Source organism: Nonomuraea helvata, from assembly GCF_039535785.1.
In the GTDB taxonomy this organism is placed as follows: domain Bacteria; phylum Actinomycetota; class Actinomycetes; order Streptosporangiales; family Streptosporangiaceae; genus Nonomuraea; species Nonomuraea helvata.
The window spans coordinates 1189591-1417393 of the sequence record NZ_BAAAXV010000001.1; the positions used below are offsets into that span (position 1 = coordinate 1189591).

Genomic DNA, 227803 nt, shown 5'->3' on the forward strand with positions numbered 1-227803 from the left:
CAGGTGGATCGACTCGGGCGAGGTGCCGACCACGGGCACGCCCGCGTCCTTGAGCGCCTGCGCGAGCCCCAGCGGCGTCTGGCCGCCGAGCTGCACGATCACGCCCGCCACCGGGCCCGTCTGCTGCTCGGCGTGCACGACCTCGAGGACGTCCTCCAGCGTCAGCGGCTCGAAGTAGAGCCGGCCGGAGGTGTCGTAGTCGGTCGAGACGGTCTCGGGGTTGCAGTTGACCATGACGGTCTCGAACCCGGCCCTGGCCAGCTCGAACGAGGCGTGCACGCACGCGTAGTCGAACTCGATGCCCTGGCCGATGCGGTTGGGCCCGGAGCCCAGGATGATGACCTTCTCGCGCTCGCCGTAGGGGACCTCGGTCTCCTCGTCGTAGGTCGAGTAGAGGTACGGCGTCTTCGCGGCGAACTCGGCCGCGCACGTGTCGACGGTGTTGTAGACCGGCCGCAGCCCCAGGGCGTGGCGCAGGTCGCGCACCCTGGCCTCGTCGATGCCGCGGATCTCGCCGAGCTGCGCGTCGCTGAAGCCGTGGCGCTTGGCCCGCTCGAGCACCTCGGCGGTCAGCTCGGGCGCGGCGGCGACCGCCTCGGCCTCCTCGTGGAGCAGGAAGAGCTGGTCGACGAACCAGGGATCGACGTTGGTCGCCTCGAAGAGCTCCTCGGGCGTGGCGCCCGCCCTGATGGCCTGCTGCATGGTGCGCAGCCGCCCGTCGTGCGGGGTGCGGCACGCCTCCAGCAATGCGGATTTATCCGCAACGTCGCCGGCCCAGCTGAAGGACGAGTCCTTCTTCTCCAGCGATCGCAGCGCCTTCTGCAGGGCCTCGGGGAAGGAGCGGCCGATGGCCATGGCCTCGCCCACGGACTTCATGTGCGTGGTGAGCGTCTGGTCGGCGCCCCTGAACTTCTCGAACGCGAACCTCGGCACCTTCACCACGATGTAGTCGAGCGTCGGCTCGAAGGAGGCCGGGGTCTCCTTGGTGATGTCGTTGGGGATCTCGTCGAGCGTGTAGCCGATGGCCAGCTTGGCCGCGATCTTCGCGATCGGGAAGCCGGTGGCCTTCGAGGCCAGCGCCGAGGAGCGCGACACGCGCGGGTTCATCTCGATGACGATCATGCGCCCGGTGCGCGGGTCCACCGCGAACTGGATGTTGCAGCCGCCGGTGTCGACGCCGACCTCGCGGATGACCGCGATGGCGACGTCGCGCATGTTCTGGTATTCGCGGTCGGTCAGGGTCAGCGCGGGCGCGACGGTGACGCTGTCGCCGGTGTGCACGCCCATCGGGTCGATGTTCTCGATGGAGCAGACGATGACGACGTTGTCGTTCTTGTCGCGCATGACCTCGAGCTCGTACTCCTTCCAGCCGAGGATCGACTCCTCCAGGAGCACCTCGGTGGTCGGAGAGGCGTCGAGCCCCGCGCCGCCGATGCGGCGCAGGTCGGCCTCGTCGTAGGCGAACCCGGAACCGGCGCCGCCCATCGTGAACGATGGCCGGATCACGACCGGGTAGCCCAGCTCCTCGGCGGCGGCCAGGCACTCGTCCATCGTGTGGCAGATGGCCGACCTGGCCGACTCGGCGTTGAGCCCGTGCTCGCGGGCGACCTTGGCGACGATCTCCTTGAACCGCTCGCGGTTCTCCCCTGCCTGGATCGCGTCGAAGTCCGCGCCGATCAGCTCGACCTCGTATTTCTCCAGCACGCCGGACTCGTGCAGTGCGACCGCGGTGTTGAGCGCGGTCTGCCCGCCGAGCGTCGGCAGCAGCGCGTCCGGCCGCTCCTTGGCGATGATCTTCTCGACGAACTCGGGGGTGATGGGCTCCACGTACGTGGCGTCGGCGAACTCCGGGTCCGTCATGATCGTCGCCGGGTTGCTGTTGACCAGGATGACCCGGAAGCCCTCGGCCCGCAGCACGCGGCACGCCTGGGTGCCCGAGTAGTCGAACTCGCACGCCTGGCCGATCACGATCGGCCCGGAGCCGATCACCAGGACGGACCTGATGTCCTCACGCTTGGGCACGGCTCATGACCTCACAGAACTCGTCGAAGAGATAGGCCGCGTCGTGGGGGCCCGCGGCGGCCTCCGGGTGGTACTGCACACTGAAGGCGCGGCCGTCGAGCAGGCGCAGCCCTTCCACGCAGCGGTCGTTGAGATTGACGTGGCTGACCTCGGCCTGGCCGTACGGGGTGTCGAACGGCCCGTCGAGCGGCGCCTCCACGGCGAACCCGTGGTTGTGCGCCGAGATCTCCACCTTCCCCGTGCGCACGTCCTGGACGGGCTGGTTGACGCCCCGGTGCCCGTAGCGCAGCTTGTAGGTGGAAAGGCCCAGGGCCCGCCCGAAGAGCTGGTTGCCGAAGCAGATCCCGAAGAACGGGACCTTCGCCTCAAGGACGCCCCGCAGCGCCGAGACGTCCGCCGTGGCGGGGTCGCCGGGCCCGTTGGAGAAGAACACGCCGTCCGGATCGACCGCCATGATCTGCTCGTACGTGGCCGTCGCGGACAGCACGTGCACCTCGCAGCCGCGTTCGGCCATCCGGTGCGGCGTCATGCCCTTGATGCCGAGGTCCACGGCCGCGACCGTGAACCTCTTCTCGCCGATGGCGGGCACGACGTAGGGCTCGGCGGTGGCCACCTCGGCGGCCAGGTCGGCGCCCTCCATGCGGGGCGACTGACGCACCCGCTCGACCAGCTCCTCGACCGGCTCGGTGGGCGCGCTGAAGATGCCGGCGCGCATGGCGCCGCGCTCGCGCAGGTGGCGGGTGAGCGCGCGGGTGCCGGAGATGGCGATCCCGACGACGCCCTGCTCCTTGAGGTAGTCGTCCAGCGAGCGGTTGGCCCGCCAGTTGGAGACGACGCGGGACGGCTCGCGCACGACGTAGCCCGCGACCCAGACGCGCTTCGACTCCGGGTCCTCGTCGTTGACGCCTGTGTTGCCGATGTGGGGCGCCGTCATGGCGACGATCTGCCGATGGTAGGACGGATCCGTGAGGGTCTCCTGGTAGCCGGTCATGCCGGTGTTGAAGACCATCTCGCCGAACGTCTCGCCCTCGGCGCCGTACGGGGTCCCGTGGAAGACGCGGCCGTCTTCCAGGACGAGCACCGATGTGTTCAAACCAGCTTCCCTTCGAGAACAGTCGGCCTGCCGCGCAGGAATGTGGCCACTATCCTGCCGGGCAACGTCATCCCCTCATAGGGGGTGTTCCGGCTCTTCGACGCGTATGCCGACGGATCCACCTCGGTGCGTACGGACGGGTCGTACAGCGTGATGTTGGCCGGGGCGCCCGCCTCGAGCGGCTGCCCCTGCCCGGACAGGCGTCCGATGCGCGCGGGGACGACGGACATGCGCTGGGCGACACCCGCCCAGTCGAGCAGCCCCGTCTCGACCATGGCCTCCTGGACCACGCTGAGCGCCGTCTCCAGGCCGATCATCCCCATGGCCGCGGCCGACCACTCGGTCTCCTTGTCCTCGACCGGGTGGGGCGCGTGGTCGGTGGCGACGACGTCGATCGTGCCGTCGGCCAGCGCGGCGCGCAGCGCCTCGACGTCGGCGCGGGTGCGCAGCGGCGGGTTGACCTTGTAGATCGGGTTGTAGGCGCCCACCGGGGACTCCTCGACGAGGTCGTCGGTGAGGAGCAGGTGGTGCGGGGTGACCTCGGCGGTGATGTTCCAGCCCTTGGACTTGGCCCAGCGGATGATCTCGACGGAGCCGGCCGTGGAGACGTGGCACACGTGCAGCCTGGAGCCGACGTGGGCGGCCAGGAGGCAGTCGCGGGCGATGATCGCCTCCTCCGCCACCGCGGGCCAGCCGGTCAGGCCGAGCCTGCCGGAGATGACGCCCTCGTTCATCTGGGCGCCCGCGGTCAGCCTGGGCTCCTGGGCGTGCTGGGCGACGACGCCGTCGAACGCCTTGACGTACTCCAGGGCGCGGCGCATCAGCACGGCGTCGTCCACGCACCTGCCGTCGTCGGAGAAGACCCGCACGCGGGCGGCCGAGTCGGCCATCGCGCCCAGCTCGGCGAGCTGCCTGCCCTCGAGGCCGACGGTCACGGCGCCGACGGGGTGCACGTCGCAGTGCGCGAACTCGCGCCCGAGCCGCCACACCTGCTCGACCACGCCCGCGGTGTCGGCGACCGGGGAGGTGTTGGCCATGGCGTGCACGGCGGTGTATCCGCCGCGGGCCGCCGACTGCGTCCCGGTCTGCACGGTCTCGGCGTCCTCGCGGCCGGGCTCACGCAGGTGCGTGTGCAGGTCCACGAGGCCGGGCAGCGCGATCGCGCCGCCGCCGTCCACGGTCTCGGGCCCTTCCAGGCCCGGCCCGATCTCGGCCATCACCCCGTCGGCGACACGGATGTCGACCGGCTCTCCGCCGAGAATCCGAACGTTACGGATGATCATTATGCCTCCTTCGTCGGCACAATGATCAAGATGCTGTGCCCATTGGTTCGTTCGCTCCGCTCACTCACGTGCTCTCTCCCCCAAGCAGCAGGTACAGGACGGCCATGCGGATGGTCACGCCGTTGGCGACCTGCTCGACGATCGTGGACCGGGCCGAGTCGGCCACCTCGGCGGCGATCTCCATGCCCCGGTTCATCGGCCCGGGGTGCATGACGATCGCGTCGTCCGGCATCTTGGCGAACCGGTCGCGGTCGAGCCCGTACCGGCGGGAGTACTCGCGCTCGCTGGGGAAGTACGCGGCGTTCATCCGCTCCTTCTGCACGCGCAGCATCATCACCACGTCCGACTTGGGCAGCACGGTGTCCAGGTCGTACGACACCTCGCACGGCCAGGAGCCGACGGCGACGGGCAGCAGCGTGGGCGGCGCCACCAGCGTGACGTCGGCGCCGAGCGTGTGGAGCAGCAGCACGTTGGAGCGGGCGACCCGGCTGTGCAGCACGTCGCCGACGATCGTGACCTTGCGCCCGTCGAGACTGCCCAGGCGGCGGCGCATCGAGAAGGCGTCGAGCAGCGCCTGCGTGGGGTGCTCGTGGGTGCCGTCGCCGGCGTTGACGACGCTGCCGTGCACCCAGTTGGCCAGGCGGTGCGGCGCGCCGGAGGCGCTGTGGCGGATGACCACAGCGTCGGCGCCCATGGCCTCGAGGGTGAGCGCGGTGTCCTTGAGCGACTCGCCCTTGGACACGCTCGACCCCTTGGCCGAGAAGTTGATCACATCCGCGGACAGCCGCTTGGCCGCCGCCTCGAACGAGATCCGCGTACGGGTGGAGTCCTCGAAGAACAGGTTGACCACGGTGCGGCCGCGCAGCGTCGGCAGCTTCTTGATGGACCGTTCCGAGACTCTCGCCAGCTCCTCGGCGGTGTCGAGGATGAGCAGCGCGTCGTCCTTGGACAGGTCGCCGGCGGAGATCAGGTGGCGGTTCACTTGTCGTCCCCCTTCACGAGCAGCACGGCGTCGCGGCCGTCGATCTCCTGCAGGTAGACCCGGACCTTCTCGCTCTTGGCCGTGGGAAGGTTCTTGCCGACGTAGTCGGCGCGGATGGGCAGCTCGCGGTGGCCACGGTCGACCAGCGTGGCCAGCTGCACGGCGGTGGGGCGGCCGAGGTCGTTGAGCGCGTCGAGCGCGGCGCGCACGGTGCGGCCGGAGTAGAGGACGTCGTCCACGAGCACGACCACGCGGCCGTCGATGCCGTCCGGCGGCAGCTCGGTGCGCCCGAGCGGCCGGGCGGGCTTGAGCCTCAGGTCGTCCCGGTACATCGTGATGTCGATCGAGCCGACAGGGATCTTGACGCCTTCGAACTGCTGGATGCGGTCCCCGAGCCGGTGGGCCAGCGTGGCGCCGCGGGTGGGGATGCCGAGGAGTACGACGTCGTCGGCGCCCTTGGTGCGCTCGAGGATCTCGTGCGCGATCCGGGTCAGCGCCCGATGGATGTCCGGGGCTTCGAGAACGGCCCTGGAATCGGACATGGCGAATCTCACCACCTTTCCCGCCTCACGGGACGGGTCTTAAAGGGTGTTGGTCGGCACACACAGTACCAGGGGCTACCAGGAACAACGCGAGGGGGCTTCCGTTGCGTCACCACGCGCCCACGGGGTACGGATGGCGTACCGGTCTTCTCGGGGAAAGAGGCTGATACTGCCCGAGGACGCCGTCTGGAGGGAAACAGCGAAGATGGCCTTTCATGTCGATTCCGAGGTCGGACGCCTGCGCCAGGTGCTCCTGCACAGACCGGACCTGGCGCTCAAGCGGCTGACCCCGTCCAACAAGGACGCGTTCCTCTTCGACGACGTGCTGTGGGCCAGGCGCGCGATCGAGGAGCACGAGGAGTTCCAGCGGGTGCTGACCGACCGCGGTGTCAAGGTCCACCTGCTGGCCGACCTGCTCACGGAGACCGTCGAGATCCCGGAGGCGCGCAAGCACATCCTCGACGCGGTCATCGACGAGCGCTGGCTCGGCCCCGGCGCCATCGACGAGGTGCGCAACGTCCTCGACGGCATGGACTCGGCGACGCTGCAGGTCTACCTGACCGGCGGCGTCACCAAGCGCGAGCTGGTCGAGCTGGGCTGCGACTTCGACTCCGTGACCTTCCACACCACCGGCGACGACGACTTCATCCTGCCGCCGCTGCCCAACCACCTCTTCACCCGCGACACGTCCTGCTGGATCTACGACGGCGTGTCGATCAACGCGATGAAGAAGAAGGCCCGCATGCGTGAGACGGTCAACATGGAGGCCGTCTACATGTACCACCCGACGTTCGCCGACGGGTTCGGCCGGCCGGAGACGGGCGGCTTCCACTGCTGGATGCCGGGACAGTCGGTGGCGCCGGCCACCATCGAGGGCGGCGACGTGCTGGTCATCGGCCGGGGCGCGGTGCTGGTGGGCATGAGCGAGCGCACCCAGCCTCAGGCGGTCGAGATGCTGGCGCAGCGGCTGTTCGCCGCCGGGTCCGCGCGGACGATCGTGGCGCTGGACATGCCGAAGGCGCGGGCGTTCATGCATCTCGACACCGTGATGACGATGCTCGACGTCGGCGTGTTCACCGAGTACGCGGGCCTCGGGATGCTGCGCGCGTACACCATCGAGCCGGGCGAGACGCGCAAGGAGCTCAAGGTCACCGACCACCCGCCGGAGCACATGCACAGGGCTATTGCCCACGCCCTCGACCTGCCCGACATCACGGTGCTGACCCCCAAGCAGGACGTCCGCGCGGCCGAGCGGGAGCAGTGGGACGACGGTTGCAACGGGCTCGCGCTGGAGCCCGGCGTGGTCGTCGCCTACGAGCGCAACACCACCACGAACAACTACCTGCGTGACAACGGCATCGAGGTCATCACGATCAGGGGCAGCGAGCTCGGCAGGGGGCGCGGCGGCCCGCGCTGCATGAGCTGCCCGCTCGAACGCGACGCAGCATGAGACGCAGCACGGGACGCAGCACGGGACGCAGCATGAGACGGGCATGAGGGGGCACGGATGCGGGTCATCGTCGCGCTGGGCGGCAACGCGGTGCTCAAACGCGGCCAGGCGCCGGACGCGGACGTCCAGCAGGCCAACATCCGGACGGCCGTCAAGACGCTCGCCCGCCTGGCTCTGGAGCACGAGCTGGTCATCACCCACGGGAACGGCCCGCAGGTGGGTCTGCTGGCCGTGGAGAGCGCCGCCGATCCGAACCTGACCAGGCCGTACCCGTTCGACACGCTCGGCGCGCAGACGCAGGGCATGATCGGCTACTGGATGCAGCAGGCCCTGCAGAACGCGCTGCCCGGCCGGCAGGTGCTGGCCATGGTCACGCAGACGCTGGTGACGGCCGTCGATCCCGCTTTCGAGAACCCGACCAAGTTCGTCGGGCAGGTCTACGATCAGGAGGCCGCGGAGAAGCTGGCCGCCGAGTACGGCTGGACGGTCAGGCAGGACGGCCCCCACTGGCGGCGTGTCGTCCCCTCGCCCGTTCCGCGCCGCATCGTCGAGACCCGGCTGATCCGGATGATGATCCGCGAGGGCGTGGTGGTGATCTGCGCGGGCGGCGGCGGCATCCCGGTCGTCCGCGACGAGCGCGGCCGGCTGACGGGCGTGGAGGCGGTCGTCGACAAGGACCTCACCACCGCGCTGCTGGCCGAGGCGCTGGATTGCGACGCGTTCCTGAGCCTCACCGACGTGCCGCGCGTCTTGCGCGCCTTCGGCACGCCGGACCAGAGCGAGATCGCCCACACCACGCCGCACGAGCTGCGCGCCCTGGAGTTCCCTGCCGGGTCGATGGGGCCGAAGGTGGAGGCGGCCTGCCGGTTCGTGGAGACGACCGGCGACATGGCCGCGATCGGCAGGCTGGACGAGGCCGAGCGCATACTCGAGGGCTCAGCGGGCACGATCGTGACACCGAACGGCAGGTGGCCGCTGACGAGCACGCTGTAGGGGTGTCCGATGACACTGGCCCGACGGCTCTTGCGCACCAAACCCACCGAGCGCATCGTCGCCGAGGGCGGCCACGGGGAGGGCGGCGAGCTGCGGCGCACCATGTCGCTGTGGCAGCTCACGCTCTTCAGCGTCGGCGCCACGCTCGGCACCGGAATCTTCGTCATCCTGGGTCAGGCCGTGCCCAAGGCGGGGCCGGCGGTGGTGCTGTCGTTCGTGCTGGCGGCGATCACGGCGCTGTTCTCGGCCCTGTCCTACGCCGAGCTGGCCGGGACGATCCCGGTGTCCGGCTCGTCCTACTCCTACGCGTACGCGACGCTGGGCGAGCTGGTGGCCTGGGTGTGCGGCTGGTGCCTCATGCTGGAGTACGCCGTGTCCGTGGCGGCCGTGGCCGTGGGCTGGGGCGAGTACCTGAACGCGTTCCTGCGGGCCCTGTTCGGCTTCACGCTGCCGGATGCCGTCACCCGCTCCCCCGGCCAGGGCGGCGTGGTCAACGTCGCCGCGATCGTCATCGTCCTGCTCGCCACGTGGCTGCTGCTGTACGGGGCCTCCGAGAGCGCCACGGCGAACGCGATCTTCGTGGTGATCAAGGTCGTGGTGCTGCTCTTCTTCTGCGTGGTGGCGTTCACGGCCTTCCAGACCCGCAATTTCACGCCGTTCGCCCCCATGGGGGTGGCCGGGATCACGGCGGCGGCCTCGCAGGTGTTCTTCTCCTACATCGGCTTCGACGCCGCCTCGACCGCGGGTGAGGAGGCCAAAAACCCCAAGCGCGACCTGCCCCTCGCGATCATCCTGTCACTGGCCATCGTGACGGCCGTCTACGTCCTGGTGGCCGTGGCGGCCATCGGCGCGACGCCGTGGACGGGCTTCGACCCGAACAGGAGCGAGGCGAGCCTCTCCCACATCGCCGACCTGGCCACCGGCGCGTCCTGGCCGGGCCTGATCGTCTCCTTCGGCGCGGTGATCGCCATCGCCAGCGTCGTGCTGACGGTCATCTACGGCCAGACCCGCATCCTGTTCGCGATGTCCCGCGACGGGCTCATCCCGCGGATCTTCCAGCGGGTGAACATGCGCCGCCAGGTCCCCGTCGCCAACACCCTCCTCGTCGCCGCGTTCATCTCCGTGCTGGCGGGCCTGGTGCCGCTCGGCCAGCTCGCGGAGGCGACCAGCATCGGCACGCTGTTCGCCTTCGCGATCGTGAACGTCGGCGTGCTGGTCCTGCGCTACCGCAGCCCCGAGCTGCCGCGCGGCTTCCGTGTGCCGCTGTTCCCCGCCACGCCGGTGCTCGGCGCGATCTTCTGCGTCATCGTGATGGCGGGCCTGGCCGGGGCCACGTGGGCGGCGTTCGGGCTGTGGATGCTCGTGGGCCTGATCTGCTACTTCGTGTACGGCTACGGCCATTCGCGGCTGAACGCCGAGGTGACCTGAATGAAGCTCCACGACGTGCTGGCCGGCTATGTCCCGGATGCTCAGGGACGGGACGGGCTGGCGCTCGCCGTACTGCTCAAGGAGCAGGCGCGGGGCCGCCTGACGGTGGCGTTCGTGCAGCCGCCCACGTGGTCCGCGCCCGGGCCCGCCAGGGCCGAGGAGAGCGCGTGGCGGGCGTACCTGATGGAGCTGGCCGACGCGACGCTCTGGCGGGCTCGCGAGCTGGCGGGCGACGACGCCGACTACGTGGTCCACGCGCACAAGAGCAGCGGACGCGGGCTGGTGGAGCTGGCGCGCAAGCGCGCCGCCGACGTGGTGGTGATCGGCTCGGCCCCTGGCGGCGACACGGGGCGCATCGCCCTGGGCAGCACCGCCGACCAGCTCCTGCACTCCTCCTCCGTTCCCGTGCTGCTCGCCCCGCGCGGCTACGCCGACGAACGCCCCGCCGTACTCGAACGCCTCACCGTCGCCTACCGCCGCGGCCCCGGCTGCGACGCGGCGGTCAAGGACGCGACGGCGGTGGCCGCGGCTCTGGGCGTCCCCCTGCGGCTGGTCACGCTGGTGCTCAGCAGCGACAGGCTCGCCGAGATCGAGGAGGACCTGCTCGAACGCCTGCGCGACCAGGCGGCCTCGGACCTGCGGACGGCGACCCGCGGGCGGCCGGAGGCGGAGGTCGAGGTGCTGGAGGGCCGCAACGTCGCTCAGGCGCTCCGGACGGCCTCGTGGCTCCCCGGTGAGATGATCATATGCGCTTCGAGCACCGCCGGGCCACTCAGACGGGTCTTCCTGGGCGACACATCGCTCAAGATCGTACGGGCTGCGACCTGCCCTGTCATGATTCTCACCCGGCAGAACTGACGGGGCGAAATTCCTCGGCAAACTATGACGAAGTACTGTTATAAATGAGACACCAGGGGCGTTTGTGGCGTTCTCTACCGGACCGGATTCGGCATCTTTTTTCCAATCAGCTTGACCTTAGGCGTCCGCCCCTTTACCGTCACTGTCCGTAACCACACCTCGCGGCGTTCTGGGTTAAACCTGGGGCCACGGCTACCGTTGGTGCCTAGCACGGCACCAGACCCCCCGGTGGCTAGGGCATACGCCGCAAGGGAGCACAATCTACTGAGAGCGATACATACTAGAGCCGGGGGGCCACAGAATGCCGTCTGAGTACGCAAAGTCGCTGGGTGCACGACTGCGCGCCATCCGCACCCAGCAGGGGCTTTCCCTGCACGGGGTCGAAGAGAAGTCGCGCGGCAGGTGGAAGGCCGTAGTCGTGGGCTCTTATGAGCGTGGCGACCGAGCGGTGACCGTGCAGAAGCTTGCCGAGCTTGCCGACTTCTACGGGGTGCCCGTATCCGAGCTGCTGCCGGGTGGCGCCGCTCCCAGCCCGCTGGGGCCGACGCCCAAGCTTGTGATCGACCTGGAGCGCCTGGCCGCGCTGCCCAAGGAGAAGGCGGGGGCACTGGCCCGCTACGCCGCCACGATCCAGAGCCAGCGCGGTGACTACAACGGCAAGGTGCTGTCGATCCGCCAGGAGGACCTGCGCTCTCTGGCCGTGATCTACGACAAGTCGCCGAGCGAGCTGACCGAGGAGCTCATCAGCTGGGGCGTCCTCGACGCCGAGGCACGCCGCGCCGTCGAGTCGTTCTGAGGCAGATCTCGGCCTGAGTCTGCCGTCCGCTCACGGGCTCGCCGCCGCCTGGCACCGGCGAGCCCACCGGCTTCCTGGCACCGCGGACGGCACACCTCGGCCTCTTCGCTGCCTTTTCCGGCCCGATCCGGACACCTCGCACCACGGGTTTCCGTCGTGTGACGAAGATCACTTTCACCGCTTCCACGCCCGAGGGGCCGCCCGCACGCGGCCTCATCGGGCGTTCGGGTTCTGCCCTGAGCATGATGCGCCTGCCTGCAAGCGAGCGCCCGTCCATGGCGCGTTCGTCGCGGGGCACATCCATGGGGCGAATGCGCGCTTCACAAGGCGCGTGTGCGTCCCTGAGGCATGCCTCCAGGGCGAGCGTCCGGCATCCCGAGCCCGCGCTGAGAGCATGCGCGACGCAGACCAGGAACCCGCCGCGTGGGGCGGCGTTCCGGTGAAGAGCCGTGTCCCCCGGCGGGACAGGCAGGGGCTCAGCCCGCCAGCGGGACGTTCACGGGGAGCTGGGGCTGGGAGGGGACGCCCAGGAGGTCTTCCACCGTGGAGACGAATGTCTCCGCCTCGGCCAGGATCTCGTCGGCGTCGGCCGCGCTGACCCGGCTGACCATGCCCGCCTCCGCGGCGGCACGCTTGGCGGCGCTCACCGCGAAGTAGGCCGCCCACTCGGCCAGGTGCGGCTCGGCCTCGGGCAGCAGGTCCCAGGCGCTGCGCAGGCGGCGCCTGCGGCCCTCCGTGGGACGGGGACGGGCGGCCAGCATCGCCGCCGCCGCTCGAAGGGCTGCCAGGTGGGCCGCCACATATCGGGATGCCGGGGTGCGGGCGCCGGCCGCGTCCGCCAGGCAGGAACGTGAATCGGTCAAATGTGCCCGAACCGCAGGCGACAGCCGGGGCCCGGGCGTTTCTCTAGGCCGTGGTGCCATCTTGCGCGCCTCCTTGGAGTCGTGGGCGGCAGCCGGCGTCTGAAGCCGGTGGAGTCAACACTTGCAGACGCCACCGACATTTCCGCCGGGCTGGCCGGACGAGGAGCTTCCCCTCTCCCCGTCCGGCCAGGACACGCCCACTCGTCTCCGCCGACGACGAGGACGCGCCCTTCGCCCGTGGAGCCTGGCCGCGGGTATCGCTTGGGGAAGCGAACGGCCCGCGACCAGGTCCTTGTGACGCTGAGCCGCGAGCCCCACCGTCACACGTCGAACATAATTTCGATCACGCTCGGTGTCAACCGATTCCACGAACACAGGTTCGACGTGTCGCGTTCCTGTGGACGAAAAAGGCCGTCGCCGCAGGAGAACGAGATGCGGCGACGGCCCTCGGGCCGTTCAAGGGGTCAGGCGTCGCTCAGGCGATGGAGATGGCCCCTGACGGGCACAGGGTCACGGCGCGGCGGACGCCGTCCTCCAGCTCCTGCGGCGGCACCTTCTGCAGGAGCTCCACCGTGCCCTCGTCCTCGCTCTGGTCGAACACCTCCGGCACTGTCAGCGCGCACATGCCCGCGCCGATGCACACCGTCGTATCTGCCTTGATCTCCATGATGACCTACCAAGTGACTGGGAGGCGGTGCACGCCATAGATGCCCATATCCGAGCGCATCGGCACCTCCTCGGGTGTTACGGCCAAGCGTAGACCCGGGAAGCGGCGCAGCAGTGCGGGGTACGCGATGCGCATCTCGGCCCGCGCGAGCTGCTGTCCCAGGCACTGATGGATGCCGTGGCCGAAGGTCAGGTGCCCGCCCGCCTGCCTGGTGACGTCGAGCCGGTCGCCGTCGGGGAAGCGGGACGGGTCGCGGTTGGCGGCGGGCAGCTGGAGGGTGACGGTCTCGCCCGCCTTGATGAGGGTGCCCTCGATCTCGACGTCCTCCAGCGCGGTACGGATCGGCCCGACGTGGATGATCGTGAGGTAGCGCAGCAGCTCCTCGACGCCGTTGTCCACCACCGACGGGTCGTCGCGCATGGCGGCGAGCTGGTCGGGGTTGGTGAGCAGCGCGTACGTCCCGAGCCCGAGCATGTTGGCGGTCGTCTCGTGCCCGGCCACCAGCAGCAGGAACGAGACCCCGGTGAGCTCCTCGTCGTTCAGCTCCCCGCCCTCGATGAGCCCGCTGAGCAGGTCGTCGGACGGCTCCTTGCGCTTGCGCTGGATGAGCCCGTACAGGTACGCCATGACCCGCCCGAGCGCGGCGATCGCCTCCTCGGCCTTGGTCTCCAGGCTGAGCAGGAGCTTGGAGTCCTCCTGGAACTGCGCGCGGTCCTCGTACGGCACCCCGAGCAGCTCACAGATCACCAGCGACGGGATGGGCAGCGCGAACATCTGCACGAGGTCCACCGGACCGCCGGCGGCGGCCATGCCGTCCAGGTGGGCGTTGACGATCTCCTCGATCCGCGACTCGAGCGCCTTCATCCGGCGCACGGTGAACTGCCCGGTGAGCAGTTTGCGGTAGCGCGTGTGGTCGGGCGGGTCCATCCGCAGGAAGACCCCCGCCGGCATCTTCCGCTCCCGCTGCATCCTCACCCGTTCCAGCTGGCTCGGCAGCGGCGGATGCGAAAGCTCCTGCCTGTTGCTGAAGTGCGGGTGCGCCAGGATGGCGCGGGCCGCCGAGTAGCGGGTCACCAGCCAGCCCCGGTGGCCGTCTGGGTAAGTCATGCGGTGCATGGCCCCCTGTTGTCGCAGCTCAGTGGCTTCGTCAGGCGGGTCCAACGGACGCCGGCGGACCATGGGAAACGTGACGTCGGACATGCTGCGGCTCCTTTCCGAGTGACACCCCCATAAAACCTCTCCCATTGCAAAATTTCAATCCATGCAAATGGGCACTGCTTGCACTATAGTTTCGGCATGGTGGAAAGCGGTGGCGTGGGGCTGCGGGAGCGCAAGAAGCAGCGCACGCGCCGGGCACTGGTCGAGGCCGCGCTCCGGCTGTTCGACGAGAAGGGCTACGAGGAGACCACACTCGCGGAGATCGCCGCGGAGGCCGACGTGTCGACGCGCACGTTCTTCAGCTACTTCGCGAGCAAGGAGGACGTGGTCTTCTACGACTCCGAGGGCCGGATGGAGCGGGCGGTCGCCGCGCTGGCCGACAGGGAGCCGGGCGAGTCGCCGGCCGACGTGCTGCGCAGGATCGTGGACGAGAGCCTGGAGTGGCTCACCACGTACGAGGAGTTCACGTTCGAGGACGCGGGGCTGCGGATACGGCTCGTCCTCAAGGAGCCGGCGCTGCAGGCGCGGGCGCTGATGATGCTGTTCGAGAACCAGGCCAGGATGGCGCGGGCGCTGCACGAGGCGTACCCGGACAAACTGGACCGGGTGGAGGCGGCCGCCGCGGTGGGGGCGGTGTTCGGCGCGGTGAAACTGGCGATCATCACGAACATCGACCACGACCGGTCCGTGGAGCAGATGTGGCACACGGCGCGGCGCGCGGCCGAGATCACGCTCTCCGGCCTGTGCTCGCTCGGTTAGCCCTCGACGGCCCTGTCTGGGAAACTGGCCCGAGGGGAGGGGGAGCCGGATGGCGAGGAGCAGGTGGCCGGTCGCTCTCGGCCTGCTGACGCTGGGGCCGGTCCTGGCGGCGGCGTACGCGGGCGCGAACCTCGTGGCCATCAGGACAGCCGTGAAGACGCAGATCGCGGGCCCCGAGTGGGCGGGCGGCCGGCTCGGTCCCGACGGGATGACCGCGCTGGGCACCGACGCGGGGCGGCTGGTCTCGTGGACGGCGCTGCTCGCGGGCGTCCTGGGCGTGGTCTACGCCGTCATCGGCGTGCTCTTACGGCGGCGCGGCCGGGGCCGCACGTTCCTGTTCGTGCTGTCGGGCGTCCTGATCATCCCGTACGCCCTGGCGGTCTTCGTGGCGCTGCTCAACCCCGTCAGGATGCTGGCGGGACTCTACGACTCCCCGACTTCGCCGACGGCCTCCCCGCGTGGCAGGCGGCCACGGTCGTGATCCTGGTGCTGGCCGGGCCGGCACAGGCGGTAGGGCTGTGCATGGCCGCCGCCGAGGGCAGGCGGGCGGCCACGGCTCCCCCGGAACCTCAGCGCTGAAGGCCGGACTTCACGGCCGCGGCGGGCCGGTCGAGCGGACCCGCCCGCCGGCTCTCAGCCGCAGCGCCCGTTCGACCAGGTCGTCCAGCCCATCTGGGCACCGCCCCGGCCGGTCGCGGCCCAGCCCGTCGGCGGGACCGCGCCGTACGGGACGACGGCGGTGCAGGCGCCCTCCGGAGGCCGGCCGCCGTAGAATTCGAGCTTCGTCCACGACACCCGGTACGCCAGCGGCACCCACACGTTCCACTTCACCCTCCTGTCCACCGCCACCCGCCCCGGGGGCGGCTTCGGCAGCCAGTCGGCACCGGACGGGGGCGCGGGCGCCTGCCCGGCCGTGAACGCGATGTCGATCAGCGCCAGCACGCCCACCACCAGCAGCCGGGTACGGCGGGTGGTGAGGAAGGCGGCCGCGATCAGGCAGGCCAGCATGATCAGTGCGGTCATCGAGGCGGCGACCAGGTCGAGCGAGTCACGGTCGCCGGTGAGGAAGATCACCTCGGGGAAGTCGAACGCGATGAAGCCGTAGCGCTCCAGCCGGTCCCCCGCGTACCAGGCGGCCGCCCCGCCGGTCAGCGCCATCAGCCCGGCGGCGGCCGCCGCGTGCCGCATGACGGCCAGGCGCCCGCCCTTCAGCAGCACGACCAGCCCGGCGAGGGTCCAGGCCACCGCGACGCAGGCCAGGTAGCGGCCGTAGACGTAGTTGCCGACGCGGTGCTCGTCCGGCAGGGCGGCCGAGGAGGCGTACGCGATGCCGAGGGTCGCGAGCAGCAGCGCGCCCGCCAGGACACGGTGCTGGAACGGCGCGGACCGCCGGACCAGCAGGGCCGCCGCGCCGGCCAGGCCGACGCCCGCGAGCCCCCAGGTGCCGACGATGAGGTACCAGAGCTGCCCGGCCGCTCCCGAGAGCGCCCACGCCTGCCCCTCGAAGGTCGTGAGCCTGGACATGAGCAGCCCCGACAGGTCGCGGGACCCGCCCGGGTACAGCGCGGCCGCCAGCGCCCCGTTGAGCGCCTTACCCGCCGCCACGACCACGGCGGCGCTTCCCAGCGCCGCGACCGCCGGCATCACCATCCCCCGGCGGACCGCCGGCATCACCCTCTTCCGGCGGACCGCCGCTGTCCCCGTCTTCCGGCGGACCGCCGGCACCACCGTCTTCCAGCGGACCGCCGCCACCATCACGACCAGCACGCAGACCGCCAGGACGACCGTCCCCCGCAGGTGCGCCGCCATCGCGAACGCCGACAGCCCGCCCGCCGCCGCCCCGGCCCGCACCGACCGGTACGCGACCAGGTCGTGCACCGCGACCAGCCAGGCGAGCACGAGCACGGGCAGGATCGCATCGGTCAGCGCCAGCCCCGAGAACAGCAGCAGCGCCGGCGACAGCCCCGCCACGAACGCCGCGATCAGCGCGGCCCGCACGCCCAGCCCCAGCCGGCGCAGCAGCAGGTACGCCAGCGGGTACGCGCTCGCGGCCACCATCGACCCCACCACGGCCACCAGCCGGTAGGCCAGGACGGGGTCGGAGGTGAGCCAGAAGATCGGCACCAGCAGGACCGGATACCCGCCGTGGTAGAAGGTCGAGCCGGTCAGATCGGCGCCGGGCCCGCCCGCCAGCCAGCGGGCGGCGAGCAGATACCCGGTCTCGTCCGGGTTGGCCACCGGTCCGGTGTGGTAGCGGTACAGCCAGAGGCGCAGCCCCACGTGCGCGACCCACCCCGCCACCAGCAGCCACCACAGCCGGGACCGGCTCTCGCGCCGCGCCGCCACGTATGCGGGCACGGGCGCCATGAACACCGTTGTCATGGACTCCCCCCAAGAAGGTCAGGGAGGGAGTCCAGCAAAGGCCCCATAACGGGCCCGTCACCGTATGTGGTTATGCGCGCGTTATGCTGCCGAAGCCCCTGGTCACGCGCTCACCGGCACGCCTGGCTCAGGCGCGCCGGAACTTGCCCCGGACATGCACGGGCACGCCCTTGCCGAGCATCGCCGGCAGCACCTCGGCCACGTTCATCGGCATGCGGACGCACCCGTGCGAAGCCGGGTAGAGCGGCACCGACAGAGCCCCGTGGAAGGCGATGCCGCCGTTGAAGAAGATCGGGTTGTAGAGCTGCCCCAGGTACGACCGGTGCCACCCGCGAGCGCGCCACGTCGTCCTGTAGTCGCCCGTCGGCGTGCTGGCCGAGCCGCAGAACCGCTGCTGCCTGCCCTGCCAGGTGGCGGTCTCGCAGTAGGGGACGCCGCTGCCCGAAGAGATGTGGGTGATCAGCTTCACCTGGCCGCCCACGTAAAGGACCATGATCTGCTTGGTGAGGTTGACCTCGGCGCGGGTCGGCTTGCCGTTCCTGACCAGGACCTGAGGAGACTTCGGCGCCTCCAGGGCGTCCCACGTGCGCTTGGCGATCGTGCCGGACGGCCTGATGCCGTTCACCTTCTGGAACGCCCACACGGCCGCCAGCGTCGCACCGCCGTAGCGGCCGTCGGCCTTGCCGGGGCGGTAGCCGAGCTCGGCCAGGCGCTGCTGCAGCCACTGGACGGCCTTGCCCTTGGAGCCCAGCTTGAGCGTCTTGCGCGGCGCGGTGACCGCGGCGGCAGGCCCGAACTGCGCGCCCGCCGAGATGCGCGTGGCGACGGGGGACACAGCCGTCAAGACCGGTGATGCCGACGCCGGGCGTTGCGGCGCCTGCGCACCGCAGCCCGAGAGTGCGACAGCGCCAGCCGTCAGAAGAGCAGCCACTCCGGGCAGCCGTCGAGCCCCCACGCGTACCACCTCTCATACCATTATTGAATAGATCAGAGGACCCTACACCACTCGCCATGAACCAGTAATGAAGCGGTCAACTGTTTAGAGTGTGCCCATGCCTGAGAAGTTGCCGTCCAATGCCGTCGTCGTTCAAACCGCGCTGCGCGAGCTCGGGGCGGGCGGCGAGATCGTCGTCCTGCCCGAGAAGGCCCCTACGGCCGCGACCGCCGCGGCTCAGCTCGGGTGCGAGGTCGGCGCCATCGCCAACAGCCTGATCTTCGACGCGGACGGCGCTCCGCTGCTGGTCCTGACGAGCGGGGCGCACCGCGTGGACGTGGAGCTGATCGCCCGCACGGTAGGGGCCGCGAAGGTACGGCGTGCGACGCCGGAGTTCGTCAGGGCGGCGACCGGCCAGCCCATCGGCGGCGTGGCCCCGGTCGGGCACCCGGCGCCCGTACAAACCCTGGTGGACAACTGGCTCGGCAAGCACGAGGTGGTATGGGCGGCCGGCGGGCATCCGCTGACCGTTTTCCCGACGACGTTCGAAGAGCTCGTGCGGATCACCGGGGGTACGGCGGCGGACGTCGAGTAATGTGCGACGGGTGATCGAGTTTCGCGGGGCGGGTCCGGCCGAGTTCACGGAGCGGCTGGAGACGGTGATCGACATTTACGCGGCTGCCATGAACCCGCCCGAGGAGCAGATCAACGGCCGTAAGACCATCATGCGAAATCACGCGACATATCCCCATTTTCAGTGTCATTTCGCGGAATTGCGTGATTCGTCCGTTTCCTCGCCCCTTACCGTGGGCTTCGCGTACGGCTTCCACGGCGCTCCCGGGCAATGGTGGCACGACGTGGTCTACCGGGCCGTGACCGACCGCCTCGGCCGGGAGGCCGCCAACGCCTGGCTGGGCAACGCGTTCGAGCTGGCCGAGATCCACGTCCACCCCGACTACCACGGCAAGGGCATCGGCCGCGCGATGATCCGCACCATCTGCGCCGGACGCCCCGAGCGCTCGGCCGTCCTGTCCACCCATGACCAGCCCACGGCCGCCCGCCATCTCTACGCCAGCATGGGGTTCACCGACCTTCTCACGAGGTTCGTGTTCCCGGGCGGCCACGAGGACTACGCGATCATGGGCCGTCCTCTGCCCTTGACCTGACGGCGACCTGTTGAGGAGGCCGTGACTGTTGGGTTTGTTTGGGCATGGCCTGGGGCACCATCCATTACGTAAGGTATCCGCCCCTTTACTCACCGTCTACTGTCCCCTGCCCGTCACCCGCCCGGTCCCCCTGCGGACGGGTGGCGGGCCACCCCACCGCAGTACGGCGGTGTCCCGGGCGGCGGTACACCTCATCCAGCGCGCCTCACCCCAGCGCGCGACCCACCACCCGCCGCCCTCGTGCCCCGCCACCGCGGGGCCCCTCCGGCGCAGGCGCGGCGGGATGGTGGCTGGACCCGCCCGGCGCCACCTGGCGTCGGCCTTCACACCCCGGCCCGACGGTTTCAGGCGGAAAGAGCCACCCGCTCGAGGCGCTGGAAGACTTCGCGCGACGCGCTGGAGCGGTTGAACGTGATGAAGTGGATGCCCGGCGCGCCCTCGTCGAGCAGCCGCTGGCACAGCTCGGCCCCGTGCTCGATGCCGAGCCGCCGCACCGCCGCCGGGTCGTCCGCGACCGCCTCGAAGCGGGCCGCCACCTCCGGCGGGAACGGCGCCCCCGACAGCTGCTCCGACCGCGCGATGGTGCTCATCTGCGTCACCGGCATGATGCACGGGATGATCGGCGTGTCGCACCCCTGGGCCGCCACCCGGTCGCGCAGCCGCAGATAGTCATCCGCGCGGAAGAACATCTGCGTGATCGCGTAGTCGGCCCCCGCCTGGCACTTGCGGACGAAGTACTCGGTGTCGGACTCGATGGACGGCGAACGCGGATGCTTGTACGGGAAGGCGGCCACGCCGACGCAGAAGTCGCCCGCCTGCCTGATCAGCCGTACCAGGTCCTCGGCGTAGAGCACGCCCTCGGGGTGGCGCACCCACTCGGCCGACGGGTCGCCAGGGGGGTCGCCGCGCACGGCCAGGATGTTGCGCACCCCGGCGTCGGCGAAACGCCCCACCAGGTGGCGCAGCTCGCGGATCGAATGGTTGACCGCGGTGAAGTGCGCCACGGGCGTGAGCGTCGTGTCGTGCGCGATCCGCTCGACGATGTCGACCGTGCGGTCACGCGTGGAGCCGCCCGCGCCGTACGTCACGGACACGAACGTCGGCCGCAGCGACTCCAGCTCCCTGATCGCCTTCCAGAGCTGCCGCGCTCCCTCGTCGGTCTTCGGCGGGAAGAACTCGAAGGAGAACGACCGGCCACCGGCGGCGAGCAGGTCGCGGACGGTGGGAACACGATCGGGCAGGATGGAGGGTCGACCAAGCGCCATGCCCCAAGGTTACAGGTCAGCTCCCCACCACAAGGTCATGGACGCACCACCCTAGGGGGCCTGCGCGTCACCCTAGGGGTCACAGCCCTGTCCCCTCCGAGGCACGGCGACGCCTCCGGCACACCTGCGGATTCGATCCGGGCGCCCGGCCACTAGTCTCAAGGCATGACCACTGACGCCGCCGGCATGGACACCCTGCGCAAGCAGGTGGAGCGTGCTCTCGGAGCATTCGTCGAACGGCAGCTGCCCGACACCGGCGATCCCGAGCTCGCGCCGCTGCGCACGGCCGCCGACGAGTTGCTGTCGGGCGGCAAGCGGCTGCGCCCGGCGTTCTGCTATTGGGGCTGGCGCGGCGCGGGCGGCACGGACGTCCCCGAGATCTTCACCGCCGCGGCCTCCTTGGAGCTGCTGCAGGCCAGCGCGCTCGTCCACGACGACGTGATGGACAAGAGCGACCTGCGCAGGGGGATGCCGGCCGCGCACCGCCGGTTCCAGTCGCTGCACGAGAAGTCGGGCTGGCACGGCTCCGCGGAGCAGTTCGGCGAGGGCGCGGCGATCCTGCTGGGCAACCTGCTGCTGATCTGGTCGGGCGAGATGTGGCGCACCAGCGGCCTGCCGCCCGAGTCGATGGCGGCGGCCCAGCCGGTGCACGACCACATGCGCACCGAGCTGATGTGCGGACAGTACCTCGACCTGCTGGAGCAGGCTCACGGGGAGAACACGTTCGAGTCGGCGCTGCGGGTGGCGCTGTTCAAGAGCGGCAAGTACTCGGTGGAGCAGCCGCTCAGGCTCGGGCTGGTGCTCGCCGTCGGCAAGCTCATGCCGTGGATGGACGAGCTGTGCACGGGGTACGGCACGCAGGTCGGGATCGCGTTCCAGCTCCGGGACGACATCCTGGGCGTGTTCGGCGACCCGGCGCAGACGGGCAAGCCCGCCGGGGACGACCTGCGCGAAGGCAAGCGGACGATGCTCGTCGCCCGCACCCTGGCGGCCGCCTCCCCCGCCGACGCGGCCACCGTGCGGCGGCTCCTGGGCGACCCTGAGCTGGACGAGCACGGGGTGGAGACGTTGCGGCGGATCATCGACGACACCGGTGCGCTGCGGGAGTGCGAGGATCTGATCGGCGACTACCTGGGCAGGGCGCTGGCGGCGCTCGACGAGGCGCCGGTCACGGCCGAGGCCCGCACGGCGCTGACGGAGCTCGCCATCGCCGCCACCTCCCGCAACACCTGACGCACCCGCGTCTTCTCTCGGGGGCTCGGTCCTCTCCTGGATGCGGACGCGCACGCCTCCAGGGGCCGATGCGCGCCGATCCAGGGCCTGACATGGCCGTCGCACCGGGGCGGCCCGAGGCGCCCGCGGGGTGGCGGACGCCTCGGTACGAGGCCGACGGGGCAGCCGGGGACACGGGTGGCCGCGTAAGGTGCGGCCTGCGCGGGTCAGCGGGAGGACAGGCGCTTGGCGAACTCCGCCGTGGCCGCCCCCGGGTCCTCCGCGTCCGTGATCGCGCGTACGACCACCACCCGGCTCACCCCGTACGACATCACCTCGTCCAGGTTGGCGAGGTCGATGCCGCCGATCCCGAACCACGGCCGTGCGGTCTCCAGCGCGGCCGCGTGCCTGAGCAGCGGCGGGCCGGGCGCCGGGCGGCCGGGCTTGGTGGGGGTGGGCCAGACGGGGCCGCAGCAGAAGTAGTCGACGCCCGGCTCCACGGCCGCGGCGGAAGCCTCGGCGGCGGAGTGGGTGGACCGTCCGATGACGATGTCGTCGCCGAGTATCTCTCGCGCGACCGTCACAGGAAGGTCGTCCTGCCCCAGATGGAGCACGTCGGGCCGGGCGGCATAGGCGATGTCCGCCCGGTCGTTGACGGCCAGCAGTTTGCCGTGCCGGTCGCAGGCGTCGCGGAAGACTTCGAGGAGTGCGAGTTCTTCGCGTGCCTCCAGGCCCTTCTCCCGCAGCTGGATGATGTCCACGCCGGCGGCCAGCACCGAATCGAGGAACTCTGCCAGGTCGCCGCGGTCGCGGCGGCCGTCGGTGCAGAGATAGAGGCGCGCCTCAGAAACCGAGGGCTTGGGCACGCCGCTTGACCTCCGTATGACGGCCGGCCTTGATCGCCTGGATGGGCGACCCCGGCAGCGACTCGTCTGGGGTGAAGAGCCAGCGCAGCGACTCGACATCGTCGTAGCCGGCGTCCTGCAGCACGGTCAGCGTGCCGGGCAGGCCCTTCATCACGTCCTTTCCGTCGAGGAACACCGCAGGCACCTGCGGCCCGCCGCTGCCGCGGCGCACGCCGAGCAGCTTGTGGTCCTTGAGGAGTTGCTTGGCCCGCCCGATCGAAAGGTCAAGGCGCGAGGCCACTTCGGGGAGAGTGAGCCACTCTTCTACGAGCTGGTCGGTCTCCCGGTCGATCTGTGCAACAGAAAGCGTCACGAAACCACAACTACCACATGGCGTGCTTGCTCAAACAACACAATCCCGTAGGGGGACATCTGGATCTACCAGGCGTTCCGCGTCGAGGCGGTGCCCCGCGTCGATGATCCGGCGCCCCTGTACGAGGTCCCGCGGCCGGTCCACGGCGAGCACCGCGGCGAGCGCGTCGTCGGCGGTGAGCCAGACGGCCGACCACTTGCCCGCCGGGTCGCCGCGGTAGACGAGCCGCTCCCCCGCCGGATGGTGGCCGGCGTACTGCACCATGTGGCCGAACTGCTCCGACCAGAAGTACGGGACGGGATCGTAGGCCACGTCCTCGCCCAGCAGGCTCGCGGCGGCGACCTCGGGGGCGTTGAGCGCGGTGTCCCAGTGCTCGACCCTGAGCCTGGTCTGCCAGCGGCGCGACCACCAGGCGGCGCAGTCGCCGACGGCGACCGTGTCGGGCAGCGAGGCACGCAGGTGCTCGTCCACGACCACGCCGTTGTGCAGGTCGATGTCGGCGCCGGTGAGCCATTCGACGGCCGGGCGGACGCCGATGCCGGTGACGACCACGTGGGCCTCCACGAACTCACCGCCGACCAGGCGCACGCCGCCCTCGTCCACGGAGTCGACCATGGTGCCGAGCCGCAGGTCGATCTCGTCGTACCAGCGCTGGGTGCGGGCCCCGATCTCGGCGCCGACGGCGGCCGCGAGCGGCGCGGGACCGGCCTCGATCACCGTCACCGCGCAGCCGGCGCGGCGGGCGGCGGTGGCCACCTCGGCGCCGATCCAGCCCGCGCCGATGACGGCGACGCGGGCGCCGGCGACGAGCATGGCCCTGAGCTCGTGGGCGTCGTCGATCGTGCGCAGCACGTGCTGCGGGCCGTCGCCGGGCAGCCTGATCGGCTCGGCCCCGGTGGCGATGACCAGCCCGTCGTAGCCCACCTCGCCCTCGGTGGTCTCGACGACGCCCTCGCGCAGCGACTTGGCGCTGACGCCCGGGCGGAAGTCCACGTCGATCGCGGCCAGGTCGGTGCCGACGTAGCTGGTGTCGGCGTCGCCGAACAGCACGGCCTTCGACAGCGGCGGGCGGTCGTAGGGGCGATGGCGCTCCTCACCGATCAGAGTGATCCTTCCGCCGAATCCCCGCGAGCGCAGCGCTTCCACGGTGCGCACCCCGGCCAGGCCGGCTCCTACCACCACGACATGATTCACGTTCATGACCATAACGGGGGCGGTGCCGGGCCGTCGCGCCGAGGCCGTAGGCTTGAGGCGGAAAGACGCGCGGGAGTCCGGCCGTAACCGGGCTGAGAGGAAGGCTTCACCGGGCCTTCGACCGCAAGACACCTGATCCGGATCATGCCGGCGAAGGGAGCGCGGATGGATGTGATCGTGGGCGCCGGCGTCGTCGGGCTCTCCGTGGCCTGGCGGCTGGCCCGCGACGGGCGGCCGGTCACTCTCGTCGACCCCGCCCCTGCCTCGGGCGCCTCGCACGCGGCCGCGGGCATGCTGGCACCGGTCAGCGAGGTCTCCTACACCGAGGCGCCGCTGCTGCGGCTGGGCGCGGCGTCGCTGCGCCGCTGGCCCGGCTTCGCCGCCGAGCTGGCCGCCGACGCGGGCCTGCCGGGTGCCGAGGCCCTGGACCTGCGTTCCGACGGGACGCTCGACGTGGCGTTCGGGGCCGACGACCTGGCGGCGCTGGACGAGCTGGCCGCGTACATGGAGAAGCTGGAGCTGCCCGTCGAGCGGCTGAGCGGGCGCGAGTGCCGCCGCCTGGAGCCCATGCTGGCGCCCTCCGTGCGGGGCGGGCTGCTGGCCCCCGGCGACGCCTGGGTGGACCCGCGGCGGGTGACCGCGGCGCTGCTCGCCGCCCTCGACCGGCTGGGAGTCCCGCTGGTACGGGCTCGCGTCGGCGAGCTGCTGCGCGACGGCGGCGGCCGGGTCACGGGGGTACGCCTCGAGCCGCCCGGCGGTGAGACGCCCAGTCAGACGCCCAGTCAGACGCCCAGTCCCGCCGCCAGCGCGGAACCGGGCGGACGGGCGTCCGAGATACGGGCGGAGCGGGTCGTCCTGGCGGCCGGGGCGTGGAGCGCCGGGCTGGCCGAGGTGCCGGTGCGGCCGGTCAAGGGGCAGATCATGCGGTTGCGTTCCCCGCAGCCGCTGCTCACCCGCTGCGTACGCGGCACCGTGCACGGCACGCCGGTCTACCTCGTCCCCCGGGGTGACGGCGAGCTGGTGGTCGGGGCGACCCAGGAGGAGATGGGGTTCGACACCCGGGTGACCGCGGGCGGGCTGTACGAGCTGCTGCGGGACGCCAGGGAGCTGGTGCCGGGCGTCACCGAGCTGGAGGTCGCCGACGTCGTGGCCGGGCTGCGGCCGGGCACGCCGGACAACCTGCCCGTCATCGGCCCGAGCGGCACCCCGGGGCTCGCGTTGGCCACCGGGCACCACCGGGGCGGCGTGCTGCTGGCGCCGTTGACGGCCGACATCCTGCGGGGCGAAGAGGGCGAGCTGGCGGCGTTGTGCGCGCCTGGAAGGTTTCGGGAAATTTCATGATTGTGACGATCAACGGGGCCGCGCACGAGGTGGCCGACGGCATGACCGTGGCGCAGGCCGTACGCAGACTGACCTCGGCCACCACCGGGGTGGCCGTGGCCGTGAACGACGAGGTGGTCACGCGGAGCTCGTGGGAGACGACCTCACTCAGCGACCGTGACCGGGTGGAGGTTCTGACGGCGGTGCAAGGTGGATGATCTGATCATCGCCGGGGAGAAGTTCGGTTCCCGGCTCATCATGGGGACCGGCGGCGCACCCTCGCTCGACGTGCTCGACCAGGCGCTGGCCGCGTCCGGCACCGAGATCACCACGGTGGCCATGCGGCGGCTCGACCCCGATGCCCGCGGCTCGGTCCTCGACGTGCTGCGCAAGCGGGACATCAAGGTGCTGCCCAACACGGCCGGCTGCTTCACCGCGGGCGAGGCCGTGCTGACGGCGCGGCTGGCCAGGGAGGCGCTCGGCACGAACTGGGTCAAGCTCGAGGTCATCGCCGACGAGCGGACGCTGCTGCCCGACCCGATCGAGACGTTCGACGCGGCCGAGCGGCTGGTGGCCGACGGGTTCGTGGTGCTGCCGTACATCGGGGACGATCCCGCGCTGGCCCGCAGGCTGGAGCAGGCGGGCTGCGCGGCCGTGATGCCGCTGGGCGCGCCGATCGGCTCGGGCCTCGGCATCCGCAACCCGCACAACATCGAGCTGATCGTCGAGGCCGCGTCGGTGCCGGTGGTGCTCGACGCGGGCATCGGCACGGCGAGCGACGCCGCGCTGGCGATGGAGCTGGGCTGCGACGCCGTGCTGCTGGCCACGGCGGTGACCAGGGCGCAGCGGCCCGATCTCATGGCGGCGGCCATGAAGGGTGCCGTGGTCTCGGGACGGCTGGCGCGGCTGGCGGGACGCATCCCGCGCAGGCGCTACGCCGAGGCGTCCTCCCCGATGACCCCCTGAGCCCGATGACCCCCTGAGCCCGATGACCACTGAGCCCGATGACCCCCTGAGCCCGATGACCACTGAGCCCGATGACCCCCTGAGGGAGGTGCTCACTCAAGGCGCCGGGCACCTCTGAGGCGCCTGGTGCGGACGTGCGCGCGGGGGCGTTCGACAGGAACGTCTCCGCATCGGTTTAGGGCGGCAAGGCCCTGCCGATGGCAAAACGCCCGTAAACTCAGCGGGGTGGACACGACGACTGCGGACCCCCTGGTCGGGCGGCTTCTCGACGGACGCTACCGCATCGAGAGCCGGATCGCCCGGGGCGGTATGGCGACGGTCTACCTCGCGCTGGACGTCCGGCTGGACCGGACGGTGGCGCTGAAGGTGATGCACCGCTCGCTCGCCGAGGACCCGGCGTTCGTCAGGAGGTTCATCGGCGAGGCCAAGTCGGTCGCCAGCCTCTCGCACCCCAACGTGGTGCACGTCTTCGACCAGGGCACCGACAACGACGTGGTCTACCTGTCGATGGAGTACGTGCCCGGCAAAACGCTCCGCGACATCCTGCGCGAGCGCGGCAGGCTGCCCGCCCGCGAGGCCCTCGAGATCATGATCCCGGTGCTCGCCGCCCTCGGCGCGGCTCACCAGGCCGGGATGGTCCACCGCGACGTCAAGCCGGAGAACGTCCTGATGACCGACGACGGCCGGGTCAAGGTCGTCGACTTCGGTCTGGCCAGGGCCATCGAGGCCACCAACCAGACCCGCACCGGCGTGATGATCGGCACGATCGGCTACATGGCTCCCGAGCAGGTCACGCTCGGCGCCACAGACGTGCGCAGCGACGTCTACGCCGCGGGCATCATGCTGTTCGAGCTGGTCACGGGGCAGCAGCCGTACGACGGCCAGACGCCGATGTCGGTCGCCTACCGGCACGTCCACGACACCGTGCCCGCGCCGTCGTCGCTGGTCCCCGAGGTGCCGCCGCTGATCGACACGCTGGTGACGCACGCGACGGCCCGCGAGCCGGCCGACCGCCCCGCCGACGCCACCGCGATGCTCGTGGCGGCCGTCGACGCGCACCGGATGCTGCCGCGGCTGACCAACCCGCCGATGTCCCACTCCCAGCCGCACACCCGTACGTTCTCCGCCGCCCACTCGGCGCCGCAGGCCGCGCCGGCCCACACCCTGATCCAGCCGCGGGAGGAGGCGCCGAAGCGGCGGGGGTTCCGGCCCAACTGGTTCCTGGTGGTGCTCGCCGCCGTGATGGTGGTCGCGGTGGGCCTGACCGGCTGGTTCTTCGCGCAGCCCGAGCTGGTCCGCGTGCCCGACCTGGTCGGCAAGAACCTGGAGCTGGCCAGGAAGAGCGCCGTCGCGGCCGGGTTCAAGGTGCAAGAGGGCAAGGGCCTCAACGACGAGAAGGTGGAGGCCGGCCTGGTCCTGAGCAGCGACCCGCCCGCCAACACCGAGGTGAAGAAGGGCGCCACGATCACGCTGGTGCCTTCGCTCGGCCCCAAGCGGATCATCGTGCCCAACACCGGCGGCATGAGCGGCGACGAGGCCCGCTCCGCGATCGCCGCCGCCGGGCTGACCGTGGGCGTGGTCAAGCGGCTGGCCAACCAGGTGGTCGAACGCGGCAAGGTGATCCGCACCTCGCCGCAGGTGGGCGAGAAGGTGCGGGAGGGCTCCAAGGTCGACATCTTCGTCAGCGCCGGAATGGTCATGCCCGACGTCAACGGCATGCCCAAGGACGAGGCCGCCGGATATCTGGGCCAGCAGGGCTTCCAGGTGCAGGTCAACGAGGTGGACGACGACGCCGAGCCGTGCACGGTCATCGCCCAGACGCCCAAGGCGAAGGCCGAGGTGGACAAGGGGGCGCAGGTCGCGATCACGGTGGCGCGGTGCCAGACGGACTTCTTCGACTGGTTCCGCGGCGACAACGAGGCCCGCGACGACCAGCAGAACAGCCTGGTGCCGTCGGTGATCGGCAAGAACGTCAGGGACGCCAAGGCGGATCTGGAGGCACAAGGGTTCAAGGTCCGGGTGCAGAAGCTCGGCAACGCCGGGGTCGTGCAGTTCCAGCGGCCCCTGCCGGGCAGCGAGCGCCCGACGGGCAGCACGGTCATCCTCTGGCAGTGAGGGGCCGCGCCGCGCCCGGGTGACGCGCGCCCGGGCGTGGCGGCCGGGGCTTGGAGCATGACACGAAAAGTCCTGGCCATGAGGGCGGTCAGTTCGGAGTTCTTGCGGATGGACCGGGCACGAAGCGCATGTGTGTACTTCTGACATGCCCGACACACTGACCGACTTCAACGCCAGGCCCCCGGATGCCGCCGAGGAGGAGCTGCTCACCTGCTGCGCCTCCCGGACCTTCGCCGCGAAGGTGGCGGCGCGCAGGCCGTACCGGGATCTCGGCGAGCTCACGGCGGCCGCCGACGCGGCCGTCAGGGAGCTCGCGTGGGACGACGTGCTGGAGGCGCTCGCGGCGCACCCGAGGATCGGGGAGCGGGCCGCCGGGGACGGCAGGGGGGCGTCCTGGTCCCGGCAGGAGCAGTCGGGGGTGGACGACGGGGTACGCCAGGCGCTCGCCGAGGGCAACAGGGCGTACGAGGAGCGCTTCGGGCACGTCTACCTGGTCTGCGCCACCGGGCTCAGCGGGGCCCAGCTGCTGGCCAGGCTCGGCGGGCGGCTGGGCAACGATGAGGAGAGCGAGCGCGCGGTCGTCCGCGACGAGTTGGCCGCGATCACGCGGCTGCGGCTGGGCAAGCTCATGGAGGAGGGGACATGAGCTTCTCGACGCACGTGCTCGACGCGGTCACCGGGCTCCCGGCGCGGGGCGTCCGCGTACGTCTGGAGCACGACGGCCGGGTCGTGGCCGAGGGCCGCACCGACGACGACGGCCGCATCAAGGGATGGAACCCGGGCGCCGGCGTGCACCGGGTCGTCTTCGACACCGGGGCCTACCTGGAGGACACGTTCTACCCGGAGGTCGTGGTCACCTTCACGGTCGCCGACCCGGAACGGCACTACCACGTGCCCCTGCTGCTCAGCCCGTACGCCTACTCCACCTACCGAGGGAGCTAGATGTCCGTCAAACTCGGCCCCAACCGCTACGGCAAGGCGGAGATCAGGCTCGTCCGCGTGGTCAGGGACGGCCCAGTGGACGACGCGGTGCACCATGTCAAGGACCTCAACGTCAGCACCTCGCTCTCCGGCGACATGGACGCCGTCCACCTGACCGGCGACAACGCCGCCGTCCTGCCGACCGACACGCAGAAGAACACCGCGTACGCGCTGGCGCGCGAGCACGGCGTCGGCCAGATCGAGGAGTTCGCCCTCCTGCTGGCCAGGCACTTCGTCGAGTCGCAGCCGACCGTCCACCACGCCAGGGTCGAGATCGACGAGTACGCGTGGCGCCGCGAGGGGCCGCACTCGTTCGTGCGCGAGGGCGGCGAGGTGCGCACGTGCGCCGTGCACCACGACAGGGACGGCCGGTCCACCGTGGTGTCCGGGCTGAAGGACCTGGTGCTGATGAACACGACGGGGTCGGAGTTCCACGGTTACATCGTGGACGAGTACACCACGCTCCAGCCCACGACCGACCGCATCCTCGCCACCGCCGTCGCCGCGCGGTGGCGGCACACCGGCGACACCACCGCCTATGGCAAGTCGTACGAGCAGGTGCGCGGGTCGCTGCTGGACGCGTTCGCGGGCACCCACAGCCTCTCGCTCCAGCAGACCCTGTACGCCATGGGCGAGCGCGCTCTGACCGCCTGCCCCGAGATCTGCGAGATCAGGCTCTCGATGCCGAACAAGCACCACTTCCCGGTGGACCTGTCGCCGTTCGGCCTGGACAACCAGAACGAGGTCTTCTTCGCCGCCGACCGTCCGTACGGCCTGATCGAGGGCAGTGTGCTGCGTGAGGACGCATCCGACGCCGGATTCGCCTGGGAGTAGGGGACATGGACTTCTTGCGGCCCACGACGTGGGCGGAGGCGCTGGCCGCCAAGGCGGACCGGCCCGACGCGGTGCCCATCCAGGGCGGCACCGACGTCATGGTCGAGATCAACATGGACGTCCGCAGGCCGGCGGCGCTGCTCGACCTCAACCGGGTGGCGGAGCTGCGGGAACGGTCCCTGGTGGACGGCGTGTGGCGGGTCGGGGCGGCGGTGCCGTACACGACGGTCATCGAGGAGCTGGGCGGGCCGCTGCCGGGGCTGGCGCAGGCGGCGCGCACGGTCGGCTCGCCGCAGATCCGCAACCGCGGATCCGTCGGCGGGAACCTCGGCGCGGCCTCCCCCGCGGGCGACAGCCACCCGCCGCTGCTGGCCGCGGACGCCGTGGTCGAGGTGGAGTCGCACGGGCGCGGCGTCAGGATGATCCCGGCCGCCGAGTTCTACCTGGGGGTCAAGCGCAACGCGCTGGAGCCGGACGAGCTGATCAGGGCCGTGCACGTCAGACCCGCGACCGGGCCCCAGTACTTCTCCAAGGTAGGCACGCGCAACGCCATGGTGATCGCGGTGTGCTCGTTCGCGGTCGCGCTGCACCCGCTCGAACGGCGGGTCGGCACGGGGATCGGGTCCGCCGCTCCCACGCCGCGCCGGGCGCTCGAGGCCGAGGAGCTGCTGGCCCGCGAGCTCGACTGGGCCGCGCCGCTCGATCCGGCGCTGGCCAGGCGGTTCGGGGAGCTGTGCGCGGCCGCCGCCGCGCCCATCGACGACGTGCGCGGCACCGCCGCCTACCGCGTGCACGCCGTCGGCGTGATGGCCCGCCGCACGCTCACATGGGCCTGGAACGACCACATGGGAAGGAGGGCGGCGTGATGCGCGTCACCTTCACCGTCAACGGCCGCCAGGAGAGCACGGACGACGTCTGGGAGGGCGAGAGCCTCCTGTACGTGCTGCGCGAGCGCATGGGGCTGCCCGGCTCCAAGAACGCCTGCGAACAGGGCGAGTGCGGCTCCTGCACGGTCTATCTCGACGGCGTGCCGGTCTGCTCCTGCCTGGTCGCCGCCGGGCAGGCCGAAGGGCGGCAGGTGCGTACCGTCGAAGGGCTCGCCGAGGGCGACCGGCTCGATCCGGTGCAGGAGGCGTTCGTGGAGTGCGGGGCCGTGCAGTGCGGGTTCTGCACGCCGGGGCTGGTCGTGCAGGCGCACGACCTGATCGAGCGGGTGGGGCTGCCGTCCGACGCGGAGATCAGGGAGGCGCTCGCCGGCAACCTGTGCCGGTGCACGGGCTACGAGAAGATCATCGACGCGGTACGGCTGGCCGCGTCGCGGAAGGCGGCCGCCGAGTGAGCCTGCTCATCGAGAACGTGTCCATCGCGCCGGTCATCGGCCCCGAGATCAAATCCGGATATATCAGGATCGAGGGGGACCTGATCGCCGAGCTGGGCGCCGGGCCCGCCCCCGACACGCCGGGCGCGACCAGGATCGACGGCACCGGCTGCCTGGCCACCCCCGGCCTGGTCAACACCCACCACCACCTGTACCAGTGGGCCTCGCAGGGCCTGGCGCAGGACGCCACCCTGTTCGAGTGGCTGGTGGCGCTCTACCAGGTGTGGGCCGCCATGGACGCCGAGGTGGTCAAGGGCGCGGCCTCGGCCGGGCTGGGCTGGCTGGCGCTGTCGGGCTGCACCACCTCCAGCGACCACCACTACGTCTTCCCCAAGGGCAGGGGCGACCTGCTCGCGGCCGAGATCGAGGCCGCGCGCGAGGTCGGCATCCGCTTCCACCCCGCCCGCGGCTCCATGGACAGGGGCGAGTCGCAGGGCGGGCTGCCGCCGGACGTCGTGGTCGAGGAGCTGGACGAGATCCTGGCCGCCACGTCGGAGGCCGTGGACGCCTACCACGACCCGTCGTTCTCCTCGATGCTACGGATCGCGGTCGCGCCGTGCTCGCCGTTCTCGGCCAGCGCCGAGCTGATGACCGAGTCCGCCGCCCTGGCCAGGGCCAAGGGCGTGCGCCTGCACACGCACATCGCCGAGACCCTGGACGAGGACGAGCACTGCGTGGCGGAGTTCGGGCTGCGCCCCGTGGACTACATGGAGAAGCTGGGCTGGCTGGGGCCCGACGTGTGGTTCGCGCACTCCGTGCACCTGAGCGACGCCGACATCGGCAAGCTCGCCGCCACCGGCACGGGCTCCGCGCACTGCCCCTCGTCGAACGGCCGGCTCGGCAGCGGGATCGCCCGCGTGTCCGAGATGCTGCGCAGCGGCGCGAACGTGGGCCTCGGCGTGGACGGCAGCGCCTCCTCCGAGCTGACGTCGCTGGCCGGGGAGATGCGTCAGACCCTGCTCTTCCAGCGCGCCAGGTACGGCCCCGACGCGCTCACGGCCAGGCAGGCCCTCGAGATCGCCACGCTGGGCGGTGCGCGCAACCTCGGCCGCGACGGCGAACTCGGCTCGCTCGAACCCGGCAAGCTGGCCGACCTCGCCCTGTGGCGCGTGGACGGCCCCTTCACCTCGGCGGTGGCCGACCCGGTCTGCGCGCTGGTCTTCGGGCCGCCGCCGCCCCTGGCCCGGGTGCTGGTGGGCGGGCGCACCGTGGTCGAGGACGGCGAGCTGCGGACCGTCTCCCAGGACGCCGCCGGGCGCGCGGGCGCGGCGGCGCACCGGCGGCTGATGCGGCTGGCCGAGGAGCGCGGCTTCACCGCCTCGAAAGAGGTCCACGGGGGCGACTAGGGTTGGAATGTCCAAGAACAAGCAGGAAAGGGCGGTCCCGTGTCGGAGGAACTCCCAGACGAGCGGAATGGCGTCTGGTACGTTCATCGCGTCAGGTACCGCCGGACGGGCGGGAACAGAGCCGGAAGGCTTGAAAGCCTGTGGAGACCCGATAAGACCATTTCGGTGGCTCAGGTCGATGAAGCAGGAAGCCGCAGAAGTGCTGCATGCGCGGTACAGGCTGAATCTTCGCCATGCCGAAGAGCGCGTCAATCGCTGGAGGAGTTCATCCGCCCGGTCGCCTGAGCCGCGACCGGGCCGGGACCGCCCGGAACCTCGTCCTCGACCACCATGTGATGATGAGTCACGCCTTCCTGCCCGCTCGCACCGGGCAGGAAGGCGTGTCAGGACATTGTTCACCATCGTGTAGGGGTTCGTAGTGGTTCAGCAGGTTCTGGTCGCCCCCGACAAGTTCAAGGGGTCGCTGACGGCGGCCGAGGTGGCATCGCGCGTGTCGGCCGGGCTGGGCGTGCCCACGGTGGAGCTGCCGGTGGCCGATGGAGGCGACGGCACCGTGGACGCGGCCGTGGCCGGCGGGTTCGGCCGGGTCACGATCGAGGTGACCGGGCCCACCGGAGAGCGGATTCCCGCCTCGTACGCCTGGCAGGACGCCGACGCGACGGCGGTGGTGGAGCTGGCGGAGGCGTCGGGGCTGCGCCGCCTGCCCGGCGGGCACGAGCCGCTGACCGCCACCAGCCACGGCACCGGCGAGCTGATCGCGGACGCCGTGCGCCGGGGCGCCAAGCGGGTGGTCCTGGGCCTGGGCGGCAGCGCGTGCACCGACGGGGGCGCGGGCCTGGCGCAGGCCCTGGGCGCGCGCCTGCTGGACGCCGACGGGAACGACCTGCCCCGGGGCGGGGCCGCGCTGAAGGACCTGGCCCGCATTGACCTGTCGGATTTTGCGGATGTTTCCGGCATCGAGTTCGTGGTGGCGAGCGATGTGGACAACCCGCTTCTCGGTCCCCACGGCGCCGCCGCCGTCTACGGACCCCAGAAGGGCGCCACTCCCGAGGACGTCAGGACGCTGGAGGCCGCTCTGACCCGGCTGGCGGCCGTGGCTACCGCCACGCACGGGCTGATGGGGGCGCCGGAGCGCAGGAGCTCGCGACGAGAGAGCGAGGGACGAGCCAACGAGGAGCGAAGCGGGCGCGACCATAAGCACGAGCACGACGACACGCCCCGGGCGATGGGCGTGGCCGGGGCGCCGGGAGCGGGGGCGGCCGGCGGGGTGGGGTTCGCCGCGCTGGCGTTCCTGCACGCCGAGATCCGGCCCGGCATCGGCTACCTGCTCGACCTGCTCGGGTTCGGCGAGCTGGTCAAGGACGCGCGGCTGGTGATCACGGGTGAGGGGTCACTGGACGAGCAGTCCCTGCGCGGCAAGGCGCCCGTCGGCGTGGCGCAGGCCGCGGCCAGGGCGGGCGTCCCCGTGGTGGCCGTCTGCGGCCGCCGTACGCTCACCGACGACCAGTTGCGGGCCGCGGGCATCGAGGCCGCCTACGCCCTCACGGACCTGGAGCCCGACCCCGACCGCTGCATGGCCGAGGCCGGGCCGCTGCTGGAGCGCCTCGCCGCCCGGCTGGCCGCCGTTCACCTCCAAGAGGAATAGATGATCGATCTGGTGATCCGATCCCGCAGGACCGTCACCCCGGAGGGCGAGCGGGCGGCGGCGGTGGCCGTACGGGGCGAGAAGATCGCGGGCCTGTACGACTACGCCGCGCCGCTCGAGGCCGCCGCGGACGTCGACCTGCGCGACCTCGCGCTCCTGCCCGGCCTGGTCGACACGCACGTGCACGTCAACGAGCCGGGTCGGACGCACTGGGAGGGGTTCGACTCGGCGACCAGGGCGGCGGGCGCCGGAGGCGTCACCACGATCCTCGACATGCCGCTCAACTCGCTCCCGCCCACCGTGAACGCGGCCGCCCTCGAGGCCAAGCTGCGCGCCGCGCAGGGGCAGTGCCACGTGGACGTCGGCTTCTGGGGCGGGGCGGTGCCGGGGAACGTCAAGGACCTCGCGCCGCTCCGCGAGCGCGGCGTCTACGGCTTCAAGTGCTTCATGTCGCCGTCCGGTGTGGACGAGTTCCCGCCGCTGAGCGCGGACGAGCTGCGGGAGGCGCTGTCCGAGGTGGCCGGGATCGGCGGGGTCATGGTGGTGCACGCCGAGGACCCGGAGCTGCTCGGGGAGCCGGGCGGGCCGACGTACCGGGAGTTCCTGGAGTCGCGGCCCGGCGAGTCGGAGCGCAGCGCCGTCGCGCGGGTCGTGCGGCTGGCCGGGGAGACCGGCGCCCGCGTGCACATCCTGCATGTCTCCAGCGCCTCCTGCCTGGAGGTGCTGGAACGGGCCCAGGAGCAGGGCGTGGCGGTCACGGCGGAGACGTGCCCCCACTACCTGACGCTTGCGGCCGAGCAGGTCCCCGAGGGGGAGACCGCGTACAAGTGCTGCCCGCCGATCCGTTCCGAGGCCAACCGGGACCTGCTGTGGGACGGGCTGGCCAGGGGCGTGCTGAGCTGCGTCGTGTCCGACCACTCGCCGTCGCCCGCCGATCTCAAGGTGCCCGACTTCGCCGCCGCGTGGGGCGGCATCGCCTCGCTCCAGCTCGGCCTGCCCGCGATCTGGACGGAGGCCTCGAGGAGGGGGTACGGGCTGGGGGACGTGGCCCGCTGGATGTCCGCCAATCCGGCCTCGATGGCCGAAATTTCTGGGAAGGGCGGGATCAAGGTCGGCAATGATGCCGATCTGGTGGCGTTCGATCCCGTGGCCGACAGCCCCGTGGACGCCGCGCTCCTCCACCACAAGAACCCGGTCACCCCGTACCACGGCCGCGTGCTCAAGGGCGCCGTGCTGACCACCTGGCTGCGCGGCCGCCCGGTGGACGGCGTCCCGCACGGCCGATTCCTGTTGGGAGAGCGCTAGATGCCACCCTTCGTCACCCTGCCGGACCTCGCCCTGCGCACCCTCGGCGGGTCGGTCGTGGCGGCCAGCGACGAGTCGTTCGCCGAGAAGGAGAGCCTGATCAGGCCGGGACGTCCGGGCTTCCAGGCGGAGACGTTCGGGAGCAAGGGGCAGGTGTACGACGGGTGGGAGACCCGCCGCCGCCGCTCGCCCGGCCACGACTGGGCGCTGGTGCGGCTGGGGATCCCCGGCGTGATCCGTGGCGTGGTGATCGACACGGCGTGGTTCAAGGGCAACTATCCGCCGTACGCCTCCGTCGAGGCGGCCGCGGTCGAGGGCCATCCGTCACCCGCCGAGCTGGCGGTCGCCTCCTGGGTGGAGATCGTCCCCCGGGCCGAGCTCAAGGGGGATGTCGAGCACGCTTTCGCCGTCACCGACTCGCGCCGCTTCACCCATGTACGGCTGAACATCTTCCCCGACGGCGGCGTCGCCCGCCTCCGGGTGCACGGGGAGGCGCGTCCGGATCTGTCGGTGTACGAGGGGCTCGGCCTCGATCTGGCCGCGCTGGCCAACGGCGGCCTGGTCACCGCCTGCTCGAACGAGTTCTACTCCTCGCCCAACAACGTCCTCGCGCCTGGCCTGGCCCGCCACCAGGCGGAGGGCTGGGAGACCGCCCGCCGCCGCGACGGGGGCAACGACTGGCTGGTCATCCGGCTCGCGGGCCCCGGCATGATCAGGCTGGCGGAGATCGACACCACGAACCTGCTGTTCAACGCGCCGGGCGCGGTCTCACTCACCGGCCTCGTCGACGGCGAACGCGAGGTCGGGCTCCTCCCGAGCACCCCTCTCCAGCCTGACACCCCGCACCGCTTCCGCCTCCATCACGCGGATCCGGTCACGCACGTGCGGGTGGACATCCATCCGGACGGCGGACTGGCCCGCGTCCGCCTCCACGGCCACCTGGTCACTCCCTGACCGGCACGGCGGTAGTCTGACAGTCACCGACTGTGACGGCGGGAGCGTGCGGCCTGAGCCGCCGCTCAGTCCGCAGCGGCGGCCCGCCTAGACTGAGAGCCATCATGACCCCAACATCCCTGATCGGCGGGCACGTGCTCGTCGCGGGCGGCCTGGCGACGGGCGGCCTCACGTACATGGCCGAGATCGGCGCCGAGATGATCCAGGTGTTCGTCACCAACCCCCGCAGCTGGGCGCTCAACGACGGCAAGCCCGACGAGGACGCCAAGCTGGCGGAGTCAGGCGTCGACACGTTCGTCCACGTGCCCTACCTCGCCAACTTCGGCTCGCCCAGCCCCGAGACGCTGGCCAACTCCATCGCGATCGTCCGCCACACGCTGCGGCGCGGGGCCGAGATCGGCGCCAAGGGGGTCGTGCTGCACACGGGCTCCGCGGTCACGCAGTCCCGTGACGACGCGCTGCGCCAGGTGCGGGAGACGCTGCTGCCGCTGCTGGACGAGATCCCCGAGGGCGGGCCCGACCTGCTGCTCGAGCCGATGGCGGGCCAAGGCGCCATGCTGTGCGCGACGGTCCAGGACCTCGAGCCCTACCTGGCGACGCTCGACTGGCACCCGCGCGCCGGCGTCTGCCTCGACACGTGCCACGCGTTCGCCGCCGGTCACGACCTCGCGGCGGAGGGCGGGGTGAAGGAGACGTTCGACGCCCTGCACAGCATCGCCCCCGGCCGGCTCAAGCTGATCCACGCCAACGACTCGAAGGACGTGTGCGGGGCCAAGAAGGACCGGCACGAGAACATCGGGGCCGGGCACATCGGCGCCCAGCCGTTCGCCGAGCTCATGCGGCACCCGGCCATGGCGGGGGTGCCGGTCTGCATCGAGACGCCGGGCAAGGCGCCCAAGCACGCCGAGGACATCGCGCTGCTGAAGAAGCTCCGCGACAGCTGACCGGGACCCCGGCGGGGCGCCGTCGCGACAGCGCCGTCGCGACAGCGCCATCGCGACAGGGGCGCCTGCTCGCGCGATCCGGCCGCCCCCGAAGGGCCGTATCGCGGGGCCGGCTGAGGGCCTCAGCAGGCGCCCCTTCACGGGACCGGCTTGGCGGGCCCTACCCCCGATGAGGGCCCGGCAGCCGTGGTGACCAGCGCGGTCACCGGTGAAGCCGGCGCATCAGGCCTGTCATGAGCCCCCCGGCTCGTCCCCCCCGATGCGCCGGGGATGGCTATCTGATGCCGAAACACTACGGTCGCGATCTTGCGGACGATACCCTGTTCACCGGCAGCTCGTTGAACGGTGCGTAGTCAGCGACATACGGAGCGTGTGCTTACGGTGAGCGGCTGCTGGGGTGCGACGAGCGGTAGGCCGGTGGGCCCGCGAGATGCTCGGGCAGATGCATCTTGGCCATCATCCGCCCCACCCCGCGCGGCACCCGGCCGGGGGTGACCAGGGAAATCAGCACCATCGCGGCAAACGCGACCGGCACGGCGACCGGCGCGGGGTTGGCGGACAGCACGCCTGTTTTCACGCCCGCCCGTTCGCCGAGCACGAGCACCGCCGTCAGTCCCCCGCCGAGCGCGAACCCGGCCGCCACTCCGGCGTCCGTCAGCCGGCGCCACCAGATCCCCAGCACCAGCAGCGGGCAGAACGTGGCCGCCGAGAGGCTGAAGCCGACCAGGACGAGCGCCACCGACGACTGCGGGGTGCTGACGGCCGTCAGGACGAGCGAGGCCAGCAGCACCAGGCCCACGGCGGTGCGGAAGGAGCTCACGCCGGCCCGGGTCAGGCACGTCGACACCGCGCCGCCGACCGCCACGAGAACGCCGCCCGTGGTGGCCAGGAAGGCCGCGAACGCCCCGGCGGCCAGCACGCCCGTGAGCGCGTCCCCCAGCGTCCCTGGAGCCAGCCTGGAGGGCAGCAGCAGCACGATCTCGTCCGGTGCCGCACCGCTCACATGTACGTGCCCCAGGAGCCCGTACAGCGGCGGCACGACGCAGAACACCGCCAGCATGGCCTGCGTCGCCACGATCGACCGCCTGGCCCCGTGGCCGTCGCTGTTGGTGTAGACGCGGACGATCACGTGCGGCAGCCCCATGGTGCCGAGCGCGCAGGCCAGCAGCACGGTCAGCACCCCGGGCAGCGACGTGTCGCCCGCTCCCGCCGGCCCGGCCGCACCGGCCCCGTAGGCCGCCTCGAACCCGGTGAGGGGCCGCCCGTCCCCCATCCACCAGCACACCACCCCCACGCCCACGAACGCGACCAGCTTCAGCCAGAACTGCGAGGCCTGCACGCTCGTCAAACTCCCCTGCCCGCCCGCGAACGCCACGACCAGCGCCGCCGCCGCGACGGCTGCCCAGCCCAGCCACGGCGGCAGCCCGGTCAGCAGGCGCACCACGACGCCGGCCGCGTGGAGCTGCGCGACCATGAACGCCAGCCCGATGACCAGCACGAAGCAGGTGGTGAAGCGGCGCAGCCCGGCCGACCCGAGCCGCCACTCGGCGAAGTCGGGCAGCGTGTACGTCCCGGAGCGCCGCAGGGGGGCGACGACCAGGGCGAGGATGACGACGAACCCGGCGGTGGCCCCCACCGGGTACCACACCATCGGCCCGCCACGGGTGGCGATGAGCCCGGCCGCACCCAGGCAGGCCGCGGCCGAGGTGAACTCGGACGAGATCGCGGCGCCGTTCCACCAGGGCGGGACCGCCCTGGCCGCCACATAGAAGTCGGAGACGCCGCTCGAGCGGCGAGGTCGCGCGGCGCCCACCATGACGCCCAGAACCAGCACGAAGGCGATCCCGGTCAGCACCGCGACGGTCATCTCGCCGCCGGATTCAGCAACCGCCCCAGCGGCAGCACGCTCATCTCTCCAGCCGCTCCGCCCGTCTCAGCTGCAGAACGGCCAGCCCGACCCAGATGCCCTGCAGGGCCAGCGAGAGCGCCACCCAGGCCCCGGGTCCCGGCACCCACACGGCGATCACCGGGACGCCCGCCAGCAGTCCCGCGACGGCGCCCACGGTCAGCAGCGCCTGTCGCAACTGCCGCCCCACGATCGCCGTCACATCGGGCACGTCTCCGTCGCCGTCGGACCGCTCGCGGGGCCGCCCGGCCCCGCCCGGCCCGCGCGACACGATCATCCGCCGCTCCACCGTCACCGGACCACACTCCCGCGAGCCGTCACGAGATCACGCCCCGGTGCTGGCGTACGAGCTGGTCGCGTACCTGCCGGCTGTGCCGCCTGCTGACCTGCAGCGTCTCGGTGCCGACGGTGAGCGTCACCCGGCCGCCCTCGAACCTGAGCTCGCTGACGTGCCGCCCGGAGACCAGCGTGCTGCGGTGGATGCGGATGAACCCGGCATCCGACCAGCGCCGCTCCAGCGCGGCCAGCGACATGCGCACGAGGTAGCTCCCGTCCACGGTGTGCAGCCGCACGTAGTCGCCCTTGGCCTCGGCGTACCAGACCGCCTGCTGCGGCACGAAACGGGTGCGCCCGCCCAGCTCCACCGGGATCACCTCGTCCTGGACCGGCTCGGGGCCGGACAGCGCGGCCGCCTCCAGCCTGCGCACGGCCTCCGCCAGGCGCTCGGCCCTGACCGGCTTGAGCAGGTAGTCGACCGCCTCCAGCTCGAACGCCTGGACCGCGCACTCCTCGTGCGCGGTCACGAACACCAGCCTCGGCGGGCTGGGGAACCCACCGACCAGCCTGGCCAGATCGAGCCCGTCGAGCCCGGGCATCCGGATGTCCAGGAAGATCCCGTCGAGCCGCTCGCCACTGCCGATCATCTGCACCATGTCCTGCAGCGCCGTGACGCCGTCGGAGGCGGTCGCGACGTGCTCGATCCTGTCGTCCTGGCGCAACAGGTAGGCCAGCTCCTCCAGAGCGGGCACCTCGTCGTCGACGGCCAGAACTCTCAGCATGTCATCCACGCTGCCGTATGAAAGCAAAGGTCACAAGCGACACGCCAGCAGAGAGTAATGATTTGGCTACAATGAGCTAAGCCGAGTTTTAGGCACCCGCAGCCTGACTTTCGTGCCCGCGCCCAGCGCCGTCTCCACGACGAGCCCGTAGCCGTCGCCGTAGATCTGGCGCATCCTCATATCCACGTTCGCCAGCCCGATGCCGCTGCCCTCGCGGGCCGGGTCCTCGTCCAGCATCCGCCGCGCGCACTCCGGGTCCATCCCGGCGCCGTCGTCCTCGACCGTGATGTGCGCCTCGGGGCCCGCGTCGCGCACCACGACCCGCACCTCGCCGCTGCCGCCGCGGCCGCGCATGCCGTGCTTGATGGCGTTCTCGACGAGCGGCTGCAGGCACAGGAACGGCACGGGCACGGGCAGCACCTCGGGTGCCACCTGCATGCTGAAGCGGAGCTTGTCACCGAATCTGGCACGTTCCAGCAGCAGGTAGCGGTCGACGCACGTCAGCTCGTCGGCCAGGGTCGTGAAGTCGTGCGCCCTGCGCAGCGCGTACCGGGAGAAGTCGGCGAAGTCGAGCAGGAGCTCGCGGGCACGCTTGGGGTTCGTGCGGACGAACGAGGCGATCGTGGTGAGCGCGTTGTAGACGAAGTGCGGCGAGATCTGCGCCCGCAGCGCGCGCATCTCCGCCTCCAGGGCGCGCCGCCGCGAGGCGTCCAGCTCGGCCAGTTCGAGCTGGCCCGACACCCAGCGGGCGACCTCCGTGACGGTGCGCACGAGCCCGGCGCTCACCTCCTCGTCGAAGGCCGCCAGCGTCCCCACGACCGTGCCGTCCACCGTCAGCGGCACCACGACGCCCCCGGACGGCTCCCCCGGGAACACCTGCGCCCGGCCCGCCGCCAGCGCGGCGCGGGCGTAGGTGAGCACGTCGTCGGTGCACGCCCCCTCCCAGGCCAGCGCGGCCTCGGTCGAGGTGATCGCGACCGCCTTGGTGCCGAGCAGCGTGTGCAGGTGCCGTACGGCCTTGCGGGCGGAGTCACGGTTGAGCCCGCCGCGCAGGGCGGGGGCGGCCATCGCGGCGATGTGCAGCGTGGTGAACGTCGCCTCGTCCGACCTGCGGCCCTCCGGCAGCGCATGGCGGCGCCGCCGCGCGCGGGCGAGCCCGTAGCCGGCGACGAAGAACAGGGAGGACAGCGCCACGCACGCGGTGGTCAGCATGCGGGAAACCGTAGCCAAAACGGAGCGTGTCCGGGGGAAAACCGGGAGTGAAGTCTAAGGGGGCCCCTCGCCGGGTTCTTCCTGGTAGGAGTAGCGCTGTTCGCGCCACGGGTCGGCGACGTTGTGGTAGCCGCGCTCCTCCCAGAAACCCCGGCGATCTTCGAGGAGGTATTCGATGCCGCGCACCCATTTGACGCTCTTCCACGCGTACAGGTGGGGCACGACGATCCGCACCGGGAAGCCCCGGTCGGGGCTAAGCGGCTTCTCGTCGAGCTCCAGGGCGAACAGCGTGTCGGAGGCAGTGAAGTCGGACATGCGAAGGTTGGCGCTGTAGCCGTACTCGGCCCAGATCATCACGTGGCTCACCCCCGGGTCGGGTGGGGCGGCCTCCATGATCGTGGCGGGCGTGACGCCGCCCCACTCGTTGCCCATGAGGGAGAACTTGGTCACGCAGTGGAAGTCGGCGATGCGGGTCGTGCGGGGCAGCGCCTCGAAGTCGCCCCAGGTGAAGCTGTGCTCCGCACCGGACGCGGTGGCGCCGAAGACCTTGAAGTCCCAGGTCTCCGGCTTGAACCGGGGCACCCTTCCGTAGTGGATCACGGGTCGGCCGCGCGGCACGTACTGGCCTGGTGGCAGGCGCGACTCCTCCACGATCACTCCCCTCACCCGGCTCGCCCTCTTGGGCCATCCTGCCATCGGATCATCCGCGCCTCGCGGGCGGGTGCGGCCGGAGGGGGCCGCCGTCGGCACGTACTCATGAGTAACGTGAGTACGTGCCCCCATGCGGCGGCCGGTCGGCCGGTCGCACGATGTCCGTATGACGAAGCCCATTCAGCCCACGCAGACCACCGCGTTCTACGTCCAGGCGGTCCTGTCGTTCGCCGTCTCGCTGTCCTCCGTGGTGATCGCCCTGATCTACCTGCCCGTTCAGGGGTGGGTCAGGGCGTTCCTGGGGCTCGGCCTGCTGTACGTCGTCACCTCGACGGTCACGCTGTGCAAGGTCGTACGCGACCGTCAGGAGCTTTCCGAGGTCACCAACCGCGTGGACCAGGCGCGGCTGGACAAGCTGCTGGCCGAGCACGACCCGTTCAAGGTCAACACCTGAGACCGGCCGGGGTCAGTCCAGCGTGTACTCCTGGATCGAGTCGGCGAGCTGCACGCACAGCTCCTCGGCGTCGAGCCGCTTCTCGATCTGCTTCAGGTCCTCGATCTTGGCCCGCGTCTCCGCCCGCTTGGGCGCCAGCAGGGTGCAGCAGTCCTCGTCGGGCAGTTCGGAGATCTCCAGCGTGCCGATGCGCCGCGCCTCGGCCATGATCTCGGTCTTGTCCCAGCCCACCAGCGGGCGCAGGATCGGCATGTCCACCGCGTTGTCCTGGGCGGTGATGTTGGCCAGGGTCTGGGAGGAGACCTGGCCGAGCGCGTCACCGGTGATCAGCGCGGAGGCGTGGATGCGGTGGGCGACCTCCTCGGCCGTCTTGAGCATGAGCCGCCGCTGCGCGATCACCGCCAGGCGGTCCTGGCCCGAGGTGCGGATCGACTGCTGTGCCTTGCCGAACGGCACCACCCACAGCCGCGACCTGCCCTGGAACCTGTCGAGCTTCTTGACCAGCGCGTACGCCTTGTAGATCGACTCCGAGGTGGTGAACGGGATGCCGGAGAAGTGCAGGAAGTCGACGTGCAGGCCGCGCCGCATCATCCGGTACGCCGCCACGGGCGAGTCGATGCCGCCCGACATGAGCACCAGGGCCCGGCCGCTGCTGCCGACGGGCAGGCCGCCCTGACCGGGGATGCCGCCGGTGAAGACGAACACCTCGTCCCTGTCGACCTCGATGAACACCGTCAGCTCGGGGTTCTTCAGATCGACCGGGAGGCCGTACTCGTCGTTGATCGCGCCGCCCACGAGCCGGTCGAGCTCGTTGGAGCGCAGCGGGAAGCGCTTGTCGCGGCGGCGGGAGCGGACCGCGAAGCGGGCGCCCCGCTTGGCCTCCTCGCTCTCACCCACCAGCTCCAGGCCGGCCTTCAGCACGGCGTCGGGGTCCTTGGCGACCCGCCAGGCCCGGTGGATCCACACCAGTCCCGGCACGTCGGCGACCCGCTGGGCCACCGCCTCCGCCTGCTCGGCCGTGGCGCCCTGGGGCAGGAAGATCGCGATCACGCCGTGTCGCTTGCGCACGTCGAGCTTGAGGTCGAGGGACTGGAGCGCGTCGCGGATGTTGCTGATCAGGCGGCGTTCGAACAGCTCGCGGTTCTTGCCCTTGAGGACGATCTCGCCCAGCTTGAGCAGAACGCACGGCTCGCCCAGGGCAGACATCGTCATGGTGGAACCTCCGGGAAGACGGGGAATTGCGCGCGTTGATGCCAACGTCGCGACCCATTGAGTTTAGTCCGCGTCGAGCCCCTGCTCGATCGCATATCGCACCAGCTCCACTCGGTTGTGCAACTGGAGCTTACCCAGGGTGTTCTGGACGTGGTTCTGGACCGTGCGGTGGGAGAGCACGAGCCGTTCGGCGATCTGCTTGTACGTCAGGCCCTTGGCGACCAGCCTGAGCACCTCGGTCTCGCGCTCGGTCAACCGCGGCCCTTCGGCGGGCGCCGACTGCGCGGCCAGCCGCCGGTATTCGCCCAGCACGAGCCCGGCCAGCCCCGGCGTGAAGACGGCGTGGCCGTCGGCGGTACGGCGTACGGCGTCGAGGAACTCCTCCCGGCTGGCCGACTTCACCAGATATCCGGACGCGCCCGCCTTGACGGCATCGAGCACGTCCCCCTGCTCGGCGCTGGCGGACAGCACCAGCACGCGGGGCGGCGACTCCGCCGAAGCCAGCCTGGCGGCCACCTCCGGGCCTGACATGTCCGGCAACTGCAGGTCCAGCACCACGACATCCGGCCGCACCGCCGCGGCCGCCCGCACGGCCTGCCGCCCCTCCCCCACGGCGGCCACGACCTCGTAACCGGCCTCGGCGAGATCCCTGGCCACGCCGTCACGCCACATGGGATGGTCGTCCACCACCATCACCCGCACCATGCCGCAACTCTAACCGCGCCCCTCCTCCTTGCCCTGCCCCCTCGGCGGAACAACACGTGAGCAGCGGGTGGGCGGCGGCACCGAGGCCAGTGGGGGAGGTCACGTCACGAGATCACGTGAGGAGCTCAGGCGGGGAGGGTGATCTCGATCTCGGTGCCCTGACCCGGGACGCTGGCAATCGAGACCACGCCCCCCAACTCGGCCACGCGCCCCCGGATGGACCGGGAGACGCCCATGCGGCCGTCGGCCGCCGCCTCGTCCAGGCGTCCGTCCGGGATGCCGGGCCCGTCGTCCCTGATGCTGAGGGTCACCGTGCCCTCGCCGGACTCCGCCAGCACCCAGGCGCGGGCCCCCGGGCCGCAGTGGGCGCGGACGTTGTCCAGGGCCGCGCCGACCGCCGCGGCGGCCTCCCTGGCCACCGCCGCCGGCAGCACCAGCGGGGTCGCCGGGGTGGACACCGTGACCGAGGGCGAGCCGTACCGCAGCAGGAAGGTGCGCAGGTCCGTCGCCCCCGAGGCCGGCGGGCCGGCCGTGATGAGATCGCGCAGGGCGGCCTCCTGCTCGCCCGCCAGGCGCCCGAGCTCCGCCGCCTCGCCGCCGATCTGACGCCCGCGCCGCTGGACCCAGGCCAGCACCTGTAAGACCGAATCGTGGATGTCGCGGGCCAGCCGGTCGCGTTCGCGCTGGGCGGCCTCCATCTCGATGGCCCGCTGCATGCGTTCCTCGGCCTGCCTCGCCAGCCGGGCCACGTGGGCGACCAGGACGCCCGCCAGGAAGAGCAGGACGGCGCCGTTGATCAGGATGGGCGACTCGTGGGCGCGTACGCGCAGCCACAGGTCACCCGCGGCGACGACGGCCGCCGCCACCGCGCCCAGCCGCCTGCCCCCGTGCACCGCCCAGGCCAGCACGGGAGCGGCGATCCAGGTGGCGGGGACGGGCATGGTGCCCCGGACGCCCTGGGCGGCGCCTTCGACGTACGGGGAGGCCAGCAGGCACGCCATCGTCACCAGGAGGTCCATCGCCAGCAGCGGCCACCGGCGCAGCGACTCGGCCGCGTAGGCGAACGTCGCCCCCGCCGTCCACAGCGCCATCACGCCGATGACCAGCCAGCCCAGCACCGGGTGCTCGTAGCCGCGGTTCTGGGCCATCAGCACGGCCGCGTACACGAGGGAAGCGACGCGGAACACCGCGATCGCTCGCCAGAACGGCCCCTCGATAGCCATGAGCCCCTCTCACGTTCCCGACAGGGCAACTTGACAGATAGTCGTGGTATCCATGCGAATAGGACATTCCGGATGACACAATCCGGGGACCCCTAATTGCAAGGAACGATAGATGCCCACCGCTGTGAATCATTTCACCTACGGCCTGCTGACACCGCTGCTCGCCTACGTGATGTCGTGCATCGGGTCGATGCTCGGACTGCGGCTCACCGCACAGGCACACGCCTCCCGCGGCGGTTCCCGGGTGCGCTGGCTGCTCGGCGCGGCCATCTCGATCGGCGGCACCGGCATCTGGGTCATGCACTTCATCGCCATGATGGGCTTCCAGGTGGAGGGCACCCAGATCAAGTACGACGTGTGGCTCACCGCGGCCTCGGCGCTGGTGGCCATCGTGGTCGTGGGCACCGGGCTGTTCCTGGTCTCGTACGGCGGCGGCCGCGTCCTGGCGCTGCTCGGCGGCGGCCTGCTGACGGGTCTCGGCGTGGCCTCCATGCACTACCTGGGCATGTACGCGATGAACATGTCCGCCCACGTCTCCTACGACCGCCTCACCGTGGCCGCCTCCGTGGCCATCGCGGTGGTGGCCGCGACGGTGGCGCTCTGGTTCACGCTCCGGGTGAAGAAGACCATCTGGATCGCCGGCGCCGCCCTGGTCATGGGCGTGGCCGTGTCGGGTATGCACTACACCGGCATCTACGCGATGCGCGTCACGGTCGACGCCGAGCCCGGCCCGGTCTCCGGCGCCGACGCGCTCGACTTCCTGGTGCCCCTCATGACCGTGATCAGCCTGATCACGCTGACCATGCTGCTCATGGTGATCCTCTCGCCGTCGGAGGAGGAGATGCACGAGGACGCGGAGCTGGTGGCCAAGCTCGAGCTGCGCCGTCGCACCGCCCAACAGCAGCAGCAGCTCACCTACCCCGCCGCGCCGCCCGCGCCGATGCCCCAGCCGCGCCGGGCCACGCAGGCCCGCAGGAGGTAGTTGCGCGGGCGACAACCCTCTGTTCATACTCCCTTATCGGTGCGTAAGGGATGGGTGGGGGTCATGTCGCCGATCGACCATTTTTCTTTCGGGCTCTTAACGCCCGTGCTCGCGTACGTCATGTCCAGCGTGGGCTCCATGCTCGGACTGCTGCTGACCTCGAGAGCCCGCCTCACCGGCGGGCGCGAGGGCAAGTACTGGCTGGCGGGGGCGGCCCTGGCGATCGGCGGCACGGGCATCTGGACCATGCACTTCATCGCCATGCTGGGCTTCTCGGTGAACGGCTCGGTGATCCGCTACGACGTCCCGCTCACCGCCCTGTCCGCCTTGATCGCCGTCGTCTTCGTGGGGCTGGGGCTGTTCCTCGCCTCGCACGGCGGGGAGCGACTGGGGTTCCTGCTCGGCGGCGGCGTCCTGACCGGCGTCGGCGTGGCGAGCATGCACTACCTCGGCATGGCCGCGATGAACATGTCCGCCCACGTCTCCTACGACCCGGCGGTGGTCTCGCTCTCGGTCCTGATCGCGATCGGGGCGGCGACCGTGGCGCTCTGGTTCACCCTGCGGGTCAGAGGCGCGCTCAGGATCGGCGGCGCGGCCCTGGTCATGGGCGTGGCGGTCTCGGGGATGCACTACACGGGGATGTACTCGATGTCGGTGACCACGCACCCGGAGATGGTGCCCGTCCCCGGCGCCCGGGCCATCGACCTCCTCCTGCCGCTGATCGTCGGCATCAGCGTGATCACCGTGGGCCTGCTGCTCACCGTCATCCTGTCCCCCTCGGAGAAGGAGTTGCACAGCGAGGCGGCGTACAGGGCGCGGATGCGTGACAGCGACGAGGGCGCGCCGGAAGTGGATCTCTTCGGCACGCCCCGCGGTTGAGCTGTCTCCAGGTACGGCTTGCGACGCGTGGTGGGCCGCCTACTCGCCGCGGCGCAAGCCGTACCCTCGCAGCGGTGATCCCGCCGGTTCTGAAGGTACGGCCGCGCGCTTGCAAGCCGCTTTCAGCTAGCCGAAGAACACCTCGGCCTCGGCGTAACGCGAGGTGGGCACGGTCTTGAGCTCGGCCGTGGCCTCGTCGAGCCCGACGCGGACGATCTCGGTGCCGCGCAGTGCGACCATCTTGCCGTAGTCGCCCTCGTGGGCCGCGTCGATGGCCTGCAGCCCGAACCTGGTGGCCAGCACCCGGTCGTACGCCGTGGGGGTGCCGCCGCGCTGGATGTGCCCGAGCACTGTGGTGCGGGCCTCCTTGCCGGTGCGCTTCTCGATCTCCTTGGCCAGCATCTCGCCGATGCCGCCCAGCCTGACATGGCCGAACGCGTCGAGCTCGCCCGTCTGCAGCTCCATCTGGCCCTCGATCGGGTGGGCGCCCTCGGCGACCACGATGATCGGGGAGTAACGGGTGCGGAAGCGGGACTCGACGTATTCGCAGACCCGGTCGATGTCGAACGGCCGCTCCGGGATCAGGATGACGTTCGCGCCCCCCGCCATGCCCGCGTGCAGCGCGATCCAGCCCGCGTGGCGGCCCATGACCTCGCAGATGAGCGCCCTGTGGTGGGACTCCGCGGTGGTGTGGAGGCGGTCGATGGCCTCCGTCGCGATGTTGACGGCGGTGTCGAAGCCGAAGGTGTAGTCGGTGCCCGACAGGTCGTTGTCGATGGTCTTGGGCACGCCCACCACATTGACGTTGCGGTCGTACAGCTGCTTGGCCACGCCCAGCGTGTCTTCGCCCCCGATGGCGATCAAGGCGTCGACACTGGTGGCGGCGAGGTTCTCCTTGATTCGGTCAACCCCGCCCTCGATCTTTATCGGGTTGGTGCGGGAGGAGCCGAGTATGGTGCCGCCGCGTGGCAGGATGCCCCGCACGGCCTGGATGTCGAGCGGCATCGTGTCGCCTTCAAGCGGGCCGCGCCATCCGTCACGGAAGCCGACGAACTCATGACCGTAGACGCTCACCCCCTTACGCACGACAGCCCTGATCACAGCGTTGAGACCGGGGCAGTCGCCGCCCCCGGTGAGCACTCCGATACGCATGGCGGGTTCCTCCCGATGGGGGTCACCTTGATGTCAGACTCGCATTGTGCCCGCCGCCGCGGGCAGTGGTCTAGACCAAACGCACAGCTCCACGACATAAACATGGATTGCGAGGAGATTTCGTGAGTGTGTTGGCCATCGATGCCGGGACAACGGGGGTGACCGCGCTCGTTGTCACCGATAACGGGCAAATCGAGTCAATGGGCTACGAGGAGTTCAGGCAACATTTTCCCTCGCCAGGCTGGGTCGAACACAATCCCGAGGACATCTGGCAGGCCACGCTCTCCGCGTGCAGCGCGGCGCTGAGCCGCGCCTCCGGCTCGCCGGCCTGTGTCGGTCTCACCAACCAGCGCGAGACCGCCGTCCTGTGGGACCGGCGCACGCTGGCCGCCCCGTGCCGGGCCATCGTCTGGCAGGACCGGCGCACCGCCGAGATGTGCGGGCGGCTGCGCGACGCGGGCCACGAGGCGCGCGTGTCGGAGCTGACCGGGCTCCGGCTCGACCCATACTTCACGGCCTCCAAGCTCGCCTGGCTGGCCGAGCACGAAGAGGGCGTGTGGGAGGGCGTCGAGACCGGCAACGTCGCCGTCGGCACGGTCGACTCCTACCTCATCGCCAGGCTCACGGGGGGCGCGCGGCACGTGACCGACCCGTCCAACGCCTCCCGCACGCTCCTGTACGGCCTCGCGTCCGGCACCTGGGAGCCCGAGCTGTGCGAGCTGTTCGGGGTGCCCGAGCACGCGCTGCCCGAGATCGTGCCCAACTACGGGCCGATCGGCTTCACCGAGCCGTCGGCCTTCCTCGGGCTGGAGCTGCCGATCAGCGGGGTGGCCGGCGACCAGCAGGCCGCCCTGTTCGGGCAGACCTGCTTCGACGTGGGCGACGTGAAGTGCACCTACGGCACGGGGTCGTTCGTGCTGGCCAACCTGGGCGGTGAGATCGTCAGGTCCGAGGAGGGACTGCTGACCACCGTGGCCTGGCAGACGCCGTCGGGCGAGCGCACGTTCGCGCTGGAGGGGTCGATCTTCGTGACCGGGGCCGCCGTCCAGTGGCTGCGCGACGGGCTGGGGCTGATCGGCACGGCGTCGGAGTCGGAGGCCCTGGCGCGCACGGTGCCCGACAGCGGGGGCGTGGTGTTCGTACCGGCTCTGACGGGGCTGGGGGCGCCGCACTGGGATCCCCACGCGCGCGGGCTGATCACCGGCATCACGCGCGGCACCACGCGGGCCCACCTGGTCAGGGCCACGCTGGAGGCGATCGCGTTCGAGGTGCGGGACGTGGTCGAGGCGATGACCGGGGGCGCCGTGCCGGTGCTCAAGGCCGACGGCGGGGCCAGCACGAACGACCTGCTCATGCAGCTCCAGGCCGACCAGCTCGGCGCGGCGGTGGAGCGCCCGGCACTCCAGGAGACCACGGCGCTCGGAGCGGCCTTCCTGGCCGGGCTGGGCGCCGGGGTGTGGGGGTCGAAGTCCGACCTGCGCAAGACCTGGCAGCTCGAGCGGCGCTTCGTGCCCGGCGCCCGTGACGACGCCGCCTACGCGCGGTGGCGCGCGGCCGTCGAGCTGGCCTCCTACCACCCGTCGGTCACGGGCTGACGCCCGCGGGGCCCTTGGCGAAGCGTGTCAGGAGGTTGACCGTGGCACGGCGGGTGAAGGCGGCGGCGCGGTCGGGCACACCGTGCCCGCACCGGCGTCCGCGCATCGCGCACACCCAGCGCATCGTCCCCGACGCGAACACCCCCGCCCCGCTGGGCGCCACGTAGTAGGTGCTGTGGGAGACGGTCGCCCGCCCGCCGCAGGAGAACGGCGACTCCGCCAGCACCTGGACGTTCCCGGGCGACCCCGGCGACACCTTGTCGGCCTCCACGCCGACCATCCCGGGGAAGCTCTCGCCCTTGGTGCCGGCGAAGATCCAGTGGCCCGGCCGGGTCACCCGGTAGACGCCCTCGGCGGGGAAGCAGTCGTACATCTGCCCCACCAGCGCGCTCTCCGGCCGCGAGTCCCGCCACAGCGTGCAGAGCCGTTCCTTGTCGCAGGCGAGCGTCCTGCCGTGCATCGCGATCCGCCAGTAGACGGCGTTGGCGCCGAGGAAGGCCAGGTTCGTGCCGCTGTCCCTGGCCTTGGTGACGACGGCGCGCATGCCGGGCGACCAGTACTCGTCGTGCCCCAGGGACACCACGGCGCGGGCCCCGTCGAGCACGCCCGGCTTGAGGTCGAGGTCCGTCAGGTACGCCAGGGCCACGTGGCTCTGCTCGGCCACGGCCAGCGCGCCCTTCTCGAAGTCCAGGAAGAGCCGGGCCCCGTCGCGGTCGTACGGGCGGTCGAAGGTGACGGCGCGGGAGCGGCCGCCGAACCCGCCGGCGCCCTCGTAGAGGCTCCGGCCGCCCCACAGGTTGTACGCCTGCCAGGTCGTGACCCCGTTCAGGATCACCACGCGGCCGGCGGTGGAGGCCGAGCGCACGGTGATCGGGACGTAGCGCTGGGCCCCGGTGGAGGCGTCGAGCCTGATCAGGTACGCGCCCTCCGGCCAGCCCGCGGTGTCCACGCTGAGCGAGGGGCGCCAGTGCGCGGCGGAGACCGTGCCGACGGCCGGGCCGCCCACGACCCTCATGGGCGCCTGCCGCTCCCCTTTGACCTCGGGCGACTCCCAGATCTTGGCCGGGTTCGCGCCCATGCGGAAGGCGCTGGCGGAGAAGCGCGGCGCGGTCGTGGAGACCCGCAGGTGGAAGCGCTCGCCCGGCAGGACGCTCACCTGGTCGGCGTAGCCCTCGATCTCGTGCTCAGCGCCGCGCTCGGTGATGCGCCACGACTCCTGCACGTCCGTGGTGGCGGACGGGCTCGGGGTGCCCGGTTCGGGGGCCGGGGCGGCGGTGGGGGCGGGGGCCGGGGGCATTCCGCCGCACCCGGCCACGAGAAGGAGCAGGACGAGGACCTTTCGCACCCGCTCATGGTCGTGGCCGGACCACCCCGGTGGGCCGCGACTTGGCGAACTCCTTACATGATCAGCACGCAGGACGGGCGTTCGACCTCGTACCCCCGGGCGGAGGGCTGGGGCACGCCGTCCTTCAGCTCGAGGACGGTGACGGCGTTCGACTGCTGGTTGGCCACGTACATGGTGGTCCCGTCGATGGCGAAGTGCCGCGGCCAGTCGCCGCCCGACGACACCTCGGCCACGGGCGACAGGTCCGCGGCGCGCAGCACCGTGATCGTGTTGGGGCCGCGGTTGGCGACGTACACGAGATCGCCCTCGACCTGGAGGTGGGACGGGCAGTTCTCGACGTCCTCGCGGGAGGCGGGGACGACGGTGCGGCGCTCGCCGTCGATGAGGGTGACGGTGCCGTCGAGCTCGCCCGCCACGTACAGGCGGGATCCGATGAACGCGAAGTGGCGCGGCCCCGTGCCCGGGTTCATCGGGATCGGCTCCAAGGGGGTGCCGTCGTAGCGGTAGCGGCGGATCTCGTCGGTGCCGAGGTCGGAGACGTGCAGGATCTCGTCGTGGAAGACGGCCTGGTGGGCGTGCGGCCCCTCCTGGCGGTCCTTGTTCGGGCCCGAGCCCTTGTGGCGCAGCACGATCGGATCGCCCTCGAACGCGCCTCGGGAGTCGAGGCGGTAGATGACGGCCGTGCCGTCGCCGTAGTCGGTCGCCGCGAGCACGCTGCCCGTCGGGTCCACGGCGACGTGGCAGGGGCTGTCGCCCTCGCTCGGCCGCTCGTCCAGCGGGCTCAGGGTCTGCCCGGTCTGGTACGCGGTCAGCCAGCCGCGCTGGAGCTCGCCCGCCACGTACAGCACCGGCAGGGTGGGATGAGCGGCCAGGAACGACGGCGACGCGACGCGCGCGAGCAGCCCGCCGCCGAGCGCGCAGATGCCGGGGCCGTATCCGCCTACATAGACCTGCTTCACAGCCGGATCCTTCCATGGTTGACTAGAGCAATGAATTCATTGACAGAGGCAAGGGTCTCTGAGATCAGGGCCTTCAACCGGTTCTATACGAAAGTGATCGGCGTGCTGCAGGCGGGCCTGCTCGACTCGCCGTATTCGCTGACCGAGGTGAGGGTGCTGTTCGAGCTGGCCCACACCGCGGCGATGGAGACCGGGGAGCTGCGCACCCTGCTCGGCCTGGACGCGGGCTACCTCAGCAGGATTCTGACCCGCCTGGACGCCGACGGGCTGGTCGCGCGCGAGCGCTCCGCGTCGGACGCGCGCAAGCAGCTCGTACGGCTCACGCCCGCGGGCGCGGAGACGTTCCGATCGCTCGACGAGCGCTCGGCCGGGGAGATCGAGCGGCTGCTGGCCGGGCTGCCGGACGAGAGCCAGGCGCGGCTGGTCGCCGGCATGGCCGAGATCAGGCGCCTGCTGGGATCGGAGGCCGGACAGCGCTCCTATGTGATCAGGCCCCCGCGCACCGGTGACCTCGGCTGGGTGGCCTTCCGGCACGGCGACCTCTACGCCCGCGAGTACGGCTGGGGCACCGGCTTCGAGCAGCTCGTCGCCAGGATCGTCGGCGAGCTGGACTTCTCGCGCGACGCGGGCTGGATCGCCGAGGTGGACGGGGAGCGAGCCGGGTGCGTGTTCTGCGTGCGCCAGGACGAGACGACGGCCAAGCTGCGGATGCTGCTGGTGGAGCCGTCCGCCCGGGGGCTCGGGATCGGGCGGCGGCTCGTGGAGGAGTGCCTGCGGCACGCGCGGGCCGAGGGGTACAAGCGGATGACGCTGTGGACCCGCGACTGCCTGGTGAGCGCGCGGCGCATCTACCAGGCGACCGGGTTCGAGCTGGAGTCGGAGGAGACGGGGACCGAGAACGGGGTCGAGGTCACCGAGCAGGTGTGGTCGCGCGACCTCTAGGCCACCAGTTGAGCGGGCCCGCCAGGCGCATCAGGCTCGGCACGAGGACCGCCCTGATCACGGTGGCGTCCACCAGCACGGCTACCGCCATGCCGACGCCGAGCATCTGCACGAACGTCACCTGCGCGGTGGCGTACGCGGCGAACGTGAGCGCCAGGATGCCGCCGGCGGACGTGATCAGCGGCGCGCCCCCCTGCAAGCCGGTGGCGACGGCCTGTTCGGTGTCGCCCGTCCTGTCGTACTCCTCCTTGATGCGGGAGAGCAGGAACACCTCGTAGTCCATCGACAGGCCGTACGCGACGCAGAGCATCAGGATCGGGATGCTGGGGTCGAGCGTGCCCGTCGGGGTGAAGCCGAGCAGGCCGGAGAGGTTGCCGTCCTGGAAGACCCAGACGAGGGCCCCGAACATGACGCCCAGGCTGAGGAGGTTCATGAGCGACGCCTTGACCGGGAGGATCAGGCTTCCGGTCATCCCGAACAGGACCAGGAACGTGACGCCGAGCATGAGGGCCAGCACCAGCGGGAGCCGGTCGACGACCGAGGCCCGGTAGTCGGCCAGCTCGGCCGGATAGCCGCCGACGAGGACCTCGAAGGGCGGCTCGACAGCGCGTACGGCCGCCACGAGCCGCACGGGGTCGCCGGCCAGCGCCTCGCCGGACGGGACCACGGACAGCCACGCGCCCTGCCCCTGGAACCTCCGGGTGTCGCCGTCGCCTGCCCGCCGGCCGTCCGCGAACGAGCCGGCGGCGGAGTCGACCTGGGCGACGCCGGGCAGGCAGGAGAGTGTCGCGGCATACTGCGAAATATCCCCTGCCGCCCGATCTTTGGAGACGATCTGGATGGCGTCGCTCTCCTCCGCGGGGAAGGACTCGCGGATGACCTCCTGCGTCTGCCGGGACGACGCCTCCAGGGGCAGGATGCGGTCGTCCGCCGCGCCGAAGCGCAGCCCCAGGAGCGGCGAGGCGAGCAGCAGCAGCACCGCCGTGGCCAGCCCGCCGAAGAGCAGGGGCCGGCGCATCACCCTGGTGGCCAGCGCGTGCCAGAACCCGGTGGCGCGCTCGGGCCCGGCCGGCTTGGGCAGCGGCCGCTTGGGCAGCATCGTGCCGCCGATCGAGGCGAGCGCCGCGGGCAGCACGATCACCGCCGCGAACAGGCCGCCGATGACGACGGCGATGCCCGCGTACGCGAAGGAGCGCAGGAAGTCGAACGGCAGCGCGAACAGCACGGCCAGAGAGGCGGCCACGGTGAGCCCGCTGAACAGCACGGTCCGCCCCGCATGCTCGACGGCGCCCGCGACCGCGCCCGCCCGGTCGGCGCCGCGCCGCGTCTCCTCGCGGAAGCGCTGGATCACGAAGAGGCAGTAGTCGATGCCGAGCCCGAGCCCCATGGCCAGCGTCAGGTTGAGGGCGAACGTCGAGACATCGGCGAACAGCAGGACGCCTCTCAGGAGCGCCAGGCCGATCACCATCGCGAGCACCCCGGCGAGGATCGGCACCAGGGCCGCCATGGCCCGCCGCTGATAGAGCCAGAGCAGCACGAACGCCAGCGGGAAGATGACCAGCTCGGCCCGGACGAAGTCCTGCCTGGCCAGCGGCACGGTCTCCCTGAAGACCTCCTCCCCTCCCCCGGCCCGCACCTGGAGCAGGCCGGTGCCCTTGGTGATCTCGGGCACGAGCCTGGGCAGGACCCGCGCGCGCACGTGGCCGGCGTCCCCGGGGACGCGCACCACGATCAGCGCGTGCTTGCCGTCCTCGCTGCGCAGGGTGGCGGGCCGGCCCCGGGTCCAGTACGAGGCGGACTCGGCGACGCCCTCCTGCGCGGCGACCCGCGCGGTCAGCTCCCTGCCCTCGGCCTCGACGGCGGGGTCATCCACAGTGCCGGACCTGGCGGTCACCAGGAAGACCAGGTCGGGGCTGCCGGTGCCGAAGCGCCGGTCCAGCTCGATCTGCGCCCGGTCGGACTCGCTCCCCGGCGCCTCGAACCTGGCCAGCGACAGCCGCGGCACCGCCCCCGCCGCCAGCGCCGCGGCCACGACGAGCACGACGGCGGACAGCGCCAGCACGATCCTGCGGCGCCGTACGAGGAGGAGTCCCAGCCTGCGCAGCGGCGGCCCGCCCGTCTCCTCGCGAGCCGGCCGGACCTGCGTGTTCGCTGCCATGTTCGCCTCCCCGCCGAGCAAAACCCGGTAAACTACTCGTGTTTTCGTTGCCGAACCAGAAATACAAGTGAATGCTCGTATTTGTCCCAAGGAGACCCATGCCTGAACGCACGGTCCGGCGCCAGGCGCGCGGCCTGAAGCGCATGGCGGAGATCCTCGACGCCGCCGAGTCGGTGATCGCCGAGGTGGGCTATCCGGAGATGACGACGAACCACGTCGCCGCGCGGGCGGGGATGTCGCCGGGGTCGCTGTACCAGTTCTTCCGTAACAAGGAGGAGATCCTGGACGGGCTGGTGGCCCGCTACACCGTCGACCGCCAGGAGTTCTGGGCCGCCCGGCTGGCCGCCGTCACCCCGGAGGTGCCGCTGGAGGCGCTGGTGGGGCAGCTCGTGGACGAGAGCGTCCGGTTCAAGGGCGCGTCACCGGCGTACTGGTCGCTGCTGTACGGGTCGGCGACGGGCGATCAGCTGGCCGCGGCGTCGCAGCGTCTGCACGCCGACATCGCCCGGCAGGTCGCCGCCATGCTGCGCCGCCGCTCCCCCGACCTGCCGGAGGAGCGCGCGGCGCTCATGGGGACCATGGCGGTGGCCATGGTGAAGGCGGTGATGCCGCTGGTGACCTCCGCGCCGCCCGAGCGCGGCGCGGAGCTGGTGGCGGAGCTGAAGGTCGTGCTGGTGCGCTATCTGACCGCATGATCAGGCGCGGAACGGCCCCGCCACCTCGAACGTGTGGCCCTCGGTGCGGCCGCGCCTGGCCGAGAAGTAGAGCCGCTCGCCGCCCGGCGAGAAGGCCAGCCCGGTCAGCTCCGCCCCGGTGCGTCCCTCCAGCCTGAGGAACGGCGTGACGGCGCGGTCGGGGGTGATGACATCGATCTCCGTCGTCTCCCTGGCCACGTACAGGTCGCCCGAGGGAGCGGCGGTGATGGCGCGCACGCCCTCGCAGAGCCGGTCGAGCGTGGAGGTCTGCGCGTCGTAGGCCCACAGGCCCGTGTCACCCTTGGTGGTGAAGTAGCACACGCCGCCCGCGTAGTGGCAACCGTCGCCGCCGTCGAAGTGGCGGGCGTCCTCGACCTGGTGGCGGGCCGCCGTGACCAGGGCCGCCGGTGACGGCACCGCCTGCCAGCGGCCCTCCGAGCACAGGACCTCGAGCGTGCCCTCCGTCAGGTCGCCCCAGTCGCCGGGCCTGAACCGGTAGAAGCAGCCGTCGGGCTCGTCCTCGGTCATGTAGATCACGCGCCGCTCCGGGTCGCAGGCGGCGGCCTCGTGCCTGAAGCGGCCCATCGCCAGGCGGGGACGCGCGGCCCGCGCGCCGTAGGGGTCGCACTCGAAGACGCGGCCGCGGTCGCCGAGCTCGCACGACAGCCAGGTGTGCCACGGCGTGGCGCCGCCCGCGCAGTTGAGGTCGGTGCCCGACAGGATGCGGTACGCGTCGCCGACGGTGCCGTCGGGGCGGAAGCGCAGCGCCGAGGCGCCGCCGAGCAGCGGGAGCTCGGAGTTGGACACGTAGATCCAGCCGGCGCCGTCGGGGAAGCAGGCGCCGCCGTCGGGAGCGGCGTGCCAGGTCAGCCCGGCGACCTTCTGGCCCGAACGGGCCACCACCCTGCCGGTGAATCCGGAGGGCAGCGCGAGGCCGTCGGCGCCCGGCAGGCCGAGCGGACCGTACGGGCTGGTGCCGCCCCGCCAGAGCGGGCCCGTGCGGAGGAGAGTCTTGTGGGACATCGTGGGGCCTCCCTCTAGGTGCCACGCTAGTCGACCGCACCGACATGAATGACAGGGACTCGCGACATCAAACTCTGCGCAAACCCCGGACTGGCGGGCAGCGGGCGTGGCCGCTCCAGGCGCGGCGGGAGGCATGCCGAAGCCCGGGCTCCCGATCGGGCTCCCGGGCTTCCGGCAGGTGTTCGTGGGTCAGGCCGGTGCAGGTCAGCCCATGGCCTGGAACATCCAGTGCTGCTTGTCGACGTCCTGCGCCACCGAGATGATCAGGTCCTGGCTGACGGGGTCGGCCTCCTCGGTCGTCCGGACACGCTCGTGCATCCGCTTGCTGACGCCGTCCAGGAGGTCGGTGATCGTCGCCACCACCTTGCCGTCCTCCAGCCAGCCGGACTCCGGCTGCTGGAGCTTCGTGGCCCTGGCGACCGTGGCGGAACGGCCGTCCGGGTTGGCGCCGATCGCGACGGCGCGTTCGGCGATGGTGTCCATGTGCGTTCTGGCCAGGTCGGTGAGCTCGTCGAGCTGGAGATGGATCGAACGGAAGTGCGGGCCGATGAGGTTCCAGTGTGCTTGCTTGGCGACCAGCGAGAGGTCGATGAGATCGACCAGGGCACCCTGCAGAGCCTCCGCGACGGTGTTCTTGGCCTCGCCCGAAAGGGGGCCGGTGATCGCGGCCATGTCGCAATCCTCCCTGTAAGTAGGACTTTTCCCCTATTTAGAACGACAACGACAGGGCGGCAGGCATTCCATGCCGTTATTGACAGTGTAATAATGACAGTGTCATGGTGGAGCTATGAGCGACACCTGGACCATCGGCGAACTGGCCGAGCACGCGGCGCGCGCCCTGCGCGGCGGCGCGGCGCCCGCCAACGGCCGGGTCCGCGACGTGCCCGGTGAACGGCTGATCAGGTGGTACACGACGATCGGCCTGGTGGACCCGCCTCTGACCAGGCGCGGCAGGATCGCCCAGTACGGCCGGAGACACCTGCTGCAGCTCGTGGCCGTCAAGCGCCTGCAGGCGGCCGGCCACTCGATCGCCCAGATCCAAGCAGCGCTGACCGGCGCCACGGATCGCATGCTGGAGACCACGGCCGATCTGGCGTCCACCTCCGGGTCACCGGACGGGCCCTCCCCCTCCAGCCCGGGCCTCGCCACCGCCCTCGAGCCGGGCACCATCCCGAGACCGGCCGCCGCTTGGAGCCCGGACACGACGTCACGGGTGGACGGGGCACCACTGATGGACGGGATGTCTCGGACGGACGGGGCACCTCGGACGGACGCGGCCCCACGAGCAGATGGGGCCCCACCAGCCGACGTGGCACCGGCCCCCACCGGCGCCGCGCACCCCCGGGACGGCGCCGTTCGGGCCGGTGGGGAGCACACCAGGGGGCGGTTCTGGGCTGATCGTCCCGGGCAGGCGGCCGCACGGGCCCCCATGACGGCCGGGCATGAGGCGGCTCACGAGGGAAGCGCTGCCCCGATGGTCACAGGGGTCAGGCTGGCGGACGGGGTACGGCTCGTGCTGGACGCGGGCCGGGTCCCCTCCGAGGAGGACGTCCAGGCGGTGCTTGCGGCGGCGGCGCCGCTGCTCGCGGTGCTCGAAGAGAGGGAGCTCACATGAACATCACTTCGCTGGAGCCCGCACGGTGCCTGCCGGTGCCCGACGCCGGGTTCGGCGCGCTGCGGACGGAACGCGGCAACCTGCCGCTGGAGAGCGTGGACGTGGCCGCCGACATCTCCGGGCTCATCGCCGGGGTCGAGGTCACGCAGGGGTTCAGGAACCCGTTCGACGTCACGCTCGAGGCCACGTACGTCTTCCCGCTGCCCGACCGGGCGGCCGTCACCGGGTTCAGGATGGAGGCCGACGACCGGGTCGTCGAGGGCGTGCTGAAGGAGCGCGCCCAGGCCAGGGCCGACTACGACCAGGCGCTGCGCGAGGGCAGGCGGGCGGCGATCGCCGAGGAGGACCGGCCCGACGTGTTCACGATCAGGGTGGGCAACATCCTGCCCGGCGAGCGCGTCTCGGTCAGGCTGACCATGAGCCAGCCGCTGCCGTACGAGGACGGAGCGGCCATGTTCCGCTTCCCGCTGGTCGTGGCCCCGCGCTACATCCCGGGCAGTCCCATCGACGGCCCGCCCGCGGGCGACGGCGCCGCGCCCGACACCGACGCGGTGCCCGACGCGTCCAGGATCAGCCCGCCCGTCCTGCTGCCCGGCTTCCCCGATCCCGTGCGCCTGTCGCTGCGCGCGACCGTGGACGCGGCCGGGCTGGAGCTGCGCGAGCTGGCCTCCAGCCTGCACGTGGTCGAGGAGGAGGGCCACACGGTACGGCTGCGCCCGGGCGAGCGCCTCGACCGCGACTTCATCCTGCGGCTGTCGTTCGACGCGTCCACGTCGCTGCAGCTGGACGGGCGCGGGACGTTCGCGCTCACCGTCGTGCCGCCCCCGCTTCAGTCCACGCGCACGCCGCGCGACCTGGTGCTGGTCCTCGACCGTTCGGGCAGCATGGGCGGCTGGAAGATGGTCACCGCGCGCAGGGCCGCCGCCCGCATCGTCGACACGCTGACCGAGCAGGACAGGTTCGCGGTGCTGACGTTCGACTCCGTGGTGGAGGAGGCGTTCGAGGGGCTGGTGGAGGCGTCGGACCGCAACCGGTACCGCGCCGTCGAGCACCTCGCCCGCGTGGACGCCCGGGGCGGCACCGAGCTGCTGGAGCCGCTGCGCCGGGCCATCGCGCTCCTGGGCGCCCGGGGCGAACGCGAGCGCGTCGTGGTGCTGGTCACCGACGGCCAGGTGGGCAACGAGGACCAGATCCTGGAGCAGGTCGGCGGCGCGCTGTCGGCCATGCGCGTGCACACGGTCGGCATCGACCGCGCCGTGAACGCCGGCTTCCTCGGCCGCCTCGCCGGGCTCGGCGCGGGCCGCTGCGAGCTGGTCGAGTCGGAGGACCGGCTCGACACCGCCATGGAGCAGATCCACCGCAGGATCGGCGCTCCCCTGGTGACCGACCTCTCGCTCAAGGGCCTCGACGTCGAACCCGACACGGTCACCCACCTCGGGTCGATCTTCCCCGGGGTGCCGCTGCGCGTGTACGGGCGCTGTCGCGAGGGCTCCTCGCTGACCGTACGCGGGATGGCCGCGGACGGTCCGTGGGAGGAGCAGGTCGCGGGCGTGACGGTGGACAATCCGGCCATCCGCGCCGTCTGGGCCCGCGCGCACCTGCGCGAGCTCGAGGACCGGTACGCCATGGGCGAGCACGACCTGGAGCCGAGGATCGTACGGACCTCGCTCGAGCACGGCGTGCTCTGCCGTTTCACCGCGTACGTGGCGATCGACACCAGGCAGGTCGCCGAGGGCGCTCCGGAACACCGCGTCATCCAGCCGGTCGAACCGCCGAGCGGGTGGGAACCGCCGCAGGCCCCGCCGATGATGGGCTTCACGGCGCACGCGGCGGTGATGGCCGCCCCGCGGATGGGCGCCCAGCGGATGCGGCTCCCACAGCCGGGCCTCGGCGACCTGGATCAGGGGCTCATGGCCGGCGGCCCGGCCGGCTCCGCCGAGGGCTTCGGCGTCTCCCCGATGCCGGGACAGCCGCCCGCGCCCTCCGCGCCGGGTGGTGCGGTGCGCGGCCCAGGGTGGGCCCGGTCGCCGAAGTCCGCGCCGCGGCCCGCGCAGCCGCTGGATGCGGTCAGGCCGCAACTGGTGGCCGAGCTCGACCGGCTGAAGGCGCTGCCCGTGGCCGACCTGCTGTACCTGGCGGACCTCGGGTCGCGGCTGGCGGCGCTGGCGGCCTACCTCGGGGGCAACGAGCAGCTGGCGGCGCTGGCCCGCGAGCTGGAGTCCGCCGAGCGGCCGGGCGCCGACGCCCAGACCCTGCACGACCGGGCCGTGGAGGTCCTCACGGCCCTCGTGGGCGGCGAACCCGGCTCAGGCCGTCGCGGCCCCTTCTGGAAGCGCACGTAGGAGGCGCGTGCCGCGGAAGGGCGGCTACATGATGGGAGCCCACTCCTTCATGAGCACGATCTCGTAGCCGCCCACCGCCGTGTACGGGTCCTCCCGGAGGATGTCGCGCAGCTCGGCCTCGTCCGCCACCTCGTACACGTGCATCGCCCCCGTGTCGTCCGCCCAGGGTCCGGCGGTCACCAGCCGTCCCTGGTCCTTGAGCCGCCGCAGATGATCCCGGTGCGCGGGGCGGGCCGCCAGGCGGCTGGGGGCGTCGTCGAAGGCCATGTGGAGTACGTATCTCGCCATACCCGCACGCTAGGGCCCGGCCGGCCGGGTGCTCAGCATCACGGGTCACCGGGGTGGTGTATCACGGGATACATGACGTACACGCTGGCCGACCTGCCGATGTTCGGCGGGCTCGACGACGGGCGGCTGCGGGGGCTGGAGGCGCTGGCGCGGCGGCGGCGCTACCCGGCCGGGCAGGTGCTGTGCACCGAGGGCGATCCGGCTGAGCACCTGATCGTGCTGCTCGACGGGCGGGTGAAGGCCGGGCGGGTGAGCGCGGAGGGCAGGGAGGTGGTGCTGGCCGTGGAGAGCGCGCCGGTCGCGTTCGACAAGACGGCGCTCCTCGTGGACGGGCCGCACCGGGCGACCCGGTCGGCGCTGACGGCGGTGGAGGTGGCGTACCTGCCGCGCTCCACAGTGCTCGAGCTGGTCGCCGCCGAGCCGTCCGTCGCGGCGCGGCTGCTGCGCACGCTGGCCGCGACCGTGCGGGACCTCGACGAGCGGCTCACCGACGCGGCGGTGCGCGACGTGCCCTCACGCGTGGCCACCTGGCTGGTACGCCGGTGCGCGGGCGGCCGGGTGCCGCTCCACGCGGGGCAGGCGGGTCTGGGCGCCGAAATCGGCGCGACCAGGGTGAGCGTCAACCGGGCCCTGCGCGGGTTCGAGCGCCGGGGGCTGATCGAGATCCGCGCAGGCGAGGTGATCGTGGTCGACCCCCAGGCCCTCGCCCGCCTCGCAACCATCCCGGCCCCGGCTCCCTGACCCGTCCACGCCGGCCACCCGGACACGAGCCGGTGGTGGCGTCCTTCGGAGGCGCGTGCCGTTCGGCGGTGGGAGGGCTCGGCCGTGCCCGGTGGCGGTGCCGCACGAAGCACTGATCGTGGCGCCGCGACGTGCGCCGCGCGAGTGCTCGTACCCTGTATGCGTGACTGCACTTGTCCTGGACGGCGGCCTGTCCACCCAGCTCGAACGGCTCGGCGCCGATCTCGGCGACGAGCTCTGGTCCGCGCGGCTGCTGCTGGAGCAGCCCGAGCTGATCAGGCGCGTGCACGCCGACTACTTCGCGGCGGGCGCCGACGTGGCCACGACCGCCAGCTATCAGGCCACGATCCCGGGCTTCCTGCGGCGCGGGCTGGACGTGGCGACGGCCGAGCGGCTGATCAGGCTGTCGGTGGAGCTCGCCGCCCAGGCGCGCGACGAGGCCGGTCGCGGGCTGGTGGCGGCCTCGGTCGGCCCGTACGGCGCCTACCTGGCCAACGGCGCCGAATACACCGGCGACTACGGCCTCGACGAGGAGGGCCTGTTCGAGTGGCATCTGCCGCGCTGGGAGATCCTCGCCTCGGCCGGGGCCGACCTGCTGGCCTGCGAGACGATCCCGTCGTACCCGGAGGCGCGGGCGCTGGTCAGGCTGCTGGCCCGCACGCCCGGCGTGAAGGCGTGGGTGAGTTTCTCCTGCCGCGATCGGGAGCGGCTCAACGACGGCACGCCGATCCGTGAGGCGGCCGCGCTGTTCGGCGGAAACCCGCAGGTGGTGGCCGTGGGCGCCAACTGCACCGCGCCGCGGCACATCCCCGGGCTGATCTCGTGCCTGGCCGGCGGGCCGCCCGTGGTGGTCTACCCCAACTCGGGCGAGACGTGGGACGCCGGGCACCGGCGCTGGCTGGGGCTGGCCGATCCGGTGGAGTTCGGGCAGGCCGCCAAGGAGTGGCAGAAGGCGGGGGCGTCGCTGATCGGCGGGTGCTGCCGTACGACTCCTGAGCACATCGCGCAGATCCGCGCCCACCTGTCCTGAGGCCTGAAAACGCGAACGGACCCCGCGTGCGCGGGGTCCGGGACGAGGCGTGTCAGGCGCACACCTGGGCGCACGCCTAGGCAGACACCGCCGCGGCGCCGCGGCGGCGGCCCAGGACGCTGTCGAGGGCCAGCGCGCCCCCGCCCGTGAAGCCGATGGCCAGGCTGGCGGCCGCCAGCGCCAGGACGTACTCGTAGCCGCCCTCGCCGACGGCGAAGCCGCCCGAGGCGTGCACGAACACGATGGCGCCCACCATGTCGAGGGCCAGCAGCGTGCCCGCGATCGGCAGCGCCGCACCGAGGATCAGCGCCAGGCCGCCCACCACCTCCAGCACCGCCACGGCCGGAGCGGCCACCGACGCCAGCGGGATGCCCGCTGCCTCGAAGAACTTCGTCGTGCCCGCGATCCCCATGGTCGCGAACTTCTGGTAGCCGTGCACGAGGAAGATCACTCCGATGGCGATCCTCGCGAGGAGCAGGACGACGGGGCGGGCCTGGTCGATCATTGGAGCTCCTTGGAAGAGTCGTTCAGATTTCAACCAGCACCCTAACACCGATCGTTCAAAATTGAACAGCACGTAGAATGGGCCGGTGACAGACCCCCGATGGCTGGACGCGACGGAGATGGCGGCGTGGCGCGCCTTCCTGTCCACTTCCCACCTGCTCGAGCGGCGTATCGAGGAGCAGCTCAAGGCCGCGGCCGGGCTGACGCATCCGCAGTACGAGATCCTGGTCCGGCTCGCCGAGGCGCCCCGACGTCAGATGCGCATGACCGAGCTGTCCAGGGGCGCCGTGGTGTCGAAGAGCGCGCTGACGTACCAGATCACCCAGCTCGAGAAGGCCGGCCTGGTGGAACGTGCCACATGCCCCGGCGACGAGCGCGGAGTGCTGGCGGTGCTGACCGACGCGGGCCTGCGCTGCCTGGAACGGGTGGCGCCGGGCCACGTGGAGGTCGTGCGCGAGTATCTGATCGACCGGCTCAGCCGGGAGGAGCTGCAGGCGATGACCACCGCCATGCAGAAGACCGAGGCGGTCCTGCGCTCCCGCCGGTGAGGTCAGCTCTTGGCGGCGGCGGCGCGCGCGGCGCGCTCCATCTCGACCCGCGCGCTGGCGGCGTACTTGTCGACGTATTCCTGGCCGGACAGCTCCATCAGCGCGTACATGATCTCGTCGGTCACGGCGCGCAGCACCAGCCGGTCGTCCTCCATCCCGTAGTAGCGGGAGAAGTCGAGCGGCTTGCCGAACTTGACGCCGGGCCGGATGCCGAGCTTGGGCAGCGGCCGCCCCGGCGGCATCATCTCGTACGTGTTGACCATCGCCCACGGGATGACCGGCGCCCGTGACTCCAGGGCGAGCCTGGCCACGCCGGTCTTGCCCTTGTAGAGCCGCCCGTCGGGCGAGCGGGTGCCCTCGGGGTAGATGCCCAGGATGTGGCCCTCGCGCAGGATGCGCAGGCCGGTGCGGAGCGCCGCCTCACTGGCCTTGCCACCCGAGCGGTCGATCGGCACGGTGCCGACCCCGCTGAAGAACAGGCGGGTGAAGAAGCCCTTGATGCCGCGCCCGGTGAAGTAGTCGGCCTTGCCGAGCGAGATGACCTTGCGACGGATCTGCAACGGCCCGAAGAAGTGGTCGGCGAACGACAGATGGTTGCCGGCCAGGATCGCGGGCCCCTGTTTGGGCACGTTGTCCGCGCCCTCCGTCCACGGCCGGAACATGGCGAGGAGGAACGGACTCAAGATGGCCTTGACCACCCAGTAGAACACCCCGGCACCTCTTCTCCAGCACGTTGCGGGCGACCCAGAGTCATCTTCCCATCCCGAAGGCCATGCTCCTACATCAGCTCTCGCACAAACACCCCGGAACGTGCGACGATCGGGCAGTTCCGGGATGAAATTCCGTCAAGGAGCTGTTATGCCGCTCATGCCAGGCGCGGAGCCCTACCACCACGACGGAGGCCAGGTCGGTGTGCTGCTCTGCCATGGGTTCACCGGCACCCCGCAGTCGCTGAGGCCATGGGGGGAGTTCCTGGCCGGGCACGGGGCGAGCGTCTCGCTGCCCCGCCAGCCCGGGCACGGCACCACGTGGCAGGAGATGAACAGGACGCGCTGGGACGACTGGTACGCCGAGGTGGAGAAGGCGTTCGCGGACCTCCAGGGACGCTGCCAGAATGTGTTCGTGGCGGGGCTGTCTCTCGGGGGCTGCCTGGCGCTGCGCCTCGCCGAGGTGCACGGCTCGGCGATCAGCGGCGTGGTGGTGGTCAACCCGTCGATCGCGAACGACGTGCCGCTGCTCAGGCTCGCTCCGCTGATCAAGTGGTTCGTGCCGTCGGTGGCCGGCGTCGCGAACGACGTCAAGAAGCCCGGCGTGACCGAGCTGGCCTACGCCCGCACCCCCGTGAAGGCGGCCGCGTCGCTGCCCACGCTATGGTCGCTGGTGCAGGCTGACCTGGCGAAGGTGACACAGCCGCTGCTGGTGTTCCACAGCGCGGAGGACCACGTGGTCAAGCCGACGAGCGTGGCGATCATCCGCGAGAAGGTCACGCAGGCCACGATCGAGGAGCTTACCGATAGCTACCATGTTGCGACGCTGGACAACGATGCCGACAGGATCTTTGCCGGGAGCCTCGACTTCATCCGGACACATGCCTCGGTACCCTTGCAGAGGGACTGATCGCACCCAGGGGGAAGTCGCGATCGTTGTGGAGAGGCCCATCTAGGTGACGCCCCAGAGTGAGGACGAGGTCTGGCGGCAGATCGTCGCGTCCTTCAACGACACCGCCGAGCGCGACTCGGCCGACCAGCCATGGCCGGACAGCGAGAACGTCCCCCCGGAGCCCACCCGCCGGGTCGTGAAACCCTCCGAGGAGCCCTTGCCCGACGAGGACACCGACGAGGACTCCGAAGAGGAGGAGGGCGGGGAGGAGGGGCACTTCGAGCCGCCCCCGCCGCCTCCGCTGCCCAAGCTCGACCTGCCGACCAAGCTGGCGTGGGTGGCGCTGTTCGGCGGCCCCGCCTACCTTCTCGTCGCCGCGATGGCGAGCTGGCACATGGAGGGATGGGCGCTGTTCACGGCGGTGGCGGCGTTCATCGGCGGGTTCGTGGCGCTGGTGGTGCGCATGGGCGACGGGCCGCCCAACGACTCGGGCTGGGACGACGGCGCCGTCCTCTGACGGCCGAAGGACCCCGGCACCGTCGCGACGGGACGGGACGGGACCGCTTGCCGTGGAGGTCCCTTCGAAGGCAGGCGGTCCGCCGGGCGTCAGGACTTCGAGGTGACGCTCTTGGGGGCGAACGACTCCACCACGTCGGTGTAGCGGTCACGCGTGTCGACCACGTGCCCCACACCCCACACCGCGCCCTTGCCGGCGAGGTAGGCCACCGCCTGGAGCCGCACGTTGCTCCTGTCCTTCTGGGCGCCGCCGCGGATGGTCTCGCAGTCGCCCTTCTCGCAGCGCAGCATGAACGGCTCCGTGGCCCGCGACGGGTCGTAGCCGGCCATCCAGTAGCGGCCCTTGCCGTCGCCGGTCACGCCGTAGAGCCGGGCGTCGGAGACGGGCAGCGGCTGCTCGCGCCAGCGCTTGCCGTTCCAGGTCAGCATGAGGGGCGAGATGTCGCCGGGGCCGCGGTAGACGCCGCCGACGGCCACTGCCCGCTTGGCGCTGTCGGCCTGCACGTCACGCAGGTAGCCGCCGGGGATCGAGGGCACCGGCATGGACTTCCACGAGCCGCCCGAGTAGTGCATGATCAGCGGCTCGACGCCCGTGTCGCCGACGGCGAACCCGTCGTCCACCGCGTAGAGCGCGCCCTTCTCCTTGGTCTGCTGCACGGTCCAGGAGCTGCCCTGGCCGGTGAGGATGAGGCCCTGCTTGTCGCGGCTGCCGACCGCCACGATCCGCCCCGACTCGGCGTCGACGCCGCCGAGCCAGTCGCCTGCCCGCAGCCCCTGTGGCCTGACCCGGTCGAACCCCGTCACGTCGCCGTGGGCGATGTACGGCAGCCCGTCGTGCCCGTCGCCGACCGCCCACACGTCGGACGCGGAGTCGGCGGCCAGCCCGCGCAGGTTGCCCGCGGACGCGGCGTCGCGGACGGGGACCTCGGACCAGCCGCTGCCGTCCCAGTGGCGGATGGTGCCGCGGTTCTTCCAGACGTCCCAGATCTCCTGCTGGCCGACGGCCCACACGTCGCTGGAGGAGACGGCGAGCACGTCGGAGAGCGAGCCGTCGGCCTGGAGGCGCACGCTGGTCGACTGCTGCCACGCCTCTATCGTGGCGGGGCGGCGAGGTTCGGCATGCGCGGCGGGCGTGGCCTGCGTCAAGGCCACGGACGTCGCCAAGATCAAGGAGAGCGCACGCCGCTGAGAGCGACGGGTCATGAGCAAATGCTACGGGCTGGGGGGCACGCCTTGCCCGTTAGTGCCCAACTCGCAACTCTGCGATAACCGGCAGATGGTCGCTGGCTCCGGCCAGATCGGTGATCGGGGCGTCCGCTCCCCCGCACGACACGACCCGCGCGTCGCGCGCGGCGAACACGCCGTCGATGCGGAGCGCGGGCCGGGCGGCCGTGAACGTCAGGCCGTCGCCCTCGGGCGCCACGGCGTAGCAGTCGGCCAGCCGCGCGGCGAGAAAACGCCAGGCGGGCTGGTAGGCCTGCTCGTTGAGGTCGCCGCCGAGCACGATCGTGGCCCCGAAGCGGCCGGCCGCCCGCTCCATGAGCGCGACGGCCTCGGCGGCGTGGTGCACCCTGGCCGGGCCGTTCAGATCCAGATGGAGTGAGCCGACCGCCAGGCGGGCGCCGTCCACCTCCAGCACGGCGAGCGCGAGCGCGCGCCGCTCCAGCCCGAGGAAGACCCGCAGCGCGTGGCTCTCGGCGTGCAGCACCCTGACGCGCGGGCCGGCGAACACGGCCACGCCGCCGACCCGGCCGGGCGTGGCGACGCGCAGGCCCGCCCCGGCGGCCAGAGCGGCACGCCGGGACTTCCTGAGCCTGGGTGCCTCCTGCACGCAGAGCACGTCGGCGCGCAGGGCGGTGATCACCCTGGTCAACGCGGGCACGCTGTCGCGCATCCCGCGTACGTTGTAGGTCGCGACCCGGACCGTCAGCGCAGCCTGGCCAGGTCGGCCGCGCCCACCACCCCCGCGGAGGCGCCCAGCTCGGCCAGCCTGATCTCGGCGAGCGGCCGGTGGCCGTGGCCGGTCACCCGCTCGGCGAAGGCCTGCCGCGCCCGGTCGATGAACAGGTCGGCGGCACGGGAGACACCGCCGCCCACGATGAAGCAGCCGGGGTCGAGGACGCCGGCCAGATCGGCCATGCCCTGGCCCAGCCAGTCGGCCAGGCTGGCGAACGCGGCCAGCGAGGCCTCGTCGCCCAGCCGCGCGGCCTCGGTCACCTCCTCGCCCTCGATCTTGCCGCCGGCCAGTCCGAGCAGGATCTTCGCCTGTTCGGGGTGCGCGTCGGCGATCTCCCTGGCGTCCTTGACGAGGGCCTGGCCGCTGGCGTACTGCTCCCAGCAGCCGACGTTGCCGCAGCCGCACTGCCGCCCTCCGGGCAGGACCTGCATGTGGCCCATCTCGGCGCCCATGCCCCAGCGGCCGCGGTAGAGGACGCCGTCGAAGACGAGGCCGCCGCCGATGCCGGTGCCGAGCGTGACGCAGACCACGTGGGACTGGCCCCGTCCGGCGCCGAACCTGGTCTCGCCCCAGGCCATCGCGTTGGCGTCGTTCTCGATCACGACCGGCAGGCCGACGAGGTCGCTGATCTTCTTCTGCAGCGGCTCGTCGCGCCAGGCGAGGTTGGGAGCGAAGCGGATCATCGAGCGGGTCTCGTCGACGAACCCGGCTGCGCCGACCCCGACGGCCTCGATGGTCCTGCCCGCGCTCAGCTCGCGAACGACGTCGGCGACCGTCTCGGCCACCACGTCGGGACGGTCGGCGGCGGTGGGCCTGAGCGTGTGTTCGACGATCTGGCCCTTGTCGTCGACCACACCGGCGGCCACCTTGGTCCCGCCGATGTCGACACCGATCGTGAGCATTGCCCCTTGTTCTCCCTATCCCAAATCTATGTGTTCGACGTTGTCGTGGCGGTCCTGGCGGTCCTGGCGGTCACGGTCGTCGCGCGGCCTGCGGGGGGCGGGCTTGCTGATCGCGTCGAACGCGCCGCGGAACGCGGCGAACAGCTCGCCGCCCGCGGCCATCAGGTGCCCGGTCACGTCGCCGCCCGACTCGCGCTGCGCCGCGATGGCCCGGCACCACGGGCAGGCGCGGCAGATGTACTCGTCGTGGGGCTCGGACACGGCCTCCTCCCACACGTCACGCTCGCGGCGGCCTCCGCCGCCGCCGGTGAACGAGTTGAACACGCTCTTGCCGACCTGGCGGGTGGCCCGCCCCTGGATCGACTCGAACAGCTTGCGCGCCTCGTCGGCGACGGTGCCGATCGGGTCTCTGTCGTTGTCGTTGCTGTTGTTGCTGCTCTCGGTCATGGGCCCTCCCTGCCTCTGGGGTCGCTCATCCTCCTCAACTCATCAGGACGCGGATTCGCTCCCCGGGCTGAAACCTACCCGCAGCACGCCGTCCCGGAGCGCGGCTCCACTGATCTTCCTGCGGGCCAGCGCGGTGGGCAGCGCCAGGATCCGCCGGTACGGCCCCGCCGTGACGATCAGCTCGTCGCCCTTGCGGGCCAGGTCGACGTCGCCGCGGTCGGCGCCGGGCAGGGCGAGCACGAGCTCGTCCGCGCTCAGCCGCAGCGGCGGCTCGACGGCGTGGGCGGCGAACGGGTCGGAGTCGCCGTACATCGCCTCGCCCACCGAGGCCAGCGCGTCCGTGCCGACGGGCTCGGCGGGCAGGTAGGGGACCACGTGGATGGGCAGCGGCGCGAACGACTGCTCCGCCTCGCCCAGCAGCCGGGTCTGCGCCGCCGCCCACTGGGCGCGCCACTCGTCGGCGCCGCCGGAGGGGAAGACGCGGTTGGCGATGACGGCGTCGACGCGGTAGCCGTACAGGCTGAGTGAGGTGAGGGTGCGCCTGGCCTCGGCGAGCACCACGGACTCGGGCGTGAACACCAGCCGGACGGAGGCGTGGTCGCCGGTGAGCAGCTCGCGTACCTCCATGAGGCCGCGGTGCAGGCGCTCGCCCGCGCTCATGACCTCCTCGCCGGGCGCGCTGACGTGGGCCACGCTGCGCACGAACGGCGAGACGAGCCGCATGAGCTTGCGGCCGACCGGCAGGAGCCTGCTGACGTGCCAGTCGAGCGCCTCGGGCAGGGCCAGCAGCCGCAGCGTCTCGGCGGTGGGCGCGCAGTCGACGACGATCACGTCCCAGCGGCCCTCGCGGGCGTGCTCGCGCAGCTCGAGCAGGGCGATGAGCTCCTCGGCGCCGGGCAGCACGGTGATCTCCTCGGAGGTGATCTCGTCGAGGCCCAGCTCGCCCAGCACCCCCTTGGCGTACTGCTGCAGCTCGCCCCAGTGGCGCTCCAGCGACTTCTGCGTGTCGACCTGGTGGAGGTGGAGGCCCGGTGCGATCTCTCCGGGCTCCACGGCGAGCGCGTCGGCCAGCGAGTGCGCGGTGTCGGTCGAGACGACCAGCGTCTTGAGCCCGCGCCTGGCGGCGAGCGTGGCCGTGGCGGCGGCGGCCGTGGTCTTGCCGACGCCGCCCTTTCCGGTGAAGAGCAGGACCCGGGGACTCAACTCAGCGACCTTCGACGCGCTTCTTGAGGCCCTTGAGCGCGGTGTCCACGATCACCTTCTCCGCCTTGCGCTTGACCAGGCCGATCATGGGGACGCTGAGATCGACCGTGAGCTCGTACGTCACCTCCGTGCCACTGCCCGTGTCGGCGAGCCGGTAACTCCCACGCAGATCGGAGACCATCTTGCCCGGCTCGACCACCTTCCAGCTCACGCCGTCGTCGCCCTGCCAGGCATAGCCGAGGGTGTAGGTGTCGCTGATCATGCCGGCGTCGAGGGCGAACCGCACCGTCTCCGGCCTGCCGTCGCCGTCCGTGGTGAGGACCTCGGCGCTCTTGACCTGCCCGGCCCACTCCGGGTACGTGGGGAAGTCCGCGATCACCGCCATGACCTCGGGCCGGCCTGCGCTGATGGTGGTGCTCGAAGTGGTGCGATCAGCCATGCGACCACCGTAGTGCACAATCCGCTACTTGCGGAGGACCGCTGAACGCGGCCCACCGTAGTGCACAATCCGCTACTTGCGGTGGACCGCTGAACGCGTCCCGGCGGTCACCACTCGAGGACGAACGGGACGCCCTTCCCACGGAAGTGGCCGACGTTCACGCATTCGGTGCGGCCGATGCGGGCGCGCGCGTGGAGCGGGTTGTGCACGTGCCCGAACAGGGCGTAGCGCGGCTGCGTACGCCTGATCGCCTCCAGCGTGGCCTGGCTGCCGCGCTCGAACCGCCTGGCCACGACGTCGTAGAGCAGCTCGGGCACGGCCGGCGGGATGTGGCAGCACAGCACGTCGACCTCGCCGACCGCCTCGACCTTGGCCGCGTACTCCTCGTCGCCGATCTCGTACGGCGTGCGGTAGGGCGTCTGCAGCCCGCCGCCCACGAACCCGAACCGCAGGCCGCCGATCTCCGCCACCTCCCCGTCGAGCACCTGGAGACCCGGCCGCAGATAGTCGGCCCACAGGCGCGGCAGGTCCACGTTGCCGTAGGTGAGGTAGGCCGGGGTGGGCATGGCGGCGAAGAGGGTCTCGTACTGGGAGCGCACGCGGCGTTCGATGTGCTCGCGCGGGTCGCCGTCGAGCGTGGCCCACAGGCTCGCCGACATGGCCCTGGCCTCGTCGAACCGCTTGGCCGTGCGCAGCGCGATGAACTCGGCGGCCCGCTCCGCGCCGAACAGTTCGGGGAAGATGCCCTGCGCGTGATCGTCGTAGTCGATGAAGAGGATCAGGTCGCCCAGGCAGACCAGCGCGTCCGCGCCGTCGCCCGCCCTGGCCAACGCGTCGGCTCTGCCGTGGACGTCGCTGACGACATGGACCTTCATGGAGCAAATACTAGATGTCCGACTGCTAGCGTGAACGTTGAGACTACCCGTCCGTAACTTGACGCGGTAACGTCCAGGCGGTCCCCGAAGAGGAGTTTGATCCGTGCGCGAGTACAGCGTTCCCGTCCTGGTCGATGTGCCTGCTTCCGCCAGCCTGTCCGACATCGTCTTCAGGCGGGCCGAGCAGGAGCCGGGCACCGTGGTGATGCGCCGCAAGACCGATGCCGGCTGGCCGGCGGTCACCGCGTCGGAGTTCCGCGACCAGGTGGCCGAGGTGGCCAAGGGCCTGATCGCGGCGGGGATCTCGCACGGCGACAGGGTCGCGCTGATGTCGCGCACCAGGTACGAGTGGACGCTGGTCGACTACGCCAACTGGGCGATCGGGGCGGTCACCGTACCGATCTACGAGACGTCGTCGGCCGAGCAGGTCCGGTGGATCCTGTCCGACAGCGAGGCCAAGGCGGTCTTCGTCGAGCTGGACGAGCACGAGGAGACCGTCAGGGAGGCCGCGCCCGAGCTGAAGCAGGTCTGGCGGATCGACGGCGCCCTGGACACGGGCGACGTCTCCGACGCCGACGTGGACCAGCGGCGCGAGCAGGTGGTCCTGGCTGACCTCGCCACGGTCGTCTACACCTCGGGCACCACCGGACGTCCCAAGGGCTGCCGCATCACCCACGACAACCTGCTCTTCACCGCGCTCAACGTGCTGCGCGGCCCGCTGGAGCCGCTGTTCGCCACCAAGGACCCGGCGGCCCTGCTGTTCCTGCCGCTGGCGCACATCCTCGCCCGGATCATCCAGGTGGTGCTGCTGGAGGCGGGCGCGGTCATCGCGCACACCCCCAACATGAAGAACGTCGCCCCCGACCTGCAGGACTTCCGGCCCACGTTCCTGCTGGGCGTGCCCCGCGTGTTCGAGAAGGTCTACAACGGCGCCGAGCAGAAGGCCATCGCGGGCGGCAAGGGCAAGATCTTCGCCCGCGCCGTGGACGTGGCGATGGACTCGAGCCGCGCCTCCGCCACCGGCGCGCCGCTCGGGCTCCGGCTGAAGCACGCGCTGTTCGACCGGCTGGTGTACACCAAGCTCCGCGCGGCCACGGGCGGCCGCCTCTCGGCCGCGGTCTCCGGCGGCGGCGCGCTCGGCGAGCGGCTCGGCCACTTCTTCAGGGGCGTCGGCATCGAGGTCTTCGAGGGGTACGGCCTGACGGAGACGACAGGACCGTGCACGGTCAACATGCCGTACGCCAACAAGATCGGCACGGTCGGCAAGCCGCTGCCCGGCGTGAGCCTGCGCATCGCCGACGACGGGGAGATCCTGGCCAAGGGCAGGAACGTCTTCCCCGGCTACTGGAAGAACGACGAGGCCACCGCCGACGTGATCGACGACGGCGGCTGGTTCCACACGGGCGACATCGGCGAGCTGGACGCCGACGGCTACCTGCGGATCACGGGGCGCAAGAAGGAGATCCTGGTGACCGCGGCGGGCAAGAACGTCGCCCCCGGGCCGATGGAGGACGCGCTGCGCGCCCACCCGCTGATCTCCCAGGCGATGATCGTCGGTGACGGCCGCCCCTTCGTCGCCGCCCTGATCACGCTCGACCCCGAGGCCCTGCCCGCCGGGTCCTCCGTGGCGGAGCTGCGCAAGGACCCCGCGGTGCTGGCGGACGTCCAGGCGGCGGTGGACCGGGCGAACCTGCAGGTGTCGAAGGCCGAGCAGATCAAGAAGTTCACGATCCTGGACGGCGACATCACCGAGGACAGCGGTCACCTGACGCCCACGCTGAAGGTCAAGCGCAACCTGGTCATGCGCGACTTCGCCAAGGAGATCGACGAGCTCTACGACGGCAATTAGGGCTCAGGCGCCTGGAGAAGGGTGCGGAAGCGGGCGGCCACCTGGTCCCACGCCCATTCGCGGACGATCCAGTCGCGCCCGCCCGCGCCCATCTTGCGGGCCTTCTCCGGGTCGCCCAGCAGCTCGACGATCGCCTGGGCGATCTCGCCCACGTCCTCGCCGTCCACGACCAGCCCGGTCTCGCCGGGCCGCACGGCGTCGGGCGCGCCGCCGGACGCGCCCGCCACCACCGGCAGCCCGGTGGCGGACGCCTCCAGGAACACGATCCCGAGCCCCTCCACGTCCACCCCCTTCCACCGGGTACGGCACGGCATCGCGAACACGTCGGCGGCCGCGTAGTAGCCGGGCAGCGCGGCGGCGGGCACCGTGCCGGTGAACCTGATCGACTCCCGCCCCGCCGCCAGCCGTTCCAGCCTCCCGCGGTGCGGCCCGCCGCCCACGAGCAGCAGCACCGCGTCGGGCACCGCCCGCAGCACCTGGGGCCAGGCCCTGATCAGCTGGTCCTGGCCCTTCCTCGGCACCAGCCGCGACACGCAGACGACCACCGGCCTGCCGTCCAGGCCCAGCTCGGCCTTGGGCGCGCCGGGGCGGAACTGCGTGACGTCCACGCCGGGCGCGAGCCGTACCAGCTTCTCCGGGGGGATGGCGGCGACCAGGCGCTGGCGGGTGTACTCGCCCAGGTAGGTCACCACGTCGGCGTGCTCGCCGATCCTGCGCAGCGCCGCGCGGAAGCCCGGCGCGCCCGCCCACGACGCCTCGTGGCCGTGCGTGAGCATCACCACCCGCCGCGCGCCCGCCGCGCGCAGGCGGGGCGCGAGCAGCCCGAGCGGCGCCGCCGCGCCGAACACCACGGTCCCCGCACCGTGCTCGGCCACCAACCGGGCCGCCCGGCGCGCGACGGCCGGCGCCGGCAGCATGAGCCGCGTCGGATGCCGCACGATCGGGTACGGCTGGCGCTCGTCGAACTCCTCGCAGCCCGGCCAGGCGGGCGCGTAGACGGCCACGCCCGGTGTCCGCAGGGCGAGGCCGTGCACGAACGACTGGATGCCGCCGGGTCTGGGCGGGAAGTCGTTCGTGACGATGAGGACCTTGGCTCCGGCACCCGGCTCCGCGATAGAACTCACTGCACTGGGACGCCGTTCAACGTGGCCCATGCGCGGGCCATGGCGATGCGCTCAGGGGTCGACGGGTGGGAGGCATAGAGCACATATTCCACCGCATCCGGCGACAAGTCGGAAACATTGGTGACGGCCAGGCGCTTCTGCATGGCGATGAACGTGGCCGGATCGCGCGTGAGATCGAGCGCGTGCAGGTCGGCCCTGGCCTCGATGTGCCGGCTGACCAGGTTCTGGGCGGGACCCATGATCAGCGAGCCGATGGTCATCAGCCCCATGATCGCGCCGACCGCGCGCGGGTCGCCGATCGACGTGACGCCCGTGCGGCGGCGTACCGGCTCGAACACCAGGAACAGCAGCATGGCGCCCAGAGCGGCGCCCAGGGCGCCGACGAACGTGCCGTACAGGACGTCGTTGTGCTTGGCGTGGCCCAGTTCGTGCGCCACGACCAGCTCGACCTCCCGCATCGGGGCCTTGAGCAGCGTGTCGTAGACGACGATCCGGCGCGTGGCGCCGAAGCCGGACACGTACGCGTTGAGCGCCGTCGTCCTGCGCGAGGCGTCGGCGATCAGCACGTCCTCGACGGGCACGCCGTCGCGCTGGGCCATGGAGAGCAGGCTCACGCGGAGTGCGCCCTGCCGCATGGGCGTGAAGTCGTTGAACAGCGGCTCGAACACCACCGGATAGATGAACGACATCGCCACCGTCAGCACGAAGGCGCCGGCGGCGGCCGGGATCCACCAGCGCCTGATCCTGCGGGCCAGCGCCATGAGCACGAGCAGCATGAGGCAGAGGAGGAACGTCTCGACGCCGATGTTCTTGAGCCGGTCGCCGGCCCATGACCCCCAGTCCTGGGTGGACAGGCCGTAGCCGCGCAACGTCGTCTCGAACCAGATGCCGAGCGGCAGCTTGAGCAGCTCGACGATGACGGTGATGACGACGACGCCGAGCACCACGCGTACCCACCACGGGCCCTTGAGCCACCGCACGGCCTTCGCGCCGAGCGGGGTGGCCACGAGCAGCCCGGCGATGACGAGCGTGAGCGCCAGCGACAGGTAGCTCGGCACGGTGGTGGCCGTGTCGAACGCCTCGGCCCTGGCGATCTGCGCGGCGGTGAAGTCACGCGCGGGGTCCGGCGGCCCGGAGGCGAGGAGGTGCCAGGGGGTGCTGAAGGCGGCCACGGCCACGATGATCAGGCCGAGCACCACGGCCGCCACCGCCGCCTGCCGCCTCAGCCGCGTCTCGTCCGCGGCCTCACGTGCCCCGTCCCCGTTCACAGATATCCCGTCCCCATGCCCCTGCCCCTCTTGAGCGTGAACGTCCACCGCCGCTCCTCCCCCTCATGCGAGCTGGTCCCGCACGTAGTCGCGCCACCGTGCGGTCAGCGTGGCCGCGGACAGCCCGAGAGCGGCGAGCGCCCGATCGACGCCGCCTGCCTGGGCATCACGGTAGAGCCTCACCAGCGTCCCCTCACCGAACCGGTCCGCGAGGAAGCGACACGCCAGCCAGGCCTCCTGGTACGCCCGCGCGAGCCGTACGGGGTCCCGGCCGTCGGCCGCGAAAGCGGCAGATCCGGGCAACTCCCCCGGCAACCGCCCGGAACGCACCTCGGCGGCCAGCTCGGCCGCGGCGGTCCGCACGGGGAGCCCTGAGTCGCGGTAACTGACGTAGTCGGCGAATCCCTCATAAAGCCACACGGGCAGGTGGTCGGTGCCCGCCGCGACGTGGGTGAGCTCGTGCGCGAGTACGACGTCCTTGCCGGTGGAGTTGAGCTCGGCGAAGAGCTCGGGGACGACGATCACCCGGCCGCCGTCGGCCAGCGCGGCCAGCCCGTCGATCCTGCCCACCCCGGCCAGCCGGGCGGCCTCCGCGGCGGAGCCGGGGACGACGATCAGCGGTCGTACCGGCCGGCCGAGCACGCCCGAGACCCGCTGCCCTGCCGCGTCGGCCCGGCGTGCGAGCTCGCGGAGCTCCCTATCCGGGGCGTGGTGGCCGACGACGACGGAGCGCGCTCCGTGGACCACGACCGCACCGTCACGCCACAGGTAGCGGGCCTCCTGCGGGAGGATCGGCGCATCAGGGGCGGGGGCGGCGGCGGGAGCGAGAGCGAGGAGCGCGATGGAGGCCACCGCGACCCGACGACTCATCCACCCGGACACGACGCCCGATCGTAGTCGGCCCACGGGAGACTTCAGCACAGAACGAACGAGCCCCGCCCGAAACGCGTTCGGGCGGGGGCTCGGTCAGATGCCGGGACGGACGGCGCCGACGAAGGACGTCTTGCGCCATCTGCTCAGCTTGTCGATGCGTACCCGTTCGCCTGTCCGCGGCGAGTGGACCATCTTGCCCTTGCCGACGTACATGCCCACGTGGCCGAGCCCGCTGAAGAACATCAGGTCGCCCGGCTGGAGGTGCCGCCAGGAGACCTTCTTCTTGATGCGGGCGAACTGGCTGTTCGTCACGCGCGGGATCTTCACGCCGGCCTTCTTCCAGGCGTACTGGACGAGGCCGGAGCAGTCAAACGAACCAGGACCTGTGCCTCCGTACCGGTACGGGTCACCGATCTGGTGCTTGGCCGCGGCGACGGCCTTGCGGGCCTTGGACTTCTGCCGGGCGACCTTGACCGCCCTGAGCGCCGCGGCCCTGGCCGACGTCGAGGTTCGGGCGGTGGTGGCCGCCTTGGCCGTCGAAGCGGTCGTGCTCGTTGCCGCCCGAGCCGTTGGGGCATGGAGGACCAGACCTGCGGCCGTCACGGTCATCGAGAGCGCTACGCCACTCACGGCAAGGCGGGACAGACGGGGGTTATTCGGGGACGTAGACAGGATTTCTCCTTGGGACTTCCACGAACGCCTACCGGGTTAGCTGACGGGTTCGGGCCTGGAAGTAGCCCTACGGCGCGATTCGCGCCGATTCACCCCTGATCCCTGGGAAACTGGGATCGCTGGGTCCCCGGCTCCGTGCCTCCTGGCTGCACGGATTCGGCAGGTCACCGCCCCGATCAAGGATTCGCATGGGGATGTGGGCGGTGGCCGGCGGATCTTCTGCTGTCTCGCTGGGAAGCGGGACGACGCCAGAAGGTACGCGGAACCGTCAAGAATCGGCAAAGCGAGACATGGCCTGTAAAGATCAGATAAAGGGGGCTGTAAGGCGAAAGGCCCCTGCTGAAAGGCCAGGTTCCGTTATCGGAATGTGACCCTGCTCACATTTGATTTCACGCTGCTGTGTCAGGCCTCAAATGTCGCATTTGTCACACTGAGACGGGAACGTTCCAAGGAGGACCTCCGGCAACGCCGGAGTCCCGCGAAGGGCGACTACGGGCGGACAGCGCCTACGAGACCGCTGCCGTAAGAGGAGAGCTTGACGACCTTGACCACGTCCCCGGTCTGGGGCGCGTGGACGATCTGCCCGTTGCCGGCGTAAATGCTGACGTGGCCCAGCCCGTTGCTGAAGATGAGGTCGCCGGGCTGGAGGTCGTTCAAGGAGACCTTGCGGCTGGCCCCCCACGCCCACTGCTGCCACGTCGTACGCGGCAGCGACACGCCACCGGCTCGCCACGCCGCCTGGGTCAGGCCCGAGCAGTCGTAGCCCCGTGGGCCGGTCCCGCCGTAGATGTACGGCTTGCCGACCTGGGCGTAGGCGAAGCGCAGGACGGCGGCGGCGTTGCCCGAGGCGGGGCCCGTGTACTTGATGCCGACGCTGTTGGGATTGCCGGGATTGTAGGCGTTCAGCTTGTTCAGCAGCTTCTTCTGCTCGCGGATCAGCTTCATGATCTCCGAGCGTTCCTTCTCGACGCCGTCCCGCTCCCTGTCGGCCGCCTCCAGCGCCTGCTCCGCCTTGTCGCGCTCCGTCTTCAGCCCGCGGTTCTCGCGGTCGAACGCGGCCAGCTTCGCCGCCTCCTCCTTCGAGATCTGCCCGGCCAGCGTCAGCCCCGTCAGCAGGGCCGAGGGGTCGTCCGTGCTGATCAGGCCGGGCAAGGAGGTCGGGTCGGTGCCGAGCTTGTAGCCGTTGACGGCCATGTTGATCACCTGGGCGCGCAGGTCCGCGACGGTGTCCAGCTTGCGCTTGTAGCTGTCGTTCAGCTTGGTGTAAGCGCCCTTGGCTTCCTTGTAGCGCTCCGTGGCGGTGTTGTACCGGTCGACGACCTTGTCGGCCTTGTCGTTGAGCTTCTCGAGCTTGGCCTTGGCCTGCCGGAGCGTCGGCTTGGGATCAGCGAGGGCCGGACCCATCGGGGACAGGAGCAGCCCGAACGCGAGACCCGCGGCAACCGGCACCCTGCCAAACCTCACTGTGTCGCCTCCCAGGGGATGATGTCTGGGGCGAAATAGTACAGAAGTGGCGGGTGAGGTCTCACCCAAAGAGGCAAATCGTGATGGAGGACCGAGCTGGATCGCCGGCCGGCCGGTCCGTAATCTAGGCCCGGCCCAGCCTGCGCAGCAGCAAGCCAGACGGAACGGGTCTGGCTCCCATCCGCCTGACGGACTCGGCCACCTCGCGGTCCGACGACACCACGGCGATGGCCCGGCCGGGCGGCTCGGCGCGGACGAGCTGGCGGATCAGGTCGTCGGCGATCTCCCCGGGCTCGCTGAACAGCACCCGCACCCCCCGGGGCGCCACCACCTGCACGGGGGCGTTGAGCTCGGCCCCGTCGAACACCACGGTCACCTCGACCCTGGTCTGCGCCACCAGCCCGCCGAGCCCGGTCATCAGCCGGTTGCGCTGGTCTGCGAGGGTGAGCGTGCCGTAGCCGGTCTTGGTCACGTTGTAGCCGTCGATGATCAGGTGGACCTGCGGCAGGGCCAGGAGCTGGTCGAGGAGCTGCGGGTCGTCGTCGGCGAGGGCGCGTGCCGGGACCCCGCGCACGCCGGGGCGCTCGCCGGTGACGGCGGCGACCGAGTCGGCGGGCCGGCTGATCATCGTGGGCAGGGCCAGCTCCCTGCGCAGTCCGGCGGAGGCGTCCTGGAGCGCGTCGAGCAGCACCCTGACGCGGGCGTCCTCGATGCTCCTGCCCTCGCGGGCGGCCCGGCGCGAGGCCTCGAGCTGCTTCTCCACGTCGGCCAGGCGCTCGCGCAGCCGCCGCAGCTCGGACTCGCCCGAGACGGAGGCGGCGGAGGCGGCCGACCTGGCCTCCTCGGCCGCGTGCTCCATCTCCTCGGCATGGCGGACCGCGGCCTTGGCCCGCTCGCGGGCCTCATGGAGCTTGCGCCGCAGGTCGGAGTTCTCCGCGCGGGCCGCCCTGATCTGCTCGCGCAGCCGGTCGGACTCCTCCTTGGCGGCGCTCTTCTGCGCGGCCAGCTGCTCGCGCAGCCGGGTGACCGCCTCCTCGCGCTCCGACCCCTCGGCCGCCGCCGCCGACTGCTCCAGGTCGGTGCGGGCGGCCTCGATCATCTCGGCCCAGCCGGGCGGCCGGGTGAGGTACGCGGCCGCGGCCACGAGCACGGGGTCGGCCGCGGGCGGCACGTTTCCCTCGGCCAGCGAGGCGACCAGCTCGGGCCAGCCGGCGGCCACCGACTCGGCCACCAGCTCCCGGAACTTCTTGTCGTTCTCCAGCTGCGCCGCGATGGGCGCGCTGCCGAGCTTGGCACGTTTGCGGGGGTCGAACTTGGCGATGCCGCGCAGCGGCGGAGGTATGGAGACAGCGGGCATCGTCCCGAGCACCTGAGAAGCCAGATCGACGACATTCAGCCGCACCTGCTCGGGAAGCGGGCGAGACAGGCCTTCACCCGCTGAACTCATCCCACTTGTCCCTTCGTGACATGCCCTTTCAGACAAGGGTACGGCTGCCGCGTACCTGACCGTAACGGTCATCCCTGTATGGACGAGCGCTTGGTTGGCGGTATACGACTGAGCCGGAGCCTGGGAGGCCGACCGTGACAGATGAGATCCGCACCTCCACCCGCGACCTGGAAGAGCTGCGCGAACGCCTGGCCGTCTGGCTGGGCGGCAGGGTCGGCGCACGTGCTTCGGTGTCCGAAGTGTCCAGGCCGTCCGAGAACGGCATGTCGAGCGAGACCCTGTTCTTCACGGCCGACTGGGGCGGAGGGGGAACGCGCTGCGTAGCCAGGCTCGCACCTGCGGTGGAGTCCGTTCCGGTGTTCCCCTCGTACGACCTGCGGACACAGTTCGGGATCATGCGCCTGGCCAGGGAAAAAGCTGGGATTCCAGCGCCCAGGGCCCTCTGGTACGAACCTGACCCCGCCCATCTCGGCACGCCGTTCCTCGTCATGGAGCGCGAGGACGGCGAGGTGCCTCCGGACGTGATGCCGTACACGTTCGGGAGCTGGCTGCTGGACGCGGCGCCGGCGGACCGGCGCAGGCTGCAGGACTCCGCCGTGGCGGTCCTGGCGGCGCTGCACCAGGCCCGGTTCACGGCCGAGGAGCTGACTCCGTTCGGGCCGGCCGGGCTGCGCGCGCACGTGGAGGCGCAGCGCGCCTACTACGAGTGGGCGCACGGCGAGCGGCGGATCCCCCTGCTGGAGCGGGCCTTCCGGTGGCTGGAGCCGCACTGGCCGGACGAGCCCGGTCCGGACGTCCTGTGCTGGGGCGACGCCCGGATCGGGAACATGGTGTTCAGGGACTTCACCCCCGTCGCGGTGCTCGACTGGGAGATGGCCGCCGTGGGCCCGCGCGAGCTGGACCTGTCCTGGATGATCTTCCTGCACCGCTTCTTCCAGGACCTCACCGTCGCCGCCGGCTTCCCCGGCATGCCCGACTTCATGCGCCGCGACGACGTCTGCCAGAAATATCAAGAATTGACGGGGTACGAGCCCCGCGACATGGACTTCTACGAGATGTACGCCGCCCTCCGGCACGGCATCGTCATGGCCAGGGTGTGGCAGCGCCGGATCCACTTCGGCGAGCAGCCCGCGCCGGACGACCCCGACGACCTGGTGCTGCACCGGGCCACGATCGAGGAGCTGCTGGCGGGGTGACTACGTGGCGGCGTCGTAGACCAGCAGCGCGACCTGGACCCGGTTGTTGAGGTCGAGCTTGGTGAGGATGCGCGAGACGTGCGCCTTGACCGTGGGCACGCTCATGTAGAGCTCGCGCGCGATCTCGGCGTTCGACCTGCCCTGCCCCACGGCCAGCGCCACCTCCCGCTCCCGCTCGCTGAGGCGGGCGAGCAGCTTCCTGGCCCGTTCGGTGCGCTCCCCCGCCCCGCCGTCGGACACGTGCGTGATGAGCTGGCGCGTCACCGCCGGAGAGAGGATCGGCTCCCCCGCGGCCACCTTCCTGATGGCCTGCACCAGGTCGCCGGGCGCGATGTCCTTCAACAGGAATCCCGCGGCCCCCGCCCGCAGCGCCCGCAGCACCTGCGCGTCGGCGTGGAACGTGGTCAGCACCACCACCTCGGGCGGCGCGGACGTGCGGCGCAGCGCCTCGGTGGCGGTGAGCCCGTCGACGCCGGGCATGCGGATGTCCATCAGCACCACGTCGGGCCGGTGCCCGGCCACCAGCGGCGGCACCTCGGACCCGTCGCCGGCCTCGGCCACGATCTCGATGTCGTCCACGCCGCCCAGGATCATCGACAGCCCCGCCCGCACCATCGCGTCGTCGTCGACGATCAGCAGCCTGATCATGCGTCCTCCCGATTCGTCTCCAACGGCCACGGCAGCCACGCGCGGACCGCGAACTCGCCGTCCGGGGTCGCGCCGTGCTCGAGCCGTCCTCCGGCCAGCTCGGCCCGTTCCCTCAGCCCGATGAGCCCGGCACCGGCGCCCGGAAGGCTCCGCCCGGTGAGCCCCGCCCCCGCGCCAGGCAGGCGCAACCCGTGGCGCGCCTCCACAGGATTGCGCACCTCAGCCGACAGCCCCTCGCCCGGAGCCCCGGAGACCGACACCGTCACAGGCGCCCCGCCGGCGTGCTTGCGCGCGTTGGTCAGCGCCTCCTGGACGATGCGGTAGACGTTGCGGCCCAGCCCTTCCGGCGCGTCGCCGTCGGCCCGCAGGTCGAGCCGCACGTCCATGCCCGCGTGGCGGCACTCCTCGACCAGCGCGGGTAGGTCGGCGAGCGTGGGCTGCGGCCGGTCGGGCACCGGGTCGTCGCCGTCCGGGTGCGCGTGGCGCAGCACGCCGATCACCTCGCGCAGGTCCTGTAATGCCAGGTGGGCGTTGGTCCTGATGGCGCCGGCGGCCCTGGCGATCTCCTCGGCGGGCGCGTCCGGCCGGAACTCCAGCGCGCCCGCGTGCAGGCTCAGCATGGAGATGCGGTGCGCGAGCACGTCGTGCATCTCCCTGGCGATGCGCTCGCGTTCGAGCCGCTTGGCCTCCTCCGCGGCGCCGTCGGCGCGCTGCGTGAGCGACCAGATGAGCTGCCGCCTGGCCCTGATCACGACACCCCACGCGAACACGGCCAGCACGATGGTCACGCTCAGCGCCGCCGCCCACGCCCTGTCCATATCCTCCTGGGGCCGCAGCATCACGTACGGGGCCACGGTGACGCAGGAGAGCAGCAGGATCGGGCCGGAAACCTTGAACGGCCGGTGCACCGCCACCGTGAACAGCCCCACGACCGAGGCCCCGCCCGGCAGCTCCAGGTAGGACGTGAGCAGGGTGGTCACCACCGCCAGCCCCACCGGCCACCTGCGCCGCAGCCACACCGCCGCGCACGACAGCGCCCCCACCACCTGCTCCAGGGCCTGCAGCGGCTCCGGCTCGTCCTGGAGCTCCGGCAGGCTGATGAGCGTGATGCCGCACGCGAGCAGGAACATGACGATGTCGACGATCCAGTCGCGGGTCGAGCGGCGCACCCTGCGGCTCTCGCGCCCGTCGCCGAGCAGCACCGACGGCAGCGCCCATCGGTACTCGTCGGCGTGAGCGCCGTCCCCCCGCAGTCCCGTCACGCTCACCGAGGTTAGGCCCTGCCAAGGGTACGGCGACAGCGACCAAAGTCGATGCCGGCCGAGACCTACGGCCGACGCGATCCTCGCGCCCCGGCGGCGACGCTTGGACCCATGAAAGCTGTGCTGACGGTGTTCGGCTGGCTGCTGCTCCTGCAAGGTCTGGGCGGCCTGCTGAACACCCTGTTCGGATGGTGGCGGTGGGCGCACGGGCTGCTCGTGGTCAACCGGCTGCCGTTCCTGGAGGGGTACGAGGTGTTCGCGGCCATCGTGATCGGGGTGCTCGGGCTGGCGCTGCTGGCCGTGGCCGACTCCATGAAGAAGGCGGAGGGCGGGCGATGACCGGGGTCGCGCGGGTGGGGCTGCGCCCGCCGCGTCACCAGGCCGACCCGCGGGCGGTCGCCTGGTGGACGGTGCAGTGGCTGATCCTCCTGGTGCCGGTGGCGGCCGCGGCGGTGGCGGCGTACTGGATCTTCACCTCGCGGCCGGTCTGGCTGGGCGTGTGCGTGGGGATCTTCGCCGCGGGATGCGTGCTGCTGGCCCTCGTGGCGCCGCGCGCCTACTACCGGGTGGAGCGGTGGGAGGTCACCGACCAGGCGGTCTACACGCGCAAGGGGTGGCTGACCCACACCTGGCGGGTGGCGCCGATGTCGCGGATCCAGCGGGTCGACACCGCGCGGGGGCCGGTGCAGCGACTGTTCGGGCTGGCGGACATCACGGTGACCACCGCCTCGTCGGCGGGGACCGTCAAGATCGCGGCGCTGGACCACGAGGTGGCGGCCGAACTGGCCGAACGCCTGACCGCCATCACGCAGGCGACGCCGGGGGACGCGACGTGACCGCCTCTCACACCGGCGACGGGCGCGGCGCGTACGGGGCCGACGGGCGCGGCGCGCGCAGGGCGTCCCTTGTCGGCGGGGCGGACGGCGGCGGGAGCTGGCGGCGGCTGGCCGGGCGGAGCCTGTGGGCGTCCGGGGTGAAGTCGCTGGCGATCGTGGCGGGTGTGGTGGCGGCGCTGGCGCGCTTCCTCGTGGGCAGCGACTGGCCGCCCGGCGGCGTCGTGGCGGTCTGTGCGGCGGCCGCGGTGCCGGTCGTGGCCGCCGTGGTGGCGTACGACGCGGCCAGGCTCCGCACCACCCGCTGGCGGCTCACCACCGAACGCCTCGAACTGCGCTCGGGCATCACGGTGCGCCAGCACCGCTCGATCCCCCTCGACCGGGTACGCAGCGTGGACCTGAGGGCCGATCCGGTGCTGCGGCTCTTCGGCCTGACCGTGGTCAAGGTCGGCACAGGTGAGCATGCGGCCGAGGGCACCGACCTGGTGCTCGACCCGCTGACCAGGCACGAGGCGGAGTCCCTGCGCCGTACCCTGCTGCGCCAGGGCGAGGCGCCCGCTCCCGGCGACGGGCCGCTGATGGAGCTGCGCTGGTCGTGGATCAGGTACGCGCCGCTGTCGGTGTGGACGTTCACCGGGACCGCGCTGGTGCTCGGGGGCCTCTACAAGGCGCTCGACTCGTTCGGGGTCGAGGGCATCGCCAAGTGGGCGGCGACCGGCCTGTGGGACTGGGTGACGGCACGGCCGCTGGTGGCGGTCCCGCTGCTCCTCGCCGTGAACGCGACCGCCGGCGTCCTCGGCGCGGTCCTGCTGTTCGCCGAGTCGTGGGGCCGTTACCGGCTGGAACGCGAGCCAGGCCGGCTCCGGCTCCGCCGCGGCCTGCTGACCACCCGTTCCCTGACGCTGGAGGAGCGCCGGCTGCGCGGCGTGGAGATCAGCGAACCGCTGCTGCTCCGGCTCGGCGGCGGGGCGCGCGTCAAGACCATCGCCACCGGGCTCGGCAAGGCGGCGGAGAACGAGACGGAGGACGTCGCCGCCCTCACCCCGCCGCTCCCCCGCGCCGTGGCCTGGCGGCTGGCCGCCGAGATCGCCGGCACTCCGGCGCCGGGCACCTCCGTCCCGGACGGGATCAGCAGCGGGGCGGGCGCGGGGGCGTTGGTGGCGCACCCGGCGGCGGCCAGGCGGAGGCGGGTGGTGCGGGCGCTGGTGACGGGCGCCGTGCTGGCCGCGGTCGCCGGGGCGGTGTCCTGGCTGGTCCCGTGGTCCTGGGTGCGGGTCTCGGTCTGGGCGGTGCCGGTGGTGGCGCTGGCGTTCGGGATGTGGGCGGCCGTGGAGGGCGCCAGGAGCCTCGGGCACGCGCTGGGCGGCCGTCATCTGCTCACCAGGCAGGGCGCGGTGGTACGGCACACCGTCGCGCTCGACCGCAAGGGCATCTCAGGCTGGACGATCAGCGAGTCGTTCTTCCAGCGCCGCTCGAGCCTGCTCACCGTCTCCGCCGTCACCGCCGCGGGCGAGGGACACTACGACGTGGTGGATGTGGGCCGCGCCGAGGGCCTGGAGCTGGCGGCTCGAGCCGTGCCGGGCCTGCTCGAGCCGTTCCTGGCCCGCGACAAGGCGCCGGAAAACCAGTGAGCCGCGTGATCCCCCCGGCTTGCCCATGCCCCTGTACTGGACAAACCCGATCCCGCGGCTCAGGTCTTGCAGGACATAACGGTATTTGGGCCACTTGCAACCGAGTTGCAGCTCCATTAACTGTTGACGCGGGTGAACGCACAGGGAGATGATCCCCGCGTGGTGCCTGGACCGGCGCTCGCCTGCCGAGCCCTCAGTTGCCGCGCGGGCGGGCGTACGATCATCGAAGACCTCACCCTCGAGCTGGCGCCGGCCGAGCGGGTGGCACTGATGGGGCCGTCGGGATCGGGCAAGACGACGCTGCTGACGACGCTCGCCGGGCTCCTCCCGCCCGCCGCAGGGCGGGTCCTGGTCAGGGGCGTGCCCCTGGACGAGCAGCCGGACCTGCGTGCCGGTTGTACGGGCTGCTGAGCGTCTCTGATCAGCTTGGCGATCCCATGTCAGTCATGATGCCTGGCGGGGGTTGCGCCCACCGTGGAGGGGTGGCGTGGGCGTGGAGATGGAATCCTGCGCCCAGCGCTGCCCCTCGCGGCCGGTGCCTTCTGGTGGGTGTGCTGATCGTTGTCATGCCCTGGTGCCGGTAGGCTGCGCGGGGCAGCCGGACCCGGCCCGTTGGTGCGCGTCCCTCCGGACGCTTGCCCGCCTGGCCGATGGGCCGGGTGGGGGAGGGTGCCCTGCGTCGCCTGGGCGCGGGGCGTGCGGTGCGGCGCCGGGTGAGTCCGGTCTTCGACCGATCCTTGCGGCGAGTCTTAGAAGCGGGCAAGCTGATCACCGCCTGGGCTTCAAGCTTGTCCACCACGGAACCAATCGCCATGGCACCGGTTGCCCGGTCCACTGCGGTCCTGGTCTGGTGGGTGAGGCCGCGGGCGGCGATGCGGCGCCACGCGCCCTGGTCGCGATCGCCCTGCCACCCACACTCCGGGCAGATGGCCCATTTCCACCCTGCGAGGGCGGGCGTGTCGGGGGATTTACGGTGCCGCAGTGGTGTCAGGCAATGCGGGCAGTGCTTGGAGGTGTTCCTGGCCGGGACAGTCACCACGGCAATGCCGATCTCGGCGGCCAAGTGCCGGATACGGTAGGCGATTTGCCTCGTACCTGCTGGGACAGGCGGGTGTTCTGGGTGCGGCCCATCCCTGCGGCCTCCAACGAGCGCAGGTCTTCCAGATAGATGACCGTAGCCTTGGCGGCGATGGCTTGATCGACGGCCCAGCGGGCGGCCGCACCGGCGAGGGCGTCGTTGAGGTTCGTGCGGCGTGCGGAGATGTGCTGGATCTCCGCATTCAGCAGAGCGTGCTTACCGTGCAGGGCCGGGTGGGGTGCGCATCCGTCGATCAGGCGCTGATAGTGGCCGGTCTTGGCATGTAGACGCTCGGACAGGCGGCGTAGACGATGTTGTTTGGCCAGCACTCCGGCAGCGCGGAACTGGGCACCGGCGCCCAGAGCGGTCAAGTTCCCGCCCGCATGCAGGCGAACGGCGCCCGCTGACAGCAGCGTGTTCAGGCCCCAGTCGACGCCGAGCGCGATGGAGTGGCCGGTGCGCCGGGCCCGGGGGACGGCGTGGGTGTAGGCCATCTCGGCTCGCACCGTGCCATCGGTCAGGCGCAGGGTGGGCAGGTACAGCACCGCGTCAGCCGGAATTGCAGGGGGCAGTGTGATAGGGCAGGCCACCCACACCCAGTCCGCATACGAGCGCGGGTCAGGGCGGGTGGGCAATTGCAACCGCAGCAGCGCCCGCCGCGGATTTGGCGTCACTGCGTTCGATGGTGGCCTGCTGCCGATCGCATGCGGCCAGCACCAGCATCAGCGCCGCCCGGGGCGCCTCCTCCAGCTCGAACACATCGGTCGGCAGCCGCCTATGAGTCTGTACGAACGCGGCAATCTGCCGGGTACGGGCCTTGATGATTCTGGCGGGCAGATCCCGGCCGCCGGGAATCGCGGCGCGAACGGCGTCCCACTCCTGGGCGGTACGCTTGTGCGCATCGGCGGGCCAGGTAACCAGCACACCCGCGATCACCCCTGCCCGCCAGTGGGCCGAGCGCAGCAGCCGCCCTGCCTGCTCTTGGGCCGTCGTGGGCGTCGCGCTGCTGATCAGCCTGCTGGCCGCCGTGCTGGTGTCGGAGGCGCTGCTGCGCGGCATCCGCGTGGAGCGCCTCCGCGACGCCCCTGCTTAGCCACCCGCCTAGCTGCCCACCGGTTGCTTGGCGAGCTGGGCCATGTACGCCCTGGCCAGGGTGAGCACCCCGTCCATCGCCTCCTTCTGGGGCATGAGCTGGACCTTGGGCGAGTTCTGTGGCTCGTCCTGCGGCCGCTGGTGACCGGAGAAGTCGATGACGACCACGACCGAGCCCTTGCGCATCACCACGGTGCCGGTGGAGGCGGAGACGTCGCTGTGCCGGTTGGTGACGAACTGCTGGTACGCGTCGTCGCCCAGCCCCTTGACGTCGATCAGCTTGCCCCAGGAGATGCCGCCCATCGACGACCGCGCCGTGACCTTGTTGCGGCCGTACTCGCTGGCGTAGTAGCCCTTGGCCGCGGTCTCGTCGGCCGCGCCCGCCCGATTGGTGAACCGGTGCACGGTGATCAGCACGCTGCGGATCTTCTTGACGTTCTTGCCGTCGCCGGGCAGGTCGAGGTTGAGCCAGCGGCACTCGGTCTGGGCGTCGTCGCCGACCTCGGTGCCGCGCGCCCGGGTGGTGGGCTTGGGCACCAGCCGCGTGGCCACCTCGGTCACGGCGCCGCAGTCGCCCGGGAACGCCGCCAGCACGGTCGGCGAGGGCGTCGGGCGCGCGCTCGGCGTGATCGGCGCCTTCGACGGCTCCGGCTTGGCGAGCACGTCGGGATGCTGCGCCTGCCAGGCCGCCACACCCTTCGCGAACTGCCCGACCAGGCCGCTCACCTCGCGGATGGCGTTCTCCTCGTTGATCGACTTGATGCCGTCGTTGGACAGGATCTGCGCGTCCTTGCGCTGCTGCCCGGCCTGGAACTTGACCCGGACCGTCATGTCGCCGACCCGGGCGTGAGCCTCGCCGAAGGAGTACCACAGCAGCTTGCTGTCGCGCCGCCAGGTGTACTGCGCGAACGCGCCCTCGCCGACGCCCGGGATGTCCTTGAGCGGCGAGATGTACTCCTTCTCGTCGGGGTCGAGCGAGGGCTTGGCCGTCTCGTTGTACTTGCCGCCCTGGTATTCGACCTCGTACGAGTTCTGCGCCATGGCCCGGCCGGTCTTGGCGCCGTCGGCCTTGTGCTGCTCGATCCGTACGTCGATCTCCCTGCTGCGCCAGAACTCGCCGAACGAGATGCGCTGGTTCATCCAGTCGCAGGTGAAGACGACCGTGTACTCGTTGTCCTCGGACCGCTTGGAGACGGTCGCGTCGGGCACGAGGCGGTCGGCCTCCTCCTTGGGCAGCATGGCGCACACGTCGGGGCCGGCTGACGCGGCGGAGGCGGCCTGCGTCGGCACGGCGCTCCGGGCCGTGGGCGGCTTGGAGGTGCCGGAGACCTTCTGGACCACGATGTAGGCGCCCACCCCTCCCGCCGCGACCAGTACGACGAGGGCGGCGGCGATCGTGGGCAGCAGCCAGGCGGGCCGCCGCGGAGCGGGTGGGGGCGGCGGCGGGGGTGGCATCGGGGGCTGGGTCGGCGGCTCGAACTGCCTTCCCGGCACCTGGTAAGGGGTGGTCGGCGGCTGCCACTCGCTACCGGGATTCACCTGGACTCCTGGGGTTGCCCTGACTTGCGGGGAAACAGCCTAGTCACACCCCTTGCAATGCGCTTGCAGTTCTGTCCCTTGACCGGCTCACTTGGCCAGTTTCGCGGAGATCAGCCGGGCGGCGTTGAGGGCCGGCTCCTTGTCCACGGGGTTCGTGACCGGAACGTCCGCACGCTGCCAGACCACCTCGCCGAGCAGGTTGCTCATGCGGAAGAGCACCGTGGTGTCGCCGAAACCCTCGGTGTTGCTGGTCATGGCTGCCTTGAAGTTGTTCTGGGTGATCGCCGCCTCCCCGACACCCGGGAGGTCGTTGACCTGACCGCGGGAGACGCGCATCACCGTGCCCTTGGCCGCGGCGCGGCTCGCCTTCTCGCTGGCGAATCGGCGCTGCGCCACCTGGGGGCCGCTGAGGTCGCCGTCAGGCTGCTCCGCCCAGGTGCGTACGACGAGGCGGTCGCCGCCCACCGAGCCCCGGCGGAGGAGCCACTGGCACTCTCCCGGCCTGTTGAGCGAGCGTTCGGGCTTGCCCTTCACGAGCTGGGCGGCCTGGGCGTCGCTGAGCAGCGTGCAGGGGTCGGGAGCCGTGGCGAACCTGCCCGTCTCGGGCCCGCTCCTGAGCGCGCCCGTGGCATACCAGCCGCCCGCGCCCAGCGCCACGACCGCGGCGAGCACCGCGGGCACGAGCCACCACCGGCGCCGGCGGACCGGGGCGGGCCCCGCCAGGGCGCCGAGCGCCTGGCGGACCTGGGCCGCCGTGGGGCGGGCGGCCGGGTTCTTCACCAGCATGGCCATGATCAGGCCGCCGAACTCGCGGCCCGCCCTCATCGGGAACGGCGGCTCGTGCAGCAGCACCGCCGCCGCGACCGCCGCGGACAGCTCCCGCTCGAACGGCGCGCGCCCCTCCACCGCCGTGTAGAGGCTGGCGCCGAGCGACCACAAGTCGGACGACGGCCCTGCGGGCTCCTCGTTGAGCCGCTCGGGGGCCATGTAGCCGGGCGAGCCCGCGAAGCCGAACCTGCCGCCCTGCCCGCCCATCTGCGTCGCGATGCCGAAGTCGGTGAGCATGGCCGAGCCGTCGGCGTCGAGCAGGATGTTCGCCGGTTTCACGTCCTGGTGGAGCATGCCGTGGGCGTGGGCCACCTCCAGTGCCGACAGCACGCGCAGCCCGATCGCGGCCACGTAGCCGGGCGGCAGCGGGCCCCGCTCCTTGATCACCTTGTCCAGCGAGCGGCCGGTGACCAGGTCCATGATGATCCACGGCTGGTCGCCCTCCAGGACGACGTCGTGCACGAGCACGATCGCCGGGTCGCGCAGCCGGCCCGCCGACCTGGCCTCGTGGATCGCGATGTCGGCGAACTCGGCCCGCTGGGGCGGCGTCAGCCCCTCCGGCACGCGTACCTGCTTGACCGCCACCTGGCGGTCGAGGATCTCGTCGATGGCCCGCCACACCGTGCCCGCGCCGCCCTGCCCGAGCCGCTCGATCAGGCGGTAGCGGCCGGCCAGCTGGTAGAGCTCATCGGGCATTGCGCAGCACCTGCTCGCTCGCCTGCGCCGCCTTCAGCGCCGTCTGCTTGATCTCCTCGTCCGTCGGCTTGTCGCTGAGCGTGGAGTAGCTGACGGCGACCACCAGGTTGGCCAGCCGGTAGAAGACGTACGCGGAGTGGACGCGTCCGGTGGAACCCTTCAGCTCGAACCCGAACGCCTCCTCGGCGACGCCGGTGACCTGGTGGACCGGGGTGCGCTTGGCCTGCTGCGCGTTCTTCGCGCCGATCTCGGGCCAGATCCAGTCGACGCTGCCGTACCTGGCCCACTTGCGTTTCTGGCTCTCGAAGAGCCGGTGGGCCGAGACCGGGGTCATCGACCAGGGGTCGACGGTGTCGGAGTCCTTCTGCACCTGCAGGTCCACCCCTGTGTTGGTGACCGGCCAGCCGCACTTGGGGCCCTCGTCGTCGCTGCTCGGCTGCCCCTTCGGCGGCTGCTGCATACGCAGCAGCCTGCCCACGTCCTGCCGGGTGAGCAGCGTGCACACGTCCATGGGCACGGTGAACGCGGCCGGCGCCGAGTCCGCCCGGTCCCGCAGGACGAGGAAGGCGGTCGTGCCGCCGGCGCCGAGGATCAGCGCGGACACGGCCGCGATCCACAGCGCGGCCCTGCCGCCGCGCCGGCCGACCTTGCCGGGCGCGGTGATGTCGTGGTTGACCGGCAGCGGCGGGGCCTGGCCGCCCGCGGCCACCTGCCTGAGCGCCTGCACGACCAGCCGCGGGTCGGGGCGGGCGGCCGGCTGGTGCGCCATCATGGCGGACAGCAGCGGCCCAAGGGGCCCTGGAGCGACCGGTACGGGCTCCGTCAGCGTCGCCCGCACCCGCTGGCCCGCCGACCCCTCGTAGGCCGGCGCGCCCGTCAGGGCGACGTACAGCGTGGCGCCGAGCGACCACAGGTCGCTGGCCGGGCCGCCGGGCTCGCCGGCCAGCCGCTCGGGCGCGATGAACCCCGGTGAGCCGATCATCAGGCCCTGCTCGGTGAGCGTGGCCTGGCCCTCCTGCCTGGCGATGCCGAAGTCGGTGAGCACCACCCGGCCGCTCTCGGTCACGAAGACGTTGCCCGGCTTGACGTCGCGGTGCTGCAGCCCCTGCGCGTGGGCCGTCATCAACGCCTCCAGCACGTCCGCGCCGACGCGCGCGGCATGGTCGGCCGGCATGGGTCCGAACTCGCGCACCGTCTCGCCGAGCGTGCGGCCCCGGAGCAGCTCCATGACCAGCCAAGGGCGGTCGTTCTCGACGACCACGTCGTGCAGCGCCACGATGCCGGGATGCCGCAGGCGCGCGGTGGCCTGCGCCTCGCGCACGGCCCGCTTCACCGAGTCGGAGCGTTCCTTGGGCGACATGCCCTCGGCCAGCGTGAGCTCCTTGACCGCGACATCGCGGTCAAGCATCTCATCCCTGGCCAGCCACACCTTTCCCATGCCACCCGCGCCTAGAGGGCGCATCAGGGCATAGCGGCCGGCAAGTCTTCCCGCGGACATACACGGAAGGGTAACTAAGGATCAAGAGGGATGGTTATTCGTTCCTGTCGGTCCTCCTCTCTATGGTCTTGGATCGTGGACGCGGTTCAAGGCACTCTCGACGAGCTCGGCACTCCGCTGAGCGACGTCACGTTCGTCGTGTTCGACCTCGAGACCACCGGCGGCGCCCCGTCCGACGACGCCATCACCGAGATCGGCGCGGTCAAGGTGCGGGCGGGCGAGGTGCTCGGCGAGTTCTCCACGCTGGTCGATCCCGGCGGGCCGATCCCGCCGTTCATCTCCGTGCTGACCGGCATCACCGACGCCATGGTCACCGCGGCGCCGCGGATCGAGGCGGTGCTGCCGAGCTTTCTCGAGTTCATCCGCGGGGCCACGCTGGTGGCCCACAACGCCGGCTTCGACACGCGCTTCGTCAAGGCCGCCTGCGCCGCCCACGGCTATCCCCCGCCCGCCAATCCGGTCGTCGACACCGTCGACCTGGCCCGCCGGGTGCTGACCCGCGACGAGGTGCCCAACGCCAAGCTGGGGACGCTGGCCAGGTTCTTCCGCAGCGCCACCGAGCCGTGCCACCGCGCCCTGGAGGACGCCAGGGCCACCGTCGACGTGCTCCACGGGCTGATCGAGCGGGCCGGGTCGTTCCAGGTGCACACGCTCGAAGAGCTCAAGTCCTTCGTCCGCGCCCCCACGCCCGAGCAGCAGCGCAAGCGCCACCTGGCCGAGTCCGTCCCGCACGCCCCCGGGGTCTACTTCTTCGAGGACGAGCGCGGCGAGGTGCTCTACATCGGCAAGAGCACCAACCTGCGCAACCGCGTACGCTCCTACTTCACGGCCAGCGAGACCCGCCCGCGCATCCGCGAGATGATCGGCATCGCCGAGCGGGTGCGCCACATCGTCTGCGCGACCGCCCTGGAGGCGGAGGTCAGGGAGCTGCGCCTGATCGGCGGCGCCAAGCCCCGCTACAACCGCCGCTCCCGCTTCCCCGAGAAGGTGCTCTGGCTCAAGCTCACCACCGAGGCGTTCCCGCGCCTGTCGATCGTCCGCGAGGTCAAGGACGACGGGGCCACCTACCTCGGCCCGTTCACGAGCGCCCGCCTCGCCGACGACGCCCGCATCGCGCTGCACGAGGCGGTCCCGCTGCGCCAGTGCACCCAGCCGGTGTCGCTGCGCACCCAGCGGGCGGCCTGCGTGCTGCACGAGATGGGCCGCTGCGGCGCGCCCTGCGCGGGCAAGGAGAGCCAGGAGGAGTACGCGCTCCACGTGGAGAGCGCGCGCCGGGCCATGACGCTCGACGCCTCGCTCGTCTTCACCGCCGTGTCGGCCCGCATGGAGCGGCTGTCGGTGGAGCAGCGCTACGAGGAGGCGTCGGTCGACCGCGACCGGCTGGCGTCCTTCGTCCGCACGGCGGCCCGCATGCAGCGCCTGAGCGCCATCACGCGCATCCCGCAGTTAGTGGCCGCCAGTCCGGCCTTCGGCGGCGGCTGGGACATCCACGTCATCCGGTACGGGCGGCTCGCGGCGGCCGGCGTCATGCCCAAGGGCACCCATCCGACCCCCTTCGTGGCCTCCCTGACGGCCACCGCCGAGGCCGTCATCCCGGGGCCCGGCCCGGTCCACGCCGCCAGCGCCGAGGAGACCGAGTGCATCCTGCGCTGGCTGGAGTCGCCCGGGGTCCGGCTGGTGGAGGTGGACGGCGAGTGGAGCGTGCCCGCCTGGGGCGCCGCCCGCCACAAGGCCCGCATCGACCTGGCGTACCGGCATCTCGATCAGGGGCGCAACCGGGAGGGGCGGCCCCTGAGGTGAAACGATAGAGTTGATCCATGGTCACGGCTATCGTCCACATCAATGCAGAGGTAGACCGGATCCCGGAGGTCGCCCAGACGATCGCCGAGATCGAAGGGGTCAGCGAGGTCTACTCCATCACCGGCGACTACGACCTGCTGGCGATGGTGCGGGTGGCCGCCTATGAGGAGATCGCCGAGGTGGTGCCCGGGCGGATCAACAAGGTCGCCGGGGTGCTGCACACGGAGACGCACATCGCGTTCCGCGCGTACTCCAAGCACGACCTGGACGCCGCCTTCTCGATCGGCTTCCCCGAGGCCGACTGACCCGCCTCCCGCCCTTCCGAGAAGGGCGCAGCCGTAAAAGGTCATCACACAGAGAACCGGGCCCGGACGGAATGATCCGTCCGGGCCCGGTTCTTGAAGACAGACCTCAGTGGGTCAGGCTGCGGTCGTCGTCGCCACCGGTGCCGATGGCGGCGTGCTCCTCCTCGTGCCCGTGCCCGTGACCGTCGTCCAGCGGGATCTTCTCCCCGCCGTACGCCTTCGACATGCGCGCGCGCAGCTTGCCGAGCGGACCGCGCATACCCTTCGGCGGGATGCCCGCGGCGTCCTCGGCCACCGGCAGCATCGCCACCGGCTCCTTGCCGCGCACGTGGGCCTCGATGTCGTCCGCCTGCGCCGTGTGGACCTCGATGAACTCACCGTGCGGAAGCCGCTTGATGACGCCGGACTCCACGCCGTGCGAGACGACCGCGGCGTCGGAGCGCTGCAGGCCGAGGCACATGCGGTAGGTGATCAGGTACGCCAGCGCCGGCGCCACGAAGATCAGCACCCGGCCGGCGTACGTCGTCCAGTTGAGGCTGACGTGGAAGTTCGCCGCGATCTCGTCGTTGGCGCCGAGCAGCCAGAGCACGCCGTAGAACGTGATGGCCGCCATGCCGATCGAGGTGCGGTGCGGGTTGTTGCGCGGCCGGTCGGCGATGTGGTGCTCGCGGTGGTCGCCCGTCACCCAGCGTTCGAGGAACGGATAGAGCGCGAGCCCGGTCATGATGATGCCCATCGGCACCAGAGCCGGGATGATCACGCTCAACGGCAGCGTGCCCGCGTTGGAGGTGCCGAAGAGGTTGATCTCCCACGGCACCATGATGCGCAGCGCGCCCTCGAGGAAGCCCATGTAGAAGTCGGGCTGCGAACCGGCCGAGATGTCGGCGGGCGTGTAGGGGCCGAACAGCCAGATCGGGTTGATCTGGGTGAACGTCGCCAGCCCCGCCACCGTGGCGAGCGTGAACAGGAAGTACGCCCCCGCCTTGGCCATGAAGGCCGGGTAGAACGGCGCGCCCACCACGTTCTGGTTGCTCCGCCCCTTGCCCGGCATCTGGGTGTGCTTCTGCACCCACATGAGCACCATGTGCGCCGAGATCAGCGCCAGCAGGATGCCCGGGATGAGCAGGATGTGCAGCGAGTAGAACCGGGAGATGACCGCCTCACCCGGATACTCCCCGCCGAACAGGAAGAACGTGATGTACGTACCGACCAGCGGCAGCGAGATCGCCACACCCTCGGTGATCCGCAGACCGGCGCCGGACAGCAGGTCGTCGGGGAGCGAGTAGCCGGTCAGGCCCTCGGCGAGCGCCAGCGTGAGCAGCAGGACACCGATGATCCAGTTGAGCTCGCGCGGCTTGCGGTAGGCGCCCGTGAAGAACACCCGCAGCATGTGGACCATCATGCCGGCCACGAACATCAGGGCCGCCCAGTGGTGCATCTGCCGGATCAGCAGACCACCACGGACGTCGAAGCTGAGCTCCAGCGACGACGCGTAGGCCTCCGACATCATCACGCCCTTGAGCGGCGCGTACGAGCCGTCGTAGGCGACCTCCATCATGCTCGGCTTGAACCAGAACGTCAGGAACGTACCGGTCAGCAGCAGGATGACGAACGAGTAGAGCGCGATCTCGCCCAGCAGGAACGACCAGTGGTCCGGGAAGATCTTGCGCAGGTTGCGCTTGAGGAAGTTGGCCCCGCCGAGGCGGTCGTCGAGGAAGGTCGACGGCCCCGCGATGCCCTTGGGAACGGCATTGAGCTCGCTCATGCCTGGCCCCCCTTCTCCCTGGCCGCCCGCTCGGCGTCACCGCGTTCCCAGAAGCTGGGGCCGACCGGCACCTCGAAGTCTCCCTTGGCGATCAGGTAGCCCTCGGAGTCGACGGTGATGGGCAGCTGCGGCAGCGGCCGGGCGGCCGGGCCGAAGATGACCTTCGCACCGTCTGCCGCGTCGAACGTCGACTGGTGGCAGGGGCAGAGAATGTGATGGGTGTTCTGCTCGTAGAGGGCGGCAGGGCAGCCCACGTGCGTGCAGATCTTGGAGTACGCCACGATGCCGTCGTGCGTCCAGTTCTGCCGGACGCCGCTCTTGATCTCCTCCGGGCGGAACTTGATCAGGATCAGCGTGGCCTTGGCGAGGGCGTTGAGGTCGTGCTGGTAGCCCTCGGGGACCACCGACAGGATGCCGCCGGGCGAGTTGAAGTCGGCTGCCCGGATCGGCTGGCCGGTGCCCTCGACGACAAGCCTGAGCGGCTTGCCGTCCTTGGTCTTCTCTCCCCAGACCGTGTGGCGCAGCATCTTGTTGAACTTGGCGCCGGGCATCTTGCTGTTGTCGAGGTCGCGCAGCAGCACCAGCGGCACCAGGCCGAGCGGCGCGGCGGCCAGCAGCAGCGTGCGGCGCAGCAGCTTGCGCTTGACGAACCCGCTCTCGTTGGCGCCCTGGACGAACGTGTCGGCCACGACCTCGCGGTCGTCCTCGTCGGAGGCCATCACGTGGCGCTCCTGGACCAGGGAGTACTTCGGCATGATCTGGCGGACCCAGATCACGATGCCGACCGCCAGCCCCAGGACCGCCAGCGTCAGCGTGCCGCCCAGCGCGAGGTTGGACACCCCGGTCTTCTCGGGGCTGCCGACCTGGAAGACCACGTAGGAGATGATGAACGCGACGGCCGCGAGGAACGTGATCGTGAAGCAGAGCGCCACGATCTTCTCGGCCTTGCGGGCCTTGCTCTCATCGGGCAGCGTGACGCCCGGGACTTCCCTCTCGACGTCCGCCGCTTCGACGGTGCCGAGCATCGAGGTGCCCGGCGCGGGGGTGCCGATGACGCGCTTGGGTACGCGCTCATCGGGCTGCTCGATCTCGTGCTCGTTCTCTGTCATGACTTCTGTCGCTTCTTCGCGGTGATCCAGATGGCGGCGAGTGCGAGGACGCTCAGGCCCGCGATCCACGCTACGAGACCTTCGGTGACCGGGCCGATGCGCCCCAGGCCGAAACCGCCCGGGTCCTTCTGCTCGCGGACCTGGGTGATGTAGGCGATCATGCTGCGCTTCTCTTCAGGCGTGATCGTCGAGTCGTTGAAGACGGGCATCGCCTGCGGGCCGGTGACCATCGCCTCGTAGATCTGCGTGGGGGTCGCCGAGTTGAGGTTGGGCGCGTACTTGCCCTGCGTGAGGGCGCCGCCGGCGCCGACCCAGTTGTGACACTGGATGCAGTTGGCACGGAACAGCTCGCCGCCCTTGCCCGCGTCGCCGAGCTTGGCGTCGACCTGCTCCGAGGCGGGTACCTGCGGGCCGCCGCCGAGGGACTGGACGTAGGCGCCGATCTGCTTGATCTTCGTCTCGTCGACCCAGGGCGCCAGCGGCTTGCGCGGAGCCTGCGGGCCGGGGTTGGCGGCGGGCATGCGGCCGGTGCTCATCTGGAAGTCGACGGCAGCGGCGCCGACGCCGACGAGCGTGGGTGCCGTCGAGGTGCCCTGCGCGTTCATGCCGTGGCAGCTGGAGCAGTGCTGAACGAACAGGCTCCTGCCCTCGGCCACGTCATCGACCTTGCCGGACGCCAGTGCCGCGTCGGCAGGCTTGCCCGCCTGGACAAAAGCGGCGTATACCATCCCGACCAGCGCCAACGCCAAAATCAGGACGGCATATCTCGCGAGGGGATGCCGCCGCCAAGCGGTGATCCTAGTCACAGAGATCCCGTTCCTTAACGAATGATGTAGATGGTCGAGAAGAGACCAATCCAGACGACGTCTACGAAGTGCCAGTAGTAAGACACGACGATCGCGCTGGTGGCCTGCTCATGCGTGAAGCGCTTCGCGGCGTACGTGCGTCCCAGCATGAACAGGAACGCGAAAAGGCCACCGGTCACGTGCAGGCCATGGAAGCCCGTCGTCAGGTAGAACACCGAGGTGTAGGCGTTAGCGGACAGGGTCGCGCCCTCTGACGCCAGCTCGCCGTACTCGTACAGCTGCCCGGCCACGAAGACCGCGCCCATGAGGAAGCTGACGATGTACCAGAAGCGGAGCTTTTGGACCTGCCCCTTCTCTGCGGCCCACACACCGAGCTGGCACGTCACACTCGACAGAACCAGGATGATCGTGTTGGCCGTCGCGAACGGGATGTTCAGGTGAGCGCCCTCAGCGACCTCGAGGCCCGCCTTGTGCAGCGCGGGACCCCAGACGAGGCCGTTGCCCTCGCTCACCGACCGGATGGTGAAGTACATCGCGAACAGCGCCGCGAAGAACATGAGCTCGGAGGACAGCCAGACGATCGTACCGACGCTGACCAGATTGGGTCGGCGGTACGACTGTGCTGTCGTCGTCGAAGTTATTGCGGATGCTGTCGCCACGGGCAGCATTATTGCGGCTTCAGTGGTCGGTCCCGCGCACGACCCCCCGGTTAGCAGGTACAAACCGGGAAGCAACCTGGGAAAATCGCCCCAAAACCCCCTGTCAGGCACGGTGGCCTGGGAATGCACACCGGCGCACCGGTAGCATCCGAGGTGACCATACCGCTACAAGGGATAGTGAGCGCGACAGTGACGTCCACCGGGAGCACCGCCGACACGATGAGGGTCCTCGTCTACAGCGACGACGCCGCCACCAGGGCCGAGGTGAGCCAGGCCATCGGCAGGCGCCCGGCGGCCGACGTGCCCTTCGTCGAGATCGTGGAGTGCGCCACCGAGCCCAAGGTCCACCAGTGGCTCGGCTCCGGCGAGATCGACGTGGCCGTCCTCGACGGCGAGACGCAGCCCGCGGGCGGCATGGGCATCTCCCGCCAGGCCAAGGACGAGGTCTACGACTGCCCGCCCATCTGCCTGCTCATCGCCAGGCGCGACGACCGCTGGCTGGCCGCGTGGTCCAAGGCGGACGCCGTGGTGCCGCAGCCGCTGGAGCCCATGGTCCTCGCCGACACGGTGGCCGACCTGATGCGCCGCCGCTCCTCCACCCGACTCAACGCCAAGTAGGTGCCCATGGACTCCCGGACGACCTGGCCCACCCTGCTCTCCGCCCTCCTGTCCGGCGAGCACCTCACCTCCGACGAGTCGGCCTGGGCGATGCGGGAGATCATGTCCGGCGCCGCGACGCCGTCGCAGATCGCGGGGTTCGTGATCGCGCTGCGGGCCAAGGGCGAGACGGTGGCCGAGGTGGTGGGCCTGGCCCGCACCATGCTGGAGCTGGCCACGCCGCTGAACGTGGAGGGGCCCGTGGTCGACATCGTCGGCACGGGAGGCGACCGCGCCCACACCGTCAACGTCTCCACGATGGCCGCCATCGTGACCGCCGCCGCGGGCGGCCGGGTGGTCAAGCACGGCAACCGCGCGGCCTCGTCCTCGTGCGGCGCCGCCGACGTCCTGGAGCACCTGGGGATCCGACTCGACCTCACGCCCGAGCAGACGGCGCGGGTGGCGCGGGAGGCGGGCATCGCGTTCTGCTTCGCCCCGGTCTACCACCCCGCGCTCCGCTTCGCCGGGCCGACGCGCAAGGAGATCGGCGTTCCCACGATCTTCAACTTCCTCGGCCCGCTCACCAACCCGGCCCGCCCCGCCGCCCAGGCCATCGGCGTCTTCGACCCGCGCATGCTGCCCGTGCTGGCCGGCGTCTTCGCCGAGCGCGGCGTCTCGGCCCTGGTGTTCCGCGGCGACGACGGGCTCGACGAGCTGACCATCGCGGGCACCTCGACGGTCTGGGTGGTCAAGGAGGGCACGGCCACGCAGGCCACCTTCGACCCGACGGTCCTCGGCATCCCGCGCGCCGACGTGGGCGCGCTGCGGGGCGGCGACGTGACGTTCAACGCGCAGGCCGTACGCGATCTGCTGCAGGGCAAGACGGGGCCGGTGCGCGACGCCGTGCTGCTGAACGCCGCCGCGGCCCTGGTGGCGCTCGACGGCCCCGGCGACGACCTCGACGCGGCCATGACCGGCGGCTATGCCCGCGCGGCCCAGGCCGTCGACTCGGGCGCGGCCGCCGCCACCCTCGACCGCTGGGTCGAGGCCAGCGCCGCTTTCGGCCGCGCCTGACGGCACACTCCCGAGCGCGCCCCTTGTCCGCGGCGCGCTCGGCCGCCCCCCTTGTACGGCGCTCACCCGCCCTTCATGGCCCTCAGGCACCGCATGCTGGACGCCAAGTGCAGCACGGCGTCCCGTTCCTGCTCGACGCCTGCCAGTCCGTCGGGCAGCTGCCCGTCGACGTGCAGCAGATCGGCTGCGACATGCCGTCGGCGACCGGACGCACGTTCCTGTGCGGGCCGCGCGGCACCGGCTTCCTCTACGTCTCCGAACGGCTCATCGAGACACTGGAGCCGCCCTTCCTCGACCTGCACGCCGCGACCTGGACCGGCTCGCAGACGTACGAGATCCGCCCCGACGCCCGCCGGTTCGAGAACTGGGAGACCACGGCCACGCTGAGGCCGATCTTGGCCGCGTAGCGCCCTCAACTGGGGCATCGAGGCGATCGAGGAGCGGGTCACCGCCCTCGCGGCTCGACTGCGGCACCGGCTCGCGCAGCTGCCCGGCGTGACCGTCCAGGACCGGGGCCGGCGCCTGTGCGGCATCGTCACCTTCACCGTCGACGGCGTGCCCGCCGACGACGTCCAGCGTCAGCTCGCCGCCGCGAGCGTCAACACCAGCGTCTCAGTGGTCACCTCCGCCCGCTACGACCTGGGCGCCCGCAACCTCTCCTCCGTGGTCCGGGCATCGGTGCACTACTACAACACCGAAGAGGAGACCGACCTGCTCTGCGCGACGCTGGGCTCGCTCTCGACCTGACCCGTCAGACGGGTGGCGGCAGTCGGCGGCGTTACGGAACCGGCATCAGAACGTGATGGTCGGGCCGTCCTTCAGCACGCTCCACTTGAGCCATTCCTTCCAGTTCTCCTGCCAGTGCCCCCACCCGTTCGTGGGCTCCAGCTTCCGCGGCGACCCGGTGATGATGATCGGATCGCCGATCAAGGTGTTCTTGAGGAACCAGATGGCGTTCTCCGGGCTGACGTTCACGCAGCCGTGGCTGACGTTCGAGTTCCCCTGCGACCCCACCGACCAGGGTGCGCTGTGCACGTACTCGCCGCTGTTGGAGATGCGGACGGTGTTGTAGACGGTCAGCTGGTAGTACCCGGCCTGCCCCGGCCCGGCGTCGGGCGAGGTCATGACCGTGACGGGCTCGCGCGACATCGCCAGGTGGATGCCCGAGGTCGTGTAGTGGTTCCACGCGTCGCCCTGCCCCGCGCTCATCGGTATCTCGCGGATCTTCTTGCCGTCCCGCCGGACGATCAGGAAGTGCTCGTCGGTGCTGCCCTTGGTGATCTGCTCGCGACCGATCTTGAAGTCGAGCCGTACGTCGCGCTTGCCGTACATGCCGGGCCCTCCGCGCACGCCGGCCAGTTTCGCCTCCAGCTGCACCTTCGTGTGCGCCGGCCAGTACTTCTCCGGCCGGAAGTCCACGTGGCTGTCGTCGAACCAGTGCCACGCCCCCTCCACCGGCCTGGAGCTGCGGACGGTGAGGTTGCGCTCGACGGACACCCGGTCGGCGACGGGCTGGTCGAAGGCGATCATGATCGGCATGCCGACCCCGACCGTCAGCCCGGTGTCGTCCTTGTTCGGGGTGATCGTCTTGATGTCGAACGTCTTGTTGCCCTTGACTGTGGTGAACGTGCTCGTGGTCTCGCTCTGCTTGCCCGCGCCGTCCACGGTGACGGCGGTGACCGTGTACTGCGTGCTGGGCCTGGCGGTGACGTTGCTGCGCCAGCGGGTGCCGTCGACGCTGAGCACGCCCTCCAACGGACCGGACTTGCCCCCGTCCACCCGTACGCTCCTGAGCGTGCCCGTACGGGCCGCGACCACCACAGGCTGGTCTGTGGGTACGTTCGCGGTCTTGTCCTGCGGAGAGAACGTCACAGAGGGCCCTGACGCCCCTCCGGCCATGGCCACCCCGACGGGTTTGGATGTGCTGCCTGCGGAGCAAGCAGACAGCAGTGCCAGCGCCAGCAGCCCGGCCGATCCCTTCGCTACGTGCCCCACGAGTGACTCCCTCGTCCGCGATCGAACCGCTTCCCCCTCCTTTATTACCCTCAGTGATCGATCAACCACATCCGCATACTGGCAAAGAACGCCAAAAAGCGGGCGTTCCCCCACAAGGGAAACGCCCGCTTCGGCAACAGGTCAGTGCGAGAAGTGACCCCGGTAGTACTGGAACACGAACCCGATCATGGCCATGATGACCAGGAAGAGCCCGATCAGGAACATCCAGAAGCCGACCACGAACCCGGCGAAGGCGAAGGCCGCCGCCAGGCAGAGGAACAGCGGCCACCAGCTGCTCGGGCTGAAGAACCCGATCTCGCCCGCGCCCTCGCTGATGTCGGCCTGCTTGTTGTCCTCCGGCTGGGCGCCGATGCGCCGCGCGGTGAACATCAGGTAGTAGCCAACCATGAACGCGAACCCGACCGAGATCGCCATGGCCGTGGTGCCGACCGGCTCACCGTGGCCCGTCGCCGCCTTGGTCCAGAACCAGTAGGCGACGTCGACGCCGGCGAAGAACAGGCCGCACGCGAGGAACAGCCAACCCTGGACTCTCATCAGGCCTCGACCTCCTGCGCCTGCTTGGCCGACACGTGCGGGTAGTGCAGGTCGAACGCCGGGCGCTCGGACCGGATGCGCGGCAGCGAGGTGAAGTTGTGCCGCGGCGGCGGGCAGGAGGTCGCCCATTCGAGCGAGCCGCCGTAGCCCCAGGGGTCGTCGACCGTGACCTTGGGCGCGCTGCGCCAGGTCTTCCAGACGTTGTAGAAGAACGGCAACGTCGAGGCGCCCAGGATGAACGCGCCCACCGACGAGATCAGGTTGAGGTCGGTGAAGCCGTCAGCCGGGCTGTAGTCGGCGTAGCGGCGCGGGAAGCCGAGCATGCCGAGCCAGTGCTGGATGAGGAACGTCGTGTGGAAGCCGATGAACAGCAGCCAGAAGTGCAGCTTGCCGAGCTTGTCGTTGAGCATCCTGCCGGTGAACTTGGGCCACCAGAAGTAGAAGCCCGCGAACATGGCGAACACGACGGTGCCGAAGACCACGTAGTGGAAGTGGGCGACGACGAAGTAGGTGTCGCTGATGTGGAAGTCGAGCGGCGGCGAGGCCAGGATGACGCCCGTCAGACCGCCCAGGAGGAACGTGATGAGGAAGCCGACCGCGAACAGCATCGGCGACTCGAACGACAGATGCCCTCGCCACATCGTGCCGATCCAGTTGAAGAACTTCACACCGGTCGGCACCGCGATGAGGAACGTCATGAACGAGAAGAACGGCAGCAACACCTGCCCGGTCGGGAACATGTGGTGCGCCCAGACCGTGATGGACAGACCCGCGATCGAGATCGTCGCGGCCACGAGGCTGATGTAACCGAAGATCGGCTTGCGGCTGAAGACCGGCAGGACCTCGGTCACGATGCCGAAGAACGGCAGCGCGATGATGTAGACCTCGGGATGGCCGAAGAACCAGAACAGGTGTTGCCACAGCATCGCGCCCCCGTTGTCGGAGGCGAACACGTGTGTGCCGAGCTTGCGGTCGGCCTCGAGCACGAGCAGCGCGGCGGCCAGCACGGGGAAGGCCATCAGCACGAGCATGCTGGTCAGCAGCACGTTCCAGGTGAAGATCGGCATGCGGAACATGGTCATGCCGGGCGCGCGCATGCAGATGATCGTGGTGATGAAGTTCACCGAGCCGAGGATCGTGCCGAGACCCGACAGGGCCAGACCCATGATCCACAGGTCGCTGCCCATGCCCGGCGAGTTGATCGCGTTGGACAGCGGCGTGTAGGCGAACCAGCCGAACGAGGCCGCGCCGCCCGGGGTGAAGAAGCCCGACACGGCGATGATGCTGCCGAAGAGGTAGAGCCAGTAGCTCACCATGTTGAGGCGCGGGAACGCCACGTCGGGGGCGCCGATCTGCAGCGGCATCAGCTCGTTGGCGAAGCCGGCGAACAGCGGCGTCGCGAACATCAGCAGCATGATCGTGCCGTGCATGGTGAACAGCTGGTTGAACTGCTCGTTGCTGGTGAACTGCATGCCCGGCTGCGCCAGCTCGGCCCGCATGACCAGCGCCATGACGCCGCCGATCAGGAAGAACACGAACGACGTGATCAGATAGAGGTGCCCGATGATCTTGTGATCAGTCGAGGACAGCCACTTGGCGATCACCTGGCCCTTGGTGACGGGCCTTGCCGGCGCGCGGAGAGGTTCTTGGATGGCGGTCACTGGGCACTCCCAGCCTGGTGTGTCGCGATGTACTGGTCGAACTCAGCCTGCGGGACGAGCTTGACCGAGAAGAGCATGCGGCTGTGGTCGACGCCGCAGAGCTCGGCGCACCGGCCCGCGAAGACGCCCGTCCGGTCAAGCGTCGTGATCTGGAACTTGCTGCCCGGGTTGTCGGGCTTGATGCCGGGGATGACGTCGCGCTTGAACAGGAACTCCGGCACCCAGAACGAGTGGATGACGTCGTCGGTCGACAGGTTGAACTCGACCTTCGTCTTCGCCGGCAGGACCAGCTGGGGCCCCTGGTGATAGTCGTTCACCGGCACGCCCGCGACCGGCTGCAGCGTCTTGCCGTTGACGGTCGTGGTGAAGCGCCAGCTCCACTGGAAGGCCTCGACCTTGACCTTGACGGGCGCGTCGCCGTCGACATGCGTCAGTGCCTGGCTGTCGCGGGCGGTGAAGAAGAAGAACACCGACACCATGACAAGCGGGATCAAGGTGTAGAGCATCTCGATCGGCAGGTTGTAACGCACCTGCGGCGGGAGATCGGCCTTGGCCCTGCGCTTGCGGTGGAAGATGGCCGCCCACACGATCAACACGATGACGACGGCGCCCGTGGCGAGTGCGGCGATCCAGGCCCCGTTCCACAGACTCTGGACCACGTCGCCCTGCTCGGTGACATGGTCGGGCAGAAGGCCGCGAGACCAGTCGGCCTTCGGTACGTCATTAGCACACGCCGTAGCAGTGGCCAGCAGCAACGCCAAAGCGGCGGCGCCTGGCACCCTGCGCCGGGCCAACGAACGCCGCGTCGTACGGCGAGTCGGACTCACGGATCGCCTACCCCACAGATGAAGCCCAAGAGTCTCTCCCTTGGGCGCTCGTATTTCCATATGCACAGCTGATTGCAGACACATTAGCGTGCAGGTGCCTCGCCCTCCCGCGCGACCCCTCGATGGCGCCGCAAGTGGGACGATAAGTCTCGTGGCGTACTTCGACGCGGCTTCGAGCGAGCCGCTCCACCCTCAGGCACGCGAGGCGCTGCTGGCGGCGATCGACGTCGGCTGGGCCGACCCCGCGAGACTGTACGGCCAGGCCCGCCGCGCACACCTGCTGCTCGAGCAGGCCCGCACGGAGGTGGCCGAGGCGCTCGGCGCGCGTCCTGACGAGGTGTCGTTCACCTCGTCGGGCACGCAGGCCGTGCATCTCGGCGTGCTCGGCACCCTACACGGCAGGCGGAGGGTCGGGCGCCATCTGGTCACCAGCGCGGTGGAGCACTCCAGCGTGCTGCACGCCGGCGGAGTGCACGAACGCGACGGCGGCACGGTGGAGACGGTGGGCGTGGATCTGACGGGGCGGGTCGATCTCGACGGGTTCGCCGAGGCGGTCTCCCGTCCCGGCACCGCGCTGGCCTGCCTGCAGACGGCCAACCACGAGGTCGGCACGGCGCAACCGGTGGCCGAGGCGGCCGTGGCCTGCCGTTCCCACGGGGTTCCGCTGCTGGTGGACGCGGCTCAGACGGCCGGCAGGATGCCGATGCCACCCGGCTGGTCGGTGCTCACCGCCAGCGCCCACAAGTGGGGCGGCCCCGCCGGGGTGGGCGTGCTGGTGGTGCGCAAGGGCACGCGGTTCCGCTCGTTCCTGCCGGAGGACGAGCGCGAGCGGCGCCGGGTGCCGGGGTTCGAGAACGTGCCCGGCATCGTCGCGGCGGCGGCCGCCCTGCGCGCGATGGCCGCGGAGGCGGCGCAGGAGCAGGCGCGGCTGTCCGAGCTCGTCGACAGGATCAGGGAGACGGTGCCGAAGATCGTCCCGGACGTGGAGGTCATCGGCGATCCCATCGAGCGGGCGCCGCACATCGTGACCTTTTCGTGCCTGTACGTCGACGGCGAAGCCCTGTTGACCGAGCTGGACAAGGCCGGTTTCGCCGTTTCGTCAGGAAGTTCGTGCACCGCTAGTACGCTTCGTCCATCGCACGTTCTTGAAGCGATGGGCGTGCTGACGCATGGCAATGTCCGGGTGTCGCTGCCCAGGGGCACGTCCGCGGCCGAGGTCGACAGGTTCCTCGGCGTGCTGCCCGAGCTGGTGCGCCGCATCCGCCAGGACGCAGGAGTCGCATGACCGAGGTTACCCAGCCGGCTCTGACGATCGACGCGCTCGGGAAGAAGTGCCCGATCCCGATCATCATGCTGGCCGAGCAGATCAACTACGTCCCGCTCAACGCCGTGGTGGCCGTGCTGGCCGACGATCCGGCGGCTTATACGGACGTGCCCGCGTGGTGCAGGCTGAAGTCGCACCGGCATGTGGGCTCGTACGAGCTGCCCGGGGGCGGCTGGGCGATCCACGTAAGGCGCAATTACTGACTTTTCCCGAAGTGGGTGGGTAGGGGCTCCCCGTACGAGAAGTCACCGACTTTCGGGGGAAAGCCATGACAAGCGGACATCCGCACGAGACCGCCCGGGACCTGATGAGTCCCGGAGCGGAATGCATCGGGGCGCACGAGACGCTCGACCGGGCGGCGGAGATCATGCGCAACAGCAGCGTGGGATCGCTGCCCGTGTGCGGGCCGGACGAGCGCGTCAAGGGCATCATCACCGACCGCGACATCGTGATCAAGTGCATCGCGGCGGGACACGACCCGTCGAAGGTGACGGCGGGCGAGCTGGCAGGCGGGCTCGTCTTCGTCACCCCGGACACGAGCGTCGACGAGGCGCTCACCAAGATGGAGGAGAACCAGATCAAGCGGCTCCCGGTGCTGGAGGGCGACCGCATCGTCGGCATGATCAGCGAGTCCGACCTGGCCAGGCACCTGCCCGACGCCCAGCTCGCCGAGTTCATGCACCACGTGTACGCGAGGGGCTGAGCCCGGCACGGGACGCGGGTCCGTACCGGAGGATCTGGGACAGGAACCACGGAGGCCGCCCCGCCGCGCACGTCGGGCGGGGCGGCTCATTCATGGCTACGGGTGGTAGCAGCGGACGTGCTCGGCGATCTCCGCCGCGGCGTCGGCGCCGTAGGCGGCGCTGAACCGCTCGAGGAAGACCTGCTGGCCGAGTTCGTACTCCTGGCCGCCGACGCGCTCCAGCACGTGGGTGGCGGTCAGGTTGCCGATCTGGCCGCAGCGCTCCAGCGGCAGCCCCCAGGCCAGGCCCGACAGGAATCCGGCGCGGAAGGCGTCACCGACGCCCGTGGGGTCGGCCTTGCCGCGCTCCGGGGCGGGGGCGACGGCGATGGACGGCTCGCCCCTGCGGTCGATGACGGCGCCCTTGGGGCCGAGCGTGGTGATCCGGACGCCGACCCGGTCGAGGATCTCCTCGTCGGACCAGCCGGTCTTCTGCTCGATGAGCCCCTTCTCGTAGTCGTTGGAGAACAGGTACGCGGCGCCGTCGACGAGCTGGCGGATCTGCTCGTCCTCCATGCGCGCGAGCTGCTGGGAGATGTCGGCCGCGAACGGGATGCCGCGCTGGCGGCACTCGTCGGTGTGGCGCAGCATCGCGTCGGGGTCGTTGGGGCTGATCAGCACCAGGTCGAGGCCGCCCAGCCGGTCAGCGACGGGTCGCAGCTCGATCAGCCGCGCCTCGGCCATGGCGCCGGTGTAGAACGAGGCGATCTGGTTGTGATGCTGGTCGGTGGTGCACAGGAAGCGCGCGGTGTGCTGGGTCTCCGAGATGTGCACGGAGTCGCAGTCGACGCCGTGGCGCTCCAGCCACGAGCGGTAGTCGGCGAAGTCGTTGCCGACGGCGCCCACGAGGATGGGCTTCAGGCCCAGGCAGGCCATGCCGAACGCGATGTTCGCGGCGCACCCGCCGCGACGGATCTGAAGGTCATCGACCAGGAACGAGAGTGACACCCGGTCAAGCTGCTCGGCGATCAGCTGATCGCCGAAACTTCCTGGGAAGGTCATCAGGTGGTCTGTCGCGATGGAGCCGGTAACGGCGATGCGCACGGGATTCTTCTTCCTCGTTGTCAGCAGGCCAATGAGCCCCACGAGAATACGCGAAGGTCCCGCTCGCCTGAAGCAAGCGGGACCGCGCAAGCCACCCCTAGTTGAACGAGTCGCCGCAGGCGCAGGAGCCCGTGGCGTTGGGGTTGTCGATGGTGAAGCCCTGCTTCTCGATGGTGTCGACGAAGTCGATGGAGGCACCCATCAGGTAGGGAGCGCTCATGCGGTCGGTGACCACGCTGACGCCCCCGAAGTCCGACACCACGTCCCCGTCCATCGAACGGTCGTCGAAGAAGAGCTGGTAGCGCAGGCCGGAGCAACCACCCGGCTGCACGGCGACCCGCAGCTGCAGACCTTCCTCGCCCTGCTGCTCCAGCAGGCTCTTGACCTTGGCCGCGGCCGCGTCGGTCAGGATCAGGCCCTGCGCCGTGGTCTCGCTGCTCTCAACCGTCATCTGCTGACTCCCTAACCCGGCTGTCTGTTTCCGACGTCCTACTAATGACGCTACCAACACCTGGCCCATGCCACACATTCCCGTGGTACCCGCCCCCCGTAATAAGCAGGTTCGTCCGTGTGCCATCATGAGTATCGTCAATTCGACGATAAGGGGGTATGGCCATGGCCACCCAGACTGGGCTGCCGCTCTTCGTCCTCGGCCAGGGCGCCGATCCGCACAGCGAGAAGGGGGTCGAGTGCCCGGGCGAGCTGCCGCCCGCCTCTGACCCGGACCTGGTGGAACGGGCCCGCAAGGCGAAGGAGGCGCTCGGGGAGCGCCTGTTCGTGCTCGGGCACCACTACCAGCGCGACGAGGTCATCCAGTTCGCCGACGTGACGGGCGACTCGTTCAAGCTCGCCCAGCAGGCGGCGGCCCGGCCTGCGGCGGAGTTCATCGTCTTCTGCGGGGTGCACTTCATGGCCGAGTCCGCCGACATCCTGACGGCCGACTCGCAGAAAGTGATATTGCCTGACATGGCGGCCGGGTGCTCGATGGCGGACATGGCCACGTTCGACCAGGTCGAGGAGTGCTGGGACGCCCTGGAGGACGCCGGCCTGGCCGACCGGGTGATTCCCGTCACGTACATGAACTCCAGCGCCGACATCAAGGCCTTCTGCGGCAGGAACGGCGGCGCGGTCTGCACCTCCTCCAACGCCCGCCGCGCCCTGGACTGGGCGTTCTCGCGCGGCGAGAAGGTGCTGTTCCTCCCCGACCAGCACCTGGGCCGCAACACGGCGGTGCTGGAGATGGGCATGTCCCTGGAGGACTGCGTCGTCTGGAACCCCCACCGCCCGAACGGCGGACTCACCCAGGAGCAGCTGGAGCGGGCGAGGATGATCCTCTGGCGCGGTCACTGCTCGGTGCACGGCCGCTTCACGGCCGACTCGGTCGACGACGTACGGGCCCGCATCCCCGGCGTGAACGTCCTGGTGCACCCGGAGTGCCGCCACGAGGTCGTGCTCAAGGCCGACCACGTGGGCTCGACCGAGCACATCATCAAGACGCTGGAGGCGGCTCCGGCGGGCTCGAGCTGGGCGATCGGCACGGAGCTCAACCTGGTCAAGCGCCTGGGCCAGATGTTCCCCGACAAGAGCATCTCGTTCCTGGACAGGACGGTGTGCTACTGCTCGACCATGAACCGGATCGACCTGCCGCACCTGGTGTGGGCCCTGGAGTCGCTGGTGCTCGGCGAGGTCGTCAACCAGATCACGGTGGACGAGGACACCGCCCACTGGGCCAAGGCCGCCCTGGACCGGATGCTGGCCCTCCCCTGACGGGACCGCCCCTCTGAACGGGCCTCCGGCCTTAAGGGTCGGAGGCCCGTTCGACGCGTTTGCGCCGACCGGTGCTCAGCGGAAGGCCGCGGCGTTGCGCCGGGCCCAGGCGGCGAACGGGTGGGCAGGCCGCCCCAGCACGCGCTCGACGTCCGGGCTGATCCGCTGCTCGGCCGTAGTCGGCTCCCCCAGGATGGCCAGAGTGGTGTCCGCGACCGGCTCCGGCATGAACGCCAGCATCCGCGCCCGTGCCTCCTCGCGGCTCTGCTCCACGAACGTGACCCGCTCCCCGATCGCCGCCCCGATGGCGGCCGCGCTCTGGCGCGGGGTCACCAGCTCGGGCCCGGTCAGCTCGTAGGTCCGGCCGTCGTGGCCGGGCCGAAGGAGCACCGCGGCCGCGACCTCGGCGATGTCGTCGGGGTCGATGAGCGGCAGCCCCACGTCGCCGAACGGCGCGGCGACCGTGCGCCGGGCGCGGACCGACTCCGCCCACGCGAAGGTGTTGGAGGCGAATCCGCCCGGTCGCAGGATCGTCCATCGCGCCCCCGAGTTCATGACCGCGCGCTCCACCTCCGCCCCGAACCGGCCGTGGGACGCGCTCTCCGGGCGGGTCACGACGCCCTGCGACGAGAGCAGGACGACCCTGTCCGGCCCGCTCACCGCGGCGACGATCTCCTTGGGGTCCGTGGCGAACAGGTCGCCGCCCGTGAGGAGGAACACCGCGTCGGCACCCTCCAGCACCGGGCGCAGGCTGCCGGGGTCGGACAGGTCCGCGCTGACAGCACGTACGCCCTCGGGCACATCCGCGCCGGTGATGCGGCGCGACACGGCCGTGACCTCCTCGCCCGCCTCGGCCAGCGACCGGACCAGGGTCCGGCCGACGTTCCCCGTGGCTCCCGTGACAACGATCATGATGGTTTCTCCCTTGAGTTAGTTAGTCGGCTGACTCACTTGGAAGAGACCGTAGCACGAATCCGGCGCCTATAGTTAGTCAGGTGACTGACTCAACGCGTTCCCGGGTGAAGACGGCGGCCGCCAAGCGTCAGCGGCTGATGGCCGCCGCCGCCCAGGTCGTGCACCGGCAGGGGGCGGAGCGCACCACCATCGCCGACATCGCGCACGCCGCGGACGTCCCCGTCGGCAACGTGTACTACTACTTCAAGACCAAGGACGAGCTGGTCGCGGCCGCGCTGGCCGAGCACGCCCGCCAGCTCGAGATCCTCACCGGCCGCCTGGAGGCCCTCGCCGACCCGAGGGAACGGCTCAAGAGCCTGGTGGAGTCGTGGGTCAGCCAACGGGACCTCGCCGCACGGTACGGCTGCCCGACCGGCACGCTCGCCGCCGAGCTGGACAAACGCGACGACGGCGGGCTGGACGTGGAGGCGGGCAGGGTCATCCGGCTGCTGATCGACTGGGCCGAACGCCAGTTCCGCGAGCTCGGGCAGCCCGACCCCGAAGGGCTCGCCCTGACGCTGGTCAGCGCCTACCAGGGGATGTCGTTGCTGGCCAACGCGCTCCGCGACCCCAGCATCATGACCCGGCAGGGCGCCCGCCTGCTCGACTGGCTCGACTCCCTGCCCGAGGCACCCGCCGTCTGAAGGCCCGACGGCGCGGGGGCCGTACTTCGTGATGTCGGCCGCGCTCTTCGTGAGGCAGGCGGCCGGAGGTAACGGACTCCGATCCTTTTTCGCGGCATCCGCGGGAGGTCGGGACACCATGAGGGAGTCCTGACGATCATCCTCGGAACCGCACGGTGGGACCCCACGTGGCACCCCCCGGGAAGGAACGATCATGAATGGTCCGTCGAGGCGGGGATTACTGGGCGGCGCCGCGCTGGCGGCGGGCGCCGTGACGCTCTCCGCGTCCTCCGCCCCAGCCGCCGCGTCAGCCGGTGGGCCGGTCACCGGCCCGGTCACCGTGTACCCGGGCGACCCCCGCTACCAGGAGCTGACCGTGGGCTACAACCAGCGCTGGGTCGGCGCGCCCGATTACGTGCGCGTGGTCAGCTCGACCGCCCAGGTCGTCGCCGCGGTGCAGGAGGCGGTCGACGCGCGCAAGCGGATCTCGGTGGTGTCCGGCGGCCACTGCCTGGCCCCGTTCGTGTTCAACTCCGACGTGGACGTCGTCATCGACCTGTCCGGGCTGGACGCGGTCTACTTCGACCAGCAGCGGGGCGCGTTCGCGGTCGAGGGCGGCGCACGGCTGTCGGGCGTCTACGACACGCTGTTCAAGAAGTGGGGCGTGACGATCCCCGGCGGGATGTGCCCCACGGTCGGCATCGGCGGCCACGCCACCGGCGGCGGGTACGGCTTCCTGTCCCGGCAGTTCGGGGCCGTGATCGACCACCTGGCGGCGGTCGAGGTCGTGGTCGTGGACCGCTCGGGCACCGCCCGCGCCGTGACGGCCTCGCGCGACCCGGCCGATCCCAACCGCGACCTGTGGTGGGCGTGCGCCGGCGGCGGGGGCGGCAACGTCGGCATCGTCACCCGCTTCTGGTTCCGGACGCCGGGCACGACCGGCGCCAACCCGAGCCGCCTGCTCGTCAACCCGCCCAAGGACGTGCTGCTCAGCGCCGTCGGCATCCCGTGGAGCATGCTGGACCGCACGAAGTTCGCCACCCTGGTCACGAACTGGGGCTCCTGGTACGAGGGGCACGCCGCGCCCGACTCCCCCGCCAGGATCCTGTCCGGCGTCGCGTCGCTGTCGCACCGCTCGAGCGGGAACGTCTTCCTGCTGACCCAGGTCGACGCCACCGCCCCGGACGCGGCGCGGATCCTCGGCGACTACCTCGGCGCCCTGACCGCCGGGCTCGGCGCCGACGCCGTGGTGGCGGCCCAGCCGGCGCAGCGGCTGCCCTGGCTGCGCGCGGTCAAGCTGATCGCCGCCAGCATCCCCTCGTTCATCAACCCGACGCTGCGCGGCTCCTCCAAGTCGGCCTACCTGCGGCGCTCGTACACGGCCGAGCAGGCGGGCAAGATGTACGACGCGCTCACCCGTACGGACTTCGCCAACCCGGCGGCCGCGGTGACGCTGGCCGGGTTCAGCGGCGGCGCGATCAACGCCGTCCCGGCCACGCGGACCGCGCTGGCGCACCGCGACGCCGCGTTCTGGACGCTGTTCGAGACCCAGTGGCAGGACCCGGCCGCCGACGCCGCCAACATCGGCTGGCTGCGCGACCTGTACGGCTCGGTATGGGCGGCCACCGGCGGCTACCCCGCCCCCGGCGACCAGGCCGACGGCTGCTACATCAACAACCCCGACCCCGACATCACCGACCCCGCGTTCAACCGCTCGGGCGTGCCCTGGCAGACGCTCTACTACAAGGGCAACTACGCCAAGCTTCAGCAGGTCAAGGCGGCCTACGACCCCCGCGACGTCTTCCGGCACGCGCAGTCGGTCTCGCTGCCGTAGCGGCACCTGGTCAAGTCCGCGCCGTACTTGACTTTGTCAGCGCGGCGCCACCGCGCCCGCTTCCCGGCGCGGATCCGCGCTCCTAGCGTCGAACACACCGAGTGACGGAGGAGAACACCGTGATCCATCAACTCATCTTCGCCGCGCCCAAGCCCGGGATGACGGAGGAGGAGTTCCAGCAGTACTGGCTGAACGTGCACGCCGTCCGGTACGCGAGCAAGATCCCGCAGATCAGGAAGTACCTGATCGACACCCGGATCCCGTTGTCGCCCGACGAGGGCGAGCCGCTGTGGAGCGGTGTCGCGGAGATCTGGCTGCGCGACGAGCGGGAGCAGCTCGAGTCGCTGCAGACGCCCGAGTTCCTGGAGGGCGCGCGGATGGACGAGCCGCGCTGGGCGGCGTTCTGGCGCACGGTCGTGCTCGACACCGACGCGCACGAGCTGGTGCCGGGACCCGAGCTCGCCCCGCCGGCGGGCGTGAAGCTGATCGTGCTGGTCAAGCGGCGGGAAGGGCTGCCGCTGGCCGACTTCAGGAGCGCGGGTCTCGGCCCGCACGCCGAGCTGGTCGCGCAGGTGCCGGGAGTGCGGCGCTACCTCCAGTGTCACGTCAGGGACGGCGCGTACGCCATCGGCGAGACGGTGCTGGACGCCGCCCACCTGCTGTGGTTCGACGACAGGGACGCCATGGAGGCGGCGCTCGGCTCCCCCGAGTACGCCAAGGTCGAGGCCGACCTGGAGACGCTGGCCGAGCCGAGGTACGTGCACCGGCTGGCCGTCACCGAGCACTGGGTCATCGGGCCGGAGAGCCGCTGATGTCCGCCGGAAGCCAGAGAGACCAGGGAGACCGGGGATACGACTACGTCGTCGTGGGCGCCGGCGCGGCCGGGGCGGTCGTCGCCGCCAGGCTCGTCGAGCGGACCGAGGCACGCGTGCTCCTGCTGGAGTCCGGCGGCGACGCCGGCCTGCCGGCCATCCGCCAGACGGGCATCCCGGGCATGGCCTCGCTGTGGGGGGACCCGGCCGTGACGTGGCCGTACGTCACGGTCCCGCAGGCCGGGCTCGGCTGGCGGACGATCCCGCTGCCCCAGGGCAGGGTGCTGGGCGGCGGCAGTTCGGTCAACGCCATGCTGTACGTCCGTGGCAACCGCCGCGACTTCGACGGCTGGGCCGCCCAGGGCAACGAGGGCTGGTCGTACGACGAGGTGCTGCCCTGCTTCAAGCGGGCCGAGGACTACGAGGACGGCGCCGGGCCGTACCACGGGGCGGACGGGCCCATGAAGGTGGCCCGCCTGTCCGCGATGTCGGAGGTGTCGCGCGCCTTCCTCCGGGCCGCCTCCGACCTGGGCTTCCCCGGCGGCGAGGACTGGGACTACAACGGCGCCGCGCAGGAGGGCGCCTTCGCCTACCAGTCCTTCAGGACGAAGGACAACCAGCGCTCGAGCACGGCGTTCGCCTACCTCGACCCACTGCGCGGGCATCCCCGCCTCACCGTCGAGACCGGCGCCACGGCGACCCGCGTGCTGCTGGACGGCACGACGGCCACGGGCGTGGAGTACCTGCGGGACGGCGCCGTCCACCGCGCCGGGGCGAGCACCGAGGTGATCGTCTCCTGCGGCGCGCTGGCCACGCCCAAGCTGCTGATGCTCTCCGGGATCGGCCCGGCCGAATCCCTGCGCGAGCACGGGCTCGCGGTCGCCGCCGACCTGCCCGGTGTCGGCGCCGACCTGCACGACCACCTCATCCTCGGCGTGGCCTACGCCGCGCGCTCCGCCCTGCCGCTGCCCGAGCTGCTGGCGGAGGCGGGGCTGTTCCCACCGGACGACCCCGACCTGCAGCTGCTGTTCGGCCCCGTGCAGTTCGTGGCCGACGAGTACCGCATCGACGGGCCCGCCTTCACCTTCGCCCCCGTGCTCGCGCGGCCGCGCAGCAGGGGCAGGCTCGCCCTGCGGTCGGCGGACCCCGCCGACGCGCCCCTGGTCGACCCCCGCTACCTGGAGGACCCCGCCGACCTGGTGGCGCTCGTGCGCGGGATCGAACTGTCCAGGGAGCTGGCGCACACCAGCGCCATGTGCTCCTTGCACGACCGCGAGAGCGCGCCCGGCCACGGCGCCGACCTGGCCGCCTACGTCCGCGCCACCGCGACCACCGTGTGGCATCCGGTGGGCACCTGCCGCATGGGGCGTGACCCGCTGGCCGTGGTCGACCCGGCGCTGCGCGTGCACGGGGTCGAGCGGCTGCGCGTCGCCGACGCCTCGATCATGCCGTCCATCACCACGGGCAACACCGCCGCCGCCACCGTCATGATCGGGGAGCGCGCGGCCGACCTGCTCACATGAAGGAGCCGACCGTGCCAGACAGCTACAGGTACATCGTCATCGGCGCCGGAGCGGCCGGATCGGTGGTGGCCGCCCGGCTCAGCGAGGACCCCGACGCCTCCGTGCTGCTCCTGGAGGCGGGCGACGCACAGGTCACCGACGCGGTCACCACGCCGTGGCGGTGGAACGAGGTGCTGCTGACCGACCTGGACTGGGCGTACATGAGCGAGCCCCAGCCCGGCCTGGCCGGCAACCGCGTCTACTCGGCCGCCGGCCGCGGCCTGGGCGGCACCTCGAACATCTACCACATGATGCACACCAGGGGCCGCCCCCAGGACTACGACGACTGGGCCTACCACGGGTGCCCCGGCTGGTCCTTCGACGACGTGCTGCCCTGGCTGCAGCGCCTGGAGGACCAGCGCGACGGGCACAACCCGCTGGCCGGCAAGGACGGTCCGATGACCGTGGCCGACGCGGCCGAGACGGGCAACCCGGTGTCGGAGACGTTCATCGAGGCCTGCGTCGAGCTCGGCCATCCGCGCCTGGACGACTTCAACGCGGGCCTGTTCGGCGCGGGCTGGCACCACGTGAACATCAAGGACGGCCGTCGCAGGGGCGCCCGCGAGTCCTACCTCGATCCGGCGCTCGACCGGCCCAACCTCACCGTGCTGACCGCGGCACCGGCGGCACGGCTGCTGTTCGAGGGGACCCGCTGTGTCGGCGTGGAGTACCTGCGCGAGGGCCGCACGCACACGGCGCGGGCCGAGGCCCAGGTGGTGGTCTGCGCGGGCGCCATCCAGTCGCCCAAGCTGCTGCTGCTGTCGGGCCTGGGCCCGGCCGACGACCTGGCCGGGCTCGGCATCCCGATCGTGGCCGACCTGCCCGGGGTGGGGGCCAACTTCCACGACCACCCGCTGGTCATCGGGCCGATCGGCTACCTGGCCGAGCCGGGCGACGACCCGCGCGGCAACGTGACCGAGGTGGCGCTCTTCTGCGGGTCGCAGGACGGGCTGCCCGTCCCCGACCTGGAGGTCGCGCTGGTGCACCGCGCGCCGTTCGGCGAGAAGTTCTTCGCCAACGTCATCCGCCGCGTGCAGACCGGCCAGCCGGTCGCGCCGGTGCGGGAGCTGGTGGACCCGCACGTGGTCCTCAGCCTGACCGGCCTGGTGGGGCCGGTCTCGCGGGGATGGGTACGGCTGGCGGGCACCGACCCGACCGCCTACCCGCGGATCAACGCCAACTACTTCGGCGACCCGGTCGACCTGGAGCGCACGGTCACCGCCGTGGAGGTCGCCAGGGACATCTACCGCACCAAGGCGTTCACCGGCAGGTGGGGGCTGTCCGAGGTCGCACCGGGGCCGGACGTGACCACCCGCGACGAGCTGCGCGCCTGGGTGAAGGCCAACACCGGCTCGTACTACCACTTCGCCGGCTCCTGCCGGATGGGCAGCGACGCCTCGGCCGTGGTGGACCCCCGGCTGCGGGTGCGCGGCGTGGAGGGGCTGCGCGTGGCCGACGCCTCCGTCATGCCCTCGCTGGTCAACGCGCACCCGCACACCACGGTGGTGATGATCGGCGAGCGCGCGGCCGATCTCGTCCGTTCTCAAAAGTAGAAGCGAGAGTGCCAGCACAACTTCGTCCTGTCAGCCGGCCCCGAACATTTCAATAATTCCAGGAAAGGGGGACGTTCGATTTATAGGGGTTGGTCGTATGGCCATCTACTCGGATTTGGATACGCGACAGATTTGGCTCTCTCCTTTGTGTGAGGACCTGTTCGCGTCGTTTCTCCGTTCTGATCAGCGGCGATGGGGCGAGGTCTACGTCCAGGGCCTGGTCTCCGTACCCGGCCGCAAGTCGATCCGCCGGATCTCCACCCAGGTCGTGGGGCGGCCGGTCGACCAGTGCCTCCAGCAGTTCATCAACCAGAGCCCCTGGGACTGGGCGCCCGTACGGCAGCGCCTGGCCCAGCTGCTCGCCGGGGCGATCCGCCCGAAGGCGTGGGTGCTGGAGGAGGTCGTCTTCCCGAAGAACGGGTCCAAGTCGGTGGGCGTGGCGCGGCAGTTCGTCAACTCCGCGGGCCGCCTGCTCAACTGCCAGCTCGGCCTGTCGGTCGTGATGGTGGGAGAGGACGGCGGTTGCCCGGTCAACTGGCGGCTGCTGCTCCCCCGCTGCTGGGACGATGACGACGGCCTGCGCAGCCGGGCCCGCGTGCCGGCTCACGAGCGGAGCCAGCCGCACTGGCGCCACCTGCTGCAGGCCATCGACGAGATGGTGATCGACTGGGGGCTGCCTCCCGCGCCCATCGTGGCGGACGGCAGGTCGATGCCCGGCGTGGAGCTCCTCCTCGCCGGACTCGCCGAGCGCGGGCTGCCCTACCTCGTCCGCGTCTCCCCCGGCACGCTGCCGGCCGGCGGGGCCGGCCTGCCCGCGCGCCCCGTGCTGGAGCCGCTCAGGCCCCGGCTGCAGGTGGTCCAGGGGCAGGCGGGCACGCGGCCCCTGCGCTACCAGCAGGGACCGGGCCATCGGTGGTACCCGCGCTCGGGGGCGCGGGCGATATGGCTGACCGACCTGGGCCGCAACCGGGTGCCCGACCTGGCGGGGCTGGTCGGGTTACGCAACAGGGCGGCGTCCGTGCTCGCGTCGGTCGCCGCCGACTCCGGCCTGCAGCACTTCGAGGGCCGCTCGTTCCAGGGCTGGCACCACCACGTCACGCTGGTGTCGGTGGCCCACGCGTACCGGCTGCTTCGCGGCCTGGACGGACGGGAGGCGGAGGAACTGTGCCTGCGCCCGCATGGCTGACCGACCGGCTCGCCGGGATCGAGCTGTTCGCCGGGCTGTCGAGCGAGCAGCTCGACTGGCTGGCGTGCGCCGGGACGGTCAAGGAGCTCGGCGACGGTGAGCCGCTGTTCGTCGAGGGCGCGCCCGCCGACGCCTTCTACGTCCTGCTGGACGGCGAGATCGTGGTCTCGAAGCTGGTCGGCGGGCGGGAGCAGGTGCTCGCCCGGCACCTCGGCGACGTGCTGGAGCACCAGTTCATCGGCGAGCTGCCGCTGCTCACCAGCGACGAGTACCTCGCGACCGCGCTGGCCGTGGGGCCGGCGCGGGTGGTGGCCTACGGCAAGGACGCGTTCTTCGACCTGCTGGAGCGCTGCCCGCAGGTCTGCCGGGTGCTGCTGCCGGTGCTGGCCGGGCGCATCAACGCCATGGAGCGCCAGGCCGGGCGCAGCCGCATGCTCGAAGGGCTGGGCATGCTGGCGGCGGGCCTGGCGCACGAGCTGAACAACCCGGCGGCGGCCGCGCTGCGGGCCGCGCGGGAGCTGCGCGGGCTCGCGCCCCGCCTGGCCGCCGCCGCGGTCGAGTGGGGGCGCGCGGGCGAGGAGGCCGAGGTACGGCACGTCGCGCGGTTCCAGGACAGCCTGGGCTCCCGGGCCCCGCTGGACCCGCTGGCCGAGGCGGAGGCGGCCGACGACGTCGCCGACTGGCTGCGCGGACACGGCCTCGATCCCACTGCCGGCTGGGCCGCCGAGCTGGCCGACGACCTCGCCGAGCACGGCGTGGACGCCGCCGCGCTCGACGAGCTGGCCGCCGGTCTGCGGCCGGACGCCCTCGCCGCGGCGCTGGCGTACCTGGTGCCGGTGCTGCGCACCCGGACCCTCGCGGGCGACGCGGCCGAGGCGTCCGAGCGGGTGGTGGAGCTCGTACGGCGCACCTCGGCGTACACGAACCTGGACCGCGCACCCCAGCGGGACGCCGACCTGCGCGAGGGGCTGGAGGCCACGCTCGCCCTCATGGCGCCCAAGCTGCGCAACATCCGCGTACGCCGGGAGTACGGCGGCGTCCCCGACCTCCAGGCCTTCCCCAGCGAGCTGAACCAGGTCTGGACCAACCTCATCGACAACGCCGTGGACGCCATGGGCGGCGAGGGCGAGCTGACCATCAGCACCAGGCGGGAGGGCGACCACGCCGTGGTGGAGTTCCGCGACACCGGCCACGGCATCCCCGCCGAGGCGCTGCCGATGGTGTTCCAGCCGTTCTTCACCACCAAGGACCTGGGCAAGGGGACGGGTCTCGGGCTGCACGTCAGCATGGACATCGTGGCGCAGCGGCACGGCGGCTCGATGGAGGTCGACTCGCGGCCGGGCGACACGCGGTTCGTGGTGCGGCTGCCGCTGGCCCGGCTCCCCGAGTAGGACGGATCAGCTCTCCGAGTGGTAGCGGTGGATCATCGACACCGCCATGGCGCCCTCGCCGACGCCCGAGGCCAGCCGCTTGACCGAGTTGGCGCGCACGTCGCCGGCCGCGAACACGCCGGGCACGCTCGTCTCCAGCAGCAGCGGCGACCGGGGCAGGTCCCAGCCGGTCAGCCCGGCCACCGGGCCGAGGTCGGGGCCGGTGAGCAGGAAGCCGTGGGGGTCCCTGCGCACGAGGTGGTCCAGCCACTCGGTGCGCGGGCGGGCGCCGATGAACACGAAGACGTGCTCGGCCTCCCGCGTGGTCAGCTCGCCGCTGCGGGTGTCGCGCAGCGTGATGTGCTCCAGCCGGTCCCCGCCGCCGGCGGCGACCACGCAGGTGTTCGTCATGACCGTGATGTTGCCTCTCGCGGCGATCTCGTCCACCAGGTACGCGGACATGCCGCTGGCCAGGCTGTCCGCGCGCACCACCAGGGTGACGTGGCGGGCGTGCCGGGAGAAGTGCAGCACCGCCTGCCCAGCGGAGTTGGCGCCGCCCACGATCCACACGTGCCGCCCCACGCATGACTCGGTCTCCGACAGGGCCGCGCCGTAGTAGATGCCGGCCCCCTCGAAGCGGGCCGCGTCCTCGGCGTCGAGACTGCGGTACGACAGGCCGGGCGACAGCAGCACGGTGGCGGCGGTGATCTCCTTGCCGTCGGACAGGTTCAGCACGCACGCCCGGCCGGCCCGGCTCAGCCGCTCGGCCTCGACCGGGGCGAGCACGTCCACGCCGAACCTGCGGGCCTGCGCCATGGCGCGGCTGGTCAGGTCGACGCCGGAGATGCCGGACGGGAAGCCGAGATAGTTCTCGATCCGGCTGGAGGTGCCGGCCTGGCCTCCGGGGACGTACGCCTCGATGAGCAGCGTGGTCATCCCCTCCGACGAGGCGTAGACCGACGCGGCCAGCCCGGTCGGGCCGCCTCCGACAATGGCCAGGTCGTAGTGGGGGTGGCTGAGCTCCGTCGCCAGGCCGAGGGCCGCCACCACTTCGCCGTGCCCGGGGCGGGCCAGCCGGCGCCCGTCGGGCAGCACCACTTCGGGCGCCCCCGGGTCGCCCGGCTCCGCCTCCTCGAACCTGAACGGCAGCCGGTAGCGGGTGAGCAGGTCGCGCAGCCGGTGCGTGGCGGGCGCGTACCGGTGGCCGACCAGGCGGATGCCCTGGTAGGGGGCCTCATGGGCGGACTCCCAGTCCGACAGCAGGTCGTCGAGCACGGGGTAGAGCCGCTCCTCCGGCGGCTCCCACGGCTTGACGAGATAGTGGTCCAGCCGCACCTTGTTGATCGCCGAGATGGCGACGCTCGTGTCGGCGTAGGCCGTCAGCAGGACGCGGCGCGCGGCGGGGAAGCGCCGGCCGGCCTCCGCCAGGAACTCGATCCCGGTCATCTCGGGCATGCGCTGGTCGGAGAGGATCAGCGCGGCCTCCTCACGGCGCCCGCGCAGCCGGTCGAGGATCTGCGTGGCCTCCACCGGCGACCTCGTCGCCACGACCCGGTAACGCTGCTGGTAGGCGCGGGACAGATCGCGCCGCACCGCGCGGAGTACGTGGTCGTCGTCGTCCACGGCCAGCAGGACCGGCCGGCGCTGCTCAGGCATCACGACCCTCCAACAATCGACTGCGGCCATTCTTTCGCCATTTTCCGCGCGACCGCCCCGGACACCTGACGTAGTGCCGGCGAATTTCATTGACTTGACGGAATAGGCGGGCCGGGCTTGTCCCGGAAAACCACTCGTTGTTTGAATCCACGCATGACGCGCACCATTCTTATTGTTCTCTCCGAGTACGGATATTGGGGAGAGGAACTCGTCGGCCCGCTGGCCGCCTTCGACCGGCAGGGCTACCGGAGCGTGTTCGCCACCCCCACCGGCAAGCGGGCGCGGGCACTGCCGCCCAGTCTCGACCCCGGGTACGTGGATCCGCCGCTGGGCCGCTCCGTGACCACGCCGGAGGTGGCCGTGGCCGCCCGGCAGCTGGACGAGTCGGACCGGCTGGACGCCCCGGTCAGCCTGGCCGACTGGATCCCCGAACGCCCCTACAACAGCGAGGACGGATACCTCCGCAAGGTCGAGGCCTACTACCGGGAGCTCGGCCGGCTGGACCGGGACGTCGAGGAGTACGACGCCCTGGTGCTCGTGGGCGGCAGCGGCCCGATCGTGGACCTGGCCAACAACGGCCGGGTGCACGACCTGATCCTCGCCTTCGTGCGGGCGGACAAGCCGGTGCTCGCCGAGTGCTACGGCGTCGCCTGCCTGGCCTTCGCCCGAGACTGGGAGGACCGGGCGAGCATCCTGCGCGGCAAGCACGTGACAGGCCACTGCAAGGAGTACGACTACAAGGACGGCACCGGCTTCCTGGGGGTCGACTTCAACATGGGGCCGCCGCCGTACCCGCTGGAGTACATCCTGCGCGACGCCACCGCGCCCGACGGCCGCTACCACGGCAACGTGGGCAAGGAGACGTCGGTGATCGTGGACTTCCCGTTCGTGACGGGCCGCTCGACCCCCGACTCGTACCTGTCCGGCGAGAAGCTGGTCGAGGTGCTCGAGTCCGGCCTGCGCCGTTACGGCTGGTGACCATGGCGACCCGTCCCGCCAAGAAGGCGATCTTCGAGCAGTTCGCGGCCGACGGCATCTCGGTGATGTTCGGCAATCCGGGGACCGTCGAGCAGGGGTTCCTCGACGTGCTGGAGGACACACCGGGCTTCCGGTACGTCCTGGCGCTGCAGGAGTCGGCGGCGCTCGGCATCGCCGACGGCTACGCCCGCGCCACCGGCGGGCCCGCGCTGGTCCAGTTGCACAGCGGCGTCGGCCTCGGCAACGGCATCGGCCTGCTCTACCAGGCCAAGCGCGGCCACTCGCCGCTGGTGGTGATCGCCGGCGAGGCGGGCGTGCGGTACGAGGCCATGGACGGCCAGATGGCGGTGGACCTGGTGGCGATGGCCCGGCCGGTGACCAAGTACGCGACCAGGGTGACCCACCCCGGCTCGGTGCTGAGGGTGCTGCGGCGGGCGGTCAAGATGGCGATGACGCCGCCGCGCGGGCCGGTCTTCGTGGCGCTGCCGATGGACGTGCTCGACGAGGACACCGACGAGCCGGCCGTGGCCAGCACGGTCCCCAGCCGGGCCACGGTGCCCGTGCCGGAGGAGCTGGAGCGGGCCGCGGCCGTGCTGCGCGCCGCCCGGCGGCCCGTGGTGCTGGCCGGCGACGGGGTCTCGGTGTCCGGCGCGCAGGAGGAGCTGGCCAGGGTGGCCGAGGCGCTCGGCGCCCCGGTGTGGACGGTGAACTCCTCGGAGCTGACCATCGACACCACCCACCCGCTCCACCGGGGGGACCTCGGGCACATGTTCGGCGAGCACAGCGCCGCCGCGCTGGCCGGGGCCGACGCCGTGCTCGTCGTCGGGACGTACCTCTTCCCCGAGGTGTTCCCGCTGCTGACCAGCCCCTTCGCCGAAGGGACGAAGATCGTCCACATCGACCTGGACGACTACGAGATCGCCAAGAACCTGCCGGCCGACGTCGCGCTCGTCGCCGATCCCAAGCCGACCCTCGCGGCGCTGGCCGCACTGCTCGGCCCCGCCCGCCCCGTGCCCGCCCGCGAGCCGGCCGAGGCGTACGGCGAGAGCATGACGGACCTGTTCGCCGGCGAACTGGCCGCCCGGGCGGGCGACGGGCTGGTGATCTTCGACGAGGCGCTGACCGCCTCCCCCGCGCTGCTCAGGCGGCTGCCGCCGCGCAGGCCCGGCACCTACTTCCAGACCAGGGGCGGCTCGCTCGGCGTCGGCATCCCCGGCGCGATCGGGATCAAGCTGGCCCGCCCCGAGTCCGAGGTGGTGGCCTTCACCGGCGACGGCGGCAGCATGTACACCATCCAGGCCCTGTGGACCGCCGTCAGGTACGGCGTCGCCGCCCGCTTCGTGATCTGCGACAACCGCCGTTACCAGCTGCTCGACGACAACCTCGAACAGTACTGGCGCGAGCGCGGCATCGCCGCGCACCCCAACCCCGAGGGCTTCGACCTGTCCCACCCCCAGATCGACTTCGTGCGGCTGGCCGCGAGCCTGGGTGTCCCCGCCGTCAAGGTGAGCAAGCCCGCCCAGGTGGAGGCGGCGGTCCAGCGGATGCTGGCGGCGCCGGGGCCGTTCCTCGTCGATCTGATTACCACCTGAGAGGTACACCGTGCGTGAGAAGCGATTGGCCGGGCGCACCGTCGCGATCCTCATGGAGAGCGACTTCGTCGAGCAGGAGCTCCACTACTACCAGCGGCGTTTCACCGAGGAGGGGGCGCGGGTCGAGTTCCTCACGCGGCTGTGGGGGCAGGACTCGCTGACCTTCCACGGCCACGAGTTCAAGGAGCCGTTCACGGTGAGCGGCGACCTGGAGAGCGCCGATCTGAGGCGGATCGACGTGCTGATCGTGCCGTCCGGCATGGTGTCGGACCGGCTGCGCTACACCGAGGACGTCAACGAGCTCGCCCCCGCCGTACGGCTGCTGAAGGAGGCCTTCGACGACCACCGGATCGTCAAGGGCATCATCTGCCACGGCCTCTGGCTGGCGGCGCCCATCGCCGACGTGGTCAAGGGCCGCCGTGTGACGTGCCACAACAACCTGATCGGCGACGTGCGCAACATGGGCGCGCTCTACACCGACCAGGACGTCGTGGTGGACCGCGACCTGGTGACCGGCCGGACGGCCGAGCACTGCGCCGCCTTCGCCCGCATGATCATCGACCTGGTGGCCGCCGACCGCGGCTCCGAGACGGTCTACCGGCCCGACTTCACCTTCTCCGACCTGGTCGCCGGCTATGTCACCGCCTTCGAGCACGGCGAGATCAGCCTGCGCACCAACGACGGGCGGGCGGTGCGGGTGCGCCTGACCGGCACCACCTCCGCCGAGTTCGTGCGCAACCTCTCGGAGCCGTACCTCGACGCCTCGGCGCACCTGGATCAGCTGCTCACGCCGGGCACCTACGTGTTCGTCAAGGGGATCTTCTACTACGAGAACGGCTCCTACACGATCGAGGCCAAGGCGCTGACGTTCCTGGGCAGGCAGCCGGGCCAGTACGCCTTCGAGCAGCCCGACTGGTGGGTCAAGCAGATCCGCGAGCTGGGCCGCTTCTACCGCAAGGCGCAGTTCGGGGCCGACGGCCCGATCGACTACTCGGCGTACCGGACCATGCTGCGGCTGGGCGGCGAGAAGGCCGGCCAGGACGTGCAGGAGACCGACACGATCTCCCGGATGGTCTACGGGATGTCCTCGGCCTACATGCTCACGGGCGAGGAGGACTTCCTGGAGGTGGCCGAGCAGGGCGCCGCCTACCTGCGCGAGCACATGCGCTTCGTGGACCGCGACGAGGACGTCGTGTACTGGTACCACGGCATCGACGTGCGCGACGGGGTCGAGCGCAAGCTGTTCACCTCCGAGTTCGGCGACGACTACGACGCCATCCCGATGTACGAGCAGATCTACGCCCTGGCCGGCCCCACCCAGCTCTACCGGCTCACCGGAGACCCGCGCATCGCCGCCGACATCGACGGCACGCTGCGGCTGTTCCGCAAGTTCTTCCACGACCCCGAGCGGGGCGGCTACTTCTCGCACATCGACCCGATCCTGCTCAGCCCGCACCACGAGTCACTGGGCCCGAACCGGTCGAGGAAGAACTGGAACTCCGTCGGCGACCACGCCCCCGCCTACCTCATCAACCTGCTCCTGGCCACCGGCGACGAGCGGCACGCCGACATGCTCGAGGAGACGTTCGACCTCATCGTCAAGCACATGCCGAGGAAGGACAGCCCGTACGTGCAGGAGCGCTTCCACGCGGACTGGACGCCGGACACCACCTGGCACTGGCAGCAGGACAGGGCGGTCGTCGGGCACAACCTCAAGATCGCCTGGAACCTCATGCGGATGATGTCGATCCGGCCCAAGGATCGCTACCGGGCGCTGGCGAACGAGATCGGCCAGAAGATGCCGGGCCTCGGCAGCGACCCGCAGCGCGGCGGCTGGTACGACGTGGTCGAGCGCAGGCTCGCCCCCGGCCAGCACGTCCACCGGTTCGTCTGGCACGACAGGAAGGCCTGGTGGCAGCAGGAGCAGGCGATCCTCGCCTACCAGATCCTGGCGGGGCTGGGCGGCGAGGAGGAGTTCGTGCGCAGGGCGCGGGAGTCGGCCGCCTTCTACAGCGCCTTCTTCCTCGACCACGACGAGGGTGGCATCTACTTCAACGTGCTCGCCGACGGCCACCCGTACCTGCTCGGCACCGAGCGGTTCAAGGGCAGCCACTCGATGAGCATGTGCCACGCGGCCGAGCTCTGCTTCCTGGCGACCGTCTACCAGCGGCTGCTGCTCGACAAGGAGCCGCTGACGCTGTGGTTCCGGCCGCGGCCCGACGGGTTCACCGACCGGGTCCTGCGGGTCGCGCCCGACGCGCTGCCGCCCGGCCGGGTCCGGCTGGAGTGGGTCGAGGTGGACGGCTCGCCGTACCAGCTCTTCGACGCCGCGGCGATGACGGTGAAGCTGCCCGACTCCGCCGGGCCGGTGACGGTGCGCGCCCACCTCGCGCCCGTGGAGGAGTGACATGACCATGCGACTGCAACGAGAGCTGCGCGGCGGGGTCACCGTCATCAGCATGGACGGCCAGCTGGACAGCGAGACCGCGCCCCGGGTCCAGCAGGACCTGCAGGCGCTCTTCCCCGAGGAGGGTCTGGTCGTGCTGGACCTGTCCCGGACGCTGTACATGTCGAGTGCGGGCCTGCGGGTGCTCCTGCTGATCTACCGGCAGGCCCAGCACAGCACGGTACGCCTGGCGCTGACGGGGCTGTCCCCCGACGTGCGCGCGATCATGGACGCGACCGGGTTCCTCGGATTCTTCACCGTGGTGGAGTCCGTCGAAGAAGGCGTGGAGGCGTTGACTGTATGACCATCCTGGAGCCGATCGACGCTTACCCCACGCAGCGGATCGCCGGATACCCCGTGCGCGCTGGGCGGTCGCTGCCGTTCGGCGCCACGCGGGTGCCCGGGGGTGTCAACTTCTCGGTCTTCTCCAACCACGCCACCTCGGTGACGCTGGTGCTCTACCGGGAGGGCGAGCCCGAGCCGATGGCCGAGCTGCCCTTCCCGGAGTCGTTCCGGGTGGGCAGCGTCTACGCGATGACCGTGTTCGGCCTCGACGTCGAGCGACTGGAGTACGGCTATCGCGTGGACGGCCCCCGCCGGCCGTGGCAGGGCCACCGCTTCGATCCGGACACCGTGCTCAGCGACCCGTACGCCAGGATGCTGACCGGCCACGGCCCCTATCGGCACAGGTCGCGGGTGACGCTGGACGACTTCGACTGGGAGGACGACCGCCCGCCGCGCCTGCCGCACGAGGACCTGGTGATCTACGAGCTGCACGTGCGCGGTTTCACCCGGCACCCCTCCTCCGGGGTCTCGGCGCCGGGCACGTACGCGGGGCTCGTGGAGAAGATCCCGTACCTGCGGGAGCTGGGGGTCAACTGCGTCGAGCTGATGCCGGTGTTCGAGTTCGACGAGACCGACAACGTGTTCACAGGCGTCAACTACTGGGGGTACAGCCCCATCGGGTTCTTCGCCCCCAAGGCGTCCTACGCGGCCACCGGCCGCGACCACATGCAGGTGGACGAGTTCAAGCACCTGGTCAAGGAGCTGCACCGGGCGGGCATCGAGGTGCTGCTCGACGTGGTGTTCAACCACACCGCGGAGGGCGACGAGCGCGGGCCGACGATCAGCTTCAAGGGGCTGGACAACGCCACCTACTACATGCTCACGGCCGACGGTCACTACTACAACTTCAGTGGCACGGGCAACACGCTCAACTGCAACCATCCGGTGGTGCGCGGGTTCGTGCTGGACTGCCTGCGTTACTGGGCCGCCGAGTGCCACGTCGACGGCTTCAGGTTCGACCTGGCGGCGATACTCGGGCGAGGGGCCGACGGCGAACTGCTGCACAACCCGCCGCTGCTGGAGTCGCTGGCGTACGACCCGATCCTGCGCGACCGCAAGCTGATCGCGGAGGCCTGGGACGCCGCCGGGCTCTACCAGGTGGGCAGCTTCCCCCACTACAGCCGCTGGTCGGAGTGGAACGGCCGCTACCGGGACACGGTGCGCAGATACGTCAAGGGCGACCTCGGCGTCACCGGGGAGCTGGCCACCCGCATGGTCGGCTCGCCCGACATGTACAGCCGCAGAGGGGCCGCGGCCACGGTCAACTTCGTCACCTCACACGACGGGTTCACGCTGCGGGACCTCGTGTCGTACGACCACAAGCACAACGAGGCCAACGGCGAGGGCAACGGGGACGGCGACGACGCCAACAACTCCTGGAACTGCGGGCACGAGGGCGAGACGGACGACCCGGCGGTGCTGGCGCTCCGCGCCCGGCAGCAGCGCAACGCGCTGCTGCTCCTGCTGGCCAGCCGGGGCGTGCCGATGCTGCTCGCCGGCGACGAGATCGGCCGCACGCAGCTCGGCAACAACAACGCCTACTGCCACGACGGGCCGCTCACGTGGCTCGACTGGGGGCTGCGGGAGCGCAACGCCGACCTGTTCCGCTTCACGCGGCGCGCCATCGCCTTCCGGCGGGCGCACCCGGTGCTGCGGGGCGGCTCTCCCGGCTCGGTCCACTGGCACGGCGTGCGTGCCTGGTCCCCGGACTGGGCGGCGCACTCGCGGGTGGTGGCCGCGCTGTTCGACGGGGGCGGGAACGACTGCGTGTACGTCGCCGCCAACTCCCACTGGGAGTCGCACACGCTCGAGCTGCCGGCCGCGCCGCGCGGGCAGACGTGGCACCTGTTCGCCGACACCGCCGCCGCCCCGCCGATGGACGCCTTCGAGCCGGGCTCCGAGCCGCCGCTGGCCAACCAGTCACAGCTGTCCATCGGACCCAGAAGCATCGCGATCTTGGTCACGCACTAGTGAAGGGAAGCGAGTCATGTCTTTCAAGATGAAGATGAGCGTGGAGGGCGATACCGCCACGATCCGGCTGGCCGGCGAGCTCGACGGCAGCTCCGCCCCCGACCTCAACGACCTGGTCTCGCAGGCCGTGGGGCGGCAGGTGGGCAAGCTGGTGCTGCTCCTCGACGAGCTGACGTACATGTCGTCGGCGGGGGTGCGCTGCCTGATCTTCGCTCACCAGAAACTGCCGCGCGGCTCGGAGATCACCTTGGTGGGGACCAAGCCGGAGGTGGCCGAGACGATCCGGCTCACCGGCTTCGACCGCAGCATCGTGATGCAGTGATGCTCGCCTGCCGGCTCAGGATCGACGTTCAGCACGCGTCCCTGCCGGGCGTGGTGGCCGATTTCATCGAGGTGCTGGCAGACGAGGCCGGGCTGACCTCCCGCCAGGCGTACTGGCTGCGCCTGGCCACGGACGAGATCACCACGAACATCGCCCAGCACGGCTACCGGGGCGGGGCGGGCGTCGTGGAGCTGTCCGGGGAGATCGGGAACGACCGGCTGCGGGTCAGCATCGAGGACGACGCGCCGCCGTTCGACCCCGCCGGGTACGATCCCGCGCCGCGGCTGGCACTGCCGCCCGCCCAGCGCGACATAGGCGGTTACGGGCTGCTCCTCGCCATGGGCAAGGTGGACGAGTTCCACTACGAATACGTCGGCGGACGCAACCGCAACACCCTGATCATGCGACTGCTTGGAGGCGAGAATGCCGACGGCCCTGGTGGTTGCCGAACCGGCTAACCCCATGTCCCAGGCGGTGCTCGAACTCGACGGGGCGCTGCGCGAAGAGGGCTTCGACGTCCAGCTCGCCGTACCGGACGACCTGGTCCTGCGCCACCCGCACCCCGACCTGCTGCTGATCTCGGCGGCGCTCGGGCTGCAGCGGATGGCGCTGGTCAGCCAGCGGTTCCTGGTCGACGGGCGGATGCCCACGATCGTGGCCTTTCCCGACGACGACATCGCCGCGCTGGAGGAGTGCGTACGCGGCGGGTTCGACTACGTGACCCGCCCCTTCCTGCCCGGCCTGCTGCGCAGCAGGGCGAACTCCTGCTGGGAACGCTGGCAGCTCAGCACCACGGTGGAGGAGATGGCGGCGCTGGCCAGCCTGCGGGAGTACGAGCGTGAGCTGCGCATCGCCCGCGACATCCAGGCCGGGTTCCTGCCGGAGTCGCTGCCGATGCTGGACGGCTGGGAGATCGCGGCCAGCTTCCGGCCGGCCCGGCAGGTGGCCGGCGACTTCTACGACGTGTTCACCCTCGTCAACGGGCGCCGGCTGGCGCTGGTGGTGGCCGACGTGTGCGACAAGGGCGTGGGGGCCGCGCTGTTCATGGCGCTGATCAGGACGCTGCTGCGGCACACGGCCGAGCACACCGGGTTCGTCCAGGACGTCAGCGACGACGCCGCCGTGGCGCTGGACGGCTCGCCGGGAGAGTCCGCGCTGCCCCTGCTGTCGCTGGGGGCGGGGCCGCTGATCCAGGCGGTGGTCGGGACCAACCGGTACATGGCCCGCAACCACATCAAGCAGGCATATTTCGCGACGATGTTCTTCGGGGTGCTGGATCCGTACTCCGGGGACCTGGTCTACATCAACGGCGGGCACAATCCGCCCATCGTGGTGCACGCCGACGGCCGCCAGACGATGCTGCCGCCGACGGGGCCCGCGGTCGGGATCCTGGCCGACAGCTCCTACACGCTGGGGCACGTGCAGCTCGGCCCCGGTGACGCGCTGTTCGCCTACACCGACGGGGTGGTCGAGGCCAGGAACGCCGCCCACGGCCTGTTCGGCACCCCCCGGCTCCAGGACGTGCTGGCCGGGGCCGGGGCGCACGCCCCCGGCCTGCTCTCGGCGGTCGACTCCTCGGTGCGCACGTTCGTGGGCGCCGCCGAGCAGTCCGACGACATCACCACCCTCGCGCTGAGCAGGAACCCGTCCTGAGACACCCGGCCCGGACCACGGCGGCCAGCCGTGGTCCGGGCTTGTCAGGTGGCGAGCATCGGCATGGCGACGGCGGTCCGGGCTTGTCAGGCGGCGACCATCGACATGGCGACGGCGACGTCCCAGCCGGAGGCGGGCTCCCCACCGTGGAAGCCGGCCGCCAGCAGCGTCGCCTCGCCCGCCCGGCCCGCCAGCAGCAGCGCGTCGATCAGGTACGCCGTCAGATGCGCCGCCAGCCAGGGCGGCCCCGACTCCGTCCCTCCGGCGGTGAGCGCGAGCGCGCGCCGCAGGTGGAAGACCGCCTCGTCGGGCCGGGTCCGGAGGCGGGCCATGGCCTGCGCCGCGTGCACGAACAGGGCGGTCTCCCTGTCGGTGCGCGTGATCGCGCCGACGTCGTCGGCGGAGCGGCCGCTCAACGCCATGATCCAGGCCCGGTAGGCGAGCAGCAGCGGCCGCTGCGCCGGCCCGGCGGCCACCGCGGCACGCAGCAGGAACTCGGCGGCGGCCTCCGGCCGGCCCTGCCCGCAGGCGAGGTTGACCGCGCGGGCGAGCGCCAGGTGCGGCGTGCTCTCCACCACTCCCTCGGGCAGCGAGTCCAGGAACGACATGCTGTCGCGCCCCCTGCCGCGCAGCAGCAGCAGGTGCGCCAGCGGCACCGAGACGGTGTGCCCCTCGCCGCACCACGCCGCCGCCTTGCACAGCTCGAAGGCCCGGTCGAAGGCCAGCGCCGCCCAGGCGTCCCAGGTCGCCTTCACCAGATGCGGGGTGGCCGCGGACGGGTCCATCGGCGGCTGCCACTCGGTGGCGCACTGGAACTCCCACCCGGCGGCGCCCCGGGTCAGGCGTTCGGTGAGCCGGCGTCCGACCAGGAAGTCGTGCAGCAGGCGGGGGTTGCCGCCGGTCGCCGCGTGCAGGGCGTCGGCGGTGGCCTGCCGTACGTGGCCGCCGGCCAGCGCGGCCAGCAGGACGGCCACCTCCTCGACGGTGAGCGGCGGCACGTCGATCGTGTACGCTCCCGGCTCGAACCGCAGGCAGTCCACCGGATCGGGGCGCCCCGCCGCGGGCCCGGACAGCGTCGTGACCAGCACCCTGGCCCGCGGGCTCCCACCTGCGGCCACGCGCAGCGCCATCAGGCTCTCGTCCCCGCTCACCTGCGCGTCGTCCATGACGAGCAGCAGCGGGCGATCCCCGGCGGCCACCCCGACGCGGGCGGCGACGTCACCCGGGCTGTCCGCGGCACTCAGCCGGACGACCTCGTAACGCGCCGCCTCGGGCGATTCGAGCACACGCTCCACCAGCCGGCTCCGGCCTGAGCCCGGCTCACCTGTGACGACAATAGGGCCTGCGCCGGCTGCCCCGAGGGCTGACCGAATCGCGGCGAGCTGCTCGCTCCGGCCGGTGAAATGCCACTTCATCTGGTTAATCCCCCCAATTGAATCGACAAATTCATGTTTTGGGAACAAAGCCGTAACGTCAATGCCGAAATGACGCAATCCGGTTAGAGGTGACAAATATTCCGTGAGGCTTCTAGACTCAGCCTTGCGATCCGGATCTGCTGACGCGGTGGGGGCATTCACGGGGGGTTCTGTGTCAGGCGACGGCTGGAGCCGGCAGGAGCTCGCGCGATTCCTGCGCAGCAGGCGCGCACGGGTCACGCCGGGGCAGGTGGGCTTCCCCGAAGGCGGGGGACGCAGGACGAAGGGGCTGCGGCGCGAGGAGGTGGCGGTGCTCGCCGGCCTCAGCCCGACCTGGTACACGTACCTCGAGCAGGGGCGTGACATCAAGCCCTCCATCCAGGTGCTCGACAGCCTGGCCCGGGTGCTCGTCCTCAGCGAGGACGAGCGCCGCTACATGCACACGCTGGTGCACGGCCAGGTCACCAACCCGCAGCCGCTCGAGGGACAGACCTGGTCGGGCGACGTGATGGGCCCACTGGTCAGCCTGATGGGCGCCAGCGACTATCCGGTCTACGCCACCGACATCAACTGCGACCTGACCGCCTGGAACGACGCGGCCGCCGAGTGGTACGACGACTGGGGCAGCTACGCGCCCGAGCACCGCAACATGCTGCGCTGGCTGCTGGTCTCGCCCAAGGCCAAGGAGCGGCTGCCCGACTGGGAGCGCGTCACCTGCGACGTCATCGCCCGGTGGCGCTCGGAGCTGGCCAGGTGGCCGCACGACGACCGGCTGACGGCGAAGATCGCCGAGTTCTCCCAGCTGAGCCCGCTCTTCGCCGCCCTGTGGCGCAGGCACGAGGTGCAGGAGCACCGCAGCCTCACCCGCCGGTTCCGGCATCCGCGGCTGGGCCTGCAGACCCTGCGCATGGCGCTCATGATCACCCCGGACGAGCCGCTGGTGGGGCTTGTGATCCATTTTCCGATGCACGCGAGCGAATAACGCCGTTTCCACCGCCCCTCGGTATTTCGTCATCTGTTAATTGACACCCTCTGCGGGCGAGCCGGACCTTAGGTGATGTCGTTCGTCCAACCAACAAGGGCGCCCGGGCATCACGAATTCACGATGACGCGGGTGCGGACGGGAACGGGGCCCATGCACAACAACAGGGGGCGAGATCCCATCGCCATCGTCGGCGCCGCCTGCCGGTTGCCGGGTGCGGAGAGCCCGGCCGACCTCTGGCAGATCGTCAGCGGCGGCCGGGACGTGATCGGGGTGATCCCGCAGGAGAGATTCGACATCGAAACCGCCTCCGGCCGCCGCAGGCCCGAGGTGCTGCGGGGCGCGGGCGGCTATCTGGACGACATCGCCGGGTTCGACGCGCGCTTCTTCGGCGTGACGCCGTTCGAGGCCCTGCGGATGGACCCGCAGCAGCGGTTGCTCCTCGAGGTCACCTGGGAGGCGCTCGACGACGCGGGCATCCCGGGCGAGAGCCTGGCCGGGAGCGACACCGGCGTCTACACGAGCCTGCTGCCCTCGGGCTACTGGGACCTGCTGCGCCGCTCGGGGATGTACGACATGCACGCCGCGCTCGGTGCGGCCGTCAGCGGCATCTTCCCCGGCCGCATCTCCACCCATCTCGACCTGCGCGGTCCCAGCATGGGCGTGGAGGCGGCCTGCGCGACGTCGCTGCTGGCGGTGCACGTGGCCTGCCGGGCGCTGTGGGCGGGCGAGATCGACCTGGCCATCGTCGGCGGCGCGAACCTGCAGATCGTGCCCGACCTGTATTTCGCGCTCGCCGACGCCGGCGTGCTGTCCGGCTCGGGCCTGTGCAAGTTCGGCGACGTCTCGGGGGACGGGTACGTGCGCAGCGAGGGCGTGGTGGCCCTGATACTCAAGCCGCTCTCGCGGGCCCTCGCCGACGGCGACCGCCCGTACGCGACGATCCTGGGCAGCGCCGCCACCCACGACGGCCGCACCGGCGGCTCGCTCGTCGCGCCCGGGCTGGAGGGGCACGAGACGATGCTGCGCAAGGCCTATCTCGACGCCGGGGTCTCCCCCGGCGACGTCGACTACGTCGAGGCGCACGGGCCCGGCACCCCTGCCGGCGACCCGACCGAGCTGGCCGCGCTGAACCTGGTCATGCGGGAGGGCCGGGACCCGGGGCGGCGCTGCCTGGTCGGATCGGTCAAGTCCAACATCGGCCACACCGAGTTCGCGTCGGGGATGGCGGGGCTGCTCAAGACGGCCCTGGCCCTGCGGCACCGGACCATACCTCCGACGCTGCACGTGGTGGAGCCGCACGCCGTCCTGCGGGACCCGGCCGCGGCCATCGAGCTCGCGCTGCTCGCCCAGGACTGGCCGGAGCGGGGGGTGCCGGCCCTGGCGGGCGTCAACTCCTTCGGCATGTCGGGGACCAACGTCCACGTCGTGCTCTCCGAGGCGCCGCGCCCGGCGCGTCCGCGTCGCACCGAGGCCCGGCCCAGCTACGTCCTGCCCCTGTCGGCGCGGGACCCTCGGGCGCTCGACGAGCTCGCGGGCGCGTACGCCGAACTGCTCGACACCGTGTACACCGTGGCCGACACCGTGGCCGAGGACGAGGGGTCCGGCCTCCACGACGTGTGCTTCAGCGCGGGCGCCCGGCGCTCGCACCACGAGTTCCGGCTGGCCGCGGTCGGCGACGACGCCCGCTCGCTGGCCGCGTCCCTGCGGGAGTTCCGCGCGAGCGGCCGGGGTGACGGGCGGTCGGTGCATGCCGGGGAGCGCCGCGCGGCCAAGCGGCCGAAGGTGGTGTTCGTCTTCCCCGGGCAGGGTGGCCAGTGGGCGGGCATGGGCAGGCAGTTGCTGGCCGCCGAGCCGGCCTTCGCCCGCCGCCTGCACGAGTGCTCGCGCGCGGTGGCCGCCGAGCTCGGGTGGTCCCCCGTGGACGTGCTGCTGCGCGGGGAGCGGTTGACGCGCGTGGACGAGGTCCAGCCGACGCTGTGGGCGATGCAGGTGGCGTTGGCCGCCGTGTGGCGCGAGTGGGGCGTCGAGCCCGACCTGCTCATCGGCCACAGCATGGGCGAGATCGCCGCGGCGGTCACCGCGGGCGCGCTGAGCGTGGCCGACGGCGCGGCCGTGGTCGCCCGGAGGAGCCGGCTGCTGCGCGAGCTGCGCACACCCGGCGCCATGTGGGCCGTGGGGCTCGGCGAGGAGGCGGCCCTGCAGGCCGTCGGCGAGCGCTCCGGCCAGGTCTGCGTGGGGGTGGTCAACAGCCGGCACTCCACGGTCCTGTCCGGCGACCCCGCGGAGCTGGAGCGGATCGTCGAGCCGCTGCGCCGCGACGGCGTCTTCTGCCGTCAGGTGGACGTGGACTACGCCTCGCACGCGCCGCAGGTGGAGCCGGTGCGCGAGGCGCTGCTGGAGGCGCTGTCCGGCGTCAGGCCCGGCCCCTGCTCCGTGTCCATCCACTCCAGCGCCTGGGACCGGGTCGTGGACGGCACGGAACTGAACGCCGGTTACTGGTTCGACAACCTGCGCCTGCCCGTGCGCTTCGCCGCCGCCTGCCAGGCCGCGCTCGCCGATGCCCGGCCCACCGTGTTCATCGAGATGAGCCCGCACCCGGTGCTGCAGACGGCGCTGGAGGAGGAGATCGAGGCGTCGGGCGCGAACGCGAGCGTCGTGCCCTGCCTGCGGAGGGACGTGCCGGACGCGGCCGCCCTCAGCGCCGCGCTCGGCCAGGCGTACGTGCTGGGCTGCCGTCCCCGCTGGGACCGCGTCCACGCGGAGGGCGAGTACGTCCGGCTGCCCGGCTACCCCTGGCAGCGGCGGCGGTTCTGGCCCGGCTCGGCCACGTCGCCCATTCCTCCCGAGCCCGCCCGCGAGCCCGTCCTCGCGCGGCGAGGACGCCCGGATCTGGCAGCTCTCTCCGAGACCGAGCTGACCGCTGTGGTGGCCGACCTGGCGTCCCAGATCCTCGCGGTGCCCGGCCACGAGATCGGGATGGATGTGCCGCTCACCCTGCTGGGGCTGGACTCCGTGCTGGCCACCAGGTTCCGCGAGCGGGTGCGGCGGGAGCTGGGCGTGGACGTGCCGGTCCGCAGCCTGCTCGGCCCGAGCACGCTGCTGGACCTGACCACCGAATTACGCTCGGCGGCGACCGTGTGAGACAAGGCCGCCGCAGTCGGGAGACGGGGCTCCGGGACGTCCGGAGCCTCGTCTCCGCTCTTTTGAAGCTGGCATTCCGACTACTAGCACTAACTGATTCTTGAGCATTCCAGTCAGGAGCCGGAGGATACGGGCATGGTGACAGCCGTGTTGGGAACGCTGGCCGGCGCCGCGCTCGTGGCGGCGGTCTGGCTGAGCGTCGTGCTCACCGTGTTCACCCCCCGGGGCAGGCCGACCCGGCTGGTCCGCGGCGTCCTGCGGGCGTTCGCCGGCCCCATCCTCGCGATGGCCGGCCGGGTCCCGCCCGTGATCCGGGAGCCGCTGCTCGACCTGTGCGGGCCGCTGGCCGTCGTCACGGTGGCCGCGATCTGGCTCGGCGTGTCCACGGCCGGGTTCGCGCTGCTGGAGGGCACGCCGCTGCGTGAGGCCGAGTGGGCGTCCCGGCTGCTGATGGTGGCGGCCATCACGGCGTACCTGGGGCATTTCCTGGCCGCCTACGCCCGGCGGGAGCGGCTGGTCGGCAGGCTGGGCGGCAACGTGTGCAACCCGCGCGACGCCGACACCATGCTCGCGGCCTACCTCAAGACCGGCTCACGCGACCATCTCGACACCATGTTCGCCGAGTGGACAGGGTGGATGGCCGAGGTGGAGCACTCCCACCTCGCCCATCCGGCGCTCACGTTCCGCCGCCCCGCGGGCGACCTCGACTGGCTCAAGGCCGCGGTCATCGTCCTGGACGCGGCCGCGCTCATCGAGGCGCTGGCGCCGAGCTGGGCCCCGGCGCACACGAAGGCCCTGCTCATGACGGGGACGCGCTGCATGCACCGGCTGGCCCGCGGGCTGTGCATCACGCTGCCGCCCATCCCGGTGAGCCTGCAGGGACGTGAGGAGCGCAACTTCTCCGACACGCTGCTGCTGGTGCACGAGGCGGGGCTGCCGGCCGAGCGCGACCCGCAGAAGGCGTGGACCGTCTTCCAGGACCTCCGCACCGGGTACGCCCCGCACGCCTACGCCATCGAGACCCGGCTCCGTTACGACCGGGTCGAGGAGCCGGACGACGTCTGCGACTGACGCCCGCCGGCGTGCCCGGCCCCTGTGCCGGATCCTGTCCCGGCCCCTGTCCCGGATCCTGTCCCGGATCCTGTCACGGTCTGTCCTGGATAGGCGATGACGCCGCTGAGGCCGGCGCCCTCGGCGACGCGTACCTCGTGGCCGAGCGCGGTGAAGCCGCCGATGACGGCGGGGCGCTCCAGCGACGAGTCCACCCTCGCCATCACGCCCACGTACGCGTCGCTGAGCCGCGCGCCGGGCCCGATGATCGCGCCGTCCAGGCAGGCCACCCGTTCCAGGCGGCACCACGGGTGCAGGTCCGCCTCGTCGCCGACGTACGAGTCGCGCAGCACGACACCGGGGCCGATCTCGACGTCCCGGCCGATCCACGCGCCCGGCCCCACGTGCACGAGCCCGGCGGCCAGCTTCTCGGCCAGCGTCAGCCCGCTGACCTCGTCGCGCCGCGCCAGCGAGGCGGGGTGGATCACGGGCCGGTCCGGGAGCCGCAGGCCCGGGTAGCCGCCGGCCAGGGCCTCGGCCATGGTGAGCAGGTACTCGCGGGGGTTGCCCAGGTCGCCCACCTTGGCAAGGGGCGAGCACATGACCCGGTGGCCGCGCGACACCAGCCACGGCAGCAGGTCGCCGCCCCAGTCGAGCCCCTGCCGGGCCAGCGCCGCCAGCTCGTCGGTGGCGGCCAGCGCGCGCAGCCTGGCGCAGTCCACCAGATAGAGGCCGGCGTTGATGGGCACTCTGTCCGAGTCGTCGGCCACCGCCGCGATGGTCTCCATGGGCGGTTTCTCGATGAACCGCTCGATCCGGCCGGCGCCGTCCGCGAGCACCAGTCCGTACGTCCCCGCCACCTCCGCCGCCGTCCGATGGACCAGGCCGACCGTCACCACCGCCTTGCTCGCCAGGTGGTCACGCGCCAGCGCCGCCAGGTCGAACTCGAAGAGCGAGTCCGTCGGGAACACCAGGGCGTGGCCGAGCAGGCCGTGCTCCTCGATCACGCTGAGCGTCGCCTGCCCCGAGCCGGTGTTGAACCGGTCCGTACGCGGCCGCGAATACCGCACCGAGACTCCGAGCCGCTCGCCGTACCCCAGAGCCTCCTTGACCTGGTAACGATTCTCCCGGCCGTTGGCCGCCACATGGAAACTCGTTATCCCCTGGTCGCGCAGCCCCGCGACGAGCCATTCGATGACCGGCCGCCCGAGAAAAGGGACGGCGGCCTTGCTCCTTATGTGACCGGAACCCTCGAGGGTGAGCGGGCGGGCGCGGAGTCCGCGTCCGCCCGCCAGCGCGATGGCGGCAATGGAAAGCATGGAAATCTCCAAGGACAGCGGGCGGTGACCCATTCGTACCATTCGCGCCCGGAATATGGCCTGTTTCGGCCGCCGAACGCCGTTATTTCGTCAGGTCCGGGTCTGACAAAAGCGCCGTGGCTCCGTTAAGTCAGGGTGCCGCCGGCGCGGGCCGGATATTTATCGTGGGCCTCCCTGACGTGTCTCGCCGAGGAGGAGACCGTGCGCGCAGCCGTCATCACGCAACTCAACTCCGCATGGGAGTTCCAGGACCTCGCCGATCCCGAGCCCGGGCCCGGCCAGGTCGTCGTACGCATTCACGCGTGCGGCATGTGCTTCAGCGACGTGCTGGTCCACCGTGGCCACTGGCCGGTGCGGCTGCCGATCGTGCCGGGGCACGAGCCCGTGGGCGAGGTGGTGGCGCTCGGTCCCGGCGCCACCACCCTGCGGGTGGGCGACCGGGTGGGCGTCTCGTGGATGCAGCGCGGCGAGGGGCGCTGCCTCCAGTGCCAGAGCTGGCACCCGGTGGCCTGTGAGCACACCACGACCTGGATGGACATGGGCGGCGGCTACGCCGACCTGATGGTGGCCTGGGAGTCGGGGTGCACGCTGCTGCCCGACGGCCTGGACTACACCGACGCGGCGGTGGCCTTCTGCGCCGGCTTCACCTCGATGAGCGGCCTGCGCAACGCCGACCCCCGGCCGGGCGAGCGCGTCTGTGTACTGGGCGTCGGCGGGCTCGGGCACATGGCGGTGCAACTGGCCGCCGCCATCGGCCTGGAGACGGTCGTACTCACCACCTCGCCCGACAAGGCGGAGTACGCCGAGGAACTGGGCGCCGCGCAGGGCGTCGTGGTCGGCGACGACCCCGGCAAGGCGCTGGCCGACGCCGGCGGCGCCGACATCATCCTGGCCACCACCACCTCGGCGGACCTCGTCGCCCGCGTGCTGTCCGGCCTGCGCTACGGCGGCCGGCTGGTCACGATGGGCGTCACCGGCCCGCTGCAGATCGACGACATGATGACGCTGCTGTTCAAGCAGTGCTCCATCAAGGGCAGCACCCACAACAACCGCTCCGACCTGGTCGAGGTGCTCACGCTGATGGCCGCGGGCAAGGTCAGGCCGCGCGTGGAGACCTACCCGTTCGCCGAGATCAACGAGGTGCTCAAGCGGGTGGAGGCAGGCCAGGTGCGCTACCGCGCCGTACTCACCCCCAACTGAGGAGGACCCCCGCATGTCCGAGCCCCCGATCGTCATAGCGAACCGGGAGCACCTGTGGTGGCTGCTCAACGAGGCCTCACAGCTGGAACACATGATCCTGAGCCAGTACCTCTTCGCCGAGGCCAGCCTCAAGAGCGGGACGGAGGACGGCCTGACGGCCGAGCAGGCGGACGCGGTCGCCGGCTGGCGCAGGATCCTGCACTCCATCGCGGTCGAGGAGATGCTGCACCTGGCGCTGGTGTCCAACCTGCTGGCCGCCATCGGCGCGGCGCCCACCTTCGGCCGCCCGAACTTCCCGCAGCGCTCGGGGTACTTCCCGTCCGGCATCCAGCTCGACCTGCTGCCATTCGGCGAGCAGGCGCTGCGGCACTTCCTGTACCTGGAACGCCCCGAGGGCATGCAGCTGCAGGACGCCGCGGAGTTCCGGCCGGTGCCGCCCACCCGCGCCCGGCTCGACCCCGCCGATCTCATGCCCAGGGGCCAGGAGTACGAGACGATCGGCCACCTGTACCGCGGGATCGAGGAGGGACTGCGGGCGCTCTGCGCCCAGCTCGGAGAGCCCGCCGTGTTCGTCGGGTCCCCGAGCGCCCAGGCCACGCCGCAGCTGTTCCGCTGGCCGCAGCTCGTCGCGGTCACGGATCTGAAGTCGGCGTTCACCGCGATCGATCTCATCATCGAGCAGGGCGAGGGCGCGCGCGGCGACTGGCAGCAGGCCCACTACGGGCGCTTCCTCAAGGTGTGGCGGGAGTACGAGGAGCTGCGGGCGCGCGACCCGGGCTTCGACCCGGCGCGGCCGGCGCTCGCCGCCTTCCTCAAACAGCCCTACGACATCGCGGACCCCCAGCCGCTCATCACCGATCCCGGCACCCGCAGGACGGCCGAGCTGGCCGCGGTGGCCTACGAGCTGGTGCTGCACCTGCTGACCAGGTTCTTCACGCACACCGACGAGAGCGAGGAGCAGCTGGGCCTGCTCGTCGGCACGTCGATCAGCATGATGGCCGACGTGCTGCGGCCGCTGGCCGCCGCCATGACCACACTGCCCGTCGGCCCCGAGCACCCCGGCCGCACGGCGGGCTTCGCCTTCGAGATGTACTACGCCATGAGCAACTTCGTGCCCTGGCGCGAGCCCTCGTGGGCGCTGCTGCACGAGCGCATGCGGGTGCTCGTGGAGCGCTGCAGGGCCGCCGAGAAGGCCGGAGGCCCGGCGTCCGCGGTCGCCGCGTCGGCCGGGATCCGGGCGGCCGAGCTGGCCGAGCGGGTACGCGCGCACGTGCCGCCGAGGCTGCTCCCGTCGTAGGACTTCACGAATTACCTCGCGCCGCCCGGCCGACTTGCCAATGTACGCGTCGGCTCTTTGACGTCGGCCGGGCCGCCGTAAAAAGAATTGACTCATGCGAGGTGTGATGGAAACCAGCGCCGAATTCATGGTCGAGGAACTCTCCGGCCGATGGCGCAGCCCGGTCGCCGCCGAAGTATTCCCAGGAATATTCGGGGTGGACGACTTCTGGCTGCACAGTCCTTTCTGGGCCATTCATTTCAACGCCTACAAGGACCCCGGCTGCGACAGCCGGCTCTTCGAGCTCATCATCACGGGCATGTTCCAGCTGCTCGGGCCGAGTGAGCGGACCCCCGGCGCGCGCGACGCCGATTTCTCCCGGACCAAGGTCTGCCTGCGCCTGTTCGACACCGGGCTCGTCGCCGGCGCCGACGAGGTGAAGGCGGGCGACGGTCACTGGCGGCTCGGCGAGTGGCAGGACGTCTCCCACGGCGGCTGCTCGATCCTGGACCTGCCGGGCGTGGACGAGTGCCCGCGGGAGTACGACCTGCTCGGCCTGGCCCGCTCGCACGGCCGGGACGGCGACAGGCTCTACTTCGGCCAGCGCCACCACGACGAGCTCGGCTCGATCTGGACCCGCCGCGCCCCCGGCCTGCTCGACTACTACGTCGTCCGCGTGGTCGGAGCTCCGCCCCAGGTCGGGGACGGCGCGGAGTGGGGGCCGGCGGAGTGGACCCACGTCACGAGCTCGTACACCCTCAGCCCCGACGATCGGAGACCCTCGTGACCACCACCCAAGCCGCAGTCGTCGAATCGCCGGGAGCGGCGTTCACGCTCCGGGACGTCGAGCTGGACGCCCCGCGCGAGGGCGAGATCCTCGTCCGGATGAAGGCCGCCGGCATCTGCCACACCGACCTCACGGTGGCGGCGGGGCACATCCCGTTCCCGCTGCCGGGCGTGCTCGGGCACGAGGGGGCCGGCGTCGTGGAGGAGACCGGCCCCGGCGTGACCAAGGTCAAGCCGGGCGACCACGTCGTCCTCACCTTCACCTCGTGCGGGAGCTGCGCCTCCTGCCGGGTCGGCCACCCCGCCTACTGCACGACCTGGATCCCGCAGAACCTCATCGGCGGCAAGCGCGCCGACGGCAGCTCGCCGATCAGCAGGGGCGGAGTCGCGCTCGGCGGGCGGTTCTTCGGCCAGTCGTCGTTCGCCCGCCACTCCATCGCCGACGAGCGCAGCGTCGTCAAGGTCGACCCGGACCTGCCGTTCGAGCTGCTGGCCCCGCTGGCCTGCAGCGTCCAGACCGGCACCGGCGCGGTGTGGAACACGCTGCGCCCGGAGCCCGGCACGTCCATCGCGGTGATCGGCACGGGCGCGGTGGGCCTGGCCGCCATCATGGGCGCGGCGCTCACCCCGGTCAGCCAGATCATCGCCGTGGGCCGGCAGGCGGCGCAGCTCGAGCTGGCCGCCAAGATCGGCGCCACCCACACCGTCGACTCGACCGGCCTGGACCTGGCCGGCGAGCTACGGAAGATCACCGGCGGCGCCGGCGTCGACTACGTGGTCGAGGCGGTGGGCAACCCCGAGGTGCTGCGCGCCGGCATCGAGGCGCTCGCCCCGCGCGGCGCGGTGGCCGTCGTGGGCGCTCCGCCGTACGGGGTGGAGGTCTCGGTCGACGTGCACCGGCTGCTGCCGGGGCGGCGGATCCTCGGCGTCTGCGAGGGCGACAGCGACCCCGACCGGCTCATCCCGCTGCTGGCGCGGCTGATCCGCGGCGGCCGGCTGCCCGTGCAGCCGCTCATCAGAGAGTACGACTTCGCCGACATCCAGGCCGCGGCGGACGACTTCAGGTCCGGCAAGAACATCAAGACGATTCTGCGGTTCGACGCGTGACCGACGTTTGGAGCCAGGAATGAACACCTTCGAGCTCGGCGACTTCCGGCTCACCTCAGGCGACACGCTTCCCGGTGCCCGGCTGGCGTACCAGACCTTCGGTGAGCTGAACCAGGCCAAGGACAACGTGGTCGTGTTCCCGACCTTCCTCGGCGCTCCCCCCGAGGTGCTCAACGGCTGGATCGGCGAGAACCGTGCGCTCGATCCCCGCACCCACTTCATCGTGCTGCCCGGCCACTTCGGCCTCCCGCCGTCCTCCGCGCCGAGCAACACCCCGGCGAGACCCTTCCCCGCCGTCACCGTCGCCGACGACGTCATCGCCCAGCAGCGGCTGCTGGAGGAGGTGTTCGGCGTGCGCGAGATCCGGCTGGCGCTCGGCTGGTCGATCGGCGCGATCCAGGTGTACGAGTGGGCGCTGCGCTTCGGCGACCTCGTACGGAGCATCGCCCCCATCGCCGGGGCGCCCACCCCGCCACCGTGGACGAAGCTCTGGCTGAAGACGGTGGTGGAGGAGCCCATCACCGCGGACCCGAACTACGCCGACGGCGGCTACGCGTACGCGGCGAGCGTCAGCGGCGGCCTGGCCCGGGTCGCGCACGGCTCGGCGCTGACCGCCCCGCCCCGCACGTTCTACTACGACAGCTCCGAGGTCTGGCGCACGCTGGGCTTCGACAGCGTGGACGCGTTCGTCGAGGGCTTCTGGGAGGGCTTCTGGCTCCCGCAGGACCCCAACGACGTGGTCACCCAGGCCCGCAAGGCCCGCTTCGCCTGGCCGGGGGCCAGGGGCGAGTCCCTGCGTGAGGTCCTGGGCCGGATCAAGGCGAAGACCACGATCGCCGCCTTCACTGGCGACGCGCTGTTCCCGCCGGACGAGCTCAGGCAGTACGCCGAGTGGATCCCCGGCGCGACGTTCCGTCAGATCGACAGCGTCTACGGCCATCTGGCCACGTTCGGGCTGGCCGAGCCCGACGTGAAGGCCATCGACGACGTCATCCGGCACGCGCTGGAGAGCTAGCCGTGTCCGAGTCGGAGTTCGTCAGGTTCCTGGATGCGGCGCGGTCGGATCCCGAGCTGCTGGCCCGCTACTCCCCCATGGACCTCACCCGGGTCCTGTTCCACGCCCGCAACGACGGGTTCGCCTTCACCGAGGCCGACGCCGAGCGGGTCATCGGCCGGCTGGAGGCGGATGTCGTCATCCACAAGGACAAGGAGCCGTTCGACGGGAGCAGCACCCTGTGGCGGCACATGTGGGGCACGCGCTACCTCGACTACCTGGTCGACCACGTGGTCGCCCGCTACTCCCCCGAGGAGCTGGCATGAGCGAAGGGAACGTCATCGGGTTCCTGCGCGGCCTGGCCGAGCGGCCCGATCTGGTCGACCGGCTCAAGGACAAATCCAAGGACGCGGTCATCGCGGCCGCCGCCGCCGCCGGGCAGCCGTTCACCGCGCAGGAGTTCAACGCCTTGGTCTGGGAGCTGGAGGCGCGGCTGGCGCGCGAGCGCGGCGAGGAGTTCAACGAGCGGTTCCCGCTCTGGGGCCTGCTGTGGGGCCGGTACTACCTGGAGTTCCTCGTCTTCGACCTCGTGCCCAGCCTCGACGAGACCGGCCTCCTGGTCGGATTGGAGCGCAAGCCATGATGCGAAACGCCCTGTACATCGGGCGCGAATGGAACGTCGACCACGACCTGCGGGCGCCGGTGACCGACGCCGAGCTCAGGTACACGGTGATCGGCGAGGGCGAGCCCGTGCTGTGCATCCACGGCACCAGCATCGCCGACAGCCTCATCACCCCCATGCGGTTCTACCCGCCGCTGCTGCAGGACTACCAGCTCATCAGCTACTACCGGGCCGGCTACAACGGCAGCACGCTGGACAAGCCCGAGCTGAGCATCGAGGGCGGCGCGCAGCACGTCGCCGAGCTGCTCGACCACCTGGGCATCGAGAAGGCGCACATCATGGCCTTCTCCTTCGGCGGCGTGATCGCCTTCCAGTTCCTGCTGTCCTACCCGGAGCGGGCGCACAGCGCGATCCTGCTGGAGCCGTACCTGCCGCGTGAGGCGCCGGACGCGATCAGCGCCAACGTCGACGCCTTCATGAACGCGATGAAGCTGTACGAGACGGGCGACAAGCTCGGCGCGGCGCAGCTCTACATGGAGGCGGTGTGCGGGCCGAGCTTCCTGCCCGCGGTGGAGATGACCGGGCCGCTCGACGTGTGGGACCGCGTCGAGGCGTGCGTCGACACGACCTTTACGGTGGACTTCCCGGCGATCTCGCAGTGGGGCTTCAAGCCGTCGGAGGCCGACCAGCTGGTCACGCGGAAGCCGGACATGCCGGTGCTGGCCGTGATGGGCCTCGACAGCGAGTCGGTGATGCCGGGGTTCCGCGACGCGCAGCGCTTCCTCATGAACTGGCTGCCGCAGGCGGAGCGGTGCGGCATCCCCAACGCCACGCACGGGCTGCAGAGCATGAACCCGGTGGCCGTCGGCGAGGCCGCGCACGCGTTCCTCAAGCGGAACCCGATGTGAGATCCGTGCGCCCTGTCATCCGACCCTGTCGGCTGACAGGGCGCATGTTCTCAACCGAAGTCGTAGCCGACCTGGACGTTGACCGTGAGTGTCTCCCGGCCGGGGCTGACCGAGGCGCCGGCCTCCGCCACCGCCGCAGCCAGCCGCATCGGCTGCGGGCCGCGCCCGATCTCCTCCTTCACCGAGACCACGCGGCCCAGCGGGCGGCCGGCCAGCTCGGCGTAGTGGGCGGCCTTGGCGGCGGCGTCCCGGAACGCCCTCGCCCTGGCCTCCTTCAGGAAGCCCGACGGGTCGGACACCTCGAACGCCACGCCGTTCAGCCTGGCCTCCTCCCCCACCCCGGCCACCGTGTCGATGACATGATCGGCCCGCGACAGGTCGCGGACGATCACCTCCACGCCCTGGACGGCCCGGTAGGCGGCCACCTTGGGGTACGCCTCGTACTCCGGCCCCAGCGACAGCTCCACCGTCCGCACGTCCTCGGCGGCGACGCCTGCCCGGGCCAGCGTCTCGGCCAGCCGCGCGGCGGCGGATCTGGCGGCGGCGAAGGACTCCGCGGCGGAGGCCCTGCGGACCTCGACGCCCGCGTGCAGCCGCAGGATGTCGGGCGCGGCCAGGACCGCGCCTTCGCCGATGACGGTGATATCCACACCAACCCCCTCGGATACGGGTCCCGCATCGATCCTAGGGCGCACAGACCGTGCGCCGAGGAAACCGTCATCCGTCCGGGACGGCGTCGGCGATCGCCTGAGGGTTCTCCAGCAGGATCCGGCGGCCACACTGCGGCAGGCGTACGAGCCGGGCGGACAGCAGGCCCGCCAGGCGGACGGCGTCGCGCGCGCCCGTGCTGATCACCGTGACCGGCACGTCGGGCAGCGGCCGGTCCGCCCTCATCCGGTGCAGGTCGGCGACCATGTCGCGGCGGGCCAGCCACTCCCCTGCGACCGCGGCGGACACCTTGCCCACGCGGTAGACGCCGTACGGGTCGCGCATCCCGGTGAGCAGCCGGTGCGCCGGAGGCCCCGCGAGGCGGGCCAGGGCCGTCGCGCCCCACGTGCCGCCCAGCGCCGGCAGCCACCGGCAGGCGCCCGCGGCCGGCGCGAACGGCGTGCGCTCCCGGACTCCTGCCGGGTCGACCAGGACGAGCCCGGCCACGCGGAGCGGGTGCAGCCTGGCGAACGCCTCCGCGTGCCAGCAGCCCACGCCCTGGGCCACGACGGTCACCCGTTCCGGGTGCGCGGGGGCCAGCGCGGCCAGGCGGGCGGCCTCGCCGTACAGGGTGGGCGGGTCGGGCGAGCACGGGCTGAGGCCGAGGCCCGGCCGGTCGAAGCGGATGACGCGATGGGTCGCGGCCAGCCGCGCGGCCACCGCGTCCCAGTGGTACCAGGCGCCCCCGAGCCCGGCGGCGACGATCACGGCGGGACCGGCGCCCTGCTCGACCACGTGCGGCCGAGGCTCCTCCGGCGGCGCCGACACGCGGGCGGTCACGTCGTCCGAGACGAGCAGGTGGAGCGCCGCGTACACCAGCCAGATCGCGAACGCGGTCAGCTGCGCCCGGTGCGCGATCCCCACGCCGTGCCCGTCGGCGTGCGCGGCCAGCACGAGCAGCGTGGCCGCCAGCCCCAGCCAGGTGAACAGCCACGACACCCACGAGCGCCACCGCGAGCTGAGCAGCGCCATCGCGACCAGCGCGGCGGCCGTGGCCAGCACGCCCGCCAGCAGGTGCGCGTAGTGCGCGGACGACATCGTCCGCCGCCCGCAGGACGGGTCGCTCAGCTCGGCGCAGTCCAGCGGGAACAGCCCGGTCGCGAGGTTGAGCAGCCCGAAGGCGGCCAGCGCCAGCCAGCCCCGCCCCTCGCGCGCCGACCTCGGCACCATCGCCACCCCGAACGCGCACGCCAGCCCCGACAGCACGTCGCTGACCCGGAACAGCCGCGTCCACGGCTGGTCGCGGGCGGCCAGCTCGCTGACGTACCCGTCGGTCCTGTCGACCTCCGGCGTGGTGAACTGGCCGGTGATCCACGCGCTGCCCAGCACCGCCGCCACGATGAGCGCGCAGGCCGCGAGCACGTACAACCTTCGCTCCACGTGAGCATTAGATCACCTTAAGTGACATTACGTGCTGTCAGAGGCCGGGCGCGCCCCAGACCGGGAACCAGCGGCTGAGATCCTTCTCCAGCGGCAGCTCGCCCTCCAGGACGCCTCTCACCTGAAGTTCGAGCGCGTTGTCCCGCCGCTGCCCGGGGAGCGGGGCGAACGGGTAGAAGGTGCCGCGCTTGTACAGGTACACGATCGACAGGCGACCGCCGTCGTCCTGGCCGGCGAAGGAGACCAGCGAGCAGAGCAAGGAGGGGCCGAACCCGGCCGACTCCAGCGACGAGTTGACCGCGTGCATCTCGGTGACCAGGTCGCCGAGCTGGTCGGGCGAGCGGCGCACCAGAAGCCAGGTGTAGCCGTACGAGTCGTGCGACTCCTCGACGCGCTCGCCGAGCAGCGCCTTGACGTCGCGTTCGAGTGTGGCGAACGCGCCGCCCTCCGCGGCCCTGAAGGCCACCGAGCCGAGGCCGGTGGGCACGAGCCCGGTCGCGGCCTGCAGCGTCACGGCGGCGGACGGCAGGGCGAACAGCGCGTCGAGGTTGGGTTTGACCGGTTTCGAGCGGCCGAGCAGCGCGTCGAGCCAGCCCATGCCGGGTCAGCCCCTTCCGAGCTGTTTGGAGATGTTCGTCAGCTGCTCCAGCCGCCGTTCGAGCGACGGGTGGGTGGAGAACAGGTTCGCCAGCGACTCACCCGGGCGGGCCGCCGGGGCGAAGTAGAAGGCGTTGAACGGCGCCGCCTCGCGCAGGTCCTGCGTCGGGATCCTGGCCATGTCGCCGCTGATCCGCACCAGCGCGCTGGCCAGGGCGGACGGGCGCTGGGTGAGCAGCGCGCCCGCGCGGTCGGCCGACAGCTCGCGGTAGCGCGACAGGGCCCGGGTGAGCAGGAAGCTGATGGCGTACACGACGACGGAGACGATCAGGATGATCAGGCCGACGGGCACGCCGCCCTGGTTGTCGCTGCGGCGTCCGCCGAGCCCCGTGTAGAGGGCGAACCTGGTCATGAGCCCCGCCAGGATGCCGAGGAACGAGGCGATCGTCATGACGGCGACGTCGCGGTGGGCGACGTGCGACAGTTCGTGGGCGAGCACGCCTTCGAGCTCCTGAGGCTCGAGGCGGCGCAGGATGCCGGTCGTCACGCAGACGACGGCTCTCTTCTGGTTGCGGCCGGTGGCGAACGCGTTGGGGACGTCGGAATCCGCGATCGCCACCCGCGGCTTGGGCATGTCGGCGAGCGCGCACAGCCGGTCGATCAGGCCGTGCAGCTCGGGAGCCTCCTGCGGCGAGACCTCCCGCCCATGCATCGCGAACAGCGCGATGCGGTCGGACAGGAAGTACTGCACGAACAGCAGACCCCCGGCTATCACCAGCACGGTCAGCGCCCGCACGCCGAGGGCGATCAGGACGCCGACGAAAACGACATAGAGCAACCCGAGCAGGAACATCGTCACGGCCATGCGGGCGGTCAGCCCGCGGTCGGACGCGTACCGCGTGCCCACGGTGATCAGCCCGGGATGAGGCCCTGGTCGCCCAGCATCTCCCGGACCTCCTCGATCGAGGCGTCCGCGGGGGGAAGGATCAGCTCTGACGGCTCAAGGCTGTCGTCGGGAAGCGCCTTGCCGACCTGGCGCACCTTGTCGAGCAGGGCGTGCAGCTTCGTGCGGAAGACCGGCTCGTCGCCGACCTCGATGGCCGCCTCGAGCTCGTTGTCGAGCTCGTTGAGCACCGCGATGTCCTCAGCGGAGATCTGCACCTGGCCCTCGCCCATGATCCTGACAATCATGCGCCCTCCCCAGGCTGGCGAAGCTGCTGGGTGTTGCTCTGGCCGTGCTGCTGCGGCTGCGGCTGGGCCTGCTGCTGGCCCTGCTCGATGGCGGAGCGCGGCGCGGGACCCTGGCCCAGCTCGGCCTTCATCCTGGCCAGCTCCAGCTCGACGTCCATGCCGCCGCCCATGCGGTCGAGCTCGGCCTGGATGTCGTCGCCGCGGGTGCCGGTGAAGTCGTCGAGCGCGCCGCTGGCCAGCAGCTCGTCGATCGCGCCCGCGCGGGCCTGCATCTGCGCCGTCTTGTCCTCGGCGCGCTGGATCGCCAGGCCGACGTCGCCCATCTCCTCGGAGATGCCGGAGAACGCCTCGTTGATGCGGGTCTGCGCCTCGGCGGCGGTGTAGGTGGCCTTGATCGTCTCCTTCTTCGTACGGAAGGCGTCGACCTTGGCCTGCAGCCGCTGGGAAGCCGTGGTCAGCTTCTCCTCCTCGGCCTGCAGGTTGTCGTGCTGCACCTTGAGGTCGGCCATCTGCGCCTGCAGATTGGACCGCCGCTGCAGCGCCTCGCGGGCGAGGTCCTCGCGCCCCACGGACAGCGCCTTGCGGCCCTGGTCCTCGTAGCGCTGGGCCGTCTTCTCGAGGCCGGTTATCTGGAGCTCGACCCGCTTACGCGACGTGGCGACGTCGGCCACACCCCTGCGCACCTTCTGCAGCAGCTCGAGCTGCCGCTGGTAGGAGTAGTCAAGGGTCTCGCGCGGGTCCTCCATCTTGTCCAAAGCCTTGTTGGCCTTGGACTTGAAGATCATCGAAAGTCTCTTCATCACGCTCATGCGCGTCGGCCGTCCCCTTCTAGGTCGTGCTGGTGTTCACCCAATGCAGCGCAGCCGCCTTGGGATTACCCTACGCATAACGCACGAGGGCGTCACTAAGTTGCAGTCCAGGTAGGGTTGACGTCGTGTTGCGACGCCGTTCCCAAACCTCCGTGGACGACACCCCCGTCCCCGATGACGATCCTAAGCCCCAGGGTAAAGGTCGGCCCACACCCAAGCGCCGTGATCAGGAGAGCCGGCGGCGCCAGCCGGTCCACGCGCCCAAAGACCGCAAAGAGGCCTATCGCCAGATGCGGACCAAGCAGGCCGCCGAGCGTGACAGGGCCCGAAAGGGCATGCTCGCAGGTGACGAGAGGTATTTTCCCGCTCGTGACAAGGGCCCTGCGCGCAAGTTCGCGCGTGAATGGGTCGACTCCCGGCGGCTGCCGAGCCAGTATTTCCTGCCTTTCTCGCTACTGATCCTGCTGGCGACCTGGGTTCCGTGGCCGATGGCGGTCCGCGCCCAGGTGCTGGGCTACGTGGTCACCATCGGCTGGCCGATCATGATGATCGGCGTCCTGTTCACCTCGGTCTACGTGGCCTGGAAGGTGAAGAAGGAGGTGGCGGCCAAACTGCCCGACGAGAGCGTCAGAGGCGTGGGCTTCTACGCGGCGATGCGGGCCCTGCAGATCCGCAAGCTCCGCTTCCCGCCGCCCACGGTGCTGCCGGGCGGCAAGCCGGTGCCGCCCAAGAAGTAGCCGCACCGGCCGCTTTCACGGGCTGTCGTCCCAGCGCAGCGCCCCTCGCTGGACGGCGGGCCGCCAGCCGTCTACCGCCCTGCCGTGCTCCAGGGCGTCGGCGACGGCCCGCAGCAGCGCGTACGTGGACGGCAGGCGAGGCGCCATGCCGGAGATCGTGTCGTCCCATCCGACGGCGCCCCCGGCGGAGTCGACCACGGCGTACTCCATGTCCTCCGAGTCGCGCTCGGCGAAATGGAGGAACGGGATCATCCGGCCGTTCCAGTATTCGGTGGCGGGATCGTCACCGAGGTCGGTGCGCTCCCAGGAGCAGAGCCAGCGCCAGGTGTCCCTGATCTCGCGGACGCCGAGCGCGTCCGCGCCGTCGAACCAGAAGCCGAAGACCGATCGTCCGCGCGAGCCGTTGTGGCGCAGGAGCGAGGCCTTCAGGTCGTCGGGGAAGTCCACGCCCATCTGCGACTCGGCGATCGCGATCGTGCGCGCCCTGCCGGGTCCGGCCAGTGTCCGGTACGTCCGGGGCGCGTTCGCCTTCAGCCACCGCTCGATCCGCCGCCACTGCCGGTCCACGGCCCGCTTGACCTCCGGGTCGACCGGCCGCACCGTGGCCGGGCGCCGGGCGGGCGAGCAGTTGGGGTCGGGGATCTCGACTGGCGGCCAGGTGGGGGCCGGCGACGGAGTTACTGTGACGGCCGGCGCGGCGGTGGCAGTGGGCAACCGCTCCAGCTCGGCCGTGACCGCCGCCTGCTCGGCCTGGTACGCGCGCCACCGCGACTCGGCCGCCTCCTGTGCCTCCGTGGGGATCATGGCGGCCGCCAGCGTCAGCGTCACGATCCCCGCGATGGCGGCCCACGCCAGGCCCATCCGCGTGCCCTTCGCCGGGCTCGGCGGGGGTGGTGGGGGCTGCCTGTCGGGCATCTGGGCGCGGCGGCGCAGCCGTACCGCTATCGCGGTCAGGATGACCGCCGTCAGCGCCAGCCGTACGAGCTTCAGCACGTCGCGCACCCTATCCCGAAACCGATCACCACATGGGTCGGCATTAAGGTCGGAGTCATGGAATTCCGACACCTCGGTCGCAGCGGTCTCAAAGTAAGCGAGATCAGTTACGGAAACTGGCTGACCCACGGCTCCCAGGTCGAGGAGGACGCCGCCCAGCAGTGCGTGCGCGCGGCGCTCGACGAGGGCATCACCACGTTCGACACCGCGGACGTCTACGCGGCGACGAAGGCCGAGGAGGTGCTCGGCCGCGCGCTGAAGGGCGTGCGCAGGGAGTCGCTGGAGATCTTCACGAAGGTCTACTGGCCGACCGGCCCCGGCCAGAACGACCGCGGCCTGTCACGCAAGCACATCACCGAGTCCATCAACGGCTCGCTGCGCCGCCTCCAGACCGACTACGTCGACCTGTACCAGGCGCACCGTTTCGACTACGAGACGCCGCTCGAGGAGACGCTCAAGACGTTCGACGACCTCGTGCGCCAGGGCAAGGTCCTCTACGTCGGCGTCAGCGAGTGGAACGCCGACCAGATCGCCCAGGCCCTGAAGATCGCCGACGAGATGGGCTTCGACCGGATCGTCTCGAACCAGCCCCAGTACTCGATGCTGTGGCGGATCATCGAGGGCGAGATCGTGCCCCTCAGCGAGAAGGAGGGCGTGGGCCAGATCGTCTGGTCGCCGATCGCCCAGGGTGTCCTCACGGGCAAGTACCTGCCCGGGCAGCAGCCGCCGGAGGGCTCGCGGGCCACCGACGACAGCGGCAGCGCCATGATCGCCCGCTTCATGAACGACGACGTGCTGACCCGCGTCCAGGAGCTCAAGCCGATCGCCGCCGACCTCGGGCTGAGCATGGCGCAGCTGGCCGTCGCCTGGGTGCTGCAGAACCCGAACGTCTCCAGCGCCATCGTCGGCGCCAGCCGCCCCGAGCAGGTGCGCGACAACGTCAAGGCCTCGGGCGTCAAGCTGGACGCCGACGTGCTGAAGCGGATCGACGACGTGCTCGGCTCGGTCGTGGAGCGCGACCCGTCCAAGACGCAGAGCCCGCGCACCCGCCCGTAACGCGTCCCAGACAAAACCCCTTGAGCCACAATGGCGCTCAAGGGGTTTTTCCATTACCGGAAATCACTCGGACCGCAATGACAATCCCGTGTACTCCACGCGGTCCTCATCGAGCAATGCCACCTGCTCGACTCCCGATTCGAGCAGGTCACGCCAGTTCTCGCCGAGCCAGGACTCCGCGTCCGCCTGGCTCGGGAAAACTTCTCGCGGCAAAGGGCGATCCGTCACCTCACCACCATTTGCATTTTCATAACGCCACCGCCATGTCATGCCATACGCTCCTTTTCCGCGGTTCGCCTGTGCACCCTCCGCAGGCACTGGAACCTTACTCCCGAGCTTGGAGGTCAATCGATGCTGCGCGCGTATCGTGTTGCGGCCGGAGCCGTCCTCGGAGCGGCCGCGTTGTTCTCCTTCCCCTGCTCCGCGCTCGCCGATCCAGGGGCCGCGCGGGCGTGGGGCGTGTGGCAGAGCGACGGCACGGCCTGGCTGGCCGCGACGGCCGCGTACTCCCCGCCGGACGGCTCCGTCATCGGGTGGCGCTTCTCCGCGGTTCCTGAAGGGGCTCCGGACGGGGCGGCGGGCGAGTCGCCCGGCGGGGACCTGCCGTCGTTCCAGGCGGTGTGCGGCAAGGACACGGCCGCGTCCGGCCACAAGCGCGTGGTGGTGGCGGTGGACTTCGGCGACGGTGACGCCGACGCGTATCCCGGCGAGCGGCCTCCCGGCCAAGGGGTGCTGACGTGCGTCACGGGCGCCGAGGACGCCACCACCGCCCAGCTCCTCGCCTCCGTCGCCAAGGTCCGCGTGAACGCCCGGGGAGCCGTGGTGGCGGTCTCCGGCTACCCGTCCAGGGAGGAGGACGGCACCGACCTGACGGCCGCCGCCCCCGCTGCCAGGTCCGGTCTGCCGGGCACGCTGATCGCGGGCGGCGCGGGCGCGGTCGCCCTGCTGACCGCCGGCGCCGTGGTGGCGGTCCGCCGCCGTTCCAGAGCCGCCCATCGCCGTCCTGGAACGTTCCCACACCCCTGACGCGGGCGGGACGTGCCGCAGTTTGTACGCTCGGCGCGGTGAAGCTGCTTCTCTCCGGTACGGCGGGCGCGACAGGGTGGCCGGAGCCCGGCTGCCGGTGCGCCTCGTGCGCCGGTCTCCCGTCCGCCCACCGGCGCCCCTTCGAGGTCGTCGTCGACGGCGTGGTCCGGTTCCCTTTCGAGAGCCTGCCGCCCGGCTACCGGGCCTGCGCCGGAGGGCTGGGCCTGGTCTGCCCGGACGGCTCCCGGCTGCTCTGCCTCCCGGCGGGTCCGACGGTGCCCGCGGACGGGTCCGCCCGGTACGACTTGGTGCTGATCGACCTGCTCGACCGGCCGGAACGGCTCGGGGAGCTGCGGCGGGCGGGGCTGGCGGACGACCGGACCCTGGTGGTCGCCGTAGGGCTGGATCACCGCGTCCGTTCGGAGGAGGAGCTGGCCAGGCGGCTGCGGCTGTGGGGCGCGCTCGCCGTTCCCGACGGGACGGAACTGGAGATCGAGCCCGGCCGGCCCTCACCCGCCCTCCCGGAGGGCGGGGCGCCGCGGCGGGCGCTACTGCTGGGCGGGTCACGGTCGGGGAAGTCGGCGGAGGCGGAGCTGCGGCTGGCGGCGGAGCCGTACGTCACTTATGTCGCGACAGGACCGGGCGGTGCGGGGGACGACGAATGGGCGGCGCGGGTGCGGGCGCATCGGAAGCGGCGGCCCGCGCACTGGACCACCGTCGAGACCACCGACCTCTCCGAGGCCATCCGGAACGCCTCCACCCCGCTGCTGGTCGACGGGCTCGGGACGTGGCTGGCGGCGGTGTTCGACGAGCACGGGGCCTGGGAGGGGGATCGCGCTCCGGTCGCCGAGCGCTGTGACGCGCTCGTGGCGGCGTGGCGGCAGGCGCCGGCGCGGATCGTGGCGGTGTCCGACGAGGTGGGGATGGGCGTGGTGCCCGCCTCGGCCAGCGGGCGGGCGTTCAGGGACGCGCTCGGACGACTCAACGAACGCCTCGCCACGGAATCCGACTACGTGGCGCTGGTGGTCACCGGACGCCTGCTCGAGCTTTGACTGCTCCCCTGCCTGAGGGCGGGGATTCCTGGCTCACGCTGCCTGGCTGTCCGGCGGACAGTCGGGTCTTACGCGATCGGCACCAGCCGGGGCCAGACCAGCCCGGACGAGCAGGCGGACGTCCCGCCCGTGTCGGAGAAGTCGGGTGAGTGGCGGACTGGGAGCGGTCAGGGGCGGACGGCTCTGGCGTACCAGCGGCCGTCGAGGCGGTCCACGTGCAGCGGGCGGCCGAAGCAGTCGGAGAGGTTGGCCGGGGTGAGCACGTCGTCCACCGGGCCCGCGGCCAGCACCCTGGCGTCGCGCATGAGCATGGCGTGCGTGGTCGTCGCGGGCACCTCCTCCAGGTGGTGGGTGACCGTCACGGTGGTGAGGACGGGCCGGGTCGCGGCCAGGTCCTCGACGGCGGTGATGAGGTCTTCCCTGGACGGCAGGTCGAGCCCCGCGAACGGCTCGTCGAGCAGCAGCACCGCCGGGTCCCCCATGAGCGACCTGGCCACCCTGATCCTGGCCCGCTCGCCCTGTGAGCAGACCCGGAAGGGCCGGTCCGCCAGGTCCTTGCAGCCCAGGTCGGCCAGGAGCCGGTGGGCCCGCTCCCGCTCGCCGTCGCCGTACTTGTCCCAGAGCGGAACGCTCGTCCCCGTGTGCCCGGTGAGCACCACGGTGTGCGCGGTCGCCCCCTCCTGCTCCAACAGCTCCTCGTCGATCAGCCGCTGGCTGGCCGCGACCAGGCCGATGTGGCGGCGCAGCTCCCGCATGTCCACCCGGCCGAGCTTGTGGCCGAGCACCTTGACCGTGCCCTCGCTGGGATGCCGTACGGCGCCCGCGAGCGAGAGCAGTGTCGTCTTGCCCGCGCCGTTGGGGCCGAGGATCACCCAGTGGTCGCCGTAGTCGACCTGCCAATCGACGCCGACCAGCAGTGACTTGCCGACAACCCGGACACCTACGTCTTCGAGTTCAACCACGTGCATCCCGCCACACTAGTGGGCCTACGATCGTCCAATATGCGGCTTGGGGAAGGGCTGAAGCTCGCGGTCGGCACGCTCAGCGTGTTCCCCGTACGGGTCGAGCGGGTGGATCGGGAGGTCGCGGGGCACGCGATGGCGCTGGCCCCGGCCGTGGGACTCGTCCTCGGCCTGATCGCCGGGCTGCCGCTGCTCCTGCCCGGACCGCCGCCGCTGCTGGGGGCGGCGCTGGCGGTCGGGCTGCTGGCCGTGCTGACCCGGGGGCTGCACCTGGACGGGCTCGCCGACCTGGCGGACGGCCTGGGCAGCGGCAAGCCCGCCGCCGAGGCGCTCGACATCATGAAAAAGTCGGACATCGGGCCGTTCGGCGTGATGACCCTGGTGCTGACGCTGCTCATCCAGGTCGTCGCGGCGGCCGAGGCCGGGTTCGCGGCGTTCGTGACGGCCTGCGTGGCGGGGCGGCTGGCGCTGACGTGGGCCTGCCGGGCGGGCGTCCCCGCCGCCCGGAGCGACGGGCTCGGTGCGATGGTCGCGGGCACCGTACGCCGCCCCACCGCCTGGCTCGTCACCCTGGCCGCCCTGCTCGCCGTCGCCGCGCCGCCGGGTGTCTCCGCGCCGTACGGCGTGTTCGTGCTCCCGCTCGGCCTGCTCGCCGGGCTGGGCGCCGCTCTGCTGCTGCTCAGGCACGCGCGGCGGCGCCTCGGCGGGATCACGGGGGACGTGCTCGGCGCGCTCGTGGAGACCGCCGTGGCCGCCACGCTGGCGGTGAGCGTGCTGCTCCGCTACGTCAGCTGACCGGCTCGGCGGGCGCGAGCGGCCCGACAGGCTCCGGGCGTACCGGATAGAAGCGCAGCAGGGCCGCGCCGAGCAGCGCGAGCAGCACCCAGCCGACCACGCCGGTGATCCCGGCCAGCAGCTCGTTCGGCGGCGCGGCGGCGTCGCCCAGCAGCAGCGCGACCGCGGCGATGGCGTTCACCGAGGCGTGCGCCACGACCCCGGGCCACACGCTCCCCGTGCGGAGCCGCAGCCACCCCATCACGACCCCCAGCAGCACGCAGAAGCCGATGAAGACCAGGGCCGCCCAGGAGCCCAGCCTCGGGTAGTTGTAGCCGAGCAAGGTCAGCGGGGCGTGCCACAGCCCCCAGATGAAGCCCGACAGCAGCAGCCCGGCGAGCATGCCGTTGGTGGACACGAGCCTCGGCACCAGCCAGCCGCGCCAGCCCCACTCCTCCCCCAGCGCCGGGATCCCGTTCAGGATGGGCCCGGCCACGACGGCTATCACGATCTGCGTGATGGCCACCGTGCTCAGATCGGCGGGCGCCTCGACGCCGCGCGCCCGCCAGGTGGCCCGCAGCAGGCTGAGGTGATCGACGTCCAACGAGACCAGCCCGACGGCGGCGCTGATCCCGAGGGCCAGGAACGTCAGCAGCGGCACGCCCAGCCAGGCCGTCAGCATCAGCACGGCGGTGCGGCCCTTGCGCTCACCGAACGTGAGGCCGGTCTGCCTGACCCACTGGCGGAACGGCGTGCGCGAGACGGCCCACACACCGAGCACGCCCACGCTCGGGGTGAACATCATCAGCCCACCGAGCACCGTCATCAGCGGCGAGCCGAGCCCGCCGCCGAACCACAGGGGCAGCACCACCGCCCACGACAACCCGAAGGTCAGGACGGTGAAGATGAGCAAAGGTCTTCTCATGTCTGGACTCGCTCCGCGATGAGGGCGTTGATGAGGGATGCGCCGCGTTCGGCGTCGTCGACGCTGATCGCCAGCCGGCCGCCGGAGCGGTAGCCGACGACCAGGCATTCGCCGCCGCGCAGCATGATGGTGGCGCTACCGGGCAGCCCACGGAAGCCCCAGCCTCCGACCTGACTCGGGCGAAGGGTCTCCGACCAGGCCGACTGGATCCGCGACAAGGGGATCGTCCGCACCGGCCAGCCCAGCGGGCCGAACCGCAGGGCGATCCGGTCGTCACCGACCTGTACGGACAGGGACGTGGTCAGCGCCCCGGCCGCCGCCACGAGGACGAGCCCGGGCGCCACCGAGGCCGCCTGCGCGCCTGGCACCGGGCCCGCGAGCCAGAGCAGGCCCAGCACGCCGGCGGCGGCCAGTGCGGCGAGCGTGACGAGGTTCATCCACCGGTTGGCGACGTGGCCGACCCACACCGTCCGCTGCCCGGCCCTGAGCCGGAGGCGGGGCGGCAGGTGCCCTGCGGGGCCCGCCTCGTCCGGCGCGCCCCTGCCCAGGTAACCCGCGAGCCCGGCGGCGACGACCAAGGCGGCGACGACCGTGACCACCTGCCAGCCCGGCAGCCTGGCCGCCGCCCAGCCGGGGGCGTCGAGGTTGGCGAGCACGGTCGTGACGTTCATGCCGAGCGCGAGCACGCCCAGCCCGAACAGCGTCCCCCACCACACCGTCCGGCCGAGCCTGCGGGTCCGGGCCCGCTCGCACACGACCAGCGCGACCAGCCAGGGCACCGCCCAGAACAGCGTCTCCATCGCGACGTACGCCGGGAAGGACATCGAACTGTCGGCCCCGCCGCCCACACCCCAGTGCGTGGCCAGCGGGTTGGGTAGCCGGGACCGCAGCGACAGCGGCAGCGCGACCTGCGCGACGGTGACGGCGAGCCCCCAGGTGACTGCGGTGACTCGGGGATTCATGGCAGTTCCTCCAGGATGGTGATGAGGTCCTCGCGGCCGTAGCCGTACTTCCTGGCCTCCTCCAGCAGTTCGCGCGCCCGCTGCGCGAGCAGGGCGCGGCCGTCCGCCCGCCCCGCCACGCTGACCCCCCGGCCGCGCCTGAACTCCAGCAGCCCCTCGTCCCGCAGGTCGCGCAGCGCGCGCAGCACCGTGTTGGGGTTGATGCCGAGAACCTGCGCCAGATCACGGGCCGGAGGCAGGCGCTCGCCGGGGCGGTACGAGCCCTCGCCGATGGCGCGGCGGATCGCGCCCGCCACTTGCTCGTGCAGGGGCCGCGCGTCGTTCAGATCCAATGTCAGCAACATGGTGCTAATGACAATAGCACCATCATCCAGGCAGCGCGATTGGTAGGATGAACCCCTGTTTGTGAGTACGTAGAAGACCTGGATAGCATCGGTTTACGTGACCACTGTGCGGCTGAACTCAGCAGATCCAGTCTCGGTTGACACCGACGCGTTGATCGTCGGCTTCAGGTCAGGCCCGGAAGGCCCACGGGCCACCACGGGCTCCGACTCCCTTGACGCCGCCTTCGGCGGCAAGCTCGCCGACTCCCTCAAGGCCGTCGCCTTCTCCGGCAAGGCAGGTGAGCTGGTCAAGCTGCCCACGTTCGGCGCCATAGCCGCTCCCCTGCTGGTCGCGGTGGGCCTGGGCGACTCCGCCGACGCCGAGGGCCTGCGCCGCGCCGCCGGCGCCGCCGTACGCTCCCTCGCCGGCACCGCCAGGGCCGCGCTCGCCCTGCCCGCCGAGACCCCCGAGGAGGCCGAGGCCGTCGCGCTCGGCGCGCTGCTCGGCGCGTACGCCTTCTCCCGTTACCGCACGGACGGCGAGCAGAAGGCGCCGGTCGACGAGCTCACCGTGGTCTCGGGCCAGTCCGACTCCGTCGCCGAGCGCGCCGGCGTCCTGGCCGACTCGGTCGCCCTGGTCCGCGACCTGGTCAACACGCCTCCCTCCGACCTGTGGCCGGCCAAGTTCGCCGAGATCGCCGAGCAGGAGGGCAACAAGGTCGGCCTGACCGTCGAGGTGCTCGACGACAAGCAGCTCAAGGACGGCGGCTACGGCGGCATCGTCGGCGTCGGCCAGGGCTCGGCCAATCTGCCGCGCCTGGTCCGCCTGTCCTACACCCACCCGGAGGCCGGCAAGCGACTGGCGTTCGTGGGCAAGGGCATCACGTTCGACTCGGGCGGCCTGTCGCTCAAGCCGTCGGCGGCGATGGACTGGATGAAGTCCGACATGGGCGGCGCGGGCGCGGTGCTCGGCGCCATGATCGGCATCGCCAGGCTCGGCCTGCCGGTGAACGCCGTCGGCTACCTCTGCCTGGCGGAGAACCTGCCGAGCGGCACCGCGCAGCGCCCCTCCGACGTCATCCACAGCTACAGCGGCAAGACCGTCGAGGTGCTCGACACCGACGCCGAGGGCCGCCTGGTGCTCATGGACGGCATCGCCAGGGCCGCCGAGGACCAGCCCGACCTGATCGTCGACGTGGCCACCCTCACCGGCGCCCAGATCGTCGCGCTGGGCTGGCGCACGGCCGGCGTCATGGCCAACGACGACGCCGTCAGGGAGCTGGTCGTCGAGTCCGCCCAGGCCGCGGGCGAGGGCGCGTGGGGCATGCCGCTCCCCGAGGAGCTGCGCAGGGGCCTCGACTCGCCTGTCGCCGACATCGCCAACCTCCAGCCGGAGCGCTGGGGCAGCATGCTGGCGGCGGGGATCTTCCTGAAGGAGTTCGTGCCCGAGGGCGTGCGCTGGGCCCACATCGACATGGCCGGCCCCGCGTTCAACAAGGGCGAGCCGTACGGTTACACCCCCAAGGGCGGCACGGGCGCCATCACCCGCACACTCATCGGACTCGCAGAGCGGCACGCGAGCATCTGAAACAAATGAAAAGATGACGGCATCACGAACACCCCGACAAGGAGCCTTCCTGTGGCCTATGACATCGTCGTCCTAGGTGGCGGCAGCGGCGGTTACGCCTGCGCGCTTCGGGCGGCTGAGCTGGGCAAGTCGGTCGCGCTGATCGAAAAGGACAAGATCGGCGGCACCTGCCTCCACAGGGGATGCATCCCCACGAAGGCCCTGCTCCACTCCGCCGAGGTCGCCGACGAGACCCGCGAGAGCGAGTCGTACGGCGTCAAGGCGCGCTTCGACGGCATCGACGTGCCGGGCGTGCACGCGTTCAAGGACAAGATCGTGACGCGGGCCTGGAAGGGCGTGCAGGGCCTGCTGAAGGCCGCGGGCGTGACGATCGTCGAGGGCGAGGGCCGCATGGTCGGGCCCAACCGCGTCCAGGTGGGCTCGGAGGTCTACGAGGGCCGCAACCTCGTCCTGGCCACCGGCTCGGCGCCCAAGACGCTGCCGGGCCTGGAGATCGACGGCGAGCGCGTCATCACCAGCGAGCACACCCTCAAGATGGACCGCGTGCCCACGTCCGTCATCGTCCTGGGCGGCGGCGTGATCGGCGTCGAGCTCGCCAGCGTCTACCGCTCGTTCGGTGCCGAGGTCACGATCGTCGAGGCGCTGCCGCACCTGCTGCCGACCGAGGAGGAGTCCAGCTCCAAGCTGCTGGAGCGGGCTTTCCGCCGCCGCGGGATCAAGTACGAGCTGGGCGTCTTCTTCGACAGCGCCAAGACCACCGAGACGGGCGTGGTCGTCACCCTGGCCAACGGCAAGACCCTCGACGCCGAGCTGCTGCTCGTCGCGGTCGGGCGGGGCGCCGTCTCGGCGGGCATGGGCTTCGAGGAGCAGGGCGTCGCCATCGAGCGCGGCGCGGTCGTGGTCGACGAGCACTGCCGGACCTCCGTGCCCGGCGTCTACGCCATCGGCGACCTGATCCCGACCCTGCAGCTCGCGCACGCCGGGTTCGCGGAGGGCATCATGGTGGCCGAGCACATCGCCGGCCTCAACCCGCCGCCCATCGACTACGCGGGCGTGCCCCGCATCACCTACTCCGACCCCGAGGTGGCCTCCGTCGGGATCACCTCGGCGCAGGCCGCCGAGCGCGGCATCGAGATCGTCGAGCAGGTCTACGACCTCGCGGGAAACCCCAAGAGCCAGATCCTCGGCACCTCAGGCGCCGTGAAGGTCATCGCCCAGAAGGACGGCCCGGTCGTCGGTGTCCACATGGTGGGCCGGCGCATCGGCGAGCTCGTCACGGAAGGGCAGCTGATCTACAACTGGGAGGCCCTGCCCGCAGAGGTCGCCCAGCTCATCCACGCACACCCGACCCAGTCCGAGGCCATGGGTGAGGCGATGCTGGCCCTGGCCGGCAAGCCGCTGCACGTACACAACTAGTCCAAGACCTCGAGATCAGAACGCGAGAGAAGATAACGATGCCGGTCTCCGTACAGATGCCCCAGCTCGGCGAGAGCGTGACCGAGGGCACCGTAACCCGTTGGCTGAAGAAGGAGGGCGAGCGCGTCGAAGCCGACGAGCCGCTCCTCGAAGTCTCGACCGACAAGGTCGACACCGAGATCCCGTCTCCGTCCGCGGGTGTCCTCACCAAGATCGTCGTGGCCGAGGACGAGACGGTGGAGGTCGGGGCCGAGCTCGCCGTCATCGACGAGAACGCCGAGGCCGGCGCCGCCCCGGCCCCGGAGGCGGCCCCCGCGCCGGCTCCGCAGCCCGAGCCGGAGCCGGAGCCCGCGCCGGCTCCCCCGGTCTCCTCGATCCCGCAGCCCGCTCCGGCCCCCGCGCCGGCTCCGGCTCCGGCTCCTGCGCCCGCTCCCGCTCCCGCGCAGGCTGCCGCGCCCGCCCCGCAGGCCGCTCCCGCGGAGCCCTCGCCGCTGCCGTCGGGTGAGAGCCCGTACGTGACGCCGCTGGTGCGCAAGCTGGCCAACGAGCACGGTGTCGACCTCGACTCGATCACCGGCACCGGCGTCGGCGGCCGCATCCGCAAGCAGGACGTGCTGGAGGCCGCCAAGGCGCAGCGCGACAAGGCCGCCGCGGCCCAGGCCGCGCCTGCTCCGGCCGCGGCTCCCGCCGCCGCCCCGCAGGCCGCTCCCGCCGCCGCTCCGGCCGCGCAGGCTCCGGTCGCCGCTGGGCCCGAGCCCGTGGAGGTCGACACGACGCTGCGTGGCCGCACGGAGAAGATGACGCGGCTGCGGCAGACGATGTCCAAGCGGCTGGTCGAGTCGCTGCAGACGGCGGCCCAGCTCACCACGGTGGTCGAGGTCGACGTCACCAAGATCGCGCGGCTGCGCGACCAGGCCAAGGCCGACTTCCTGCGCCGCGAGGGCGTCAAGCTGTCGTTCATGCCGTTCTTCGAGCTGGCCGCCATCGAGGCGCTCAAGCAGCACCCGAAGCTCAACGCGACGATCAACAACGAGACCATGGAGGTCACGTACTTCGACGTCGAGCACCTGGGCATCGCGGTCGACACCGAGCGCGGCCTGATCGCGGCGGTCATCAAGAACGCCGGCGACCTCAACCTCGCTGGGCTGGCGCGCAAGACGGCCGACCTTGCGGAGCGCACCCGCGCCAACAAGGTGACGCCGGACGAGATCACGGGCGGCACGTTCACGCTGACCAACACGGGCAGCCGTGGCGCCCTGTTCGACACCCCGATCCTCAACCAGCCGCAGGTCGGCATGCTGGGGACCGGCGCCGTCGTGAAGCGGCCCGTGGTGATCGACACGCCTGAGGGCGAGGTCATCGCGGTGCGATCGATGGTGTACCTGGCGCTGACGTACGACCACCGGCTGGTGGACGGCGCGGACGCGGCCCGCTTCCTGACGACGGTCAAGCGCCGTCTGGAGGAGGGGCGCTTCGAGGCCCAGCTCGGCCTCGCGTAGCCGCACGGCTCGCCCGGCCGGGCGGCCCCCTCGGGGGGCCGCCCGGCCTTTCGCTTTTCTGGGTGGTCGTGGCTTTCCGTGGTTTTCCAAGGACGTCGTGTCGCTGCTCTGGGACGCTGAGGCGGGGCCCCGCGACACGCGCCCGTGCTGGTGCCCTGACCGTGTGCGCGACACCGACGGGCGGGCCTTGGAGCGGTGGTCGTGATGCGCGACACCGGCGGGCGTGTCCGGGGGACGGGCCGGGGCGGGCGTACTGTGGAGTTATGGCGATCATCGTGACCGGCGCGTCCGGGTTGCTCGGGTCGGCGCTGGTGCGGGCGTTGCGGGACGAGGGGCAAGAGGTCGTCAGGCTGGTACGCCGCGAGCCGCGCGCGGCCGACGAGGCGTTCTGGCAGCCGGGCCGGCAGGAGATCGACCGGGCCGCGCTCGAAGGGGCGGAGGCCGTGGTGCACCTGGCCGGGGCGTCGATCGGCGGCAGGCGGTGGAGCGAGGCGTACAAGCGGGAGCTCTTCGACAGCCGGATCCAGAGCACCGGGCTCCTCGTCGACGCGATCGCCGGGCTCTCGGACAGGCCGGAGGTGCTCCTGTCCGCCTCAGGGGTCGACTTCTACGGCGACACCGGTGACCGGGTGGTCGACGAGAGCCAGGGCAAGGGCACCGGCTTCCTGTCGGACCTGTGCGAGCAGTGGGAGAGCGAGGCCCGGCGGGCGGGTGAGGCCGGGGTCAGGACGGTGCAGATGCGGTCCGGGCTGGCGCTGGGCCGGGAGGGCGGGATGCTCCAGCAGGTGCTGCCGATCTTCAGGGTCGGGCTGGGGGCGCCGCTCGGGTCGGGGAAGCAGTACTGGTCGTGGATCACCGTGCGGGACTGGGTGGGGGCGGCGGTGCATGTGCTGAAAAATCGTGACATTACCGGGCCGGTCAATTTCACGTCCCCGTCGCCCGTGACCAACGCCGAATTCACCCGAACGCTCGGAAAAGCCCTGCGCAAGGGCACGATGCCGATCCCGGTCCCGGCCTTCGCGCTGTCGGCGGGGCTCGGCGAGTTCGCGCGGGAGGCGCTGCTGCCCGGTCACCGCGTCCTGCCGAAGAAGCTGCTCGACAGCGGCTACAGGTTCGCCCATACCCGCCTCGACGAGGCGCTGAGCGCCGTACTCTAGGGAACCGTGCGTCCTTCAACAGGTGGGAGAATCTTGACATGAGCCGGTCAGGACAGTCACACATCCTCGCCATCGGGGGCGGATCCTTCCGCCAGAGCAGGCGCTACAGCTTCATCGAGGCCGGCCCGCTGCTGCGCTACGGCCTCGACCTCACGGGGCAGGACCGCCCGAAGCTCGGGCTGGTCGCCACCGCGGTCGGTGACTCCGACGAGTGGCTGCTCAAGATGTACGGCGCCTTCGCGGGGTGGGACGTCGAGCTGAGCCACCTGACGGTGTTCCCCATGCCCAACGTCGAAGATCCGCGGGCCTGGATCCTCGAGCAGGACATGATCTACGTGAGCGGTGGCAGTGTGGCCAACCTCATGGCGTTGTGGCGGCTGCACGGCTACGACGAGGCGTTCGAGGAGGCGTGGCGGTCCGGGGTGGTGCTGTCCGGGCAGAGCGCGGGCGCGCTCTGCTGGCACGTGGGCGGCAACACCGACTCCTTCGGTCCCGACCTGCGCGTGTGGGCCGAGGGCCTCGGCTTCCTGCCCTACTCGTGCGGCGTCCACTACGACTCCGACCCGCAGCGCCGCCGGCTGCTCCAGGACTCGGTGGCGAGCGGCGAGCTGCCCAGCGGGTACGCCGCCGACGAGGGCGTGGGACTCCACTACGTGGGCACGGAGTTCATCCAGGCGGTGACCGTCGAGCCGGGCGGCTACGCGTACCGGATCGAGAGCGACGGGGCGGGCGGCGTCAAGGAGTTCAGGATCGAGCCGCGACTCTTGACCCCCTGATTACCCTTCGCGGGTGAGGGAACGGCACAATAGGCTCATGCGCCCCATCCACGGGGACGATCCCCACGCACTCGCCATCGTCCGCCTCGGCGTCGACGTCCCCTACGAGCAGGCCTGGTCGTTGCAGCGCTGGGTGCACGGCAAGCGGGTCGCCGGAGAGCTGACCGACACCGTGCTGATCCTCGAGCACGCCCCCGTCTACACCGCGGGCAAGCGCACCGCCCCGCACGAGCGTCCGGCCGACGGCACGCCGGTCGTCGACGTCGACCGGGGCGGCCGCCTCACCTGGCACGGTCCCGGGCAGCTCGTGGCGTACCCGATCGTCGCCGTCACCGACGTGGTCACGTACGCCTGCCGCCTCGAAGAGGCCATGATCCAGATCTGCGCCGACTTCGGCGTCACGGCGAGACGCGTGAAGGGGCGCGGCGGCGTCTGGGCGATCGGCGACGCCAGCCTGGGCCTGCCCGACCGCCAGCTCGGCGCGGTCGGCCTGCGGGTCGCGCGCGGCGTCACCATGCACGGCTTCTCGCTCAACTGCGCCAACGACCCCCGCTGGTTCAGCCGCATCACGCCGTGCGGCATCCCCGACGTCGGCGTCTCCTCGCTGTCGGCGGAGACGGGCCGCCGCATCGTGGTCGAGGAGGTCATGCCGATCGCGGAGAAGCGACTGGCGGAGGCACTTGGCATGGAGTCGTACGAACTCCACGAGGAGGACCTTCTCCGCCGGTGATCGACGGCCTACGATCGGCTGTGTGAAGCGCCTCCTCGCCGTCTTACTCGCCCTTGTGGTGCACCTGCTGACGCTCGGATTCGTCGCGCTCGGCGCGTGGATCATCCTGGCCCACGTGGCTGAACTGATCGCGTGGCTGCTCGGCGGCACCAGCCTGGCCATCGCGTGGGCGCTGCGGCCGCGCCTGGGCGGCCTGCCCGCCGATGCCGAGGTGCTCGACCGCTCGTCGGCGCCGGAGCTGTACGGCGTCGCGGAGCGCGTGGCCGACCGGGTCGGCGTGCGGCGGCCGGCGAAGGTCGCGGTCCGGGACCTGGAGGCCGAGACCCGCTACGAGCGCGTGGGCCCGCTGCGCACCCCGGTCCTGACGATCGGGCTGCCACTCTGGCTGGCGCTGCCGCCCAGGCAGCGGGTGGCCCTGCTGGCCACGGCGTACGCGCGGGTCCCGACCGGCGACGAGCTGATCGTAGACGGAGCCCTGGCCACGCTGGAGGCCTGGCGGGACGCCCTGGTGGGGGCCGAGCCCCTGCAGGTCAGGCAGGACGCGCAGACCCAGATCTCCGCCTCCTCGCTGGGCGCGGTGGACCATCCGGGCACCACGTACGAGGCGATGGGGGCCCTCGGCCGGCTGCTCGGGCGGGTGCTCGGCGGCCCCGTGCTGCTGGTGCGGTACGCGCTGACCCGGCTGGCCCGCGCCGGCGAGGCCCGTACCCTGGCCCGGCGGCAGGCGCTGGCCCGGCGGGCGGCGTCCGAGCGGGAGCTCGCCGAGCTGGACGAGCTGACCGGCGGCGGCTACCTGGCGCCGATGCAGGCCGCGGCGCTGCGCGGCGAGAGCGCGGCGGCGATCAGGCAGGGCGCGCTGTCCCGGTCCCGACTCACCGACGACGGGGTGCTCACCTCTCCCCCGCGCTCCGAGCTGCTCGGCACGCACGACTCCGAACGTGTCGACGAGGAACTGCTCGGCCACTACACGCGCGCCATCCGCGGATTCGGCCTCATCTCCTGACCCACGACCAGGCCGGTTTCCGGGGAGACGTAAGCTGAGTGGGTGACCGTTGCTCCTGAAGGCCGAAAGCTCCTCCGCCTGGAGGTGCGTAACGCCGAAACCCCTATCGAGCGCAAGCCCCCGTGGATCAAGACCAAGCTGAGGACGGGCCCCGAATACACCGAGCTGAAATCGCTCGTGCGCCGGGAGGGCCTGCACACGGTCTGTGAAGAGGCGGGCTGTCCCAATATCTACGAGTGCTGGGAAGACCGCGAGGCGACCTTCCTCATCGGCGGCGACCAGTGCACCCGTCGCTGCGACTTCTGCCAGATCGACACGGGCAAGCCCAAGGAGTACGACCGCGACGAGCCGCGCCGGGTGGCCGAGTCCGTCCAGCAGATGGGCCTGAAGTACGCGACCGTGACCGGCGTGGCCCGCGACGACCTGCCCGACGGCGGCGCCTGGCTCTACGCCGAGACGGCGCGCCAGATCCACGGGCTGCTGCCCGGGTGCGGCGTCGAGCTGCTGGTGCCCGACTTCAACGGCAACCGCGACCAGCTGGAGGAGGTCTTCTCCAGCCGGCCCGAGGTGTTCGCCCACAACGTCGAGACGGTGCCGCGGATCTTCAAGCGGATCCGTCCCGCGTTCCGGTACGACCGGTCGCTCGCCGTGATCACGATGGCCCGCGAGGCCGGGCTGGTCACCAAGTCCAACCTGATCCTGGGCATGGGCGAGACGCGCGAGGAGGTCGTCTCGGCGATGCGCGACCTGCACGCCGCGGGCACCGACCTGCTGACCATCACGCAGTACCTGCGGCCCACGCCCCGCCACCACCCGGTGGACCGCTGGGTGAAGCCGGAGGAGTTCGTGGAGCTGCAGGCGGAGGCGGAGGCCATCGGGTTCGCCGGGGTGCTCTCCGGGCCGCTGGTGCGCTCGTCGTACCGGGCCGGCCGCCTCTACAAGCAGGCCATCGAGGCCCGCCAGACGGCCTGAGCCACCCACCGGCCCCGGGACCCGCCACCCGCGCGGTCCCGGGGCTGCTGCGTGTCCGGGCCTCTGGCGACGGGCGGCGCGCGTGCCGGAGGATCGTTAGCATGGCAGGGCAGCCGACGGAGGAGCGACGGGATGGCCGTTCTGATCCGCACGAGTGACCTGCCCGCCAAGCAGCGCCACGACGCCTGGCGGGCCATCGTCTGCGACACGCTCGGCCCGCTCGACCTCAGGATCGACGCCGACGCCCCGCTGCGGGGCGAGATCGAGGCCGGGCAGCTCGGCCCCGTGGGCGTCGGCACGGTGCGCACGTCCACACCGCACAGCGTCCACCGGACCCCGGGCCTGATCCACCGTGACAGCCCGGAGCTCTACCGCGTGGTGCTGGCCATGGCGGGCAGCCCGCGGGTGGCGCAGGACGGGCGGTACGCGCAGCTCAGCAGGGGCGAGTTCGCGATCTACGACTTCGGTACGGAACCCGGCGATCTCCAAGCTGGCCCTGTGGGAGCCGCCGTACCACGTGGACGACAGCGCGCCCCCACTGCCGGACGACTTCGCGGCGCGGCTCCACGCCCTGGTGAGTGCGGGCAGGCGGGGGGAGGCGGTGGAGCGGTTCATGGTGGAGGCGGCCGAGGCGTCACCGGAGGCGGTGGCGGCGATGCGCGCGCAGCCGTCCTGGCAGGGGCTCGAGGCGCTGGCTCACACCCTCGCCTACGAGGCCGCCGTCCTGGGGCCGGGCAACGCGCTGCCCGCCGAACGGCTGGCCGCCGTCACGCAGCCGACGCTCGTGCTCAACGGCGAGGACAGCCCCGGCTGGATGTCCAACGCGGGACTGGCGGTCACCAGGGCAGTGCCCGGCGCGGTGCGACGGGTGCTGGAGGACCAGGCCCACAACGTGGCCCCCGAGGCGCTGGTCCCCGAGCTCCTGGAGTTCTTCGTCGCCGCCTGACTCACGCCGCCTGAGTCACGCCGCCTGAGTCACACCGCCTGAGTCATGTCGGCAGGGTGATGGTGACGTCGATGGCGCCGTCGTGGGGAACGCGGAGCACGTGCAGGCGCCGCTTGCCGTCCCGCAGGTACGACACCGACGTCACCCCGAACGTGGCCTTCCGCGGCGTGCCCCAGCGCAACGCGATGACAACGCCGTTCCTGCGCAGGTCGATCCCGTCGGCGGTGGCGGTGACCGAGCCGCCGTAGGGGGCCGCGGTGCCGTCGGTGAAGACGACCTCGTCCGTGGGGTGCACGACGAGCGGGATCTGCTCGGTGGCGGCGGCGCCGGCGCGTACGGAGCGGCGGACGAGCCCGTCGGCCACGGTGACGTCGGTGGCCACGGAGGACGTGCCGAAGCGGAAGGCGTACGGCTCTCCGCCCAGGAACTCGACGGCCTGCGGCCCGTTCGCGTCCGGCTTCTGGCCCGGGAAGACGGTGGCCCAGCAGGCGTAGTTGTTGTTGTTCAGCGAGTGGACGACCGTGCCCGCGACGGGATGCCAGAGGAACGTCAGGCCGGTCCTGGCCAGTGTGGTCGCCCGCCGGGCGCCGAAGTAGCCGCCCAGGTACAGGCCCGGCCGCCGCAGGAACAGGAACTCCTGCCCGAGGTCGCCCCGCCGCTCGGTGAAGCGCTCCGAGGCCAGGTACGGCACCTCCGCCAGGGCCCGCTCCTTGGCCTGCCGGTGGGCGTACCGCTCGGCGTAGAGCGCGTGCGTCAGGATGCGGGGCGAGGTGTTCTGCTTGGCCAGCACCGGCACCGGGGAGGTGTCGGCGGCCCAGGCGGCGCGGGCGGCGGCGAGGTCCTCACGGGCCGACATGAACGCTCCCAGAGCCGGCACCCGGGGAATGAACACGCTGCCGAGGGCGGTGCGCTCCGGGTCGGGCCGGGTGTCGTCGTAGAAGAGCGCGCTGGTACGCGACGACGGCGCGATGTTGGTGAGCCAGCCGGAGCCGTCAGGCTCGCGCAGCAGGTTGTAGCCGAGCCAGCCGGTGTACCCGGCCGCCATGGAGACCAGGTTGCGGTCCCCTGACTGCCGCCACGCGTCGGCCAGCTCGGGCAGCATGACCTCGAAGTTGTAGTTCATGTCCATGCCGCTCTCCTCGTAGAAGAACCCGGCGGGGCTCTGCCCGACGGCGGCGATGCGTGCGAACGCGTCCGCGAGGCCGCGACGGAGCGTGGGGTCGCGGTCCAGGTTCAGGGCGAGGGCGGAGCCGGCGAGCCCGGCGGTGACCTGGTTGGCCCAGGTCAGCTTCGCCTGCCAGACGACGTCGTTGCCGGGGTCGAGGAACCAGGTCATGGCCCGGTGGAGGGCGGCGCTGAGCTGGGTCCTGCGCGCGGGCAGCGCGTTCGACTCGCGCAGCAGGGCCAGGGTCTTGCTCAGGTAGCCGAGCGCGAACCCGGTGGCGGCCAGCGAATGCTGGTCGGCGGAGTACTCGGACCACGACCCGTCCTCGTGCTGCAGCCCGAGGTAGTGGCCGAGCGCGGCGTCGAGCGCGGCCAGCAGCGCCGGGTCGCCGCGGTACGGGTTCCAGGCGCGCCGCTTGGTGTGGAACCAGGCCAGCGTGTGGACGTGCTCCTGCACGCGGGCGTTGTAGGGCGCCGCCGGACTGCGCCACCAGCCGCCCGCGAAGAAGCCGCTGTCGTCCATGTCGCCGACCATCGGCGCGAGCGTGACCAGGTACGGGGCGAAGCGCTGCTCGTGCGGGGAGAACAGGCGCCGGTCGGGCGCCCCGGGCGGGAGCGGCGTGAGACCGGCCGCGGCCCGCGCCGGCCCGGCGGGCAGGAGGGCGGCCGCGCCGGCGACGGCCAAGAGGGTCCGGCGGGTGAGGGCGTGCTCCACGGCAGGGGGCTCCTTACGGTACGTGGCGGCGTCGATCGCACACGCTGGCCCATGCCAAAACCCGCGTCAAGATGATAATACGAATTATCACAGGAAAAATTCCGACAACTCACCACTTGACGTGGCGCACAGCGAGCTCCCACAATCCCAACTAATGCGCATTATCACCCGATAGGACGTAACAGCCCGTGGCCAGACGCCTCACCCAGCAGGACATCGCCCGCATGGCCGGAGTCAGCCAGACGACGGTGTCCCTGGTGCTCAACAACCGCTCCGAGGGCGAGGTACGCATCGCTCCCGAGACCCGCGAGCGTGTCCTGCGCGTGATCAGGGAGACCGGCTACGTGGCCGACCCGGCCGCCCGCCGGCTGGCCGAGGGGCGCAACCGCATCCTGGGCGTGTTCACCTACGAAGCCGTCTTCCCCGCCACGAGCGCCGACTTCTACTACCCGTTCATGGTCGGCATCGAGGAGTACGCCGAGGAGATCGGCTGCGACCTGCTCCTGTTCACCAGCGCGAAGGCGGCGGGGATGCGGCGCAGGATCTACACGGCCGACAACCGGATCCGGCTGGCCGACGGCTGCGTGCTGCTCGGCCGCAGGATCGACAGGGACGACCTGGCCCGGCTCATCGCCGAGCGCATCCCGTTCGTGTCGGTCGGCCGCCGTGACGACGCCGGGGGCCCGGTGCCGTACGTGGGCGCCGACTACCCGCCTGCCGTGCGGGCGCTGGTGGAGCGGGCGATCGGGCTGGGGCACCGGCGGCTGGCGTACGTCGGGCTCGGCGAGCAGGCCGAGTCGTACGCCGACCGGCTGCGCGGCTTCCGCGAGGCGGCCGGCGACGAGGCCCTGCACCTGCCCGCGCCGGATCTGGACGCGCTGCTGGAGGCGGGTGTGACGGTGGCGTTCTTCGAGGAGGAGGCCGACGGCGTCGCCGTCGTGCAGGCGGCCAGGGAGCGGCGCCTGTCCGTGCCCGGCGACCTGTCGGTCGTCACGCTGGGCGCGGCCACCCGCCCGGTCCACACGGATATCGACTTCACGGGCTTCCGCATCCCGCGGCGCGAGATGGGCCGCCGGGCCGTACAAGTGCTGACCCACGTCATGGAGACCGGCGAGAGCCCGCAGGAGCTGCTGTCCTGCGAGCTGATCGAGGGCGACACCCTGGCACCACACCAAGGAAGGTAGACAACCCGCGTGGTTGACATATCAGTGGTTGACATATCAGCGGACGCCGTCGTGGTCGGCGGCGGCCTGGGCGGCGTCGCCGCGGCCCTGGCCCTGCTCCGCGCGGGCCGCACGGTGATCATGTCCGAGGAGTACGACTGGCTCGGCGGGCAGCTGACGAGCCAGGCCGTGCCGCCGGACGAGCACTCCTGGGTGGAGCGCTTCGGGGTCACCGCGAGCTACCGCGCGCTGCGCGACGGCATCCGCCGGTACTACCGCGACCACTACCCGCTGACCTCGGCCGCCAGGGCCAGGCGCGAGCTCAACCCCGGCGGCGGTCACGTGAGCCGCCTGTGCCACGAGCCCAGGGTGGCGGTGGCGGTCATCGACGCGATGCTCGCGCCGTATCTCGGCTCGGGCCGGTTACGCCTGCTGAAGCCGTACAGGCCGGTGGCGGCCGAGGTGGACGGCGACCGGGTCACCGCGGTCAGGCTGGCGCACCGCGACGGCGGCGGCGAGGTCTGGGCGGCGGCCCCGTACGTGCTGGACGCCACCGAGACCGGCGAGCTGCTCCCCCTGACCGGCACCGAGTACGTGACCGGCTTCGAGTCGCAGGAGGAGACCGGCGAGCCCAGCGCCCCCATGACGGCCCAGCCGCTCAACATGCAGGCCGTGTCGGTGTGCTTCGCGATCGACCACGTCGACGGCGACCACACCATCGACAGGCCCGCGAGCTACGACTTCTGGCGGGCCTACCAGCCGCCGTTCTGGGGCGACCGGCTGCTGTCGTGGCGCTGCCCCAGTCCACGCACGCTGGAGATCGTGGAGCGTTCCTTCACCCCCAATCCCGACGACGACCCGCTGCTCGTGGAGGCCGACCAGCGGGTCAACCCCGGCGACGGCAACCTGTGGACGTTCCGCAGGATCGCCGCCCGGCGCACCTTCGAGCCCGGCGCGTACGCAAGCGACATCACGCTGGTCAACTGGCCGTTGATCGACTACCTCGTAGGTCCGGTCATCGACGTGCCCGACGCCGCCGCCCATCTCGCGGCGGCACGCGAGCTGTCCAGGTCGGCGCTGTACTGGCTGCAGACCGAGGCCCCCCGCCACGACGGCGGCACCGGCTATCCCGGGCTCCGGCTGCGCGGCGACGTCACCGGCGGCGCCGACGGGCTGGCGCAGGCGCCCTACATCCGCGAGTCGCGGCGCATCCGCGCGCTCTACACGGTGGTGGAGCAGGACCTGTCGCTGGCGGTGCGCGGCGACAAGGGCGCGGTCGGCTACGCCGACTCGGTGGGCGTCGGCATGTACCGCATCGACCTGCATCCCTCGACGGGTGGCGACAACTACATCGACGTGGGCTGCTCGCCGTTCGAGATCCCGCTCGGCGCGCTCATCCCGCAGCGCATGACCAACCTGCTGCCCGCCTCGAAGAACATCGGGACCACCCACATCACCAACGGCGCCTACCGGCTGCATCCGGTCGAGTGGAACGCCGGAGAAGCCGCGGGCGCGCTCGCCGCGTACTGCCTCGACCACGCCACCACGCCGCACGCCGTGCGGGAGAGCGAGACGTTGCTGGCCGGTTTCCAGCGGCGGCTCGCCCGCGAGGGCGTCGAGCTGCACTGGCCCGACGTGGCCGGCTACTGAACCAAGGAGCCCCTTCCATGAGACCAATCGCGAAGCTCCCATCCGCCGCGCTCGCCCTCACCGTGGCGGTCACGGCCTGCGGCGGCGGTGGCGAGGCGACCACGCAGGCCGGTCCCGTCACGCTCCGCATGACGGTGTGGACCGCCAGCGAGGCCCACCTGAAGCTGCTCAACGACATCGCGGCGGGCTTCACCAAGGCGAAGGTGAAGTTCGAGTCGCTGCCCGTCGACACCTACACCACGACGCTCACCACGCAGATCGCCGGCGGCAACGCCCCTGACCTGGCCTGGATCCTGGAGCGCTCGGCGCCCGACTTCGTCGGCTCCGGCGCGCTGGCCCCGGTGGGAGGCAAGCTGGAGAACCGCGGGGAGCTGATCCCGTCGGCCACCAGGCTCTGGGAGAAGGACGGCGAGCTGTACGCCTACCCGTTCTCCACCTCGCCCCTGGGCGTCTTCGTCAACACCGACCTGCTCAAGCAGGCCGGCCAGAAGCCGCCCGGGAAGGGCTGGACCTGGGATGAGGCCATGGCCGCCGCGGCCGCCGTGGCCAAGAAGGGCAAGGCGGGCCTGGCCATCCCCGACTTCGAGTACAAGGAGTGGGGCGTGCTTGCCGGCATCTGGGGCGGCTGGGGCGCCAAGGCGTGGAGCGACGACGGCGCGACCTGCGGATTCAACAGCCCGGAGATGGTCGGGGCCATGACGTTCATCCACAAGTCGATCTTCGTGGACAAGGCCGTGCCGGGCCCCGGCACGACCGTCGACTTCTTCGCCGGCGACGCCGCCATGGCCATCAGCCAGGTCTCCCGCGCGGGCCTGCTCAAGGACGCGAAGTTCGGCTGGGAGCTGCTGCCGCTGCCGGCCGGCCCCAAGGGCGAGTACGCGGTGATCGGCCAGGCCGGCGTCGGCGTGCTGAAGAAGTCGCCCAACGCCGAGCTGGCCACCGAGTTCCTGGCCTACTTCACCAACGCGGCCAACTCCGCCAAGCTCGCCCAGTTCTTCCCGCCCGCCCGCTCCTCCCAGCTCAACGCCGAGACCCTGGCCAAGAGCAACCCGCTGCTCAAGCCCGAGCAGCTGCAGAGCGTGGTGATCGACGGCATCAACAAGGGCACCGTCAAGCCTGTGCACAAGGGCCAGGAGGAGCTGTCGCAGACCGTACGGGCCGCGCTCGACCCGCTCTGGCGGCCGGACGCCGACGTCAAGGCGGTGCTGGACGACGTGTGCGCGAAGATCCAGCCGATGTTGGGCGCGTGACATGACACTCGCCGCCCGGCTCGCGCGGCCCGCCTCCACCATCCCCTTCTGGAACGTCCGCCGCCGCGACCACCTCGTCGGATACCTGTTCATCGCACCCCAGCTGGTCGGCAGCGCGCTGTTCGTGCTGCTGCCCCTGGCCATGGTCGGCTGGTACAGCCTCAACGAGTGGAACGTGCTGGCCGGCAGCTTCGAGTTCGCCGGCCTCGGCAACTACGCCAGGCTCGCCGCCGACGTGCGGCTGCGCGAGGCGCTGACCGCCACCGGAGTGTTCTCCGTGGGCCTGGTGACGCTCAACCTCGCACTCGCCCTCCTGCTCGCGGTCCTGCTCAACCAGCGGCTGCGCGGGACGGCGCTCTTCCGCACGCTGTTCTTCTCCCCGGTGCTGGTGTCGCTGGTGGCGTGGACGATCGTCTGGCAGTTCCTGCTGCAGCCGTCCGGCGGTGTCAACAGCGTGCTCGGCGCCGCCGGCCTCGACGGGCCGAACTGGCTGCGCGGCGAGGGCACCGCCATGCTGTCGGTGATCGTCGTCCAGGTGCTCAAGAACGTCGGGCTCAACATGGTGCTGTTCCTGGCGGCGCTGCAGGGCGTGCCCAAGCAGCTCTACGAGGCCGCCGAGCTGGACGGCGCGGGCGCGTGGCGCAGGTTCCTGCGGATCACGATGCCGCTGATCAGCCCGACGGTCCTGCTCACCTCGATCATCACCGTGGTCGGCTCCCTGCAGGTCTTCGCCCAGATCGCGGTGCTCACGCAGGGCGGCCCCGGCACCTCGACCACCGTGCTCGTCTACTACCTCTACCAGCAGGCCTTCCAATTCCACCGCTTCGGCTACGGCGCGACCCTGTCGGTCCTGCTGTTCGCCATCGTCGGCGCGCTGACCCTGCTGCAGTGGCGGATGCGCAGGAGGTGGGTCTTCCATGAGGCGTAAGATCGTCCTGTACGGCGTGCTGTGCGTCCTGTGCGTGCCGTTCGTCTTCCCGACCTGGTGGATGATCACCTCGTCCATGAAGCCGATCAACGAGATCTTCGCCTTCTCGCTGCTGCCCGATTCCTGGGACCTGTCCGGCTACCGCCAGGTCTTCGAGGTGCAGCCGTTCGGGCGGCAGTACCTCAACAGCCTCTACATCGCGCTGCTGGTGACGGTGGGCACGATGGCGGTGGCCTCGATGGCCGGGTACGCCTTCGCCCGCATCCGCTTCCGCGGGCAGAACGTGCTGTTCGTGGTCGTGCTGGTCGGGCTGCTGATCCCGAGCGAGGTGACGATCGTGCCGCTGTTCCAGCTGTTCAACTCGCTGGGGCTGAACAACACGCACTGGCCGCTGATCGTGGTGCCGATTCTCGGCGCGCCCGGCGTGCTGGCCACGTTCATCATGCGGCAGTTCTTCCTCACCCTGCCGGACGAGCTCGAGGAGGCCGCCAGGGTGGACGGGCTGGGCCGCTTCGGCTCCTTCTACCGGGTGGCGCTGCCGCTGGCCAGACCCGCGCTGGGTGCGGTGGCCATCTTCACCTTCCTGCACTCCTGGAACCTCTACCTGGAGCCGATCGTGTACCTGTCGTCGCCCGACATGTTCACGCTGCCCCAGGCGCTGACCCAGTTCGTGGACAACTACGGCGGGCCCATGTGGAACGTGCAGCTGGCCGCCGCGACGATGACGGCGCTGCCGGTCCTGGTGGTGTTCGTGCTGGCACAGCGGCAGTTCATCGAGGGGCTGGCGCACACCGGGCTGAAGGGCTGAACGGGGTTCGGATCCGTCTTCCGGACGTTCGGTGACCTGGTGAAGACTGTGGTGGTGGACTTCGACGAACTCATCGCCCGGCTCGACCTCAGCACCAAGATCCGCCTGCTCACCGGGGCCGACATGTGGTCGCTCCCTCCCCTGCCCGAGATCGGCCTCGACCGGCTCGTCATGAGTGACGGCCCGATCGGCGTACGCGGGGAGCAGTGGAGCTCGGCCGACCCCTCGATCGCGCTGCCCAGCCCGACCGCGCTGGCCGCCACGTGGGACGTGGACCTGGTGCGGCGGGCAGGCGCGCTGCTGGCGCAGGAGGCCAGGCGCAAGGGCGTGCACGTGCTCCTCGCCCCCACGATCAACCTGCACCGCTCGCCGCTCGGAGGCCGCCATTTCGAGTGCTTCTCCGAGGATCCGTACCTGACGGGAGAGATCGGCGCGGCCTACGTCGAGGGCGTCCAGGAGGGCGGCGTCGCCACCACGCCCAAGCACTTCGTGGCCAACGACTTCGAGACCGAACGCTTCACCGCGGACGTCCAGGTGGGCGAGAAGGCCCTGCGGGAGGCGTACCTGCGGCCGTTCGAGCGGGTGGTGCGGGCCGGGGCGTGGGGCCTCATGACGGCCTACAACTCGGTGAACGGCACCACCATGACCGAGCACTCCGAGCTGGTGAACGGGGTGCTGAAGGGCGAGTGGGAGTTCGACGGGTTCGTGGTGTCGGACTGGACGGCGCTGCGCACGACCGAGGCCGCCGCCATGGGAGGCACCGACGTGGCGATGCCCGGCCCGTCCGGGCCCTGGGGCGAGAAGCTGGAGGCGGCCGTGCGGGAGGGGCGCGTGCCGGAGTCGGTCGTGGACGACCGCGTGCGCCGCATCCTGCGCCTGGCCCGGCGCGTCGGCGCCCTGCGCGGCGCCGGACCGCACTCCGCGCCGCCTCCCGCCAGGGAGCGCGTCGACGGGGTGGCGCTGGCCCGCGAGGTGGCCACGCGCGGCTTCACCCTGCTGACCAACGACGGCATCCTGCCGTTCCGGCAGGTCAGGACCGTCGCCGTGATCGGGGCGGCGGCCGCGGAAGCCCGCGTCATGGGCGGCGGCAGCGCGCAGGTCTTCCCCGACAGGATCGTCTCGCCGCTGCAGGGACTCGGGGAGCGGGCCGAGGTCCGGTACGCGCTCGGCACCGACCCCCGGATCCGCCTGTCCCCGATCCCCGGCCCGGCCACGGCCACCTTCCTGGACGCGGAGGGCGCGGCGCTGTCCGAGCAGCCGCTGGCCGCGGCCGAGGCCCGGTGGATCGGCCAGCTGCCGCCCGACGTGGACGGCGACCGGCTGACGGCGGTCCGGCTGCGCACCACGTACACGCCGGACGTCTCGGGCGGGCACCAGCTCTCCGTCGCCGGGGTGGGGGCCTTCACCGTCGCCGTGAACGGCGAGACCGTCCTCGACGAGCTCCTCGAGGCGGACGGCGACGACCCGGCCGCGGCGTTCCTGTCGCCGCCGGAGCGGCGGGTGGGCGTGGCCATGACCGCCGGGGAGCCGTACGAGGTGGTCGTGACGCACCCGGCGGGGGCGTTCGGCGGGATGGCGTTCGTGTCGTTCACGGTCGGCCACGCGAATCCGAGCCCCGGCGAGGAGGAGCTGCTGGCCGAGGCCGCGCGGGTGGCGGCCGAGTGCGACGTGGCGGTGGTCGTGGCCGCGACCACGCCGGAGGTGGAGAGCGAGGGCTTCGACCGTACGGACCTCAGGCTGCCCGGACGGCAGGACGAGCTGATCCGCGCCGTCGCCGCCGCCAACCCGCGCACCGTCGTGGTCGTCAACGCCGGCTCGCCGGTCGAGATGCCGTGGACGGGGGAGGTGGCGGCCGTGCTGCTCACCTGGTTCCCCGGGCAGGAGGCGGGGGCGGCGCTGGCGGACGTGCTGTTCGGGGACGCCGAGCCGGGCGGGCGGCTGCCCACGACCTGGCCGAAGCGGCTGGAGGACGCTCCCGTGGTGGACGTGACGCCGGTGGACGGCGTGCTGGCGTACGAGGAGGGCGTCTCGATCGGGTACCGGGCGTGGGAGCGGTCGGGGCGCGCGCCCGCGTTCTGGTTCGGGCACGGCCTGGGCTACACGACCTGGTCGTACGACTCGATCGCGGCCGAGGGGACGACCGTCACGGTCGCCGTCACCAACACCGGCGACCGCCCTGGCCGCGAGGTCGTGCAGGTGTACGTCGCCGGAGCGTTGGCCGGCTTCGACGTGGTCGAGGCCGCGCCCGGGGAGACCGTGCTCACCACGATCTTCCTGCCGGAGCGGGCCTTCCAGGTCTGGGACGGCGGCTGGCGGACGGTCGAGGGCGAGTACGCGGTCGAGGCGGGCCCCAGCGTGGGCGATCTGCGGCTGTCGGCTACCGTGAAGGTGTAAGCCGCGCGAGAAATGGCCGGGTCGCGTTTTCCGTACTGCACCAGTTGGTTTGTATCCTTCAGAGCATGGCAAAGTCCGAGGAACCAGAGAAGCCGGGGCGCATCAAGCAGCTCCGCATGATCGCGCAGATCATCAAGCAGGCCAACCCCAAGGGGATGCCCATAGTCTTCCTCTCGGCGGTGGGCACGCTGGCGGTGGTCGTCGTGATCGGCCTGGTCACGGACTACCTGTGGTATTCGGTGTTCATCGGCGTGCTGGCCGCGCTCACGGTCGGTCTGGTGGTGTTCGGGCAACTCGCCCAGAAGGCGCAATACTCGATCCTGCACGGCCAGACCGGCGCCGCGGCGGCGGTGCTGCAGGGCATGCGCGGCAACTGGCAGGTCACCCCGGCCATCGCGGTCAACCGCGACCAGGACCTCATCCACCTCGTGGTCGGCTTCCCCGGCGTCGTGCTGGTGTCGGAGGGGCCCGGCAACCGGGTGGCGAAGATGCTGGCGGCCGAGAAGAAGCGGGTCGCCCGAGTGGTGCTGGGCATCGAGATCTACGACGTGCAGTGCGGTGACGGCGAGGGGCAGGTGCCGCTCGGCAAGCTGCAGCGCCACATCATGAAGCTGCCGCGCAACCTGAAGAAGCCCGCGGTCAACGAGGTGAAGGACCGCCTGCGCTCGCTGCCGAAGAACATGCCGATGCCCAAGGGTCCGATGCCCAGGGGCGCCCGCATGCCGCGCGGCCCCAAGATGCGCTAGTGCTGTCGGGTTCGTCGCGGGCCAACCGCTGGTGGTGGGACGGCAACGCCGACGACTACCAGGTCGAGCACGGCGAGTTCCTGCGTGACACCGGCTTCGTCTGGTGCCCCGAGGGCGTGGACGAGGCCGACGCGCACCTCCTCGGCGAGGTGCGCGGCCGGCGTGTGCTGGAGATCGGCTGCGGGGCGGCGCAGTGCGCGCGGTGGCTGGTGACGCAGGGGGCGCGGGTGGCCGCGTTCGACATCTCGCACCGGCAGCTGCGCCACGCCCAGCGCATCGACCTCGACACCGGGCTGCGCGTGCCCGTGGTGCAGGCCGACGCCGAGTCGCTGCCGTTCGCCGACGACGCCTTCGACCTGGCCTGCTCGGCGTTCGGCGCGCTGCCGTTCGTGGCCGACCCGCTCGCGGTCTTCCGCGAGGTGCGCAGGGTGCTCAGGCCGGGCGGCCGGTTCGTGTTCTCGGTGAGCCATCCGATCCGCTGGGCTTTCCCCGACGACCCGGGGCCGCGCGGGCTGACGTCCGACCGGTCCTACTTCGACCGCTCCCCCTATGAGGAACAGGACGAGAGCGGCACGGTCACGTACGTCGAGCACCACCGCACCCTGGGCGACTGGGTGAGCCTGCTGGTCGCCTCCGGCCTGACCGTCGCCGGGCTGCTGGAGCCCGAGTGGCCCGAGGGGCACGAGCGGGTGTGGGGCGGCTGGAGCCCGCTGCGCGGCCGCCACCTGCCCGGCACAGCGATCTTCAGCTGCGCGAATACCTAGCGGCCATGGCGTGGAAGACCTCCTTGGGCTCCCAGCGCCGCTCGTCGAGCATCCTCACCACGCCGTACGAGCCGAGGTCGGCCTCGCCGACGCGGTTGTAGGCCGCGAACGTGAACCAGAGCGCGGTGTCCACGCCCTCCTGCTCGAAGACGTCCATCAGCTCGGTGAAATAGCGCACCTGCTCGCCCTCGTCGGGCACGGCGCCGTCGGGCACCACCCACGCCGAGCCGCCGCGCTCCCCCGCGCCGCGGTAGGCGCACGTGCCGAACTCGGTCACCGCGACCGGCTTGCCGTGCTTGAACTGGGCGCGCAGCTCGTCCACGAAGTCGTGGGCGTTGTAGGAGGCGCGGTAGGCGTCCACGCCCGCCACGTCGAACGGGGCCCAGTCGACCGGCTCCCACGGCCCCGAGGCGTAGCTCAGCCTGCCGCCGAACAGCGGCCGCACGGCCTCGGCCACCTTCGCCAGGTAACCGTTGAAGCGCGGCATGACCTGCATCAGGGACGTCCACCACTCGATGTCGCCGCTCATCATGGCGCCGAGCCGGTCGCGGTAGCCGTCGCCCTCGATGAAGCCCTTGCCGAAGGCGGTGATCTCACAGCCGGTGACCAGCACGATGTCGGCGCCGTCGCGGCGCAGCCCCTCGGCGCGGCCGGCCGCGTCGGCGAAGACCTCGAGCATCTCGTCCTGCGTGAGGTCCACGGGGAACGGGGTGAACCAGATCTCCAGCCCGGCCGCCGCGGCCTCCCTGGCCGCCGCCTCGACGCGCTCGGGGTCGCGGCCGGAGATGCGCACCGACGCGCAGTGCAGGTCCTCCGCGATCGCGCGCATGTCGCGGCGGACGTCCTCGATGTGGAACGACGTGCGGCTCAGGTCGTGGCCCGGCAGGAACCCAACGTCATAGTTGATCCCCTTTTTCATGACTTATCCCCTTTTGTTGTGAGCCCGTGCTCCAGGAGGTCGAAGGCCACCTCCACGTCGCCCGCCAGGCGCCCGCCCGCCTCCTCCAGCGGCACTCCCGCGGCGATGCGCTGGAAGAACGCCTCCTGGACGGTGGTGACGGCGGCGGTGATCTGCGCGGCCATGAGCTGGGCGGTCAGGTCGTCGCCGCGGTGGGCCTCCTTGAGTGCTTCGGCCAGCTCATAGCGCTCACCCATGCGCACCCCGTGCAGCGCGCCCATCAGGGCCTGGCTCGAGGAGATCACGCGGACCCTGGTCAGCAGCGACTCCACGTCCATCTCGCCCGCGCCCTGGGCGGCCAGCGCCCGGTAGTGCTCGCGCAGCGCGCCGAGGGGCGTGACCCCCTCGGGGCGCCCGGCCACGATCGCGGCCAGGTCGTCCTTGATCCCCTCGGTGACGAGGCAGTCCTTGGTCGGGAAGTAGTTGAACAGCGTCACCTTGGCGACCCCGGCCGCCTCGGCGATCTCGTTGACGGTCACCGCGTCGTAGCCGCGCTCGTCGAACAGGCGCAGCGCCACCTCGGCGATCCGCCGCCGCGTCTGCTCCTTCTTCCGCTCCCTGAGCCCCATACGGACAGCATAAACCATACCGGGTTCACTTTTAAACCCGGTATGGTTTTTTCTCGATGAAGAGCTACATCCGGACGACCATCGTGTTGGACACGCGGTCGTGCACCCCGCGGTGGTCGCGGTCCCAGATGAGGGCGGGCACGGCCAGGCACAGCAGCAGGGTGCGCACCAGCACGGGCAGCCAGCGGGGGTTCCCGCCGTCCATCGCGGCCACCCTGATGCCGGCCAGCCGGTGCCCGAAGGTCTGCCCCATGAACCCGACCAGGATCAGGTACTGCACGGCGAAGACGACCGCGGGCGCCCACGGCTGCTCGGCGGGGTTCATCCTGAGCAGCAGCTGCACGACGGCCCACGTGCAGATCATCCAGTCGATGACCAGCGCGGCGATCCTGCGGCCCCAGCCGGCGATCGACCCGCTGCCCTCCTCGGGCAGGCCCAGGCGCTCACCCGGGTAGCCGAGATCGATGCCGGCGGACCTGATCCCGCCCAGCCAGGTCTGCGTCCACCGAGGCCCCTTGCTGCTCATGTCCTCAACGGTATCCGCCTGGAGTGCCGGTCCGCGTCGTGACCCAACCGCGTCGCAAACCGGCCATCATGTACGCCATGCCACACGGGGATGACCTTGATGCGCGCTTCAACGAGCTGGTCGCGCAGATCGACGAGGAGCAACAGCGCAGGATGCGGGCCGCGGCCGTCAAAGGCGCGAAAGAGCAGCGGCGTACAGATCGGTTACAGAGACGCTCGCGCTTATCGGGCCCGTACGAGAGCGGGACGGCCCCGCGGCGGCGGGTCGGGCGGGCCTGGATCGCGATGGCCGTGATCACGGGGCTGATCGCGGCCGCGGGCGTGGTCGTGACCTTCCGCCCCGACCTGCTCACCCCCTCGGGTGCGGTGCCCGAGGACCCGGCGGTCGCGGCGCCGTCGCTCAGGCTCACGGTGGGTCCGGCCGAAGGCCCGGCTGAGGACTCGGCTGAGGATTCGGACGAGGACTCCGACGAGGAGCAGGCGGACGGCGGTGGCGAGGAGCCGCCGAGCCCGTTCGCCGGGTCCCCCGCCGAGCAGTACGCCGACGGGGTCGCCGGGTTCGTGATGCCGGAGGCCAAGGCGCTGGGCGGGCTGTCGAAGAAGGACGTGACCAAGGGGCTGAAGCGGACGCGCGAACTGCTGGCGGCGGCCTTCCTGGACAAGAAGACGCTCATGGGCGGCAAGCCGTCGGCCTTCGCCGAGCTCCTGCCCGCCGAGCTGCGCGCGGACTTTCTCGACAACATCCAGCACAACGACGAGGGCGCTCTGGGATACGTCATGCGCTTCGCGCGGGGCACGGCCCTGTCCACCGATGTGGTCAAGGTGCACGGACGGGCGACGCTGTCCACCTTCAAGGAGGACGACAGGCACGGCGTCAAGGTGAAGCTGAACCATCTGGTCGTTTACGCCCTGCAACGTCCGGGCCGACCCGAGACCACCATCAGGCTCGTCGCCCATTCCATCGGCGATGTGCTGCTCTACCGCGAGTCCGGGGACCTGGTCGTCTGGCCGACGGGATGGGGCCCGAGCACCACCCCGTCCAGCTGCGACACGCACGACGCATTCGTGCATCCCGTTTATGAGGACTCGCCTTCCGGAAAGGTCACGCCCACCGGATTGCCGAAGGATCCGTACGAGCAGGAAGAGGACGAAGGCACTGGGTGCACCGCGGCGCAACCCACCTGACCTGCGTAACATGTGTGAAACAAACGAGACACCATACGGAAACGGCCACGTCCTAGCGTCGGCATGATGGCCAGTCCCCAGGGAGGTTCGAGAGTGTTCAACTCCGCCGACGACGTCCTGAAGTTCATCAGTGACGAAGGGGTGCAATTCGTCGATGTCAGGTTCACCGACCTGCCGGGGACGACGCACCACTTCACCTTCCCGGTAGAAAACTTCAGCGCGAGCGTCTTCACCGACGGACTCATGTTCGACGGCTCGTCGATCCGAGGCTTTCAGGCGATCCACGAGTCCGACATGCTTCTGCTGCCCGACCCGTCCAGCGCGGTCGTGGACCCGTTCCGCCAGCACAAGACGCTCAACATCAACTTCTTCGTGCACGACCCGCTGACCGGCGAGGCCTACAGCCGCGACCCGCGCAACGTGGCACGCAAGGCAGAGGAATACCTCAAGGGCACGGGCATCGCCGACACGGTCTACTTCGGCCCCGAGGCCGAGTTCTACATCTTCGACGACGTGCGCTTCGAGACGAAGCAGAACGCCGGCTACTACTACATCGACTCCATCGAGGGCGCCTGGAACACCGGCAAGTCGACCGAGGGCGGCAACCTCGGCTACAAGCCGCGCTACAAGGGCGGCTACTTCCCGGTGCCGCCGATGGACCACTTCACCGACCTGCGCTCCGAGATGGTGCGCAACCTCATCGAGTGCGGCATCGACGTCGAGATGCAGCACCACGAGGTCGGCACGGCGGGCCAGGCGGAGATCGACTTCAAGTTCGGCACGCTGCTCAAGACCGCCGACAACCTGATGCTCTACAAGTACGTGATCAAGAGCACGGCCCTCGAGTACGGCCACACGGTCACGTTCATGCCCAAGCCCATCTTCGGTGACAACGGCTCGGGCATGCACTGCCACCAGTCGCTATGGAAGGACGGCTCGCCGCTCTTCTACGACGAGGTCGGCTACGCGGGCCTGTCCGACACGGCCCGCTACTACATCGGCGGCCTGCTCAGGCACGCCCCGTCGCTGCTGGCCTTCACCAACCCGACGGTCAACTCCTACCACCGTCTGGTGCCCGGCTACGAGGCCCCGGTCAACCTGGTCTACTCCCAGCGCAACCGCTCGGCCTGCGTCCGCATCCCGATCACGGGCTCCAACCCGAAGGCCAAGCGCATCGAGTTCCGGGTGCCTGACCCGTCGTGCAACCCGTACTTCGCGTTCTCGGCCATGCTGATGGCGGGCCTCGACGGCATCCGCAACAAGATCGAGCCGCCGGAGCCGGTCGACAAGGACCTCTACGAGCTGCCGCCGGAGGAGGCCCGCAACATCCCGCAGGTGCCCGGCTCGCTGCCCGAGGTGCTCAGCGCGCTGGAGGCCGACCACGACTACCTGCTCGAGGGCGGCGTCTTCACGCCTGACCTGATCGAGACGTGGGTCTCCTACAAGCGGGAGAACGAGGTCGACCCGATCCGGCTGCGTCCGCACCCGCACGAGTTCGAGATGTACTACGACGTCTAGCAGGTGCGGGACCGCGTCCACGGCCGCCCTGGCCGACTCCTCGGAGTCCGGCCAGAGGCGGCCGTCGCGTTCGCCGGACGTGCCGCCCCGTACGTTCAGCGGTCGGCGCGGCCGTGCCGGTATCCGATCCGATATTCGATCCCCTGCCGGTGGAGCTGCCAGGCGATGGTGACCGCGACGGCGGCCCCCACGGTGAGCAGCTGGACCGGTTCGAGGCGGTTGCTCTCGTGCCACGCCAGAGGCATCCAGGTGATCGCCGCCACGTAGACGAGGTTGGCGAGCCACAGGATTGCTGCGGCGATGGGGAGGATGTGACGCATAGGGCCCCCCTTTGTGCGGTGCGGAAGGGTTTCCGCTACTCGTAGCATCGCCTAAATAATCATCGAAATGCATCGTGGCGAAGATCGCGCCGAGTAAAAGAACTCGGCGTGGTGCCGTGATTACTTAGAGTGGCCAGTCGATTACCGCATAATATGGCGAATTCCGCTTCTCTGGCTATTCCGATTCTTCTATTTCAATGCGGACGAGTTCCTTGAAGCGCCTGCCGGCTTCGGCCGCCTCGGCCTCAGCCTGCTCCCGCAGCCGCCGGACGCGCTCCCGCTCCGAATCCCTGAACCGCTCCAGGATCGCCCGCCGCCGCGCCGGGAGCTTCGCCAGCAGCTCGTCGACCTCGGGGTCCTCCGCGAGAGCGGGAAGCGCGCCGCCCGCGCCACCCGGCACCAGACCGGCCAGCCGCAGCGCCTCGTCCCGGTCGATGCCGAGCGTCTCCGCCAGCGCGAACACCGTGTCCGGCTGCGGCTTCGCCGACCGCATCCGGTGGATGGTGGCCCGGTCGACACCCGACTGCTCCGCCAGCTTCAGCTGGGTCCAGCCACGCCTGATCCGCTCGTGATTGACGCGTTCATAGAAGGGCCGCGCGGGGCCCACCCGCCTGTCGTCATCGCCCATGTTGCAAGTTGTAGCACAAATGTGGCGTCCCGCGGCTTTCGGCGTCAACATTAACGGATTTTGCCACGACCGGTGCTGCTCATTGCTGTGTTGATGTTGCATGTTGTAGCGTCCGGGGCAGGGATGCAACATCTCGTTACACAGGGGAGGTGGATGACCCCCATGACCGAAGAGACCCCGCCGCCGGGCCTGGACCCCCTTCGTCGCCGGAGGCCCCGATGGATCCCACTGCGGTGATCGTCGCCGTCATCGGCGCAATGGCCAGCATCGCCGCAGCCCTGGTCGCCGCCGTCGCCACCGCCAGGAGCGCCGGCAGGAACGCCGAGTCCGCCGAGCGCGCCGCGCTGCACCAGGTCGAGGCCGACGCCTACAAGCGGGCCAGGGAGACGTACGAGGGCGCCATGGCCCGCATGGAGAGCGAACTGGAGCGGCAGGCACGCGAGCTGGATGTGCTGCACAGGCAGATGGCCCGCGGGACCCGCCGGAGACGCGCCGCCGGCCTGGTCCGGTGGGCGATGCGGAAGCCGTCCGAAGGACGGAGCGGCTAGAACTCGAAACGGGGAGCGGACGGGGTCAGGATCGCCGTCTTCGAGGCGCCGGTCCAGAGAGCGGCCAGCTCGTCCGCGACGGTGGCCGTCAGGCGTTCGACGTCCGCACCGGCCGTGTCGTGCAGCGCCTCCGCGACGATCAGGACGTCGGTGGTCGTGTCGCGGACGGCCGAGTGGCCGCTCTGGCGGTTGGTCCAGCGGCGGGCGTGCGCCCTGCCCTCCGCGTCGGCGAAGACGACCTCGCCGGGCGGCGGGTGCTCCGTCTCGCCGGAGAAGGTCAGGTACGCCTCGTCGCCCGCCGCGTACCTGACCTCCACGTACCGCGAGATCTTGGAGAGGTCGAACACCGCCACCGGGACGGCGTACGCGATGGAGACCGCGTTGCAGAGGTCGATCAGCGGGTGCAGGCGCGGCAGCGCGCCTTCCTTCCTGAAGCGCCGCAGCAACGACTCCGACGCGCAGCGGTACTGGGTCGGCTTGAGGCCCATCTTCGAGAACGCCCGCCGCCACGCCTGGATCTCCGGCAGCTCGCCTTCCGAGGAGGTGGCGAGCCGCTTGGCGGCGAGCTCGGCGAACCGGGCGACCTGGTCATCCACGGAGACGTCCGCCGTGATGCCCTTCGCGACGAGCACGCCGGGGACGAGCTCGGGGAAATCGCGCCAGATGTCACTCGAATGCTGGAAACGCACGCGTCACCTCGTCATAGCACCACTTGAGATCGATCACGATACCCGCATCGGGCCCGTCGAGGCGGGCGGAGCGGCGGTGCGGGCGCGGCGGGCGGCCAGGCCGTAGCAGGCGCAGGTCAGCGCGGTCAGGACGGCCGCCGTCGGCAGGGGGTGGCTCACGACGCCCATGACCGCCACGCCGAGGGTGGCGCCGACCTGGCGGAACGCGTTCAGGACGCCGCCCGCCGTGCCGGCCGTGCCCGGAGGCGCGCTGTTGATCATTCCCGCCATCAGCGCGGGCAGCACGAACGACAGCCCGAACCCCATCACCACCAGCCACGGCGCCGCCACGTCCGTCAGGGCGACCCCCGTCAGGCCGGCCGCGAGCAGCGCGAGGCCGCCCAGGATCGGCGGGCGGGGGCCGTAGCGGGCCACCAGGCGGCCGGTGAGCAGCGGGTTCACGGTCATGGGGAGGGTCAGCGGGAGGAAGGCCAGCCCGGCGGCCAGCGGAGCCAGGTGGCGGGTGTCCTGCAGGAGGAGGGTGAGGACGAACAGGGCGCCGGCGAAGGCGAAGTTGGCCACCGTGCCCGCCAGCAGCTCGGGCCAGGTGGCGGCGAGCAGGCCGCCTGGCAGGGCCGGCGCCTTGCTGCGGCGCTCCGCGAGCACCACCGCCGCCAGGGCGACCGCCGCCAGGATGCCCGCCACCATCGAGGCGTCGATCAGGGCCTCCGCCACCAGCGCCAGGAACGCGCAGGCCAGGGCCTGCACCCGCCAGTCGATCAGGCGGTGGCCGCGCGGCGAGCGGACCCGGCGCATGGCCAGCAGGCTGATCAGGGCGATGGGCGGGTTGAGCAGGAACACGGCGCGCCAGCCGGACAGGTCCACGAGGAGGCCGCCGAGCAGCGGGCCGGCGGCGAGCGCGGTGCCGGTGATGGCGGCCCACAGGCCGGTGGCGCGGGCGCGGGCGGCCGGGTCGGGGAAGAGCTGGGGCAGCAGGGCCATCGAGCCGCCCGTGCAGAGCGCCCCCGCCAGGCCGAGCAGGGCACGCAGCGCGATCAGCACGCCCAGGTGCGGGGCCGCGGCGCTCAGCAGCGAGATCACGCCGAACGCCGCCACGCCGACCTTGAAGATCCGGGCCGCGCCGTACCGGTCGGCCACCGCTCCCCCCGTGAGCAGCGCGGCGGCGAAGGCGACCGTGTACGCGTTCACCGCCCACTGCTGGCCGGCCAGCGAACCGCCCAGCGAGGCCCGTAGGTCGGGCAGCGCGATCGTCAGCACGGTCGTGTCGAGGATCACGAGGAAGTAGGCGAGGGAGAATCCGAACATCATGCCCCTCAGCGTGCTGAAACGCCGCATCCACCCTCAACAGGCGCGGTCTGAGGGGGCGTTCGGGAAAACCGTATGCTGCCTTCTATGGACTTGCGCCAGTTGCGGGGTTTTGTCGCGGTGGCCGGGGCGGGCACCGTCACCGAAGCGGCGAACACCCTCGGCCTCGCCCCAGCGTCCGTGTCCGAGCAGGTGCGCCGGCTCGAACAGAGCCTCGGGGTGACCCTTTTCGAACGCACGCCCCAGGGGATGCGCCTGACCGAGCCGGGCGCCACGCTGCTGGCACGGGCGCAGGAGCTGCTCGACCACGCCGACGAGGTACGCCGCGCCGTCACCGGGCAGCGCCGCCGGGTGCGGATCGGCACGCTGGAGATGCTGGCCGCGGCCCGGCTGCCCGCCGTGATCCGCCGCCTGTCGGAACGCCGCCCCGACCTCGACGTGGACGTGCGAACCCTGACCCGGGGGACGCTGCTGGCCGGGGTGACGAGCGGCGAGCTGGACGTGGCCCTGCTGCTGGACACGGGGTTGTGGGTCGGCGGGCTCGGCTTCACCATGCCCGAGGACGCGGGTTCAGGTGCCGCGATGGCGCCCGACCTGGACTTCCTTGACGTGGGCGAGGTCAGGCTGTCGCTGGTCGCGGCGCCGGGCGGCGACCGGGAGCCGCTGCTGGTCAGCGCCACCGGCTGCTCGATCCGGCTGGCGGCCGATCGGGCGTTCGGTCCGGAGGTGCCGCGCAGGGAGCTGACCGGCATCGCGACCGCCCGCGAGTGGGCCAGGCAGGGGCTCGGCAGCGCGCTGCTGCCGGACTTCGCGCTGGAGCCCGACCTGGCCTCGGGCGCGCTCGTGGAGCTCGACTTCGACGCGCCGACACTGGCGCTGCGCCTGGTCTGGCTGCGCGGCCGCGAGCCAGCCCTGCGCGACGTCCTCTACGCCATGAGCGCCTGACGGGCCTACGGGCGCTTGAGGTGGTAGACCACGTGGGGGTACAGAGGGCTGCCCGGGGCTAGCCGCGGGTGGTTGAAGTCAGCCAAATGGGTCATCCCCAGGCGCTTCATCACGGCCTGGGACCGGGTGTTCCGCTGCGCCGTCATGGAGATGATCTCGTCCAGCCCGGCCTCCTCGAACGCGTATCTGACGGCCTCCCTGGCCGCCTCGGTGGCGTACCCGTGGCCCCAGGCCGGCCGCGCCAGCCGCCACCCCACCTCCCACGCGGGCAGGAACGGCGCGTCGAACGTCTGCCAGATCAGGCCGGTGAAGCCGATGAACTCCCCGCTCTCGCGCACCTCCAGCGCCCACAGCCCGTGGCCGTCCTTGTCGAACTCCTCCTCGATCCTGTCGACGAAGTGGTCGCTCTCGGCGCGGGTGAGCGGGGCCGGGAAGTGCTCCATCACCTCGGGGTCGGCGTTCATGGCGGCGAAGGGCTCCCGGTCCTCGTCGCGCCATCTGCGCATGATCAATCGCTGGGTTGTCCGCATCCGAGCCACGATAATGCGGGACCGGCATTCGGGGACTCACCGCCGGGACTTGATGCCGGTGATGCGCCGGAGCACGTCCCACCAGAACGGCGCCCCGAACAGCAGCGCCACGTACGTCAGCAGGAAGCCGGGCCAGTGGCTCGGCGTGGTGATCCGGTCCCACCACAGGGCGCCGTTCCACCGGATGGAGGGGTCGCCCTGCTCCGGGATCGACACGCTGACCAGCGACTGGCCGAGCATCTTGACCAGCGCGGGCTCGCTGAGCGTCTCGGTGACGCACGGCATCGGGTCGCCGCCCGTGCAGCGCGCCTTGAGCTCGTTGTACGCGTCCGGCCCCGACTCCGCGACGGCCGTCACCGAGGCGCGGAAGGCGTTGTCGCGCATCAGTGTCTTGGCGTACTCCAGCCCGTCCATGGTGAACACCAGCGTCACGAACAGGCCGAGCACGGCGACGACCCACTTGACGTAGCGCTTGTAGAGCATGGACAGCCGCTGCATCTCCCCGTCGAACCAGGTCTCCACGCCCTGCCTGAACCGGTCGAGATCGCGCTGCGCCGTCTCCCACACGCCCTTGAGGTGGCCGTACAGGGGGCTGCGCATCTCCTTGAGCTTCGCCAGGAGCCCCTCGACGCCGTCCGGCTCGACCGCCGCCAGCTCCATCAGCGCCACCGCGAAGCGTCCTGGCGGGATGTTCGCGATGCTGGTCCGGCCGCTCTTCGGGTGGTCGATCCCCTGGACGCGCTGGTAGAGCAGGTTGACCATGGCGTCCTCGGCCTTGGTCTCGTGCGCCGGCACCACGCCCGGCTCGGCGGGCGCGGGCTGGTCGCTGTGCTTGGGACGCGGGTCCCGGGCGAAGGGCAGCGCCGCGAAGACGTCACGCACCTTGGCCGGCAGCCATGACCTGCCCTGCTTGTCGGAGCCGTCCATGGTGTCCCTGAGGTAGGCCCACAGGAACTTGCTGCGGATGGCGAGCACCCGCACGAACGCCTCGTTCAGGCCGCTCACCAGCAGCGACAGCAGCAGGAACGACACCACCAGGCCGAGGGCCAGATCCACGTAAACGGATAACACCGCGCCTTGATACACCCGTAGACGAGTCCGATCAAGCCCCGTAAAAAACTCGATCCACCACTTGTCGTGCGCGGCGCGTCACGCGGCGGTAGTCGTCCAGGAAGTCCTCCGAGCCGTCCGGCGGGTAGCCGAGCGTCTGGGCGATCAGCTTGCGCTCCCCCGCCTCACGCGGCACGCTGTCGTCGGCCCGGCCCTTCACCAGCATGATCGCGTCGCGGATGCGGGAGGCGAAGCGCCACGCCTCGGCGAGCACGGCCTCGTCGGCCGGCGCGAGCAGGCCCTCCCCCACGGCCGCGCGCAGGGCCTCGAGCGTACGGGTGGTGCGCAGCGACGGCAGCGCGCCCGCGTAACGGAGCTGCAGCAGCTGGGCCACCCACTCCACGTCGGACAGCCCGCCCGGTCCCAGCTTGGTGTGCAGGGCCGGGTCGGCGCCGCGCGGCAGGCGCTCGGCCTCCATGCGGGCCTTGAGCCGCCTGATCTCCCTGACCGCGTCGTCGTGCAGACCGCCCTGCGGGTAACGCAGCTCGTCGACCATCGACGTGAACTGCGCGCCCAGCTCCCGGTCGCCCGCCGAGAACCTGGCCCGCAGCAGCGCCTGCGACTCCCACGGCGACGACCAGCGCGCGTAGTAGGCGCGGTAGGAGGCCAGCGTCCGCACCAGCGGGCCCTGCCGCCCCTCGGGACGCAGGTCGAGGTCGACGGTCAGCGGCGGGTCGGGGGCGGGTAGCGACAGCAGCCGGCGCACCTCGTTGGCCACGGCGAACGCGGTGTCCGTGGCCTCGCGCTCCGCCACCCCTGGCAGCGGCGAGTGGACGAACATGACGTCGGCGTCGCTGGCGTAGGAGCACTCCATGCCGCCGAGCCGGCCCATGGCGATGACGGCGAACCTCGTGACGTCCGGGACCTTGGCCAGGGCGGCGTCGAGCGCGGCCTGCAGGGTCACGTCCGTCAGGGCCGACAGGGCGCCGCCGACCGTCTCGATGTCGATGAGCCCGAAGATGTCGGCCACGGCCGTACGGAACAGCTCTTTCCTGCGCAGCGCCCGTACGGACGCCACGGCGGTCTCGGCATCGCCGGCGTGCCTGGTGACCGCCGCGAAGGCCTCGCCCAGCAGCGACTCCCGGGAGCGCACGGCGAGCTCCTTGTCCGAGCCCAGCATCGCGACCGCCTCGGGCGCGTGCAGGATCAGACCGGTCGCGTAGCGGCCGGCGCCGAGCACGCGCGCCATCCTGGACGCCACCGCCGTCTCGTCGCGCAGCAGCCGCAGATACCACGGCGTGCTGCCCAGTTTGTCGCTCACCTGCCGGAACCCGAGCAGCGCCCCGTCCGGGTCGGGCGTGTCGGCGAACCAGCCGAGCATCACGGGCAGCAGCGTGCGCTGGATGGCGGCCCGCCTGGACACGCCGGCGGCGAGGGCGGTGATGTGGCGCAGCGCGCCGGCGGGATCGACGTAGCCGAGCGCCTCCAGCCTGGCCTGCGCCGCCGTGGCCGACAGCCGCGCCTCCGACTCCTGCAGCCGCGACACGGCCTGCAGCAGCGGCCGGTAGAACAGCTTCTCGTGCAGCCGCCGCGCCTCCCTGGCGTGCCGCCGCCACCGCGCCGTGAACTCTCCCACCGGATCGGGCTGCATGCCGAGCGCCCGGCCCAGCCTGCGCAGGTCGGACTCGTCGGTGGGCACGATGTGGGTGCGCCGCAGCCGGTGCAGCTGCAGCAGGTGCTCCACCTGGCGCAGGAACGAGTACGCCTCCGCGAGACTGCGCGAGTCGTCCCGGCCGACGTATCCGCCCCTGGAGAGCGCGGCCAGTGCGGGCAGCGTGGCCCGGCGGCGCAGCAGGGGGTCGAGCCTGCCGTGGACGAGCTGGAGCAGCTGCACCGCGAACTCGATGTCGCGCAGCCCGCCCGGCCCCAGCTTCAGCTGGCGGTCCCCTTCGGCGCGCACGTGCGCCTCGACCCGCCGGCGCATGGCCTGCACGTCCTCGACGAAGTGCTCGCGGGTGGCCGCCGACCACACCAGGTCGTTGACCGCCTCCACGTAGGCGGCGCCCAGCTCCATGTCGCCCGCTACCGGGCGGGCCTTGAGCAGCGCCTGGAACTCCCACGTCTTGGCCCAGCGCCGGTAGTAGGCCAGGTGGCTGCCGAGCGTGCGCACCAGCGGGCCCGACCTGCCCTCGGGCCGCAGGCCCGCGTCCACCTCCCACAGCGAGCCCTCGGACGTGGTGTCGGCGCAGGCCCGCATCATGGCCTGGGCCAGCCGGGTCGCCGTACGCAGTGCCTTGGTCTCGTCGGCGCCCTCCCGCGGCTCGGCCACGAAGATCACGTCTACGTCGCTGATGTAGTTGAGCTCCCTGGCGCCGCACTTGCCCATGCCGATGACCGCCAGGCGTACCTCGCTGTCGTCGATCTCGGCCCGCGCGATGGCGAGCGCGGCCTCCAGCGCGGCGCCGGCGAGGTCGGACAGCTCGGCCATGACCTCCGCGGGTGTGGCCTCTCCTGTGAGGTCGCGTGCGGCGAGATGCATCAGCCTGCCGCGATAGGCCACGCGGAGCGCGTTCAGCGGGACGTCGCCGGTGGCGGCGCCGGCGCCCCGGGCGTCGGTGCCGGCCCCCGCGGCGTCGGCGGCGGCGGCGCTCCCGCCGTCGGCCGCCTCCCCTGGCTCGGCGCCGACCGCCTTCAGGAACGCGGTCCGTGGGTCGCCCAGGTGTGGCTCGGCGAGGAGCGCGACCTGGCCGGGGTGGCGCACCAGGTGCTCACCGAGGGCGGCGCTGACGCCGAGCACGGCCAGCAGCCGCCCGCGGAGGTGCTCGTCGCCGCGGACGGCGTCGAGCACGGCGGGCTCGCGCTCGGCCAGGCGGGTCAGCGAGACCAGCGCCTGGTCCGGGTCGGCCACGTCCACCAGGAACTCCAGGAGATCGTCCACGTCGACTCCCGTCTGACGGACGAGTTGGGCGGCCCTGGCGCCGTCGGCGAAACCGAGCTTGGCGAGCCTCGCGGCGGTGGATTCGATCCTGGGCACCCCTCCATCTTGTCAGCCCGCTTCGGCGTACCATAGGTAACGCAACGTTGCGTTGCATTTCTTTCGGAGGTGATGACCGTGGTTCCCTCAACCGTCACGTGGGGGCTGCTGGCGGCGTGGGCGGTCCACGACGCCGAGGAACTGGCGACCATGGCGGGCTGGACGCGCGAGGCCCGGGAGCGGTGGCCCTGGGTTCCCGAGGTGTCGCAGCGGCACGTGAACGTGGCCATCGGGCTCATGGGCGGGGTGATGGCGGGGGCCGCGGCGCTGGGGGCGCGTACGGGCGGGCGGAGTCCGGTCTTCCAGGCCGCGCTGCTGGGGTTCGGGGCTCATGGGGTGGCGCACCTGGCGCAGGCGGCGGTGGCCCGGAGGTACACGCCCGGGGTGGTGACCGCGCCCGTGGTGGTCATCCCGTTCTCGGTGTGGGCGTGGCGGCGCCTGCGGGCCGACGGGGTGCCGGTGCGGGCGGGGGCGGCCGCCCGGCCGGGGGTGGCGGCGTTCCCGCTGGTCGTGGGCGGTGTCCACGTCCTGGCCCACGCGCTCACCCGCCCCCGTGCGCGCGGGACGGACACCCGGACCCGCGCCCTCGTGCGGGCAGGGCGCCGGAGGTGGGGGTTCAGGCGCGGCCGCTCGCTCTGATCACCTCGGCGAACGCCTCCGCCACCGGCCGCCAGGTGGCGACCAGCGCGCTCTCGGCCGCCTTGACCTCGGCGTTCAGCTCCTCGGCGGCGTCCAGGCCGGACCCGGAGGTCCAGGAGGTGAAGATCTCCGGCGTGGCCTCGGGATGGAACTGCACCGCCCACGCGGCGGCGCCGAGCCGGTAGGCCTGGTTCGGATACTGGGCCCCGGTCATGAGCGGCACCGCGCCGTCGGGCAGCCGCGTCATGGTGTCCTGGTGATACTGGACGGCCACGGCCGTGCCGATCCCCGCCAGCAGCGGGTCATCCGCCGCCGCGGGCAGCGCGACCACCTCGCGGACGCCCACCTCGAGCCCGTTCGTACCGCGTTCGACCGTGCCGCCGCAGGCCAGGGTGAGCAGCTGCGCCCCCAGGCAGATGGCCAGCGTGGGCGTGCTCTCGTCGACGGCCCGGCGCAGCAGGTCACGGGTGGCGGGCTGCCAGGGGCTCCGCTCGTCCTCCCAGGCCGCCGCCGCACCGCCGAGCACGATGAGCCCGTCCGCCGGGCGCGCGGGAATCTCCTCACCCAGGTACGGCCGTACGACGTCGCAGGCCGGCCCGAGCCATTCGCCGAGGTACCCGAGGCCCGCCTCGGCCTCGTGCTCGATCACGGTGATACGCATATCAGGCAATTTAACCGCCACGCGCGCGGGCGATCGCCCGAGGGCCATGCGTATCGTGGCCGGACGTTTGTCCCTAAGCTCCGACCATGGGACTTGAGTTCGACGATGTCGCCGGTCAGCGGATCGTGACGTTCGGAACGGGACCGCGCACGATCATCGCGGTCCACGGGATCACGGCCTCCCTGATGGCGTGGGGAGCGGTGGGGCGGCGGCTGCCGGAGGGATGGCGCCTGGTCGCGATGGACCTGCGCGGGCGCGGGCACAGCGCCGCGCTGCCCGGCCCGTACGGGCTCCCGAGGCACGCCGAGGACGTCCTGCGCGTCGCCGACCACGTCGGGGCGGGTCCGGACGCGGTGCTGACCGGGCACTCGATGGGCGCGTACGTGGCCGCCCTGGCCGCCGCCGAACGGGACTTCGCCCGGGTGGTGCTGGTGGACGGCGGCCTCCCCCTGCCGCCGCTGCCCGAGGACGCGGACGTCGACGAGGTCATGGAGGTCACGCTCGGACCGGCGATCGCCCGGCTGCGCCAGACGTTCCCCACGGCCGACGCGTACGTCGACTTCTTCAAGGCGCATCCGGCCTTCGCCGGGCAGTGGAACGCCGACGTGGAGGCGTACGTCCGCTACGACCTGACGGGCCCCGAGGGTGCGCTGCGGTCGCGGGCGGTGGAGGAGGCGGTGCTGCAGGACGGGCGCTGGTTGCGGCTGGAGCCGGAGGCCATCGCGGCCGCCCTCGGATCCGTCCAGACGCCGCTCACCCTGCTCAGAGCGCCTCGCGGACTGCTCAACCAGGACGCCGGCTTCCTCCCCGACGATCTGGCCCTGCCCTGGACCACCCGCCTTCCTGGGCTGCGGGACGAGGTGATCCCGGACTGCAACCACTACACGATCCTGTTCCACGACCGCTGCGCGTCGGCCGTCGTCACCCACCTCACCTCTCTGGCCTGATCCCCGCCCCTCGGCCGTCACCGGCGGTCGCGGCGACCCCCCGCCCCGTTACCGAACATGAACGCGAACTGACGGGTAGCTTAACGATCTTCGCCGCATATTCCCTCATATTGATCATGCCTCTTACGATCACGCCGCAACGATGGTCAAACCTCTCCCCAGAGGCGCGCGATCGGAGATCGAAGAGTGGCTTTATCCCGCACCCGCGTCCGCCGGACGACCCCGGCGGACCGGGCCATCGCGGCCGTGCTCTCCGCGGCACTGGCCGTAACTGTCGCGGACATCCCCACGGCGTACGCGGACACCCCCGCCCCCCAACCCCCACCGGCGGCCGTGCCGCCCGACCCCTCCACCGCTCCGGCCGGGCCCAGCGCGCCCGACGAGAGCTCGGCCAGGCTGACCGCCCGGCTCACCGGCAAGCGAGTCGAGATCGAATCGGCACGTACCGAGGCCTCCTCCACCTACGCCAACCCCGACGGCACCCTCACCGAGGAGATGTTCGCCGGGCCGGTCAGAGTGCGCGACGGCGCCGGGTGGAAGCCCGTCGATCTCGCGCTCACAGCGGCCGCCGACGGCACGGTGACCCCCAAGTCGCACGGCAGGGCGCTGCGCATCGGCGGCGGCGCGAGCGGCGCCAAGCAGGCCGCGGCCGCCGGGACCGACCTGATCAGCGTGGCCGCCGGGAACGCCCGCGTGACCCTGCGCTGGCCGGGCGCGCTCCCGTCGCCTCAGGTGTCGGGCCAGAGCGTCACCTACCCCGGCGTGCTGCCCGGCGCCGACCTGACGGTCACCGCGACCAGGACGGGCGCCGAGCAGTTCCTGCTGGTCAAGCAGCGGCCCACCACCCCGCTGTCCTACCGGCTCAGGCTGGACGCCCCCGGGCTCACGGCCCGCCAGGCCAAGGACGGCGGCGTCGAACTGGTGGGCAAGGGCGGCAAGGTCGCCGCGACCGTGCCCGCGCCCGTGATGTGGGACGCGCGGGTGGACCAGGCCTCCGGCGAGCACCCGCATCGCGCGCCGGTGAAGATGGAGGTGTCGGGCAAGGACCTCGTGCTCACGCCCGACCCGGCCTTCCTGAACGACCCCGCCACCGCCTACCCGGTCACCGTCGACCCGGCGGTCAACGTGGGCGAGGCGTTCGACACGTTCGTGCAGCAGGGCTACAACACCGACAATTCCGCCTCCACCGAGCTCAAGCTCGGCAACAACGGCAGCGGGCAGATCGCCAAGTCGTTCATCACCTGGAACACCTCCGGCCTGGCCGGGCGGAAGATCCTGTCCGCCACGCTCAACCTGTGGGACTTCCACTCCTGGTCATGCACGGCCAAGAACTGGGAGGTGTGGAGCGCCGACCAGGCCTCCACCACCAGCCGCTACCCGGGCCCCACCATGGCGGCCAAGTACGCCACCTCCAGCCAGACCAAGGGCTACGGCTCCGCCTGCGCCGCAGGCTGGGTCAGCGCCAACGTCACGTCGCTGGCGCAGTACTGGGCGGACAAGGGCTGGGCCAAGTCCGGCATGGGGCTGCGCGCCTCGGACGAGTCCGACCCGTACGGGTGGAAGCGGTTCAACTCCGGCAACGCGGCCTCGCACACGCCGTACATCGCGGTGACGTACAACGGCAACCCGAGCACGCCGCTCTCCGTCTGGACCAGCCCGAACAGCGAGGTGAACAGCACCCTCTACACCAACTCGGTGACGCCGCGGCTGTACGCCCACGTCGGCGACCCCGACGGCGGCAACGTGCGCGCCAAGTTCGAGGTGTACGACGGCAGCACCGCGGTCATCACCGGCCTGTACGGCGCGTACGTGGCCTCCGGAGGGTTCTCGGACGCCGCTCTGCCGGCCGGCAAGCTGGTCAACGGCCGCACCTACACGCTCAAGGGCTGGGGCAACGACGGCTCGCTGGACTCCCTGCAGCCGCAGTCCCGGCAGTTCACCGTCGACACCACGCGGCCGCCCGCGCCCAAGCTGACCAGCGGCTCCCACCCGGACTCCGGATGGCACGGCGACGCCGGCGAGCCGGCCTCGTTCACCGCCACGCCGGCCGACTCCGACGTCGCCAAGATCGCCTACCGGCTCGACGACGGTGACACGGCCACGGCGGCCACGACCGGCGCGGCCGTCACGTTCACGGTGACCCCGCAGGCCGCGGGGCCGCACACGCTGACGACGTACACCCTCGACCGGGCGGGCAACGCCTCCGAGGCGGTGACGTACCGCTTCAACGTCGGAGCGGGCGCGCTGGCCGCGCCGGCCGACGGCACACGGACGGCCCGCCGCGCCGAACTGGCCGCGACCGGGCGCGGCGAGTACGACCGGGTGACCTTCCAGTGGCGGCGCGCGCAGACCGACGCCTGGGCCGACATCCCCGTCGCGCAGGTGCTCGGCGCCGACGGCAAGCCGCTGGCGGCCTGGCCGGTCGCGGCGACGGTGGCCGACGGCACCGCGACGGTGTCGGGGCTGACCTGGAACCTGGTCGACCAGCTCGGCGGCGACGGCGCCGTCCAGGTCCGCGCCGTGTTCGCCAACGCCTCGGGCTCGGCGGGCACGCCGGCCGCCGACGTGGTCGCGGACCGGCAGGCATCGGGGGCCGAGACGCAGAACGTGGGGCCGGGCAGCGTCAACCTGCTGACCGGCGACTTCCGGGTGGAGGAGAGCGAGGCCGAGCTGTTCGGCCTGGCGCTGTCGAGGACGATCTCCTCGCGCGACCCCAAGGCCGGCACCAAGATCGCCTCGCAGGCGTCTCCGTTCGGCCCCGAATGGTCGGCCGGCGGCGTGTCGGACGTCGCCGACTCCGAGTACGCGGCGCTGCGCGAGACCTCCGCCAGCTCCGTCGAGATCACGCTGGTGGACGGGACGCCCATCCAGTTCACCAAGACCGGCAGCGGCTGGAAGCCGGAGGAGGGCGCCGAGGACCTGACGCTGACCGGCTCCTACACGCTCAAGGACGCCGACGGCGTGGTCACCACGTTCACCAAGCCCTCGGGCGCGACGTCGTACCTGCCGGCCACGACGACCCCGCCCGGCGCGAACAACGTCACCCGCTACGTCTACGAGGCCGCGAGCGGCGCCCAGCGGCTCAAGGCGGTCATCGCGCCCACCAGCGGGGTGTCCGACGCGGGTGCGGACTGCGCGCTGCCCTCGCCCAAGACCGGCTGCCGGGTGCTGGAGCTCGTCTACGCCACGCAGACCGGCGGCGGCGACTACGCGGGCCGGGTCAAGCAGGTCCTGTTCCACGACTCCGGCACGCCCGTGGCCGTCGCGCAGTACGCCTACGACAGCGCCGGCCGCCTGATCCAGTCGTGGGACCCGCGCATCACGCCGGCGCTCAAGACGGTTTACGGCTACGACACCGGCGGCCGCCTCACCTCGCTCACCTCGCCGGGACAGCTCCCGTGGACGTTCGTCTACGACGCCGACGGCAGGCTGACCAGCGCGGTCCGGCAGGCGCTCAAGCCGGGCACGGCCGACCAGGTGGAGGGCGAGAACCGCACCTCCATCGTCTACAACGTGCCGCTGGACAAGGCCGCCGGTGGGCCGGCCGACCTGCGGCCGCAGCACACCGCGGCCTGGGGGCAGCACGACAACCCCACCGACGCCACCGCCGTCTTCCCCGGCGACCAGATCCCCGACGGCCGCTCCTGGACCAGGGCCACCGTCACCTACCTCGACGCCAACGGGCGGCAGGTCAACCAGCTCACGCCGGGCGGTCACCTGTCGGCCACCGAGCACGACAAGTTCGGCAACGTCGTGCGCGAGCTGTCGGAGGGCAACCGCGAGCTGGCGCTCGGCACCTCGCCGCGCCTGGCCGAGCTCGGCGTCTCCGGGCTGCCCACGGCCGAACGGGCCGAGCTGCTGTCCAAGCGTTCGACGTACAACGACGACGGCACCCGGGAGCTGGAGACCCTCGGTCCGCTGCACGTCGTGTCGGTGGGCGGCGAGGAGACGGCGGCCAGGGAGCACACCGTCAACACCTACGACCAGGGGCGTCCCGGCGACGCGCCCACCAAGGACCTGGTGACCAGGACCGAGGTGAGCGCACGCCTGCTCAGCGGCGAGGACCGGGACACGCGGGCGACCGCCACCGAGTACGACTGGGCGCTCGGCAAGCCGCTCAAGAGCATCAAGGACCCCGGCGGGCTGAACCTGGTGACGGCCACGTCGTACGACGGCGACGGCAACCCCGTCAAGACCGTGCTGCCCAAGGGCAACGACGCGGCCACCACGATCACCACGTACTACACCGCCTCCGGCAGCGCGCCGTGCGGCGGCAAGCCGGCGTGGGCGGGGCTGGTGTGCCGGACGGCGCCCGCCGGGAAGATCAGCGGAGGCGGCGACAACCCCGACGAACTGCCCACCGCCATCACCACCTACGACCGCTACGGCAACCCGCTGACGGTCTCCGAGACCGCCAACGGCGTCACCCGCGTCACCAACACCGCCTACGACCCGGCGGGACGCCAGATCCGCCAGTGGATCACCGGCGGCGTCGGCGAGGCGCTGGGCGCCGTGGCCACGGTGTACGCGCCCGACTCCGGCCAGGTGGCCGAGCAGCAGCGCCTGGACGCCGCGGGCAACGTCACCGAGCGGATCGTGATCGCCTACGACCGGCTCGGCCGGCGGATGTCCTACACCGACGCCGACGCCGGGGTGGTCAAGACCGAGTACGACCTGCTCGACCGGACCACGAAGGTGACCGACTCCGCGCCGTCCACCGTCACCTACGGCTACGACACCGCGGCCGAGCCGCGTGGCCTGGCCGTGACGATGACGGACTCGGTGGCGGGCACGTTGACCGCCCGGTACGACGCCGACGGGGAGTTCGCCTCCGGCGACCTGCCCGGAGGCCTGCACGTGAGCGTGACCGACGACGAGACCGGCACCGATGTCTCGCGCGTCTACACCAAGGACGGGCTGGACCAGCCCGTGCTGAGCGAGCAGGTCACCGAGTCGGTGCACGGCCAGTGGGCCGCCGACGCGCGCGGCGACGCCGGGTACGAGCGGGCCTACGGCTACGACAAGACCGGCCGCCTGACCTCGGCCAGGGAGTCGGCGGGCGGGGTGTGCACGCTGCGCCGCTACGGCTTCGACGACAACTCCAACCGGACCCGCCTGGCCACCCAGTCTCAGGAGGGCACGTGCCCGGAGGCCGACGACGCCGCGGCGGAGATCACCTCCTACGCCTACGACTCCGGGGACCGGCTGGTGGGTGACGGCTACCGCTATGACGCGCTCGGCCGTACGACCGCCCTGCCGGGCGGGACGACGTTCGACTACCACGTCAACGACCTGGCCCGCCGGCAGACCGCGGGCGACCAGACGCTGACCTGGTCGCTGGACCCGGCCGACCGGTTCAGGTCCACCGCCGGCGCGGCGGGCACCGTCGTGAACCACTACGGCTCCGACGGCGACTCGCCGCGCTGGAGCACCGAGCCCGGCGGCAAGGTGCTCAGGAACGTCTCCGGCTTCGACGGCGACCTGGCGGCGATCACCGGCGCGAACGGTGACGTGCGCCTGCAGCTGACCACGCTGCACGGCGACGTCGGCACCGAGTACACGCTGGGCACCGCGACCGCCACCGTGGTGGACGCCGACGAGTACGGGGTGGCGCGCGGTCCGGCCCGCAGGTACGGCTGGCTGGGCGGCAAGCAGCGCGCCGCCGACACGCTGGACGGCACCATGCTCATGGGCGTGCGGCTCTACAACCCGTCGCTGGGCCGGTTCCTGCAACTCGACCCGGTGGAGGGCGGCAGTGCCAACGCCTACGAGTACTGCTCGGGCGACCCGGTCAACTGCACCGACCTGGACGGCAAGTGGGGCTGCGGCTGGTGCCGCAAGCTCCGCCACAAGGCCAGGCACGTCTGGCGCCGGGCCAAGGTCCACTACCGGGCCTTCCGGTACGGCTGGAACACCGGCCGGGGCTGGGGCGGTTTCGTCCACCGGTGGGCGAGCAGCGGCCGGCGCTGGGTCAGCCGGGGCTCCTTCATCGTCGGCGTGGGCTTCGGCACCTACAGCTGTCTCCGCAGGCGCACGATGAGAGGGTGCGCCAAGGCGTACTGGGAGAACAGCGCGATCGGCGGCCTGTCCGGTGCGCTGTACGGCATCGGCCGCGGGTCGTGGCGGTGGCGCCACTGGTGGCGCCGCACGCACCGGTAACCCACGTGAATGAATGAGAACGGCCCCTGAGCTGCCTGCTTGTCAGCTGCTCAGGGGCCGTTTCTCGTCGTAGGTCAGCGTGGAGCGATCCAGGTCGCGCGGGCGGCGGCGACGAGCGTGCCGTCCACCTCGTAGATGGCGCTCTGGCCGTACATCTTGCGCCCGTCGCGGCCGGTCGGGCGGGCCACCACGGAGTAGCGGCCGCCGGGGTGGACCGGGCGGTGGATCTGCACCGCGAGCCGTCCGAGCAGCGCGGACTCGCCGGGGCCGAAGTGGGCCCAGCCGGTGATGCAGTCGAGCACCGCGCCCACGATCGACGCGGGCACCCCGTCCTCGCCCGTCACCGTGAACGGCACCCGCCAGCCGGCCGCCACCAGGTCCGTGCCCTCCACCGGGCCGGGGAAGATGCGCAGGCCGTCACCTGGCTCGCGCAGGCCGCAGGCGAAGCACTCGGCGAACGGGTGCGCCTTCAGGCCCACGAACCCGGCCTCGGCGCGCGCGGCGTCGTTGAACGGCACGAACCCGGGACCCTCCAGGTCCTCGGCCACGGGGATGGCCTCGACCAGCAGCTTGTCGCCGTCCGAGAGGGACACGGAGTTGGCGACGTGCTCGAGGCGCAGCTCGGTCTCCAAGGGCGTGGGCGCGTGCAGCGTGACCTCGACGGCTGATCGACCACCGTTCAGCGCCTCCGCCATGGTGCCCGCTATCCAGCCGCCGTTGGCGACTCCCGCGGGGCCCCGGAAACGCTGCGGAACGGTCAACACGGTCTGCAGGGCAGCCGTCGTCATGCCACAACCTCCAATATCGCCACATGTGGCGAGAAGTCCGGAAACATCAAAAGAAGCAGGCCGATTTTACTGGACTCCCGGTTTCGCCAGATCTCGGGGGCCCTGAGGCTGATCGGCACCACGCATAACGCCTCGAGGGGGTCCGAAACTTCCCACCCGCCCTCGACCGGCCTGTCACCAGGTGTCTCGAGACGCTATGCACCGCACATCGCCGGGATGTGACTCGGGGGTCAGAAGCAACGAAAATCGGCCTCACTCCGGACTTGCACCTGGAGTGAGGCCGATCAAGGCGTTGTGAGTACCATATCCCGGCTTACCCCACCCCGCGACCGATACTCGGATACGGCCGCCCACCGATGTGCGCGTCTTCGGCCGCGTTCGGGAAGGCTGGAGAACACGGCAGCATGAGAGAGCGAGAGGGTGAACCTGTGCGGGGTGCGAGGTTGGAGTATCCGTCCGGATCCCTGGTCGTCCTGACGGGGCTTCCGGGCGCGGGCAAGACCACCCTGCTGCGACGCCTGTACGGCCTGCAGGGCGTGGAGAGCGTGCCCGTCACCATAGGCACGGTCGCGGTGATCGACTCGTTCCAGTCCAAGCAGCACTGGTACGGGCGGCTCGCCTGGGCCCCGCAGCCGGTGCGCCGCGCCGTGGTCTTCGTCACCCACCTGAGCCGCATCCGCCAGGCGTTGACCCTGGGCCACTCGGTCATCGCGCACAACCGGGGCTGCGGCCCGTACGTGCTGCGCGGTTTCGCCTGGCTGGCCCGCAGGCACCGGGCGGGCTTCCACCTGCTCCTCCTGGACGCGCCGCCGGAGGTGGCGCTGGCGGGGCAGCAGACCAGGGGCCGGGTGGTGGCGCCCAGGACGTTCGCCCGCCATCAGCGCAGGTGGGAGAGCCTGCTGACCAGGGTGAAGGGCGGCGATCCCGCCCCCGCCTCCGGCGCGTACATCATGGACCGGGCGGGGGCGGACGTGCTGCAGGAGATCGTGTTCGACGAGAGAAGCGCGAACGCTCAGAGCACGGGCAGGTAGCGACCCAGCTCGAACTCGGTGACGTGGCGGCGGTATTCGCGCCACTCCGCGCGCTTGTTGCGCAGGAAGAAATCGAAGACGTGCTCCCCCAGCGTCTCGGCCACCAGCTCGCTGCGCTCCATGACCTCGATCGCGTCGTTGAGCGAGCCGGGCAGCGGCTGGATGCCGAGGGCGCGCCGCTCGGCGCTGGTCAGCGTCCAGACGTTGTCCTCGGCCGCGGCGGGCAGCTCGTAGCCCTCCTCGATGCCCTTGAGGCCGGCCGCCAGGATCAGCGCGAAGGCGAGGTACGGGTTGCACGCCGAGTCGAGCGACCTGAACTCGATGCGCGTCGAGCCGCCCTTGTGCGGCTTGTACATCGGCACCCTGACCAGGGCGGAGCGGTTGTTGTGGCCCCAGCACACGTAGGAGGGCGCCTCGCCGCCCTGGCCCGCGATGGCCTCGGCCCCGCCCCAGAGCCGCTTGTAGGAGTTGACCCACTGGTTGGTGATGGCGGTGATCTCGGCGGCGTGCCTGAGCAGCCCGGCGATGAACGACCGGCCGATCTTGGAGAGCTGGTATTCGGCCCCGGCCTCGTAGAAGGCGTTCCTGTCGCCCTCGAACAGCGACATGTGCGTGTGCATGCCGGAGCCCGGGTGCTCCGTGAACGGCTTGGGCATGAACGAGGCCCAGATGCCCTGCTCCAGGGCGACCTCCTTCATGACCAGGCGGAAGGTCATGATGTTGTCGGCCGTGGTGAGCGCGTCGGCGTAGCGCAGGTCGATCTCCTGCTGCCCGGGCGCGCCCTCGTGGTGGCTGAACTCGACGGAGATGCCCATCGACTCCAGCATCATGATCGCCTGGCGGCGGAAGTCATGGCCGGAGCTGTGCGGCGTGTGGTCGAAGTAGCCGCCGGAGTCGATCGGCTCGGGCCGCCGGCCGGGCTCGGGCCGGCTCTTCAGCAGGAAGAACTCGATCTCCGGGTGGGTGTAGAACGTGAAGCCCATGTCGGCGCACTTGGCGAGCGTGCGCTTGAGCACCCAGCGCGGGTCGGCGTGCGACGGCGAGCCGTCCGGCATGAGGATGTCGCAGAAGATGCGCGCCGCGCCGGGCGTCTCGCTGCGCCAGGGCAGGATCTGGAACGAGGACGGGTCGGGCTTGGCGAGCATGTCGGACTCGTAGACGCGGGCGAAGCCCTCGATGGCCGAGCCGTCGAACCCTATGCCCTCGGCGAACGCACCCTCCAGCTCGGCCGGGGCGATCGCCACTGATTTGAGGAAGCCGAGCACGTCAGTGAACCAGAGCCGGATGAACCGGATGTCGCGTTCCTCGAGCGTGCGGAGCACGAACTCCTGCTGGCGGTCCACAGCGTCCCCTCTATCTGACAGTACGGGTCTATGCACCAGCATGCCGTGTCCGTGTTTCACACACGTTACGGGGGGCGCCGGTGCGAGCCTCGCTGACAAAGCCCCCCGCCCCGACTTAATGTGATCACGCATTCAGTCTCGGGGGAGGCATTGGTGGCCATCGACCTGCTCAATCACAAGCTCGATCGGGCATTCGACCACATCGACGCGAGCGGCAACGGCGTCGTGGAGCGTGAGGACCTGCTGGGGCTCGGCGCCCGCATCCTGGTGGGCTTCGGGGAGTCCCCCACCTCGCTCCCCGGGGCCAGCCTCGTCGACAGCTTCGGCGGGATCTGGGCCACGCTGTCGCAGACGCTCGAGCGCGACCCCGACTTCACCATCTCGCGGCTGGACTTCCGTACCGGGATGATCGCGGCGTTCGTCATGGGCGACCGGTATGACGCGGTGTTCCGGCCGGCCACGGTGGCGGTGGCGGAGCTGTGCGACGGCGACCGGGACGGCGAGATCGGCCCCGGCGAGTTCCGCACGATGCTGAGCGCGTTCGGCGTCGCCTACGACGACGTGGACGAGGCGTTCGACCGGCTCGACCGGACGGGCAGGGGCAGGCTCACCGTGGACGAGCTGGTCCTGGCCGCCTCCGACTACTACCGCAGCGACGATCCGAACGCCGCGGGCAACTGGCTTTTCGGCCCCCTGTGAAGAGCCCTGTGAAAGCCCGGTGAAGATCCCTGTGAATACGTCCGTGAACACCACCACGAGCACCACCGTGTTCGCCACCATGGTCGCCAACGCGCGCACCGCGCTCCGTTCCGCCCTGACCTCGATGCTGCCGCTGCCGCGCAGGGGCGGCTCGGCGGCGCTGGCGCTGCTGCCGCTCACCGAGCGGGTGCCCGCGATGGCGGCTCCGTGCAGGATGCACCCGGCCGTGTACGCGATCGAGGCCGCGGTCATCGACTGGGCCAGGAGGACCGGGCTGCGCGCCGCGCCCGGCGTGGGCTACCACCGGATGGCGGGCCGGGCGTTCGCCGAGTTCGACGCGGCCGCGGCGGCGCTGTTCGCGCAGTGGCTGACGTGGCTGTTCCACCTGGACGACGAGCTGGACGAGGGGTCGTGCCCGCTGGACATCTTCGACGGCATGCTCAAGGGCGCGGCGCGGCATCCGTTGGAGGCGGCGTTCGCGGACCTGTGGCGGGTGACGAGCGCGCGGATGAGCGACCGGTGGCGGGCCAGGTTCGCGGTGGGGCTGCGGCGCCAGCACGACGCCTGCCGTACCGAGGCCGACAACAGGGCGGCGGGCCGGATGCCGACGCTGGAGGAGTATCCGGCGCTGCGCAGGGGCACGGTGGGGCCGTACCTCTATGACCTGGTGGAGCCGTGCCTGCGGGTCGAGGTGCCGGCGTGGGTGCATGAGGGCGAGCCGTGGCAGCAGCTCGTGAGCGCGTGCAGTGACATCACGGCGTGGTGCAACGACGTGGCCTCGCGGCCGAAGGAGCGCGGCGACGTGCACAACTTCGTCGTGCTCGCGATGCGCCAGCTCGGGCTGGGCGAGCGCGAGGCGACGGCCTGGGTGCTCGACCGGATCGCCGCGCGCTGCCAGGACATGCAGAAGGCCGCCAGGCGGCTGCCGCTGGAGGACCTGGAGCCGAAGGAGGCGCGGGACGTCAGCAAGGTCGCGTGCGCGTACCTGGCGGCGCCGCGCGCCCACCTCGACTGGCTCCTGGAGTCCAAGCGTTACGCCTGACTCGCCAGGGTGTCTCCTATGGGGGTGCGGCGGTAGACGACCTGCTTGCCGACCCGCATCCCCACCGCGAGCCCGCCGCCGCTGAGCACGCCGAGGTGCTGGCTGACCGCGCCGGGCGTGAGCGACATGCGCGCGGCCAGGGCGGAGGTGGTGGCCGGCTCGGCGAGCGCGAGCAGGATCTGCGCCCTGCTCCTGCCGATCAGCGCGGAGAGCCCGCCGGGCGCGGGCGGCGGCCCCTGCTCCCACAGCGTGCCCACGCCGAGCACGGGGTAGATCAGCGTCGACTGGTACGGCGCCGTCATCACCGCCACGGCCTGTCCCCAGAACGCGCTGGGCACCAGCACCAGCCCGTCGCCGTGCAGGCCGCCCGCCTCGCACCACGGCCGGTCGATGAGCAGCCGCTCCCCCGTCCACACCACGGCCGGATCGAGCGCGGCGAACAGCTCGTGCGCCCCGCCCTGGGCGAGCTGGCGCGAGCGGCGCAGCACGTCCCGCTCCAGCAGCCCGTAGACGCGTGGCCAGAACTCCGCGAAGCACCTCTCCCAGTACGCCTCCAGCGTGTCGGCCACCCTGGCCACGCCTGCCTCGGGGTCGGCCATGAACCGCTCGATCACCGCCCGGTCGGTCCCCTTGATCTTCGCCGCCTCCCGGCGGGCCAGCTCGGGGGGTGCTCGCCTGACCCGGTCGAGCTCGGCGGCGAACTCCGGCATCGGCGTGTCGGGGGGCGGCGTGATGAAGTCGGCGATGTAGCCGGTCAGGGGCACGAGCGCGAACAGCTCGGACAGGTCGAGCCCAGCGAGGCGGGGGCGCACGGCCTTGAGCCACGGCAGGTGGATCGAGTGCCGCGACGGCCGCTGAAGGGTCCGCAGGCTGGCGACCAGCTCCCACATCGGCGAGAACGCGAACCGGATCCGGGCCACGTCGTCCGGCCTCAGCACCCACGAGATGGACATGCTTTTAGCGTGCACTAAATCGTTCGCCCCGACAAACCCCCGAATATCACGCTTTATGGCGTGACGAGCGCAACTGTTGAGCGATCCGCCTTCCTGCGATCCAAGCTGGGCGGGCTGCCCCGCCCGTTCTGGGCCCTGTGGGGCGGCACGCTGGTGAACCGCCTGGGCACCATGGTCATGCCCTTCACCGGCGTCTACCTGACGCAGGCCCGCGGCCTGTCGGTGACGGCCGCGGGCCTGGTGATGGGCCTGTTCGGCGCGGGCTCGCTGCTCTCGCAGCTGCTCGCTGGGGTGCTCGCGGACCGGATCGGGCGCCGGGCCACGCTGTCGGGCGGCATGCTGGCCACGGCCGCGACCATGCTGGCGCTCGGCTACAGCACCTCGCTGCCCGCGATCGTGGCCTCGATGTTCGTGCTCGGGCTGGTGATCGACGTCTACAGGCCCGCCTCGAACGCCCTGGTGGCGGACCTGGTCTCGCCGGAGGAGCGGCCCCGGGCGTACGGGCTGCTGTTCTGGGCGATCAACCTCGGGTACGCGGTCGGCATGACGGCCGGGGGCTGGCTCGCGGGGCTGGGGTTCGTCTGGCTGTTCTGGATCGACGCGGTGTCGAGCGTGATCTTCGCCGTGCTGGTGTGGCGGGCCGTCCCGGAGACCAGACCGGCGGTCCAGCAGTCCGCCGGCGGGTTCGGCGTGGTGCTGCGGGACCGGCTGATGGTGGGCTACACGCTGGTGACCCTGGGCGTGGCGCTGGTCTACTCGCAGACGATGACCATGCTGCCGGTGGCGATGACGAAGGTCGTGGGGCTGTCGCCGGGGCAGTTCGGGCTGGCCATGGCGCTGAACGGCGTGCTGATCGTCATCGTCCAGCCGCTGGTGTCGGGGTGGCTGGGACGCAGGGACGCCCCTCGTACCTTCGCGGTGGGGGTGGCGGTGATGGCGCTCGGGTTCGCCATGACCGCGTTCGTCCACGACACGTTCGGGCTGGCGGTGACGATCGCCGTGTGGACGGCCGGCGAGGTCATCCAGGCCGGCATCGCCGGCACGATGGTGGCCGCGCTCGCCCCGGCCGAGCTGCGGGGGCGGTACTCGGGGCTGTTCGGGTTCGCGTGGTCGCTGGCCGCGGTGCTGGCGCCGCTGCTCGGCGGACCGCTGCTGGCGGTCGGGACGTGGGCGCTGTGGTTCACGATCGGCGGGGTGGGGCTGGTGTCGGCGGCGGGCATACTGCTGCTCGGACCGGCCATCAGACGCCGCTGATCACGGACGGCCGCGCGCCGGGCGGCGGCCAGCGGGCCCGGGGCGGCCGCGCCGGGCCCGCCGGCCATGGGGAGAATTCGCCATGTACCCGCGCACCTTCTCCCTCTAAAGTTACGCCTGACATGCTGACCTTCACCGCGCTCGGACCGTTCCAGGCCTGGTCCGACGGCTCCGACCTCGACCTCGGCGGCCAGCGGCAGCGGGCGGTGCTCGCGCGCCTGCTCGTCGCCGGCGGCCGCGCCGTGCCCGTGAGCACGCTCATCGACGAGCTCTGGCCGGGCGGGCCGCCCGCGCAGGCCCTGTCCACCATCCAGGGGTACGTCTCCCGCCTGCGCCGGGCGCTCGAGCCCGATCGCGCGCCCCGCGAGGAGGCCCGCGTGCTCGTCTCCGCGCCGCCCGGTTACGCGCTGCGCGCCGGGACGGACCAGGTGGACACGTGGCGGTTCGAGAGCCTGGTGAAGTCCGCCGGGACGCCGGCGCAGGTGTGGGCGGCCATGGACAGCGCGCTGGGGCTGTGGCGGGGGCCGGCGCTGGCCGAGTTCGGGGAGCTGAGCTGGGCCGCGACGGAGGCGGGCAGGCTGGAGGAGCTGCGGCTCATCGCCGTCGAGCGCCGGGCGGACGCCGGTCTCGCGCTGGGCAGGGCGACGTCGCTGGTGGCCGACCTGGAGGCGCACGCGTCGGCGTACCCGCTGCGGGAGGAGGCGTGGCGGCTGCTCGCGGTGGCCCTGTACCGGCTGGGACGCCAGGGGGACGCGCTGGCGGCGCTGCGCAGGGCGCGCGCGACCTGGCGCGAGGAGCTGGGCCTCGACCTGTCGGCCGCGCTGCAGGTCCTGGAGGCCGACATGCTCGCCCAGCGCCTGGAGACACCGCCTCCGCCGGCACCGGAGAAGTCGGGCGCAGCGAAGTCGGGCGCAGGGAAATTGGGCGCAGGGGAACCGGACGCGGGGGAACCGGACGCGGAGGACCCGGACGCGGAGGACCCGGGCACCGCGCCGCTGCGCGTGCTCGTGGCCGACGACCAGGCGCTCGTACGGGCCGGTGTGCGGGCGATGCTGGCCGGGGAGCCCGGGGTCACCCTGGCCGGCGAGGCAGCCGACGGCGAGGAGGCGATCGCGCGGGTGGCCGGGACCCGTCCGGACGTGGTCCTGCTCGACATCCAGATGCCGCGCCTCGACGGGCTGGCCGCCGCCCGCCGGATCCTGGCGGAGGACCGGCCGCCCAAAGTGATCATGATGACCACGTTCGGCAGCGACGAGAACCTGTACGCGGCGTTGCGAGCGGGAGTGAGCGGATTCGTGCTGAAGACGTCGGCTCCCGAGCAGTTCCTGGCCGCGATCAGGGCGGCGGCGGCCGGGGACGCGCTCATCGACCCGACGATCACCACCCGGCTGATCGCGTCGTTCGCCGGGCGCACCGACCCGGCCGCTCCCCCGGCGCTGGCCGGGCTCTCCGACTCCCAGCTCGACGTGCTGAAACTCGTCGCGCGCGGCCTGACGAACCAGCAGATCGGCCACACGCTCTCGTTGCCCGAGGAGGAGGTGGCCGTCATGGTCAAGTCGCTCCTGGAGCACCTCGGGCTGTTCGACCGGGCGCAGCTGGTCATGGCCGCGTACGAGTCAGGTTTGGTGACACCGGGAGAAAAGACTTCCTTTTCGTCGCTTTGACGATAAAAATCGCGCCGTACTAGGCTTGGCGGCGTGGCCCAACTGCGCATAGCCCTCGCACAGACGAACCCGACCGTCGGCGACCTTGACTCCAACGCCGACCGGCTGATCACGTGGACCCGTGATGCCGCCGCGCGCGGAGCCCATCTCGTGGTCTTCACCGAGATGTTCCTCACCGGCTATCCCGTGGAGGACCTCGTGCTGCGTACGTCCTTCGTGGACGCCAGCATCCGCACCCTGGAGGAGGTGGCGCGCCGGCTGGAGCGGGAGGGTCTGGGAGACCTGCCCGTGGTCGTCGGCTACGTCGACCGCGCGGGCCTGGCCCCCCGGGTCGGCCAGCCGAAGGGCGCCTCGCTGGACGCTGCCGCGCTGCTGCACAGGGGCGAGGTGGTCACCCGGACGGCCAAGCACCATCTGCCCAACTACGGAGTGTTCGACGAGTACCGCTACTTCGTGCGCGGCGACCGGCTGCCGATCTTCCGGCTGCACGGCGTGGACGTGGCGATCGCGGTCTGCGAGGATCTCTGGCAGGAGGGCGGCCCCGTGTCCGTCGTGGGGCAGGCCGGCGCCGGGCTGCTGGTCGTGCCGAACGCGTCGCCGTACGAGAAGGAGAAGGACGACGTACGCCTGGAGCTGTGCGAGCGCCGGGCGCGTGAGGCGGGCTGCGCGCTCGTCTACGTGAACCAGGTCGGCGGGCAGGACGAACTGGTCTTCGACGGCGACTCCATCGTGGTGGACGGCTCGGGCTCGCTGGTGGCGCGGGCGGGCCAGTTCAGGGAGGAGCTGCTGGTCGTGGACCTGGACCTGCCCGTCTCCGACGCGGAGACCGGCACGTTCCCGTACGACGCGAGCGACGGCACCACCATCACGGTGGACCGCACGGTGCTGTCGGACACCCCCGTGGAGCCCTATGAGCCGGCCCCCGCGACGATCGCCGAGCGCCTGGACCTGCACGCCGAGGTCTACTCGGCCCTGGTCCTGGCCGTGCGGGACTATGTGGCCAAGAACGGCTTCCAGTCGGTCATCCTCGGCCTGTCCGGCGGCATCGACTCGGCGCTGACGGCCACCATCGCCTCGGACGCCATCGGCCCGTCGCGCGTCAACGTGGTGCTCATGCCGTCGCGCTACTCCTCGGACCACTCGCTGGCGGACGCGGAGGAGCTGGTCCGCAGGCAGGGCGTGACCTCGGAGGTCGTCCCGATCGCCGACATCGTCGACGCCTTCGAGAAGGAGATCGACCTCTCCGGCCTGGCCGCGGAGAACCTCCAGGCGAGGGTACGCGGCATGATCCTCATGGGCCTGTCCAACCAGCACGGCCACCTGGTGCTGACGACGGGCAACAAGAGCGAGCTCGCGACCGGCTATTCGACGTTGTACGGCGACTCGGCCGGCGGCTTCGCCCCCATCAAGGACGTGCCGAAGACCATGGTCTGGGACCTGTCCAGGTGGCGCAACGCCAACTCGCTCCCCGAGTTCCTGCTCGAGGCGAAGGCCCCCATCCCCGAGAACTCCATCGTCAAGGAGCCGAGCGCCGAGCTCCGCCCCGACCAGCGGGACACGGACTCGCTACCGCCGTACGAGGTCCTCGACCGCCTGCTGGACGACTACGTGGAGAAGGACATGGGCTCGCAGGAGCTCATCGCGGCGGGCCACGATCCGGCGCTGGTCACGAGGGTCATCAGGCTGGTGGACCTGGCCGAGTACAAGCGCCGCCAGTACCCGCCCGGCCCCAAGATCACGCCGAAGAACTTCGGCCGCGACCGCCGCCTGCCCATCACCAACAGGTGGCGCGAGACCACCGGTCAGGCCTGACGGTTGTGAGTGTGGAGCTGCTCCGCGTCGAGCTGGGCGTCATCTGGCGGCTCGACGAGCGGGGCCGCCTGCCGGGGCCGGAGGACCTGGTGATCGGCGTGGCGGCCGACGGCATGACCGCGGCGGTGTCCGGGCACGTGCCCGGCCCGCTCGCCGCGCGCCTCCTCGACCTCGTCTCCCAGGGCGTCCCGTCGCCTCCCGGCCACCCGCCGGACGTCCTGGCGCGGTGCCGCGAGCTCCTCGGCGACGATCACGCGGTGTCCGGAGGGCCGAGCTACCTGGTGCGCCCGCCGGTCCGCTTCGAGGTGCCCGCCGAGGTCCTCAGGTCGGACGATCCGGCGCACGTGGAGCGCGTACGCCCGCTGCGGCCCTCCACCTGGGAGCCCGGCGAATGGGACGCGCTCGTCGGCGGCGGTGAGGGGGCGCCGTGGGCGATGATCGTCGAGGACGGGCAGGTGGCCGCGGTCTGCCACAGCGCGCGCCTGACCCCCGAGGGCGCCGAGGCGGGCACCTGGACGTCGCCCGCCTTCCGGGGGCGCGGGTACGCCGCGGCGACCACCGCCGTGTGGGCCGGCCTCCTGCCGGACCTCCCCCTCTTCTACAGCACCGGTGCCGACAACCGCTCCTCGCAGCGGGTGGCCGGGCGGCTCGGGCTCCGTCCCCTCGGCTGGCTCTGGAAGCTCACGCCCTAGCGTGGAGCACCTCCTGCTCCCATCGGTCGCGGGGCTGGGTGTGCAGACGCCAGTAGTGCTCGGCGATGTCGTCCGGGTCGAAGTCCGTGCCCGGCGCGACGGGCCCGGCCACGGTGACGCTCGCCACGTGCACGCCGGACGGCCCGTACTCCTGGTCGAGCAGCTTCACCAGCGTCCGCACGCCCGCCTTGCCGAGCGACAGGCTGGCGTACGCGGCCTTGGGCTCGGGCATCCCGCCGGTGACGAGGAACGACCCGCTGCCGCGCCGGGCCATCGCGGGCGCCACGTGCGCGGCCGCGACCATGGCCCCCACCACGTTCACCGCCCAGGCGTCGAGCTGGGCCCGCACGCTCACCTCGCCCGGCGTGTCGGGGCGGATGATCGCGGCGTTGTAGACCACGACATCCGGCGTGCCCAGTTCGGCGGAGACCGCGTCGAGTGCCGCCCGCAGCCCGTCCTCGTCGGCGACGTCGGCCTGGTACGTGAGCGCCCCGTCCAGATCGAGTCCCGTGCCGGTACGCGAGACGAGGGCGACCGGCAACCCTTCCCGCGCGAACCGGCGGGCGACGGACCGGCCGATTCCCGGCCCCGCTCCGATGATCACAACTCCAGGCATCATCGGCTCCTTTCCGTTGTTCGATCGCAAGCTAAGGCGTCACATCGATTTGACTGCTCCCCCGCGCCTGAAGGCGGGGGACTCCTGGCTCACGCTGCCTGACGGTCCTGCGGACTGTCGGGTCTTACGCGATCGGCACCAGCCGGGTTCAGACCAGCCCGGACCAGCATCACATGGGCGGAGTTCTTGTCCCTTGGCCGGGATGTTCCGCACGAGGTGCAGGTGTAGGTACGTTCGGAAAGAGGTAGTGCGTGCTTGGTTCTCGCTCCGCACGGTGCGCATTCGGTGGTGGTGTGCGCCGGGTGCACGAGCCGGACGTCCCGGCCGTGCTTGCGGCCCATCTCGATCAGGGCGCGCTTGGTGGCGCCGATGGCCGCGTCGGCGGCCTTGCGCGCCATGGTCGACTTGGCCAGGAACTTCGGCTTGAAGTCTTCCACCGCGAGCGCGTCATGATCGCGCACGACGCGTTTGGCCCACTTGCGGCCGGTGTCTTCCCGCTGCCGGGCGACCTTCTTGTACTGCTTGGCGCGCAGCTTCTTCGCCGCGCGGTAGCCCCGGGAGCCGGGCCGCCCTTTGGCGGGTTTGCGGCGGGCCATCATCTTGTCGTACCGGCCCAGCCTGGCCTGCGCCTTCTTGCCGTACTCCGGGTGCGGCAGGTCATGGTCGTCGCTGGTGGTGGTCGCCGTCTCTGTCACGCCCCAGTCGATACCGATCACCCGCCCCGTCTCCGGCAACAGTTGCACCTGGGCGGGGACGACGAACGAGCAGTACCAGTGGCCGAGGCTGTCGCGGTACACCCGCACCGACGACGGCTCGCCGGGCAGGCCACGCGACCACACCACGCTCAGCACAATCCCGCCCGCCAGGTGCAGACGGCCGTCCTTGATACCGAAGCCGCGCCGGGTGTAGTTGAGACTCGGGTCGGTCAGATCCTTCTTCTTCAAGCGCGGCATCCCGGCCCGCTGCCGGACCGGCAGGCGTTCGGCGATGTCTTTGAGGGCTTTGGCGCGGGATTTGCCGAAGTCCCGGATGATCTGCTGCTGCGGGACGCTGGAGCCCGCACGCAGCCACGGCGTGATCCGGCGGGCCTCGGTCAGCATCTTGTCGAGCTGGGCCGGGCCGCACGTCCGCTTGTCACCCGGATGGGCCCGGTTGTGCAGGTGCACCTGCTTGGACTTGGCGACGCACTCGTTCCAGACCCACCGGCACCGGTCCCACTCGGCCAGCAGGGCGGCGCGGGCGGTGGACGACACCCGAAGCCGGTAGGTATACCGGGCACGCCCGGCACCCTCGGCTACCAGCGGTGGTGTCGTCATGATCGGCCAATCTATCGGAGAGGTACGACAAAATTGAGCCTTCGTCCCAGGTTGAAGCCGCATCGTCTTGGCGGCGATCCGGCTGTCCCTGTCCTGCTTCGCACGAGTTCCGGACTTCTCCCGGCCCTAAAGGACCGGGCTTCCTCCGGAGGTTTCGGTGAAGGTCAAGGAGCGCATGAAGATCGGAGACCGGGCCCAGCGGAATGGGGTGAGCAGGCGGTTGCTCCGTTACTACGAGGAGCAGGGGCTGCTACGCCCGGTGCGGCTGCCCAACGGCTACCGCGAGTACGGCGAGCCGGACGTCGCGGCGGTCCGCCACATCCGCGCGATGCTCGCCGCCGGCCTGCCCACGGCAGTCATCGCCCGCCTGCTGGACTGCGTCCACGATGACGGCGACCGGATCGTGCCGACGGCCTGGCCGGGCATGGTGAGCAACCTGCGCAGGTAGCACCGGCGCATCACCGAGACCATCGAACGCCTCCAGACCTCCCAGCGCGCCCTCGACGCCATGCTCGCCTCCGTCCGTCCGTCCCCGTGATCAGGTGACGTCACAGGGCTTGTCGCCGCGACGTGATCTCTACGACGGACCATCTCGCGCTGACTCGCCGACATGCGGCAGGAACCCAGGCGAACCCGCACGCCCCGCCTCACCTCGGCCTGCGCCCGCTTCCACCAGGTCCGCCGGTTTCACGTCCACCAGCCTCATCAGCAGTTCCCGCGCGATGCAATGGGACAGATCCTCATCGTCGAACCGCATCACCCGGTTGACCGAAAACGGCACCACGGGAGGCAGGTACGGCAAGAACACATCCCCCCCCGCACCCCGAACGGAACGCAACCGCCCACGGTAAAGACGGCCGCATGGCGGCGCAGATGCGAACACTGCGCGATCGCCTCCGGGATGCACGCCCGGCACGTCGGAGGAGCGTTGGTGTAACCGTCACCCGCACCCCCGTAATCCGACGACAACAACCACCAGATACGACCCGTCTCCGCATCCACCGCCGAGCGTGCGCACACCTGACACAGGCCCTTCGCCATGCAGCGCCACTGCCGACGCGTGTTGACCGTCGTGAAGTCCGGCCGCCCCGCCCGCGTCTGCTTCTGCCGCAACCGCAGGACACCCTGGGTATAGTCACCCCGGTGAGGGTCGGCATAGCTCAGCCGCATCCCACCCGCAGCAGGCACCCACACCAGGCGATGGGTCTCGGCCTCCCCCGTCCAGCCGATCACGTACGGGTAGCGGAACGCGGTCCCAGCCGCGCTCTGGTTGAGGCTCATGACGACGCCTCATCTGCGACACGCGGAACCGTCCCATACATCCGCTCATAGCGCTCCTGGCAGAAACCCGCCACGCGCCGCACAGCCGTCTCCATCGCCGAGCACGGACATGACGTGTAGTTCCACGTCCCCTGCTTACTCGTCTGGTGCAGGCACCAGCGGAAACGCCACCCGTACGGACCCCACTCGCACCACACGGCCAGCCCGACCGCCCAGATCCCCACCAGCGCGATGCCCTCGCACTCGCTGATCTGTGACTTGATCCCGTGCCTCTCCAAGCCCTCCGCCAGCGCCCGCGCCAGGCTCCCCGCCGGACTGTCCACCCCAGCCCGCGCCCTCACGCCTTCCTCCCAGCCCCGCCCACGAAATCCACCCTCGCCGCATCGCTCTCGGCGTATGGATCTTCCGCATCTGTCAGGTCAAGGAACGGACCCGCCTCGTAATTTTCCTTCCAACTGAGGAAACAGCCGTACGTACGCGCCACATTCGGCATATTCGGATTAATCGGACGCGGCTTCTTTTTCCCGGGCTGCCGCTTGGCCAGTGGGTCCAACTCTGGCCAGCCATTCGATATGGGGAACATGGCTCGACCGTAGAACCAGGCCAACCACTCTCTCACCCCTGCGAGAGTGCGCAATCACTCGGATCTCAAGGTAGCGCCGACCTGCTAGTTTTTGGCCGCCCCGAGTCATTGCCCATTTAAATGGGTAACCTGGACCCGAGTCCGCGAGGAGGCGACCAAATGCCTACCCATGTGGGAGCCGGTGACAGCCCGCAGGCGCAGGGGCGCAAACTAGCACGTATCGGTAGAGATCTATGGCAACAAACAGGTTCGGTAAAAAAAGCCGCACTTGGGCTTATGGACCTGCATCCGGAGATACCCAGCCTTCAAGCCTTCCGCTACGCCTGCGGCCTGTCCCAGGTCCAAGCGGCCGAGCGGTACAACGAGGCGACAGGCCATCAAACCAGCCTGGGCGGCACCACTATCAACGCCTGGGAGACGTGGGCACGGGAGCGACGAGGAGCCGGATCCCCTCCAACTTTTTCAAGCTTGCTCATCCTCGTCACAGCTTATGGTCGTGGCCCTCTAGGAGTTGCGAACGAAGACATCTCCCCAGGCGATCTGGTCGCGGAAGCCTACGAGCGCCTTGCCCCCGAAGATCAACTCTCCCTCAAGCAGTTCACCGCCGCCAACTCGTCGGGGCGTCCATCTGAGCCGCACACCGGGGTGGATGCGCTGGCTCGCACGTGGAAGTCCCCAGCCCTCCAGGACAACATCATCGGTCGCGATTTCAACCTCACCGTTCCGACCATGGAGCACGGCAATCCAGAAAGATCTTTGTACACCCTTCCCAACCACAGGCCAGGACTGCTGCTCAATCAGACATGGTCCTCGTTCGGCTACGGGATTGAGAGGCTCATACAGCAGATCAAAAACGTCGGACGTCGAGTAGACGTGGACGCCTGCTTTGGCATCAACGAGGCAGGGCTCGTCATGGCGACCTTTCTGGCGTCGGCTCAGTTCGGGCGCTGTCCCATCGGTTACCTCAAGTGCAACAAAAGCCGCGACTTCATCGCCATCGATCCCGCCTCCATCTTCCCGAACCTCCCCGAGGCACCGTCGATCATGCTCTGCGACTTCGAGGTCAAGCACGCGGACGTGGTTGGCTTCATCACTCGGGAGATCCGTACACGGTATCCGAGCGCAGAAATCTACTTCGCCGTCTTCGGTGCCATGACCAAGGAGCGCGATCTTGAAGTGGAGAGCTTCGATAATCTCACCGGCGCGGGCATCATGCGAGCCGCTGACTTCAAAGCGGTGTTCATCGCCGCAACCATGAGCCCACCTGGGATTGAGCCACCCCTGGAGCTACGCTGACCGCACGGAGGTTACATCGTGACACCCCAGCCCCCTCTCCCTGGCATCACGCAGCAGCTCGCAGACCTGGTGGCCCGCGTAATCGCCGAGCTTCGTCCTCAGCTCATCGATGCCGCGCTGTCAGGCAACCGCTCAGAAAGCCGCAACCTTCGGCACTCCGACAACTTCTTGTCGGACTACGACCTGTGGATGCACAGACGGTATCGGGAGCTCCTGACTCAGGTCCTCCCCTCATACGTCTACGCCTCCGAGGAGGCTGACCCTCAGATCATCGGAAACGACCCGGACCCTGACCTGTGCGTACTGGTTGATCCGCTTGATACGAGTGAGATGGCAGTGCGAGCCTTGTACGGCTACACGCATGTGATGCTCTACTCGAAGAGCCTCCGCCGTCCGATCGCAGCCGTGGTGGGTGACATCTTCCACCATCTACAGATCTACGTCGCCGCCCGCGACGATGAGGGACACGACCACGCCTTCGTCTTCACGCAGGACGGGACACCTTTTCCCCTCCAAATCAACCGGGCCACCTCGCTGGAACAGTCCCTGATCACTAACTTCTTCATGAAGCCCAGCGAGCGCTTCGTACCACTCGCGCGGGAGACCCGCCTCATAGGCGAGTTGAGCCGCCTCTCGGCGGACGGCGTAAGCCGAGGGCGCATCGGCGTGGACTTCGGCTCCATCGGGCTGTGTCACATCGCCGCAGGCTTCAGTGACGCCATGATCGAGTTTGCCAAGGGCTTTGCCACCTGGGACCTCGCTCCCGGCCACTACATCCTCCAGGCAGCCGGAGGAGTCGTACTCAACCTCCAGGGCCAGCCCATTCCCTTGGACTACGGATTCGGCTCCGTAGCCGACATCACCAAGGCCATGGACGATCGCTACAAGTTTGTCGCGGCCTCAAGCCTGCCTCTCGCCCAGTCCATTCTCTCCACCCTGACCAGGAGCTGAACGACCTTAGGGAAACCCCTCGGGCTGGTCGCCGCACAGCGTTCCTACGGGCCGCTAGGCTCGCCATCGCCCTCCGCCGGAAGCCGAAGCGCCCGTTACGACGTGGACGGCCCGAGGCGAGGGAGCCGGGTAAGCGCCTCCCCAGCCTCGGGGTCCCACAGTCCCGCAAGTCCTCGGCGGCCGGGGAGAGGCTGTCAGGGGGCCATTCCCGCCAGGGCCACGTCCACGACCCGTTCGGCGAGATCCGGAGCGAGGTCTCCGGCAGGAGCCCACTTGGTGTGCCAGATCATGGTGCCGGTGAGGACGGCCATGCCCATGGAGACATCCAGGTCGGCGCGGAGCTCCCCGGTGGCGATGCCGCGCTCGATCACGGCGCGCATCGCCTCCCTACGGGGCTCGACCGCCCGTTTCATGAAGCGCTCCATCAGCCGCGGGTAGCGATCGGCCTCGCTCATCGCGATGTTCATCACGCACCGGTTGCGGACGTTGCCCGACTCCCTGCGCATCGCGTCGAGCAGGGAGATCAGGTCGTCGCGCACCGACGTGCCACTGAGCGGCGGCAGCGGCGCCTTGAGCGTGGACAGGGCGTCGACGACCAGGTCCTCCTTGTTGGACCAGCGCCGGTAGATGGTCGTCTTGCCGACGCCCGCCCTCGACGCGATGGCCTCGATGGACAGCTCGGAGACCCCCATGCCCTCGCCGATCAGATCGAGGGTCGCCTCGATGATCGCCTTTTCGGCCTTCTCGCTACGCGGACGGCCCGCCGGGCGGGCCGTCCCCGATTCCTGGATCGTCATCGCGGCCTCACACTACCGCTGGTTCCTTCTGTTCCGCCTGCTGGACCGGGCGTGCCTTGCCCGGCATCCACTTTGCCACGACCGCGACACCGAGCAGCGCGATCACCGCCGACACCAGCGCCGTGACGTGCATGCCGTCGAGGAACGCGGTGAACGCCGGCTTGATCAGGGCGTGGCCCTTGTCACCGAGCGCCTGGACGACGCCCATCGTCTGCACGAGCGACTCGCCCGCGGTGTGCTGGACGTTCGAGGGGAGGCCGGCCAGCGAGGGGGTGATCTCGCTGCGGTAGTTCGACGAGAGGACGGAGCCGAGGACGGCCACGCCGAGGGCGCCGGCCACCTGGCGGACGGTGTTGCTCATGGCCGAGCCGACACCGGCCTTCTCCCTGGGCAGCGACTCCATGATGGCGGTGGTGGCGGGCGGCATGATGTTGGCCATCGCGGCGCCCTGCACGAAGAAGACCAGCTCGATCAGCACGATCGGCGTGTCCTGCTCCATGAACGCGTAGCTGGCCAGGGCGCCGGTCACCACGATCATGCTCACGGTGGCCGACAGCTTGGCGCCGAACCGCTCGTTCACGCGCTGGCTGAGCGGCGCGAAGATGAGCTGCGCGGCGGCGAACGGGATCATCAACGCCCCTGCCTGCACCGGCGAGAAGCCCAGCACGATCTGCAGGTAGAAGGTCAGGAAGAACATCCCGCCCATCATCGCGAAGAAGACCATGCCCATCATGCCGATGGCCGAGCTGAAGCGGACGTTGCCGAAGTTGCGCACGTCGAAGATGGGGTGGTCGATGCGGCGCTCCCACCACACGAACACGCCCAGGACCGCCAGGCCGATCAGTGTGGGAACCAGCACCTCGGCGCTGGCGATGGTGCCCAGGTAGCCGCCGCGGATGATGCCGTACACCACGGCCACCAGCCCGATGATGGACAGCACCACGCCGACCGGGTCGAGCTTGGACGGCTTGGGGTCACGCGACTCGGGCACGAGGCCGGCGATGAGGAACATCGCGATGATCACGATCGGCACGTTGATCAGGAAGACCGAGCCCCACCAGAAGTGCTGGATCAGCAGGCCGCCCGTGATCGGTCCGATCGCCACGGCGAGCCCGACGCCACCGGCCCAGATGCCGATCGCCTTGCCCCGCTCTCCGGGCGGGAAGACGTTGGAGATGATCGCCAGTGTCGCCGGCATGATCGCCGCGGCGCCGATGCCCATCGCCGCCCTCGCCAGGATCAGCTGCATCGGATCCTGGGAGTAGGCGCTGGCCAGCGAGGCCAGGCCGAACAGTGCCATGCCGATGAACAACATCCGCTTGCGCCCTGTTCGGTCACCGATCACGCCGAACGTGAACAGCAAACCGGCGAACACGAGGGTGTAGGAGTTGATCGCCCACTCCAGCTCGCTCTGTGTCGCCCCCAAACCGACCGTCTTGTCGGCGATGGTCTTCATCGCCACGTTGAGGATGGTGTTGTCCAGCACGACGGCCAGCAGGCTGAACACCAGCACGCCGAGGATCCCCCAACGGCGTGGATGACCCGTTGCCGGGTCCACGACTGTGTCCTTCATGATTGCGTCCTCTATTTCGATACGTCTGAGTTTCGCAACGACACCGTATCGCAAGTTATTCCGATACGCGACGGTCCCGTTTCGTAAATAGGGTGTGAACATCCGGGGACGGACGACGCGCCCGTGGCTCAGGCCCTGGAAGGTGCCGGTTCGTCCGCCGCTGCCCCTTCGTCCTCGAGCGGCGTCGTAGGTGCCTCGGGCGGGCGGCGGGACCAGAACGGGGCGGCGACGAGCACCATGGCCGCGCCCACCAGGCCCGCCAGCATGAACCCCCACGCCGGCCCGCTCCCGTCGATCACGGCCCCGATGACGGGGGCCGCGACGGCGCCGCCGATCAGCAGGGCCGTGCCGTGCAGGCCCATCGACTCGCCTCTCGCCCCGGCGGGCACCCACCGGGAGAGCACGTCGACCGTGGCCGACAGCGACGGCGCGCAGAGCAGCCCGGCCGGTACGAGCGCCAGGACCAGCCACTGCCAGCCACCGCTCACCAGCCCCACCGGGATGGTCAGCAGACCCATGAAGGCGATGAGCGTCAGTGGCGAGAAACCACGCGAGAGGCCACCGTACACGAACCCGCCGATGAGGGAGTAAACGCACCAGATGGCCACGGCGAGGCCCACCCACTCGGTCTGGCCGGCCTTGTTCATGGTCGCGACCAGCGACAGCTCGGTCGCCGTGAGCACGAACGTGGCCGCCGCGGCCGTGCCGAGCAGCGCCACCAGCCCGGGTGTGAGCCACTGCCGCCTGGGCACCTTCGTCGCGTGCTCCTCCAGCTCCTCGGCCGATCGGGTTGGCGGGTTGAGCGCGATCAGGCCCAGGCCTGCGGCCGCCGTGCCGACGCCGATGACGGTCATCGTCACCCCGCTGCCGAACGCCGTGATCCCCGCCACCGCCAGGGCGGGACCCGCCATGTACGACAGCTCCACGAGCATCGAGTCGAGCGCGAACGCGCTGCGCCGCTGGGCCACCGGCACCAGCGCGGCCAGGCACTGCCGGGTCACGCTGAAGACGGGCAGCGCCAGCAGCCCGGCCACCGCCGCCGCCCCGATCAGCACGGGGAACGGCAGCGTCCACGCGCACGCCCAGAACGCCGCCTGAGCCGCGGTCGTGACGATGAGGACGGGACGCAGGCCGTGCCTGTCGACAAGCCTTCCCGACAACGGGGACCCGATCGCCATGCCGATCGTGCTGGCCATGGTGATCAGACCGGCCTTGCCGTATCCCAGGTCGAGCACCACGGCGACGTGCAGGGTCAGCGTGATGCCCATGGCCGTGGACGGAATCCGCGCCAGCAGCCCCACCAGCAGTAACGCGGGGACACCCGGGATCTTGAGCAGTCGTCGGTACGGGTCGAGAGCCATGTCGTTTAACCTCCTCGCCGATTCTGGCAAGAGGCACCGACAGTTTCGCCACGGGTTTTCCGCCGCGTGACAGCGCGTGACATCATCGGAAGGAGTCCGGGGACGCCGCTGGGGCGCCTCGAGACGTTTTCTGGAGGGTTCACAACTCATGTCCTCTTCAACCACGCTGTACGGGGGCGTCTCCGGGCGCCGCGTCACCGTGCGCGATCTCACCGCCGCAAAGGAGCGCGGAGAGCGGTGGCCCATGGTCACCGCCTACGACGCGATGACGGCCAGGGTGTTCGACGACGCGGGCATCCCCGTCCTGCTGGTGGGCGACTCGGCGGCCATGGTCGTCTACGGGTACGACTCCACCCTGCCCGTCACGGTCGACGACCTCCTGCCCCTCACGGCGGCCGTCGTACGCGGCTCGTCACGGGCGCTCGTGGTCGCGGACCTGCCGTTCGGGTCGTACCAGTCTTCGCCCGCGCAGGCGCTGGAGTCGGCGGCACGCTTCATGAAGGAGGCGGGCGCGCACGCGGTCAAGCTGGAGGGGGGCCGGCGCGTCCTACCCCAGGTGGAGGCGCTGGTCTCGGCCGGGGTGCCGGTCATGGCCCACCTCGGGCTCACCCCGCAGTCGGTGAACGTCCTCGGCGGCTACCGCGTCCAGGGGCGCGGGCAGTCGGGTGACGAGCTCATGGCGGACGCGAAGGACCTCGAGCGGGCGGGGGCGTTCTCCGTGGTGCTGGAGTGCGTGCCGGCCGACCTGGCGCAACGGGTGACGGCGTCGCTGGCGATCCCGACCATCGGCATCGGGGCGGGCGCGGGGACGGACGCGCAGGTCCTGGTGTGGCAGGACCTGATGGGTCTCACGCCGCGACCGGCCCGCTTCGTCAAGCGCTACGCGGACCTGGCCTCGGAGATGGACCGCGCCGTCCGCGCCTTCGCCGCCGACGTGACCTCGGGCGCCTTCCCCGCCCATGAGCACTCCTACGCCTGAGAGCCGGATCCGGGCCGCGCGATCCAGCAGCGCCGGCTCCAGGCCGCGCGATCCAACGGCGCCGGTTCCGGGCCGCGCGATCCAACGGCGCCGGTTCCGGGCCGCGCGATCCAATGGCGGTCGCGCGGCCCGCCGGAAACGCGCTTCTGTCAGGAGAGCGGCACCAACCCGGTGATCTCGGCCAGTTCCTCGGCGGTCGGCTCCCAGTCGCCGGCGGCCGCGTTGGCGCGGACCTGCTCGGGGCCGGTCGCACCGGCGATCACCGAACCACAGCCGGGCAGCGCGGCCAGCGCGCCCATGGCCACGTCCAGGAGGGACCGGTCATGCTTGTCGGCCCAGGAGGCCAGCGTCTCCACCCGGTCCAGCTTCTCCGGCGTGACGAGGTGGGGACGCTCCGCGAGCCGGGTCCCGGCCGGCGGCTCCTGCCCGCGCCGCACCTTCCCGGTCAGCAGCCCGTGGGCCAGCGGGAAGTACGGCAGCACGCCGACCCCGTAGTGCAG

219 protein-coding genes, 1 pseudogene and 2 riboswitches (2 of these 222 running past the window's edge) are annotated in these 227803 nt (G+C 71.2%); of the genes and pseudogenes, 120 read left to right on the top strand and 100 right to left on the bottom strand.

Annotated features, from left to right (window positions below):
* The 5 genes from carB to pyrR all read right to left on the bottom strand — a co-directional run.
* Positions 1–2022 carry the 5' portion of a carbamoyl-phosphate synthase large subunit gene (gene carB / locus ABD830_RS05390; RefSeq protein WP_344985234.1) on the bottom strand. Its footprint begins 1266 nt before the window's first position, so 2022 of the gene's 3288 nt are visible here — the first part of the coding sequence; its start codon is at positions 2020–2022; the stop codon falls past the left edge of the window.
* Positions 2009–3115, bottom strand: coding sequence for a glutamine-hydrolyzing carbamoyl-phosphate synthase small subunit (carA, locus tag ABD830_RS05395; RefSeq protein ID WP_378520813.1), 1107 nt, complete (start codon positions 3113–3115; stop codon positions 2009–2011). The genes carB and carA overlap by 14 nt, the downstream gene beginning before the upstream one ends.
* The gene (locus tag ABD830_RS05400; protein ID WP_344985236.1) at positions 3112–4398 is read right to left on the bottom strand and encodes a dihydroorotase; all 1287 of its coding nucleotides are present in this window, start codon (positions 4396–4398) and stop codon (positions 3112–3114) included. The genes carA and ABD830_RS05400 overlap by 4 nt, the downstream gene beginning before the upstream one ends.
* 64 nt (positions 4399–4462) lie before the next feature.
* Positions 4463–5380 (bottom strand): aspartate carbamoyltransferase catalytic subunit, encoded by a 918-nt coding sequence (locus ABD830_RS05405; RefSeq protein WP_344985238.1) that lies wholly within the window; start codon positions 5378–5380, stop codon positions 4463–4465.
* Positions 5377–5922 (bottom strand): bifunctional pyr operon transcriptional regulator/uracil phosphoribosyltransferase PyrR, encoded by a 546-nt coding sequence (gene pyrR, locus ABD830_RS05410; RefSeq protein WP_344985239.1) that lies wholly within the window; start codon positions 5920–5922, stop codon positions 5377–5379. The genes ABD830_RS05405 and pyrR overlap by 4 nt, the downstream gene beginning before the upstream one ends.
* Positions 5923–6127: 205 nt before the next feature.
* Here pyrR and ABD830_RS05415 point away from each other — a divergent pair, with 205 nt between their 5' ends.
* From ABD830_RS05415 to bldD, 5 genes are all read left to right on the top strand, one after another.
* Positions 6128–7372, top strand: a complete 1245-nt coding sequence (locus ABD830_RS05415; protein ID WP_344985241.1) for an arginine deiminase — start codon at positions 6128–6130, stop codon at positions 7370–7372.
* A gap of 57 nt (positions 7373–7429) precedes the next feature.
* The gene (arcC, locus tag ABD830_RS05420; protein WP_344985242.1) at positions 7430–8365 is read left to right on the top strand and encodes a carbamate kinase; all 936 of its coding nucleotides are present in this window, start codon (positions 7430–7432) and stop codon (positions 8363–8365) included.
* A gap of 9 nt (positions 8366–8374) precedes the next feature.
* Positions 8375–9793: an amino acid permease gene (locus tag ABD830_RS05425; protein ID WP_344985243.1), complete on the top strand. Its 1419-nt coding sequence runs from the start codon at positions 8375–8377 to the stop codon at positions 9791–9793.
* Complete coding sequence (locus tag ABD830_RS05430) at positions 9794–10651, top strand: universal stress protein (RefSeq protein WP_344985245.1); 858 nt, start codon at positions 9794–9796, stop codon at positions 10649–10651. It abuts the gene before it with no gap.
* A gap of 301 nt (positions 10652–10952) precedes the next feature.
* Positions 10953–11447 (top strand): transcriptional regulator BldD, encoded by a 495-nt coding sequence (gene bldD / locus ABD830_RS05435; RefSeq protein WP_055503136.1) that lies wholly within the window; start codon positions 10953–10955, stop codon positions 11445–11447.
* A 476-nt stretch (positions 11448–11923) separates the two neighbouring features.
* Here bldD and ABD830_RS05440 read toward each other — a convergent pair whose 3' ends face one another.
* The 3 genes from ABD830_RS05440 to ABD830_RS05450 form a co-directional block, all read right to left on the bottom strand.
* Positions 11924–12310: an SAV_6107 family HEPN domain-containing protein gene (locus tag ABD830_RS05440; RefSeq protein WP_344985246.1), complete on the bottom strand. Its 387-nt coding sequence runs from the start codon at positions 12308–12310 to the stop codon at positions 11924–11926.
* A gap of 475 nt (positions 12311–12785) precedes the next feature.
* A complete protein-coding gene (locus ABD830_RS05445; protein WP_344985247.1) occupies positions 12786–12977 on the bottom strand; it encodes a ferredoxin in 192 nt (63 codons plus the stop codon).
* A 6-nt stretch (positions 12978–12983) separates the two neighbouring features.
* Positions 12984–14177 carry a cytochrome P450 gene (locus tag ABD830_RS05450; protein ID WP_378520812.1) on the bottom strand — a complete coding sequence of 398 codons (1194 nt, stop codon included), beginning with the start codon at positions 14175–14177 and terminating at the stop codon, positions 12984–12986.
* Between the two features lie 96 nt (positions 14178–14273).
* Between ABD830_RS05450 and ABD830_RS05455 the strand changes: the two genes are divergently transcribed.
* A complete protein-coding gene (locus ABD830_RS05455) occupies positions 14274–14894 on the top strand; it encodes a TetR/AcrR family transcriptional regulator (protein ID WP_344985249.1) in 621 nt (206 codons plus the stop codon).
* 49 nt (positions 14895–14943) lie between these two features.
* The gene (locus ABD830_RS05460; RefSeq protein ID WP_344985250.1) at positions 14944–15375 is read left to right on the top strand and encodes a hypothetical protein; all 432 of its coding nucleotides are present in this window, start codon (positions 14944–14946) and stop codon (positions 15373–15375) included.
* A 152-nt stretch (positions 15376–15527) separates the two neighbouring features.
* Here ABD830_RS05460 and ABD830_RS05465 read toward each other — a convergent pair whose 3' ends face one another.
* A complete protein-coding gene (locus ABD830_RS05465; RefSeq protein ID WP_344985251.1) occupies positions 15528–17276 on the bottom strand; it encodes a hypothetical protein in 1749 nt (582 codons plus the stop codon).
* Positions 17277–17403: 127 nt separating this feature from the next.
* The gene (locus tag ABD830_RS05470; RefSeq protein WP_344987634.1) at positions 17404–18111 is read right to left on the bottom strand and encodes a L,D-transpeptidase family protein; all 708 of its coding nucleotides are present in this window, start codon (positions 18109–18111) and stop codon (positions 17404–17406) included.
* Positions 18112–18328: 217 nt separating this feature from the next.
* Here ABD830_RS05470 and ABD830_RS05475 point away from each other — a divergent pair, with 217 nt between their 5' ends.
* On the top strand, positions 18329–18805 hold the full coding sequence (locus ABD830_RS05475) for a YbaK/EbsC family protein (RefSeq protein WP_344985253.1): 477 nt from the start codon (positions 18329–18331) through the stop codon (positions 18803–18805).
* Between the two features lie 10 nt (positions 18806–18815).
* Positions 18816–19376 carry a GNAT family N-acetyltransferase gene (locus ABD830_RS05480; RefSeq protein ID WP_344985255.1) on the top strand — a complete coding sequence of 187 codons (561 nt, stop codon included), beginning with the start codon at positions 18816–18818 and terminating at the stop codon, positions 19374–19376.
* Positions 19377–19720: 344 nt separating this feature from the next.
* Here ABD830_RS05480 and metF read toward each other — a convergent pair whose 3' ends face one another.
* Entirely contained in the window at positions 19721–20641 is a 921-nt protein-coding gene (gene metF / locus ABD830_RS05485) for a methylenetetrahydrofolate reductase [NAD(P)H] (RefSeq protein WP_344985256.1), read from the bottom strand.
* 165 nt (positions 20642–20806) lie between these two features.
* On the opposite strand from metF, the gene ABD830_RS05490 reads away from it, so the two are divergent.
* The gene (locus ABD830_RS05490; RefSeq protein WP_344985257.1) at positions 20807–21874 is read left to right on the top strand and encodes a polyprenyl synthetase family protein; all 1068 of its coding nucleotides are present in this window, start codon (positions 20807–20809) and stop codon (positions 21872–21874) included.
* A 206-nt stretch (positions 21875–22080) separates the two neighbouring features.
* Here ABD830_RS05490 and thiE read toward each other — a convergent pair whose 3' ends face one another.
* From thiE to ABD830_RS05505, 3 genes are read right to left on the bottom strand one after another with little or no spacing between them, the layout of a single operon-like run.
* A complete protein-coding gene (thiE, locus tag ABD830_RS05495; RefSeq protein ID WP_344985259.1) occupies positions 22081–22719 on the bottom strand; it encodes a thiamine phosphate synthase in 639 nt (212 codons plus the stop codon).
* Complete coding sequence (locus tag ABD830_RS05500) at positions 22697–23071, bottom strand: Rv2175c family DNA-binding protein (RefSeq protein WP_344985260.1); 375 nt, start codon at positions 23069–23071, stop codon at positions 22697–22699. Before ABD830_RS05500 ends, thiE begins: the two co-directional genes overlap by 23 nt.
* A 30-nt stretch (positions 23072–23101) precedes the next feature.
* On the bottom strand, positions 23102–24265 hold the full coding sequence (locus tag ABD830_RS05505; protein ID WP_378520811.1) for an NAD(P)/FAD-dependent oxidoreductase: 1164 nt from the start codon (positions 24263–24265) through the stop codon (positions 23102–23104).
* Between the two features lie 59 nt (positions 24266–24324).
* Positions 24325–24441: riboswitch (TPP riboswitch) on the top strand.
* On the opposite strand from ABD830_RS05505, the gene ABD830_RS05510 reads away from it, so the two are divergent.
* The 14 genes from ABD830_RS05510 (at position 24431) to ABD830_RS05575 (ending at position 38053) form a co-directional block, all read left to right on the top strand.
* Positions 24431–25606, top strand: coding sequence for an FAD-dependent oxidoreductase (locus tag ABD830_RS05510; RefSeq protein WP_344985262.1), 1176 nt, complete (start codon positions 24431–24433; stop codon positions 25604–25606). (Overlaps the previous riboswitch by 11 nt.)
* Positions 25603–25803: a sulfur carrier protein ThiS gene (thiS, locus tag ABD830_RS05515; RefSeq protein WP_344985263.1), complete on the top strand. Its 201-nt coding sequence runs from the start codon at positions 25603–25605 to the stop codon at positions 25801–25803. The genes ABD830_RS05510 and thiS overlap by 4 nt, the downstream gene beginning before the upstream one ends.
* The gene (locus ABD830_RS05520; protein WP_378520810.1) at positions 25796–26551 is read left to right on the top strand and encodes a thiazole synthase; all 756 of its coding nucleotides are present in this window, start codon (positions 25796–25798) and stop codon (positions 26549–26551) included. Before thiS ends, ABD830_RS05520 begins: the two co-directional genes overlap by 8 nt.
* A gap of 225 nt (positions 26552–26776) precedes the next feature.
* Entirely contained in the window at positions 26777–28666 is a 1890-nt protein-coding gene (gene pknB / locus ABD830_RS05525) for a Stk1 family PASTA domain-containing Ser/Thr kinase (protein ID WP_344985264.1), read from the top strand.
* A 145-nt stretch (positions 28667–28811) separates the two neighbouring features.
* Positions 28812–29312, top strand: a complete 501-nt coding sequence (uraD, locus tag ABD830_RS05530; RefSeq protein ID WP_344985265.1) for a 2-oxo-4-hydroxy-4-carboxy-5-ureidoimidazoline decarboxylase — start codon at positions 28812–28814, stop codon at positions 29310–29312.
* Positions 29309–29608, top strand: coding sequence for a hydroxyisourate hydrolase (uraH, locus tag ABD830_RS05535; protein WP_344985266.1), 300 nt, complete (start codon positions 29309–29311; stop codon positions 29606–29608). The genes uraD and uraH overlap by 4 nt, the downstream gene beginning before the upstream one ends.
* Positions 29609–30481, top strand: a complete 873-nt coding sequence (pucL, locus tag ABD830_RS05540) for a factor-independent urate hydroxylase (RefSeq protein WP_344985268.1) — start codon at positions 29609–29611, stop codon at positions 30479–30481. It abuts the gene before it with no gap.
* A 5-nt stretch (positions 30482–30486) separates the two neighbouring features.
* Complete coding sequence (locus ABD830_RS05545) at positions 30487–31347, top strand: FAD binding domain-containing protein (protein ID WP_344985269.1); 861 nt, start codon at positions 30487–30489, stop codon at positions 31345–31347.
* Complete coding sequence (locus tag ABD830_RS05550; RefSeq protein WP_344987636.1) at positions 31347–31820, top strand: (2Fe-2S)-binding protein; 474 nt, start codon at positions 31347–31349, stop codon at positions 31818–31820. The genes ABD830_RS05545 and ABD830_RS05550 overlap by 1 nt, the downstream gene beginning before the upstream one ends.
* Entirely contained in the window at positions 31817–33205 is a 1389-nt protein-coding gene (locus ABD830_RS05555; protein ID WP_344985270.1) for an 8-oxoguanine deaminase, read from the top strand. Before ABD830_RS05550 ends, ABD830_RS05555 begins: the two co-directional genes overlap by 4 nt.
* Before the next feature lie 418 nt (positions 33206–33623).
* Positions 33624–34850, top strand: a complete 1227-nt coding sequence (locus ABD830_RS05560) for a glycerate kinase (RefSeq protein WP_344985271.1) — start codon at positions 33624–33626, stop codon at positions 34848–34850.
* A complete protein-coding gene (gene allB, locus ABD830_RS05565; RefSeq protein WP_344985272.1) occupies positions 34851–36155 on the top strand; it encodes an allantoinase AllB in 1305 nt (434 codons plus the stop codon).
* Positions 36156–37109, top strand: a complete 954-nt coding sequence (gene alc, locus ABD830_RS05570) for an allantoicase (RefSeq protein WP_344985273.1) — start codon at positions 36156–36158, stop codon at positions 37107–37109. It abuts the gene before it with no gap.
* A gap of 104 nt (positions 37110–37213) precedes the next feature.
* Positions 37214–38053 carry a deoxyribonuclease IV gene (locus ABD830_RS05575; protein WP_344985274.1) on the top strand — a complete coding sequence of 280 codons (840 nt, stop codon included), beginning with the start codon at positions 37214–37216 and terminating at the stop codon, positions 38051–38053.
* A gap of 376 nt (positions 38054–38429) precedes the next feature.
* Here ABD830_RS05575 and ABD830_RS05580 read toward each other — a convergent pair whose 3' ends face one another.
* The 5 genes from ABD830_RS05580 to ABD830_RS05600 form a co-directional block, all read right to left on the bottom strand.
* The gene (locus ABD830_RS05580; protein ID WP_344985275.1) at positions 38430–39920 is read right to left on the bottom strand and encodes a sodium:solute symporter family transporter; all 1491 of its coding nucleotides are present in this window, start codon (positions 39918–39920) and stop codon (positions 38430–38432) included.
* A gap of 40 nt (positions 39921–39960) precedes the next feature.
* Positions 39961–40236, bottom strand: a complete 276-nt coding sequence (locus ABD830_RS05585; protein WP_344985276.1) for a hypothetical protein — start codon at positions 40234–40236, stop codon at positions 39961–39963.
* Between the two features lie 40 nt (positions 40237–40276).
* Positions 40277–41017 (bottom strand): LytR/AlgR family response regulator transcription factor, encoded by a 741-nt coding sequence (locus ABD830_RS05590; protein WP_344985277.1) that lies wholly within the window; start codon positions 41015–41017, stop codon positions 40277–40279.
* A 66-nt stretch (positions 41018–41083) separates the two neighbouring features.
* The gene (locus ABD830_RS05595; RefSeq protein WP_344985278.1) at positions 41084–42229 is read right to left on the bottom strand and encodes a sensor histidine kinase; all 1146 of its coding nucleotides are present in this window, start codon (positions 42227–42229) and stop codon (positions 41084–41086) included.
* A gap of 54 nt (positions 42230–42283) precedes the next feature.
* Entirely contained in the window at positions 42284–42895 is a 612-nt protein-coding gene (locus ABD830_RS05600) for a sulfite oxidase-like oxidoreductase (RefSeq protein WP_344985279.1), read from the bottom strand.
* 151 nt (positions 42896–43046) lie between these two features.
* Here ABD830_RS05600 and ABD830_RS05605 point away from each other — a divergent pair, with 151 nt between their 5' ends.
* The gene (locus ABD830_RS05605; protein ID WP_344985280.1) at positions 43047–43334 is read left to right on the top strand and encodes a YiaA/YiaB family inner membrane protein; all 288 of its coding nucleotides are present in this window, start codon (positions 43047–43049) and stop codon (positions 43332–43334) included.
* 12 nt (positions 43335–43346) lie between these two features.
* Here the strand turns inward: ABD830_RS05605 and thiI are convergent, their stop codons facing one another.
* The 3 genes from thiI to macS all read right to left on the bottom strand — a co-directional run bounded on the left by thiI (position 43347) and on the right by macS (position 46474).
* Entirely contained in the window at positions 43347–44546 is a 1200-nt protein-coding gene (gene thiI / locus ABD830_RS05610; RefSeq protein WP_344985281.1) for a tRNA uracil 4-sulfurtransferase ThiI, read from the bottom strand.
* A gap of 63 nt (positions 44547–44609) precedes the next feature.
* Positions 44610–45251, bottom strand: a complete 642-nt coding sequence (locus ABD830_RS05615; RefSeq protein ID WP_344985282.1) for a response regulator — start codon at positions 45249–45251, stop codon at positions 44610–44612.
* Between the two features lie 125 nt (positions 45252–45376).
* Positions 45377–46474, bottom strand: a complete 1098-nt coding sequence (macS, locus tag ABD830_RS05620) for a MacS family sensor histidine kinase (protein WP_344985284.1) — start codon at positions 46472–46474, stop codon at positions 45377–45379.
* Between the two features lie 112 nt (positions 46475–46586).
* Between macS and ABD830_RS05625 the strand changes: the two genes are divergently transcribed.
* Positions 46587–47456 (top strand): MHYT domain-containing protein, encoded by an 870-nt coding sequence (locus tag ABD830_RS05625; protein WP_344985286.1) that lies wholly within the window; start codon positions 46587–46589, stop codon positions 47454–47456.
* 63 nt (positions 47457–47519) lie between these two features.
* A complete protein-coding gene (locus tag ABD830_RS05630; protein WP_344985288.1) occupies positions 47520–48335 on the top strand; it encodes an MHYT domain-containing protein in 816 nt (271 codons plus the stop codon).
* Positions 48336–48461: 126 nt separating this feature from the next.
* Here the strand turns inward: ABD830_RS05630 and ABD830_RS05635 are convergent, their stop codons facing one another.
* A complete protein-coding gene (locus ABD830_RS05635; RefSeq protein ID WP_344985290.1) occupies positions 48462–49487 on the bottom strand; it encodes a 6-phosphofructokinase in 1026 nt (341 codons plus the stop codon).
* A gap of 122 nt (positions 49488–49609) precedes the next feature.
* Here ABD830_RS05635 and glpK point away from each other — a divergent pair, with 122 nt between their 5' ends.
* The gene (gene glpK / locus ABD830_RS05640; RefSeq protein ID WP_344985292.1) at positions 49610–51082 is read left to right on the top strand and encodes a glycerol kinase GlpK; all 1473 of its coding nucleotides are present in this window, start codon (positions 49610–49612) and stop codon (positions 51080–51082) included.
* Here the strand turns inward: glpK and ABD830_RS05645 are convergent.
* Entirely contained in the window at positions 51072–52427 is a 1356-nt protein-coding gene (locus tag ABD830_RS05645; protein WP_344985293.1) for a N,N-dimethylformamidase beta subunit family domain-containing protein, read from the bottom strand. The two genes, glpK and ABD830_RS05645, sit on opposite strands and share 11 nt — an antisense overlap.
* A gap of 53 nt (positions 52428–52480) precedes the next feature.
* Entirely contained in the window at positions 52481–53386 is a 906-nt protein-coding gene (locus ABD830_RS05650; protein WP_344985295.1) for a lactonase family protein, read from the bottom strand.
* Between the two features lie 93 nt (positions 53387–53479).
* On the opposite strand from ABD830_RS05650, the gene ABD830_RS05655 reads away from it, so the two are divergent.
* Positions 53480–54328 (top strand): bifunctional helix-turn-helix transcriptional regulator/GNAT family N-acetyltransferase, encoded by an 849-nt coding sequence (locus tag ABD830_RS05655; RefSeq protein WP_344985296.1) that lies wholly within the window; start codon positions 53480–53482, stop codon positions 54326–54328.
* On the opposite strand, the gene ABD830_RS05660 is transcribed toward ABD830_RS05655, so the two are convergent.
* Positions 54297–56486: an MMPL family transporter gene (locus ABD830_RS05660; RefSeq protein ID WP_344985297.1), complete on the bottom strand. Its 2190-nt coding sequence runs from the start codon at positions 56484–56486 to the stop codon at positions 54297–54299. The genes ABD830_RS05655 and ABD830_RS05660 overlap by 32 nt on opposite strands.
* Before the next feature lie 98 nt (positions 56487–56584).
* Here ABD830_RS05660 and ABD830_RS05665 point away from each other — a divergent pair, with 98 nt between their 5' ends.
* Positions 56585–57181, top strand: coding sequence for a TetR/AcrR family transcriptional regulator (locus ABD830_RS05665; protein WP_344985298.1), 597 nt, complete (start codon positions 56585–56587; stop codon positions 57179–57181).
* On the opposite strand, the gene ABD830_RS05670 is transcribed toward ABD830_RS05665, so the two are convergent.
* Positions 57182–58204 carry an alkaline phosphatase PhoX gene (locus tag ABD830_RS05670; RefSeq protein WP_344985299.1) on the bottom strand — a complete coding sequence of 341 codons (1023 nt, stop codon included), beginning with the start codon at positions 58202–58204 and terminating at the stop codon, positions 57182–57184.
* A 204-nt stretch (positions 58205–58408) separates the two neighbouring features.
* Positions 58409–58876, bottom strand: a complete 468-nt coding sequence (locus ABD830_RS05675) for a Dps family protein (protein WP_344985300.1) — start codon at positions 58874–58876, stop codon at positions 58409–58411.
* A 115-nt stretch (positions 58877–58991) separates the two neighbouring features.
* Between ABD830_RS05675 and ABD830_RS05680 the strand changes: the two genes are divergently transcribed.
* Both ABD830_RS05680 and ABD830_RS05685 read left to right on the top strand, forming a co-directional pair.
* Complete coding sequence (locus ABD830_RS05680; RefSeq protein ID WP_344985301.1) at positions 58992–59819, top strand: helix-turn-helix domain-containing protein; 828 nt, start codon at positions 58992–58994, stop codon at positions 59817–59819.
* Positions 59816–62161, top strand: a complete 2346-nt coding sequence (locus tag ABD830_RS05685; protein ID WP_344985302.1) for a VIT domain-containing protein — start codon at positions 59816–59818, stop codon at positions 62159–62161. The genes ABD830_RS05680 and ABD830_RS05685 overlap by 4 nt, the downstream gene beginning before the upstream one ends.
* A gap of 24 nt (positions 62162–62185) precedes the next feature.
* Here the strand turns inward: ABD830_RS05685 and ABD830_RS05690 are convergent, their stop codons facing one another.
* Entirely contained in the window at positions 62186–62449 is a 264-nt protein-coding gene (locus tag ABD830_RS05690) for a YciI family protein (RefSeq protein ID WP_344985304.1), read from the bottom strand.
* 72 nt (positions 62450–62521) lie between these two features.
* Here ABD830_RS05690 and ABD830_RS05695 point away from each other — a divergent pair, with 72 nt between their 5' ends.
* Both ABD830_RS05695 and mmuM read left to right on the top strand, forming a co-directional pair.
* A complete protein-coding gene (locus tag ABD830_RS05695) occupies positions 62522–63190 on the top strand; it encodes a Crp/Fnr family transcriptional regulator (protein WP_344985305.1) in 669 nt (222 codons plus the stop codon).
* 163 nt (positions 63191–63353) lie between these two features.
* Positions 63354–64220, top strand: coding sequence for a homocysteine S-methyltransferase (gene mmuM / locus ABD830_RS05700; RefSeq protein WP_344985306.1), 867 nt, complete (start codon positions 63354–63356; stop codon positions 64218–64220).
* 76 nt (positions 64221–64296) lie between these two features.
* Here the strand turns inward: mmuM and ABD830_RS05705 are convergent, their stop codons facing one another.
* Positions 64297–64725 (bottom strand): DoxX family protein, encoded by a 429-nt coding sequence (locus tag ABD830_RS05705; RefSeq protein ID WP_344985307.1) that lies wholly within the window; start codon positions 64723–64725, stop codon positions 64297–64299.
* Between the two features lie 85 nt (positions 64726–64810).
* Here ABD830_RS05705 and ABD830_RS05710 point away from each other — a divergent pair, with 85 nt between their 5' ends.
* Positions 64811–65272, top strand: a complete 462-nt coding sequence (locus ABD830_RS05710; protein ID WP_344985308.1) for a MarR family winged helix-turn-helix transcriptional regulator — start codon at positions 64811–64813, stop codon at positions 65270–65272.
* Positions 65273–65274: 2 nt separating this feature from the next.
* Here the strand turns inward: ABD830_RS05710 and ABD830_RS05715 are convergent, their stop codons facing one another.
* Entirely contained in the window at positions 65275–65982 is a 708-nt protein-coding gene (locus tag ABD830_RS05715; protein WP_344985309.1) for a lysophospholipid acyltransferase family protein, read from the bottom strand.
* Positions 65983–66130: 148 nt separating this feature from the next.
* On the opposite strand from ABD830_RS05715, the gene ABD830_RS05720 reads away from it, so the two are divergent.
* Both ABD830_RS05720 and ABD830_RS05725 read left to right on the top strand, forming a co-directional pair.
* Entirely contained in the window at positions 66131–66889 is a 759-nt protein-coding gene (locus ABD830_RS05720; RefSeq protein WP_344985310.1) for an alpha/beta hydrolase, read from the top strand.
* Positions 66890–66935: 46 nt separating this feature from the next.
* Positions 66936–67388 (top strand): hypothetical protein, encoded by a 453-nt coding sequence (locus tag ABD830_RS05725; protein WP_344985311.1) that lies wholly within the window; start codon positions 66936–66938, stop codon positions 67386–67388.
* Positions 67389–67477: 89 nt separating this feature from the next.
* On the opposite strand, the gene ABD830_RS05730 is transcribed toward ABD830_RS05725, so the two are convergent.
* The 7 genes from ABD830_RS05730 to ABD830_RS05760 form a co-directional block, all read right to left on the bottom strand.
* Positions 67478–68590, bottom strand: a complete 1113-nt coding sequence (locus tag ABD830_RS05730; RefSeq protein WP_344985312.1) for a hypothetical protein — start codon at positions 68588–68590, stop codon at positions 67478–67480.
* A gap of 37 nt (positions 68591–68627) precedes the next feature.
* Positions 68628–69281 (bottom strand): endonuclease/exonuclease/phosphatase family protein, encoded by a 654-nt coding sequence (locus ABD830_RS05735; RefSeq protein ID WP_344985313.1) that lies wholly within the window; start codon positions 69279–69281, stop codon positions 68628–68630.
* A 32-nt stretch (positions 69282–69313) separates the two neighbouring features.
* Entirely contained in the window at positions 69314–70246 is a 933-nt protein-coding gene (locus tag ABD830_RS05740; RefSeq protein WP_344985314.1) for an ROK family glucokinase, read from the bottom strand.
* A gap of 15 nt (positions 70247–70261) precedes the next feature.
* Positions 70262–70693: a DUF5304 family protein gene (locus ABD830_RS05745; RefSeq protein WP_344985315.1), complete on the bottom strand. Its 432-nt coding sequence runs from the start codon at positions 70691–70693 to the stop codon at positions 70262–70264.
* Between the two features lie 42 nt (positions 70694–70735).
* The gene (locus ABD830_RS05750) at positions 70736–71896 is read right to left on the bottom strand and encodes an ArsA family ATPase (protein ID WP_344985316.1); all 1161 of its coding nucleotides are present in this window, start codon (positions 71894–71896) and stop codon (positions 70736–70738) included.
* Between the two features lies 1 nt (position 71897).
* Positions 71898–72335, bottom strand: coding sequence for an SRPBCC family protein (locus ABD830_RS05755; RefSeq protein ID WP_344985317.1), 438 nt, complete (start codon positions 72333–72335; stop codon positions 71898–71900).
* A 107-nt stretch (positions 72336–72442) separates the two neighbouring features.
* The gene (locus tag ABD830_RS05760) at positions 72443–73210 is read right to left on the bottom strand and encodes a metallophosphoesterase family protein (protein WP_344985318.1); all 768 of its coding nucleotides are present in this window, start codon (positions 73208–73210) and stop codon (positions 72443–72445) included.
* Positions 73211–73313: 103 nt separating this feature from the next.
* Here ABD830_RS05760 and ABD830_RS05765 point away from each other — a divergent pair, with 103 nt between their 5' ends.
* Complete coding sequence (locus tag ABD830_RS05765; protein WP_344985319.1) at positions 73314–75059, top strand: AMP-dependent synthetase/ligase; 1746 nt, start codon at positions 73314–73316, stop codon at positions 75057–75059.
* Here ABD830_RS05765 and ABD830_RS05770 read toward each other — a convergent pair.
* The 6 genes from ABD830_RS05770 to ABD830_RS05795 form a co-directional block, all read right to left on the bottom strand.
* Positions 75056–76183, bottom strand: a complete 1128-nt coding sequence (locus ABD830_RS05770) for a glycosyltransferase family 4 protein (protein WP_344985320.1) — start codon at positions 76181–76183, stop codon at positions 75056–75058. The two genes, ABD830_RS05765 and ABD830_RS05770, sit on opposite strands and share 4 nt — an antisense overlap.
* Positions 76180–77499 (bottom strand): M48 family metallopeptidase, encoded by a 1320-nt coding sequence (locus tag ABD830_RS05775; RefSeq protein ID WP_344985321.1) that lies wholly within the window; start codon positions 77497–77499, stop codon positions 76180–76182. Before ABD830_RS05775 ends, ABD830_RS05770 begins: the two co-directional genes overlap by 4 nt.
* A gap of 15 nt (positions 77500–77514) precedes the next feature.
* Entirely contained in the window at positions 77515–78321 is an 807-nt protein-coding gene (locus tag ABD830_RS05780; RefSeq protein WP_344985322.1) for a hypothetical protein, read from the bottom strand.
* Between the two features lie 96 nt (positions 78322–78417).
* Positions 78418–78954, bottom strand: coding sequence for a C40 family peptidase (locus tag ABD830_RS05785; protein WP_344985323.1), 537 nt, complete (start codon positions 78952–78954; stop codon positions 78418–78420).
* Between the two features lie 52 nt (positions 78955–79006).
* Positions 79007–79168, bottom strand: a riboswitch (cyclic di-AMP (ydaO/yuaA leader).
* A 317-nt stretch (positions 79169–79485) separates the two neighbouring features.
* Positions 79486–80445 carry a C40 family peptidase gene (locus tag ABD830_RS05790; protein ID WP_344985324.1) on the bottom strand — a complete coding sequence of 320 codons (960 nt, stop codon included), beginning with the start codon at positions 80443–80445 and terminating at the stop codon, positions 79486–79488.
* Positions 80446–80584: 139 nt separating this feature from the next.
* Positions 80585–81907 (bottom strand): NYN domain-containing protein, encoded by a 1323-nt coding sequence (locus tag ABD830_RS05795; protein WP_344985325.1) that lies wholly within the window; start codon positions 81905–81907, stop codon positions 80585–80587.
* A gap of 134 nt (positions 81908–82041) precedes the next feature.
* Between ABD830_RS05795 and ABD830_RS05800 the strand changes: the two genes are divergently transcribed.
* The gene (locus ABD830_RS05800; protein WP_344985326.1) at positions 82042–83103 is read left to right on the top strand and encodes a phosphotransferase family protein; all 1062 of its coding nucleotides are present in this window, start codon (positions 82042–82044) and stop codon (positions 83101–83103) included.
* Here ABD830_RS05800 and ABD830_RS05805 read toward each other — a convergent pair whose 3' ends face one another.
* Both ABD830_RS05805 and ABD830_RS05810 read right to left on the bottom strand, forming a co-directional pair.
* A complete protein-coding gene (locus tag ABD830_RS05805; RefSeq protein WP_344985327.1) occupies positions 83104–83751 on the bottom strand; it encodes a response regulator in 648 nt (215 codons plus the stop codon).
* Positions 83748–85013, bottom strand: a complete 1266-nt coding sequence (locus ABD830_RS05810; protein ID WP_344985328.1) for a sensor histidine kinase — start codon at positions 85011–85013, stop codon at positions 83748–83750. The genes ABD830_RS05805 and ABD830_RS05810 overlap by 4 nt, the downstream gene beginning before the upstream one ends.
* A 111-nt stretch (positions 85014–85124) precedes the next feature.
* Here ABD830_RS05810 and ABD830_RS05815 point away from each other — a divergent pair, with 111 nt between their 5' ends.
* The 4 genes from ABD830_RS05815 to ABD830_RS05830 all read left to right on the top strand — a co-directional run bounded on the left by ABD830_RS05815 (position 85125) and on the right by ABD830_RS05830 (position 87888).
* Positions 85125–85352 carry a hypothetical protein gene (locus tag ABD830_RS05815; protein WP_344985329.1) on the top strand — a complete coding sequence of 76 codons (228 nt, stop codon included), beginning with the start codon at positions 85125–85127 and terminating at the stop codon, positions 85350–85352.
* Positions 85349–85849: a PH domain-containing protein gene (locus tag ABD830_RS05820; protein WP_344985331.1), complete on the top strand. Its 501-nt coding sequence runs from the start codon at positions 85349–85351 to the stop codon at positions 85847–85849. The genes ABD830_RS05815 and ABD830_RS05820 overlap by 4 nt, the downstream gene beginning before the upstream one ends.
* On the top strand, positions 85846–87477 hold the full coding sequence (locus ABD830_RS05825; protein WP_344985332.1) for a PH domain-containing protein: 1632 nt from the start codon (positions 85846–85848) through the stop codon (positions 87475–87477). The genes ABD830_RS05820 and ABD830_RS05825 overlap by 4 nt, the downstream gene beginning before the upstream one ends.
* A 159-nt stretch (positions 87478–87636) precedes the next feature.
* Positions 87637–87888 carry an ATP-binding cassette domain-containing protein gene (locus ABD830_RS05830; protein WP_344985333.1) on the top strand — a complete coding sequence of 84 codons (252 nt, stop codon included), beginning with the start codon at positions 87637–87639 and terminating at the stop codon, positions 87886–87888.
* Between the two features lie 10 nt (positions 87889–87898).
* Here ABD830_RS05830 and ABD830_RS05835 read toward each other — a convergent pair whose 3' ends face one another.
* The 6 genes from ABD830_RS05835 to ABD830_RS05860 all read right to left on the bottom strand — a co-directional run bounded on the left by ABD830_RS05835 (position 87899) and on the right by ABD830_RS05860 (position 94208).
* Entirely contained in the window at positions 87899–88516 is a 618-nt protein-coding gene (locus tag ABD830_RS05835; RefSeq protein ID WP_344987637.1) for a zinc ribbon domain-containing protein, read from the bottom strand.
* Positions 88510–89100 (bottom strand): hypothetical protein, encoded by a 591-nt coding sequence (locus ABD830_RS05840; protein ID WP_344985334.1) that lies wholly within the window; start codon positions 89098–89100, stop codon positions 88510–88512. The genes ABD830_RS05835 and ABD830_RS05840 overlap by 7 nt, the downstream gene beginning before the upstream one ends.
* A 73-nt stretch (positions 89101–89173) precedes the next feature.
* Complete coding sequence (locus ABD830_RS05845) at positions 89174–89491, bottom strand: hypothetical protein (protein ID WP_344985335.1); 318 nt, start codon at positions 89489–89491, stop codon at positions 89174–89176.
* A 165-nt stretch (positions 89492–89656) separates the two neighbouring features.
* Complete coding sequence (locus ABD830_RS05850) at positions 89657–91186, bottom strand: hypothetical protein (RefSeq protein WP_344985336.1); 1530 nt, start codon at positions 91184–91186, stop codon at positions 89657–89659.
* A gap of 87 nt (positions 91187–91273) precedes the next feature.
* Entirely contained in the window at positions 91274–92710 is a 1437-nt protein-coding gene (locus ABD830_RS05855) for a serine/threonine-protein kinase (RefSeq protein WP_344985338.1), read from the bottom strand.
* Positions 92700–94208 (bottom strand): serine/threonine-protein kinase, encoded by a 1509-nt coding sequence (locus tag ABD830_RS05860; protein ID WP_344985339.1) that lies wholly within the window; start codon positions 94206–94208, stop codon positions 92700–92702. Before ABD830_RS05860 ends, ABD830_RS05855 begins: the two co-directional genes overlap by 11 nt.
* A 30-nt stretch (positions 94209–94238) precedes the next feature.
* On the opposite strand from ABD830_RS05860, the gene ABD830_RS05865 reads away from it, so the two are divergent.
* Both ABD830_RS05865 and ABD830_RS05870 read left to right on the top strand, forming a co-directional pair.
* A complete protein-coding gene (locus ABD830_RS05865; protein ID WP_425567067.1) occupies positions 94239–96008 on the top strand; it encodes a DEDD exonuclease domain-containing protein in 1770 nt (589 codons plus the stop codon).
* A 17-nt stretch (positions 96009–96025) separates the two neighbouring features.
* Positions 96026–96313: an Lrp/AsnC family transcriptional regulator gene (locus ABD830_RS05870; RefSeq protein WP_344985341.1), complete on the top strand. Its 288-nt coding sequence runs from the start codon at positions 96026–96028 to the stop codon at positions 96311–96313.
* 106 nt (positions 96314–96419) lie between these two features.
* Here ABD830_RS05870 and qcrB read toward each other — a convergent pair whose 3' ends face one another.
* The 4 genes from qcrB to ctaE are packed head-to-tail and all read right to left on the bottom strand — an operon-like array spanning position 96420 to position 100661.
* Positions 96420–98078, bottom strand: a complete 1659-nt coding sequence (gene qcrB / locus ABD830_RS05875; RefSeq protein WP_344985343.1) for a cytochrome bc1 complex cytochrome b subunit — start codon at positions 98076–98078, stop codon at positions 96420–96422.
* Entirely contained in the window at positions 98075–99187 is a 1113-nt protein-coding gene (qcrA, locus tag ABD830_RS05880) for a cytochrome bc1 complex Rieske iron-sulfur subunit (RefSeq protein ID WP_344985345.1), read from the bottom strand. The genes qcrB and qcrA overlap by 4 nt, the downstream gene beginning before the upstream one ends.
* Positions 99184–99993: a cytochrome bc1 complex diheme cytochrome c subunit gene (qcrC, locus tag ABD830_RS05885; RefSeq protein WP_344985346.1), complete on the bottom strand. Its 810-nt coding sequence runs from the start codon at positions 99991–99993 to the stop codon at positions 99184–99186. Before qcrC ends, qcrA begins: the two co-directional genes overlap by 4 nt.
* A gap of 14 nt (positions 99994–100007) precedes the next feature.
* Positions 100008–100661 carry an aa3-type cytochrome oxidase subunit III gene (gene ctaE / locus ABD830_RS05890; protein WP_344985347.1) on the bottom strand — a complete coding sequence of 218 codons (654 nt, stop codon included), beginning with the start codon at positions 100659–100661 and terminating at the stop codon, positions 100008–100010.
* 210 nt (positions 100662–100871) lie between these two features.
* Between ctaE and ABD830_RS05895 the strand changes: the two genes are divergently transcribed.
* From ABD830_RS05895 to ABD830_RS05910, 4 genes are all read left to right on the top strand, one after another.
* Positions 100872–101270: a hypothetical protein gene (locus tag ABD830_RS05895; RefSeq protein WP_344987638.1), complete on the top strand. Its 399-nt coding sequence runs from the start codon at positions 100872–100874 to the stop codon at positions 101268–101270.
* Between the two features lie 6 nt (positions 101271–101276).
* Positions 101277–102323, top strand: coding sequence for an anthranilate phosphoribosyltransferase (gene trpD, locus ABD830_RS05900; protein ID WP_344985348.1), 1047 nt, complete (start codon positions 101277–101279; stop codon positions 102321–102323).
* Between the two features lie 107 nt (positions 102324–102430).
* Positions 102431–102730: an aminotransferase class V-fold PLP-dependent enzyme gene (locus ABD830_RS05905; protein ID WP_344985349.1), complete on the top strand. Its 300-nt coding sequence runs from the start codon at positions 102431–102433 to the stop codon at positions 102728–102730.
* Between the two features lie 58 nt (positions 102731–102788).
* Positions 102789–103070: an aminotransferase class V-fold PLP-dependent enzyme gene (locus ABD830_RS05910; protein WP_344987639.1), complete on the top strand. Its 282-nt coding sequence runs from the start codon at positions 102789–102791 to the stop codon at positions 103068–103070.
* 45 nt (positions 103071–103115) lie between these two features.
* Here ABD830_RS05910 and ABD830_RS05915 read toward each other — a convergent pair whose 3' ends face one another.
* The 4 genes from ABD830_RS05915 to ctaC form a co-directional block, all read right to left on the bottom strand.
* A complete protein-coding gene (locus ABD830_RS05915) occupies positions 103116–104318 on the bottom strand; it encodes a L,D-transpeptidase (RefSeq protein ID WP_344985351.1) in 1203 nt (400 codons plus the stop codon).
* A 141-nt stretch (positions 104319–104459) separates the two neighbouring features.
* On the bottom strand, positions 104460–104873 hold the full coding sequence (locus ABD830_RS05920) for a cytochrome c oxidase subunit 4 (protein ID WP_344985352.1): 414 nt from the start codon (positions 104871–104873) through the stop codon (positions 104460–104462).
* Positions 104873–106534 carry an aa3-type cytochrome oxidase subunit I gene (gene ctaD / locus ABD830_RS05925; protein ID WP_344985353.1) on the bottom strand — a complete coding sequence of 554 codons (1662 nt, stop codon included), beginning with the start codon at positions 106532–106534 and terminating at the stop codon, positions 104873–104875. The genes ABD830_RS05920 and ctaD overlap by 1 nt, the downstream gene beginning before the upstream one ends.
* Complete coding sequence (gene ctaC / locus ABD830_RS05930) at positions 106531–107361, bottom strand: aa3-type cytochrome oxidase subunit II (RefSeq protein ID WP_486348591.1); 831 nt, start codon at positions 107359–107361, stop codon at positions 106531–106533. Before ctaC ends, ctaD begins: the two co-directional genes overlap by 4 nt.
* Positions 107362–107512: 151 nt before the next feature.
* Here ctaC and ABD830_RS05935 point away from each other — a divergent pair, with 151 nt between their 5' ends.
* From ABD830_RS05935 to ABD830_RS05945, 3 genes are all read left to right on the top strand, one after another.
* On the top strand, positions 107513–108646 hold the full coding sequence (locus tag ABD830_RS05935; protein ID WP_344985356.1) for a cysteine desulfurase family protein: 1134 nt from the start codon (positions 107513–107515) through the stop codon (positions 108644–108646).
* On the top strand, positions 108643–108888 hold the full coding sequence (locus ABD830_RS05940) for a sulfurtransferase TusA family protein (protein ID WP_344985357.1): 246 nt from the start codon (positions 108643–108645) through the stop codon (positions 108886–108888). Before ABD830_RS05935 ends, ABD830_RS05940 begins: the two co-directional genes overlap by 4 nt.
* A gap of 65 nt (positions 108889–108953) precedes the next feature.
* A complete protein-coding gene (locus ABD830_RS05945) occupies positions 108954–109388 on the top strand; it encodes a CBS domain-containing protein (protein ID WP_344985358.1) in 435 nt (144 codons plus the stop codon).
* A 96-nt stretch (positions 109389–109484) separates the two neighbouring features.
* Here ABD830_RS05945 and ABD830_RS05950 read toward each other — a convergent pair whose 3' ends face one another.
* Together ABD830_RS05950 and erpA are read right to left on the bottom strand one after the other, a co-directional pair.
* Positions 109485–110471 carry a carbohydrate kinase family protein gene (locus ABD830_RS05950; protein WP_344985359.1) on the bottom strand — a complete coding sequence of 329 codons (987 nt, stop codon included), beginning with the start codon at positions 110469–110471 and terminating at the stop codon, positions 109485–109487.
* Between the two features lie 97 nt (positions 110472–110568).
* Positions 110569–110922, bottom strand: coding sequence for an iron-sulfur cluster insertion protein ErpA (gene erpA / locus ABD830_RS05955; RefSeq protein ID WP_043638338.1), 354 nt, complete (start codon positions 110920–110922; stop codon positions 110569–110571).
* Between the two features lie 158 nt (positions 110923–111080).
* On the opposite strand from erpA, the gene nadA reads away from it, so the two are divergent.
* Positions 111081–112238 carry a quinolinate synthase NadA gene (gene nadA, locus ABD830_RS05960; protein ID WP_344985360.1) on the top strand — a complete coding sequence of 386 codons (1158 nt, stop codon included), beginning with the start codon at positions 111081–111083 and terminating at the stop codon, positions 112236–112238.
* Between the two features lie 75 nt (positions 112239–112313).
* Here the strand turns inward: nadA and ABD830_RS05965 are convergent, their stop codons facing one another.
* A complete protein-coding gene (locus ABD830_RS05965) occupies positions 112314–113150 on the bottom strand; it encodes an SDR family oxidoreductase (RefSeq protein ID WP_344985361.1) in 837 nt (278 codons plus the stop codon).
* Positions 113151–113233: 83 nt separating this feature from the next.
* Here ABD830_RS05965 and ABD830_RS05970 point away from each other — a divergent pair, with 83 nt between their 5' ends.
* From ABD830_RS05970 to ABD830_RS06000, 7 genes are all read left to right on the top strand, one after another.
* Positions 113234–113836, top strand: a complete 603-nt coding sequence (locus tag ABD830_RS05970) for a TetR/AcrR family transcriptional regulator (protein WP_344985362.1) — start codon at positions 113234–113236, stop codon at positions 113834–113836.
* Between the two features lie 193 nt (positions 113837–114029).
* Positions 114030–115649, top strand: coding sequence for an FAD-binding oxidoreductase (locus ABD830_RS05975; protein WP_344985363.1), 1620 nt, complete (start codon positions 114030–114032; stop codon positions 115647–115649).
* A gap of 119 nt (positions 115650–115768) precedes the next feature.
* The gene (locus ABD830_RS05980; RefSeq protein ID WP_344985364.1) at positions 115769–116461 is read left to right on the top strand and encodes an EthD domain-containing protein; all 693 of its coding nucleotides are present in this window, start codon (positions 115769–115771) and stop codon (positions 116459–116461) included.
* On the top strand, positions 116461–117984 hold the full coding sequence (locus ABD830_RS05985) for a GMC family oxidoreductase (protein ID WP_344985365.1): 1524 nt from the start codon (positions 116461–116463) through the stop codon (positions 117982–117984). Before ABD830_RS05980 ends, ABD830_RS05985 begins: the two co-directional genes overlap by 1 nt.
* A gap of 11 nt (positions 117985–117995) precedes the next feature.
* A complete protein-coding gene (locus ABD830_RS05990; RefSeq protein ID WP_344985366.1) occupies positions 117996–119576 on the top strand; it encodes a GMC family oxidoreductase in 1581 nt (526 codons plus the stop codon).
* A 97-nt stretch (positions 119577–119673) separates the two neighbouring features.
* A complete protein-coding gene (locus tag ABD830_RS05995) occupies positions 119674–120762 on the top strand; it encodes an IS701 family transposase (RefSeq protein ID WP_425567068.1) in 1089 nt (362 codons plus the stop codon).
* On the top strand, positions 120741–122153 hold the full coding sequence (locus ABD830_RS06000; RefSeq protein ID WP_344985368.1) for an ATP-binding protein: 1413 nt from the start codon (positions 120741–120743) through the stop codon (positions 122151–122153). The genes ABD830_RS05995 and ABD830_RS06000 overlap by 22 nt, the downstream gene beginning before the upstream one ends.
* Positions 122154–122159: 6 nt before the next feature.
* On the opposite strand, the gene ABD830_RS06005 is transcribed toward ABD830_RS06000, so the two are convergent.
* On the bottom strand, positions 122160–123788 hold the full coding sequence (locus tag ABD830_RS06005) for an NAD(P)/FAD-dependent oxidoreductase (RefSeq protein WP_344985370.1): 1629 nt from the start codon (positions 123786–123788) through the stop codon (positions 122160–122162).
* A 153-nt stretch (positions 123789–123941) separates the two neighbouring features.
* Between ABD830_RS06005 and ABD830_RS06010 the strand changes: the two genes are divergently transcribed.
* From ABD830_RS06010 to ABD830_RS06045, 8 genes are read left to right on the top strand one after another with little or no spacing between them, the layout of a single operon-like run.
* Positions 123942–124766 carry a type 1 glutamine amidotransferase domain-containing protein gene (locus ABD830_RS06010; RefSeq protein WP_344985371.1) on the top strand — a complete coding sequence of 275 codons (825 nt, stop codon included), beginning with the start codon at positions 123942–123944 and terminating at the stop codon, positions 124764–124766.
* Between the two features lie 2 nt (positions 124767–124768).
* Positions 124769–126358 carry a thiamine pyrophosphate-binding protein gene (locus ABD830_RS06015; protein WP_344985372.1) on the top strand — a complete coding sequence of 530 codons (1590 nt, stop codon included), beginning with the start codon at positions 124769–124771 and terminating at the stop codon, positions 126356–126358.
* A gap of 10 nt (positions 126359–126368) precedes the next feature.
* A complete protein-coding gene (locus tag ABD830_RS06020; protein WP_344985373.1) occupies positions 126369–128765 on the top strand; it encodes an AGE family epimerase/isomerase in 2397 nt (798 codons plus the stop codon).
* A gap of 7 nt (positions 128766–128772) precedes the next feature.
* The gene (locus tag ABD830_RS06025) at positions 128773–129108 is read left to right on the top strand and encodes an STAS domain-containing protein (RefSeq protein WP_344985374.1); all 336 of its coding nucleotides are present in this window, start codon (positions 128773–128775) and stop codon (positions 129106–129108) included.
* A complete protein-coding gene (locus ABD830_RS06030; RefSeq protein WP_344985375.1) occupies positions 129105–131120 on the top strand; it encodes a glycogen debranching protein in 2016 nt (671 codons plus the stop codon). The genes ABD830_RS06025 and ABD830_RS06030 overlap by 4 nt, the downstream gene beginning before the upstream one ends.
* A 16-nt stretch (positions 131121–131136) precedes the next feature.
* The gene (locus tag ABD830_RS06035; RefSeq protein WP_344985377.1) at positions 131137–131442 is read left to right on the top strand and encodes an STAS domain-containing protein; all 306 of its coding nucleotides are present in this window, start codon (positions 131137–131139) and stop codon (positions 131440–131442) included.
* Positions 131442–131900, top strand: a complete 459-nt coding sequence (locus ABD830_RS06040) for an ATP-binding protein (RefSeq protein WP_344987640.1) — start codon at positions 131442–131444, stop codon at positions 131898–131900. The genes ABD830_RS06035 and ABD830_RS06040 overlap by 1 nt, the downstream gene beginning before the upstream one ends.
* 4 nt (positions 131901–131904) lie before the next feature.
* Positions 131905–133095 carry a PP2C family protein-serine/threonine phosphatase gene (locus ABD830_RS06045; RefSeq protein WP_344985378.1) on the top strand — a complete coding sequence of 397 codons (1191 nt, stop codon included), beginning with the start codon at positions 131905–131907 and terminating at the stop codon, positions 133093–133095.
* Between the two features lie 86 nt (positions 133096–133181).
* On the opposite strand, the gene ABD830_RS06050 is transcribed toward ABD830_RS06045, so the two are convergent.
* Entirely contained in the window at positions 133182–134390 is a 1209-nt protein-coding gene (locus ABD830_RS06050) for a hypothetical protein (RefSeq protein WP_378520805.1), read from the bottom strand.
* 292 nt (positions 134391–134682) lie between these two features.
* Here ABD830_RS06050 and ABD830_RS06055 point away from each other — a divergent pair, with 292 nt between their 5' ends.
* The 3 genes from ABD830_RS06055 to ABD830_RS06065 all read left to right on the top strand — a co-directional run bounded on the left by ABD830_RS06055 (position 134683) and on the right by ABD830_RS06065 (position 139707).
* A complete protein-coding gene (locus ABD830_RS06055) occupies positions 134683–135492 on the top strand; it encodes a helix-turn-helix transcriptional regulator (RefSeq protein ID WP_344985380.1) in 810 nt (269 codons plus the stop codon).
* A 132-nt stretch (positions 135493–135624) separates the two neighbouring features.
* A complete protein-coding gene (locus ABD830_RS06060) occupies positions 135625–138636 on the top strand; it encodes a type I polyketide synthase (protein ID WP_344985382.1) in 3012 nt (1003 codons plus the stop codon).
* A 135-nt stretch (positions 138637–138771) separates the two neighbouring features.
* Positions 138772–139707 carry a hypothetical protein gene (locus ABD830_RS06065; protein ID WP_344985383.1) on the top strand — a complete coding sequence of 312 codons (936 nt, stop codon included), beginning with the start codon at positions 138772–138774 and terminating at the stop codon, positions 139705–139707.
* On the opposite strand, the gene ABD830_RS06070 is transcribed toward ABD830_RS06065, so the two are convergent.
* The gene (locus ABD830_RS06070) at positions 139668–141005 is read right to left on the bottom strand and encodes a sugar phosphate nucleotidyltransferase (RefSeq protein ID WP_344985384.1); all 1338 of its coding nucleotides are present in this window, start codon (positions 141003–141005) and stop codon (positions 139668–139670) included. The genes ABD830_RS06065 and ABD830_RS06070 overlap by 40 nt on opposite strands.
* Before the next feature lie 201 nt (positions 141006–141206).
* Between ABD830_RS06070 and ABD830_RS06075 the strand changes: the two genes are divergently transcribed.
* From ABD830_RS06075 to ABD830_RS06110, 8 genes are all read left to right on the top strand, one after another.
* Entirely contained in the window at positions 141207–142205 is a 999-nt protein-coding gene (locus tag ABD830_RS06075; protein ID WP_344985385.1) for an alcohol dehydrogenase catalytic domain-containing protein, read from the top strand.
* A gap of 13 nt (positions 142206–142218) precedes the next feature.
* Positions 142219–143502, top strand: coding sequence for a ferritin-like domain-containing protein (locus ABD830_RS06080; RefSeq protein WP_344985386.1), 1284 nt, complete (start codon positions 142219–142221; stop codon positions 143500–143502).
* A 94-nt stretch (positions 143503–143596) separates the two neighbouring features.
* Positions 143597–144268 carry a hypothetical protein gene (locus tag ABD830_RS06085; protein ID WP_344985387.1) on the top strand — a complete coding sequence of 224 codons (672 nt, stop codon included), beginning with the start codon at positions 143597–143599 and terminating at the stop codon, positions 144266–144268.
* Positions 144265–145374: an NAD(P)-dependent alcohol dehydrogenase gene (locus ABD830_RS06090; RefSeq protein WP_344985388.1), complete on the top strand. Its 1110-nt coding sequence runs from the start codon at positions 144265–144267 to the stop codon at positions 145372–145374. Before ABD830_RS06085 ends, ABD830_RS06090 begins: the two co-directional genes overlap by 4 nt.
* A gap of 19 nt (positions 145375–145393) precedes the next feature.
* Positions 145394–146389, top strand: a complete 996-nt coding sequence (locus ABD830_RS06095) for an alpha/beta fold hydrolase (protein WP_344985389.1) — start codon at positions 145394–145396, stop codon at positions 146387–146389.
* Between the two features lie 2 nt (positions 146390–146391).
* On the top strand, positions 146392–146694 hold the full coding sequence (locus ABD830_RS06100) for a Nif11-like leader peptide family natural product precursor (RefSeq protein WP_344985390.1): 303 nt from the start codon (positions 146392–146394) through the stop codon (positions 146692–146694).
* Complete coding sequence (locus ABD830_RS06105; RefSeq protein ID WP_344985391.1) at positions 146691–147011, top strand: Nif11 family protein; 321 nt, start codon at positions 146691–146693, stop codon at positions 147009–147011. Before ABD830_RS06100 ends, ABD830_RS06105 begins: the two co-directional genes overlap by 4 nt.
* Entirely contained in the window at positions 147008–147898 is an 891-nt protein-coding gene (locus ABD830_RS06110; RefSeq protein WP_344985393.1) for an alpha/beta fold hydrolase, read from the top strand. The genes ABD830_RS06105 and ABD830_RS06110 overlap by 4 nt, the downstream gene beginning before the upstream one ends.
* A 50-nt stretch (positions 147899–147948) precedes the next feature.
* Here the strand turns inward: ABD830_RS06110 and ABD830_RS06115 are convergent, their stop codons facing one another.
* The 6 genes from ABD830_RS06115 to ABD830_RS06140 form a co-directional block, all read right to left on the bottom strand.
* Positions 147949–148548 (bottom strand): SIMPL domain-containing protein, encoded by a 600-nt coding sequence (locus ABD830_RS06115; protein WP_344985394.1) that lies wholly within the window; start codon positions 148546–148548, stop codon positions 147949–147951.
* 67 nt (positions 148549–148615) lie between these two features.
* The gene (locus tag ABD830_RS06120; RefSeq protein ID WP_344985396.1) at positions 148616–149986 is read right to left on the bottom strand and encodes an alpha/beta fold hydrolase; all 1371 of its coding nucleotides are present in this window, start codon (positions 149984–149986) and stop codon (positions 148616–148618) included.
* A gap of 37 nt (positions 149987–150023) precedes the next feature.
* Positions 150024–150584 (bottom strand): PspA-associated protein PspAB, encoded by a 561-nt coding sequence (gene pspAB, locus ABD830_RS06125; protein WP_344985397.1) that lies wholly within the window; start codon positions 150582–150584, stop codon positions 150024–150026.
* A 6-nt stretch (positions 150585–150590) separates the two neighbouring features.
* Complete coding sequence (gene htpX / locus ABD830_RS06130) at positions 150591–151490, bottom strand: zinc metalloprotease HtpX (RefSeq protein ID WP_344985398.1); 900 nt, start codon at positions 151488–151490, stop codon at positions 150591–150593.
* Positions 151491–151495: 5 nt separating this feature from the next.
* The gene (gene pspAA / locus ABD830_RS06135; RefSeq protein WP_344985399.1) at positions 151496–151774 is read right to left on the bottom strand and encodes a PspA-associated protein PspAA; all 279 of its coding nucleotides are present in this window, start codon (positions 151772–151774) and stop codon (positions 151496–151498) included.
* Positions 151771–152583 (bottom strand): PspA/IM30 family protein, encoded by an 813-nt coding sequence (locus ABD830_RS06140; protein ID WP_344985400.1) that lies wholly within the window; start codon positions 152581–152583, stop codon positions 151771–151773. The genes pspAA and ABD830_RS06140 overlap by 4 nt, the downstream gene beginning before the upstream one ends.
* 152 nt (positions 152584–152735) lie before the next feature.
* On the opposite strand from ABD830_RS06140, the gene ABD830_RS06145 reads away from it, so the two are divergent.
* Positions 152736–153320, top strand: a complete 585-nt coding sequence (locus ABD830_RS06145) for a DUF3043 domain-containing protein (protein WP_344987641.1) — start codon at positions 152736–152738, stop codon at positions 153318–153320.
* Positions 153321–153335: 15 nt separating this feature from the next.
* On the opposite strand, the gene ABD830_RS06150 is transcribed toward ABD830_RS06145, so the two are convergent.
* The gene (locus ABD830_RS06150; RefSeq protein WP_344985401.1) at positions 153336–154313 is read right to left on the bottom strand and encodes an SMI1/KNR4 family protein; all 978 of its coding nucleotides are present in this window, start codon (positions 154311–154313) and stop codon (positions 153336–153338) included.
* 57 nt (positions 154314–154370) lie between these two features.
* On the opposite strand from ABD830_RS06150, the gene ABD830_RS06155 reads away from it, so the two are divergent.
* Positions 154371–155369 (top strand): aldo/keto reductase family protein, encoded by a 999-nt coding sequence (locus ABD830_RS06155; RefSeq protein ID WP_344985402.1) that lies wholly within the window; start codon positions 154371–154373, stop codon positions 155367–155369.
* Positions 155370–155432: 63 nt separating this feature from the next.
* Here ABD830_RS06155 and ABD830_RS06160 read toward each other — a convergent pair whose 3' ends face one another.
* Complete coding sequence (locus ABD830_RS06160) at positions 155433–155639, bottom strand: hypothetical protein (protein ID WP_344985403.1); 207 nt, start codon at positions 155637–155639, stop codon at positions 155433–155435.
* A gap of 81 nt (positions 155640–155720) precedes the next feature.
* On the opposite strand from ABD830_RS06160, the gene ABD830_RS06165 reads away from it, so the two are divergent.
* Both ABD830_RS06165 and ABD830_RS06170 read left to right on the top strand, forming a co-directional pair.
* The gene (locus ABD830_RS06165; RefSeq protein WP_344985404.1) at positions 155721–156395 is read left to right on the top strand and encodes an SCO2322 family protein; all 675 of its coding nucleotides are present in this window, start codon (positions 155721–155723) and stop codon (positions 156393–156395) included.
* Between the two features lie 38 nt (positions 156396–156433).
* Positions 156434–157447 carry a bifunctional adenosylcobinamide kinase/adenosylcobinamide-phosphate guanylyltransferase gene (locus ABD830_RS06170; RefSeq protein WP_344985406.1) on the top strand — a complete coding sequence of 338 codons (1014 nt, stop codon included), beginning with the start codon at positions 156434–156436 and terminating at the stop codon, positions 157445–157447.
* A gap of 167 nt (positions 157448–157614) precedes the next feature.
* Here the strand turns inward: ABD830_RS06170 and ABD830_RS06175 are convergent, their stop codons facing one another.
* The gene (locus ABD830_RS06175) at positions 157615–158415 is read right to left on the bottom strand and encodes an ABC transporter ATP-binding protein (protein ID WP_344985407.1); all 801 of its coding nucleotides are present in this window, start codon (positions 158413–158415) and stop codon (positions 157615–157617) included.
* Positions 158416–158448: 33 nt separating this feature from the next.
* Between ABD830_RS06175 and ABD830_RS06180 the strand changes: the two genes are divergently transcribed.
* Positions 158449–159204: an adenosylcobinamide-GDP ribazoletransferase gene (locus ABD830_RS06180; protein ID WP_344985408.1), complete on the top strand. Its 756-nt coding sequence runs from the start codon at positions 158449–158451 to the stop codon at positions 159202–159204.
* Here ABD830_RS06180 and ABD830_RS06185 read toward each other — a convergent pair.
* The 3 genes from ABD830_RS06185 to ABD830_RS06195 are packed head-to-tail and all read right to left on the bottom strand — an operon-like array spanning position 159197 to position 161414.
* Positions 159197–160108: a CPBP family intramembrane glutamic endopeptidase gene (locus ABD830_RS06185; RefSeq protein WP_344985409.1), complete on the bottom strand. Its 912-nt coding sequence runs from the start codon at positions 160106–160108 to the stop codon at positions 159197–159199. The two genes, ABD830_RS06180 and ABD830_RS06185, sit on opposite strands and share 8 nt — an antisense overlap.
* On the bottom strand, positions 160105–161070 hold the full coding sequence (locus tag ABD830_RS06190; protein WP_344985410.1) for a hypothetical protein: 966 nt from the start codon (positions 161068–161070) through the stop codon (positions 160105–160107). The genes ABD830_RS06185 and ABD830_RS06190 overlap by 4 nt, the downstream gene beginning before the upstream one ends.
* Positions 161067–161414: a GntR family transcriptional regulator gene (locus ABD830_RS06195; protein ID WP_344985411.1), complete on the bottom strand. Its 348-nt coding sequence runs from the start codon at positions 161412–161414 to the stop codon at positions 161067–161069. The genes ABD830_RS06190 and ABD830_RS06195 overlap by 4 nt, the downstream gene beginning before the upstream one ends.
* Positions 161415–161511: 97 nt before the next feature.
* Between ABD830_RS06195 and ABD830_RS06200 the strand changes: the two genes are divergently transcribed.
* From ABD830_RS06200 to ABD830_RS06240, 10 genes and pseudogenes are all read left to right on the top strand, one after another.
* Complete coding sequence (locus ABD830_RS06200; RefSeq protein WP_344985412.1) at positions 161512–162981, top strand: leucyl aminopeptidase; 1470 nt, start codon at positions 161512–161514, stop codon at positions 162979–162981.
* A 51-nt stretch (positions 162982–163032) separates the two neighbouring features.
* Positions 163033–164397 (top strand): dihydrolipoyl dehydrogenase, encoded by a 1365-nt coding sequence (gene lpdA, locus ABD830_RS06205; protein WP_344985413.1) that lies wholly within the window; start codon positions 163033–163035, stop codon positions 164395–164397.
* Positions 164398–164435: 38 nt separating this feature from the next.
* Complete coding sequence (gene sucB, locus ABD830_RS06210; protein ID WP_344985414.1) at positions 164436–165896, top strand: 2-oxoglutarate dehydrogenase, E2 component, dihydrolipoamide succinyltransferase; 1461 nt, start codon at positions 164436–164438, stop codon at positions 165894–165896.
* A 263-nt stretch (positions 165897–166159) separates the two neighbouring features.
* The gene (locus ABD830_RS06215; protein WP_344985415.1) at positions 166160–167053 is read left to right on the top strand and encodes a TIGR01777 family oxidoreductase; all 894 of its coding nucleotides are present in this window, start codon (positions 166160–166162) and stop codon (positions 167051–167053) included.
* Positions 167054–167091: 38 nt separating this feature from the next.
* Positions 167092–167829, top strand: a complete 738-nt coding sequence (locus tag ABD830_RS06220) for a Type 1 glutamine amidotransferase-like domain-containing protein (RefSeq protein WP_344985417.1) — start codon at positions 167092–167094, stop codon at positions 167827–167829.
* Positions 167830–167866: 37 nt separating this feature from the next.
* Positions 167867–168559 carry a lipoyl(octanoyl) transferase LipB gene (gene lipB / locus ABD830_RS06225; RefSeq protein ID WP_344985418.1) on the top strand — a complete coding sequence of 231 codons (693 nt, stop codon included), beginning with the start codon at positions 167867–167869 and terminating at the stop codon, positions 168557–168559.
* A gap of 22 nt (positions 168560–168581) precedes the next feature.
* Positions 168582–169562, top strand: coding sequence for a M48 family metallopeptidase (locus ABD830_RS06230; RefSeq protein WP_344985419.1), 981 nt, complete (start codon positions 168582–168584; stop codon positions 169560–169562).
* Positions 169563–169604: 42 nt separating this feature from the next.
* On the top strand, positions 169605–170534 hold the full coding sequence (lipA, locus tag ABD830_RS06235; protein ID WP_344985420.1) for a lipoyl synthase: 930 nt from the start codon (positions 169605–169607) through the stop codon (positions 170532–170534).
* Positions 170535–170666: 132 nt separating this feature from the next.
* Positions 170667–170942: pseudogene (locus ABD830_RS54090) on the top strand (AraC-like ligand-binding domain-containing protein); the annotation flags it as partial.
* A gap of 109 nt (positions 170943–171051) precedes the next feature.
* Positions 171052–171480, top strand: a complete 429-nt coding sequence (locus ABD830_RS06240) for an alpha/beta fold hydrolase (RefSeq protein WP_344985421.1) — start codon at positions 171052–171054, stop codon at positions 171478–171480.
* A 43-nt stretch (positions 171481–171523) separates the two neighbouring features.
* Here the strand turns inward: ABD830_RS06240 and ABD830_RS06245 are convergent, their stop codons facing one another.
* Positions 171524–173359, bottom strand: a complete 1836-nt coding sequence (locus tag ABD830_RS06245) for a hypothetical protein (RefSeq protein ID WP_344985422.1) — start codon at positions 173357–173359, stop codon at positions 171524–171526.
* A 188-nt stretch (positions 173360–173547) separates the two neighbouring features.
* On the opposite strand from ABD830_RS06245, the gene ABD830_RS06250 reads away from it, so the two are divergent.
* The 8 genes from ABD830_RS06250 (at position 173548) to ABD830_RS06285 (ending at position 183062) form a co-directional block, all read left to right on the top strand.
* Positions 173548–174543 (top strand): LacI family DNA-binding transcriptional regulator, encoded by a 996-nt coding sequence (locus ABD830_RS06250; RefSeq protein ID WP_344985423.1) that lies wholly within the window; start codon positions 173548–173550, stop codon positions 174541–174543.
* Positions 174544–174567: 24 nt separating this feature from the next.
* Positions 174568–176172, top strand: coding sequence for an FAD-dependent oxidoreductase (locus ABD830_RS06255; RefSeq protein ID WP_344985424.1), 1605 nt, complete (start codon positions 174568–174570; stop codon positions 176170–176172).
* A gap of 17 nt (positions 176173–176189) precedes the next feature.
* Positions 176190–177422, top strand: coding sequence for an ABC transporter substrate-binding protein (locus ABD830_RS06260; RefSeq protein ID WP_344985426.1), 1233 nt, complete (start codon positions 176190–176192; stop codon positions 177420–177422).
* Position 177423: 1 nt separating this feature from the next.
* Positions 177424–178350: a carbohydrate ABC transporter permease gene (locus tag ABD830_RS06265; RefSeq protein ID WP_344985427.1), complete on the top strand. Its 927-nt coding sequence runs from the start codon at positions 177424–177426 to the stop codon at positions 178348–178350.
* On the top strand, positions 178340–179158 hold the full coding sequence (locus tag ABD830_RS06270) for a carbohydrate ABC transporter permease (protein WP_344985428.1): 819 nt from the start codon (positions 178340–178342) through the stop codon (positions 179156–179158). Before ABD830_RS06265 ends, ABD830_RS06270 begins: the two co-directional genes overlap by 11 nt.
* A 39-nt stretch (positions 179159–179197) precedes the next feature.
* Complete coding sequence (locus ABD830_RS06275; RefSeq protein ID WP_344985429.1) at positions 179198–181552, top strand: glycoside hydrolase family 3 protein; 2355 nt, start codon at positions 179198–179200, stop codon at positions 181550–181552.
* A 65-nt stretch (positions 181553–181617) separates the two neighbouring features.
* Positions 181618–182298, top strand: coding sequence for a DUF4191 domain-containing protein (locus tag ABD830_RS06280; RefSeq protein ID WP_344985430.1), 681 nt, complete (start codon positions 181618–181620; stop codon positions 182296–182298).
* Positions 182298–183062 carry a class I SAM-dependent methyltransferase gene (locus ABD830_RS06285; RefSeq protein ID WP_344985431.1) on the top strand — a complete coding sequence of 255 codons (765 nt, stop codon included), beginning with the start codon at positions 182298–182300 and terminating at the stop codon, positions 183060–183062. The genes ABD830_RS06280 and ABD830_RS06285 overlap by 1 nt, the downstream gene beginning before the upstream one ends.
* Here the strand turns inward: ABD830_RS06285 and ABD830_RS06290 are convergent.
* The 3 genes from ABD830_RS06290 to ABD830_RS06300 form a co-directional block, all read right to left on the bottom strand.
* Positions 183043–183981 carry a glycoside hydrolase family 113 protein gene (locus tag ABD830_RS06290; protein WP_344985432.1) on the bottom strand — a complete coding sequence of 313 codons (939 nt, stop codon included), beginning with the start codon at positions 183979–183981 and terminating at the stop codon, positions 183043–183045. The genes ABD830_RS06285 and ABD830_RS06290 overlap by 20 nt on opposite strands.
* On the bottom strand, positions 183978–184589 hold the full coding sequence (locus ABD830_RS06295; protein ID WP_344985433.1) for a TetR/AcrR family transcriptional regulator: 612 nt from the start codon (positions 184587–184589) through the stop codon (positions 183978–183980). Before ABD830_RS06295 ends, ABD830_RS06290 begins: the two co-directional genes overlap by 4 nt.
* A gap of 64 nt (positions 184590–184653) precedes the next feature.
* Positions 184654–185115 (bottom strand): RDD family protein, encoded by a 462-nt coding sequence (locus ABD830_RS06300; RefSeq protein ID WP_344985434.1) that lies wholly within the window; start codon positions 185113–185115, stop codon positions 184654–184656.
* A 77-nt stretch (positions 185116–185192) separates the two neighbouring features.
* Between ABD830_RS06300 and ABD830_RS06305 the strand changes: the two genes are divergently transcribed.
* Together ABD830_RS06305 and glnA (ABD830_RS06310) are read left to right on the top strand one after the other, a co-directional pair.
* Positions 185193–186299 carry a hypothetical protein gene (locus ABD830_RS06305; RefSeq protein WP_344985435.1) on the top strand — a complete coding sequence of 369 codons (1107 nt, stop codon included), beginning with the start codon at positions 185193–185195 and terminating at the stop codon, positions 186297–186299.
* A 93-nt stretch (positions 186300–186392) separates the two neighbouring features.
* Complete coding sequence (glnA, locus tag ABD830_RS06310) at positions 186393–187817, top strand: type I glutamate--ammonia ligase (RefSeq protein WP_344985436.1); 1425 nt, start codon at positions 186393–186395, stop codon at positions 187815–187817.
* Positions 187818–187912: 95 nt separating this feature from the next.
* Here glnA (ABD830_RS06310) and ABD830_RS06315 read toward each other — a convergent pair whose 3' ends face one another.
* A complete protein-coding gene (locus ABD830_RS06315; RefSeq protein ID WP_344985437.1) occupies positions 187913–188137 on the bottom strand; it encodes a hypothetical protein in 225 nt (74 codons plus the stop codon).
* Positions 188138–188312: 175 nt separating this feature from the next.
* On the bottom strand, positions 188313–188765 hold the full coding sequence (locus ABD830_RS06320; protein WP_344985438.1) for a helix-turn-helix domain-containing protein: 453 nt from the start codon (positions 188763–188765) through the stop codon (positions 188313–188315).
* Between the two features lie 218 nt (positions 188766–188983).
* Between ABD830_RS06320 and ABD830_RS06325 the strand changes: the two genes are divergently transcribed.
* Positions 188984–189313: a hypothetical protein gene (locus ABD830_RS06325; RefSeq protein ID WP_344985439.1), complete on the top strand. Its 330-nt coding sequence runs from the start codon at positions 188984–188986 to the stop codon at positions 189311–189313.
* Here ABD830_RS06325 and ABD830_RS06330 read toward each other — a convergent pair.
* Both ABD830_RS06330 and ABD830_RS06335 read right to left on the bottom strand, forming a co-directional pair.
* A complete protein-coding gene (locus tag ABD830_RS06330; protein ID WP_344985440.1) occupies positions 189310–190002 on the bottom strand; it encodes a B3/B4 domain-containing protein in 693 nt (230 codons plus the stop codon). The two genes, ABD830_RS06325 and ABD830_RS06330, sit on opposite strands and share 4 nt — an antisense overlap.
* A 33-nt stretch (positions 190003–190035) precedes the next feature.
* Entirely contained in the window at positions 190036–191310 is a 1275-nt protein-coding gene (locus ABD830_RS06335; protein ID WP_344985441.1) for an MFS transporter, read from the bottom strand.
* Between the two features lie 84 nt (positions 191311–191394).
* Between ABD830_RS06335 and ABD830_RS06340 the strand changes: the two genes are divergently transcribed.
* Positions 191395–192252 (top strand): LysR family transcriptional regulator, encoded by an 858-nt coding sequence (locus ABD830_RS06340; RefSeq protein WP_344985442.1) that lies wholly within the window; start codon positions 191395–191397, stop codon positions 192250–192252.
* A 5-nt stretch (positions 192253–192257) separates the two neighbouring features.
* Here ABD830_RS06340 and ABD830_RS06345 read toward each other — a convergent pair whose 3' ends face one another.
* From ABD830_RS06345 to ABD830_RS06355, 3 genes are read right to left on the bottom strand one after another with little or no spacing between them, the layout of a single operon-like run.
* Positions 192258–192782 carry a GNAT family N-acetyltransferase gene (locus ABD830_RS06345; RefSeq protein WP_344985443.1) on the bottom strand — a complete coding sequence of 175 codons (525 nt, stop codon included), beginning with the start codon at positions 192780–192782 and terminating at the stop codon, positions 192258–192260.
* A 36-nt stretch (positions 192783–192818) separates the two neighbouring features.
* Entirely contained in the window at positions 192819–193853 is a 1035-nt protein-coding gene (locus ABD830_RS06350) for a hypothetical protein (RefSeq protein ID WP_344985444.1), read from the bottom strand.
* Between the two features lie 31 nt (positions 193854–193884).
* Positions 193885–196866: a bifunctional [glutamine synthetase] adenylyltransferase/[glutamine synthetase]-adenylyl-L-tyrosine phosphorylase gene (locus tag ABD830_RS06355; protein WP_344985445.1), complete on the bottom strand. Its 2982-nt coding sequence runs from the start codon at positions 196864–196866 to the stop codon at positions 193885–193887.
* A 78-nt stretch (positions 196867–196944) separates the two neighbouring features.
* On the opposite strand from ABD830_RS06355, the gene ABD830_RS06360 reads away from it, so the two are divergent.
* A complete protein-coding gene (locus ABD830_RS06360) occupies positions 196945–197505 on the top strand; it encodes an HXXEE domain-containing protein (RefSeq protein WP_344985446.1) in 561 nt (186 codons plus the stop codon).
* Here ABD830_RS06360 and ABD830_RS06365 read toward each other — a convergent pair.
* Positions 197483–198166: a type 1 glutamine amidotransferase gene (locus tag ABD830_RS06365; RefSeq protein WP_344985447.1), complete on the bottom strand. Its 684-nt coding sequence runs from the start codon at positions 198164–198166 to the stop codon at positions 197483–197485. The genes ABD830_RS06360 and ABD830_RS06365 overlap by 23 nt on opposite strands.
* Positions 198167–198252: 86 nt before the next feature.
* Between ABD830_RS06365 and ABD830_RS06370 the strand changes: the two genes are divergently transcribed.
* Positions 198253–199113: an alpha/beta hydrolase gene (locus ABD830_RS06370; RefSeq protein ID WP_344985448.1), complete on the top strand. Its 861-nt coding sequence runs from the start codon at positions 198253–198255 to the stop codon at positions 199111–199113.
* Between the two features lie 186 nt (positions 199114–199299).
* Complete coding sequence (locus ABD830_RS06375; RefSeq protein ID WP_344985449.1) at positions 199300–205272, top strand: DNRLRE domain-containing protein; 5973 nt, start codon at positions 199300–199302, stop codon at positions 205270–205272.
* 74 nt (positions 205273–205346) lie between these two features.
* Here ABD830_RS06375 and ABD830_RS06380 read toward each other — a convergent pair whose 3' ends face one another.
* Positions 205347–206060, bottom strand: a complete 714-nt coding sequence (locus tag ABD830_RS06380; RefSeq protein WP_344985450.1) for a PaaI family thioesterase — start codon at positions 206058–206060, stop codon at positions 205347–205349.
* A 443-nt stretch (positions 206061–206503) separates the two neighbouring features.
* On the opposite strand from ABD830_RS06380, the gene ABD830_RS06385 reads away from it, so the two are divergent.
* Positions 206504–207091: an AAA family ATPase gene (locus tag ABD830_RS06385; protein ID WP_344985451.1), complete on the top strand. Its 588-nt coding sequence runs from the start codon at positions 206504–206506 to the stop codon at positions 207089–207091.
* Here ABD830_RS06385 and glnA (ABD830_RS06390) read toward each other — a convergent pair.
* Complete coding sequence (gene glnA / locus ABD830_RS06390; RefSeq protein ID WP_344985453.1) at positions 207073–208434, bottom strand: type I glutamate--ammonia ligase; 1362 nt, start codon at positions 208432–208434, stop codon at positions 207073–207075. The two genes, ABD830_RS06385 and glnA (ABD830_RS06390), sit on opposite strands and share 19 nt — an antisense overlap.
* A 153-nt stretch (positions 208435–208587) precedes the next feature.
* Between glnA (ABD830_RS06390) and ABD830_RS06395 the strand changes: the two genes are divergently transcribed.
* The gene (locus tag ABD830_RS06395; RefSeq protein ID WP_344985455.1) at positions 208588–209133 is read left to right on the top strand and encodes an EF-hand domain-containing protein; all 546 of its coding nucleotides are present in this window, start codon (positions 208588–208590) and stop codon (positions 209131–209133) included.
* Between the two features lie 43 nt (positions 209134–209176).
* A complete protein-coding gene (locus tag ABD830_RS06400) occupies positions 209177–210175 on the top strand; it encodes a terpene synthase family protein (protein WP_344985457.1) in 999 nt (332 codons plus the stop codon).
* On the opposite strand, the gene ABD830_RS06405 is transcribed toward ABD830_RS06400, so the two are convergent.
* Entirely contained in the window at positions 210166–211128 is a 963-nt protein-coding gene (locus tag ABD830_RS06405; protein WP_344985458.1) for an ArsR/SmtB family transcription factor, read from the bottom strand. The genes ABD830_RS06400 and ABD830_RS06405 overlap by 10 nt on opposite strands.
* A gap of 60 nt (positions 211129–211188) precedes the next feature.
* Between ABD830_RS06405 and ABD830_RS06410 the strand changes: the two genes are divergently transcribed.
* From ABD830_RS06410 to ABD830_RS06425, 4 genes are all read left to right on the top strand, one after another.
* Positions 211189–212382, top strand: coding sequence for an MDR family MFS transporter (locus ABD830_RS06410; protein WP_344985459.1), 1194 nt, complete (start codon positions 211189–211191; stop codon positions 212380–212382).
* A 122-nt stretch (positions 212383–212504) separates the two neighbouring features.
* On the top strand, positions 212505–214046 hold the full coding sequence (locus tag ABD830_RS06415; protein ID WP_344985461.1) for a BTAD domain-containing putative transcriptional regulator: 1542 nt from the start codon (positions 212505–212507) through the stop codon (positions 214044–214046).
* A 33-nt stretch (positions 214047–214079) separates the two neighbouring features.
* The gene (locus ABD830_RS06420) at positions 214080–215858 is read left to right on the top strand and encodes an NAD+ synthase (RefSeq protein ID WP_344985462.1); all 1779 of its coding nucleotides are present in this window, start codon (positions 214080–214082) and stop codon (positions 215856–215858) included.
* 11 nt (positions 215859–215869) lie between these two features.
* Positions 215870–216550, top strand: a complete 681-nt coding sequence (locus tag ABD830_RS06425) for a GNAT family N-acetyltransferase (protein ID WP_344985463.1) — start codon at positions 215870–215872, stop codon at positions 216548–216550.
* Here ABD830_RS06425 and ABD830_RS06430 read toward each other — a convergent pair.
* Positions 216540–217169, bottom strand: a complete 630-nt coding sequence (locus ABD830_RS06430) for an SDR family NAD(P)-dependent oxidoreductase (protein ID WP_344985464.1) — start codon at positions 217167–217169, stop codon at positions 216540–216542. The two genes, ABD830_RS06425 and ABD830_RS06430, sit on opposite strands and share 11 nt — an antisense overlap.
* 86 nt (positions 217170–217255) lie before the next feature.
* Complete coding sequence (locus ABD830_RS06435; RefSeq protein WP_344985465.1) at positions 217256–218482, bottom strand: RNA-guided endonuclease InsQ/TnpB family protein; 1227 nt, start codon at positions 218480–218482, stop codon at positions 217256–217258.
* 175 nt (positions 218483–218657) lie between these two features.
* On the opposite strand from ABD830_RS06435, the gene ABD830_RS06440 reads away from it, so the two are divergent.
* Complete coding sequence (locus tag ABD830_RS06440; protein WP_344985466.1) at positions 218658–218930, top strand: MerR family transcriptional regulator; 273 nt, start codon at positions 218658–218660, stop codon at positions 218928–218930.
* 829 nt (positions 218931–219759) lie between these two features.
* Here ABD830_RS06440 and ABD830_RS06445 read toward each other — a convergent pair.
* A complete protein-coding gene (locus tag ABD830_RS06445) occupies positions 219760–220104 on the bottom strand; it encodes a hypothetical protein (protein WP_344985467.1) in 345 nt (114 codons plus the stop codon).
* A gap of 401 nt (positions 220105–220505) precedes the next feature.
* On the opposite strand from ABD830_RS06445, the gene ABD830_RS06450 reads away from it, so the two are divergent.
* On the top strand, positions 220506–221642 hold the full coding sequence (locus tag ABD830_RS06450; RefSeq protein ID WP_344985468.1) for a hypothetical protein: 1137 nt from the start codon (positions 220506–220508) through the stop codon (positions 221640–221642).
* An 18-nt stretch (positions 221643–221660) separates the two neighbouring features.
* Positions 221661–222593: an inositol monophosphatase family protein gene (locus tag ABD830_RS06455; RefSeq protein ID WP_344985469.1), complete on the top strand. Its 933-nt coding sequence runs from the start codon at positions 221661–221663 to the stop codon at positions 222591–222593.
* A 194-nt stretch (positions 222594–222787) separates the two neighbouring features.
* On the opposite strand, the gene ABD830_RS06460 is transcribed toward ABD830_RS06455, so the two are convergent.
* The 3 genes from ABD830_RS06460 to ABD830_RS06470 all read right to left on the bottom strand — a co-directional run bounded on the left by ABD830_RS06460 (position 222788) and on the right by ABD830_RS06470 (position 226324).
* Positions 222788–223390 (bottom strand): TetR/AcrR family transcriptional regulator, encoded by a 603-nt coding sequence (locus tag ABD830_RS06460; protein ID WP_344985470.1) that lies wholly within the window; start codon positions 223388–223390, stop codon positions 222788–222790.
* A 7-nt stretch (positions 223391–223397) separates the two neighbouring features.
* Positions 223398–224963: an MFS transporter gene (locus tag ABD830_RS06465; RefSeq protein WP_344985471.1), complete on the bottom strand. Its 1566-nt coding sequence runs from the start codon at positions 224961–224963 to the stop codon at positions 223398–223400.
* Positions 224964–225091: 128 nt separating this feature from the next.
* Positions 225092–226324, bottom strand: a complete 1233-nt coding sequence (locus ABD830_RS06470) for an MFS transporter (protein ID WP_344985472.1) — start codon at positions 226322–226324, stop codon at positions 225092–225094.
* 148 nt (positions 226325–226472) lie between these two features.
* Between ABD830_RS06470 and panB the strand changes: the two genes are divergently transcribed.
* Positions 226473–227303: a 3-methyl-2-oxobutanoate hydroxymethyltransferase gene (gene panB, locus ABD830_RS06475; RefSeq protein ID WP_344985473.1), complete on the top strand. Its 831-nt coding sequence runs from the start codon at positions 226473–226475 to the stop codon at positions 227301–227303.
* Between the two features lie 149 nt (positions 227304–227452).
* Here panB and ABD830_RS06480 read toward each other — a convergent pair whose 3' ends face one another.
* A protein-coding gene (locus ABD830_RS06480) for an aldo/keto reductase (RefSeq protein ID WP_344985474.1) crosses the window boundary here: on the bottom strand, positions 227453–227803 show its 3' end. The gene runs 603 nt beyond the window's last position; 351 of the gene's 954 nt are visible here — the last part of the coding sequence; the start codon falls outside the window, past its right edge — the gene reads right to left on this strand; the stop codon is at positions 227453–227455.

Coding starts and splice junctions, on each gene's coding strand:
- ABD830_RS05400 (WP_344985236.1), bottom strand. CDS start 4,398: ATGATCATCCGTAACGTTCGGATTCTCGGCGGAGAGCCGGTCGACATC.
- pyrR (WP_344985239.1), bottom strand. CDS start 5,922: ATGTCCGATTCCAGGGCCGTTCTCGAAGCCCCGGACATCCATCGGGCG.
- ABD830_RS05415 (WP_344985241.1), top strand. CDS start 6,128: ATGGCCTTTCATGTCGATTCCGAGGTCGGACGCCTGCGCCAGGTGCTC.
- arcC (WP_344985242.1), top strand. CDS start 7,430: ATGCGGGTCATCGTCGCGCTGGGCGGCAACGCGGTGCTCAAACGCGGC.
- ABD830_RS05425 (WP_344985243.1), top strand. CDS start 8,375: ATGACACTGGCCCGACGGCTCTTGCGCACCAAACCCACCGAGCGCATC.
- ABD830_RS05430 (WP_344985245.1), top strand. CDS start 9,794: ATGAAGCTCCACGACGTGCTGGCCGGCTATGTCCCGGATGCTCAGGGA.
- bldD (WP_055503136.1), top strand. CDS start 10,953: ATGCCGTCTGAGTACGCAAAGTCGCTGGGTGCACGACTGCGCGCCATC.
- ABD830_RS05445 (WP_344985247.1), bottom strand. CDS start 12,977: ATGGAGATCAAGGCAGATACGACGGTGTGCATCGGCGCGGGCATGTGC.
- ABD830_RS05450 (WP_378520812.1), bottom strand. CDS start 14,177: ATGTCCGACGTCACGTTTCCCATGGTCCGCCGGCGTCCGTTGGACCCG.
- ABD830_RS05455 (WP_344985249.1), top strand. CDS start 14,274: ATGGTGGAAAGCGGTGGCGTGGGGCTGCGGGAGCGCAAGAAGCAGCGC.
- ABD830_RS05460 (WP_344985250.1), top strand. CDS start 14,944: ATGGCGAGGAGCAGGTGGCCGGTCGCTCTCGGCCTGCTGACGCTGGGG.
- ABD830_RS05465 (WP_344985251.1), bottom strand. CDS start 17,276: ATGACAACGGTGTTCATGGCGCCCGTGCCCGCATACGTGGCGGCGCGG.
- ABD830_RS05475 (WP_344985253.1), top strand. CDS start 18,329: ATGCCTGAGAAGTTGCCGTCCAATGCCGTCGTCGTTCAAACCGCGCTG.
- metF (WP_344985256.1), bottom strand. CDS start 20,641: ATGGCGCTTGGTCGACCCTCCATCCTGCCCGATCGTGTTCCCACCGTC.
- ABD830_RS05490 (WP_344985257.1), top strand. CDS start 20,807: ATGACCACTGACGCCGCCGGCATGGACACCCTGCGCAAGCAGGTGGAG.
- ABD830_RS05510 (WP_344985262.1), top strand. CDS start 24,431: ATGGATGTGATCGTGGGCGCCGGCGTCGTCGGGCTCTCCGTGGCCTGG.
- thiS (WP_344985263.1), top strand. CDS start 25,603: ATGATTGTGACGATCAACGGGGCCGCGCACGAGGTGGCCGACGGCATG.
- uraD (WP_344985265.1), top strand. CDS start 28,812: ATGCCCGACACACTGACCGACTTCAACGCCAGGCCCCCGGATGCCGCC.
- uraH (WP_344985266.1), top strand. CDS start 29,309: ATGAGCTTCTCGACGCACGTGCTCGACGCGGTCACCGGGCTCCCGGCG.
- pucL (WP_344985268.1), top strand. CDS start 29,609: ATGTCCGTCAAACTCGGCCCCAACCGCTACGGCAAGGCGGAGATCAGG.
- ABD830_RS05545 (WP_344985269.1), top strand. CDS start 30,487: ATGGACTTCTTGCGGCCCACGACGTGGGCGGAGGCGCTGGCCGCCAAG.
- ABD830_RS05550 (WP_344987636.1), top strand. CDS start 31,347: ATGCGCGTCACCTTCACCGTCAACGGCCGCCAGGAGAGCACGGACGAC.
- allB (WP_344985272.1), top strand. CDS start 34,851: ATGATCGATCTGGTGATCCGATCCCGCAGGACCGTCACCCCGGAGGGC.
- alc (WP_344985273.1), top strand. CDS start 36,156: ATGCCACCCTTCGTCACCCTGCCGGACCTCGCCCTGCGCACCCTCGGC.
- ABD830_RS05575 (WP_344985274.1), top strand. CDS start 37,214: ATGACCCCAACATCCCTGATCGGCGGGCACGTGCTCGTCGCGGGCGGC.
- ABD830_RS05580 (WP_344985275.1), bottom strand. CDS start 39,920: ATGACCGTCGCGGTGCTGACCGGGATCGCCTTCGTGCTGGTTCTGGGC.
- ABD830_RS05585 (WP_344985276.1), bottom strand. CDS start 40,236: ATGATCGTGTCGCGCGGGCCGGGCGGGGCCGGGCGGCCCCGCGAGCGG.
- ABD830_RS05590 (WP_344985277.1), bottom strand. CDS start 41,017: ATGCTGAGAGTTCTGGCCGTCGACGACGAGGTGCCCGCTCTGGAGGAG.
- ABD830_RS05595 (WP_344985278.1), bottom strand. CDS start 42,229: ATGCTGACCACCGCGTGCGTGGCGCTGTCCTCCCTGTTCTTCGTCGCC.
- ABD830_RS05605 (WP_344985280.1), top strand. CDS start 43,047: ATGACGAAGCCCATTCAGCCCACGCAGACCACCGCGTTCTACGTCCAG.
- thiI (WP_344985281.1), bottom strand. CDS start 44,546: ATGACGATGTCTGCCCTGGGCGAGCCGTGCGTTCTGCTCAAGCTGGGC.
- ABD830_RS05615 (WP_344985282.1), bottom strand. CDS start 45,251: ATGGTGCGGGTGATGGTGGTGGACGACCATCCCATGTGGCGTGACGGC.
- macS (WP_344985284.1), bottom strand. CDS start 46,474: ATGGCTATCGAGGGGCCGTTCTGGCGAGCGATCGCGGTGTTCCGCGTC.
- ABD830_RS05625 (WP_344985286.1), top strand. CDS start 46,587: ATGCCCACCGCTGTGAATCATTTCACCTACGGCCTGCTGACACCGCTG.
- ABD830_RS05630 (WP_344985288.1), top strand. CDS start 47,520: ATGTCGCCGATCGACCATTTTTCTTTCGGGCTCTTAACGCCCGTGCTC.
- ABD830_RS05635 (WP_344985290.1), bottom strand. CDS start 49,487: ATGCGTATCGGAGTGCTCACCGGGGGCGGCGACTGCCCCGGTCTCAAC.
- ABD830_RS05660 (WP_344985297.1), bottom strand. CDS start 56,486: ATGGCAGCGAACACGCAGGTCCGGCCGGCTCGCGAGGAGACGGGCGGG.
- ABD830_RS05665 (WP_344985298.1), top strand. CDS start 56,585: ATGCCTGAACGCACGGTCCGGCGCCAGGCGCGCGGCCTGAAGCGCATG.
- ABD830_RS05670 (WP_344985299.1), bottom strand. CDS start 58,204: ATGTCCCACAAGACTCTCCTCCGCACGGGCCCGCTCTGGCGGGGCGGC.
- ABD830_RS05675 (WP_344985300.1), bottom strand. CDS start 58,876: ATGGCCGCGATCACCGGCCCCCTTTCGGGCGAGGCCAAGAACACCGTC.
- ABD830_RS05680 (WP_344985301.1), top strand. CDS start 58,992: ATGAGCGACACCTGGACCATCGGCGAACTGGCCGAGCACGCGGCGCGC.
- ABD830_RS05685 (WP_344985302.1), top strand. CDS start 59,816: ATGAACATCACTTCGCTGGAGCCCGCACGGTGCCTGCCGGTGCCCGAC.
- ABD830_RS05690 (WP_344985304.1), bottom strand. CDS start 62,449: ATGGCGAGATACGTACTCCACATGGCCTTCGACGACGCCCCCAGCCGC.
- ABD830_RS05695 (WP_344985305.1), top strand. CDS start 62,522: ATGACGTACACGCTGGCCGACCTGCCGATGTTCGGCGGGCTCGACGAC.
- ABD830_RS05705 (WP_344985307.1), bottom strand. CDS start 64,725: ATGATCGACCAGGCCCGCCCCGTCGTCCTGCTCCTCGCGAGGATCGCC.
- ABD830_RS05720 (WP_344985310.1), top strand. CDS start 66,131: ATGCCGCTCATGCCAGGCGCGGAGCCCTACCACCACGACGGAGGCCAG.
- ABD830_RS05730 (WP_344985312.1), bottom strand. CDS start 68,590: ATGACCCGTCGCTCTCAGCGGCGTGCGCTCTCCTTGATCTTGGCGACG.
- ABD830_RS05735 (WP_344985313.1), bottom strand. CDS start 69,281: ATGCGCGACAGCGTGCCCGCGTTGACCAGGGTGATCACCGCCCTGCGC.
- ABD830_RS05740 (WP_344985314.1), bottom strand. CDS start 70,246: ATGCTCACGATCGGTGTCGACATCGGCGGGACCAAGGTGGCCGCCGGT.
- ABD830_RS05745 (WP_344985315.1), bottom strand. CDS start 70,693: ATGACCGAGAGCAGCAACAACAGCAACGACAACGACAGAGACCCGATC.
- ABD830_RS05755 (WP_344985317.1), bottom strand. CDS start 72,335: ATGGCTGATCGCACCACTTCGAGCACCACCATCAGCGCAGGCCGGCCC.
- ABD830_RS05760 (WP_344985318.1), bottom strand. CDS start 73,210: ATGAAGGTCCATGTCGTCAGCGACGTCCACGGCAGAGCCGACGCGTTG.
- ABD830_RS05780 (WP_344985322.1), bottom strand. CDS start 78,321: ATGAGTCGTCGGGTCGCGGTGGCCTCCATCGCGCTCCTCGCTCTCGCT.
- ABD830_RS05795 (WP_344985325.1), bottom strand. CDS start 81,907: ATGAGTTCAGCGGGTGAAGGCCTGTCTCGCCCGCTTCCCGAGCAGGTG.
- ABD830_RS05805 (WP_344985327.1), bottom strand. CDS start 83,751: ATGATCAGGCTGCTGATCGTCGACGACGACGCGATGGTGCGGGCGGGG.
- ABD830_RS05815 (WP_344985329.1), top strand. CDS start 85,125: ATGAAAGCTGTGCTGACGGTGTTCGGCTGGCTGCTGCTCCTGCAAGGT.
- ABD830_RS05820 (WP_344985331.1), top strand. CDS start 85,349: ATGACCGGGGTCGCGCGGGTGGGGCTGCGCCCGCCGCGTCACCAGGCC.
- ABD830_RS05855 (WP_344985338.1), bottom strand. CDS start 92,710: ATGCCCGATGAGCTCTACCAGCTGGCCGGCCGCTACCGCCTGATCGAG.
- ABD830_RS05860 (WP_344985339.1), bottom strand. CDS start 94,208: ATGTCCGCGGGAAGACTTGCCGGCCGCTATGCCCTGATGCGCCCTCTA.
- ABD830_RS05865 (WP_425567067.1), top strand. CDS start 94,239: ATGGTTATTCGTTCCTGTCGGTCCTCCTCTCTATGGTCTTGGATCGTG.
- ABD830_RS05870 (WP_344985341.1), top strand. CDS start 96,026: ATGGTCACGGCTATCGTCCACATCAATGCAGAGGTAGACCGGATCCCG.
- qcrB (WP_344985343.1), bottom strand. CDS start 98,078: ATGAGCGAGCTCAATGCCGTTCCCAAGGGCATCGCGGGGCCGTCGACC.
- qcrA (WP_344985345.1), bottom strand. CDS start 99,187: ATGACAGAGAACGAGCACGAGATCGAGCAGCCCGATGAGCGCGTACCC.
- ctaE (WP_344985347.1), bottom strand. CDS start 100,661: ATGCTGCCCGTGGCGACAGCATCCGCAATAACTTCGACGACGACAGCA.
- ABD830_RS05895 (WP_344987638.1), top strand. CDS start 100,872: ATGAGGGTCCTCGTCTACAGCGACGACGCCGCCACCAGGGCCGAGGTG.
- trpD (WP_344985348.1), top strand. CDS start 101,277: ATGGACTCCCGGACGACCTGGCCCACCCTGCTCTCCGCCCTCCTGTCC.
- ABD830_RS05920 (WP_344985352.1), bottom strand. CDS start 104,873: ATGAGAGTCCAGGGTTGGCTGTTCCTCGCGTGCGGCCTGTTCTTCGCC.
- ABD830_RS05940 (WP_344985357.1), top strand. CDS start 108,643: ATGACCGAGGTTACCCAGCCGGCTCTGACGATCGACGCGCTCGGGAAG.
- ABD830_RS05945 (WP_344985358.1), top strand. CDS start 108,954: ATGACAAGCGGACATCCGCACGAGACCGCCCGGGACCTGATGAGTCCC.
- erpA (WP_043638338.1), bottom strand. CDS start 110,922: ATGACGGTTGAGAGCAGCGAGACCACGGCGCAGGGCCTGATCCTGACC.
- nadA (WP_344985360.1), top strand. CDS start 111,081: ATGGCCATGGCCACCCAGACTGGGCTGCCGCTCTTCGTCCTCGGCCAG.
- ABD830_RS05965 (WP_344985361.1), bottom strand. CDS start 113,150: ATGATCGTTGTCACGGGAGCCACGGGGAACGTCGGCCGGACCCTGGTC.
- ABD830_RS05975 (WP_344985363.1), top strand. CDS start 114,030: ATGAATGGTCCGTCGAGGCGGGGATTACTGGGCGGCGCCGCGCTGGCG.
- ABD830_RS05985 (WP_344985365.1), top strand. CDS start 116,461: ATGTCCGCCGGAAGCCAGAGAGACCAGGGAGACCGGGGATACGACTAC.
- ABD830_RS05995 (WP_425567068.1), top strand. CDS start 119,674: ATGGCCATCTACTCGGATTTGGATACGCGACAGATTTGGCTCTCTCCT.
- ABD830_RS06005 (WP_344985370.1), bottom strand. CDS start 123,788: ATGCCTGAGCAGCGCCGGCCGGTCCTGCTGGCCGTGGACGACGACGAC.
- ABD830_RS06010 (WP_344985371.1), top strand. CDS start 123,942: ATGACGCGCACCATTCTTATTGTTCTCTCCGAGTACGGATATTGGGGA.
- ABD830_RS06015 (WP_344985372.1), top strand. CDS start 124,769: ATGGCGACCCGTCCCGCCAAGAAGGCGATCTTCGAGCAGTTCGCGGCC.
- ABD830_RS06025 (WP_344985374.1), top strand. CDS start 128,773: ATGCGACTGCAACGAGAGCTGCGCGGCGGGGTCACCGTCATCAGCATG.
- ABD830_RS06030 (WP_344985375.1), top strand. CDS start 129,105: ATGACCATCCTGGAGCCGATCGACGCTTACCCCACGCAGCGGATCGCC.
- ABD830_RS06035 (WP_344985377.1), top strand. CDS start 131,137: ATGTCTTTCAAGATGAAGATGAGCGTGGAGGGCGATACCGCCACGATC.
- ABD830_RS06040 (WP_344987640.1), top strand. CDS start 131,442: ATGCTCGCCTGCCGGCTCAGGATCGACGTTCAGCACGCGTCCCTGCCG.
- ABD830_RS06045 (WP_344985378.1), top strand. CDS start 131,905: ATGTCCCAGGCGGTGCTCGAACTCGACGGGGCGCTGCGCGAAGAGGGC.
- ABD830_RS06065 (WP_344985383.1), top strand. CDS start 138,772: ATGGTGACAGCCGTGTTGGGAACGCTGGCCGGCGCCGCGCTCGTGGCG.
- ABD830_RS06070 (WP_344985384.1), bottom strand. CDS start 141,005: ATGCTTTCCATTGCCGCCATCGCGCTGGCGGGCGGACGCGGACTCCGC.
- ABD830_RS06080 (WP_344985386.1), top strand. CDS start 142,219: ATGTCCGAGCCCCCGATCGTCATAGCGAACCGGGAGCACCTGTGGTGG.
- ABD830_RS06085 (WP_344985387.1), top strand. CDS start 143,597: ATGCGAGGTGTGATGGAAACCAGCGCCGAATTCATGGTCGAGGAACTC.
- ABD830_RS06095 (WP_344985389.1), top strand. CDS start 145,394: ATGAACACCTTCGAGCTCGGCGACTTCCGGCTCACCTCAGGCGACACG.
- ABD830_RS06105 (WP_344985391.1), top strand. CDS start 146,691: ATGAGCGAAGGGAACGTCATCGGGTTCCTGCGCGGCCTGGCCGAGCGG.
- ABD830_RS06110 (WP_344985393.1), top strand. CDS start 147,008: ATGATGCGAAACGCCCTGTACATCGGGCGCGAATGGAACGTCGACCAC.
- pspAB (WP_344985397.1), bottom strand. CDS start 150,584: ATGGGCTGGCTCGACGCGCTGCTCGGCCGCTCGAAACCGGTCAAACCC.
- pspAA (WP_344985399.1), bottom strand. CDS start 151,774: ATGATTGTCAGGATCATGGGCGAGGGCCAGGTGCAGATCTCCGCTGAG.
- ABD830_RS06140 (WP_344985400.1), bottom strand. CDS start 152,583: ATGAGCGTGATGAAGAGACTTTCGATGATCTTCAAGTCCAAGGCCAAC.
- ABD830_RS06155 (WP_344985402.1), top strand. CDS start 154,371: ATGGAATTCCGACACCTCGGTCGCAGCGGTCTCAAAGTAAGCGAGATC.
- ABD830_RS06160 (WP_344985403.1), bottom strand. CDS start 155,639: ATGACATGGCGGTGGCGTTATGAAAATGCAAATGGTGGTGAGGTGACG.
- ABD830_RS06165 (WP_344985404.1), top strand. CDS start 155,721: ATGCTGCGCGCGTATCGTGTTGCGGCCGGAGCCGTCCTCGGAGCGGCC.
- ABD830_RS06175 (WP_344985407.1), bottom strand. CDS start 158,415: ATGCACGTGGTTGAACTCGAAGACGTAGGTGTCCGGGTTGTCGGCAAG.
- ABD830_RS06180 (WP_344985408.1), top strand. CDS start 158,449: ATGCGGCTTGGGGAAGGGCTGAAGCTCGCGGTCGGCACGCTCAGCGTG.
- ABD830_RS06185 (WP_344985409.1), bottom strand. CDS start 160,108: ATGAGAAGACCTTTGCTCATCTTCACCGTCCTGACCTTCGGGTTGTCG.
- ABD830_RS06190 (WP_344985410.1), bottom strand. CDS start 161,070: ATGAATCCCCGAGTCACCGCAGTCACCTGGGGGCTCGCCGTCACCGTC.
- ABD830_RS06195 (WP_344985411.1), bottom strand. CDS start 161,414: ATGTTGCTGACATTGGATCTGAACGACGCGCGGCCCCTGCACGAGCAA.
- sucB (WP_344985414.1), top strand. CDS start 164,436: ATGCCGGTCTCCGTACAGATGCCCCAGCTCGGCGAGAGCGTGACCGAG.
- ABD830_RS06215 (WP_344985415.1), top strand. CDS start 166,160: ATGGCGATCATCGTGACCGGCGCGTCCGGGTTGCTCGGGTCGGCGCTG.
- ABD830_RS06220 (WP_344985417.1), top strand. CDS start 167,092: ATGAGCCGGTCAGGACAGTCACACATCCTCGCCATCGGGGGCGGATCC.
- lipB (WP_344985418.1), top strand. CDS start 167,867: ATGCGCCCCATCCACGGGGACGATCCCCACGCACTCGCCATCGTCCGC.
- ABD830_RS06260 (WP_344985426.1), top strand. CDS start 176,190: ATGAGACCAATCGCGAAGCTCCCATCCGCCGCGCTCGCCCTCACCGTG.
- ABD830_RS06265 (WP_344985427.1), top strand. CDS start 177,424: ATGACACTCGCCGCCCGGCTCGCGCGGCCCGCCTCCACCATCCCCTTC.
- ABD830_RS06270 (WP_344985428.1), top strand. CDS start 178,340: ATGAGGCGTAAGATCGTCCTGTACGGCGTGCTGTGCGTCCTGTGCGTG.
- ABD830_RS06280 (WP_344985430.1), top strand. CDS start 181,618: ATGGCAAAGTCCGAGGAACCAGAGAAGCCGGGGCGCATCAAGCAGCTC.
- ABD830_RS06290 (WP_344985432.1), bottom strand. CDS start 183,981: ATGAAAAAGGGGATCAACTATGACGTTGGGTTCCTGCCGGGCCACGAC.
- ABD830_RS06295 (WP_344985433.1), bottom strand. CDS start 184,589: ATGGGGCTCAGGGAGCGGAAGAAGGAGCAGACGCGGCGGCGGATCGCC.
- ABD830_RS06300 (WP_344985434.1), bottom strand. CDS start 185,115: ATGAGCAGCAAGGGGCCTCGGTGGACGCAGACCTGGCTGGGCGGGATC.
- ABD830_RS06305 (WP_344985435.1), top strand. CDS start 185,193: ATGCCACACGGGGATGACCTTGATGCGCGCTTCAACGAGCTGGTCGCG.
- ABD830_RS06315 (WP_344985437.1), bottom strand. CDS start 188,137: ATGCGTCACATCCTCCCCATCGCCGCAGCAATCCTGTGGCTCGCCAAC.
- ABD830_RS06320 (WP_344985438.1), bottom strand. CDS start 188,765: ATGGGCGATGACGACAGGCGGGTGGGCCCCGCGCGGCCCTTCTATGAA.
- ABD830_RS06325 (WP_344985439.1), top strand. CDS start 188,984: ATGGATCCCACTGCGGTGATCGTCGCCGTCATCGGCGCAATGGCCAGC.
- ABD830_RS06335 (WP_344985441.1), bottom strand. CDS start 191,310: ATGATGTTCGGATTCTCCCTCGCCTACTTCCTCGTGATCCTCGACACG.
- ABD830_RS06340 (WP_344985442.1), top strand. CDS start 191,395: ATGGACTTGCGCCAGTTGCGGGGTTTTGTCGCGGTGGCCGGGGCGGGC.
- ABD830_RS06345 (WP_344985443.1), bottom strand. CDS start 192,782: ATGCGGACAACCCAGCGATTGATCATGCGCAGATGGCGCGACGAGGAC.
- ABD830_RS06365 (WP_344985447.1), bottom strand. CDS start 198,166: ATGCGTATCACCGTGATCGAGCACGAGGCCGAGGCGGGCCTCGGGTAC.
- ABD830_RS06370 (WP_344985448.1), top strand. CDS start 198,253: ATGGGACTTGAGTTCGACGATGTCGCCGGTCAGCGGATCGTGACGTTC.
- ABD830_RS06380 (WP_344985450.1), bottom strand. CDS start 206,060: ATGACGACGGCTGCCCTGCAGACCGTGTTGACCGTTCCGCAGCGTTTC.
- ABD830_RS06405 (WP_344985458.1), bottom strand. CDS start 211,128: ATGTCCATCTCGTGGGTGCTGAGGCCGGACGACGTGGCCCGGATCCGG.
- ABD830_RS06415 (WP_344985461.1), top strand. CDS start 212,505: ATGCTGACCTTCACCGCGCTCGGACCGTTCCAGGCCTGGTCCGACGGC.
- ABD830_RS06430 (WP_344985464.1), bottom strand. CDS start 217,169: ATGATGCCTGGAGTTGTGATCATCGGAGCGGGGCCGGGAATCGGCCGG.
- ABD830_RS06435 (WP_344985465.1), bottom strand. CDS start 218,482: ATGACGACACCACCGCTGGTAGCCGAGGGTGCCGGGCGTGCCCGGTAT.
- ABD830_RS06440 (WP_344985466.1), top strand. CDS start 218,658: ATGAAGATCGGAGACCGGGCCCAGCGGAATGGGGTGAGCAGGCGGTTG.
- ABD830_RS06450 (WP_344985468.1), top strand. CDS start 220,506: ATGCCTACCCATGTGGGAGCCGGTGACAGCCCGCAGGCGCAGGGGCGC.
- ABD830_RS06460 (WP_344985470.1), bottom strand. CDS start 223,390: ATGACGATCCAGGAATCGGGGACGGCCCGCCCGGCGGGCCGTCCGCGT.
- ABD830_RS06465 (WP_344985471.1), bottom strand. CDS start 224,963: ATGAAGGACACAGTCGTGGACCCGGCAACGGGTCATCCACGCCGTTGG.
- ABD830_RS06470 (WP_344985472.1), bottom strand. CDS start 226,324: ATGGCTCTCGACCCGTACCGACGACTGCTCAAGATCCCGGGTGTCCCC.
- panB (WP_344985473.1), top strand. CDS start 226,473: ATGTCCTCTTCAACCACGCTGTACGGGGGCGTCTCCGGGCGCCGCGTC.